At 68.7% G+C, this 212,954-nt stretch carries 206 protein-coding genes and 4 tRNA genes; 94 read left to right on the top strand and 116 right to left on the bottom strand.

The window, feature by feature from the left end; genetic code table 11:
- Together BLT59_RS09860 and BLT59_RS31235 are read left to right on the top strand one after the other, a co-directional pair.
- The coding region (locus BLT59_RS09860) for a transposase (RefSeq protein ID WP_175543985.1) at window positions 1-318 on the top strand (318 nt) is incomplete at its 5' end.
- An 849-nt stretch (window positions 319-1,167) separates the two neighbouring features.
- Complete coding sequence (locus BLT59_RS31235; RefSeq protein WP_175543986.1) at window positions 1,168-1,338, top strand: hypothetical protein; 171 nt, start codon at window positions 1,168-1,170, stop codon at window positions 1,336-1,338.
- Window positions 1,339-1,698: 360 nt separating this feature from the next.
- Here the strand turns inward: BLT59_RS31235 and BLT59_RS09865 are convergent.
- Window positions 1,699-1,774: transfer RNA gene (locus BLT59_RS09865), tRNA-Asn, on the bottom strand.
- A 97-nt stretch (window positions 1,775-1,871) separates the two neighbouring features.
- On the opposite strand from BLT59_RS09865, the gene BLT59_RS32135 reads away from it, so the two are divergent.
- From BLT59_RS32135 to BLT59_RS09875, 3 genes are all read left to right on the top strand, one after another.
- Window positions 1,872-2,000 carry a hypothetical protein gene (locus BLT59_RS32135; protein ID WP_280141047.1) on the top strand — a complete coding sequence of 43 codons (129 nt, stop codon included), beginning with the start codon at window positions 1,872-1,874 and terminating at the stop codon, window positions 1,998-2,000.
- Window positions 2,001-2,029: 29 nt separating this feature from the next.
- Complete coding sequence (locus tag BLT59_RS09870; RefSeq protein ID WP_348272283.1) at window positions 2,030-2,290, top strand: hypothetical protein; 261 nt, start codon at window positions 2,030-2,032, stop codon at window positions 2,288-2,290.
- A 327-nt stretch (window positions 2,291-2,617) separates the two neighbouring features.
- Window positions 2,618-4,297, top strand: a complete 1,680-nt coding sequence (locus tag BLT59_RS09875) for a methyl-accepting chemotaxis protein (RefSeq protein WP_091778955.1) — start codon at window positions 2,618-2,620, stop codon at window positions 4,295-4,297.
- Window positions 4,298-4,349: 52 nt separating this feature from the next.
- On the opposite strand, the gene BLT59_RS09880 is transcribed toward BLT59_RS09875, so the two are convergent.
- The 4 genes from BLT59_RS09880 to BLT59_RS09895 all read right to left on the bottom strand — a co-directional run bounded on the left by BLT59_RS09880 (window position 4,350) and on the right by BLT59_RS09895 (window position 6,694).
- Window positions 4,350-4,423 (bottom strand) — tRNA-Cys (locus tag BLT59_RS09880).
- A 118-nt stretch (window positions 4,424-4,541) separates the two neighbouring features.
- A complete protein-coding gene (locus tag BLT59_RS09885; RefSeq protein ID WP_091778957.1) occupies window positions 4,542-5,411 on the bottom strand; it encodes an urease accessory protein UreD in 870 nt (289 codons plus the stop codon).
- Window positions 5,411-6,379, bottom strand: coding sequence for an arginase (gene rocF / locus BLT59_RS09890; protein ID WP_091778958.1), 969 nt, complete (start codon window positions 6,377-6,379; stop codon window positions 5,411-5,413). The genes BLT59_RS09885 and rocF overlap by 1 nt, the downstream gene beginning before the upstream one ends.
- 45 nt (window positions 6,380-6,424) lie before the next feature.
- Window positions 6,425-6,694, bottom strand: coding sequence for a hypothetical protein (locus BLT59_RS09895; protein ID WP_091778960.1), 270 nt, complete (start codon window positions 6,692-6,694; stop codon window positions 6,425-6,427).
- 544 nt (window positions 6,695-7,238) lie between these two features.
- Here BLT59_RS09895 and BLT59_RS09900 point away from each other — a divergent pair.
- Window positions 7,239-9,395 (top strand): methyl-accepting chemotaxis protein, encoded by a 2,157-nt coding sequence (locus BLT59_RS09900; RefSeq protein WP_091778962.1) that lies wholly within the window; start codon window positions 7,239-7,241, stop codon window positions 9,393-9,395.
- Window positions 9,396-9,417: 22 nt separating this feature from the next.
- On the opposite strand, the gene BLT59_RS09905 is transcribed toward BLT59_RS09900, so the two are convergent.
- Window positions 9,418-10,827: an ATP-binding protein gene (locus BLT59_RS09905; RefSeq protein ID WP_091778964.1), complete on the bottom strand. Its 1,410-nt coding sequence runs from the start codon at window positions 10,825-10,827 to the stop codon at window positions 9,418-9,420.
- A complete protein-coding gene (locus tag BLT59_RS09910) occupies window positions 10,824-11,579 on the bottom strand; it encodes a response regulator (protein WP_175543987.1) in 756 nt (251 codons plus the stop codon). Before BLT59_RS09910 ends, BLT59_RS09905 begins: the two co-directional genes overlap by 4 nt.
- A 124-nt stretch (window positions 11,580-11,703) precedes the next feature.
- Between BLT59_RS09910 and BLT59_RS09915 the strand changes: the two genes are divergently transcribed.
- Window positions 11,704-12,948: an acyl-CoA dehydrogenase family protein gene (locus BLT59_RS09915; protein WP_091779299.1), complete on the top strand. Its 1,245-nt coding sequence runs from the start codon at window positions 11,704-11,706 to the stop codon at window positions 12,946-12,948.
- 106 nt (window positions 12,949-13,054) lie between these two features.
- The gene (locus BLT59_RS09920) at window positions 13,055-14,920 is read left to right on the top strand and encodes a glycoside hydrolase family 15 protein (RefSeq protein ID WP_091778966.1); all 1,866 of its coding nucleotides are present in this window, start codon (window positions 13,055-13,057) and stop codon (window positions 14,918-14,920) included.
- A gap of 268 nt (window positions 14,921-15,188) precedes the next feature.
- Here BLT59_RS09920 and BLT59_RS09925 read toward each other — a convergent pair whose 3' ends face one another.
- Window positions 15,189-15,431, bottom strand: coding sequence for a winged helix DNA-binding protein (locus BLT59_RS09925; protein ID WP_091778968.1), 243 nt, complete (start codon window positions 15,429-15,431; stop codon window positions 15,189-15,191).
- Window positions 15,432-15,679: 248 nt separating this feature from the next.
- Here BLT59_RS09925 and BLT59_RS09930 point away from each other — a divergent pair, with 248 nt between their 5' ends.
- From BLT59_RS09930 to BLT59_RS09940, 3 genes are all read left to right on the top strand, one after another.
- A complete protein-coding gene (locus BLT59_RS09930) occupies window positions 15,680-16,765 on the top strand; it encodes an efflux RND transporter periplasmic adaptor subunit (RefSeq protein ID WP_091778970.1) in 1,086 nt (361 codons plus the stop codon).
- Window positions 16,762-19,884 carry an efflux RND transporter permease subunit gene (locus tag BLT59_RS09935; RefSeq protein WP_091778972.1) on the top strand — a complete coding sequence of 1,041 codons (3,123 nt, stop codon included), beginning with the start codon at window positions 16,762-16,764 and terminating at the stop codon, window positions 19,882-19,884. The genes BLT59_RS09930 and BLT59_RS09935 overlap by 4 nt, the downstream gene beginning before the upstream one ends.
- Before the next feature lie 546 nt (window positions 19,885-20,430).
- Entirely contained in the window at window positions 20,431-20,973 is a 543-nt protein-coding gene (locus BLT59_RS09940; RefSeq protein WP_091778974.1) for a TetR/AcrR family transcriptional regulator, read from the top strand.
- A gap of 49 nt (window positions 20,974-21,022) precedes the next feature.
- On the opposite strand, the gene BLT59_RS09945 is transcribed toward BLT59_RS09940, so the two are convergent.
- Window positions 21,023-21,841: an oxidoreductase gene (locus BLT59_RS09945; protein ID WP_091778976.1), complete on the bottom strand. Its 819-nt coding sequence runs from the start codon at window positions 21,839-21,841 to the stop codon at window positions 21,023-21,025.
- Between the two features lie 96 nt (window positions 21,842-21,937).
- Between BLT59_RS09945 and BLT59_RS09950 the strand changes: the two genes are divergently transcribed.
- Window positions 21,938-22,144, top strand: coding sequence for a hypothetical protein (locus tag BLT59_RS09950; RefSeq protein ID WP_091778978.1), 207 nt, complete (start codon window positions 21,938-21,940; stop codon window positions 22,142-22,144).
- Between the two features lie 677 nt (window positions 22,145-22,821).
- Here the strand turns inward: BLT59_RS09950 and BLT59_RS09960 are convergent.
- On the bottom strand, window positions 22,822-23,094 hold the full coding sequence (locus BLT59_RS09960) for a hypothetical protein (RefSeq protein ID WP_091778980.1): 273 nt from the start codon (window positions 23,092-23,094) through the stop codon (window positions 22,822-22,824).
- Between the two features lie 442 nt (window positions 23,095-23,536).
- Between BLT59_RS09960 and BLT59_RS09965 the strand changes: the two genes are divergently transcribed.
- The 10 genes from BLT59_RS09965 to BLT59_RS10005 all read left to right on the top strand — a co-directional run bounded on the left by BLT59_RS09965 (window position 23,537) and on the right by BLT59_RS10005 (window position 34,811).
- Complete coding sequence (locus tag BLT59_RS09965; protein ID WP_091778981.1) at window positions 23,537-24,823, top strand: tyrosine-type recombinase/integrase; 1,287 nt, start codon at window positions 23,537-23,539, stop codon at window positions 24,821-24,823.
- Window positions 24,823-25,440: a hypothetical protein gene (locus BLT59_RS30610; protein WP_139174043.1), complete on the top strand. Its 618-nt coding sequence runs from the start codon at window positions 24,823-24,825 to the stop codon at window positions 25,438-25,440. The genes BLT59_RS09965 and BLT59_RS30610 overlap by 1 nt, the downstream gene beginning before the upstream one ends.
- Window positions 25,441-25,522: 82 nt before the next feature.
- Window positions 25,523-25,813 (top strand): helix-turn-helix transcriptional regulator, encoded by a 291-nt coding sequence (locus BLT59_RS09970; protein ID WP_091778983.1) that lies wholly within the window; start codon window positions 25,523-25,525, stop codon window positions 25,811-25,813.
- A gap of 203 nt (window positions 25,814-26,016) precedes the next feature.
- Window positions 26,017-26,304: a hypothetical protein gene (locus BLT59_RS09975; RefSeq protein WP_091778985.1), complete on the top strand. Its 288-nt coding sequence runs from the start codon at window positions 26,017-26,019 to the stop codon at window positions 26,302-26,304.
- A complete protein-coding gene (locus BLT59_RS09980) occupies window positions 26,301-28,916 on the top strand; it encodes a PriCT-2 domain-containing protein (RefSeq protein ID WP_091778987.1) in 2,616 nt (871 codons plus the stop codon). The genes BLT59_RS09975 and BLT59_RS09980 overlap by 4 nt, the downstream gene beginning before the upstream one ends.
- Before the next feature lie 506 nt (window positions 28,917-29,422).
- A complete protein-coding gene (locus tag BLT59_RS09985) occupies window positions 29,423-29,743 on the top strand; it encodes a hypothetical protein (protein WP_244513925.1) in 321 nt (106 codons plus the stop codon).
- Window positions 29,740-31,299: a hypothetical protein gene (locus BLT59_RS09990; RefSeq protein ID WP_244513926.1), complete on the top strand. Its 1,560-nt coding sequence runs from the start codon at window positions 29,740-29,742 to the stop codon at window positions 31,297-31,299. Before BLT59_RS09985 ends, BLT59_RS09990 begins: the two co-directional genes overlap by 4 nt.
- 1 nt (window position 31,300) lies before the next feature.
- Complete coding sequence (locus tag BLT59_RS09995; RefSeq protein ID WP_091778989.1) at window positions 31,301-31,984, top strand: hypothetical protein; 684 nt, start codon at window positions 31,301-31,303, stop codon at window positions 31,982-31,984.
- A gap of 41 nt (window positions 31,985-32,025) precedes the next feature.
- Window positions 32,026-32,292 carry a hypothetical protein gene (locus BLT59_RS10000; protein WP_091778991.1) on the top strand — a complete coding sequence of 89 codons (267 nt, stop codon included), beginning with the start codon at window positions 32,026-32,028 and terminating at the stop codon, window positions 32,290-32,292.
- Window positions 32,289-34,811, top strand: coding sequence for a lysozyme family protein (locus BLT59_RS10005; protein WP_091778994.1), 2,523 nt, complete (start codon window positions 32,289-32,291; stop codon window positions 34,809-34,811). Before BLT59_RS10000 ends, BLT59_RS10005 begins: the two co-directional genes overlap by 4 nt.
- Window positions 34,812-35,034: 223 nt before the next feature.
- On the opposite strand, the gene BLT59_RS10010 is transcribed toward BLT59_RS10005, so the two are convergent.
- The gene (locus tag BLT59_RS10010; RefSeq protein ID WP_091778996.1) at window positions 35,035-35,526 is read right to left on the bottom strand and encodes a hypothetical protein; all 492 of its coding nucleotides are present in this window, start codon (window positions 35,524-35,526) and stop codon (window positions 35,035-35,037) included.
- An 87-nt stretch (window positions 35,527-35,613) separates the two neighbouring features.
- Entirely contained in the window at window positions 35,614-35,760 is a 147-nt protein-coding gene (locus tag BLT59_RS31240; protein WP_175543988.1) for a hypothetical protein, read from the bottom strand.
- A gap of 306 nt (window positions 35,761-36,066) precedes the next feature.
- On the opposite strand from BLT59_RS31240, the gene BLT59_RS10015 reads away from it, so the two are divergent.
- Window positions 36,067-36,504 carry a hypothetical protein gene (locus BLT59_RS10015; protein ID WP_139174044.1) on the top strand — a complete coding sequence of 146 codons (438 nt, stop codon included), beginning with the start codon at window positions 36,067-36,069 and terminating at the stop codon, window positions 36,502-36,504.
- Here BLT59_RS10015 and BLT59_RS10020 read toward each other — a convergent pair.
- Window positions 36,501-36,785, bottom strand: a complete 285-nt coding sequence (locus BLT59_RS10020; RefSeq protein ID WP_091779000.1) for a hypothetical protein — start codon at window positions 36,783-36,785, stop codon at window positions 36,501-36,503. The genes BLT59_RS10015 and BLT59_RS10020 overlap by 4 nt on opposite strands.
- Entirely contained in the window at window positions 36,775-37,020 is a 246-nt protein-coding gene (locus tag BLT59_RS10025; RefSeq protein ID WP_091779002.1) for a helix-turn-helix domain-containing protein, read from the bottom strand. The genes BLT59_RS10020 and BLT59_RS10025 overlap by 11 nt, the downstream gene beginning before the upstream one ends.
- Window positions 37,021-37,171: 151 nt before the next feature.
- On the opposite strand from BLT59_RS10025, the gene BLT59_RS10030 reads away from it, so the two are divergent.
- Genes BLT59_RS10030 through BLT59_RS10040 form a run of 3 tightly spaced genes read left to right on the top strand, consistent with a single transcriptional unit; the run spans window position 37,172 to window position 38,542 of the window.
- Entirely contained in the window at window positions 37,172-37,429 is a 258-nt protein-coding gene (locus tag BLT59_RS10030) for a hypothetical protein (protein WP_091779003.1), read from the top strand.
- 11 nt (window positions 37,430-37,440) lie between these two features.
- The gene (locus BLT59_RS10035; protein ID WP_091779004.1) at window positions 37,441-38,298 is read left to right on the top strand and encodes a hypothetical protein; all 858 of its coding nucleotides are present in this window, start codon (window positions 37,441-37,443) and stop codon (window positions 38,296-38,298) included.
- 1 nt (window position 38,299) lies between these two features.
- A complete protein-coding gene (locus tag BLT59_RS10040) occupies window positions 38,300-38,542 on the top strand; it encodes a hypothetical protein (protein ID WP_091779006.1) in 243 nt (80 codons plus the stop codon).
- Between the two features lie 157 nt (window positions 38,543-38,699).
- Here BLT59_RS10040 and BLT59_RS10045 read toward each other — a convergent pair.
- The 3 genes from BLT59_RS10045 to BLT59_RS10055 form a co-directional block, all read right to left on the bottom strand.
- Window positions 38,700-38,775, bottom strand: a tRNA-Lys gene (locus tag BLT59_RS10045).
- 100 nt (window positions 38,776-38,875) lie between these two features.
- Complete coding sequence (locus tag BLT59_RS10050) at window positions 38,876-40,441, bottom strand: 2-isopropylmalate synthase (protein ID WP_091779008.1); 1,566 nt, start codon at window positions 40,439-40,441, stop codon at window positions 38,876-38,878.
- A gap of 339 nt (window positions 40,442-40,780) precedes the next feature.
- Entirely contained in the window at window positions 40,781-41,542 is a 762-nt protein-coding gene (locus BLT59_RS10055; RefSeq protein WP_244513927.1) for a hypothetical protein, read from the bottom strand.
- Window positions 41,543-41,861: 319 nt separating this feature from the next.
- Between BLT59_RS10055 and BLT59_RS10060 the strand changes: the two genes are divergently transcribed.
- The 4 genes from BLT59_RS10060 (at window position 41,862) to ubiB (ending at window position 46,283) form a co-directional block, all read left to right on the top strand.
- Window positions 41,862-42,578, top strand: coding sequence for a carbonic anhydrase (locus BLT59_RS10060; protein WP_244513928.1), 717 nt, complete (start codon window positions 41,862-41,864; stop codon window positions 42,576-42,578).
- A 103-nt stretch (window positions 42,579-42,681) separates the two neighbouring features.
- The gene (gene leuB, locus BLT59_RS10065; protein ID WP_091779014.1) at window positions 42,682-43,791 is read left to right on the top strand and encodes a 3-isopropylmalate dehydrogenase; all 1,110 of its coding nucleotides are present in this window, start codon (window positions 42,682-42,684) and stop codon (window positions 43,789-43,791) included.
- 112 nt (window positions 43,792-43,903) lie between these two features.
- Complete coding sequence (gene ubiE / locus BLT59_RS10070; RefSeq protein WP_091779016.1) at window positions 43,904-44,689, top strand: bifunctional demethylmenaquinone methyltransferase/2-methoxy-6-polyprenyl-1,4-benzoquinol methylase UbiE; 786 nt, start codon at window positions 43,904-43,906, stop codon at window positions 44,687-44,689.
- 31 nt (window positions 44,690-44,720) lie between these two features.
- Window positions 44,721-46,283 (top strand): 2-polyprenylphenol 6-hydroxylase, encoded by a 1,563-nt coding sequence (ubiB, locus tag BLT59_RS10075; RefSeq protein ID WP_091779018.1) that lies wholly within the window; start codon window positions 44,721-44,723, stop codon window positions 46,281-46,283.
- Between the two features lie 137 nt (window positions 46,284-46,420).
- Here ubiB and BLT59_RS10080 read toward each other — a convergent pair whose 3' ends face one another.
- Entirely contained in the window at window positions 46,421-49,375 is a 2,955-nt protein-coding gene (locus BLT59_RS10080; RefSeq protein ID WP_175543989.1) for a response regulator, read from the bottom strand.
- On the bottom strand, window positions 49,372-50,604 hold the full coding sequence (gene zapE / locus BLT59_RS10085; protein WP_091779305.1) for a cell division protein ZapE: 1,233 nt from the start codon (window positions 50,602-50,604) through the stop codon (window positions 49,372-49,374). Before zapE ends, BLT59_RS10080 begins: the two co-directional genes overlap by 4 nt.
- A 306-nt stretch (window positions 50,605-50,910) precedes the next feature.
- Here zapE and BLT59_RS10090 point away from each other — a divergent pair, with 306 nt between their 5' ends.
- Window positions 50,911-51,504: a GNAT family N-acetyltransferase gene (locus BLT59_RS10090; RefSeq protein ID WP_091779020.1), complete on the top strand. Its 594-nt coding sequence runs from the start codon at window positions 50,911-50,913 to the stop codon at window positions 51,502-51,504.
- A gap of 34 nt (window positions 51,505-51,538) precedes the next feature.
- Here the strand turns inward: BLT59_RS10090 and BLT59_RS10095 are convergent, their stop codons facing one another.
- Together BLT59_RS10095 and BLT59_RS10100 are read right to left on the bottom strand one after the other, a co-directional pair.
- A complete protein-coding gene (locus BLT59_RS10095) occupies window positions 51,539-52,300 on the bottom strand; it encodes a ComF family protein (protein WP_091779022.1) in 762 nt (253 codons plus the stop codon).
- A gap of 30 nt (window positions 52,301-52,330) precedes the next feature.
- A complete protein-coding gene (locus BLT59_RS10100; protein ID WP_091779024.1) occupies window positions 52,331-52,561 on the bottom strand; it encodes a hypothetical protein in 231 nt (76 codons plus the stop codon).
- Between the two features lie 150 nt (window positions 52,562-52,711).
- Between BLT59_RS10100 and BLT59_RS10105 the strand changes: the two genes are divergently transcribed.
- Both BLT59_RS10105 and BLT59_RS10110 read left to right on the top strand, forming a co-directional pair.
- A complete protein-coding gene (locus BLT59_RS10105; protein WP_091779026.1) occupies window positions 52,712-53,602 on the top strand; it encodes a methyltransferase domain-containing protein in 891 nt (296 codons plus the stop codon).
- Window positions 53,599-53,961 carry a DUF427 domain-containing protein gene (locus BLT59_RS10110; protein ID WP_091779028.1) on the top strand — a complete coding sequence of 121 codons (363 nt, stop codon included), beginning with the start codon at window positions 53,599-53,601 and terminating at the stop codon, window positions 53,959-53,961. The genes BLT59_RS10105 and BLT59_RS10110 overlap by 4 nt, the downstream gene beginning before the upstream one ends.
- A gap of 17 nt (window positions 53,962-53,978) precedes the next feature.
- Here the strand turns inward: BLT59_RS10110 and BLT59_RS10115 are convergent, their stop codons facing one another.
- Together BLT59_RS10115 and BLT59_RS10120 are read right to left on the bottom strand one after the other, a co-directional pair.
- Entirely contained in the window at window positions 53,979-55,493 is a 1,515-nt protein-coding gene (locus tag BLT59_RS10115) for a DUF6880 family protein (protein WP_091779307.1), read from the bottom strand.
- 52 nt (window positions 55,494-55,545) lie between these two features.
- Window positions 55,546-55,785: a DUF2188 domain-containing protein gene (locus tag BLT59_RS10120; protein WP_091779030.1), complete on the bottom strand. Its 240-nt coding sequence runs from the start codon at window positions 55,783-55,785 to the stop codon at window positions 55,546-55,548.
- Window positions 55,786-55,881: 96 nt separating this feature from the next.
- On the opposite strand from BLT59_RS10120, the gene BLT59_RS10125 reads away from it, so the two are divergent.
- On the top strand, window positions 55,882-56,175 hold the full coding sequence (locus BLT59_RS10125) for a hypothetical protein (RefSeq protein ID WP_244513929.1): 294 nt from the start codon (window positions 55,882-55,884) through the stop codon (window positions 56,173-56,175).
- A gap of 6 nt (window positions 56,176-56,181) precedes the next feature.
- On the opposite strand, the gene fabI is transcribed toward BLT59_RS10125, so the two are convergent.
- From fabI to fabA, 3 genes are all read right to left on the bottom strand, one after another.
- Window positions 56,182-57,012: an enoyl-ACP reductase FabI gene (gene fabI / locus BLT59_RS10130; protein WP_091779032.1), complete on the bottom strand. Its 831-nt coding sequence runs from the start codon at window positions 57,010-57,012 to the stop codon at window positions 56,182-56,184.
- A 366-nt stretch (window positions 57,013-57,378) separates the two neighbouring features.
- Window positions 57,379-58,605, bottom strand: a complete 1,227-nt coding sequence (gene fabB, locus BLT59_RS10135) for a beta-ketoacyl-ACP synthase I (protein WP_091779034.1) — start codon at window positions 58,603-58,605, stop codon at window positions 57,379-57,381.
- Between the two features lie 139 nt (window positions 58,606-58,744).
- On the bottom strand, window positions 58,745-59,281 hold the full coding sequence (gene fabA / locus BLT59_RS10140; RefSeq protein ID WP_091779037.1) for a 3-hydroxyacyl-[acyl-carrier-protein] dehydratase FabA: 537 nt from the start codon (window positions 59,279-59,281) through the stop codon (window positions 58,745-58,747).
- Window positions 59,282-59,495: 214 nt separating this feature from the next.
- Between fabA and irr the strand changes: the two genes are divergently transcribed.
- Window positions 59,496-60,011, top strand: coding sequence for a Fur family transcriptional regulator Irr (irr, locus tag BLT59_RS10145; protein ID WP_091779039.1), 516 nt, complete (start codon window positions 59,496-59,498; stop codon window positions 60,009-60,011).
- Between the two features lie 215 nt (window positions 60,012-60,226).
- Here the strand turns inward: irr and BLT59_RS10150 are convergent, their stop codons facing one another.
- Window positions 60,227-60,790: an SH3 domain-containing protein gene (locus BLT59_RS10150; protein WP_091779041.1), complete on the bottom strand. Its 564-nt coding sequence runs from the start codon at window positions 60,788-60,790 to the stop codon at window positions 60,227-60,229.
- A 256-nt stretch (window positions 60,791-61,046) separates the two neighbouring features.
- Here BLT59_RS10150 and BLT59_RS10155 point away from each other — a divergent pair, with 256 nt between their 5' ends.
- Entirely contained in the window at window positions 61,047-62,045 is a 999-nt protein-coding gene (locus BLT59_RS10155) for a 2-hydroxyacid dehydrogenase (protein WP_091779043.1), read from the top strand.
- A 30-nt stretch (window positions 62,046-62,075) separates the two neighbouring features.
- On the opposite strand, the gene BLT59_RS10160 is transcribed toward BLT59_RS10155, so the two are convergent.
- On the bottom strand, window positions 62,076-62,702 hold the full coding sequence (locus BLT59_RS10160; RefSeq protein WP_091779045.1) for a Crp/Fnr family transcriptional regulator: 627 nt from the start codon (window positions 62,700-62,702) through the stop codon (window positions 62,076-62,078).
- An 87-nt stretch (window positions 62,703-62,789) separates the two neighbouring features.
- Window positions 62,790-64,139: a flavin monoamine oxidase family protein gene (locus tag BLT59_RS10165; RefSeq protein WP_091779047.1), complete on the bottom strand. Its 1,350-nt coding sequence runs from the start codon at window positions 64,137-64,139 to the stop codon at window positions 62,790-62,792.
- Between the two features lie 140 nt (window positions 64,140-64,279).
- On the opposite strand from BLT59_RS10165, the gene BLT59_RS10170 reads away from it, so the two are divergent.
- Window positions 64,280-64,996, top strand: a complete 717-nt coding sequence (locus BLT59_RS10170) for a sulfate transporter family protein (protein ID WP_091779049.1) — start codon at window positions 64,280-64,282, stop codon at window positions 64,994-64,996.
- Between the two features lie 128 nt (window positions 64,997-65,124).
- Window positions 65,125-66,399 (top strand): efflux RND transporter periplasmic adaptor subunit, encoded by a 1,275-nt coding sequence (locus BLT59_RS10175; RefSeq protein ID WP_091779051.1) that lies wholly within the window; start codon window positions 65,125-65,127, stop codon window positions 66,397-66,399.
- Window positions 66,400-66,861: 462 nt separating this feature from the next.
- On the opposite strand, the gene BLT59_RS31775 is transcribed toward BLT59_RS10175, so the two are convergent.
- Window positions 66,862-67,461 carry a hypothetical protein gene (locus BLT59_RS31775; RefSeq protein WP_244513930.1) on the bottom strand — a complete coding sequence of 200 codons (600 nt, stop codon included), beginning with the start codon at window positions 67,459-67,461 and terminating at the stop codon, window positions 66,862-66,864.
- A 57-nt stretch (window positions 67,462-67,518) separates the two neighbouring features.
- On the opposite strand from BLT59_RS31775, the gene BLT59_RS10180 reads away from it, so the two are divergent.
- Entirely contained in the window at window positions 67,519-69,594 is a 2,076-nt protein-coding gene (locus tag BLT59_RS10180; protein ID WP_244513931.1) for a putative bifunctional diguanylate cyclase/phosphodiesterase, read from the top strand.
- An 88-nt stretch (window positions 69,595-69,682) separates the two neighbouring features.
- On the opposite strand, the gene BLT59_RS10185 is transcribed toward BLT59_RS10180, so the two are convergent.
- The 7 genes from BLT59_RS10185 to BLT59_RS10215 form a co-directional block, all read right to left on the bottom strand.
- On the bottom strand, window positions 69,683-71,065 hold the full coding sequence (locus BLT59_RS10185; RefSeq protein ID WP_091779055.1) for a class II 3-deoxy-7-phosphoheptulonate synthase: 1,383 nt from the start codon (window positions 71,063-71,065) through the stop codon (window positions 69,683-69,685).
- Window positions 71,066-71,180: 115 nt separating this feature from the next.
- The gene (locus BLT59_RS10190) at window positions 71,181-71,498 is read right to left on the bottom strand and encodes an RNA polymerase sigma factor region1.1 domain-containing protein (protein WP_091779057.1); all 318 of its coding nucleotides are present in this window, start codon (window positions 71,496-71,498) and stop codon (window positions 71,181-71,183) included.
- 55 nt (window positions 71,499-71,553) lie between these two features.
- Window positions 71,554-72,936, bottom strand: a complete 1,383-nt coding sequence (gene gor, locus BLT59_RS10195; RefSeq protein ID WP_091779059.1) for a glutathione-disulfide reductase — start codon at window positions 72,934-72,936, stop codon at window positions 71,554-71,556.
- Window positions 72,933-74,153, bottom strand: coding sequence for an O-antigen ligase family protein (locus BLT59_RS10200; protein ID WP_091779061.1), 1,221 nt, complete (start codon window positions 74,151-74,153; stop codon window positions 72,933-72,935). Before BLT59_RS10200 ends, gor begins: the two co-directional genes overlap by 4 nt.
- A gap of 42 nt (window positions 74,154-74,195) precedes the next feature.
- Window positions 74,196-74,774 (bottom strand): DUF2059 domain-containing protein, encoded by a 579-nt coding sequence (locus BLT59_RS10205; RefSeq protein WP_091779063.1) that lies wholly within the window; start codon window positions 74,772-74,774, stop codon window positions 74,196-74,198.
- Window positions 74,775-74,818: 44 nt separating this feature from the next.
- Window positions 74,819-75,532: a ribose-5-phosphate isomerase RpiA gene (gene rpiA / locus BLT59_RS10210; RefSeq protein WP_091779065.1), complete on the bottom strand. Its 714-nt coding sequence runs from the start codon at window positions 75,530-75,532 to the stop codon at window positions 74,819-74,821.
- 130 nt (window positions 75,533-75,662) lie between these two features.
- On the bottom strand, window positions 75,663-76,127 hold the full coding sequence (locus BLT59_RS10215; RefSeq protein WP_091779067.1) for a hypothetical protein: 465 nt from the start codon (window positions 76,125-76,127) through the stop codon (window positions 75,663-75,665).
- 172 nt (window positions 76,128-76,299) lie between these two features.
- Between BLT59_RS10215 and BLT59_RS10220 the strand changes: the two genes are divergently transcribed.
- On the top strand, window positions 76,300-76,992 hold the full coding sequence (locus BLT59_RS10220; RefSeq protein WP_091779069.1) for a phosphoglycolate phosphatase: 693 nt from the start codon (window positions 76,300-76,302) through the stop codon (window positions 76,990-76,992).
- A 3-nt stretch (window positions 76,993-76,995) separates the two neighbouring features.
- On the opposite strand, the gene BLT59_RS10225 is transcribed toward BLT59_RS10220, so the two are convergent.
- Window positions 76,996-78,150, bottom strand: a complete 1,155-nt coding sequence (locus tag BLT59_RS10225; protein WP_091779071.1) for a pyridoxal phosphate-dependent aminotransferase — start codon at window positions 78,148-78,150, stop codon at window positions 76,996-76,998.
- A 434-nt stretch (window positions 78,151-78,584) separates the two neighbouring features.
- Here BLT59_RS10225 and BLT59_RS10230 point away from each other — a divergent pair, with 434 nt between their 5' ends.
- The 4 genes from BLT59_RS10230 (at window position 78,585) to aat (ending at window position 82,212) form a co-directional block, all read left to right on the top strand.
- Window positions 78,585-79,367 carry a DsbA family protein gene (locus BLT59_RS10230; RefSeq protein WP_091779072.1) on the top strand — a complete coding sequence of 261 codons (783 nt, stop codon included), beginning with the start codon at window positions 78,585-78,587 and terminating at the stop codon, window positions 79,365-79,367.
- A gap of 157 nt (window positions 79,368-79,524) precedes the next feature.
- Window positions 79,525-79,992, top strand: a complete 468-nt coding sequence (gene accB / locus BLT59_RS10235) for an acetyl-CoA carboxylase biotin carboxyl carrier protein (protein WP_091779074.1) — start codon at window positions 79,525-79,527, stop codon at window positions 79,990-79,992.
- Between the two features lie 104 nt (window positions 79,993-80,096).
- Window positions 80,097-81,449: an acetyl-CoA carboxylase biotin carboxylase subunit gene (gene accC, locus BLT59_RS10240; protein WP_091779076.1), complete on the top strand. Its 1,353-nt coding sequence runs from the start codon at window positions 80,097-80,099 to the stop codon at window positions 81,447-81,449.
- A gap of 79 nt (window positions 81,450-81,528) precedes the next feature.
- Window positions 81,529-82,212, top strand: coding sequence for a leucyl/phenylalanyl-tRNA--protein transferase (aat, locus tag BLT59_RS10245; RefSeq protein WP_091779078.1), 684 nt, complete (start codon window positions 81,529-81,531; stop codon window positions 82,210-82,212).
- Between the two features lie 44 nt (window positions 82,213-82,256).
- Here aat and BLT59_RS10250 read toward each other — a convergent pair whose 3' ends face one another.
- Window positions 82,257-82,622 carry a hypothetical protein gene (locus BLT59_RS10250; protein WP_091779080.1) on the bottom strand — a complete coding sequence of 122 codons (366 nt, stop codon included), beginning with the start codon at window positions 82,620-82,622 and terminating at the stop codon, window positions 82,257-82,259.
- A 68-nt stretch (window positions 82,623-82,690) separates the two neighbouring features.
- Window positions 82,691-82,897, bottom strand: coding sequence for a DUF2842 domain-containing protein (locus BLT59_RS10255; RefSeq protein WP_091779082.1), 207 nt, complete (start codon window positions 82,895-82,897; stop codon window positions 82,691-82,693).
- Between the two features lie 186 nt (window positions 82,898-83,083).
- Here BLT59_RS10255 and BLT59_RS10260 point away from each other — a divergent pair, with 186 nt between their 5' ends.
- The 4 genes from BLT59_RS10260 (at window position 83,084) to BLT59_RS10275 (ending at window position 88,022) form a co-directional block, all read left to right on the top strand.
- A complete protein-coding gene (locus BLT59_RS10260) occupies window positions 83,084-84,187 on the top strand; it encodes a COX15/CtaA family protein (RefSeq protein WP_091779084.1) in 1,104 nt (367 codons plus the stop codon).
- A gap of 150 nt (window positions 84,188-84,337) precedes the next feature.
- Window positions 84,338-85,021 carry a PAQR family membrane homeostasis protein TrhA gene (locus BLT59_RS10265; protein ID WP_091779087.1) on the top strand — a complete coding sequence of 228 codons (684 nt, stop codon included), beginning with the start codon at window positions 84,338-84,340 and terminating at the stop codon, window positions 85,019-85,021.
- A 140-nt stretch (window positions 85,022-85,161) separates the two neighbouring features.
- Window positions 85,162-86,361 (top strand): glycosyltransferase family 4 protein, encoded by a 1,200-nt coding sequence (locus BLT59_RS10270; protein ID WP_091779089.1) that lies wholly within the window; start codon window positions 85,162-85,164, stop codon window positions 86,359-86,361.
- Window positions 86,362-86,504: 143 nt separating this feature from the next.
- Complete coding sequence (locus BLT59_RS10275; protein WP_091779092.1) at window positions 86,505-88,022, top strand: undecaprenyl-phosphate glucose phosphotransferase; 1,518 nt, start codon at window positions 86,505-86,507, stop codon at window positions 88,020-88,022.
- A gap of 42 nt (window positions 88,023-88,064) precedes the next feature.
- On the opposite strand, the gene BLT59_RS10280 is transcribed toward BLT59_RS10275, so the two are convergent.
- From BLT59_RS10280 to BLT59_RS10320, 9 genes are all read right to left on the bottom strand, one after another.
- Window positions 88,065-88,418: a hypothetical protein gene (locus BLT59_RS10280; protein ID WP_091779094.1), complete on the bottom strand. Its 354-nt coding sequence runs from the start codon at window positions 88,416-88,418 to the stop codon at window positions 88,065-88,067.
- Window positions 88,419-88,629: 211 nt separating this feature from the next.
- Window positions 88,630-91,200, bottom strand: a complete 2,571-nt coding sequence (locus BLT59_RS10285) for a TonB-dependent receptor (protein WP_091779096.1) — start codon at window positions 91,198-91,200, stop codon at window positions 88,630-88,632.
- A 247-nt stretch (window positions 91,201-91,447) separates the two neighbouring features.
- The gene (locus BLT59_RS10290; RefSeq protein WP_091779098.1) at window positions 91,448-92,086 is read right to left on the bottom strand and encodes a hypothetical protein; all 639 of its coding nucleotides are present in this window, start codon (window positions 92,084-92,086) and stop codon (window positions 91,448-91,450) included.
- 13 nt (window positions 92,087-92,099) lie between these two features.
- Window positions 92,100-92,993 (bottom strand): ABC transporter permease, encoded by an 894-nt coding sequence (locus BLT59_RS10295; protein ID WP_175543990.1) that lies wholly within the window; start codon window positions 92,991-92,993, stop codon window positions 92,100-92,102.
- Window positions 92,990-93,739, bottom strand: a complete 750-nt coding sequence (locus BLT59_RS10300) for an ABC transporter ATP-binding protein (RefSeq protein WP_091779100.1) — start codon at window positions 93,737-93,739, stop codon at window positions 92,990-92,992. Before BLT59_RS10300 ends, BLT59_RS10295 begins: the two co-directional genes overlap by 4 nt.
- Window positions 93,736-93,978: a hypothetical protein gene (locus BLT59_RS10305; protein ID WP_091779101.1), complete on the bottom strand. Its 243-nt coding sequence runs from the start codon at window positions 93,976-93,978 to the stop codon at window positions 93,736-93,738. Before BLT59_RS10305 ends, BLT59_RS10300 begins: the two co-directional genes overlap by 4 nt.
- Window positions 93,978-94,412, bottom strand: a complete 435-nt coding sequence (locus tag BLT59_RS10310) for a cupredoxin domain-containing protein (protein WP_091779103.1) — start codon at window positions 94,410-94,412, stop codon at window positions 93,978-93,980. The genes BLT59_RS10305 and BLT59_RS10310 overlap by 1 nt, the downstream gene beginning before the upstream one ends.
- Before the next feature lie 67 nt (window positions 94,413-94,479).
- On the bottom strand, window positions 94,480-95,463 hold the full coding sequence (locus BLT59_RS10315) for a YVTN family beta-propeller repeat protein (protein WP_091779105.1): 984 nt from the start codon (window positions 95,461-95,463) through the stop codon (window positions 94,480-94,482).
- Between the two features lie 121 nt (window positions 95,464-95,584).
- Window positions 95,585-96,868: an ABC transporter substrate-binding protein gene (locus BLT59_RS10320; RefSeq protein WP_091779107.1), complete on the bottom strand. Its 1,284-nt coding sequence runs from the start codon at window positions 96,866-96,868 to the stop codon at window positions 95,585-95,587.
- Window positions 96,869-97,054: 186 nt separating this feature from the next.
- Between BLT59_RS10320 and BLT59_RS10325 the strand changes: the two genes are divergently transcribed.
- Genes BLT59_RS10325 through BLT59_RS10355 form a run of 7 tightly spaced genes read left to right on the top strand, consistent with a single transcriptional unit; the run spans window position 97,055 to window position 102,545 of the window.
- The gene (locus tag BLT59_RS10325; protein ID WP_091779313.1) at window positions 97,055-97,582 is read left to right on the top strand and encodes a DUF3280 domain-containing protein; all 528 of its coding nucleotides are present in this window, start codon (window positions 97,055-97,057) and stop codon (window positions 97,580-97,582) included.
- Window positions 97,583-97,609: 27 nt separating this feature from the next.
- Window positions 97,610-98,311 carry a (5-formylfuran-3-yl)methyl phosphate synthase gene (locus BLT59_RS10330; protein ID WP_091779109.1) on the top strand — a complete coding sequence of 234 codons (702 nt, stop codon included), beginning with the start codon at window positions 97,610-97,612 and terminating at the stop codon, window positions 98,309-98,311.
- The gene (locus tag BLT59_RS10335; protein WP_091779111.1) at window positions 98,308-98,883 is read left to right on the top strand and encodes an amino acid kinase family protein; all 576 of its coding nucleotides are present in this window, start codon (window positions 98,308-98,310) and stop codon (window positions 98,881-98,883) included. The genes BLT59_RS10330 and BLT59_RS10335 overlap by 4 nt, the downstream gene beginning before the upstream one ends.
- A complete protein-coding gene (locus BLT59_RS10340) occupies window positions 98,880-100,442 on the top strand; it encodes a DUF6513 domain-containing protein (RefSeq protein ID WP_091779113.1) in 1,563 nt (520 codons plus the stop codon). The genes BLT59_RS10335 and BLT59_RS10340 overlap by 4 nt, the downstream gene beginning before the upstream one ends.
- Before the next feature lie 4 nt (window positions 100,443-100,446).
- Window positions 100,447-101,037: a DUF447 domain-containing protein gene (locus BLT59_RS10345; protein ID WP_091779115.1), complete on the top strand. Its 591-nt coding sequence runs from the start codon at window positions 100,447-100,449 to the stop codon at window positions 101,035-101,037.
- 21 nt (window positions 101,038-101,058) lie between these two features.
- Window positions 101,059-101,592, top strand: coding sequence for an SRPBCC family protein (locus BLT59_RS10350; protein WP_091779117.1), 534 nt, complete (start codon window positions 101,059-101,061; stop codon window positions 101,590-101,592).
- Window positions 101,589-102,545 carry a YncE family protein gene (locus BLT59_RS10355; RefSeq protein ID WP_091779119.1) on the top strand — a complete coding sequence of 319 codons (957 nt, stop codon included), beginning with the start codon at window positions 101,589-101,591 and terminating at the stop codon, window positions 102,543-102,545. Before BLT59_RS10350 ends, BLT59_RS10355 begins: the two co-directional genes overlap by 4 nt.
- Before the next feature lie 3 nt (window positions 102,546-102,548).
- Here the strand turns inward: BLT59_RS10355 and BLT59_RS10360 are convergent, their stop codons facing one another.
- The 8 genes from BLT59_RS10360 to BLT59_RS10395 form a co-directional block, all read right to left on the bottom strand.
- Window positions 102,549-102,749, bottom strand: coding sequence for a hypothetical protein (locus BLT59_RS10360; RefSeq protein ID WP_091779121.1), 201 nt, complete (start codon window positions 102,747-102,749; stop codon window positions 102,549-102,551).
- A 75-nt stretch (window positions 102,750-102,824) separates the two neighbouring features.
- Entirely contained in the window at window positions 102,825-104,000 is a 1,176-nt protein-coding gene (locus BLT59_RS10365) for an alpha/beta hydrolase (RefSeq protein ID WP_091779123.1), read from the bottom strand.
- A 115-nt stretch (window positions 104,001-104,115) separates the two neighbouring features.
- Window positions 104,116-104,331 (bottom strand): hypothetical protein, encoded by a 216-nt coding sequence (locus BLT59_RS10370; protein WP_244513932.1) that lies wholly within the window; start codon window positions 104,329-104,331, stop codon window positions 104,116-104,118.
- 60 nt (window positions 104,332-104,391) lie between these two features.
- On the bottom strand, window positions 104,392-104,847 hold the full coding sequence (locus BLT59_RS10375; RefSeq protein WP_091779125.1) for a response regulator: 456 nt from the start codon (window positions 104,845-104,847) through the stop codon (window positions 104,392-104,394).
- Window positions 104,848-105,037: 190 nt separating this feature from the next.
- The gene (locus BLT59_RS10380) at window positions 105,038-105,910 is read right to left on the bottom strand and encodes a dienelactone hydrolase family protein (protein ID WP_091779127.1); all 873 of its coding nucleotides are present in this window, start codon (window positions 105,908-105,910) and stop codon (window positions 105,038-105,040) included.
- A gap of 81 nt (window positions 105,911-105,991) precedes the next feature.
- Window positions 105,992-106,393, bottom strand: coding sequence for a hypothetical protein (locus BLT59_RS10385; protein WP_091779129.1), 402 nt, complete (start codon window positions 106,391-106,393; stop codon window positions 105,992-105,994).
- Window positions 106,394-106,513: 120 nt separating this feature from the next.
- Window positions 106,514-107,005 carry a DUF192 domain-containing protein gene (locus tag BLT59_RS10390; protein ID WP_091779132.1) on the bottom strand — a complete coding sequence of 164 codons (492 nt, stop codon included), beginning with the start codon at window positions 107,003-107,005 and terminating at the stop codon, window positions 106,514-106,516.
- Window positions 107,006-107,155: 150 nt separating this feature from the next.
- A complete protein-coding gene (locus BLT59_RS10395; RefSeq protein ID WP_244513933.1) occupies window positions 107,156-107,761 on the bottom strand; it encodes a cold-shock protein in 606 nt (201 codons plus the stop codon).
- 352 nt (window positions 107,762-108,113) lie between these two features.
- On the opposite strand from BLT59_RS10395, the gene BLT59_RS10400 reads away from it, so the two are divergent.
- Entirely contained in the window at window positions 108,114-109,121 is a 1,008-nt protein-coding gene (locus BLT59_RS10400) for a heparan-alpha-glucosaminide N-acetyltransferase (RefSeq protein ID WP_091779133.1), read from the top strand.
- Window positions 109,122-109,159: 38 nt separating this feature from the next.
- Here BLT59_RS10400 and efp read toward each other — a convergent pair whose 3' ends face one another.
- Window positions 109,160-109,783, bottom strand: coding sequence for an elongation factor P (gene efp / locus BLT59_RS10405; RefSeq protein WP_197739341.1), 624 nt, complete (start codon window positions 109,781-109,783; stop codon window positions 109,160-109,162).
- A 198-nt stretch (window positions 109,784-109,981) separates the two neighbouring features.
- Here efp and epmA point away from each other — a divergent pair, with 198 nt between their 5' ends.
- The 5 genes from epmA (at window position 109,982) to BLT59_RS10430 (ending at window position 114,317) form a co-directional block, all read left to right on the top strand.
- Window positions 109,982-111,037, top strand: a complete 1,056-nt coding sequence (gene epmA / locus BLT59_RS10410; protein WP_091779135.1) for an EF-P lysine aminoacylase EpmA — start codon at window positions 109,982-109,984, stop codon at window positions 111,035-111,037.
- A complete protein-coding gene (locus BLT59_RS10415; protein WP_091779137.1) occupies window positions 111,034-112,077 on the top strand; it encodes a lysine-2,3-aminomutase-like protein in 1,044 nt (347 codons plus the stop codon). Before epmA ends, BLT59_RS10415 begins: the two co-directional genes overlap by 4 nt.
- Before the next feature lie 16 nt (window positions 112,078-112,093).
- A complete protein-coding gene (locus BLT59_RS10420; protein WP_091779139.1) occupies window positions 112,094-112,705 on the top strand; it encodes a glutathione S-transferase family protein in 612 nt (203 codons plus the stop codon).
- Between the two features lie 110 nt (window positions 112,706-112,815).
- Window positions 112,816-113,466, top strand: coding sequence for an RraA family protein (locus tag BLT59_RS10425; protein ID WP_091779141.1), 651 nt, complete (start codon window positions 112,816-112,818; stop codon window positions 113,464-113,466).
- 5 nt (window positions 113,467-113,471) lie between these two features.
- Complete coding sequence (locus tag BLT59_RS10430) at window positions 113,472-114,317, top strand: YdcF family protein (protein WP_091779143.1); 846 nt, start codon at window positions 113,472-113,474, stop codon at window positions 114,315-114,317.
- Here BLT59_RS10430 and BLT59_RS10435 read toward each other — a convergent pair.
- The 9 genes from BLT59_RS10435 to BLT59_RS10470 form a co-directional block, all read right to left on the bottom strand.
- The gene (locus tag BLT59_RS10435) at window positions 114,236-114,562 is read right to left on the bottom strand and encodes a DUF3253 domain-containing protein (RefSeq protein ID WP_091779145.1); all 327 of its coding nucleotides are present in this window, start codon (window positions 114,560-114,562) and stop codon (window positions 114,236-114,238) included. The genes BLT59_RS10430 and BLT59_RS10435 overlap by 82 nt on opposite strands.
- On the bottom strand, window positions 114,559-115,332 hold the full coding sequence (locus BLT59_RS10440) for a DUF599 domain-containing protein (RefSeq protein WP_091779147.1): 774 nt from the start codon (window positions 115,330-115,332) through the stop codon (window positions 114,559-114,561). The genes BLT59_RS10435 and BLT59_RS10440 overlap by 4 nt, the downstream gene beginning before the upstream one ends.
- Before the next feature lie 79 nt (window positions 115,333-115,411).
- Window positions 115,412-115,696 (bottom strand): acylphosphatase, encoded by a 285-nt coding sequence (locus tag BLT59_RS10445; RefSeq protein ID WP_091779149.1) that lies wholly within the window; start codon window positions 115,694-115,696, stop codon window positions 115,412-115,414.
- Window positions 115,697-115,751: 55 nt separating this feature from the next.
- Window positions 115,752-116,600: a formate/nitrite transporter family protein gene (locus BLT59_RS10450; protein ID WP_091779151.1), complete on the bottom strand. Its 849-nt coding sequence runs from the start codon at window positions 116,598-116,600 to the stop codon at window positions 115,752-115,754.
- A gap of 146 nt (window positions 116,601-116,746) precedes the next feature.
- Window positions 116,747-117,178 (bottom strand): gamma-glutamylcyclotransferase family protein, encoded by a 432-nt coding sequence (locus BLT59_RS10455; RefSeq protein WP_091779153.1) that lies wholly within the window; start codon window positions 117,176-117,178, stop codon window positions 116,747-116,749.
- 150 nt (window positions 117,179-117,328) lie between these two features.
- Window positions 117,329-117,496, bottom strand: a complete 168-nt coding sequence (locus tag BLT59_RS31245; protein WP_175543991.1) for a hypothetical protein — start codon at window positions 117,494-117,496, stop codon at window positions 117,329-117,331.
- Window positions 117,497-117,524: 28 nt separating this feature from the next.
- A complete protein-coding gene (locus BLT59_RS10460; protein WP_091779155.1) occupies window positions 117,525-119,528 on the bottom strand; it encodes an acetyl-CoA carboxylase biotin carboxylase subunit in 2,004 nt (667 codons plus the stop codon).
- A gap of 100 nt (window positions 119,529-119,628) precedes the next feature.
- Window positions 119,629-120,069, bottom strand: coding sequence for a hypothetical protein (locus tag BLT59_RS10465; RefSeq protein WP_091779157.1), 441 nt, complete (start codon window positions 120,067-120,069; stop codon window positions 119,629-119,631).
- A 162-nt stretch (window positions 120,070-120,231) separates the two neighbouring features.
- Window positions 120,232-120,810, bottom strand: coding sequence for a L,D-transpeptidase (locus BLT59_RS10470; protein ID WP_091779159.1), 579 nt, complete (start codon window positions 120,808-120,810; stop codon window positions 120,232-120,234).
- Between the two features lie 189 nt (window positions 120,811-120,999).
- Between BLT59_RS10470 and BLT59_RS10475 the strand changes: the two genes are divergently transcribed.
- Together BLT59_RS10475 and BLT59_RS10480 are read left to right on the top strand one after the other, a co-directional pair.
- Window positions 121,000-121,929, top strand: coding sequence for a histone deacetylase family protein (locus BLT59_RS10475; RefSeq protein ID WP_091779161.1), 930 nt, complete (start codon window positions 121,000-121,002; stop codon window positions 121,927-121,929).
- Window positions 121,930-122,061: 132 nt separating this feature from the next.
- Window positions 122,062-122,679, top strand: a complete 618-nt coding sequence (locus tag BLT59_RS10480; protein WP_091779163.1) for a LysE family translocator — start codon at window positions 122,062-122,064, stop codon at window positions 122,677-122,679.
- Window positions 122,680-122,688: 9 nt separating this feature from the next.
- On the opposite strand, the gene ribB is transcribed toward BLT59_RS10480, so the two are convergent.
- The 4 genes from ribB to BLT59_RS10500 all read right to left on the bottom strand — a co-directional run bounded on the left by ribB (window position 122,689) and on the right by BLT59_RS10500 (window position 126,735).
- Complete coding sequence (gene ribB / locus BLT59_RS10485) at window positions 122,689-123,765, bottom strand: 3,4-dihydroxy-2-butanone-4-phosphate synthase (RefSeq protein ID WP_091779319.1); 1,077 nt, start codon at window positions 123,763-123,765, stop codon at window positions 122,689-122,691.
- A 34-nt stretch (window positions 123,766-123,799) separates the two neighbouring features.
- Complete coding sequence (gene aroC / locus BLT59_RS10490) at window positions 123,800-124,900, bottom strand: chorismate synthase (protein WP_091779165.1); 1,101 nt, start codon at window positions 124,898-124,900, stop codon at window positions 123,800-123,802.
- A gap of 90 nt (window positions 124,901-124,990) precedes the next feature.
- On the bottom strand, window positions 124,991-125,605 hold the full coding sequence (locus BLT59_RS10495; RefSeq protein ID WP_091779167.1) for a DUF3578 domain-containing protein: 615 nt from the start codon (window positions 125,603-125,605) through the stop codon (window positions 124,991-124,993).
- On the bottom strand, window positions 125,602-126,735 hold the full coding sequence (locus BLT59_RS10500; protein WP_091779169.1) for an anhydro-N-acetylmuramic acid kinase: 1,134 nt from the start codon (window positions 126,733-126,735) through the stop codon (window positions 125,602-125,604). Before BLT59_RS10500 ends, BLT59_RS10495 begins: the two co-directional genes overlap by 4 nt.
- A gap of 123 nt (window positions 126,736-126,858) precedes the next feature.
- Here BLT59_RS10500 and tyrS point away from each other — a divergent pair, with 123 nt between their 5' ends.
- The gene (tyrS, locus tag BLT59_RS10505) at window positions 126,859-128,130 is read left to right on the top strand and encodes a tyrosine--tRNA ligase (protein WP_091779171.1); all 1,272 of its coding nucleotides are present in this window, start codon (window positions 126,859-126,861) and stop codon (window positions 128,128-128,130) included.
- Window positions 128,131-128,170: 40 nt separating this feature from the next.
- Complete coding sequence (locus BLT59_RS10510; RefSeq protein WP_091779173.1) at window positions 128,171-128,854, top strand: response regulator; 684 nt, start codon at window positions 128,171-128,173, stop codon at window positions 128,852-128,854.
- A gap of 15 nt (window positions 128,855-128,869) precedes the next feature.
- Here BLT59_RS10510 and tatC read toward each other — a convergent pair whose 3' ends face one another.
- From tatC to argS, 6 genes are all read right to left on the bottom strand, one after another.
- Entirely contained in the window at window positions 128,870-129,670 is an 801-nt protein-coding gene (tatC, locus tag BLT59_RS10515; protein ID WP_091779175.1) for a twin-arginine translocase subunit TatC, read from the bottom strand.
- Window positions 129,667-130,239: a Sec-independent protein translocase protein TatB gene (gene tatB / locus BLT59_RS10520; protein WP_091779177.1), complete on the bottom strand. Its 573-nt coding sequence runs from the start codon at window positions 130,237-130,239 to the stop codon at window positions 129,667-129,669. The genes tatC and tatB overlap by 4 nt, the downstream gene beginning before the upstream one ends.
- 103 nt (window positions 130,240-130,342) lie before the next feature.
- Window positions 130,343-130,615 carry a twin-arginine translocase TatA/TatE family subunit gene (locus tag BLT59_RS10525; RefSeq protein WP_091779179.1) on the bottom strand — a complete coding sequence of 91 codons (273 nt, stop codon included), beginning with the start codon at window positions 130,613-130,615 and terminating at the stop codon, window positions 130,343-130,345.
- A 158-nt stretch (window positions 130,616-130,773) separates the two neighbouring features.
- The gene (nagZ, locus tag BLT59_RS10530) at window positions 130,774-131,778 is read right to left on the bottom strand and encodes a beta-N-acetylhexosaminidase (protein ID WP_091779181.1); all 1,005 of its coding nucleotides are present in this window, start codon (window positions 131,776-131,778) and stop codon (window positions 130,774-130,776) included.
- Between the two features lie 242 nt (window positions 131,779-132,020).
- Window positions 132,021-133,394, bottom strand: a complete 1,374-nt coding sequence (locus BLT59_RS10535; protein ID WP_091779184.1) for an SPOR domain-containing protein — start codon at window positions 133,392-133,394, stop codon at window positions 132,021-132,023.
- 48 nt (window positions 133,395-133,442) lie between these two features.
- Entirely contained in the window at window positions 133,443-135,194 is a 1,752-nt protein-coding gene (gene argS / locus BLT59_RS10540; protein ID WP_091779186.1) for an arginine--tRNA ligase, read from the bottom strand.
- A gap of 279 nt (window positions 135,195-135,473) precedes the next feature.
- Here argS and BLT59_RS10545 point away from each other — a divergent pair, with 279 nt between their 5' ends.
- Window positions 135,474-135,908 (top strand): hypothetical protein, encoded by a 435-nt coding sequence (locus BLT59_RS10545; RefSeq protein ID WP_091779321.1) that lies wholly within the window; start codon window positions 135,474-135,476, stop codon window positions 135,906-135,908.
- 25 nt (window positions 135,909-135,933) lie between these two features.
- Here BLT59_RS10545 and BLT59_RS10550 read toward each other — a convergent pair whose 3' ends face one another.
- Window positions 135,934-137,181, bottom strand: a complete 1,248-nt coding sequence (locus BLT59_RS10550; RefSeq protein ID WP_091779188.1) for a deoxyguanosinetriphosphate triphosphohydrolase — start codon at window positions 137,179-137,181, stop codon at window positions 135,934-135,936.
- Window positions 137,182-137,334: 153 nt separating this feature from the next.
- Between BLT59_RS10550 and BLT59_RS10555 the strand changes: the two genes are divergently transcribed.
- The 4 genes from BLT59_RS10555 (at window position 137,335) to BLT59_RS10570 (ending at window position 141,552) form a co-directional block, all read left to right on the top strand.
- A complete protein-coding gene (locus BLT59_RS10555; RefSeq protein ID WP_020092036.1) occupies window positions 137,335-137,661 on the top strand; it encodes a HesB/IscA family protein in 327 nt (108 codons plus the stop codon).
- Window positions 137,662-137,806: 145 nt separating this feature from the next.
- Entirely contained in the window at window positions 137,807-139,750 is a 1,944-nt protein-coding gene (locus BLT59_RS10560) for a hypothetical protein (RefSeq protein ID WP_091779190.1), read from the top strand.
- 75 nt (window positions 139,751-139,825) lie between these two features.
- Entirely contained in the window at window positions 139,826-140,341 is a 516-nt protein-coding gene (locus BLT59_RS10565) for a DUF2165 family protein (RefSeq protein ID WP_091779192.1), read from the top strand.
- Between the two features lie 281 nt (window positions 140,342-140,622).
- Window positions 140,623-141,552: a hypothetical protein gene (locus tag BLT59_RS10570; RefSeq protein ID WP_244513934.1), complete on the top strand. Its 930-nt coding sequence runs from the start codon at window positions 140,623-140,625 to the stop codon at window positions 141,550-141,552.
- 178 nt (window positions 141,553-141,730) lie between these two features.
- Here the strand turns inward: BLT59_RS10570 and BLT59_RS10575 are convergent, their stop codons facing one another.
- The 3 genes from BLT59_RS10575 to BLT59_RS10585 are packed head-to-tail and all read right to left on the bottom strand — an operon-like array spanning window position 141,731 to window position 144,215.
- Entirely contained in the window at window positions 141,731-142,465 is a 735-nt protein-coding gene (locus tag BLT59_RS10575) for an ABC transporter ATP-binding protein (protein WP_091779194.1), read from the bottom strand.
- Window positions 142,446-143,183 (bottom strand): ABC transporter permease, encoded by a 738-nt coding sequence (locus tag BLT59_RS10580; protein ID WP_091779196.1) that lies wholly within the window; start codon window positions 143,181-143,183, stop codon window positions 142,446-142,448. Before BLT59_RS10580 ends, BLT59_RS10575 begins: the two co-directional genes overlap by 20 nt.
- Before the next feature lie 51 nt (window positions 143,184-143,234).
- A complete protein-coding gene (locus BLT59_RS10585) occupies window positions 143,235-144,215 on the bottom strand; it encodes an ABC transporter substrate-binding protein (protein WP_091779198.1) in 981 nt (326 codons plus the stop codon).
- Between the two features lie 185 nt (window positions 144,216-144,400).
- Here BLT59_RS10585 and BLT59_RS10590 point away from each other — a divergent pair, with 185 nt between their 5' ends.
- A complete protein-coding gene (locus BLT59_RS10590; protein ID WP_091779199.1) occupies window positions 144,401-144,778 on the top strand; it encodes a 4a-hydroxytetrahydrobiopterin dehydratase in 378 nt (125 codons plus the stop codon).
- 16 nt (window positions 144,779-144,794) lie between these two features.
- Here the strand turns inward: BLT59_RS10590 and BLT59_RS10595 are convergent, their stop codons facing one another.
- The 4 genes from BLT59_RS10595 to BLT59_RS10610 all read right to left on the bottom strand — a co-directional run bounded on the left by BLT59_RS10595 (window position 144,795) and on the right by BLT59_RS10610 (window position 150,486).
- Window positions 144,795-145,016, bottom strand: coding sequence for a hypothetical protein (locus BLT59_RS10595; RefSeq protein ID WP_091779201.1), 222 nt, complete (start codon window positions 145,014-145,016; stop codon window positions 144,795-144,797).
- 178 nt (window positions 145,017-145,194) lie between these two features.
- Complete coding sequence (locus BLT59_RS10600) at window positions 145,195-148,260, bottom strand: efflux RND transporter permease subunit (RefSeq protein ID WP_091779203.1); 3,066 nt, start codon at window positions 148,258-148,260, stop codon at window positions 145,195-145,197.
- 22 nt (window positions 148,261-148,282) lie between these two features.
- A complete protein-coding gene (locus tag BLT59_RS10605) occupies window positions 148,283-149,386 on the bottom strand; it encodes an efflux RND transporter periplasmic adaptor subunit (RefSeq protein ID WP_091779205.1) in 1,104 nt (367 codons plus the stop codon).
- Complete coding sequence (locus BLT59_RS10610; RefSeq protein ID WP_091779207.1) at window positions 149,383-150,486, bottom strand: efflux RND transporter periplasmic adaptor subunit; 1,104 nt, start codon at window positions 150,484-150,486, stop codon at window positions 149,383-149,385. Before BLT59_RS10610 ends, BLT59_RS10605 begins: the two co-directional genes overlap by 4 nt.
- A gap of 97 nt (window positions 150,487-150,583) precedes the next feature.
- Here BLT59_RS10610 and BLT59_RS10615 point away from each other — a divergent pair, with 97 nt between their 5' ends.
- Entirely contained in the window at window positions 150,584-151,147 is a 564-nt protein-coding gene (locus tag BLT59_RS10615; RefSeq protein WP_091779209.1) for a TetR/AcrR family transcriptional regulator, read from the top strand.
- A 10-nt stretch (window positions 151,148-151,157) separates the two neighbouring features.
- Here BLT59_RS10615 and BLT59_RS10620 read toward each other — a convergent pair whose 3' ends face one another.
- The 3 genes from BLT59_RS10620 to BLT59_RS10630 are packed head-to-tail and all read right to left on the bottom strand — an operon-like array spanning window position 151,158 to window position 154,548.
- Entirely contained in the window at window positions 151,158-152,222 is a 1,065-nt protein-coding gene (locus BLT59_RS10620) for a sensor histidine kinase (RefSeq protein ID WP_091779211.1), read from the bottom strand.
- Window positions 152,219-152,671: a response regulator gene (locus tag BLT59_RS10625; RefSeq protein WP_091779213.1), complete on the bottom strand. Its 453-nt coding sequence runs from the start codon at window positions 152,669-152,671 to the stop codon at window positions 152,219-152,221. Before BLT59_RS10625 ends, BLT59_RS10620 begins: the two co-directional genes overlap by 4 nt.
- The gene (locus BLT59_RS10630; protein ID WP_091779215.1) at window positions 152,668-154,548 is read right to left on the bottom strand and encodes an MHYT domain-containing protein; all 1,881 of its coding nucleotides are present in this window, start codon (window positions 154,546-154,548) and stop codon (window positions 152,668-152,670) included. Before BLT59_RS10630 ends, BLT59_RS10625 begins: the two co-directional genes overlap by 4 nt.
- 683 nt (window positions 154,549-155,231) lie before the next feature.
- Between BLT59_RS10630 and BLT59_RS10635 the strand changes: the two genes are divergently transcribed.
- Complete coding sequence (locus tag BLT59_RS10635; RefSeq protein ID WP_244513935.1) at window positions 155,232-155,738, top strand: hypothetical protein; 507 nt, start codon at window positions 155,232-155,234, stop codon at window positions 155,736-155,738.
- Window positions 155,739-155,743: 5 nt separating this feature from the next.
- Here BLT59_RS10635 and BLT59_RS10640 read toward each other — a convergent pair whose 3' ends face one another.
- Complete coding sequence (locus tag BLT59_RS10640; protein WP_091779219.1) at window positions 155,744-156,022, bottom strand: hypothetical protein; 279 nt, start codon at window positions 156,020-156,022, stop codon at window positions 155,744-155,746.
- A 439-nt stretch (window positions 156,023-156,461) separates the two neighbouring features.
- Between BLT59_RS10640 and frc the strand changes: the two genes are divergently transcribed.
- On the top strand, window positions 156,462-157,739 hold the full coding sequence (frc, locus tag BLT59_RS10645) for a formyl-CoA transferase (RefSeq protein ID WP_091779221.1): 1,278 nt from the start codon (window positions 156,462-156,464) through the stop codon (window positions 157,737-157,739).
- 182 nt (window positions 157,740-157,921) lie between these two features.
- The gene (locus tag BLT59_RS10650; RefSeq protein ID WP_091779223.1) at window positions 157,922-158,854 is read left to right on the top strand and encodes a methionyl-tRNA formyltransferase; all 933 of its coding nucleotides are present in this window, start codon (window positions 157,922-157,924) and stop codon (window positions 158,852-158,854) included.
- 95 nt (window positions 158,855-158,949) lie between these two features.
- On the opposite strand, the gene BLT59_RS10655 is transcribed toward BLT59_RS10650, so the two are convergent.
- Both BLT59_RS10655 and oxlT read right to left on the bottom strand, forming a co-directional pair.
- Entirely contained in the window at window positions 158,950-159,621 is a 672-nt protein-coding gene (locus BLT59_RS10655) for a class II aldolase/adducin family protein (RefSeq protein ID WP_091779225.1), read from the bottom strand.
- A 100-nt stretch (window positions 159,622-159,721) separates the two neighbouring features.
- Window positions 159,722-160,999, bottom strand: coding sequence for an oxalate/formate MFS antiporter (gene oxlT, locus BLT59_RS10660; RefSeq protein ID WP_091779227.1), 1,278 nt, complete (start codon window positions 160,997-160,999; stop codon window positions 159,722-159,724).
- A gap of 480 nt (window positions 161,000-161,479) precedes the next feature.
- On the opposite strand from oxlT, the gene BLT59_RS10665 reads away from it, so the two are divergent.
- The 4 genes from BLT59_RS10665 to BLT59_RS10675 all read left to right on the top strand — a co-directional run bounded on the left by BLT59_RS10665 (window position 161,480) and on the right by BLT59_RS10675 (window position 164,518).
- Window positions 161,480-162,172 carry a GntR family transcriptional regulator gene (locus BLT59_RS10665; RefSeq protein WP_091779229.1) on the top strand — a complete coding sequence of 231 codons (693 nt, stop codon included), beginning with the start codon at window positions 161,480-161,482 and terminating at the stop codon, window positions 162,170-162,172.
- 398 nt (window positions 162,173-162,570) lie between these two features.
- Window positions 162,571-162,717 carry a hypothetical protein gene (locus tag BLT59_RS31250; RefSeq protein WP_173009147.1) on the top strand — a complete coding sequence of 49 codons (147 nt, stop codon included), beginning with the start codon at window positions 162,571-162,573 and terminating at the stop codon, window positions 162,715-162,717.
- A 108-nt stretch (window positions 162,718-162,825) separates the two neighbouring features.
- Window positions 162,826-163,899 carry an HD-GYP domain-containing protein gene (locus tag BLT59_RS10670; protein ID WP_091779231.1) on the top strand — a complete coding sequence of 358 codons (1,074 nt, stop codon included), beginning with the start codon at window positions 162,826-162,828 and terminating at the stop codon, window positions 163,897-163,899.
- A gap of 124 nt (window positions 163,900-164,023) precedes the next feature.
- Window positions 164,024-164,518 (top strand): CAP domain-containing protein, encoded by a 495-nt coding sequence (locus tag BLT59_RS10675; protein WP_091779325.1) that lies wholly within the window; start codon window positions 164,024-164,026, stop codon window positions 164,516-164,518.
- A gap of 11 nt (window positions 164,519-164,529) precedes the next feature.
- Here the strand turns inward: BLT59_RS10675 and recJ are convergent, their stop codons facing one another.
- From recJ to BLT59_RS10710, 7 genes are all read right to left on the bottom strand, one after another.
- On the bottom strand, window positions 164,530-166,347 hold the full coding sequence (gene recJ / locus BLT59_RS10680) for a single-stranded-DNA-specific exonuclease RecJ (RefSeq protein WP_091779327.1): 1,818 nt from the start codon (window positions 166,345-166,347) through the stop codon (window positions 164,530-164,532).
- 132 nt (window positions 166,348-166,479) lie between these two features.
- A complete protein-coding gene (locus BLT59_RS10685) occupies window positions 166,480-167,880 on the bottom strand; it encodes an NAD(P)(+) transhydrogenase (Re/Si-specific) subunit beta (RefSeq protein ID WP_091779233.1) in 1,401 nt (466 codons plus the stop codon).
- A gap of 4 nt (window positions 167,881-167,884) precedes the next feature.
- Entirely contained in the window at window positions 167,885-168,340 is a 456-nt protein-coding gene (locus tag BLT59_RS10690; protein WP_020092006.1) for a proton-translocating transhydrogenase family protein, read from the bottom strand.
- A gap of 24 nt (window positions 168,341-168,364) precedes the next feature.
- A complete protein-coding gene (locus BLT59_RS10695; protein WP_091779235.1) occupies window positions 168,365-169,594 on the bottom strand; it encodes a Re/Si-specific NAD(P)(+) transhydrogenase subunit alpha in 1,230 nt (409 codons plus the stop codon).
- 207 nt (window positions 169,595-169,801) lie between these two features.
- A complete protein-coding gene (locus BLT59_RS10700) occupies window positions 169,802-170,095 on the bottom strand; it encodes an aa3-type cytochrome c oxidase subunit IV (RefSeq protein WP_091779237.1) in 294 nt (97 codons plus the stop codon).
- 122 nt (window positions 170,096-170,217) lie between these two features.
- Complete coding sequence (locus BLT59_RS10705; protein WP_091779239.1) at window positions 170,218-171,579, bottom strand: ABC1 kinase family protein; 1,362 nt, start codon at window positions 171,577-171,579, stop codon at window positions 170,218-170,220.
- A gap of 108 nt (window positions 171,580-171,687) precedes the next feature.
- Entirely contained in the window at window positions 171,688-173,559 is a 1,872-nt protein-coding gene (locus BLT59_RS10710; RefSeq protein ID WP_091779241.1) for a M3 family oligoendopeptidase, read from the bottom strand.
- 249 nt (window positions 173,560-173,808) lie between these two features.
- On the opposite strand from BLT59_RS10710, the gene BLT59_RS10715 reads away from it, so the two are divergent.
- The 3 genes from BLT59_RS10715 to BLT59_RS10725 all read left to right on the top strand — a co-directional run bounded on the left by BLT59_RS10715 (window position 173,809) and on the right by BLT59_RS10725 (window position 179,181).
- A complete protein-coding gene (locus tag BLT59_RS10715) occupies window positions 173,809-175,293 on the top strand; it encodes a sigma-54-dependent transcriptional regulator (protein WP_091779243.1) in 1,485 nt (494 codons plus the stop codon).
- A 245-nt stretch (window positions 175,294-175,538) separates the two neighbouring features.
- Window positions 175,539-177,539, top strand: a complete 2,001-nt coding sequence (locus BLT59_RS10720) for a L,D-transpeptidase family protein (protein ID WP_091779245.1) — start codon at window positions 175,539-175,541, stop codon at window positions 177,537-177,539.
- On the top strand, window positions 177,424-179,181 hold the full coding sequence (locus BLT59_RS10725) for a peptidoglycan L,D-endopeptidase MepK (protein WP_244513936.1): 1,758 nt from the start codon (window positions 177,424-177,426) through the stop codon (window positions 179,179-179,181). The genes BLT59_RS10720 and BLT59_RS10725 overlap by 116 nt, the downstream gene beginning before the upstream one ends.
- Window positions 179,182-179,267: 86 nt before the next feature.
- Here BLT59_RS10725 and BLT59_RS10730 read toward each other — a convergent pair whose 3' ends face one another.
- The 15 genes from BLT59_RS10730 to BLT59_RS10800 form a co-directional block, all read right to left on the bottom strand.
- Window positions 179,268-179,519: a hypothetical protein gene (locus BLT59_RS10730; protein WP_091779249.1), complete on the bottom strand. Its 252-nt coding sequence runs from the start codon at window positions 179,517-179,519 to the stop codon at window positions 179,268-179,270.
- A gap of 192 nt (window positions 179,520-179,711) precedes the next feature.
- Window positions 179,712-182,402: a pyruvate, phosphate dikinase gene (gene ppdK, locus BLT59_RS10735; RefSeq protein ID WP_091779251.1), complete on the bottom strand. Its 2,691-nt coding sequence runs from the start codon at window positions 182,400-182,402 to the stop codon at window positions 179,712-179,714.
- 166 nt (window positions 182,403-182,568) lie between these two features.
- The gene (locus BLT59_RS10740; protein ID WP_091779253.1) at window positions 182,569-182,712 is read right to left on the bottom strand and encodes a DUF3096 domain-containing protein; all 144 of its coding nucleotides are present in this window, start codon (window positions 182,710-182,712) and stop codon (window positions 182,569-182,571) included.
- Window positions 182,713-182,821: 109 nt separating this feature from the next.
- Entirely contained in the window at window positions 182,822-183,925 is a 1,104-nt protein-coding gene (pufC, locus tag BLT59_RS10745; RefSeq protein ID WP_091779255.1) for a photosynthetic reaction center cytochrome PufC, read from the bottom strand.
- Between the two features lie 10 nt (window positions 183,926-183,935).
- Window positions 183,936-184,916, bottom strand: a complete 981-nt coding sequence (gene pufM, locus BLT59_RS10750) for a photosynthetic reaction center subunit M (protein ID WP_091779256.1) — start codon at window positions 184,914-184,916, stop codon at window positions 183,936-183,938.
- Between the two features lie 81 nt (window positions 184,917-184,997).
- Window positions 184,998-185,822: a photosynthetic reaction center subunit L gene (gene pufL / locus BLT59_RS10755; protein WP_091779257.1), complete on the bottom strand. Its 825-nt coding sequence runs from the start codon at window positions 185,820-185,822 to the stop codon at window positions 184,998-185,000.
- An 81-nt stretch (window positions 185,823-185,903) separates the two neighbouring features.
- Window positions 185,904-186,095, bottom strand: coding sequence for a light-harvesting antenna LH1, alpha subunit (gene pufA, locus BLT59_RS10760; RefSeq protein WP_012319766.1), 192 nt, complete (start codon window positions 186,093-186,095; stop codon window positions 185,904-185,906).
- A 10-nt stretch (window positions 186,096-186,105) separates the two neighbouring features.
- Window positions 186,106-186,342 carry a light-harvesting antenna LH1, beta subunit gene (gene pufB, locus BLT59_RS10765; RefSeq protein WP_012319767.1) on the bottom strand — a complete coding sequence of 79 codons (237 nt, stop codon included), beginning with the start codon at window positions 186,340-186,342 and terminating at the stop codon, window positions 186,106-186,108.
- Window positions 186,343-186,467: 125 nt separating this feature from the next.
- A complete protein-coding gene (locus tag BLT59_RS10770) occupies window positions 186,468-186,689 on the bottom strand; it encodes a hypothetical protein (RefSeq protein ID WP_175543992.1) in 222 nt (73 codons plus the stop codon).
- A gap of 35 nt (window positions 186,690-186,724) precedes the next feature.
- Window positions 186,725-188,191, bottom strand: coding sequence for a chlorophyllide a reductase subunit Z (gene bchZ / locus BLT59_RS10775; RefSeq protein ID WP_091779258.1), 1,467 nt, complete (start codon window positions 188,189-188,191; stop codon window positions 186,725-186,727).
- Window positions 188,191-189,720: a chlorophyllide a reductase subunit Y gene (bchY, locus tag BLT59_RS10780; RefSeq protein ID WP_091779260.1), complete on the bottom strand. Its 1,530-nt coding sequence runs from the start codon at window positions 189,718-189,720 to the stop codon at window positions 188,191-188,193. The genes bchZ and bchY overlap by 1 nt, the downstream gene beginning before the upstream one ends.
- Window positions 189,721-189,725: 5 nt before the next feature.
- Complete coding sequence (locus tag BLT59_RS10785) at window positions 189,726-190,730, bottom strand: chlorophyllide a reductase iron protein subunit X (RefSeq protein ID WP_091779262.1); 1,005 nt, start codon at window positions 190,728-190,730, stop codon at window positions 189,726-189,728.
- The gene (gene bchC, locus BLT59_RS10790) at window positions 190,727-191,665 is read right to left on the bottom strand and encodes a chlorophyll synthesis pathway protein BchC (RefSeq protein ID WP_091779264.1); all 939 of its coding nucleotides are present in this window, start codon (window positions 191,663-191,665) and stop codon (window positions 190,727-190,729) included. Before bchC ends, BLT59_RS10785 begins: the two co-directional genes overlap by 4 nt.
- A gap of 94 nt (window positions 191,666-191,759) precedes the next feature.
- Window positions 191,760-192,887, bottom strand: coding sequence for a methyltransferase (locus BLT59_RS10795; protein WP_091779267.1), 1,128 nt, complete (start codon window positions 192,885-192,887; stop codon window positions 191,760-191,762).
- 29 nt (window positions 192,888-192,916) lie between these two features.
- Window positions 192,917-193,786, bottom strand: coding sequence for a polyprenyl synthetase family protein (locus BLT59_RS10800; RefSeq protein WP_091779269.1), 870 nt, complete (start codon window positions 193,784-193,786; stop codon window positions 192,917-192,919).
- 107 nt (window positions 193,787-193,893) lie between these two features.
- On the opposite strand from BLT59_RS10800, the gene crtD reads away from it, so the two are divergent.
- Both crtD and BLT59_RS10810 read left to right on the top strand, forming a co-directional pair.
- Entirely contained in the window at window positions 193,894-195,429 is a 1,536-nt protein-coding gene (gene crtD / locus BLT59_RS10805; protein WP_091779271.1) for a 1-hydroxycarotenoid 3,4-desaturase CrtD, read from the top strand.
- A 47-nt stretch (window positions 195,430-195,476) separates the two neighbouring features.
- Window positions 195,477-196,286 (top strand): carotenoid 1,2-hydratase, encoded by an 810-nt coding sequence (locus BLT59_RS10810; protein WP_244513937.1) that lies wholly within the window; start codon window positions 195,477-195,479, stop codon window positions 196,284-196,286.
- Window positions 196,287-196,290: 4 nt separating this feature from the next.
- Here BLT59_RS10810 and BLT59_RS10815 read toward each other — a convergent pair whose 3' ends face one another.
- Window positions 196,291-197,580: a glycosyltransferase family 87 protein gene (locus BLT59_RS10815; RefSeq protein WP_091779273.1), complete on the bottom strand. Its 1,290-nt coding sequence runs from the start codon at window positions 197,578-197,580 to the stop codon at window positions 196,291-196,293.
- 147 nt (window positions 197,581-197,727) lie between these two features.
- Here BLT59_RS10815 and BLT59_RS10820 point away from each other — a divergent pair, with 147 nt between their 5' ends.
- Genes BLT59_RS10820 through BLT59_RS10855 form a run of 8 tightly spaced genes read left to right on the top strand, consistent with a single transcriptional unit; the run spans window position 197,728 to window position 209,021 of the window.
- Window positions 197,728-198,978 (top strand): glycosyltransferase family protein, encoded by a 1,251-nt coding sequence (locus tag BLT59_RS10820; RefSeq protein ID WP_091779276.1) that lies wholly within the window; start codon window positions 197,728-197,730, stop codon window positions 198,976-198,978.
- Complete coding sequence (locus BLT59_RS10825; protein WP_091779278.1) at window positions 198,975-200,255, top strand: glycosyltransferase family 4 protein; 1,281 nt, start codon at window positions 198,975-198,977, stop codon at window positions 200,253-200,255. Before BLT59_RS10820 ends, BLT59_RS10825 begins: the two co-directional genes overlap by 4 nt.
- Window positions 200,243-202,195, top strand: a complete 1,953-nt coding sequence (locus BLT59_RS10830; RefSeq protein ID WP_091779280.1) for a glycosyltransferase — start codon at window positions 200,243-200,245, stop codon at window positions 202,193-202,195. Before BLT59_RS10825 ends, BLT59_RS10830 begins: the two co-directional genes overlap by 13 nt.
- Window positions 202,192-204,033, top strand: a complete 1,842-nt coding sequence (locus BLT59_RS10835) for an ABC transporter ATP-binding protein (RefSeq protein WP_091779282.1) — start codon at window positions 202,192-202,194, stop codon at window positions 204,031-204,033. Before BLT59_RS10830 ends, BLT59_RS10835 begins: the two co-directional genes overlap by 4 nt.
- The gene (locus BLT59_RS10840) at window positions 204,033-204,899 is read left to right on the top strand and encodes a serine/threonine-protein kinase (RefSeq protein ID WP_091779284.1); all 867 of its coding nucleotides are present in this window, start codon (window positions 204,033-204,035) and stop codon (window positions 204,897-204,899) included. The genes BLT59_RS10835 and BLT59_RS10840 overlap by 1 nt, the downstream gene beginning before the upstream one ends.
- Window positions 204,896-206,848 carry an ABC transporter substrate-binding protein gene (locus tag BLT59_RS10845; protein ID WP_091779287.1) on the top strand — a complete coding sequence of 651 codons (1,953 nt, stop codon included), beginning with the start codon at window positions 204,896-204,898 and terminating at the stop codon, window positions 206,846-206,848. Before BLT59_RS10840 ends, BLT59_RS10845 begins: the two co-directional genes overlap by 4 nt.
- Window positions 206,845-207,861, top strand: a complete 1,017-nt coding sequence (locus BLT59_RS10850) for an ABC transporter permease (protein WP_091779288.1) — start codon at window positions 206,845-206,847, stop codon at window positions 207,859-207,861. Before BLT59_RS10845 ends, BLT59_RS10850 begins: the two co-directional genes overlap by 4 nt.
- Before the next feature lie 11 nt (window positions 207,862-207,872).
- Window positions 207,873-209,021 carry an ABC transporter permease gene (locus tag BLT59_RS10855; protein ID WP_091779333.1) on the top strand — a complete coding sequence of 383 codons (1,149 nt, stop codon included), beginning with the start codon at window positions 207,873-207,875 and terminating at the stop codon, window positions 209,019-209,021.
- A 118-nt stretch (window positions 209,022-209,139) separates the two neighbouring features.
- On the opposite strand, the gene BLT59_RS10860 is transcribed toward BLT59_RS10855, so the two are convergent.
- Both BLT59_RS10860 and BLT59_RS10865 read right to left on the bottom strand, forming a co-directional pair.
- Window positions 209,140-211,356: a sensor histidine kinase gene (locus BLT59_RS10860; RefSeq protein ID WP_091779290.1), complete on the bottom strand. Its 2,217-nt coding sequence runs from the start codon at window positions 211,354-211,356 to the stop codon at window positions 209,140-209,142.
- A 55-nt stretch (window positions 211,357-211,411) separates the two neighbouring features.
- Window positions 211,412-211,753: an Rdx family protein gene (locus BLT59_RS10865; protein ID WP_091779292.1), complete on the bottom strand. Its 342-nt coding sequence runs from the start codon at window positions 211,751-211,753 to the stop codon at window positions 211,412-211,414.
- Window positions 211,754-212,013: 260 nt separating this feature from the next.
- Between BLT59_RS10865 and BLT59_RS10870 the strand changes: the two genes are divergently transcribed.
- Both BLT59_RS10870 and BLT59_RS10875 read left to right on the top strand, forming a co-directional pair.
- Window positions 212,014-212,088: transfer RNA gene (locus tag BLT59_RS10870), tRNA-Val, on the top strand.
- A gap of 159 nt (window positions 212,089-212,247) precedes the next feature.
- A partial coding sequence (locus BLT59_RS10875; protein ID WP_280141048.1) for an acyl-CoA carboxylase subunit beta occupies window positions 212,248-212,954 on the top strand: 707 nt, incomplete at its 3' end.

The following is a 212,954-nucleotide window of genomic DNA, read 5'->3' on the forward strand; positions in this document are numbered from 1 at the left end:
AAGGCGATCCACGCGATCCTCGACAACGTCGCCACCCACAAACATCCGAAGGTGCGCGCCTGGCTCGCCCGGCACCCGCGCTGGACGTTCCACTTCACTCCGACCTCGGCCTCGTGGCTCAACGCGGTCGAGGGCTTCTTCTCAGCGCTGACCCGTCGTCGGCTGCGGCGAGGCTCCTTCACCGGCGTCGTCGACCTGCAGGCAGCCATCAAACGCTACATCGCCGAGCACAACCGGAGCGCCAAACCCTTCGTCTGGACCAAACCCGCCACCGACATCCTCGCCGCCGTCAGCCGATCCCCTGAACCATCCGTCTGAGTCAGTGCACTAGTGACCCCGCGCAGCGAATTGCCAGATCGGGATCTCGGGCGTCCGGCGGCCCTATCGGTCGGTCCAAGGATGCGGGAGAGGGAAAGTCAGGCTGAACGCTTCATCTCTGTATGATCAGAGCTCTTCACACCTGCGCTCAGTTGCTGTTGCGGCTTTTGGCTATGCAAAGTGACGACACGAGAAGCGTAGGCGCTCGCTGGCGGCGTGCGCCTCAGAGCAAACAGTAAGGCTGCGCTTGCAGCACATGCCACGGCGGCCCCGACCGGTGCCACAAGGATTGCGATCGCACCCAACCAAGGCCATGTACCGGCAACCGAAAGGATGGCGCCCGCGAAGGCCGACAGAACATGGAATAACAGATTCATAATTGGCCCCCCAACCGCGACAGGAGATACCACTCATCGCCTGCTAGGCGCTGTGACCTGCGAACAACGCGAGACTTGAAATTCCGAACTGTTAAGTTTTAGGCCTTGTGACGCGCGCTCGTCGCCGACCATCAAGGGCGGCGCTCTAATAAGCCGCTGACGATGCCCATCGACATCTACGGCCGCTTCCAACGGTGCATCATCATCGCACTGGTAAGCGGCGGCGCCGCGATAATGGCAGCGGCTAAACTTTGCGACACCGTGTAGTCCCAGCGGCATCCGCTCGGCCCTGCGCCGATCTGCTCGCGGGGCGGGTGAGCGCCTGATCTCATCGCCTACTGGTCGAGCTGATACGCAACCCGGCTTACGTATCGGACGGCCGGCAGCGATAGCCGCAGACCATCCAAGCGAAACTGAAACTTAAGCTTACCGGTTCACCGTCCCGGTCTCGTCCCGGCGACCGGTGGCATCCATGACCCTTGCTCTATTGGCCGCCCTGCTTGCCGGGGCGCTGTGTCTCGGGATGCTGTCCACGTTCCTGCCGCTGAGGCCGCGGCGCGAAGACATTGAGTTGGCACCAGTGCTCGACGACGAATTCTTCGACGTTGGCGGTCCCATCATCGATCTAGAACCAATTCGCTGACGCGCATCACGGCAGACCTGCCGGCCGCCATCGCCTTTGACAGGAAAGCCCGCACCGGTGGACCCAGCCGGCTTTCCCAGATCCCGGCGCTGGGGGATCAGCCGCCGAGTCTGCGGCAAGCCTACCGCGGCGGCCGCGGGGAAGGCCCAGCCGCCGGGTGCTGCCACAGGCCCTTTTCTGCGGATGAACAGGATAAAACCGTTTGTCGGTGATGGAACGATGCACGGCTTCTGCGTGCAACGAACTTGTCCGAAGGGCGCGCAAGGCTGAAACAAGCGTCGGCAACAGGGGCGCGATCCGCGGTAACGCGAAGCTATTGCCCCGTCTTCCCTAAGCGCCTGATTGTATTGGGAGAAGTGATGGCTCCCCGAGCAGGACTCGAACCTGCGACAAGGCGATTAACAGTCGCCTGCTCTACCAACTGAGCTATCGGGGATCACGAGGGGGTCTCTACACACCGAGATCGCCGGACGCAAGGGCCTCGATGCATGTTCCGCCGACGATCTGGCGCGTGGCGGTCTGCGGAACGGCGCATGATCCCCGCCGATGAGGTCGGATGGGCCGCCGCGTGGCTGATCGGCAACACCAATCCGCCGGCCCCGACCGACGATGTCATCCCTCGAAATTGTCCCCACGGGTCCGCGGTCATCCGGCTGTCGTGACACGATCCTACGGGAGCCACCCCGCCGGCGTGCCGGCTGTTCCCGGTGTCGCCATGTTGACCCATCGCTGCCTCGACCCCCAAGACCCCTATGCGGAGCGTGAGGTGCATGTCGCCTTCGAATGGGCCGCCGATCATCCCCGTCTGATCGCAGCCCTGGATGAGCAAGAGGCCGATATTCTGCCCGACCTCGTCGAGGCGCAGCGCGACGATCTCTGCCGGGAGATCATGTCCGCTCGCCTCACGCGACGGCCGGTCCACCCTGCGCGGCGCACGGGTCGATCGGCCTGATGACCGACCGCTGACCAGACGCCCCTGCCCTGGGCGGTCGAAGGCGCGGCCCACCCGCGGTGCCCCGCGAATTCAGTCTCGACCCCATCCTGGCTCCCGGCGAGGGATCCTCCTCGACTGCACAGGGTCAGCTCGATCGGATCGGATCTGGAAACAACCGGGGTATCGCGATTGGAGTCAAATTGAATGGACCGGCGTTTTGTCGGCAACGTATCAAAATCTGCATAGTATAAAAGAAGGGCTTTTGCCGGCTATATTTAATTGTTAAGTTCGATTTGCTTCTTCATAGCTTGGCCATCCGAATCCTTGGCCAAGGCGGCACGTCCCATGCGCATCTCACTCGGCCTGAAGCTTTTTGCGGTGATCGGGGTTCTGGCTCTGGTGGCGATCGGCATCGCGGCCTTTTCGGTTCGGCAATCGAACTGGGAGCAGGAGCGCGCCGCCGCCACTGACCGGATCTGGAATGCAGGGCTGCAGGCGGGGGCCTTGGGCCAGGCGATCGAGCACGCCGTGGTCCAGGCCACGGCACTCTACACGGCGGAGAACACGTCAGAGGCGCGCACGCGTCTGTCGGCCCTGCACGACGCTCTCGCTACTGTGGAACTGGTGCGGGTTCCCTTCCTGGCGGCCATGGAGGATCAGCTTCCCGCAGACCGCCGCCGCCGGTTTGATCTCTTCGTCAAGGAGTTCATCGCCTATCAGACCGACACGGCCGAACTCGGTCTCACGGTCTCGCCCAAGGCCGCCCTGATCCAGGCGACGGATGAATCCACCGTGAAGAACCGCGAGCGCATGGTCGCCGAGATCGGCGCCCTCGGACGAGAGGTTCTGGACCGGCTGAATGCCCGCCGCGCCGAGGACGCGGCCGACCGTCGCCAGGCGCGGATCACCCTCGTGATCGTGCCGGCCGCGGCGCTGGCGCTGGGTCTGCTCGCGGCGATCTGGATCATCGTGAGCCAGATCCGGCGGCCCCTGCATCGGCTCAAGGATGGAATGACGGCGCTTGCCGCCAACGATCTCGGTCGTGCGATCCCGTTCACGCACCGCCGCGACGAGATCGGCGAGATGGCTGCCGCCATCGCGGCCTTCCAGAGGGCCCTGATCGAGAAGCGCGATCTCGACGGTGAGGCGCAGGCGCGCCGCGATCGGGACCGCGCCCGGGCGGAGGCATTGGACGCCGCAACCCACGCTTTCGAGGCCGAGACGCATCGCGCCGTCGCCGATCTCGCCGGTTCCGCCGAGGCGATGCAGACGTCGGCCGACACCCTCTCGAGCAATGCGGGCGCGATGGCGTCCGAGGCTGCCCGCGTGGCGGAGGCCTCGGACCAGAGCGCAGGCCTCGTCGACAGCATCGCCAGCGCTGCCGAAGAACTGTCGGCCTCGGCGCGGGAGATCGAGGCCCGGGTCCGTTACACCAGCGAGATCGCCTCCTCCGCGCTCACCGATACCGAGGGTCTCAAGGAGACGGTGATGAACCTCTCGCGGGCGGCCGAGGAAATCGGCGCTGTCGTCACGCTGATCCGTGACGTGGCGGACCAGACGAACCTCCTGGCGCTCAACGCCACGATCGAGGCCGCCCGTGCCGGCGCCGCCGGGCGCGGCTTCGCGGTGGTTGCCGCCGAGGTGAAGGCGCTCGCGGGCCAGACGGCGCTCGCAACCGATCGCATCACCGGGCAGGTCGGTTCGATCCAGGGTGCCGCGGGACGGACAGTCGGCGCGATCGATACGATCGGCGAGACCATCGCCCGGATGAACCTGATCGCCTCCGAGGTGGCTGACGCCACGGATCAGCAGGGCCAGGCCAGCCAGGAGATCGCGCGGGCGATTTTCGGCGCGGCATCGGAGGCCCGGCAGGTTTCGGAGAGCGTCGCCGGCGTTCAGGCCGCTGCCGCCTCTAACGAGGCGCAGGCCGGGCAGGTGCGCGGCAGCGCGGCGCGGGTCAATGCCGGAACGCACAGCCTGCAACAGGCGATCGAGACCTTTGTGAAGCAGGTCCACGGCGCATGACGGTGCGCCGGCTCCCGGACCGGCGCATCATGGCCGGATCAGCCTGGAAGGATGGAGGCCTCGGAGGGAATCGAACCCCCGTACAAGGATTTGCAGTCCTCTGCGTAACCACTCCGCCACGAGGCCTTCCTGAACGGCGCCGCCGTCCCGTCCGGAGCTTGGCGGACAGCTCCGGGTGCGCGTCTCTAGCAGAGGTCGGCCGTCCCAGGCAACGGCTCCGAGGCCGCGCCTCGTGCAGACCGTGTCAGCTCTGCCAGACCCGCGGCATCGGCAGGCCGCGATAGCCGGCGAGGAAGCGGGCGATCACGCCACGCAGCGGCCCCACGGCCTCGCCCAGCGCACGGACCGCCAGATGCCCGTTCCAGGCGCTCGCCGCCGCATGGGTTCCCGGCGACGCGGCCTCGGCCAGACGGGTGCGCACCTCTTCCAGACGTGCCTCGGCCCCGGGGGAGACGTCGAGGATCGTCGCGCAGGCCCGTGCGCCGCCGCCGACGGCCGGGCGGGCGAGAAGATCGCTGATCGGGCCTTCCAGCAGGAAATCGTCGGCGTAGGCGAGCCGCCCGTTCCGACGGATCCGCCACGAATCCGCGAACAGCCCGTCCGCGATCCGCTCACCCCTGGCCGCACGGCCGAAGGCTACCACCTCTACGGCGAGCAGAGCGGCTCCTTCGGCGAGATCGGCCTGGAAGCGGCGCCGCACCCGGGCGCGATCGAACAGGATCGTTTCCTGCGGCAGCCAAGCGAGGTGCGACTCTGCCCCCAGAGTCAGGGTGTTCGCGATGTGGCTCACGGGACCGTCCGAGCGGTAGATCTTCTCGGCGGCCGTGGTGGTCAGCACCAGATCTGCGGCCGGTTCGAGGGCGAGGTCGATGGCGAAGGTGTCGCCGCAGGCGACGCCGCCCGCCGTGTTGACGAGGACCGTCTCGAGCGCGCCCGAACCCCGTGGGAAGCGCAGCCGCGACGGCCCGGATTCCGCGAGATCCAGGATCCGCGTCGCGCCGCCGGGACAAGCCGGCCCAACCCGAAGGCGGACGCGTCCGTCCGAGCGCTGGCGCGCCGGTGCAGTGTCGGTCTCGGCGAGCGGTGACGATGCACGAAAGGGGGGGCTGTCCATCAGCTCCGCCCGGTCGGCTCTGCGGGCAGGGCCTCGATCGGCAGAGTCGGCCGGTCGAGGATGCGCCGGCCGAACAGGCTCGCCACCAGTTCGACCAAGACCCGGGCGCTGCGCCCGCGCTCGTCGAGAAACGGATTGAGTTCCACGACGTCGAGGGAGCGCACCAGGCCGGAATCGTGGAGCATCTCCATGATCAGGTGCGCCTCCCGGAAGGTGGCGCCGCCCGGCACGGTGGTGCCCACGGCCGGCGCGATCGACGGGTCGAGGAAATCGATGTCGAGGCTGACATGGAGATGCGCCCCTTGCGCGGCGACGCGATCGAGCACCCGCCGCAGCGGCGCCACGACCCCGAACTCGTCGATCGTGCGCATGTCGGTGACGCCAACCCGTCTCTCCGTCACGAGAGCGCGCTCGCCTGCGTCGATCGACCGGAGGCCGAACAGGTGGATGTGGGCGGGGTGCAGAGGCTGCGGCACCGGCTCGGCGAACAGGGGCGGGAAGCCGGGCTCGCCGCACAGGGCCGCGAGCGGCATGCCGTGAACGTTCCCTGAGGGTGACGTCGCCGGCGTGTTGAAGTCCGCATGCGCGTCGAGCCAGAGCACGAAGACCGACTGGCCGCGCCGCGCGCAGTGCCGCATCACCCCGTCGACGGAGCCGAGGGACAGGCTGTGATCGCCGCCGGCAGTCAGTGGAACGCTGTCCGCGTTGAGGACATCCTCCACGACCCTGGAGAGCGCGTGGGTCCAGGCGGCCACGCCGATGAGTCCGCGTGCACCTGCAGGTCCGTCGGGGACGATGTCGCCGCGATCCGTGACGGTGTGGCCGAGTTCGCAGAGCACTCGGACCAGGCCGGCCGTGCGCAGGGCTGACGGCCCCATGAGCGCGCCGGGCTCGCTGGTTCCGACCTCGATCGGTGCTCCGATCAGCGCGATGCTGCGCGCCGGGTCCGGCTGGGCTTCGCCGCTCATCCCATCTCCATCGTCGTCTCGAAGCACCGGTGCTCCGCGGCCGCTCTACCACTCGGACTCATAACCGGCCGATGACGGTGACTGCGAGACGGGATCGGCAGCAAGATCCGTGACGGCATGTTTGGGCCGGGATCTTGTGCGACGCGTCCGGAGAAGTGCCCAGAGGAGCAGAAGAACGAGGAGCGCGGCCGCGAGAAGACGGGCGGTCCAGGGAAGCGCCGGATGCCGGGCATCCGTCACCACCCGCAGGATCATGAAGACCAGCCCCTGCCCGATCAGCAGGAGGCAGAGCTGGCCTGCGAAGATCCGCGCCATGTCCCACAAAGATCGATCCTGAGGAACGGCGCGCAATTCCACGTCCAGGGTGCCGTCCGCGGCTGAGGCCAGGGTCAGGAGGACCGCCCCTGCGAACCCGCGCGGGCTGCGAGGACCGCGCTCGTCCCCGCATCGGCAGCGCAGAGCCGCGATCTCGACGGCGTCGACGGCAGCGCGCCGCGTCGAATGACCCTGGGGGCATCGTTCTCTTGCCCAGGCCGCCGATGTGACGCGACGGGTTCCCGGCGTAAGCACCGTCCGTGCCCGACCGGTCTTGTCTGCAACTTTCCAACTTTGTCCCGATCCCGCTCGGCGCGTTGGTTTCTCAAGCGTGCAGGATTCCAACGGCGATCCGCATGGCGGAACCTTGTCAAGATACGGAACGGACCATTCACAACTTGGGTTCGCCACGACCGACTGTCATATAAGTTGTATGTCCAGGCTTTGGAGGACTTTTGAGCGGTGTATCGGTGTTTACGAGATTTTTATAAGGATTGGGCGATTGGTTCGCCTCAAACCAATCTCTCAAAGATTCAGGGCCATCATGATCACGCTATCGCGGCTGAGCACGCGCCTTCCCGCGACGACCGTCGGCCTTGCGCTTCTGAGCGCCACCGCCATGGGCGGATTCAGCTGGTACTCGGCGCGGGCGGGATTGATGACCGCCGCGCATGAGCGCCTCGAACTCGCCGCGGCGGCGCGCCGGGACGCGATCGAGCTGGTGGCGGACCGGGCCCAGGCCGACTTCCAGGCGGTGGCGGCCCATCCCCAGATCGTCTCGAACTTCCCCGACCTGATCGAGACGCTCGACCCGGCGAAGCCCGACACCGCCAGCGTCGTCGAGGCGTTCCGTGCGCCGCAGACCACCGAGGCGCGGGTCGCCCTCGACGGCAGCGGCATGTCGTCGATGTATGGCCGCCGGCACGTGAAGGTCCAGGAGGTAGCGCGCAAGCTCGTGGCGCAGCCCGGCTATGCCGACCTGATGTTCATCGATGACAATGGCCGGATCAACTACACGACGACGAAGAGTGCCGATTTCGCCAAGTCGGTCGCGGACGAGGGCCTGGCGGGCACGGCGCTCGCGCGCCTCGTCGAGCGTCTCAAGTCCGCCGATCCGGGCGCTGTTCTGTTCGAGGATTTCGCCGCCTATCCGGTGGATGGGGGCCCGGCCGCCTTCATCGGTCGTGCCATGACCAAGCGTGCGAACGTCGCCATGGGCACGGCGCAGGCGGCCGAGCGGATCGGCTACATCGTCATGCGGGTCACGCCGGCTCTGTTCGATCAGACGCTCTCCAAGCGGACCGGACTCGGTGAGACCGGCCAGATCCTGGCGGTCGGTACGGACGGCCTCCTGCGCAGCAATCCGCCGCTGAATCCGGCTGTGCATGCCGGCGCGGGTCTCGCCGGCCTCGGAATGGCCGCAGACCGGCTCAAGGCCGGCGTCCCGCTCGATTTCACGGCCGCGGACGGCGCCCATATGGCAGCCGCCTCGCCGGTGACCGTCCTCGGCGCGCCCTGGACGGTGGTGGCCGAGCAGACCCAGGCCGAGGCGATCGACGCTGTCCAGGCGCTGTCGCGCACGCTCATCCTCACAGGCCTCTTCGTCCTGGCCGGGACCGCGGTGCTCGGCCTGTTGCTCGCGCGCTCGATCGTGGCGCCGCTCGGCGCCCTGACCCGCGCGCTGAAGGCCCTGGCCGATCGGCAGGCCCTGACCGACGTGCCCGGCAGCAAGCGCCGGGACGAGATCGGTGACATTGCCCGCGCTGTCGTGACCATCCGCGACATGTCCCTGGAGGATGCCGCCCAGCAGCTTCAGACGACGGAAGCCGCGCGTCTGCGCGAGGAGCAGAGCCGCCGCGCCATGCTCAAGGAACTGGCCGACGGCTTCGAGCACTCGGTCGGCGGCATCGTCGAGGGATTGACGGGGGCCGTTACGGAACTTCAGGGGGCGTCGGACACCATGCGTGCCGCGGTCTCCGGCACCTCCGTGCGCTCGACCAGCGTCGCCGGGGCCGCGCAGCAGACCTCCGACAACGTCAACACCGTCGCGGCCGCGGCCGAGGAGCTTGGTGCGACCGTTCAGGAGATCGGCCGCCAGGTGGAGCAGGCGGCGGGAATGTCCGCCACGGCCGTCGGCGAGGCCCGCCGCGCCGAGCAGACCATGACGGACCTCGCCGCGGCCGCGACGCGCATCGGCGACGTGGTCGGCATGGTCTCGACGATCGCCGGCCAGACCAACCTGCTGGCGCTGAACGCCACGATCGAGGCAGCGCGGGCCGGCGAGGCCGGACGCGGCTTCGCGGTGGTCGCCGCCGAGGTGAAGGAACTCGCCGCCCAGACCACCCGGGCCACCGAGGAGATCAGCCGGCAGGTCGCCGCGATCCAGACCGTCACGGACGACGCCGCCGGTGCGATCCAGGGCATCACGGCCCAGATCGAGGCGATGAATCAGGTGTCGACCAGCATCGCCGCGGCCGTGGACCAGCAGGGCGTCACCACGCAGGACATCGTCCGCAGCATGGGTCAGGCGTCTGCCGGCACCGGCACGATGACCCTGGAGATCGCCGAGGTTGCCCGGGTCGCGGGCGATGCTGGCGAGGCCGCGGATTCGGTGGCGCAGGCCTCGGATTCCCTCGCGGCGCGCTCGGAGCAGCTCCGCGCCGAGGTGGCGCAGTTCCTGCGCAACGTTCGGGCGGCGTAGACCGACGAGACCCGAGGCGGTCTCAGGCCGCCTCGGCAGGAAACGGTGCGGGCTTCTGCGCCGCGCGGCCGGCAAAGGCCTGGGCAGCCAAGGGCAGCTCGATCGAGGCACAAAAGCCGCCCCCGGGGCGGTTCTCCAGCCTCAGGCGCCCGTTATGGGCCTCGACGATGGCCTGCACGATCGAGAGGCCGAGGCCAAACCCGCTGGCCTCGTTCAGATTGCGGGCCCGGTCGCCGCGGACGAAGGGCTGGAGCATCGCCTCGCGGTCCGCTTCGGGAATCCCGGGGCCGGAATCCAAGATGCAGACCCGCACACCGCGTGCGGACGCCTCCATCTGAACCTCCGCGCAGCCGCCGTATTTGACGGCGTTGTCCACAAGGTTGGTCACCGCCCGCTGGAGTTCCTCGGGCCGACCCTGGACCAGGACGTGTCGGCTGCGGCTGACGCTCACCGGCGCGCCGAAATCCGAGAAATCGTCGCAGACCGTCTGGACCACCGAGGCGAGATCCACGAGGCTGTGGCTGTTGGCGTCGCGGATCTGGCCGTCGCGCACGAAGGAGAGTGCCGCCTCGACGAGGCCGTTCATCTGGTCGAGGTCGCGCAGGGTGGAAGCCCGGGCGTTCTCGTCCTCGATGAACTCGGCGCGCAGCCGGAGCCGGGTGATCGGCGTGCGCAGGTCGTGGCTGATCGCCGCCAGCATTTGCGTCCGGTCGTCGATCAGGCGGCGGACACGCGACCGCATCCGGTCGAGCGCCCGCGACACCGCGAGCACCTCGCGCGGGCCGGCCTCGGGCAGCGCCACGTGGTCATCGCGGGCGCCGAACGCCTCGGCGGCGCCGGCAAGCCGCTTCAGCGGCGCCGTGAGGGCGCGGGTGGCCCAGACGCAGAGCAGCGCCAGGGTCAGCGCCAGGAACACCACGGTGAAGATCAGTGCCCCCTGGCGGGGCCCCCGAAGGGGATCGTTCGGCAGTGTCGCCTGGAGTCGCGCTCCCGTCGGCGTGACGATGCCGATATGGAGCCGCGCGTCCGACCGGTTTCGCTCGGGATCGCCCATGGCGAGGTCGGTGATCGTCACCGGCCGGCCGGCGCCGTAGCGCAGCTTCCGGATCACCGGCAGGTCGGGGAGCGACTTCGCCCCGGGCGGCACCGACCCGTCCCAGGGCTCGACTTGGATGAGCGGCAGGCTGCGACCGCTCGCCAGCAGGGCCGGCCGCACCGACGGCTCGGCGGCGTCCATCAGCCTGACCAGAACCCCGAGGCGGCTCGCGGCCACGCCGGGCAGCGTGTCGGGATTCTGCGACTCGTGCAGCATCAGGAAGGCCGCGGTGGCGACCACGTGGGCCACCGCGATCCCGGCGACCACGAGCAGCGCGATCTGGCCCGCGATGGTCTTCGGACGCAGCCGCGCGCGGAGCCGGCGCAGGCCGCTCATGACCGCGTGACCTCAGGCGTGAACAGGTAGCCCCCGGACCGGATCGTGCGGATGAATTCGGGGTTGCGGGTGTCGCGCTCGATCTTCTGCCGGATCCGGGAGATCAGCACGTCGATGCTCCGCTCGAACGGGCCCGCGGCCCGGCCCTGGGTGAGGTCGAGGAGCTGGTCCCGCGACAGCACCCGCCCGGGCCGGAGGCAGAGGGCGTGGAGGAGGTCGAACTCCGCCCCGGTGATCGAGATGCGGGCGCCCTCTGGCGAGAGGACCTGCCGCAGGGAGACGTCGAGGGTCCAGCCCGAGAAATGCAGCCGCCGACGCTCGTCCGCGTCCGGCGCCTCGGCCGCGACCCGGCGCAGGATCGCGCGGATGCGGGCGAGCAGCTCCCGCGGGTTGAACGGCTTGGCGAGGTAATCGTCGGCGCCGAGTTCGAGACCCAGGATCCGGTCCACGTCCTCGGATTTCGCCGTCAGGATCAGGATCGGGATCTGCGACGTGCCGCGCAGGCGCTTGCACAGGCTCAGCCCATCCTCGCCGGGAAGCATCAGGTCGAGCACGATGAGGTCGATGCGCGCTTCCGCCAGCACCCGGTCCATGTCGGACCCGTCACCCGCCAGTGTGACGCGGCAATCGTTGCCGCGCAGGTAGCGCGCGATCAGAGCCGAGATCTCCCGATCGTCCTCGACGACGAGGATGTGGGGTGTTGCGGGAGCGCTCATCGCGAAGGAGTCGGTCTGCGGTTCAGACTGCATCATCAGGCTATTATGACGCCTTCCGCCGATTATTCGAAGGTGGGGGGCGGAACCAATTTGTAAGCGCGTGTTTCCCGCACGGGCCTGAACTGAGTTGCCGCACGGCGTCACATCACAGGGAGGAATGATGACCGGATCCGAGGATCGGAAGGACGTGATCGCGCCGCAGCCGCCTGAACTCGCTTCACCCTGGCGGACCGAGGCTCGGGCGGCACTCCAGGCCGAGGCCCGCGCCTTCGCCCGCGACACGGTGCTGCCGCTGGCCGACGAACTCGACCGGCAGAAGGCCGAGATGCCGCGCGCGTTGATCGACGCCATGGCCGAGAAGGGATGGTTCGGAATCACGATCCCGGCGGAGCATGGCGGCCTGGGGCTCGGCGTGTTCGAGTACTGCCTCGTCTCGGAGGAACTGGCGCGAGCCTGGCTCTCGGTGGGCAGCATCCTGGCCCGTGGCCAGGGCCTGGGCACCCAGACCCTGGATCCGGAGCGCCGGGCGGATCTGCTCCGACGCTCGGCCCGTGGAGAGTGGATCGGCTCGATCTCCCTGTCGGAGCCCAATGCGGGCTCCGACCTCGCTGGCGTGCAGACCCGGGCGGCGCGGGACGGCGACCGGTGGCGGCTCACCGGCACCAAGCGCTGGGCGGGCTTCGCCAAGGGTGCCGACTTCATCGAGGTCCTCGCGCGCACCCGCGATCCGGAGCCGGGGGAATCGCGTTCCGCCGGCTTGGAGCCGTTCCTCGTGCTGAAGGAGCGCGACAGCTTCCCGCCCGGCGTGACCGGCCGGGTGATCGACAAGATCGGCTATCACGGCTTCCAGACCTTCGAACTGATCCTCGAGGATGTGTCCGTGCCCGAGAGCGACCGGCTCACCGGGCTCTACGGCGACCAGGGGGCGGACGCGGATTCGGGCGGGTTCGCCGCCGTCCAGCGCGGCCTCAACATCGCCCGGGTCCACACGGCGGCCCGGGCCGTCGGCGTCGCGCGGGCGGCGGTCGAAGACTGCCAGAGCTATCTCCAGGAGCGAGTCCAGTTCGGCCACCCGATCGGCGACTTCCAGGCCTTGCGCTTCGCGCTGGCCGACATGGCCGCCGAGGTCGCGCAGGCGCGGGCCTTCTGGCATCAGGTCGCCCATCTCCTCGACCAGGGTGAAGCTGCCGAGAGCGAATCGGCGATGGTGAAGCTGCTGGCCACCGAGATGGCGGTGCGGGTCACCAACCAGGCGATGCAGCTGCACGGCGGCAACGGCTACACCACAGAGCGCAGGGTCGAGCGCTATTGGCGCGACGCGCGGCTGACCACGATCTTCGAGGGCACCAGCGAGATCCAGCGGCGGATCATCAGCGACCGGATGCTGCCCCGACCCGCCGCTTGATCGATCGTGCGGCGAATCGTCGAGCGGGACTCCCCGCCCGGCGCCACCCGGCTACCTCAGGGCCTTGTTCTGCCCGGCGGACCGGGTGCCGCCACCCGGAAGCCCCGTGTCGAAGCCCATCAGCGATTACGCGATCATCGGCGATACCCATTCCTGCGCGCTGATCGCCGGGGACGGCTCGATCGACTGGCTGTGCTGGCCGCGTCACGATTCGCCGGCATTGTTCCTGAAGCTCCTCGACGACGACAAGGGCGGCGCGTGCAGCCTCGCCTTCGACGGCCTGAGCGCGCGCGCGCGCCGCTACCTGCCCGACACCAACATCCTCGAGACCACCTTTACGACGGAGACCGGTCGGGCGCGCCTCATCGACCTGATGCCGGTCACCCCCCCGAGCCCGGAACCGGACGAAGGCCCGGACGGCGAGAGCGAGAGCCGGCTGATCCGGCTGCTCACCTGCGAGCACGGTCGGGTGACGGGCGCGTTCCGAGTGCGGCCGACATTCGACTACGCGCGCCGCCCCTGCACGCCCCTGGTTGAGGGCGGCTCCGTGCTGTTCGAGGCCGGGGATTGGCGCGTGCGGGTCAACGCTGAGCCGTGTCCGACCCTCGACGGCGATGCGGCCGAGGTGCGCTTCAGCCTGACGGAGGGGCAGACCGCCTATCTGGTCCTGACCCACGGCGAGGACCAGGACGACGCAAGCATCGACGATTTTGACGGCGCCCGCCGGCGCCTTGAGACGACCGCCGGTTACTGGCGGCGCTGGACTGCCCGCAGCACCTATCGCGGCCCATATCGCGACGCGGTGATGCGGTCGGCTCTGTGCCTTAAGCTACTGACCTACTCGCCCTCCGGCGGGATCGTGGCGGCGGCCACCGCCGGTCTGCCCGAGGCGGTGCCGGGTAACCGCAACTATGATTACCGCTTCACGTGGATGCGGGATGCATCCTTCACCGTCACCGCCTTCGTGATGCTCGGCTATGTCCGCGAGGCGGCCGAATTCCTGCGCTTCCTGCGCGAGCGCGACGGCACCTACGGACGAGAGACGCGGCTGATGTACGGCATTGCCGACGTCATGCCGCCGGAGGAGGAGCTGAGCCATCTCGCCGGCTGGAACGGCGTGCGGCCGGTGGTGATCGGCAATGTGGCCGCGGCCCAGGACCAGCATGACATCTACGGCGAGCTGCTGCGCGCGCTGTGCGTCTTCCTGGAGGCGGTGGAATACGACCCGCCCGAGAAGGTCAACGACCGCCTGCCGGAGGTTCTGGACAACCTCACAGCCCGCGCCATCCGCCACCGGCACGATGCGGACCACGGCATCTGGGAGTTGCGCACGGGACCGCGCCAGCAGCTCCACACCAAGGCGATGATCTGGGTGGCGCTGAAGGACGCGGCCCGGATCGCCCGCAACATCGCGGGTGTGCCGGAGGAGAAGATCGCCGGATGGGAGCGCATCGCCGCCGAGATCCGCGCCGAGTATCTCGAACGCGGCTGGAGCCCCGAGCGGCAGGCCTATGTCGGCGCCTACGACTCGCATCACCTCGATGCCGCGGTGCTGCGCGCGGCCTTGTTCGGGGCCCTCGACCCGAAGGAGCCGCGCATGCGTGCGACCCTCGCCGCCGTCGAGCGGGACCTGGGCGTCGGTGACCTAATCTATCGCTACCGCATGGATGACGGCCTGGAGGGCGACGAGGGCACGTTCACGGCCTGTGCGTTCTGGCGGGTCGGCTGCCTCGCCCTCGACGGGCGCACCGACGAGGCCAAAGCCGCCTTCGAGCGGCTGCTCGCCCGGGGCAACGATGTCGGTTTGCTCGCCGAGGAGATCGACCCGGCCACCGGCGCCCAGCGCGGGAACACGCCGCAGGGCTTCTCCCACATGGCCCTGATCAACGCGGCCTTGCGGCTGGATGACAGCATCGCGCGCTTCGGCGCTGGCGAAGAAGCGGAGGCCTCGGCACGGTCGGCGGCCGAGTAGCGCGCGGCGCCTGGGTGCCGACAGCCGCGGGCCGCCTGAACCGGCGGTGCTGCCGGGCTTCATCCACCGGACGGTATCCGATCGATCGAGAAACTCAGTTCCAGTTCAAGGCAACAGACGAAGGCGCAGCGGCGATGAAGTCGGCCCGATGAGCGTCCATTTGTTCGGGGACGTCATGGTCGTCTCGCCTGACAATCGCAGCGAAGTCCACGATGGCTGAGCGCCGAGACTCCAAAACCGCCTCGGTCGAGGAATGGTTCTGCCAGATTCAAGCCGACAAGGCGTTCACGGCGGCACGAAAGGCGTCCTGATCGATCTTTCCGAGTTGCTGGCCCAAGGCATCCTGGGCTCGCTGCCACAACGGATAGGCCTCACCGAGGAGTGTGTGACCCTCGTCACTGAGCATGACCCGCCTGATCCGGCGATCCTGGGCATCGCCCTGAATGCGCACGAGGCCGCGGCGTACCAGGGTCTTCAGGTTGGCCGTGATCGTCGTGCGATCTGTGGCCAGATGCTGCGCGAGGACGTCACCTCCGCGTCATCAGCCGTAAGAAGCCGGCGGTCCTCATGCGGCGGCTTCATTCTCGAAGACATTGCTGTCCCGGTGTTCAGGCGCGACCGAGCGCACCGCATCCCCGTCCACGGATGCGGCTTGAGCCCGACTGCCGTTGACGGGCCGCCCGCACCACAATAAATGATGGTCGTCATTTTAGAGTCGGCCCGAGAGCCGGCATCGAAATGATCGTGGGGAGTCGAGCGATGAATGCCAAATGGATGCTTGGGGTCGCCGGCTTGGCGCTCGCGGCATGCTCGCCGGCCGAAACGGCCGTGACGCCGGAGCCGCCCCTGGTGCAGGTCGTCGCGGTCGCGCCCGCCACGGGAGCCGTCGCGCGTTACACCGGCGTGATCCGGGCTCGCACCGAGAGCAACCTTGGCTTCCGCGTCGGCGGCAAGATCTTCGAGCGCCTCGTCGATCCCGGCGACCATGTGCGCCGCGGCCAGCCGCTGATGCGCCTCGACCGAACCGACTTCACCCTGGCGCTCAACGCGGCCCGTGCCTCAGTCGAGGCGGCCCGCGCGCAGATGATCAAGGCCAAGGCCGACGAGGAGCGCAGCCGGAAGCTCGTCGGCGACGGCTGGACCTCGAAGCAGACCTACGACCAGAACAAGGCCGCTGCGGACGCCGCCATCGCCCAGTTCGCCAGCGCCGAGGCACAGGCGGGCCAGATCGCCAACCAAGCCGGATATTCCGAGCTTCAGGCGGACGCCGACGGCGTCGTGATGGAGGTTCCGAGCGAGCCGGGCCAGGTCGTGGCCGCTGGTCAGACGGTGGTGAAGCTCGCGCGCGACGGCGCCCGCGAGGCAGAGGTGTTCCTGCCCGAGGGAAGCCGGCAGCTCGCGAAGGGCATCGCCTTGGCGACCCTCTACGCCGAGGGTGAGAAGACATTCCCGGCCACGCTCCGGGAGCTGTCGGCCACGGCAGACCCGGTGACCCGCACCTATCGGGCCCGCTATATCCTCTCCGGAGGCGGCGAGACTGCGCCCCTCGGCGCGACGGTCACCCTCCAGCTGAAGGCCGCCCAGGCGCAGCCGACGGCTTCGGTCTTGGTGCCGCTCGGAGCTCTTTTCGACCAGGGCGGCGGTTCGACGGTCTGGCGCTACGACGCCGAGACCCAGACCGTCGCGGCGCAGCCCGTCGCCATCGCGCGTCTGTCCGAGGAGAGCGCGGAGGTCGCCTCGGGGCTGAACCCAGGAGACCGGATCGTCTCGCTCGGCGCCCACCTGCTCAAGGCCGGCCAGAAGGTTCGACAGGCCAGCGCCAGCATGACGGGGGTCGGCCGATGAACGCCTCCGGCTTCAACCTCTCGGCCCTCGCGGTGCGCGAACGCGCCGTGACGCTGTTCCTCCTGCTCGCTGTCACCGCGGCCGGGTTCTTCGCCTTCGAGAAGCTCGGGCGCGCGGAGGACCCGACCTTCACGGTCAAGACGATGGCCGTCTCGGCCGCGTGGCCCGGAGCGACGACCCCCGAGATGCAGCGTCAGGTCGCCGACCCGTTGGAGAAGCGTCTCCAGGAACTCGTCTACTACGACCGGGTCGAAACCACGGTCCGCCCCGGCCTGATGCTGATGAAGGTATTCTTCAAGGACAGCATGCCGCCGGCCAAGCTCCAATCGGAGTTCTATCAGGCGCGCAAGAAGCTCTCCGACCAGGCTTCCAGCCTGCCGCGCGGCGTGATGGGGCCGCTGTTCAACGACGAGTTCTCGGACGTCTACTTCGCGCTCTACGCGCTGCAGGCGCATGGGCTGCCGCACCGGCACCTCGTTCTGCGTGCCGAGGACCTGCGCCAGCGGCTCCTGCGCGTGCCGGGCGTCGAGAAGATCAACATCCTCGGCGAGCAGGCCCAGAAGATCTTCGTCGAGGTCTCCTACCAACGCCTGGCGACGCTCGGCATCACCGGCCAGCAACTGCTGACCGCCTTGGCCAACCAGAACGACGTGACCCCCGCCGGCTTCGTCGAGGCCGACGGTCCGCGCGTGTATCTGCGCCTCGACGGCGCCATCGACGGGATCGACGCGATCCGCGACGTGCCGGTGGCGGCCGGCGACCGCAGCCTGAAGCTCGGCGACATCGCCGAGGTCAAGCGTGGCTACGAGGACCCGAAGGTCTTCGCGATCCGCAACGATGGTGAGCCGGCCCTGATGCTGGGCCTCGTCATGAAGCCGGGCTTCAACGGTCTCAGCCTCGGCGAGGCGCTGAACGCCGAGGAGGTCGCGATCCACCATGAGCTTCCGACCGGTGTCACCTTCACGAAGATCACCGATCAGGCGAAGGTCATCGACGACGCCATCCACGAATTCATGGTCAAGTTCTTCACTGCCCTCTCGGTGGTGATCTTCGTCAGTCTCGTGGCTCTGGGCTTCCGCGTCGGCATCGTGGTGGCGCTGGCCGTGCCGCTGACCTTGTCGGCCGTCTTCGTGGTGATGATGGTCACCGGCCGCGACTTCGACCGGATCACGCTGGGCGCCCTGATCATCTCATTGGGCCTCCTCGTGGACGACGCCATCATCGCCATCGAGATGATGGTGGTGCGCATGGAGGAAGGGGCCGACCGCGTTTCGGCGGCCACCTACGCCTGGAGCGCCACCGCGGCGCCGATGCTCACCGGCACCATCGTCACCATCGCGGGTTTCCTACCGGTAGGCTTCGCCGCCTCCACGGCGGGTGAGTACGCGGGCAACATCTTCTGGGTGGTGGCTTTCTCGCTGATCGTCTCCTGGATCGTAGCCGTGACCTTCACGCCCTATCTCGGCGTCAAGTTCCTGCCCAACATCAAGACGGTCGAGGGTGGGCACGAGGCGATCTACGCCACGACGAACTACGAGCGCCTTCGCCGCGTCGTGCGGATGTCCGTCGATCACAAGTGGATCGCGGCTGGCGTCACCGTGGCACTGTTCGCGGCGGCCGTGCTCGGCATGGGCAAGGTCGAAAAGCAGTTCTTCCCGAACTCGGAGCGCTCCGAACTCATCGTCGAGGTCACGCTGCCGACAGGCTCCGCGTTCGCCACCACCGAGGCCAGCGTCGAGCGGGTCGAGGCGGCGGTGCGCGAACTGCCGGAGGCGCGGGAAATCACGAGCTACATCGGCCAGGGCATGCCGCGCTTCGTGCTTTCCTTCGACCCCGAACTGCCCGATCCCGCCTTCGCGCAGATCGTCGTGCAGACCGCCGACGCTCACGCCCGCGACGTGCTGCGCGGCAAGGTGCGCCGGCTCGTCGACGAGGGCCGCTTCCCCGAGGCGCGTGTGCGGGTGCTGCAGATCGTGTTCGGGCCGCCGGTGCGCTTCCCAGTCGCCTTCCGGGTGGTCGGTCCTGACCTCGACGTCATCCGCGGCATCGCCGCCGAGGTGCGCGACGTCATGATGGCCAACCCGAACATGCGCCTCGTCCATCTCGACTGGGGCGATAAGACCCCAAGCCTGCATCTCGCCCTCGACCAGGAGCGCCTGCGCCTGATCGGCCTGACCCCGAAGGAAGCCGGCCAGCAACTGCAGAGTTACCTCAACGGCACGCCCGCGACCCAGGTGCGCGAGAACCTGCGCTCGGTGGACGTGCTCCTGCGCAGTCCCGGCCCCGAGCGCCGCTCGCTGGGCGACATCGGCGACCTGACGCTGGCCACCAAGGACGGGCGGCAGGTGCCGCTCGCGCAGGTCGCGCATCTCGAAAGCCGCAACGAGGATGCGGTGCTCAAGCGCTACAACCGCGAGACCTACATCCGCGTGCAGGGCGACGTGCTCGACGGTCGGCAGCCGCCGGACGTCCACGCACAGATCTTCCCGCTCCTCGACTCGATCAAGGCGAAGCTGCCGCCGGGCTACCGCATCGACACGGCCGGTTCGGTCGAGGAGAGCGAGAAGGCGATGAAGGCGCTGGTGACGGTCTTCCCGCTGATGCTGATCGTGACGCTGACGGTCATCATGCTGCAGGTGCGGTCGTTCACGACGATGTTCATGGTGTTCGCGACGGCGCCCCTCGGTCTTGTGGGCGCGGTCCCGACGCTGCTGCTCTTCCACCAGCCGTTCGGCTTCAACGCGATCCTCGGCCTGATCGCGCTGTCCGGCATCCTGATGCGCAACACCCTGATCCTCGTGGATCAGATCCACCACGACCGCGCGGCCGGCCTGTCGGACTATGAGGCCATCGTCGAATCGACGGTGCGCCGGGCCCGTCCCGTGATCCTTACGGCAGCGGCCGCGATGCTCGCCTTCATCCCGCTCACCCACTCGGTGTTCTGGGGGGCGCTTGCCTATGTGCTGATCGGCGGCGTCGGGGTCGGGACGTTGCTGACCTTGCTGTTCCTGCCGGCGCTCTACGCCCTCTGGTTCCGGGTCCGGAGGCCCGGCGTCACCGAGGAGGCCGCGAAGGCCCGCACAGCCGCATCGGCCAGCGGGACGCCCGCATCGGTTTAGGGCGCGGTCTCCGGAAGACCTCGCCTGATCGGATCGCAGGCGCACCCAAGGGTGCGTGCGATAACCCGGCGGGCCCATATCCGCCCCACAATGGGCCCGCCGGACCTCACGGATGATGGCACCGCGTCACAAGGAGCGCTGTTCCGACGGACCCTCGCGATGCGGGATCGCCCAGCATCGAGTGTTCAGGGACGGACGCGACACCTCAGGCCGTTCTGAAGCGGGAGCATCGGGGACGATGCCGCTTCGCCGCACCGACACATGTGGCCCATGTCAGACGTGCCCGGCATCTCACTCTGAGCCCTGTCCTTGCCGTCTGCCGCTGATGGGCCCTCTGATATGGAGGCGAGACGCAAGCCGCAGGTCCGGTACGTCAGACCTTTTGGAACGCTGTCTCTGTCGGAGCGTACGCGGGCCGAACCCGGGCGCAGATCGATCCGAGTAACGCACGCCCTCCGATCAGCGTCGCGCAACCGGATGTCCGGGCAGCCCTTCATATATGATATTGAGCATGTATATTCGGAGAGGGCGTCGGAGGAGCTGGGTATGCCGAGGGTGTCGCAGGAGCAAGCCAAGCTCAACCGCCAGCGTGTTGTCGAGGTTGCGGCCTCCCTGTTCCGCGAGCGCGGCCTTCACGGCGTCGGCGTTGCGGACATCATGGCTGCGGCGGGACTTACCCATGGCGGCTTCTACGGGCAGTTCGCCAACAAGGACGCCCTGGCGGTCGAGGCGTTCGACGCAGCGCTCAACGAGGAATACCGCGGAACACTGGACAACCTGATCACGAATTACCTGTCCGTCGGGCACGTCCAGACTCCGGGAAAGGGGTGCCCGCTCGCGGCCCTCGCCAACGATATCGCGCGCGAGCCCTCAGGCAGTCCGGTGCGATCGCGGTTTACCGACGGTGTCCAACGCCTCGCCGGCTTGATCGCCGACTTGATACCCAAGACATCCAAGGAACGCCGGAGGCAGCGGTCCCTGGCGAACCTGTCGACCCTGGTCGGCGCGGTGGTCCTTGCCCGGGCGGTCGACGACGAGGCCCTGTCGAACGAGCTGCTCCAGGCGGCGAGGACCTCGGTCACGGGTTAGCGTTCCAGGCGAGACTTCGCCGAGCCAAGGACCAAGCCGGACCTCCGAATCAAGAGATCGCGGGAAGGCCCATCTGCTTGCGGAAGCTCTTGTCGAAGGCGCTCACCGGTACGAAGCGGCGCAGCAGGCTGACCTGTCTCGCCACGGGCCCGGCTGCGTAGCGCCGTTTCGGCGCCCGCGCGGTCGCGGCCTCCACGACCGCCTTCGCGACAACTTCGGGCATGTCCGCCCTCTTCATAGCCTCTCGGAGGAACACCATACGCTCAGCCCGCACTTGGTCGTAGAGCGCAAGTGGCGTGTCGGCCGATGCCAAATTCTGATCGAAGGCGGTGCGCGTGAACGCGGGCTCGACCAGTACCACACGGATGCCCTGGTCGCGGATCTCGTGGTCGAGCGACTCGGAGTAGCCCTCGACCGCGTGTTTGCTGGCGGCGTAGAGGGCCATGTAGGGGCCGGGGACAAATCCCATCACCGAGCTGATGTTGACGATGCGCCCCTCTTTCTGGGCGCGCATGATCGGGAGGACCGCGCGGGTCGTGCGGACGATACCGAACAGGTTGACGTCGAACATCGCCTGCGCCTGTCCGACTGACGATTCCTCCGCCGCGCCGCTCACTCCATAGCCGGCATTGTTGACGAGGAGGTCGATGCGCCCGGTCTCGCCGGAAACCGTTTCGACCATGGTGGCCACGGACGCCTCGTCGGTGACGTCGCAGACCAGCATCACGATGCCATCAAGGCTGGATGCCGGCTTCCGGCTCGTACCGAACACTCGATATCCCGCGGCCCGAAGGGCTTTGGCCGATTCCAAGCCGATGCCGGAGGTGGCTCCGGTGATGAGCGCGGTCCTGGTGCTGGGCTTCGTCATGGTTCATCCGTCTCCGCCGGCGCAGATCACCGTGCGCATATAAATGATGACCATCATGTTAAATAGCAAGTGCCGTCGACCTGTCACGAGCGAAGCGTGACGTCGGAGGCCCGCTGCCGCGTGCGCACCGACGGCAGCGGTGCGATCCGCTACGCCGACGCCAACCGCACCACGACACGGCTCGCCCTTGCCGGCCTCGCCTGCGCCCTCGGCTGGCTCGCCCGTTCCTCGCGCTCACATGGCGCCAGCCAGGAGATCCTGATGATCCGCAAGATCCTCACCGCCTTCCTCCACCGGGGGTGATCGCCTTCATCACGCGCCGGGTGAGCGGCCGGTCCGCGGCCCCGCAACGCCGCGGCTCCTGACCGCCGCTCCGGTCGCAGCGACGCAGCCGCTTCCACGCTTGGCGGGTTCCGCCGACCGATCACGGAAAGAATGTGGCGTGATCAGAACATATCCCTCGATCAAGTCACGCAGCAGACCGGGCTCAGCCGCGCGGAGATCCTTGCGCGCCTGTCGCGCGAGCTGCCCTCGGCCATCGACCGCGACGCGACCGCCGGCCGTCGTACCGCTCGACATCGAACGCCGCATGTCCCGGACGCGCCGAGGCACGGCCGAGCCACCAACATATGGATCGGCATCGCCCGCCAGTCGACGCCGCCGGAGGCTCGACGGGCCATGTTGCCGGCCCGCGTCGCGACCGGGTCACGCTACGGCCCGGTGCCCGCGTCGGCCTCGGCGCGAACATAGCCGCGCGCAGACGCCGGGCGGCAGAGGCCGAAGTGCCGGTTCCGGTCGCCGGCCTATCGCCTGCTCCCCGGACCGCGTGAAGCGGACAGGACGTTGCGATCGACCTCGCGGGCGCGCTGCCACTCAGGTGCCGGATCGGGATCGGCGACACACGCTGGCACATCATCGCTCATACGGCCCGCGGCAAACCTGCAGGCTGAGCATCTCAACTGGCCTCGAGGCCGCCGGAGTCACGCTTTGGCGGCGACAGCCGGCCTGCAGTAGCTGTCTCGCACGGCTGGGACGGCATCGTAGCCGTCGACCGTGCAGAAGTACGTGCACACAAGCCAGGCGGCCAAGGCGATGCTGAGCGCGCCGTAGTAGAACCACAGGCCGATCGCGCGCTTGGTGGGCAGGTTCGGTAAGCCGACGACGGAACCAGGCACCCAGTCGACTGCGAACACGACGATGCCGAACGCGCCCAGAACGCCGGCCATCATCACGGCGAGAGCGGTGGAGGTCATGCCGCTTCCTGTCCGAGATGTCTGCGGCAGGGCCGATGCAGTGAGCGGAGCCGCATTCTCGTCACGGCGCGCCCCTGCCCTGCTGACCCACGCCAACACCGCCCCCGACTGGGAAGGCACCGAAGCTTCGAGATCCGTTGAGGAGAACCTCTGCAACCCGAGGCGACATCCGCGCGGCGAGGCCGAGAGTTAAGGAGCCAGGGATTTCGGCTGCGTTCCAGGAAGGCTTGGTGGGCGCACTAGGGTTCGAACCTAGGACCCGCTGATTAAGAGACACGCCAAACGAGCGAACAGGGCGCAACATGTCAGGCGGTTTTCGACCGTCTATCGCGTTGTGCCGACTTGTTGTTCTGCTCCTGTTGTTCCACGTTGGTAACACAGGGTAACGGGGCATAACGGCCCCGACATGATACCCGGATGTTACCCGGCGCGGGGTTTGGTGATGTCGAAAATTCTCACGGCCGCAGCGGTTGAGCGCATCAAGCCCGACCCCGTGCGGCGCCTCGAAATCCCCGATGCCGGGCTGCCAGGTGTCTACCTTGTGGTGCAACCGTCCGGAGCAAAATCCTGGGCCGTGCGCTACCGTGCTGCCGGCAAGCCGAAGAAGCTCACGCTCGGAGCCTTCCCGGCTATCGACCTCAAGGCTGCGCGCGATCTCGGTAGAGCTGCGCTCATCAGCATCGCTGCCGGCGCCGATCCCGCCGGGGAGAAGGCCGCACGTCGGCGCCTGCCGCCTGTTGATGTCAGCCGGGACACAGTGCGTGCCTCCGTCGAGCGGTTCGTGGAGCGCTACGCCAAGACCAACACTCGGGAGAGCAGCGCCCGCGAGACGCAGCGTCTGCTGAACGTCGACGTGGTGCCCGCCTGGGGAGATCGCCCGGTTCAAGAGATCACGCGCCGCGATGTGATCGAGTTGCTCGACGGCATCGTAGACCGCGGCGCTCCGATCGCAGCAAATCGCACCCTTGCCGCGGTGCGCCGCATGTTCGGCTGGCTCGTCGAGCGCGGCGTCGTCATCAGCAACCCCTGTGACGGTGTCAAAGCCCCCTCCCCCGAGAAAAGTCGGGACCGGGTGCTAGCCGATGACGAATTGAAGCTCGTCTGGCAAGCTTCCGATGCGCTCGGCCAGCCGTTCGGTCCGATGATCAGGGTACTGTTGCTCACCGGCCAACGTCTCCGTGAGGTCGGAGAGATGTCTGACCGCGAGATCGACCTCACAAACCGAACTTGGACCATTCCGAAGGAGCGCTCAAAGAACGGCGCCGCGCACTCCGTGCCTCTATCGGATCTCACCCTCGAAGCTATCAGCTCCGTCAGACGGATCCGCAGCGAGCGCGGCTACGTCTTCACCACCACCGGTCGGACTGCCGCCAGTGGCTACAGCAAGGCCAAGGAGCGCCTCGACGCGGAGATGCTCCGGTTGGCGCGTAAGGCCGCTGTAGCCGTCGACAAGGATCCTGAGGCAGTCTCAATCCCGCATTGGACCCTGCACGATCTCCGTCGAACGATGGCGTCCGGTATGGCGCGGCTCGGCATCAACCTGCCGGTGATTGAGCGCATCCTTAACCACACCTCTGGGTCGTTCGGTGGGATCGTCGGTGTCTACCAGCGGCACAGCTTCGCGGACGAGAAGCGAGGCGCCCTTGAGGTCTGGAGCCGCTTCGTTGCCGATCTCGTAGTTGAAGATCCGCAGTCGAACGTCGTGTCTCTCAATACGAGGGCTTCTTGATGCGAGAAATGCCCGTAGTTCTCTCCGATGGGCAGGTCGACGATTGTCTGCCCGGCATCGTTCAGGCGCACATGCTTTTCCCGGACGACTTCGACAGTATCGAAGAAGAAATAGAGTGTTTCAGATTGAGAAGCCGAACAGGATTTAGAAAAACCAATTTAGGTCGCCACATGGCTGCGGATTTCGAAAGTGCTCAGCTCGGTGGTATGTACGCAGGGACCATACTATACAATATGATGCGTTATTCAGAGCATCGTCCAGATTTGAAAATAAGCTGGAACAAGGCTGTCTTTATTGTATCAGATGAGGCGGAGCGTCTTGGTAAACCTATAGGTAAAAATATAAATACGATCAAGAAATATTGGTTACAGTACAAGAACTCGGCTCACATTTGGATGTCGTATCTGTTGGCCTTCAGGCAGCAGGGACGTAAATTCCCGATTGATCACTGCTCAATGCTGACTCTGTCTGAGCAGATTGTGGACCGGGCGGCGTTGCTCGTGACGGACTGGGATCCGTGGCGGGCACCGGTGAACTTTCCTTTCGATGGAACGGAACTCCACCTTGCTGCCCCCGACAACGAAGATGTCGCTCGGATAAAGCGCTATCGCGCTTGAGGCGCTGCGTCATGTTCGACCAGCCTAGTGCCATTTGAAAAGAACTAGTGCCGAAAAAATCCCACTAATTGCGCTGCCTCGTATGCTGCCGAATATCTCGGGTGCTTACTCGAAGCAACGCGAGGAACAGATGCAAAATCTGATGGAGCAGCCCGCTGGCGGCTACAATCCTGAAGTGAATGAGCGCTACCTGCCTGCGCGGGATGTTTGGGAACGCTATGGCGTGACCAGCATGACGATTGGCCGGTGGCTCGCTGATCCTCGGATGGCCTTTCCCCGGCCCATCTATATGGGACGCTTCCGCTACTGGAGCATCGCAGCACTGGCCGAATGGGAGCGGAGCCGTCCGCGTCGCACGCCGGAGGCCGCATAAGTCATGGCCTATCAGCATGAAGCCTGCCAGGCGGTGGCACGCCGGCAGGCTTCGGAAGCTGTCTTCGTTGGCACGATCGACACTTCCGAAGATAACACTGCGCCCCGGATTATCCAACGTCTCGCCCGGCAGCTTCGCTGTTCGATCCCAGTCGCCCGAACCTACTCTGAGCTGAACGGGCTTGGTCCGAAGGAGGCGCGCGCATGAGTGCGACTCTCCTCACCTTCCCTCGGCTTCGGAAGCACCGGCTTGAAGCCGACTCCGTGCGGCTTGGTTTCGATTTCAGCCAGTGGTGTGCCGAGCTGTACCGCGACGACCGGTTTCTGCGCCGTGTGTACTTCAACTCCCTGGATGATGCTCGCGCCGAGGTCGAGCGGATCCAAACCAACGGGCTCCGCCGTCTTCCAGACGCTCGTCCGGCCTGGACGGACGTGGCCTACGGCGAGCTGAGCGACGGTCGGTTTGTCGACGATCCGGAGTACGCGGCATGACGGATCATTTCCGCCTCTCCCCGACAGAGCTGCGCCTCGCTCTTCGCGACCAAGGCTACGACCCGGTGCCCGTGTCGGGCGTCGACATGAACGTGAAATCTGCTGGCAAGCGGCCAGTGATGCCGAATTGGCAGAACCGGTGCTTTGAACCAACGCTGGAGGAGATCCGCAGTTGGGAAGCGAGGTACCCAGACAGCTGCAACACTGGACTGCTGTGCGGCCGGCTTATCGGGGTAGACATCGATATCCTGAACCGGCCTCTCGCCGCGATTGTCGAGGAGCACATTGTCGATCGGCTCGGTCCGACGCCGCTGGTGCGGACCGGTCGCGATCCGAAGGCGCTCCTCTGCTACCGTCTCGCCGTGCCGATCGACAAAATTCAGACTGCCGCGATCCACTTCACGGACGATCCCCTGGAAAAGCCGACGAAGGTTGAGGTGCTGGCTCGCGGGCAGCATTTCGTGGGTTTCGGCACGCACCCTGAGACGATGCAGCCTTATCGCTGGTTCGACGCAACGCCGCTGACGGTCGCTTTCAAGGATCTTCCCGAGACGACTTATGAGAAGCTTCTGCAAGTCGTTGCCGAGGCTGAGGAGATCCTGCGGAAGAACGGCGGCGCAACTCCGCGCGAGCGCAAGCAGGAAAATAAGAAGCGGGAGGACAAGGGCCGGCGGGCTGCCGGCTTCAGGAGCCATGAGAAGCCCGACCGCGCGACGATCGAAGAAGCGCTGGCGCACGTCCCGAACGACTTCGATTATGACGGTTGGATCCGGATCGGGTTCGCTCTCTACGATGGCCTCGGCGAGGCCGGGCGCGATCTCTGGGAGCGCTGGTCGGCCACCTCTCCGAAGGACGATGCTGATTTCACCTCCGGCAAGTGGTCAAGCTTCGCGGGCGGCCGTTCGGTGACGATCGCCACGCTGTTCTATCATGCGACGCAGAATGGCTGGCGGCGTCAGGGCCGGTCCGGCGCACCGAGGCAGGATCGGGCAGAGCGTAGGGCCAGCGCAGACCCTGAGGCCGAGCCGCAGGAAGATGACGGCCGCCCCATCGTGCGCTTCGTCTACGGCAAAGTGCCGGAGGCGGTCGACCGAATGGAGAGCCTGCTGCTGGAGGCACGCGTCGAGATCTACGCCCGTGCCGGCGCTCTGGTGCGGCCCGTCCTTGATACCGTACCGGCCGCCAAGGGCCGGATGACCACGGTCGCACGGATGTGCCCGTTCACCACCGTGAGCCTTGCCGATAGGGCCGCCCGCATCCTGCGGGTGCAGAAGTTCGACCGCCGGGCCGATGACTGGTTGGACATCAACCCGCCGCACGAGATGACGGCGACGCTGCTTGCACGCGAGGGCCTCTGGAACTGCCCGCAAGTTGCCGGGATCATCACCACGCCGACGCTCCGGCCTGACGGCTCGTTGCTGACGGCCGCGGGCTACGACCCCGCTACGCGGCTGTACCTCGCTCACGATCCGGACTTCGTGATGCCGGCACTGACCGAGCGGCCGACTAAGGAGGAAGCGCACGCGGCCCTGCAGTTCATCGACCGGCTCCTAGACGGCTTCCCGTTCGTGGGTCCGATCGATCGTGCCGTGGCGCTGTCCGGCATCTTCACTGCCATCGTGCGGGGCGTGCTGCCCACCGCACCGCTGCACGCGATCCGCGCGCACACGCCCGGCACAGGGAAGTCGTTTCTCGTTGATCTCGCCAGCACTATCGCGAGCGGTCGACGCTGTCCGGTAATCGCTGCCGGCAAGACCGAGGAGGAGACCGAGAAGCGCCTGGGCGCCCTCCTGCGCGACGCGGTGCCTGTCGTGTCGATCGACAATGTGAACGGCGAGCTGGGCGGCGACATGCTCTGCCAGCTTACCGAGCGCCCCCTGGTTCGTGTGCGGATCCTGGGCAAGAGCGAGGCGCCGGAGCTCGAGTGTCGGTCCACGGTGTTCGCCACCGGCAACAACCTCGTGCTGCTGGGCGACATGACCCGGCGCGCCTTGGTCTGTTCCCTGGACGCCGAGGTCGACAGGCCGGAATTGCGCACCTTCGGCTTCGACCCTGTCGCGCGAGTTCTGGCTGACCGAGCGTCCTACGTCGCTGCGGCCCTGACGGTAATCCGGGCCTATCGCGTGGCGGGCTCGCCGGCTGTGTGCGGTCCGCTCGGATCCTATGAGGATTGGAGCGAGATGGTCCGCGCGCCGCTGATCTGGCTCGGACAGGCCGATCCGGCTGAGAGCATGGAGACGGCGCGGGAGGAAGATCCGGAGCTGTCCGCGATCCGCGAGCTGATTGGGTACTGGCGCGATCACCTCACTCTGTCTGAGGGGTACACGACGAATGCCATCACTAAGATCGCGTGTGCGAAAGTGCCTACCAGCAGCTTCGACTTCAGCCAGCAAGGTTTTCTGTTGCCAGAGTTTCGCGACTTGCTTCTGCGGCAGGCTGGCGAAGGCGGCGTCGTGAATAGCCGCCGGCTCGGTCGATGGCTGTCCCGGATCAAGGGGCGTGTCGTCGATGGCTACCGGATTGAGATGAAGGTCGATAGCAGCAACGGGAACCGCTTTTCGCTCTGCCAAATCGGATCGCTCGCATCTGGTTGGTCGGCACCGGAGTTCTGATGCGCCGGTGCAAGTTAGGGGTTTCAGGGGTTTTAGGGGTTTTTTTCATCCCAAGGCGCCTAACTGTCAGTTCATCTCAACTTCGAGGCTGAGAGCTATCCGGCCGGGGCGAGGCGACTGCCGACCACCAGCGCAGCATGTGCTGACAGTTCCACCGGAGCGGCCAAAAGAAACCCCTAAAACCCCCAAAACCCCTAACTGCCGCTCGATGCCAAGCCTTCCGGCTAGTCGAAACAGCGGCCAAGGTTCACAAAAAAGCTGCGACCACGCGAGTCTGCGCACCAAAGTGTCGTCGGGGCCGCTGAGTCGGTCAAAATCGGCACCTACTGATCCTAAAACAGATGATGTTGCGTCCTATTATGTTGCAGGACAATGACTTAGCGCGCATCTTTCGTGTGTTTCGCCCTTTCCGGGTAACGCACGGGTGCAGATTGGTGCCAGATAGCCCCGAAATAGCCAGTCCCAAGCGCCCCCATCAAAGCCGCATCACCAACGGCAGCGCCCTGTTGCTCAACGTCGATGGTCGAACCGGTTGGGCGCGTCGCCTCCGTGACCTCGTGGCCCTTCATCTGGCCGACCTTGGTGGCGAGGGCGCGGTTTCCGAAGCTGAAAAGAGCCTGATCCGGAGAGCAGCGACGCTCACCGTCGAATTGGAGCGGATGGAGGTGCAGTTTGCCACCGATGGCGCGGCCGATCCCGAAGCCTTGGACCTCTACAGCCGCACAGCCGGCAATCTGCGCCGCCTCCTCGAAGCCACCGGCCTGCAACGTCGCCCGCAGGACGTGACGCCCGATCTGCGCCACTACATCGAGGGCAACGCGGCATGAACCTGCTTCAGGCGATGCGCGACCCGAAGCTGTTCGGGCCCTGGTTCAAGGATGCCGACACCTGGGCCGCCTGGAGGGCATTCGTAGGCGCCCTGTTCGGCCTTCCGCTGACCGATGCCGAGGAGGAGATCTATCGAGCCTGTACGGGCCGCTCTGAGGCTCCTGAGGCCGCCTTTACCGAGGCGTGGCTCATCTGCGGGCGCCGCGCCGGGAAGTCCTTCGTGTTGGCGCTGATCGCCACCTACCTCGCGGCCTTCCGTGAGTACCGTCAGCACCTCGCCCCCGGCGAGCGCGCCACGATCCTGATCATCGCTACCGACCGCCGGCAGGCCAGAACCATCATCCGCTACATCCGCGCGCTGCTCACCGAGGTGCCGATGCTGGCCCGCATGGTCGAGCGTGAGACGGCCGACGAGTTCGACCTCACCAACCGGGTGACGATTGAGGTCGGGACCTCCTCATACCGCGCCGTCCGCGGGCGCACCTTGGCTGCTGCGCTGGCCGATGAGCTGGCCTTCTGGCCGACCGACGACGCTGCCGAGCCGGACTACGCCATCCTCGATGCCCTACGGCCCGCGATGGCGACGATCCCGAACGCCATGCTGCTGTGCGCCTCGTCGCCCTATGCACGGCGTGGCGCCCTCTACGACGCCTACCGTCGCCACTACGGCCGGGATGGCGCACCTGCCCTGGTTTGGCGCGCTGCGACCCGGGCCATGAACCCAACGGTCCGCCAGTCGGTGATCGACGAGGCCTTGGAGCGAGATCTCCCGAGCGCCTCAGCCGAGTACCTCGCTGAGTTCCGCAGTGATGTTGAGAGCTTCGTCTCCCGGGAGGTGGTCGAGGCCGCGATCCCGCCGGGCATCACCGAGCGGCCACCGGTCACCGGCACCGCCTACCGCGCCTTCACGGACCCGTCCGGCGGCGCGTCAGACAGCATGACGTTGGCGATAAGCCATCAGGTCGGCGAGCGGGTGGTTCTGGATGCGGTGCGCGAGCGCAAGGCGCCGTTCTCGCCCGAGTCGGTGGTGACGGAGTTCGCGGGCCTGTTGAAGCGCTACGGGCTCTCCCGCGTGACGGGCGATCGGTATGCCGGCGAGTGGCCCCGGGAGGCGTTCCAGCGCCACGGCATCACCTACGTGCCGGCTGAGCAGCCCAAGTCTGCGATCTACCTCGACCTGCTGCCGAAGCTGAACAGCGGCGAGGTCGAGTTGCTCGACGTGCCGGCGCTGGCGGCGCAGCTCGTGTCCCTGGAGCGTCGTACGGCTCGCGGCGGCCGGGACAGTATCGACCACGCCCCGGGCTCACACGACGATGTAGCGAACGCGGTGGCCGGCGCCCTGGTGATCCGCACGCAGGCCGCCCCGGTCGCAGCAATCGGCCGCTACTCGCTGGGGCACGGCGGTCGTCTTCCTCAGCATTCCGGCCCCGCGCCGGAGTGGTTCACGCGCGGCGACAAGTACGCGCCCGGTGATCCGCGGTGGAAGCTCGACATCGCGAAGGGCCTGATCTCGCGCGACGAAGCAATTGCCAAAGGTTGGATAAAGGGAGCGTAGGATGACTGAAGATGAAATCCGCAACCGGCGCATGATCCGGGAGAACGTCACGCAGCGTGTCCGTGTCGGGCAGCCGCATACCGGTTCCGTCGTCGCATGCGTGGACCGCATCTTCGACATCTCGGACCGCTTCCATGTCCGCAAGTCGGAGATCGAGGCGGATCAGAAGCTCTCGACCGTGGGCCGCCGCGCTGCGCTCGCGCAGATCGTCCGATCGGAGTTGATGCCGGACCTGGCGAAGGCCACCCGGCCGGTTCGCAAGGCCCTGAGCTACGCCGCCGCGCAACGTGCCGCCCTTGAGGATCCGGTTCGGGTCGATCCGACCGACCCTGTGGGCGAGATGCGACGCCAAGAGATCCGCACCTTTATGCGGAGCCTGCAGCCGCACGAGCGGATGAGCACGGCCAACCAGCTGATCCGGGACGATGCGGGCGCCGCCGCGATCCTCGACGCCCCGCCGGCACTTAGCGGCCTCACGGAGCACTTCTACGGCGAGTTGCGCAACCAGGTGGCCGAGCGTGTCAATGGCCCGAAGCTGACTGAGCTGTCCGGCATCGAGCAGGACTATCAGCAGGGCCAGGCCGCGGCCGACATCCTGATGAACGACCTCGTGGCAGCTTCCGGGCTGACCGCAAAGGGGTTCGCGGAGGAGATGCAGCCGCTGCAGACCGAGGCGGACGCCTGATGACGACTTCGGCGGAGCGGCGCGCTCGCAGACGCTGGCAGATGGGTGCTTCTGAGGATCCGATCGAGGCGGCCGGCAAGCGCCTGGCTGACCTCGCCGACCGCATCATGGACATGCACCGCACCACCGAGGCGGTGGCCGCGAAGTTGGAGGCCGGCTCGGGCTCGCCCGCCGAGTTGGAAGCCGTGACCCGGTGGGCTGTGGCGGCCGGTAGCGCCTACGCCCGGGCGGCCGAGGATCTGAGACGTCTCAATGACCGGCTCAATCACGTTGCCGGACTGGTCCAAACCCAGGGAGAACCCGCGTGAGTGATGTCTACAAGGTCGCCGTCGCCCTGCAGATGTCGAGCAACGCCTCGGCGATCCTCGGCTCCCTGGCGACGCACCTCATCCACGCCCATCACCAAGTCGACAAGCTCAACAAGGGGCTGAACGACACCACGAGCGCGATGAACCGAGTGAAGCTCGCCATCGGCGGTGGTCTTGCGATCGCAGGCGGTACGGCAGCGCTCGCCGTTGTCGGCAAGATGGTCGACAAAGGGAACGAGCTGATAAAGATCCAGCAGAACATGGCTGCTGCGGGAGTGAAGTCCCTAGAGATCCAAGAGGCCTATGCGGAGGCCTGGAAGCTGACAGGCAAGTACACGAACGTCAGTGCTGCAGACGCTCTGAAGACCATCAGCGAGGCGCGGATGACTTTCGGCTCGCAGGAAGCTGCGACGCATCACGCCGAGGACTTCGTGAAGATGACGTCGTTCCTCAAAGCTTACCAGGGCGGTGCGCATGGGAAGGGGGCGACGAACTTCGAGGCGGAAGCCATCGCCGCAATGAAGTCGGGCGAGATCGCCGGCAAGATCGACCCCAAAGACATGGCCGAGCACGTCAAGCAAATGACGGCCATGCGCGTGGCCTACGGCGATCAGCTCAAGATCGGGCAGTACCTCACCGCGCAGCGGGCGGGCGGTGTGGCCCTGCGGAACGTCAGCGACGACTTCCGGTACGGCGTCTTCCCGGCCCTGGTGCAGGAGAACGGCCCGAATGCCGGCGTGATGATCATGACCGCCTTCAACAAGCTTGTGGCGGGCACCGGTAACAAGCTCGAAGCCCTTAGCGCCATGTCATCGCTGGGCCTGCTGGACGAGAGCAAGGTCACGCACCACCCGCTCACCGGCAAGGTCACCCGCGTGGAGATGGGCGCCGTTCGCGGCGACAAGGAGTTCGCGGTCAACCCTGGCGAGTGGGTCGAGAAGTACCTCAAGCCGGCGCTGGACCGGAAGACGAGCAGCACCGTCGAGCAGGCTCAGTGGGTCAGCAAGATCCTGCCCGATCGGAACGCCGCGAAGGCGGTCACCGAGATGCTGCAGCAGTGGCCCAAGCTCATCAAGGACGCACAGCTGATGCTTCAGGCCCGCAAGGCCCTGAACGAGGGTGCCTATCTCGACAAGAGTTGGGAGGGGCAGAAGCAGGCCTTCGAGACCCAGTGGACGAACTTCGTCCAGGCGCTGGGTGCCCCGCTGGTCGGCGTGGCGACGGAGAACCTGAAGCGGGTCAACGAAGCCCTGTCCGGGTGGGCACAATGGGCCGGAAAACCCGAGATGGCCGGCACCGTTGAGGCGGTCGGCAAGGGCATCGCAGTCCTCGGCGCGTCCCTGACTGCCGGCGGTTCGGTTGCGCTGATAGCCGCGCTTGGTCCGGCTGGCTGGATTGCGGCCGGCATCGTCGGTGCCACGGCGGCGTTCGTCGCCTTCCGCGAGCCCTTCGAGCACTGGCTCAAGTCCACCACCGGTATGGGCCCGCAGCTCGACGCGGCGGACAAGGGGTTCAACCGGTTGGCCGTCACGTTCGGGAAGTGGGCGGGGCCTGAGCTTGCAGCGGCCGATGCGATCTTCAACAAGGCGGCTATCGCATTCGGCGAGTGGGTGAAGTCGATCACGCCGTCCGTCGACACGATCAAGAGCACCGCGACGCTGTTGGCGGCCGAGATCACCTCATGGCCCGGCAAGTTGACCACGGCCATCGCTGAGATGGGCGCCAGCCTCGACACGGCCATTGGCGACATGCTCAAGAGCCTCTTCAACAAGATCAACCCGTTCAGCAAGACGGCGTTTGATGGCGGTGACAGTCTCGGCGGCATGATCCAGAAGGCCAGCTTCGGCGGCGGGGCGAACGACAACTTCGGCGGATCGTCGGGTGTCGCTCGGGCGGTAGGCCGGGGCGGGGCCTTCGGCCCCGGCACAGGAGCCGGCAATAGCTGGTACGAAGCGATCATGCGGGCCGAGGGTACGGCCGGCAAGGACCCGTACAACGTGGTGCTCGGCAACGGCCGCTACGGTCTGCCCAGCAAGCCGTTGACGGACATGTCGCTCGCAGAGGCCTATCAGTTCGGCCGAAGCGTCCGCGCCCGTCACGGGTCATCCTCAGCGATCGGGGCGTTCCAGATCGTCGGCCAGACGATGAAGACCTACATGGGCGAGGCTGGGCTCGGCTGGAACGACAAGTTCAGCCCTGAGAACCAGCGCAAATTGGCCGACGTGATCCGGCGCCATCAGGGCTTCGGCGCTTGGGAGGGCTTCAAGGTCCACCGCGGCGAGTTGGGCAACGCCCGGCAGATGAACCCCTACGGCAAGGATCCGGCGCCTACTGCCGGGCCGCCCCCGCAGCGGCAGCAGAGCGTCCACGTCCACAACCTCATCGTAGACGGGAAGAAGATGGCGGCGGTCGTCACCACCCATCAGGCCGAGAAGATGCGGTTCCCGCTCAAGGCCGGCGGGATGGACACCCATGGCGAGTGGAGGGCACCGGGTACGCCTGTGATGGATGCCGCCTGAGATCCGCTCCTAAGCGATGACGGCCGACAGCGGAGAGACCCAGATCCGCCCTCACATGCATGTGAGGCGACAGGTGATCATAGTCAGCTAGGATCTGCGCGTTCATCCCTCCAAGGCTGAACAACCTTCAGCCCGCTCGGCACCCGCCGTAGCGGGCTCTCTTGTGCTCGCAAGGGCGTAGCGCATCCCGACAGGATAGCCGCCGGGATGGCGGTGTCGAGCCTCAGCCGCGGAACATCCAGGCGTCGAGTTGCCTGCCCGCGAAGATGCTATCGCGAAGCGCATACCACTCGGCAGCGAGCTTAATCCACTTCTCCTGTCGGGCCGGGAGCATGGCCAGCATCGCCTGGGCTGTACGTGATGCCGGTCCAGCGTCCTCGACTAGTTTCCGCGTCATTTCCTCGGTTTCAGCCCAGGCTTCAGCCGTGTCGCGGCCGCGCATCATGTAGTCAACGCACGCCGTGAACGAGAGGAGCCGGCCGAACTGCAGGTGGCGTGCGATCGTGTCGTCCAGCCAATCCACTATGAGCTGCGTGCTCCTAGGCACGTCCGCGATAACCCCGGGATCCACGTCGAACAAGGGATAGGCGACGTGGAGTGCGAGTTCCCCTCTCACATCCTCGGGTTGGGCAGTGAACCAATTCCGGATCGCGACGATCGGACTCCCGTTCGACATAAGCTGAACCTGTTCTGTGGCCGACTTCGTGAGGCGCATCCGATATGACGAACACCGGGAGGGCAGCGATGAGGTCGTGACATCAGGAAGAAGGCCGGGCTCGGACCGACCATCTCCTGATACCGATTAGCGCTCGCTAACCGGCCCGACCGGGATCCGGAAGGCCCGCTTTCCATAATTCCGGGCCCAGAGCACGGTCCCGTTGGGAAGCGTGATGAACGGACGGAAAATGTACTGCTGGCCCTCAGAGAGCGGCTTCGGGGTGTCAGCCATGGCGAAATCCTTTCGTGCCATGTTGACCGAGAGCCGCCGCGGACCTAGATATTCCACCTTCCACAGCGAACATCCGAGGGCCGGCGACGGCCCCCGATCGGTTTCAGTCCACCACCCGGTGGACCGAGCGCGCCCCGCCCAACCAGGCGGGGCGTTTTGCGCTGGGGATTCAAATAGAGTCGTTCGTCACGAATTGCAACCCCGTGAGTGGATTCCGTTAACCAATTCCATAGGATTGTGTTATGGTGACACCCATTCTCGGTTAGGGTGGGTGCCGACATGAACTTTCACGTTGGAGGCCGCATCATGGACGAGCGGTCGTATCAGGGCATTCTGCAGCGCCGGCGCGAGCTTCAAGAGGAGCTTCGCGCTATCAACGACATCATCCATGGCTATGAGAGGTTGCAGCAGCTTCGCGCCGGCTCCGAAATCCGCGAGTTTGAGGCGATGTCTGCGCCGAGCGAGCCTAGGCGTCGCGAGCGCAACGTGTTTCCGCCGCGACACCTCGCTAATCTCGCCCGCAGCGAAATCCTGCGGGTCGGCCGCCCCATGACTCGTGGCGAGTTGGTTGCCGCCTTTGAGGCGTCAGGAATCCCACTTGCCGGCAAGGACAAACCGAAAAATATTGGCACCATCATGTGGCGCTTCAGGGATGAATTCCTGAATGTACCAGGCCAGGGCTATTGGCCGAAGGATGTGCCGAATGAGGCCGTCGAGGGGGCAGCCTCGGACAAGCTCGCCTAAGGCTTCAGCCGGGTCACCGCATTCTCAAGTCGCATGATCGCCTGATGAATGGCGTAGAGGTCGTGGCCTGTTGGTTTCGGCCTCAGTGCGCCCTCGATCCAGCCAAGCTGCTCAATGGCGTAGCGGTACCGCGGGTTGGTTACCCGGCGTGCCGAACGGCAAGTGCTCTGCATTGCCTTCACGATCTCGGTTGATCGCGATTGCTCGAACTCGGTGTAGAGCGCCCATAGCCGCTCATAGTGTTGCTGAAGCGTCGCAAAATCCCCGGCGTCAAACTCCATGGGGCGCCTCCGAAGGCTTCCTCAGCCGCACACCCGGACCCTCACCATTCTCGTCGATGAAGATGACGCCGGCGGTCTCCAGGGCAGCCTGTAGGGCCGCGACGGTTCGATCCTTAAGCGTATCGCCGCGCTCGAAGCGCGCCACGGTGTCAGCCGACACGCCTGCTGCAGCGGCAAGATCCCGGACGCCCAAGCCGAGCGCCGTTCGAGCCATCTTGCACTGGACAGCCTGCATTTCATAACCCTGTTACGATTTCGGTTGACGGCCGTCCGGGAGAGGCGTAATCATAACCTCGTTCCGATTTCGGAACAATAGATGGTTTCGGCGCTCTGCGCCGGCCTCTCCAGACATGCCCTGAAGCCTTCAGCCCCGGAGCACACCGGTTATGGCAATGCCCCCGCTCGCCCTGAAGCCGGCCCGCCGCCGGTCCGTCGCCACCCTCTACGCCAGCCCCCGCCCCGTCATTGAGACTGACGAGGCTGTCCCCGGCACCGTCGAGGCTTGGGAAGCCATCGCTCCCATCCGCCCCGACACCGCCCACGTTCGCGCCCCGCGCTTCCTCGACCTCGCCGGCGAGCTGCTGACCGCCACCCTCATCATCGCCGGGGGCGTGTTCGCCTACGGCTTCATACCTGTCGCTTGAGGGAGGCTGCCATGAGGAAGCCGAACACCGCGAAGGCCGCTCCGGAGGCGCGGGACCTCCGCCAGCGTGCCGCCCGGGCCCGCGACGCCGCCGGCCGGTTCATCAAGCGGCCCGTCGATGAGCTTCGCTTTGCGAGCCAGACCTTCACCGCGCCTAGTAGCACCGGGGCAATGGCAGCCTGGCACGCCGCCTGTCGCGAGCATTCAATTCGCACTGCGCCGCTGCAGGACTGCCCGGCGCTGATGCGTGAAAACGGCGACGTGTGGTCCACTCGGAGCCTCTTCCAGGCGCTGGAAGCTGGCGACATCACGGTATCCGAGTACGTCCGACTTCACCCGCTGGCGAGCGAGCGGGAGCTACGCTTTGCCCAAGTCGCGCACGAACTGAACCTCGGCAGCCTGTTCGCCTCGGCCTATGCGGACGAGTACCCGATCGAGAAGTTCGAGCCGGCTTCCGCCGAGGCTCCGACCAGGCACCAACTATCCCCGGACCGAGCCTGGGTCGTTGCGCAGGCCACTGCAGTGGACCTGTCTGACCTCACGATCGTGCAGCTACATAATCTGTACGACCACTTCGATGCGGTTGCAGAAATCTGGTGTGCCGTGAGCAGCCAGCCTTGGGCAAATAAGGATCGAGGGGGCTGGTTTCGGAACCTGAACGCCGGGGGGCGGATAGTCGACCGTGAGGAGGATCGGGCGGCCGAGATACGGAACCGCATAGCTGCAGAGATCCAGACCCGCACGCCTACCAGCGAGCTTGAGCGCGACTGGCGCCTCGAGACGCTGATCAAGTTCGAATTGCTGTGCGAGACTTCGTTGCGCCACGCCCCCGAACTGCGCGCCGAGATCGCCCAGGCATGGGGTGCATGAGATGGGCGACGTTCTGACTTTCAAGCGCCGCGCCAGGGCTGTGCCTGACACTCGCGCCCGCATTGAGGGCGCCCTGGCCTTGGCCCTAGATGCCGTTGACCACCTCGTGGCGGCCTTGGACGAGTTCGACGGGGATCCGGATCTCGAAGACGGAGGCGACGTGGAACCGAGCCTGGGCGCGCCCGAGGGGCATGCCTCTCAGGTCGTGTGGCTGCGTGGCGGCGACCACGATCTGGAATGGTGATGGAGAGCGAGCCGCACCCGGTTCGCTTAGACCTAGAGGCTGGGGTGCGGCATTTTTGATCGAAGCCACCCCGCTTCACGGTTACCCGTAGCGTTACCCGAGGGCTCCGAGTGTCCTCGGAGTTCGGTCGATTTGGCTTCTAAGTCCTTGAGATGCTTGGTGGGCGCACTAGGGTTCGAACCTAGGACCCGCTGATTAAGAGTCAGCTGCTCTACCAACTGAGCTATGCGCCCGATCGCGTCTGCGACCGCCCGGTGGCCACCAAGTCCGTCCGGGGTGGCGGGCTGATACCAACGCGGCCGGGGCGTGTCCACCCCCGGCCGCAGCTTTTTATCATTCCGCGGCCGCATGCTGTGCATGCACGCGCACGGAATGCGCCGAGAGCTTGTTCAGCGCCGAGAGATAGGCCTTTGCCGAGGCGACCAGCGTGTCCGGATCGGCGCCGCGGGCCGTGACGCTGCGCTCGCCGTCCCGCAGGCGCACGGAGACCTCCGCCTGCGCATCCGTGCCGCCAGTCACGGCGTGGACCTGATAGAGTTCCAGCTGTGCCTGATGCGGAACCAGCGCCGAGATCGCGTTGAAGACCGCATCCACCGGTCCGTTGCCGTCGGCCTCCTCGATCCGCGTGCCGGTCTCGTCGGCAATGCGCAGGGTCGCGCGCTGCGGCCCGCGGGTTCCTGCGATGACCGACAGGGAGACCAGCCGGATCCGGTCGTGGGCCGTGGCGAGGTTCTCGTCGACCAGCGCCTCGATATCCTCGTCGTAGACATGCTTCTTGCGGTCGGCGAGCGCCTTGAACCGCTCGAACGCGTCCTGGAACTGGTTGTCCGACAGGTGCAGGCCGAGATCCTCCAGCTTCGAGCGAAACGCCGCCCGGCCGGAATGCTTGCCCATCACCAGTGAGGTCTTGGTCAAGCCGACCGAGGCCGGGGTCATGATCTCGTAGGTCTCCGAATTCTTCAGCATGCCGTCCTGGTGGATGCCGCTCTCGTGCGCGAAGGCGTTGCGGCCAACGATCGCCTTGTTGAACTGGACCGGAAAATTCGTGGCGTGGCTCACGAGCTTCGAGGCGCGGGTGAGCATGGTCGACTCGACGCCGGTCTCGTAGGGCAGCACGTCCGCGCGGGTGCGCAACGCCATCACGATCTCCTCGAGCGCCGCATTGCCGGCCCGCTCGCCGATGCCGTTGATCGTGCACTCGACCTGCCGGGCGCCGCCCTCGATACCCGCCAGGGAGTTCGCGATCGCGAGACCCAGGTCGTTGTGGCAATGGACCGAGAACACGGCCTTGTCGGCGTTCGGCACGCGCTCGCGGACGTTCGCGAACATGTCACGGTATTCGGACGGCGTGGCGTAGCCGACCGTGTCCGGGAGATTGATCGTCGTGGCGCCGGCCTTGATCGCCGCTTCGACGCAGCGGCACAGATAGTCGAGGGGCGTGCGGGTCGCGTCCATCGCCGACCATTCCACGTCCTCGACGAGGTCGCGGGCTTGGGCCACGGTCTTCAGGATGATCTCGACCACTTCGTCCTGACTCTTGCGCATCTGGTGCGCGAGGTGGATCGGTGAGGTCGACACGAAGGTGTGGATCCGCGCGCGCTTGGCATGGCGCACGGCCTCGCCCGCCCGGGCGATGTCGGCCGGGATAGCGCGGGCGAGGCCCGCGATGGTCGCGCGCTTGGTCCGGCGGGCGATCTCCGAGACCGCCTCGAAATCGCCGTTCGAGGCGATGGGGAATCCAGCCTCGATGATGTCGACGCCCATCGTGTCGAGCAACTCGGCCACCGCGAGCTTCTCGTCGAAGGTCATGGTGGCGCCGGGGCATTGCTCGCCGTCGCGCAGCGTCGTGTCGAAGATGAGGATCCGGTCGCGGGCGGAGGGGGTGTTGGTCGTGGTCATGGCATTACCCTGTCGCGGGCCGCCCGGCTCGAGATGGCGCGGCGCGGCGTGGTGCCCTCACGGGCGGGTTCGCGAATGCAAGAACTCCCCTGAAGGCCCAGGCGCGCGCCCGGACGGCCCTCAGGGGCGGGTAAGCAGAAGCGGAAGAGCAAGCCCGACGCGACGCGCACGCGACCGCAGCGCCGTCTGGGCGGCGCGGGCGATCTCGGGCGCTGAGCCGGCTCTGGCCAAGGCTCGTCTCTCCTGTCGGCGACCCGCGCGGGATGGTCTCACGGCGCAGTGCCGCCCGTAGGTATCCCCGCAGCGGCCGGAACACAAGCGAGACCCGCGCCCGGCACGTCAGGAGGCACATGCGTATCTCGGAGTGGCCGCGTCGGGCTTCGGCTCCGCGAGGATTGCCGCTGCGAGATCGTCGTAGAACAGCATCTGCCCCGCGGCCCAATCCTCGAACTCCGTCAGCAGCGTCGGATCGAGTGCGGTCAGGCGGCTGTCGGCGATCCGGATCCATCCTGCCGCCTCCGCTTCCCCCAGCAGATTGCCGATATGGGCGCGGGACACGTTCAGCCGCTCAGCGAGGCCGCGCAGCTTCAGCGGCAATGCCGCGGGCGCGCCGGGGACGGTCGCTGCGTAATGGGCTCCGATGAGCGCTGTGAGCAGCGGGTACCCGCAGTCGCGGCTGGCGAAATGAAGAACCCGTGTGAACGGCGCGATAAGCGTGCCGTGCCGTAGGACATGCGCTGCCGCTCCGTGGACGAGTTCCCCGAGCCTGTCGGGATCGTCGAGCCGGGCCGCGCGGCCTGGATCGCGCCGGGCAACGGCATCCATGGCGGCGACGAACAGGCGCCCGGACCGCCCGATCTCGGTCACCAGTGCCGGCGAAGCCTGCAGGCATTTCACACGCCCATCCTCCCGATCCGCCACCGCGGTGACGAAACGCCCTGCCTTGAGCGCCGACACGAACCCGGCCGTTTGCCGGCGGCTCGATCCGACCATCGCCTGAAGGGCCGTTAGGGTCGGGCGCGGGCCGCCATGGTGACGCCAGGCGTAATCGTTGTGGATCAGCATGAACGAGACCACGTAGCGCCCAATCTGGTTGAGCATCTTTCGGGTCGGCCAAACAATCTGCGACGGCTCGATCATGCCCCGGCAATAACCGGCGACAGCCAGACGGAACTCGCGTTCGGATCGAAGCAGAGCGATCCGGGACCGAAAATGATCGTCCAACATTCGCGCCCCGCGCAAGCCGGACCCATGCCTCGCAATGCCCTGCACAGGGGCTCCGGTCCAGTAATTCCTGCAAAGTTTGGACTCGGCGGTGAAGAGCCGGTGAAGATACAGATTGGTTTGCTCGAATCTGCCCCGCCGGGACGAGCGGTGCGCCGGGCCTGGCCGGCTTGAAATGCGAAGGGGACCGTCACGCGTGTGCGATCTGCATCGACCCTCCCTGTCACGGCGCAGCCTTCTGACGGCCGTCGCCGTCGGCACCCTGGCCGGCGCCTCTGCCCGGCCGCAGCGCGCCGAGGCGGCCGCTGACGAAGCGCGGCCGAACGCCATCAAGCCCGAGGAAGCCCTGGCGCGGCTGCTCGACGGCAATGGCCGCTACGCGGCCAATGCCACCGTCAACAGGGATTTCTCGGCCGGTCGCGCCGCGCGGGCCGCCGCGCAATATCCGATCGCCTGCATCGTCGGCTGTGCCGACGCCCGGGTCGCCCCCGATTTCATCTTCGATCAGGGACCGGGCGATCTGTTCGTCGTCCGCGTCGCCGGCAACTTCGTCAACACAGACGGCCTTGCCAGTCTCGAATACGGCGTCTCGATTCTGGGCGCGCCGCTGATCCTCGTCCTCGGCCATTCCGAATGCGGCGCCGTGAAGGCGACGATCGATGTCATGAAGACCAAGGCCGTGCTGCCCGGCCACCTCCCGGCGCTCATCGATGCGATTCGCCCTGCGGTCGATCTGGCCGAGAAGGCGCGGGCGCAGGATCCCCTCGCCGAGGCCATTGCCCAGAATGTCCGGCACACCGTGCGACGGCTGGAGCAGGCCGGGCCGATCATTGCGGAGGCCGTCGCCGCCAAGCGGGTGAAGGTCGCGGGCGGCTTCTACGACATCGCCACCGGCAAGGTCGCGCTCATCTGACAGGATGGCGCCGCGCCACGGCGTTCAAGGGAGCGCCTTGCCAATGACGGTCCCGCCTCGATAAAGCCCGCCGGCACGTCGAGACCAAACCCGCGAGACCGCCATGGCCAGCTACAAGCTCCTGCTCCTCCCCGGCGACGGGATCGGTCCGGAAGTCGCGGGCGGCATGCAGGTCGTGCTGGACGCCCTCAAGGAGACTGGTCTCGCCACCTTTGAGACCGAGACGGATCTCGTCGGCGGCTGCGCCCTCGATGCCCATGGCCGCCCGCTCGCGGACGCGACCCTGGAGCGCGCCAAGGACGCGGATGCCATCCTGCTCGGGGCGGTCGGAGGCCCGAAATGGGCCGGTGTCGCTTACGAGAACCGCCCGGAGGCCGGTCTTCTGCGCCTGCGCAAGGAACTCGACCTCTTCGCCAACCTGCGCCCGGCGATCTGTTACCCGGCGCTGGCCGAGGCCTCCGCGCTCAAGCGCGAGCTGGTCGAGGGTCTCGACATCATGATCGTCCGGGAGCTGACCGGCGGCGTCTATTTCGGTGAGCCGAAGGAGATCACCACGCTGGAGGACGGCTCCAAGCGGGCGGTCGACACCCAGGTCTACACGACGGCCGAGATCGAGCGGATCGCCCATGTGGCCTTCGACCTCGCCGGCAAGCGCTCGGGCCGGGTCGCCTCCGCCGAGAAGCACAACGTGATGAAGTCGGGCGTCCTCTGGAAGGAGGTCGTCACCCAGGTCCATGCCGAGCACTACGCCGACCTGCAGCTCGAGCACATCCTGGCCGACAATTGCGCCATGCAGCTGGTGCGCCGGCCCAAGCAGTTCGACGTGCTGGTGACCGACAACCTGTTCGGCGACGTGCTCTCCGACATCGCCGCCATGCTCACCGGCTCCCTCGGCATGCTGCCCTCGGCCTCGCTCGGCGCCGTCGACGAAAGCGGCCTGCGCCGCGCGCTCTACGAGCCGGTCCACGGTTCGGCTCCCGACATCGCCGGCCAGGACAAGGCCAACCCGATCGCCATGATCGGATCGCTCGCCATGTGCCTGCGCTATTCCTTCGGCCTCGGCGATGCCGCCGATGCGCTGGACGGCGCCATCACGGACGCGCTCGCGGGCGGCGCGCGCACGGCCGACATCGCCGGCGAGGGCACGAACCCCATGGGCACCCGGGCCATGGCCGCCGCGGTGGCAGACGCGCTCCGGGCGCGGGCCGGCTGAGACACGACTTTGCGCGTCGCAGCACCGGCGTCGATCCCCAGCCGCGTGTTTCGACGCATGGCGGCCGGGCCCGACCTTCGCTATGACGCGCCCATCGAGGATTGGGAGCGTCATGAAGGCCGGAGACGGGGCGTCTGAGCGCGCGAGCGCGGATTTCGGCTTCGAGCGCGTGGCGCTCGACGAGAAGCAGGGGCGCGTCGACAGCGTCTTCCACTCGGTCGCCCGCCGCTACGACATCATGAACGACCTGATGTCGGCGGGCCTCCACCGGGCCTGGAAGGCGCAGCTCGTCTCGATGCTGCGCCCGTCGCAGACCCGCGCCTTCGCGCATCTCGACGTCGCCGGCGGCACCGGCGACGTGGCCTTTCGGGTTCTGGCTGCGGGCGGACCGCGCACCCGGGTCACGGTTCTCGACATCAACGAATCGATGCTGCGGGTCGGCGCAGAGCGGGCCCGGGAGCGCAAGGTCGACGAGGATGGCGATCGGATCGCGTTCGTGACCGGAAACGCCGAGACGCTGCCGCTGCCGGACGCCACCTTCGACGCCTACACGATCGCCTTCGGCATCCGGAACGTGCCGCGGATCGAGACGGCGCTCGCCGAGGCGCGGCGGGTCCTGAAGCCAGGCGGGCGCTTCCTGTGCCTGGAATTCTCCGCGGTGGACATCCCGCTGCTCGACCGGATCTACGACGCCTACTCGTTCAACGTGATCCCGCGCATCGGCGCCCGGGTGGCCGGCGATGCCGAGTCCTACCGCTACCTCGTCGAGTCGATCCGGAAGTTCCCGACTCGCGGCGCCTTCGCGGGCATGATCGAGCGCGCCGGCTTCCGGCACGTCACCGACCGGCCGCTCACGGGCGGGATCGTGGCGATCCATTCGGGCTGGAAGGTCTCTTGACCGCCGCCGCGCGCGACGGGGGCCAGCACCGGTGATCAGCGCCGCCATCAACCTGTTCCGCGGCGCGCGGGTCGGCTTCGTGCTGGCGCGTGAGGGGGCCCTCGCCTTCGCCGATCCCGCTGAGCTGCCGCCGCATCTGCGCCTCGCCCTACGGATGGGGCGCTCCCTCGAGCGGCCCGGTCTCGACGACGGCGCCGCCCGGCTCTCTGCGGCAATGACCCGCCTCGGTCCCTCCTACGTCAAGTTCGGCCAGTTCCTGGCGACGCGGCCGGACATCGTCGGCGTGCGGGCCGCGTTCGACCTGGAGAAGCTGCAGGACCGGGTGCCGCCCTTCCCGCAGGAGATCGCGCTCCGCACCGTCGAGACGGCGCTGGGCAAGCCGGTCGACCAGCTGTTCGTCTCGTTCAGCGACCCGATTGCCGCCGCCTCGATCGCGCAGGTCCACAAGGCGATCGTCCGGGATGCCGACGGCACGGAGCGCGCCCTCGCCGTGAAGGTGATGCGGCCGGGCGTCCGCGAGCGCTTCATGCGCGACCTCGAGGTCATGCGCTTCATGGCCCGGGTGGTGCACGCCCTGTCGCCGCAGGCGGAGCGGCTTCGTCCCCGCGAGGTGGTGGAGATCCTCGCCCGCTCGGTGCTGATGGAGATGGATTTCCGCCTGGAGGCGGCCGCCGCCTCGGAACTCGCGGAGAACACTAAGGACGACCTCGATTTTCGCGTACCGAAGCCCGAATGGGAGCTGACCGCCCGCGAGGTGCTGTCGGCCGAGTGGATCGACGGGACACGCCTGCACAGCGCGGCGGAACTGGCCGCGCAGGGGCATGATCCGCAGACCATCGGGCGGACGGTCATCCAGAGCTTCCTGCGGCACGCGATCCGCGACGGTTTCTTCCACGCCGACATGCACCAGGGGAACCTGCTGGTCGATGCCGAGGGCCGGCTGGTGGCGGTCGATTTCGGCATCATGGGCCGCCTCGGCCCCAATGAGCGCCGGTTCCTCGCCGAGATTCTGCTTGGTTTCATCCTGCGCGACTATCGCCGGGTGGCGAAGGTCCATTTCGAGGCGGGCTACGTGCCGGCCCACCACTCCGTGGAGGATTTCGCGCAGGCGATCCGCGCGATCGGCGAGCCGATCCACCAGCGCCGGGCCGACGAGATCTCGATGGCCAAGGTCCTGACCCTGCTGTTCGACATCACGGCGCTGTTCGACATGAGCACCCGCACCGAGCTGGTGATGCTCCAGAAGACCATGGTGGTGGTGGAGGGCGTGGCCCGCTCCCTCGACCCGCGCCTGGACATGTGGACCACCGCCGAGCCGGTCGTGCGTGCCTGGATCGCCCGCAACATGGGCCCGGTCGGCCGGGCGCAGAGTGGGCTTGAGGCCCTGCGGGTGGTCTCCGACGTGGTCGGCGACATTCCGGACCTCGCCATGCGGTTGAAGCGCGTGCTCGTGCGCCTCGACGAGGCCGGCACGGGCGATGCCCGCCGCCTGGAGCGCTTCGCCCGCAATGAGCGGTACCGGGCGATCTGGTCGACGCTGGCCCTGTGGGGTATCGCCATCGGGGCGCTGATGCTGGCGTTCCAGGGACGCTGAGCACGCATTTGGCGCTCAATCGGTGGCCATGAGTGCGCAGCGTCGGTGCGCGCGCAGCGAAGCGCCCCGGATAGACGGGCGCGTCGCAGATCCCGGATAGGTGGATCGCTGCGCTCCGGCTCCAAAGCGGGTGCCGGTCAGTCCGCATTTTCCGTTGCCGGGATCAGCGCACGCAGCTCGCGGGCGAGTTCGTTGAGCCCAGTCGAACCCTTGGCGAGTACCCGGTCGGCTTGGCCCGCCAGCCGCCGGCGATCCTCGGCCGTGATGTCCTTGGCGGTGAGCACCACCACCGGCACGTCCCGGCTGTCCCGGCGGGCTCGGAGCGCCCGCAGGAAGGCAAAACCGTCCATCTCCGGCATCATCAGGTCCAGGAGGATGAGGCAGGGCCGCTCCGCCTCAAGGACCGCTAGGGCGCGCAGCCCGTTCTCGGCCTCGCGGACCGGAAACCCTTCGCGCGCGAGATAAGCGCAGACATGCCCCCGCACGTCGGCCTCGTCCTCCACGACGAGGATCGGACCATCGCCGCCTGCGGGGCGGAAGCGGTCGACGATCTGGCGCAGGTTTCCCCAGTCGATCGGCTTCTGCAGGTAGTCGGTGGCGCCGAGCGAGAAGGCGAGGTTCTGCTCGTCCAAAACCGTCACCATCACGATCGGCGTCGCGCCGATCTCGGGATCCGCCCGGATGGCCCGCAGCACCGCCCATCCGTCCAACTGCGGCATGGTCACGTCGAGGAGCACGGCCCTCGGATGCAGGCTGCGGGCGAGATCAAGCCCCCTCCGCCCATCCTCGGCGACCGTTACCGAGAAGCCCTCGCGCTCAAGGAAGCGCGCGAGCAGATCCCGGGTCGCGGCGTCGTCGTCGACCACCAGGATGGTCCCACGGTCGCCGGGACCCGGTCCGACCGCGTCGGCTCCCTCGGCCGCGCCGGATTCGAAGCGGGACGGCAGCGTCAGCGTGAAGGTGGTGCCCTGCCCTTCCCGGCTCGCCACGGTAATGGCGCCGCCCAGCATCTCGGCGAAGGCCCGGGTGATCGCGAGGCCGAGCCCGGTGCCGCCGAAGCGGCGCGTGGTGGAGGCGTCGGCCTGGGTGAAGCGCTCGAACAGCTTGCCCACTTGCTCCTGTGTCATGCCGATGCCGGTATCTGTCACGGAGAAGCGCAGCGTGCCGTCGGCACGGTCGACCGCCAGGCTGATCCGGCCGTTCTCGGTGAACTTCGCGGCGTTGCTCAGCAGGTTGATCAGGCACTGGCGCAGCTTGGTGACGTCCGTGTGGGCGCTGCCCAGACCCGCTTCCAGCTCCAGCGCCAGGGCGTTGCCCTTTTTGGCGACGAGACCCTCGACGGTGACGGCCACCTCCTGCACGACGGCGGCGACGTCGAAATCCTCCGCGTAGATCTCGACCCGGTCGGCCTCGATCTTCGAGATGTCGAGCACGTCGTTGATCAGCCCGAGGAGGTGCCGGGCATTGGTCTCGATCTTCTTCATGTCGGCGACCAAGTCCGCCTCGCCGATATCCTCCAGTTCCTCCTGCACCATCTCGGAATAGCCGATCACCGCCGAGAGCGGGGTCCGGAGCTCGTGGCTCATATTGGCCAGGAACTGGCTCTTGGCCGCGTTCGCGGCCTCGGCGGCTGCCCGCGCCGCCTCGATCGCAGCCTCGGCTTCCTTGCGCTCGGTGATGTCCGTATGGGTCCCGACCCATTCGCGCAGGGTTCCGTCGGATTCGAGGATCGGAACGGCGCGCACGCTCATGTGCCGGTAAGCCCCGGTGGCGGCGCGGATCCGGTGCTCCGTGGCATAGGGCTCCTGGCTGCTCACCGCGCGAGACCAGGCCGCCCGGGTGTGTGGGCGATCCTTCGGGTGGACCACGTCCAGAAATCCGAGCCCCGAATAGGCGGTCTCGTCCTGGCCGGTGAAGCGGCTCCAGGCCGTTTGACGGCGCTGCAGGCTCCCCTCCGGATTGGCGGTCCAGACGATGGCTGCGCTAGCCTCGATCAGCGAGCGGAAGCGCTCCTCGCTGCGGCGCAGCCGGTTCTCCGCGAGGTGGCGGATGGTCTCGTCGACTACCACGAGGCCGACGCCCTCGACGCTTTGGGCGGCTGCCGCATTCTCCTCGCCTCGCAGCGGATAAAAGCTCATCGAGAAGTGCCGCACGCCCCCCGGGGCCGAAGGGGCGGGCACCGCCACCGGGACGTTGGGCGAGACCAGTCCTTCGTTCAGGGCCGCGGCGAGCTTCGGGGCGAGTTCTTCCCGCAGGGTCGGAAGCATAGCCCAGATCGGTGCTCCGAGGTCGGCACCGAAACCGCGCTCGCTCATGGTGGCGAGTGCCCGGTTCATGTGCCGGATCTTCAGGTTGCGATCGAGGAAGCCGAGGCCCACCGGCGCGTTGGCGAGCACGCCGTCGAGGAGGCGCGACATGCGCAGGGATTCCTGGCGCCGCACCAGGGCGAGGCGGGCGAGCAACACGATCGCCCCCAGCGCCGCTGCCCCGGAGAGCAGGAACAGCAGGAGCCCGCGCCAGCCTTCGCGCGTCTGCAGGGTCGCGAGCTGTTCCAGGGTCGCGGCTTGACGGGCGGCCGCCTCGGCACGGATCGCATCCATCAGACGCTTGCCTTCGCCGGTGCGGACGAGGTTGATGGCGGCGTCGAAGCCCTGATTCCGTCGCGCCGCCACCACCCTTGCAGCGTAGTCGCGCTTCTGTGCGATCAATCCGGCGAGGGACGGGCCGCCGGCGCGGACCGAATCCTGCGCGGCCGCGCCGAGACCGGTGAGTTCCGTGTCGATCTTGGTGAGGGCTGTCGTGTACGGAGTGAGATAATCCTCGCTGCCGACCAGGACGAAGCCGCGCTCCCCCGTCTCCAGGTCCTTGACCTCGGAGATCAGGCGCTCGATCCCGGCGATTGTGGCGTTCGCCCGGGCGGTCGCGGCCCGGTCGGTCTCGCCGGTGACGTAATTGGCCGTGCCGCTGCCCAGGGCCACGATCAGCAGGATGAAAGCCGCCGGGGAGCCCAGGAGCCAGCCCAGCGGGCCGGCGCCGCGCCAGTTCCGGCGGCGGAGGCCGAAGATCGATCCGGCGCGCGAAGGGGCGCTCACGTTTCCACCAATCCGGTGCTGGCACCGGACGCTTCGGAGTCTGGCCGGCCATGCGGCTGGGCAAGATATTCCCGCGACCGCATCTCGATGAGGCGTGAAACGGTTCGATCGAACTCGAAGGCCTCCCGGCCGGTCTCGGCGGTGTAGAGGTCCTGCGCCTCGGCGGCCGCGGAGGCCACGAGCTTTACGTGCCGGTCGTAAAGCGTGTCGACCAGCGTGATGAACCGCTTGGCCTCGTTCCTCTCCGCCTCACCCATCACCGGGATCCCGTCCAGGATCACCGTGTGGTAGGCTCGGGCGAGCGCCATGTAGTCCGAGGCGCCCAGCGGCTTGCGGCAGAGGTCGTCGAAGCCGAACCGGGCCACGCCGGTCGCCTGCTCCGGGACGTCCACGACTCGGCCATGCACCGTGACCGTGGCCGGCAGGCCCCGCGCCTTTCCGGTCAGTCCCTTGAAGGCCGCATCCAGCGCCGCGCGCGCCGCTGCGTCGGCGGGGACGTGATAGACGGCCGCGCCGCCAAGCTTCTCCAGCCGGAAGTCGGTCCGGGAATCGAGCCGGACGACGTCGACGCGCTCCTTCAGGGTCGCGATGAAGGGCAGGAACAGCGCCCGGTTGAGCCCGCCCTCGTAGAGGCGATCCGGCTCGACGTTCGAGGTTGCAACGACGGTGACGCCCCGCCGGAACAGATGGTTGAACAGGCGTCCCAGAATCATCGCGTCGGCGATGTCGGTGACCGTGAACTCGTCGAAGCACAGCAGGGTCGCTTCGTCGGCGAGCTGGTCGGCCACCGGACCGATCGGGTCGTCACCTTTCACGGTGCCCGCCTTCAGTGCCTGTCGATAGGCGTGGATGCGCTCGTGCGCGTCGGCCAGGAAACCGTGAAAATGGACGCGTCGCTTCGGTTCCGGGGCCGCCTCGTGGAACAGGTCCATGAGCATGGTCTTCCCGCGTCCGACCGAACCCCAGATGTAAAGGCCCTTGATCGCGTCCGCTTCATCCTTGCGCCGGAACAGCCAGCCCAGGGCGCTCGTCTTGCTGGCGCGCTTGCGGCGCTGCAGATCCAGAACCAGGCGGTCGAGGGCGCGCACCAAATGTCCCTGGGCCGGATCGCGCTCGACGGCGCCGGTGGCGACGAGCGCCTCGTAGCGCTCGTGGACCGGCCCGGGCGAGACCGCGCCGGCCCGCGCCGCCGGCGACGGGGCGATGTGCTTGCCGGATCTGTCGTTCACGCCGCCGGTCCCTCGCTGCTGGTCGCGGCACCGGTTCGGCACCCCCTGCGCCCGCGTGGCGGTCAACGACCCGGGGCCCGTTCCAGTGCCGCGCAAGCTCAGCCGGAATCAAGCCCGAGGCCGAACAGCCGCAGGCAAGCGTCCCATCGCTCGTCCCATCGCTCGCGCGCATGGCAGGCACGCGGGAGGCCGACTGGGCGCTCTGCTGCATTGCACAATGGATATAGGGATGCGAGACCCGCGCTGTCTTTGGGAGGAGCGTCCGGATCACCCCGCGCCGCAGCGCGCACGAACCGGAGCTTCATCATGGCGGCACAAGCCCTCGATGGGCCGGCCCACACCATCCGGCGTCTCTGGCCGGCGGACCGCGCGGCGGTCCTCGACTACTTCTTGCGGCTGGATCCCGAGACCCGGGCGAGCCGCTTCATGGGCAATGTCAGCGAGGGCGGCGTCCGGGCCTATGCCGCACAGGCGCTGACCGCGGAGGGCGTGATGTACGGCGCTTTCGTGGGCGGCGTGCTGCGCGGGCTCGGCGAGTTGCGTCCGATGGGCCCGGGCGCCTCCCGCTACGCCCTGGGCCCGCACGCGGAGGCGGCCTTCGCGGTCGAGCAGACCTTCCGCCGGAAGGGCATCGGGGCTGCCCTGTTCGCCCGGATCGCCCGATCCGCGCGGCATCGCGGCGTCAAGGATCTCCACGTCCGCTGCCTGTCGGGCAACGGACCGATGTTGCGGCTCGCGGCCAAGCACGGGGCAGCGCTCCAGCACGAGGGCCGGGAGATCGAGGGGGCCTTGCACCTTGCACGTCCGACACCGTTCTCGCTCTGGTACGAGGGAATTGCCGAGGCCTTCGACTTCACCCTCGCGGCGAGCTTTCCCGAGCGGATTCAGGCCCGGCGCTGAAGCCGCAGCCCTTCTCGGATCGGTGCGCCGGTGGTCAGCCGGCGGCGTCGCCGACGAGGGCGAAGGTCAGAAGATCGACCGACGCCGCCCCGCCGCGCAGCAGCGCCCGGGCGGCCGCGTTGCCGGTGGCGCCGGTGGTCATGACGTCGTCCACGAGGAGGATCCGACGCCCGCGGATCCGATGCTGTTCGGCGGTCGCCACCCGGAAGGCGCCGCTCAGATTCTCGGCCCGGGCGGCGCGGCTCAGACCCACCTGGGATCGCGTCGCCCGCACGCGCACCAGGGCCGAGGCGACGAACGGCAGCCCCGCAGGACCCGCGATCGCCCGGGCCAGCAGCGCGGATTGGTTGAAGCGCCGGCGCCACAGGCGACCGCGGTGGAGCGGCACCGGGACCAGGCATTCGGCGTCGGCGATCAGGGTTCGGCCGCTCGCGGCCATCATCCGCGCCATGACACCGGCGAGATCGAGCCGATCCTCGTACTTCAGCCGGTGGACGAGACGGCGTGCCACGGCGTCGTAGAGAGCGACCGCTCGGGCACGTCCGAACACCGGCGGTTCCGCAATCGCCCGAGGCGAGAGGAGTGGGCCGATTCCGAGGTCGACCGCGAACGGCGTGCCGTAGCGCTGACAGACCGGTTCCTCGATCAGGCGCAGGCTCGACCAGCAGGCCGGGCAGAGCGCACCGGGATCGGCGGTTGCGCTGCCGCAACCTGCGCAGGTAGGCGGATAGATGAGAGAGATGACCCCGCGCGGCAGGCAGCGCAGGGCCGTGGCAATGGCCTGGATGGCCGTCATGCGCAGAGCGCGCCGGTTTGGAACCCGTTGCTACTGGGCCGAGACGGGGCGTGCCTGCGGCGCCATCTGGCGGTCGCGGGCGTTGGCACGGTGGCGGCCGATGGCACAGCCGGCTGCGGCGCCGACGAGGCCATGATGGCCGGCGTAATGGCCCGCGATACCACCGACGATGGCGCCCTTGATGCAGCCCTTCGCCTCAGCGCCGCCCGCGGCAGCCAGGGTGGTGAGGGCCACGGCGGCCCCGACGAGCATGCGCTTCATGATTGGTGCTCCATGACAGAATCTCGGCCGTAGGGCCGGTTGCAGCAGGAACAGCGACGCTGCCGAGTCGTTCCGTCATCCTAGCGCAGCTCACGGGACCGTGCACGTGGACGGTGGCGCGACGCCACGGCAGATGCCATCTGCCCTGCGATGGATGCTCCCGCCGCCCTGTTCGACACGCCCCTCGCCCGCCGTCGGCTCGCCCGAGCCGGGCGCCTCGGCTATCCGGGCTTTCTCCTCGATCGGCTTGCCGAGGATCTGGACGACCGGCTCGGTACGGTCCTGCGCGATTTCGTCTCGGTGCTCGACCTCGCCACCCCGCTTCCGGTGGCGACCCGGATGCTCGCGGCCCGGTATCCGGCGTCGCGCCATCTCCGCCTTGCGGCCCTGTCCGAGCCGGGCGGCGGCCTGATCGTCGGCGATCTCGAGGTGCTTCCGCTGGCGCCGGGAAGCGTGGATCTCGCGGTCTCGCTGCTGGCGCTTCACGCCGTGAACGACTTGCCGGGCACGTTGATCCAGCTGCGCCGTGCCCTCCGGCCGGACGGACTCTTCCTCGGCTGCCTGCTCGGCGGTGCGACCCTCACGGAACTCCGCCAGAGCTTCGCGCAGGCCGAGAGCGAGGTCGAGGGTGGTATCAGCCCCCGCGTTGCGCCCTTCGTGGCGGTGCGCGAGGCCGGCGGCTTGCTCCAGCGGGCCGGCTTCGCTCTGCCGGTGGCTGACACCGACACGCTGACGGTGCGCTACGCCGACCCGTTCGGGCTGATGCGCGATCTACGCGCCATGGGGATGACCAACGTGCTCACCGAGCGGCGGCGAACGCCGCTGCGGCGCGCGACGCTCCTGCGCACGGCCGAGATCTACGCCGAGCGGTTCTCGGATCCGGACGGTCGCGTGCGCGCGACCTTCGAGGTGCTGTGGCTGTCGGGCTGGGTGCCGCACGAGACCCAGCAGAAGCCGCTGCGGCCCGGCTCCGCCAAGGTGCGACTCGCCGACGCGCTCGGGACCGTCGAGCTGAAGCCCGAGAAGGGGAGCATGCCATGAAAGTGCCTGGACCGGACCACCCGATCACCATCGCGCCCGAGCCCCGACGCGTCCGCGTCGTCGTGGCGGGCGTGGCGGTCGCCGAGACGCGGAACGCCCTGCGGCTGCAGGAGGCGCAGTATCCGCCGGTCTTCTACGTACCGCGGAGCGATATCCGCGCCGATTGCTTCGTCGCCTCGGCGCGGACGAGCCACTGCCCGTACAAGGGCGACGCCCATTATTTCGACCTCGTCGTCGACGGGACCCGGCGCCCCGACGCGGTCTGGAGCTACGGCGACCCGTATCCGGCCGTCGCGGCGATCCGGGAGCACGTGGCGTTCTATCCGGACCGGGTCGACGCGATCACCGTGGAGGACTGAACCGGTCGGAAGGCTGGTCAATCCCGGACCAGGCTCCAGAAGGCGTGCTTGCGGCCGTGCGCGGCCCGCAGCGCCTTGCGGTAGGTTTCCGGATCCGGGGTGACATCGCCGGGCGCGAGGCGCCCGGCCAGGGCCTCCAGCTCCGTAAGGTAGCGTGCGCCGTGGGAATAGGCGGCGCTGCGACCGTTCTCAAGGATGGTGTCGAGCAAGCAGCGATACAGGATCGTGGCTGCTCGGGGGTGGTCCTGGGCCAGCGCTTCGGCCGCCGGCGCCAGCGTCGCGAACTGGTCGCCCTGCCAGATCCCCGGCCGTGCGACGACCAGCCCGGCGGCGCGGCGCAGGTCCGGCCAGGCTGCGAGGAACGCGAGCGCTCGATGTGGCTGCGGGAAGGCCTCGACATGGTCGAGGGCGCGCTGCAGCGCCTCCTCGTCCTCGAAATCCGGAAGCTTCGCGAGGTAGGCCCGCAGCATCGGGGCGTCGAGTTCGCGCTCGAACCGTGCCCAGCGCATGGCCTGCGCCTCGTCGCTCCGGCCCAACGCATCGAGGATGTCGATCTCCAGCGCCTGCCGCTCGCGCTCCGGTCCGCGCAGATCGAAACCGGCGATCAGGTCGGCCCGAGTGGCGATGCGGAGGCCGGGGTCCTGCATGCGTCGGATCCAGTCCAGGGCCTCGCCGGCCCGGCCGGCACGAAGCAGCCGTCGGCCGATCCCCACGCGATCCTCTCGGCCAGGGAGCATCGCCTGCTCAAGGGCGATGAAGGCGTCCGTATCGCCGCGACGGTCGGCAATGGCCTGCCGCAGGCGCAGGATCTGGATCCGGGCGGCCTGCCGGTGATGGGTCGCCTCGCGGCGGAGATCACCGCCCTTTGGCATCGCGGCCTCGGCCGCGGCGAGCCGGTCGTCGATCTCGGCGAGGGCCGGTTCGGGCAGCGACGGGATCATGTCCGCGAGGACCACGCCGAGAGGACCGAACGGATCCGCCGCGAAGGGCTCGACGAGGCGCATGGCCAACCCGGCCGCATCCTCCGGCGGCAGGGCCCCGGCGGTTTCCACGAAGGCCGCGGCGGCACGGTCGAATACGCCCTGCACCGCACCCGTGCTGTCGTCCACGCGGTTCAGAACCGCGTCCGCACCGTCGAGAAAGCGCCGGAGCCGGTCGAGCGCCGCGCCCGGATCGAGGGGGCGCAACTCGTTGAGGATCACCGTCACGGTGGTGTTGAGATCCGCCGCGAAGGTCCGGCGCTTCTGCCAGTCGATGTAGCCCTGCGCACCCTCGAGCGCCGTCAGTCGCCGATCGATGATCGCCGCGACGGCCTCTGGACCCTGAAGGGAGGCAAGCGCGGCGGTCACCAGCTTCTTGAAGGCCGGATTGCGCCCGGTCTCGCCGAGGATAAGCCCGATCAGGCGGTCCGGGCCGAGCGCCGCAAGCGTTTCGGGTGACGGCGTGGTGCGGCGCGCGCCCTTCGGCAGGGCGGCCGCCTTCCGGTCGGCGGGGGGCGCCGCCGTCGGTGTCACGCGCCGCGCACGCGCCACGATCGTCCCCGCCGATGCCTCGAATCCCGCATGGCCGTCCAATCCGCGGCGGTTATTCCACGACGCGGGCGCGGGGCCGGTCGCTGCCCTGCGCGGTCTCGTCGTGCCAGCCTCCGGCCTGATCCTGGTAGCGGATACCCTCGGTCGAGCCAGGGACCTGCTGCTCGGCGGCCGCGGCCTGCGCCGCCTGCAGCGCCTCCTCGCGGCTCGGGAAGGTCTCGGAGAATACGTCGCCGACCTTGTAGGCGTAACCGCCGTCGTGCTCGACGATGTGATAGGTAACTTCGGACATCACGCCTCCTGTACGCGCCGTTATCGTTGAGCGCGAACCCGCCGGACGCGCCGGGGTTCCAGACGCCGGAGTTTCCGGCCTCCGATCTGCCGGAAAGTGGACCTAGAGCGCCTCAATCCCGGCATGCAGACGACGACGATGCAGCTTCGCCCGTTCCTCGCCCTCGCCCTCCTCCTGGTCGCCCGTCCTGCGAGCGCCGAGGAGGGCTTCCTCGACAAGCTGTTCGGCGGCTCCGGGCGCGGAGCGCCGCCCAACCCCTTCGCGTCGAACTACCCCTCCGCGCCGCCCTCGGCCGAGGAGGCACGCGCCGCGCGTGAGCGGCGGCCGGTCCGCGGGGAGCGCGGTGCTCCGGCCGGTCCGCTCCCTCCGGGGCGCATCCCGGAAGAGTGAGGTGGCTCAGGCGTCGCCGACGACGCCGGCCGCGTCCTGCGCCTGCAGCACGTCCGGGCGCGGCATCGAGATGATGTTGTAGCCGGCATCCACGAAATGGACTTCGCCGGTGACGCCGCCCGAGAGCGGCGACAGCAGGTAGAGGGCCGAACCGCCGACATCCTCCAGGCTGACCGTGCGCCGCAGCGGCGCGTGGGCCCGCTGGTGGTTGAACATCAGCCGCGCATCGGCGATGCCGGCGCCCGCCAGCGTCCGCATCGGGCCGGCAGACAGCGCGTTGACCCGGATCCCGTCCGGACCCAGGTCGCTGGCGAGGTAGCGCACCGAGGCCTCCAGGGCCGCCTTGGCGACGCCCATGACGTTGTAGTTCGGCATGACCCGGGTCGCGCCGCCGTAGGTCAGGGTCAGAAGCGAGCCGCCCTGGTGCATCCGCTTGGCTGCGCGCTGCGCGATCTCGGTGAACGAGAAGCACGAGATCGTCATGGTGCGCACGAAGTTCTCGCGCGTCGTCACGTCGACGTAGCGACCCTTGAGCTGCGCCTTGTCGGAGAAGCCGATGGCGTGGACCACGAAGTCCAGGCCGCCGTCGAAGCGCGCATCGAGCGCCTCGAAGGTCGCGTCGACAGAGGCGAGGTCCTCGACATCGCAAGGCAGGACGATATCCGAATCGAGCTTGGCGGCGAGCGGTGCCACGCGGCGACCCAGGGCCTCGCCCTGATACGTGAAGGCCAGTCGCGCCCCCTGGTCGTGTAGCGCCTTGGCAATACCCCAGGCGATCGAGTGATCGTTCGCGACGCCCATGATCAGGCCGCGCTTGCCTGCCATCAAACCCGTCATGCCGACTCACATCCTGACCGAGCACGCCGTGCCCGCGAAGCGGGGACGGGCCACGGTCGCGAAGAGCGAACCGCGGCAGGTTGCCTTAACGCGGCTCGCTCTCCGTTCCAAACGGGCCAGCAGCCGGCGTCGGCCAAAAAAAAGCCCCGCCGGGTGGCGGGGCGTCGGTGGAGATGTGCCGGGGTTCAGAAATGCCCGTCGGTATGGGATTGCGCTTCCTCAAGCAGGGCCTGCTTGGCGTAGATCGCTGCGCAACCGGCGATCACCAAGCCGCTCAGCGTTCCGAAGATGAAAGTCCCCATCGCCACCACCAGATCTCAACAACGGGTAAACGCCGGCGTTGCGCCGGCGGTTCCCTCCCGGCGATCAGGCGTCGACGTGCTTCAAAACCAGGGTCGCGTTGGTGCCGCCGAAGCCAAAGGAATTCGTGAGCACGTGGCCGAGCTGGGCTTTGTCCCGGCGCTTCCGCAGGATCGGCATGTCGGCGAAGGCCGGATCGAGTTCGTCGATATGCGCGCTCTCGCAGATGAAGCCGTTGTTCATCATGAGCAGGCTGTAGATCGCCTCCTGGACGCCTGTGGCGCCCAGCGAGTGGCCGGTCAGCGATTTCGTGGCCGAGATCGGTGGGCAGTCTTCGCCGCGGCCGAACACCTCCCGGATCGCCTCGATTTCCTTATCGTCGCCGACCGGGGTCGAGGTGGCGTGCGGATTGATGTAGTCGATCCGGGCGCCCTTCAGCCCTTCCATCGCCTGGCGCATGCAGCGGACTGCCCCCTCGCCTGAGGGGGCAACCATGTCGTGCCCGTCCGACGTGGCGCCGTAGCCCGCGACCTCGCCGTAGATGCGGGCACCGCGCGCCCGCGCGTGCTCCAGCTCCTCAAGGACCAGAACACCCGCCCCCCCCGCGATGACGAAGCCGTCGCGGTTGGCGTCATAGGCGCGCGAGGCCCGGGACGGCGTGTCGTTGTACTTGGACGACATGGCACCCATGGCGTCGAACAGCACCGACAGGGTCCAGTCCAGATCCTCGCAACCGCCCGCGAAGATGATGTCCTGCCGGCCGCCCTGGATGATCTCAGTGGCGTTGCCGATGCAGTGATTCGAGGTCGCGCAGGCGGAGGAGATCGAATAGTTCACGCCGCGGATCTTGAACCATGTCGCCAGCGTCGCCGAGGCGGTCGATGACATCGCCTTCGGCACGGCGAACGGTCCGATCCGCTTGGGTCCCTTGTCCCGGGCAATGGCGGCGGATTCGACGATCACCCGGGTCGACGGACCGCCGGAGCCCATGATGATCCCGGTGCGCTCGTTCGAGATATCGCCCTGTTCCAATCCGGAATCCTGGATCGCCTGATCCATGGCGACGTGATTCCAGGCGGTTCCGCCGCCGTGAAAGCGCATCGCGCGCCGGTCCACCACGCCCTCCGGATCAAGGCTGGGGGCGCCGGACACTTGGCTGCGGAAGCCATGCTCGGCGTAGCTGGCGTCGCGCGCGATGCCCGAGCGGGCCTCGCGCAGGGAGGCGAGCACCTCCTGCGTGTTGTTTCCGATGGACGAGACGATGCCCATCCCGGTGATGACGACACGGCGCATGATGGTGACACTACCTCCGTCGTGGCCCCGGTTGCCCGGACCACGTCCCGGTCAGCTAAGATGACGCGGACACAATCTCAACCGTCGAGTCCGTCCGGCGTTGCGGCCAAGCCGCAAACCGGACGTTCGGCGACGCGGCTCAGCTCTGGAACAGGCCGACCCGCATGTCCTGGACCTGATAGACGCGCTCGCCATCCGCCTCGAGCCAGCCGTCCCCGATGCCGAGCACCAGCTTGCCCTGGCGGACCCGCTTCACGTCGACGTTGTAGACGACCTTCTTCATCGACGGCAGCACTTGCCCCGCGAGCTTGACCTCGCCGACGCCCAGGGCCCGGCCGCGACCTGGCGAGCCGAGCCAGCCGAGATGGAAGCCCAGCATCTGCCAGAGGGCGTCGAGGCCGAGGCAGCCCGGCATCACCGGGTCGCCCTGGAAATGGCAGGGGAAGAACCAGAGGTCCGGGCGGATGTCGAGTTCGGCCGTCACGTGGCCCTTGCCGTGGGCGCCGCCCTCGGTCGCGATGGACGTGATCCGGTCGAACATCAGCATCGGCGGCAGCGGCAACTGCGCGTTGCCGGATCCGAAGAGTTCGCCGCGCCCGCAGGCCAGAAGATCCTCGTAGGAATAGTGCGACCGGCGGTTCGCACCCTGCGCTTGTGTCTCGGCGTCTGGCGGCATTGCGGTGGCTGTTTCCTCGGATGTGCGCGATCTTCGCGTCGCGGGCGACTATACTCGGCCCGTCGGCTGGCGCGCGGGTTAGCACGGGGCGCGACGCCTTCAAAGCCTGCCGCCGCGGGAGTGCGGCAACGCTCGGGTTGCGACTGTCCGACCACTTCAATATACTAAGGAGACATCCGTTCCTTCAGGCCCCTCGTCGAGCTTCAGTCCAGCGATGTCCGAACCGGTGCCATTCCAGGCCGTCTTCAACGGCCGGGTCCCCGCCCCCCAGTTGGAGGCCAACGGGACTCCGCGCCGCGGCTGCCCGCTGTCCGACCTGCGCGACCGCCTGCGGCGGGCCGGCCTGCGGCCGACGCGGCAGCGCCTGTCCCTGGGTTGGCTGCTGTTCGGCCGCGGCGACCGCCATCTCACGGCCGAGATGCTCTACGACGAGGCCATGCGCGCCAAGGTGCCGGTCTCGCTGGCGACGGTCTACAACACCCTGCACCAGTTCACCGAGGCCGGCCTGCTGCGCCAGCTCGCGCTGGACGGGTCGAAGGCCTATTTCGACACGAACCCGACCGAGCACCACCATTTCTACCTGGAGGACGAGAGCCAGGTGATCGACATGCCGGATTGCGGCATTACGGTCGATTCGCTGCCCGAAGCGCCCGAGGGCATGGAGATTGCCGGGGTCGAGGTGATCGTCCGGCTGCGCCGCAGCCGTCCGACGGGACGCCGTCAGGGCTGAGGCGTCGGCGCGAGGCCATCGGAAGCGTCGCGAGGCCCGGCATCGTCCGGGCCTTTGTTTTTTCAACGCCGGCGTCATTCTGGGGCGCCGAAGGCAGCCCGGAATCAAGGAGCTCAGTCAGGACAAGATCGTGGCACCTCGGCGGCCCGGCACCCGGGCTCTGCTGAGCAGCCTCGGGATGCTCGCGCGCGTGCCGTCGGGGATTGTCCCGGCCGCTAATCCACGACCTCGTTGGGATAGACTCCCCAGAGGCGATTCTGGCGGATGTAGCCGTCGACATCCCGCTTGTTCGGGAGAGCCACGATCAGGCGGCACCACGTCCCGGTGCAGCTTTTGACGCTGCCGATCACGCCGGTCTGAAGCTTGGCCTCGTCCTCCGCACCGTCATCGGCCTTGGCGCGCAGTGACACGACCGCCTTCTCGGCGCCCTTGTCAGGACCGGCATTCACGATGGCCGTTCGGCGTCCGGACAGCAGCGAATGCAGGACCCAACCTTCAGTCCCCTCCGAATCACGGATCCGGCGCCAGGTCTCGAATTCCCCCACGATCTCGACCGGAAGGCCAGCCCGCTGGAACACCCACAGGGTGCGGTGATCCTTGGACGGCCCTTCGCGGAGGTTGACACGATCGGTCTTGAGGCTGGCGTAGCGCGGCAGCGGCAGCTTGGTGACCGGTCCGACGCCGGCCTCAGGGCCTGCGGGCGGCGCCGCCCGGGCGCCGGTCGCGAGGCCGCCGGCCAGCAGCGCCGCGACGGCGAAGCTGAGGCGTGACACGCGCATGGTCGTCTCCCTATCCGGACGTGGCGTAGGTTGGTGTAGGGCCTGTTCGGCGAGCGGGCCGGGCCGGCTTCCGATTGTGTTCCAGCCCACCTCTGGTAGAGAGGCCGATGGGTCGGAACAGGCTCCGGATCCGGCGCCTCGTGACCGATCCTGTCTGGCCGAGTTCGGTTAACGGACGCTTGCGGGAAGCGGTCCGGGCGAGAGCCACCGGGCGCGAGCCGTAATCAGGGCCGCGGGGCTGACGGGGGAGAGAGACGTGTCGAAGCGCAAGCCGCTGGTGGTCGTGACGCGGCGCCTTCCGGACGCCGTCGAGACGCGGATGCGCGAGTTGTTCGACGTCCGGCTCAATTCCGACGACGCGCCCCTGCCGGCGGATGCCTTGGCGGCGGCGTTGCGCGAGGCCGACGTGCTCGTGCCGACCGTCACCGATGAGATCGATTCCGGGCTGATCGCCCAGGCCGGACCCAACCTGCGGCTTATCGCCAATTTCGGCAACGGTGTCGATCACATCGACGTGGCGGCAGCGCTGGAGCGCGGGATCACGGTCACCAACACGCCCGGCGTGCTGACCGAAGACACCGCCGACATGACGATGGCGCTGATCCTCGCGGTGGCCCGTCGGGTCACCGAGGGCGCGCGCATCATTCCGGACGACGAGTGGACCACCGGCTGGTCGCCGACCTGGATGCTCGGCCGGCGGATCACCGGCAAGCGGCTCGGCATCGTCGGCATGGGGCGGATCGGTCAGGCGCTGGCCAAGCGCGCCCGCGCCTTCGGCCTCCAGGTCCACTACCACAACCGCCGGCGGGTACCCGCCGCCATCGAGAGCGCCCTCGACGCCACCTACTGGGAATCCCTCGACCAGATGCTGGCGCGCGTCGATATCGTGTCGGTGAACTGCCCGCACACGCCCGCGACCTACCACCTGCTCTCGGCGCGGCGCCTCAAGCTGCTCAAGCCCGAGGCCGTCGTGGTGAACACTGCCCGCGGCGAGGTGATCGACGAGAACGCCCTCGCGCGGCTGATCGAGGGCGGCGAGATCTCGGCAGCCGGCCTCGACGTGTTCGAGCAGGAGCCCGCCGTCAGCCCGCGGCTCGTCAAGCTCGCCCGCCAGGGCAAGGTCGTGCTGCTGCCGCATATGGGCTCGGCGACCTATGAGAGCCGCATCGATATGGGCGAGAAGGTCATCATCAACATCAAGACCTTCATGGATGGACACCGGCCGCCGGATCGCATCCTGCCGAGCATGCTCTGAGCGGCGGGCGGGCAATCCGCCGGCTGCCCCTCACAGCGCGTCGCCGGCGACCGCCTGGGGCTTGGCCATGCCCTGCACGCCCTGGAACAGGCGCTCGCTGGTCAGCTTGAGGAAATAGAACCCGAATTCCGGGTTCTGGTAATAGAGCTGCTTCACATCCGAATAGGACACGCACAGCGCGTGTCCCGCCTCGACGCAGACCAGTGAAGCCGTGCGGGTATTGCCGGGCGACAGGAGTCCGAGCTCGCCGACGATCGCGCCTTTGCGCACCTCGAGGTCGACCTCGGGAATCCGGAATACCCCACTCTCGATGTAGTACATCTCGTCGGCGAGATCCTCCTTCCGGAATACTACCTCGCCGACGCCGAACGGGCGGCGCGAGCCGAACGGCCGGAGCCATTCGAGGGACAAGTCGCCGTCGGCGGCCGTCTCGACGTCGCGGACAAGGCGCATCATCTGCCAGAGCCGATAGGCGTTGAACGGCATTTGGATCAGCTCGGTGAGCACCACCGGCATGCTGCCGATGAGGATGCCGTAGGTGATCACCGCGCAACTCGCGCAGAGCGAGATGATCCGCAGCGGAATCATCGTGCTCATGGCCGTCGCCGAAATGGTCAGCGCCGTCCCGAGATAGCCGATGCCCTCGACCCAATCCATCGCCGCCCCCTGAAGCGTAACGGCCGGGGGATGCCCGTCTTGCCCTCCTGCGGCAAGCGTCCCGGCTGCTCCCGCGGCGTACGCGTCTCAGCCTGTGCCCGCCCGGCTACGCTTTGCGGCGTCCGCGCCGACGATGGCGGACACGGCCTCGGCGGCGCGAACGCCCTCCGCGTAGGCGCCGCCCACCGTGCCCCATTGCTCCCGGGAGAGCGCTTCGCCGGCGAACCAGACGGTGTCGGCGACCGACATGCGGAGGGCCTGCCGCGCCGGCGCATGACCCGGCGGGACCACGGCCCAAGAGCCGCGTGACCACCGGTCGTGGCGCCACGCGCTCACCACCGGGATCGCCAGGTCGCGCAACCGCGCCCGGCCGAAATGCTCGGCCAGGACCGCGCGGACGTGGCGGCGCACGCCGTCCGCGCCGGAGCCGGCGGCATCGATCGCCGCGGCCTCGTGCAGGTCGAGTTCGTAATAGTGGAACGGCGTGCCGTCGATGCGGGTGAGCAGCCCCGGCGGCGCATGCCGGCCGCCGTAGATCGCCGCCAGCCGGTCGCGCCCGCGGAACGGGCTCGACGGCCAGTGCAGCACCGCATGCTCGTAGATGCCGGTGGTGAAGCCGTCGATGGCGGCGCGGACCGCATTCGGCAGCGGCGGCGTGAAAGCCGGCCCGTCCCGGAGCACCATCATCGGCACCGTCACGATCACGGCCCGGGCGGCGTATTCGATCCCGGCCGCACTGGTCGCGCGGACGCGACCGTCCGACCAGTCGATTCGCGTCACCGGCGTGGCCAGCGCCACCGGCAGCCCGTCCGTCAAGCGGGCGAGATAGCTGCCGTAGCCGTCGGCAAGGAAGAAATTGTCGCCGTATTCCAGGCTCGGGAAGTCCTGAAGTGAGACCTCGCTCAGTGGCCGACCCGAGACCAGGCCATGGACCTGGGCGACGCGCGCGCCCCAGGCCCCGAGCCCCGGCGGCAGAGCGCGGGCGGCCGGCCGGTCCGGCCCGGGTTGCGCGGCGCCGCGGCTCATGGCGCGGTCCGCGCGATCGAAGGCGCGCCCGTTCGCGCGAATCTCGTCGGCCCGGCCGGGTCGGTTCCCCACCCAGACATGGCTCTCCTGCGGCGCGCGGCGGAGCCGCTCGCCGCGCGTTCGGCCGAGCGCCACCAGGGGATTGATCGGCCCGGCGTGCAGCCAATGGGCCCCGAGGTCGAGGGCGTGGCCGCGGAGGGCTACCGTCAGGGCGCGGCCGCCGACACGGTCCCGGGCCTCCAGCACCGCAACCTTCACGCCCCGCGCCGCGAGCGTCCGGGCTGCGCCGATCCCGGCCGCGCCTGCGCCGATCACCAGCACCTCCGGCGCCTCGGGCAGCGGCGCGAGGCGCGGCCTGTAGGCTGGGCGAAACGCCGGGTCGATCCATTGAGAACCGGCTGACTGCGGCATCGAGACCTGTCCTGTCGTGTTCTGCACGGGTGCGCCCCGCACCGTCTCGCCCCTGCGACGGAGCCCGACCTTGCACCGGTTGCCGCACCGCTTCACAACGCGCCAGCGCCGCTTTCGGCGCGGGCCGGAATCCTCGCCCGATGCTCGTCGAGTCCGCCGCGGCGGCGTTGCGCCAGACCTTCTCGCCGCCGCTGCGCGCGATCCTTTGGAAGTCCCTCGGCCTAACGGTCGGGCTCCTGCTCCTGGTCTGGCTCGGCCTGACCCGGCTGATCCAGGCCTTCCAGGCAAGCCATCACATCTCCACCCAGTACCCGATCCTCGACAACCTCGCCTACTACTTCGCGGGGTTCGGTCTGGTCGTGGTCCTGGCCTACCTGATGCCGGCGGTCTCGATCCTGGTGGCGGGCTTCTTTCTCGACGATGCCGCCGAGATCGTCGAGCGCACCGATTTCCCGGACGAGCCGCCCGGACGCGCCATGCCATTCGGCACCGCTATGGTGTACGCCCTACGCTTCGCCGGTGTGACGCTGCTGGTGAACCTCGCCGCGCTGGTGATCTTCTTCGTCCCGGTGATCGGGATCGCGGCGTTCTTCGCCGCCAATGCCTATCTGCTCTCCCGCGAGTATTTCGAGATGGCGGCTGCCCGGTTCCGCCCCCTCCCCGAGGCGGCCGAGATGCGCCGCATCTTCTCGGTGCGGACGCTCGGCGCCGGCTGCCTGCTGGCGGCACTGATGGTCATTCCGATCCTCAACCTTCTGACGCCGCTCTTCGGGATCGCCCTGATGGTCCACCTGCACAAGCGTCTGAGCCGCCTGCGCCTCGCCGGGCCGCGGCGCCAAAATCACGCTCTGCGCTGATCGGGTCGCTGCTCGGCGCGGGAAAGGAAGCGGGAGCCGATGCGGCCATTGCCCACTCTGGCCGCGCCGGCCGTCGACCGCTACCTTGACGGTGACCCGACTGGACGTTCGGGGCGGAGAGCCGATCGATGAAGGCGCACGACGCGGGCGCGGACGTCCCTCCGCCGCCCGGCACGATTCCGTTCCTCCTGGTCGGCCTCGCCGGCCTCGGGCTGCTCGCCTGGGGCGCCTATGGCCACTGGCAGCGCGACGTGGAGGCGACCGCGACGCTGGAACGGATCAAGACCCTCGTGCCGCAGGTGCGCACTGTCGTGGCTGCGCAGGCGAAGGGACCCCTCGATCTCGTGCTCCCCGGCGAGATGCAGGCCTTCACGACGGCGGCGATCGCCGCCCGCGCCACCGGCTACATCGCCGAGCGCCGGGTCGATATCGGATCGCGCGTGAAGGCAGGCGATCTGCTCCTGCGCATCGCCGCACCGGATCTCGATCAGCAACTCGCCCAGGCCGAGGCGCAGGTCGGCCAGCTGAAGGCGCAGCTGCTCCAGGCACAGGCGCAGGTCGAGCAGGCCCGGGCCAACGTGAACCTCGCCAATCTCACCAACAACCGCACCACCACGCTGGCGGTGCAGGGCTGGGCTTCGCGGCAGAACGCCGACAACACCCAGGCGGGCGTGCTCAGTCAGGCCGCGGCGCTCGCGGCCGCGGAGGCCGGCGTGAAGGTTGCCACCGCCAACATCAAGGCGCAGGAGGCCGTGGTCGACCGCCTGAAAGCGCTCACGGCGTTTGAGCGGGTCGTGGCGCCCTTCGACGGGGTCGTGACCGTGCGCAACGTCGACGTCGGCGATCTCGTTCGGGCCGACAATGGCGGCACGCCGCTCCTGACCATGGATCAGGACAGCATCCTGCGCATAACCGTGAATGTGCCGCAGAACGATGCGGTCGGCGTCAAGCCGGGCGTTCAGGCATCGATCACCGTCCCGCAGATGCCGGGGCGCAGCTTCGACGGCTTCGTGGAGCGCAGCTCCGTCGCCTTGAATGCGGCATCGCGCACGCTGACCACGCAGGTGGACGTCCCGAATGCCGACCAGGCGTTGCGCGCCGGCCTCTACGCCTACGTCACTCTGAAGATCCCCCGGACCGAGCCGGGCGTGACGATCCCTGCCGAGGCGACGGTGTTCAACAGGAACGGCCTGCAGGTCGCCGCCTTGAGCGACGACGACCGGGTGACGTGGCGGACGATCCGCGTGCGGCGCGATCTCGGGCGCACCTTGGAACTGGAATCCGGTCTTTCCGCCGACAGCCGCATCATCGACAGCCCGGCTCCGGATCTGCGCGACGGTCAGTCGGTCGAACCCCTGAAACCGCCGCAGCCGCCTGGGCCGCTCCGCTCGGCCCAGCGGTGACACGCAGGATCCGGCTCGTAATTCCGTAATCGGGACGGCGCCGTCAGCCTCGCGCTGAGCCGAAGCGGGAAGATCGCGGCCGTGATTGGTTGCCGCTCAAGATAAATTCGTTCGGAGAGCGAGTAATACTTAGACGCAGACGGATGAACGATGCCTTTCGGCTATCTGGTCGGCACGGCGTTGTCTCGGAATCTGTCAATCGTCGCAGGATCGCTGTGACGACGGAAATCGAATTCTCGCGGTGTCCGGCTAATTGCCTCTTAACATGTGTCATTTATCGCTGGCCGGACGTGTGACGCAGCGACCGGTGCAATGCGAGACCCCGAAACGCCGACGGCTCGCGGAGACGAAGCGGAACAATCTCGCGCGGCGTTGCCGTTCTCGGGCAAAGCCGCCACGCTCCGCGGTCCGATCGTCGTCGCGTTTCTCGGGGTGGCCTTGCTTCTGGGCGCCCTCGGAGTGTCAGCGGCCGTGGCGATCGCGCATGTCGGTGCGCTCGTCTCGCGCACGTATGACGAATCGCTCATGTCGACCAGCTTCGCTCGGGCGACGGCGGCCGACTTCGCCAGGATGCGCACGGCTTTCGTCCGACGTCTTCGATCCCGCGACGGTCCTGAGGCGGCGAAGCGTGATTCCGAGATCGCCGCTCTCGCAACGACCCTGGCGGAGGATCTCACCGTCGTGGCCGAGCGCTCCCGGTCCGACCGCGCGATGAAGACGGCCGAGGCGGTTCAGGCGGCGGTGGCTTCTTGGGACGGCCTGCGCCGCGCCCTGGATCCCGTCACGGCATCGCCGGATCAAGTGGCCGCCCTCGATCGGAAGGCCGACGCCGTCGAGAGTCAGATCGACCGTCTCACGAATATCACGGCGGGCGACGCTTTCACGGCACGGCAGGCGGCGCGGCAGAGCGTCTCTCACGAGATGCGGCTTCAGGCCGTTGCGGCGAGCCTCGCGATCGTTGCCTGCGGCCTGATCGGCTGGCTGCTCGCCCGCCGCATCGCCGGATCGTTGGATGCCGCGGCCCGAGCGGTCGAACAAATCGCGGGCGGTCAACTCGGCCATCGAATCCCGGCGGGCGGCCGGGATGGATTGCGCAGAATTCTGGACGCCGCGGCGGCGATGCGGTCCACCATTCAGGCGCGGGCGCAGGGCGAGGCCGACCAGCACCACGTTGCCGAGGCGCTGGTGACGGACGCGCTGCAGACGTCGCGCGAGGGCGTGGTGATCGTCGCTGCCGACGGTCGCATCGCGCTCGCCAATGCGCAGGCGCTTCTTTTCTTCGACGGACTTGATGCCGCGCTCGCGGCCGGATCGTCCCTGTCGGAGACGGCGGACGGCGTGCGGGACCGGCGCGAGGCCGCCCCGGCGGATTGGTTCAGGGCCCTGGCTCAGGACGGTGACGTCCGGCTGACCGACGGTCGTTGGCTGCGCGTGCGCCGCAGCGTCACACGGCAGGGTGGGTTCATCGCACTCTGCAGCGACGTCAGCCTGGTGAAGGAGCAGGAGAACCGACTGACACTGACCAACCTGCGCCTCGGTGCCGCCCTCGACAACATGTCCCAGGGGCTCTGCCTCTACGACGCGCAGAACCGGCTGATGGTGGTCAACCGCCGTTACAGCGAGATCTACGGGCTTGCGGCAGGCGCGGTGGTGCCGGGCATGACTGCGCAGGAGGTCGTGAGCGCCTGCATCGCGGCTGGGAATCATCCGGGCTGCGATCTCGATGCACTGTTGCGCCAACAGCGCGAGGCCCTCCGGAACGGGGAGCGGCAGACGCTCTTCCAGGAACTGAGCGACGGCCGGATCGTCGCCATCGACCGGCGCGAGGCTGCCGATGGCGGCTTCGTGGCCACCTATGAGGATGTCACCGAGCGCCGCCGTGCCGAAGCCCGCATCGCCTTCCTGGCCCATCACGACATGCTGACCGGCTTGCCCAACCGCGTGGCCGTGGGGCAGCAGATCGACATGGCGGTGGCGCAGGCGGGACGCGACCAGGGCTTTGCCGTCTTCGCCATCGATCTCGACGATTTCCGGCCGGTCAATGAGACCCTCGGCCATGGAATCGGCGACGAGCTGCTCGTCGCGGTGGCGAACCGGCTGACGGCCTGCGTGCGCGAAATCGACTGCGTCGCCCGGCTGGGCGCCGACGAGTTCATCGTCGTCCAGCGCGGTGTCGACCGGCCTGAGGATGCCGCCGTCCTCGCCCGCCGCCTCATCGAGGTCGTTGGCGCGCCCTACAGCCTCACCAATCACAACATCAGAGTGGGGCTCACCATCGGTATCACCCTCGCCCCAGGCGACGGCACAAGCTGCGAAAAGCTCCTGAAGAACGCCGAAGTCGCCCTTGATCGCGGAAAGGCCGAGGCGCGCGGCGCGTTCCGCTTCTTCGAACCCGCGATGGATGCCCGCCTCCAGGCGCGGCGGATCCTGGAGCGTGACCTGCGCGACGCCCTCGCCCGGGAGGCGTTCGAGGTGTATTACCAGCCGATCTACAGCCTGGAGACCGATCGGATCTGCGGCTTCGAAGCGCTGCTGCGCTGGAATCACCCGGTCCGCGGCTTCATCTCGCCCGCCGAGTTCATCCCGATCGCAGAGGAACTCGGGCTGATCGTGCCGCTCGGCGAATGGGTGTTGCGTCGGGCCTGCGAAGAGGCCGCCCGCTGGCCGGATGAGCTGAAGGTCGCGGTCAATGTCTCGGCGGTGCAGTTCACCTCGGCAAGCCTCGTCACCGCGGTCCGCGAGGCGCTGCGGCGGACCGGACTGCCCGGACGGCGGCTGGAGCTGGAGATCACCGAAACCGTGCTGGTCGCCAATCCCGGCGTGACGACGGCGATCCTGCACAGTCTCCGGGCTTTGGGTGTGCGCGTCGCGATGGACGATTTCGGCACCGGCTACTCGTCCTTGAGCTACCTGCGCTCGTTCCCGTTCGACAAGATCAAGATCGACCAGTCCTTCGTCCGCGACCTGTGCGTGAAGGACGGGACCGACTTCATCGTGCGGGCCGTGATCGGCCTGGGCGCCAGCCTTGGCATGACGACCACCGCCGAAGGCGTCGAGACGGAGGCGCAGCTCGCGCATCTGCGCGCGGAGGGCTGCGACGAGGTTCAGGGCTACCTGTTCAGCCGACCCGTGCCGGTACCGGAGGTCGCCACGATCATCCGCCGCTGGAACGGGGATCTGAAGGCGATCGCCTGAAGCACGCTGCCCGCGATGAGGCAGCGTGCGTCATCAGTCTATCGGCGAACGGACCCCGCGACCCGTCCTACGGACCCCGCGACCCGTCCTACTCGGCGGCGTCCAGCCGCGGGCGCTCCACGTGGCTGCGCTCGGCTTTGACCAGCTCGGCCGTGCGGAACGCCACCTCCAGCGCCTGCTCCGCGTTGAGACGCGGGTCGCAGTAGGTGTGGTATCGGTCCTGCAGATCGTCGGCCGTCAGCGCCCGGGCGCCGCCCGTGCATTCGGTGACGTCCTTGCCGGTCATCTCCAGGTGGATGCCGCCCGCGAAGGTGCCCTCGGCGCGGTGAACGCCGAAGAAGCCCTCGATCTCCTGCATCACCCGCTCAAACGGCCGGGTCTTGTAGCGGCCGGCCGGAATCGTGTTGCCGTGCATCGGGTCGCAGATCCACACGACCGAGCGCCCTTCCCGCTCGACAGCCCGGATCAGCGCCGGCAGGTGGTCGCCGACCTTGTCGGCGCCGAAGCGGCAGATCAGGCTGAGCCGGCCCGGCTCGTTCTCCGGGTTCAGCAGGTCGATCAGCCGGATCAGCCCGTCGGCCTTCATGGACGGGCCGCACTTGAGGCCGATCGGGTTCTTGATGCCGCGGGCGTATTCCACGTGAGCGTGGTCCGGCTGCCGGGTCCGGTCGCCGATCCACAGCATGTGACCGGAGGTCGCGTACCAGTCGCCGGTGGTCGAATCGACGCGGGTCAGCGCCTCCTCGTAGCCGAGCAGCAGGGCCTCGTGGCTGGTGTAGAAGTCGGTGGTCCGCACCTCCGGATGCGTCTCCGGATTGATGCCGATCGCCCGCATGAAGTCGAGGGCGTCGGTCATGCGGCCGGCGACATCCTGGTAGCGCGAGGATTGCGGCGAATCCTTCACGAATCCGAGCATCCAACGATGCGCGTTCTCGAGGTTCGCGTAGCCGCCGGTGGCGAAGGCACGCAGCAGGTTCAGCGTCGCGGCCGACTGCCGGTACGCCTCGACCTGTCGGCGCGGATCGGGAACCCGCGACTCCTCGGTGAAGCCGATGCCGTTGATGATGTCGCCGCGGTAGCTCGGCAGGCTCACGCCCTCGAGGGTCTCGGTCGGCGACGAGCGCGGCTTGGCGAACTGCCCGGCGATGCGACCGACCTTCACCACGGGCGAGCCGCCCGCGAAGGTCAGCACCATCGCCATCTGCAGGAACACCCGGAAGAAGTCGCGGATGTTGTCGGCGGAGTGTTCGTCGAAGCTTTCCGCGCAGTCGCCGCCTTGCAGCAGGAAGGCCTGGCCCGCGGCGACGCGCCCGAGCGCGGCCTTCAGCTTGCGGGCCTCACCGGCAAAAACCAGCGGCGGAAAGCTCGCGATCTGCGACTCGACGGCACCCAGGGCGGCAGCGTCCGGATAGGTGGGGACCTGCTCGATCGGCAGATGCCTCCAGCTCTTCGGTGTCCAACGCTCGCCCATGACCTCTCTCCGCGCACCCCTTCGTGCGATCGCGCCTCGTGCGCGAAGCGCGGCTTATAGAGTGGTTCCCACGGAGTTGCGAGTGCCGGAAACCGGGGGCAGGCGCGCCTCGGCGTCAGGCCTCGCCGTCCTCGACCTCGATCCCATGCTCGGCCAGGATCCAGAAGATCGCCTCCAGATCCTCCGCGGAGACGTCCCGCGGCGGCAGCGCCTCCTCCAGGTCGTCGTAGGTCAGGTTGCGGCTGCGCTGCGCTTCCGCCTTGGCGAGGAGGCGGTCGATGGCGTGGCGGATATCGGGCGGCAGGGCATCGTGGCTCGGCGGTCGATGGACGGCGGGCCGCAGCGCATCCGCCAGCAGGCCATCGATGACCGCCTGCCGCCGCGCATGCGCGTCGTTCTCGCGTCGTCCCTTGCCGCTGCCCTGCTTACCCATCGCCCTGATATGGCTCGGTCGCGCACCGCGTCGAGGCCCCGGGTGCGCGGAGCTGTCAGCCGACGCCAACCGGGTGCTTCGTGACTTCCGGAACCCGCATGGTCACGAGTTCCTCGGCGGCTGTCGGATGGACCGCGATGGTCCGGTCGAAATCGGCCTTCGTGGCGCCCATGGTTACCGCGATCCCGACCGCCTGAATCACCTCCCCGGCATCGTGACCGAAGATGTGGACGCCCACGACCCGGTCGCTGGCGCAATCGACCAGCACCTTCATGAGGATTCGCTCATCGCGCCCGGACAGGGTCGCCTTCATCGGGCGGAAGCGCGCCTTGTAGACGTCGATCTTGCCGTAGATCGCGCGGGCGGCCGCCTCGTTGTGGCCTACGACGCCGATCTCGGGGGTCGAGAACACGGCCGTCGGGATCAAGCGGTGATCGACGCAGGACGGCTTGCCGCCATACACCGTGTCGGCGAAGGCGTGCCCCTCGCGAATCGCCACCGGCGTCAAGTTGGCGCGGTTGGTCACGTCGCCCACTGCGTAGATCGACGGGATCGTGGTCTGCGAGTAGGCGTCCACCGGGATCGCCCCTGCTGCGTCGGTGTCGATGCCGACGCGGTCGAGGCCGAGGCCGTCGACGTTGGGCCGTCGGCCGGTGGCGACGAGCACCTGATCCACCCGGATGTCGCTGCCGTCGTCGAGCTGTGCGCAGAGCATGCCGTCCCGCCGCTCGATGCGCCGCAGCGTGCGCCCGAGCCGCAGATCCATCCGCTGGCCATAGGCCTCGGCCAAGGCGTCGCGGATCTCGTCGTCGAATCCGCGCAGCAGCTTGTCGCCCCGGTGCAGCAGCGTGGTTCGGCTGCCGAGCGCCGCGAAGACGCCGGCGAATTCAACCGCGATGTAACCGCCGCCGATCACCAGGATCCGCTCGGGCAGGCTCTCCAGCTCGAACACCTCGTTCGAGGTGATCGCCAGGTCGATCCCGGGCACGGCCGGCTCCTTCACGGGATGCGCTCCGACCGCCACCAGGATCCGCTCTGCGCGGATCATCCGGCCGGACTTCAGGAGACGGACCGTGTTTCGGTCCTCGATCACGGCCCGCTCTGGCACGATCTCGACGCCGGCGCGAAGCAGGTTGGCGTCGTAGATGCCTTCAAGCCGGGTCACCTCCGCGTCGCGTCGGCGCTTGAGGGTGGCCCAGTCGAAGCGGGGCTTCTCCACCGTCCAGCCGAAGCCCGCTGCGTCCTCGAACTCGTCGGCGAAGCGGCCGGCATAGACCATCAGTTTCTTCGGGACGCAGCCGCGGATCACGCAGGTGCCGCCGACCCGGTATTCCTCGGCCAGCATCACGCGCGCACCGTATCCGGCTGCGATCCGCGCCGCGCGGACGCCACCGGACCCGCCGCCGATGACGAAGAGGTCAACGTCGAACGCGCTCATGCCGGACCGTCCATCTCAGGTCTCGCGATCTCGCCGGCCGGGGAGGCCGCGCGCATCCAGGTGATGGCAGCGCCGAGCCCCGCCGTCCACCATGCGGCCCAGCCGTTATGCTCGACGAAGGCGATCGCCGCCGCGCAGGCGACGAGGCCGAGGGCCGCGGCGCGGTCCGGCTGCGGCAAGCGCGCGATTCGGGCGAGAACCAGCATCAGCGTGAGGGCAGCCAGGATCGCGCCGGGCAGGCCAAGTTCGGCCCAGACTTGCAGGAAGCTGTTGTGCGGGTGGCCGACCCCGAGCAGGACCCGCATCTCGGGCGGCACCGTCTGCGCCACGGGCGTCTCGGCGAAGCGCGCGCTGGTGCCAAAGCCCGCGCCGCGCCAGGGATCGGCCGCCACCGCGGCCCCGAAGCTGCGCGCGATCGCCACCCGCGCCCGGGAGGAGGATTGGACGAGACGCTCGTGGGCTGCCTCCGGCATGGCGCGGGCGAGGAGATCGCCCTCGACCGGAGCGAGCGCCACGGCCAGACCGAGACCAAGGCCGGCGAGACCGAGGCCGACCCGCAGGGGCATCCGCCCGGCCAGGGTGGCCATCGCGGCGCCCGCCAGCAATCCGAGCTGGGCGGCGCCGCTGATCGAGCGAAGCACACCGAGGCCTGCGAAGGCGAGGGTCGCCGCCGCGAAGGCACGGGCGCGGCTGTGCCACAGGACCAACGCCAGCGGCCCGGCCACGAGATCGAGGGTCAGGGCCGGCCGGTTGTGCACGAAGGCAGCGACCCGGCGCCCGAGCGCCCGCTCCAGGGCGAGGTCGGATGCGAGATCCACGGCGATCAGGAGTCCCGCCAGCCCGATCGCGATTGCCCCGAGGCGCGGCGCGAAGGCGGGGATGCGGCCGGGCGCCAGGCAGGCCAGCAGATAGGCAGCGAGCAGCGTCGGCAGGAACTCGCCGAGCACGCGCAGGGAGGCGGTCGGGAACGGGCTCCAGGCCAGGGAGATCAGCGCCCAGGCCAGGAAGGCGAGCGCCGCGCCGGAAAGGGGCGTCCGGAGCGGACCCACCAGGCTGCGGCGCAGCGCGGCTGGATCCTCCGCCCTGCGACCGGCCAGGAAGGCGAGCGCCGCCAGCCCGACGACCAGGGGGCTCGACCGGTTGGCGAGCACCATGGCGAGCGGCATGACGGCGAGGAGCGCGCCGCCCGCCGCGTAGAGGCGGTTGGCCGCGCTCATCCACCACCTCTCACGGCGATCGTCTCGCGGGGGCGGCCGCCCTCACTGCATCTGATGCCCGCGCTTGCCCATCTCGGCGCGGACGCGGACCATGACGTATTCGGAGACGTCCTGCGTCCAGTCCTGCATCTCCTGCACCATCTCGTCGAGAAGCTGCGGTTGCGCCTCCACGTAGTGCTTGCCGGCGGGCGAGCGGAAGAAGGTCGCGATCTCCTTCAGCTCGGCTTCGGAGAATTTCGACGCATAGGTGCGCGCCGCGATGTCGATCATGCGCTGCTTCTGCAGCTCCATCTCCGGCTGCAGCGAGGTCAGGACCTCCTCGAGATCCTTGGACAGCTCGGGACGGGTGACCGTCTGCTTGCGGATCTGGTCGGCGAAGGCGGGCAGCACTGAGTCGAACGACCGGGCGATGCCGGAGCTGAGCATCACCTCCCGGGCTAGCGCGACATGACTCGGTGAATAGCCGGGCGCGGCCGGCGTATTGGCGGCCGGGGTGCTCGCGGCCGGGGCGTTCGGCTGCGCCGCGGCCTTGGCCGGAGCCGGCTTGTGGGCCTGGGCGGCGGCCGGATGCGGAAGCGCCAGAAGCGCGAGGCCGAGCGCGGCGGTGAGGCGTCGGGACATGCTGGACTTTCTTGCGAGTATGGCCGGCGATGGAGGACGGCGCCTCAGGCGAGGCTGCCGAGAACGGTGACCTCGGCCTGACCGTCCCGCGCCGCCGCCAGGATCGCGGCGTCGGCGATGCCGAGGAACAGACCGTGCTCGACGACGCCCGGCACGGCCCAGAGGGCAGCGCCGAGGGCGTCCGGATCGGGAATCGCGCCGAGATGCGCGTCGAGGATGTAATGGCCGCCGTCGGTGACCAGGGGCTTGCCATCGGGCCCACCGCGTAGCCAAACGGCCCCGGAGCAGCCGGCCCCCGCGACCGCCGCTTCGACGGCCCGGCGCGTAGCGTTGAGGCCGAAGGGATTGACCTCGATCGGGAGCGGGAAGGCGCCGAGCCGCGCCACGTGCTTGGCCGCATCGGCGATCACCACCATGCGGCGGCTCGCGCAGGCGACGATCTTCTCCCGCAGCAGCGCCGCGCCGCCACCTTTGATCAGGCGGAGCTGGTCGTCGACCTCGTCGGCGCCATCGATGGTCAGGTCGAGCTCGGGCTGCTCGTCCAGTGTCGCGAGGCGGATGCCGAGGCTCTCGGCCTGCGCGCGCGTAGCCTCGGAGGTCGGGACGCCGACGATGTCGAGTCCGGCGCGGACCCGCTCGCCGAGGAGCGCCACGAAGGCCGCCGCCGTGGAGCCCGTGCCGAGGCCGAGCCGCATGCCCGGTGCGACGAGGTCGAGGGCGCGGGCGGCGGCGGCCCGCCGCAGGTCCGGCCCGCTCACCGGGACACCGCCCAGTCGGCGAGGTGGAGCGAGGGAGCGCGCGTCATGGGCAGCCGGTCTTTCCGTGTGGTTCGGGCGGCCCGTAGCACGGGACCGGCCCGATCGGAACGCCCGCGCCGACACGCTGGCTTCACGGCCGGCCGCCCTGTGTCGGCGTGGCGCTGGCGCCGGCCCGGCCGGGCGCCGGACCGGTCAGCGGCGCGTCGGACGCGCCCTCGGCGCCGGGCTTGCCCTGCTGGGTGCAGACGACCTGTTCCTTCTTCACCAGCACGAAGCAGATGCTCATCTCGCCGGTCCGGTAATTCACCCGGAACACGCCGGCCTCGCGAGTGTGCCGGCTCGCCACCAGCCCGTATTCCGACGGGGTCTGCGGCCCGGCGCCCTCGCCCGGCCCGAAGCAGACCGTCTGGCCGATCCCGCCGGCCGTTTCCTGCAGCCCGTACTGGCAGGAAGTCACCTCGCCGGTAACCTTGTCGACCCGATACATGCGGTTGAGATCGGTCTGCGGAGCAGGCACGAACTCGAAAGAGGTCGCGGCGGCCGGCAGGGCTTGGAGCACGGCGCAGGCGGCCAGGAGGGGCAGAGAGGGTTTCATCGCGGGTCCCGGGGCTGGTACGCGCTGCGTTTCGCTGCGCTTTCGGGCGAGTCTGGGGCGCCCGGTGAGACGATCCGCGCATCCGTGGTGCCGCCTCGGCCGGCTTGCTCCCAGTTCCAGGCCCCGATAGCGACGCCGTTCGCGATCCCGCCGAGCACGGAGCCCCTTACACATGTCCACCGAACCGACGAGCAAGCCCCCGATCGCCGTGTTCGACCTGGACGGAACGCTGGCGGAGACCGCAGGGGACCTGATCGGCACCCTCAACGTGCTGATGAAGCGCGAGGGGTTAGCCGAATTGCCCCTCTCTCAGGCGCGCGGGCTGATCGGAGCCGGCGCCCGGGCACTGATCCGGCGGGGCTTCGAGGCCGAGGGACGGCCGCTCTCGCCGGAGGACCACGACCGCCTGTTCGACGCCTTCATCGTTCATTACGGCGCGCATCTCGCCGATACATCCCACCTCTTCCCGGGCGTCATCGAGGCCCTGGATTCCCTGGAAACGGCGGGCTTCCGGCTCGCGGTCTGCACCAATAAATACGAGGGACAGTCGGTCGAGCTGCTGCGCCTTCTCGGGATCGGACACCGCTTTGCGGCGATCTGCGGCCGGGACACCTTCCCGCAATCCAAGCCCGATCCGCGCCACCTGACCGGCACGATCGCGCGCGCCGGCGGTGATCCGGCCCGCGCCGTCATGGTGGGCGATTCCCGGACCGACATCGACACCGCCAAGGCCGCCGGCATCCCGGTGGTGGCGGTCACCTTCGGCTATACCGACCGGCCGGTCGCCGAGCTCGGGCCCGATCGGGTGATCGAGCACTTCTCGGATCTGGTCGAGGCGGTGGGCGCGCTCGTGCCGGTCGCCTGAACGTCAGCGCAGCCAGACCTTCAGCCGCGCCACCGCCTCGCGGCACTCGGCCTCGGAGCCCGCGAACGAGAAGCGGACGTGGTGGTTGCCGACGTCCGGATCGAAGTCGAGGCCGGGCGTCGCTGCGACGTGGGCCTCGTCGAGCATCCTCCGGCAGAAATCCGAGGCGTCGTTGGTGAGGTTCGACACGTCCGCGTAGAGGTAGAAGGCGCCATCGGCCGGATGCACGCGGCCGAGGCCGACGTCCGGCAGCGCGTCCAGCAGGATCGCGCGGTTGCGCGCGTAGCCGTCGCGGACGGCGTCGAGCTCCTCCGTGGCGTCGAGGGCCGCCAGCGCGCCGACCTGCGAAAGGAAGGGCGCCGAGATGTACAGGTTCTGCGCGAGGCGCTCGATCGGGCGCACCAGCGCCTCCGGCACGACCATCCAGCCGACCCGCCAGCCGGTCATGCAGTGGTACTTCGAGAACGAGTTGATCACGATGGCATCGGGGTCGAAGCGCAGGGCCGTGACGGTGGGCACGCCGTAGCTGAGACCGTGATAGATCTCGTCCGAGATCAGTGGCAGGCCGAGGCTGCGCGCCGCCGCGCAGAGATCCTGCAGGGCGGCTTCCGTGATCACGGTTCCGGAGGGGTTGGCCGGGCTCATCACCAGCACCCCGGCGATCGCCGCGCGGGCGTGGGTCTCGCGCAGGAGGGCGGCGGTGGGCGCGAAGCGGTCCTCGGCATGGAGCACCATTGGCGCTGGAATGAGGTCAAGGGCTGCCAGGATGCTGCGATAGGCCGGGTATCCCGGCTGCGGCACAGCGACCCGGGCGCCGGAATCGAAAAGGCTCATGAAGGCGAGGACGAACCCGGCCGAGGATCCGGTGGTGATCACCACCCGCTCCGGGCTCACAGAGACGCCGTGCCGCTCCGCGTAGTCCCGGGCGATGCGGGCGCGCAGCGAAGGCAGGCCCAGAGCCTCGGTGTAGGGAACGCGGCCGGTGGCGAGCGCCGCCTGTGCGGCCGCGATCACCGCGCGTGGTGCCGGAGCCGAGGGCTGGCCGACCTCCATCCGCACCACGTCGGCGCCGGCGCGCGCCTTGGCGGCGGCAGCGGCCATGACATCCATCGCGAGGAATGGCTGGACGGCGGCGGCCCGCCGGGAGATCGGGATCATGGGTCCTGCCCTGCGCCGGGCAAAGCCGGCGCCCCGGGGGTTAGACCCTCGCGATCCCTGCCTCAAGCCGAAGCCCAAGCCGAAGCCCAAGCCGTGCGCCATGGGCGCGCGGCTCGATGTTCCAGATCCCGGTGCTGTCATTCCGCGGCGCCGCAGGCGAACCCGGTATCCAGGACCGTCGTCGGTTGATGGCTCCCGTACATCGGCGGGTCTGGGTCCGGGGCTCCACTGCCCGGTCCCGGGCGTGTGGATTTGTCGATCGGCCGAGGATCCCCGGTTCGGCTCGCCCGGATTCGCGGGCTGCCGGATCGGAGAGCCAGCCGGACCATTTGACGGTGTCGCCGCTGGATTTGACCGGGCGCCGCGAAAACGCCTAACCCAGCCCCTACCGCTCGCGCCCGGCGCGGGCCGGCCTGCCGCGCAAGCGAGGATCCATGCCTTTCATCCGCCCCCTGCCCGCGCTGGTCCTGGCGCTCGGCCTCGTCGCCGTTCCCGCGCTTGCCCAGAACGCGACGCCCCCCGCCGCGCCGTTTACGGATGCGCAGCGCGCCGGCATCGAGGCGATCGTCAAGGATTACCTGATCAAGCATCCCGAGGTGCTTCAGGAGGCCCTCGCCGAGGCCGAGAAGCAGCAGGCGGAGACGCAGCGCCTCGCCCAATCCGCAGCCCTCAAGGAGTCGCGCGAGGCGCTCCTCAACGGCCAACACGACGTCGTCGCCGGCAATCCCTCCGGTGACGTCACGCTGGTCGAGTTCTTCGATTACAATTGTGGCTACTGCCGCAAGGCCCTCGGCGACGTCCAGGCGCTGATCAAGTCCGACCCGAAGCTGCGGGTGGTGATCAAGGACTTCCCGGTACTGGGCCCGGAATCGCTCGAGGCCAGCCAGGTCGCCGTGGCGGTGCGCCAGCAGCTGAAGGGCGACAAGCTGTTCGAATTCCACCAGAAGCTCCTGGAGACCAAGGGCCGGGTGAATGGCGCCCGGGCGATCCAGGTCGCCAAGGATATGGGGGTCGACACCGCCAAGCTGCAGAAGGACATGGCCTCTCCCGAGGTAAAGGCGGCACTGAGCGAGAATCGCGGTCTCGGCGACCGTCTGGGGCTCTCGGGCACGCCGGCCTTCATCATCGGCGACGAGGTGATTCCCGGCGCCGTCGGCGTCGAGCCGATGCGCAAGACCATCGCCGACGTGCGCCAGTGCGGCCACGCTTCCTGTTGAGCTGACGGATCGAGCCGACGAACCTTCGAAGGCGCGCCGCGCAGCCTTGTGGCACCGGGGCGCCTTCGTCTAAGAGCCGCCAGCCGCAGGGCCGCGGTGGAGGTCCAGGGTCGAGCCCGATGGACGTACCGATGCGCCGCGAGACGAAGTAGGCCGGATGCCAAAGAACGACGCCATCGATCCCGAGCTCGTGCGCGAACTCGCCAACCTCGTCACCGAGACCGGCTTGTCCGAGATCGAGGTCGAGAAGGGCGATCTGCGCATCCGCGTCGTGCGGCGGCTCGAACCCGTGAGCGTTCAGGTCGCGGCGCCTGCGCCGATCGCGGCCGTCGCGCCGCCTCCGGCGTCGGCGTCCTCGGCACTCGCGCCGGTGGAGCCGGCGCGCGTGCAACCCGGCACCGTACCCTCGCCGATGGTCGGGACCGCCTATCTCCGGCCCTCGCCCGACGCCAAGGCTTTCGTGGATGTCGGCTCGAAGGTCGAGGTCGGCGACAAGCTGCTGCTGATCGAGGCGATGAAGACCTTCAACGAGATCGTGGCGCCCCGCGCCGGTACGATCAGCGCGATCTTCGTCGAGGATGGTCAGCCGGTCGAGTTCGGCGAGTCCCTTCTCGTCATCACCTAGGACGTCCGCCGGGCGCTCGCCGCTCGATCCTGGACGACGCCGCAACACGAGAGGATAGTGCATCCTGCGCGGTCCGGGATCGCCAGGATGCCCTAACGGGTCCGATGTTCGACAAGATCCTGATCGCGAATCGCGGCGAGATCGCCCTGCGCATCCTGCGGGCGGCGAAGGAACTCGGGATCGCCACCGTGGCGGTCCACTCCACGGCCGACGCGGACGCCATGCATGTGCGGCTGGCCGATGAGAGCGTCTGCATCGGGCCGCCGGCCGCCCGCGACAGCTACCTCAACATCCCGTCGATCATCGCGGCCTGTGAGATCACCGGGGCGGACGCGGTGCATCCCGGCTACGGCTTCCTTTCGGAGAACGCCCGCTTCGCCGAGGTGCTCGCCCATCACGAGATCGGCTTCATCGGTCCCAAGGCGCAGCACATCCGCACCATGGGCGACAAGATCGAGGCCAAGCGCACGGCGCTGAAGCTCGGCATCCCTTGCGTGCCGGGCTCCGAGGGCGGCGTCGAGGATCCCCACGAAGCCAAGCGCGTCGCCGCCGAGATCGGCTATCCGGTTCTGGTCAAGGCGGCCGCCGGCGGCGGCGGCCGCGGCATGAAAGTCGCGCGCACCGAGGCCGATCTGGAGCAGGCGATCGGCATGGCCCGGTCCGAGGCCAAGGCCGCTTTCGGCAACGACGCGGTCTATCTCGAGAAATATCTGGAGAAGCCCCGGCACATCGAGGTGCAGGTGCTCGGCGACGGGCGGGGCGGCGCCGTACACCTCGCCGAGCGCGACTGCTCGCTCCAGCGCCGCCACCAGAAGGTCTGGGAGGAAGGCGGCTCGCCGGCACTCAACGAATCGATGCGCGCCGAGATCGGCGGCATCTGCGCCAACGCCATGAAGGAACTCGGCTACCTCGGTGCCGGCACCGTCGAGTTCCTCTACGAGGACGGCCGGTTCTACTTCATCGAGATGAACACCCGGATCCAGGTCGAGCATCCGGTGACCGAGATGATCACCGGGATCGATCTGGTCATCGAGCAGATCCAGGTCGCCTCGGGCGGCGGCCTCTCGGTGAGCCAGGCGGACATCAAGGTCGAGGGCCACGCCATCGAGTGCCGGATCAACGCCGAGCACCCGGAGACCTTCCGGCCGTCACCGGGCGAGATCACCCACTATCACACGCCGGGCGGTCTCGGCGTCCGCGTCGATTCGGCCGCGTTCCAGGGCTACCGGATCCCGCCGCACTACGATTCGCTGATCGGCAAGCTGATCGTGCACGGCCGCACCCGCAACGAGTGCCTCATGCGCCTGCGCCGGGCGCTGGACGAATTCGTCATCGACGGTATCGACACGACGCTCCCGCTGTTCCGGACGCTGGTCCGCAACCCGGACGTGCAGAACGGCCTTTACGACATCCACTGGCTGGAGCATTTCCTGGACGACGGCGGCATGAAGGCCTGACCGGGACCGGGCGCGACTGCGGCGACTGCGTCACGCGCGGGCTCTGGCCTTTGGACCGGCTGCGCGCGACATTCACGGCATGCACGATTCCGCCCGCGTGGACATCACCCCCGAGATCCTGCTGAAGGCCTACGCGGCGGGCATCTTCCCGATGGCCGAGGATGCCGACGATCCGACCCTCTACTGGGTCGAGCCCAAGGCCCGCGGCGTGCTGCCCCTTGACGCGTTCCGCGTGCCCCGGCGCCTTGCGCGGACGGTGCGGTCCGACCAGTTCGTGGTCCGCTGCGATACCGATTTCGACGGCGTCATCGACGGCTGCGCCGCGCCGCGCCGGGACAGCGAGCGCACCTGGATCAACGGACGTATCCGCGAACTCTACGGCGCCCTGTTCGACCTCGGCCATGTCCACACCGTCGAGGTCTACGCGGGCGCGGAGGGGCGGCTCGTCGGCGGGCTGTACGGCGTCTCGCTGGGGGCGGCCTTCTTCGGCGAGAGCATGTTCCACGAGGTGCGCGACGCCTCGAAAATCGCCCTCGTCCATCTGATGGGCCGCCTGCGCGCCGGGCGTTACCGGCTCGCCGACACCCAGTTCGTCACCGAGCATCTGACGCAGTTCGGCGCCGAGGAAGTGCCGCGGCACGTCTACAAGCGGCGGCTCGCCGAGGCCCTCGATCAGGTTGCCGACTGGAACGTCTGGCCAGGGGACGGTTCGGTTCCGGGCGCGCGGGTCCTCGCGGCGTTAGGCGCCCCGGATCTCGATTAGAGCCGGGCGCCGCCGCAAGCCGGCGCGCTGACCGCGGGCTGGCGTCAGCGCCGGCGCCGGTGCCGGTAGCCGGTCGAGAACGAGGCGTATTGCCGGCCGCGCGCGGACCGGTAGCGGCGCCGGCGGCTGGTGCTGACCTCGGCCGTCTCCTCGACCTGCGGGATCGGCTCGGCCATGGCGGCCGCGGGCGTCGCCGCAGCGGGCATCGACGTATCGGCCGAGGCGTAACCGCCGGCCACGTTCTTGGCCGCGGGGCCGAACATGGCGAGACACTGGTTGTAGGCGAGATCGTTCTTCAGGCGTTCGCATTCACCGATGGAGCGCGGTGCTCCCTGAGCCAGGGCCGGCAGGGGCGCCAGCAGCACGACGAGGGCAGCCAGAGGCTTTAGGCGCAGGGACGGGCGATGCACGGAGCGGGATCTCAAGCGGCGACGGGCAGGCTTGTGATCCCCGAGTGCGGCAAAATCGAGGGTCGGACTCAGCGATCGGGCCGTTCCATCCACCGGATCAGCGGCATCAGCGGGAAGATCCAGGCGATGCCGAGGATCGAGTAGATCACCGCCTGTACGGGTGCCGGAGTCTCCGCGATGCGGCTGTCGGCGAGGGTCATCGCGAGTGGGCCGTAGAGGCAGACGAAGGCCAGGATGGCGAGGGTGCCGATCAGGGTCCGGGTGCGGCGGCGCATAGTTGTATCCCTGGCCTCGCGGCCGGCGCTGCGGGCGCCGACGGGCGACGGCTATCGTCCCCCGATCCGGTTGGCAACGCGCCCACTGACGCGGGCTGCGGCGCCGGCGCCGTTGCTGGGCGATCGGACATCCCCTAACCCGGACGCGGCGGCCGGGGCATCCCGGCATCCGCGGAAGGTGCGTGCATGGACATGAGTGGCACGGGCGAGCGGCGGTCAGGAGCGATGCGGACCTGGCTCTACGTGGTCGCGGCTCTGGTGATCGCCATGGTGGCGGTCGGCGGCGCGACGCGGCTGACCGGGTCCGGCCTGTCGATCACGGAGTGGCGCCCCGTCACCGGGGCGATCCCGCCGCTCTCCGAGGCCGACTGGGCAACCGAGTTCGCCAAATACAAGGACACGCCGCAATACAACATCCTCAACCAGGGGATGGGGCTGTCTGCCTTCAAGGTGCTGTATGGCTGGGAATGGGGCCATCGCTTCCTCGGCCGGCTGATCGGCCTCGTCTTCTTCCTGCCGTTGATCGTGTTCTCGTGGCAGGGTCGGATCAGTCGGCGGCTCGGCCTCGGTCTGCTCGGCCTCGGCGTGCTCGGCGGCTTCCAGGGCGCGATCGGCTGGATCATGGTCGCCTCAGGCCTCCAGCCCGGCATGACCGCAGTGGCACCGCTCAAGCTCGCCCTGCATCTCACCACAGCGAGCCTGATCCTGGCCGGGTTGGTCTGGCTGGCGGCGGGCGAGCGCCGCGGCGTCCTGACGCCGGCCCCGGCTCGCCTGCGCATGACGGCCCTGGCGCTGCCGATCCTGGTCCTGGTGCAGATCTTCCTCGGCGGCCTCGTCGCCGGCTCGCATGCCGGCCTCGTCTACAACACCTGGCCCTCCATGGATGGCCACTTGGTGCCGCCCCTGGACAGCCTGTTCGCGATCCGCCCCTGGATCGAGAACTTCGTCGACAACCATGCCCTGGTCCAGTTCGACCATCGGGTAACGGCCTACCTCGTGTTCGTCGTGGCGGTCCTGCACGCGATCGACGCCAGGCTCACCGGTCCGGCGAGTACGTCCGGGCGGGCCATGGGCGTCGTGATCCTCGTTCTCGCCCAGATGGGACTGGGGATCGCGACGCTGCTCCTGGCCGTCCCGCTCTGGGCGGCGCTCGCGCATCAGGTGCTCGCGATGGCGGTGCTGACGATGGCGACGGTCCATGCCCGGCTGAGCCGGGGATCCGGCTTGGTCAAGCCCGCCGCCGCCGATCCGCCGGTGGGGTTCGAGGGGCTGGCCGGCGGCCGCATCTAATCCCTCGTGCGGTGCGGCCGTCTTGCGGCACCGCACGAGACTTTTACCGCTTTCAGTGGAACCTTGGGATAACTCCCCATCCGCAATCTGCACATGGAACGACTAAGACTTCTCAAGCTTTAAGCTGCACGCGTTGCAGGAGGCTTCAAGATGTCTCTCGCGGAGGATGGTCGACCGCTCTCCCTGACATGGCACTACACGCCGCGGGAGATCATGGCAGATGGCGTGATCCACGGGCTCGGCGTGCTGCTCGGCTTCGCCGGTGCTGTCGCCCTGGTGGCAACGGCGATAACGACGCATCTCGGGCTCGGCGAACGGGCTGCCGTCGTGGTCTACGCCACGGCCCTGGTTCTGATGCTGGGCGTCTCCGCCCTCTACAACCTCTACCCGGTCAGCCCGCGCAAGTGGCTGCTGCGCCGCGCCGACCACGCCCTGATCTACCTGATGATCGCCGGCACCTACACGCCGCTGGTCGCCCTCGTCGGGTCGGGGCTGCGGGCCTACGCACTCTTGGCAATGATCTGGGTGGTGGCGCTGATCGGGATCGCGGTGAAGCTGTTCCTTCCGGGGCGGTTCGACCGTCTGTCGATCGGCCTCTACCTGATGCTTGGTTGGAGCGGGCTCCTCGCCTACGAATCGGTCATCGCGGCGCTTCAGCCGACGGCGCTGTGGCTGCTGGCCATCGGGGGCGCGCTCTATTCCGTCGGGGTGGTGTTCCATATCTGGCGGACGCTGCCCTTCCAGAACGCGATCTGGCACGGCTTCGTCCTGGCCGCCACGGCGTGCCACTACGGGACCATCTGGGCGAGCCTGAACGGCTCGCCGATAACGTAGGATGGAAGCGATTGTGGTCTCGCGGGTAAAACTCCGCTTACCGTCCCCGCGGAAAGGTTGAGGTCGGCGCTCCTGATTTAAGTATCTCGCGACTGCCAGTGCACCACAACCCGGGGATTGATATTCCCGGGAGCTGGGCCGTGGTGTCCGAGACGAACGACTCTGGTATTGCTCAGCGATATCGGATCCTTCACGTGTTCCGGGCGCCCGTGGGCGGGCTGTTCCGGCACGTGATGGATCTCGCCCGCCTGCAAGCGGCCGCGGGGCACCCTGTCGGGATCGTCTGCGACGCGAATACCGGTGGCGAGCGGGCCGCGCGGGCCCTGGCCGATCTGTTGCCCAGCCTTGACCTTGGGATCGTCCGGATTCCCATGCGCCGCAATCCGCATCTGTCGGACTGGTCCTGCCTCAGGGCCGTCGCAAAGCGGGCCGCGGAGGTCGGCGCGCAGGTTCTTCACGGCCACGGTGCCAAGGGCGGTGCCTATGCCCGGCTCGCCGCGTCCGGATCTGCGATCCGCGCCTATACCCCCCATGGCGGCAGCTACAATTATCGGCCCGGCAGTCCGCTTCACCGCCTGTACATGGGGGCCGAGGCGGTGCTCGCCCGCAGGACCGATGCGTTCCTGTTCGAGAGCGAGTACGTCGCCGGCCGCCACCGGAGCTTCGTCGGCGGCCCCGTGCAGGTTACCCGGATCGTGCATAACGGCATCGCGGAGGCCGAGTTCGCCCCCCTGGAGCGCGTCGCCGAGCCCTTCGACCTGCTCTATGTCGGCGAGCTTCGGGAGGCCAAGGGCCTGCCCTATCTGCTCGAGGCCCTGGCCCGGCTTCGTGCCGAGGGCCGGGCCCTACGCTTGCTGATGGTCGGATCCGGTCCGGATGCCGAGATCCTGCGGGATACCGTGGCGCGCCTCGGCTTGGCCGATGCGGTCGCGTTCGAGCCGCCGCAGGCGATCCGCTCTGTGCTTGCCCGCGGCCGAATCCTCGTGGTCCCGTCGCTGGCGGAATCGCTGCCCTATGTCGTGCTGGAGGCCGCGGCGGCGGCGCAGCCGCTGGTTGCTACCCGGGTCGGCGGCATACCGGAGATCTTCGGTCCCGCCGCACACGACCTCGTCGCGTCCCGGGATCCGGCAGCCCTCGCTGAAGGCATCCGGCGCGTCCTCGACGCCGCACCCGAAGCGCTGGCGGCGCGGACCCACAATCTCAGCGCGTCGATCCGGCAGCGCTTCTCCCTGGAGCGCATGGGCAGCGAGGTGATCTCTGGCTACACCGCGGCCTTCGAGGCCCGCGCGCGTCGCCGCAGCCCGGCCCCACGCGAGATTGCCGGCGCCCGAACGGCCTGACCGGATCGCGGCCGCGTGACGGTCGTGAGCCTGTGCATCACGGTGGAAACGGCTTCCGTATCTGCACCCTTAAGTCTTCCAACAACGCCCCCTGCCAAGCTCCGGTGGAGGCGTCGGCCACAAGGCTCTGGGGGAGCCGATCGATGAGCGCGTTCGATATCCGCGATCTGCTCGAGGCCGCGGGACCCATGGAGGGGCCATCGCGCCCGGCCGCCGGCAGGGTGCCCCTTGCCGAGACCGCGGCGCCCGGACCGACGGCGATCTCGCCGGTCGTGGTCGCCGGGCTGGTGCGTGGGCTGGAATTCGCACTGATCTTCGGCCTGGGCGCGCTTCTGCACGTGCTGATGCTGCGCGGCCGCGTCCCGTTCGGGCTGACCTATGCGGGTGCGATCGGCATGATCGCGGTGATCACCGTGACGCTGATCCAGGCCTCGGGCGGCTATCGGATCGCTGCTTTCCGGAGCTTCTTCAAGGCGGCTGTCCGGCTGATCGCAGCCTGGTCGATGACCTTCCTGATGGTCGCAGCCGGCCTCGTGCTCGCCAAGGTGGCGGACCATTATTCGCGCCTCTGGCTCGCGGCCTTCTTCGCCACCGGCCTCGCGATGCTGCTGGTCGGGCGATGTGTCCTGTTCCGGATCATCGACGCGCAGACCCGCGCCGGCCGGTTCGACCGACGCACCGCGATCGTGGGGGGTGGGCAGCCCGCCGAGGACCTGATCGCCGCCCTGGAGACGCAGAGCGAGAGCGGTATCCGCATCGTCGGCGTGTTCGACGACCGCAACGCGGATCGCTCGTCCGACGTGGTGGCGGGGCACCCGAAGCTCGGCAATGTCGACGACCTCGTGGCCTACGCGCGGCATGCCCGTCTCGACCTGATCGTCTTCACGATTCCGATCACCGCGGAGGCCCGGATCCTCCAGATGCTCGCCAAGCTCTGGGTCCTGCCGATCGACATCCGGCTCTCGGCGCACGCCGCCAAGCTGCGCCTGCGCCCGCGCAGCTACTCGTATCTCGGATCGGTCCCGGTCTTGGACGTGTTCGACCGGCCGATCGCCGACTGGGATGTGGTGGTGAAGGCGCTGTTCGACCGCTGTGTCGGCCTGCTGCTGCTGCTGGCCTTGTCGCCGCTCATGCTGGCGATCGCCGCTGCCGTGCGCCTGACGTCCCATGGGCCGGTCCTCTTCCGGCAGAAGCGCCATGGCTTCAACAACGAGCTGATCGAGGTCTACAAGTTCCGCTCGATGTACGTGGATCAGTGCGATGCCGGCGCCGCCAAGATGGTGACGCGGGGCGATCCGCGCGTGACGCCGGTCGGTCGCTTCATCCGCAAGACCTCGCTGGACGAGCTGCCGCAGCTATTCAATGTGCTGAAGGGCGACTTGTCGCTCGTCGGGCCGCGTCCGCACGCGCTTCAGGCTAAGGCCGCCAACACGCTGTACGATCAGGTGGTCGACGGCTATTTCGCGCGCCACAAGGTCAAACCCGGCATCACCGGATGGGCCCAGGTCAACGGCTGGCGCGGCGAGACGGATACCTCCGAGAAGCTGCAGCGGCGCGTCGAGCACGATCTCTACTATATTGAGAACTGGTCGGTGCTGCTCGACCTGCAGATCCTCCTCACCACCCCGTTCGCGCTGTTCAAGACCGAGAACGCCTACTGAGCGGGAGGAGCCGGCACCGCGCGGTGCCGGCCGAATTTTTCGCTACGGCAGGGCGCCGGCCTTCTCCTTGGCCTTCATGATCGTGTCACGGCAGCCCTGGGCGTCGCCGGACTTGTCCTGCTGGCGTGCCTGGGCGACCAGCTTCTTGGCCTCCTCCACGCCCGAGGCGCTGGGCTTCACGGCGGCATCCGACTTGGTCAGGGCGGGCGGCGTATCGAGGGCCTTGGGCGAATTGGACGAGGTGGTGCCACCGGGCGGCGTCGAGCCGGTCACCGCGGCGGCACCCGCGCTGTCGAGCCGCCGCTGCAGCGTATCGACCTCGTCGGCGCAGGGGGTGGCGAGGGCCGGCGTGGCGGCCGCCAGGGCAAGGGCTGCAACGGCGAAACGGATGATCATCGGAACGTGGCTCCACGGTGTCGGAACGCGGCCGGCGCCGATCCTCATGCGTGAGCAGGCGGTGGCGCGACGGTGCGGCTACCGGGGAGACTCCGGGCAGGCGGGCCCGTTCCCGAGACAGGAGGCCGCATGGGGCCGCCCGGAAACGCGACGGGCGCCCCGCGCGGCCCGTAGGCCGCGGGAGGCGCCCGCCCCTCGACACCGAAACTGATCAGTACTTCCGGATGATCGGCTCCGGCGACATCGGCACCGGATCGGCACCGAAGGCGTAGCGGATGCCGGCATAGACCGAGAAGGGCTGCGCCAGGGTCGTGGTCCGCGGATCGCTGATCCGCAGGTTGCCGGCCACCGCGCCGGGCTCGGCGAAGGTGCCGAACGTGGCGTAGCGGTTGTTGGTCAGGTTGGTGATGAGACCGAAGACCTCGAGGTTCTTCGTCACCTGATACTTCGTCTGGAAGTTCATCACGTAGTAGGACGGCAGCTTGCGGTTCAGGTTCGACTCGTCGCCGCGGAAGTAGGACGAGGAGAAGGCCTGGAGGTAGAGGCCGACCTGCCAGTCGGGCGTCACGAAGTAGTCGAACCCGGCCTTGATCTGGTGGGCCGGCACCAGCGGCACGACGTTGCCCTTGCGGACCTGGATCGCCCCGTCATCCGCGAGCGGATTGTTGGGCGACGACAGGGTGCCGTTGAACTGGAAGGTCGCGTCGACCAGCGCATAGTTGGCGTAGACCCGCAGGTAATCGGCGGTGTACTCGCTGCCGATCTCGATGCCCTGCCGCTGCGTCGACGGCACGTTGACGAAGTAGGCGCGGGCGGTATTGCCGGGAGTGGCCAACGACAGGATATCGTTGGCGAGGTCGGTGCGGAAGGCGCCGATCTTGTAGGTGATGATGCCGCCGTCATAGGTGTTCGGCAGCTGGCCGCGGAAGCCGACCTCGTAGGTCCGCCCGGTCACCTGCTTGAGCGGCGGATCGGCCACCAGCGAGTTCGGCAGGAGGCACGGACGGTCCGGATTGGCGCAGGCCAGTTCCAGTGGCGTCGGCGCGCGATTCGACTCCGAGTAGCTGCCGTAGAGGTTCAGCGCGTCGAAGAAGCGGTAGGTCAGGCCCGCTACCGGGTTGATCTTGTTGTAATAGTGCGTGCCGGTCACGTCGGGCGAGAAGCCGGTGAGATCCTCGCTCTGGATCCGCGCGAAGTTCAGCCGGGCACCCGCGGTCAGCGACAACCGGTCCGTCACGTCGAGCGTGTCGAGGGTATAGAGGCCCATATAGAGGTTCGAGCCGTTAACCGAGCTCGGCGCGATACCCAGCGCGCCGGCGGTCCGCAGCTGCGGCGTGCCGAGCCCCGGGATGTTGCCGTAGAACGGGTTGCTCGGATCGGTGGTGATCGACAGGTTCGGGTTGATCACGCCCAGCGTGCTGGACGACTTGAACGAGTAGTTGGCTGCATCGATGCTGCCGCCGACCACGAAGCTGTTGGGCAGGCCGAAGACGCGGTCGCGGTTGGACGCCTGCAGCGAGCCGCCGAAGCCGGTCGCCTGGGTCTGCGTCGTATCGAGCGTGCCGTAGGGGATTCCGGACCGGAACGGGATGCGCTGGTTCTGCTGGCCGAGGATCAGGAACTGATTGCGGAAGGCGAGCTGCGACTGGCCGGCGGACGGGCTGAAGCCGTCGTCCTCGAAGCAGAGGTTGCCGCGGAAGCTTGAGCGGCTGCTGCAATTCTCGAAGTTGCCGTCGTTGCCGTCGACGTAGGTCTGGCTGAAACGGCGGAAATAGGCGTTGCCGGCGAGATCCCAGGTCGGCGAGAGGTCGACCCGGCCGGTCAGCTGGAGCGTGCCCACCTCGGTGGTCGTGGTCTGCGGGTAGGTGAAGATCGCCCGCGGATCGCGGTGCGTGAAGTCGACCGGCGTGGCCGCGGCCGCGCCGTAGAAGCTCCGGGCGGCGAGCCCGATCAGGTGGAACTCCGAATCCTGCGAGCGGTAGCCGATATCGCCGTAGAGCCGGCCGATCGTGCTCGGGCTCTCATAGCGCCAGCCGCGGTCGTTCAGGCCGTCGCCGGTGAAGTACACGCTCCAGGGGCCGGAGACCTTGCCGTACTCGAGGTAGCCGGCGGTGCGCGCGTCCGAGCCGCCCCAGGCTGAGATCTCGGTGCCCTGCCAGGTGAAGCCGTTCTTCATCTGGATGTTGACCGCGCCGCCGAGGGCGTTGAGGCCGAAGACCGGGTTGCCGGTGACGACGTCGATGCGCTGGATCGCCTGCGGGGGGATCAGGTCGAAATTGACGACGTCGCCGAAGGCCTCGTTGATGCGCACGCCGTTCTGGTAGACGGCCAGCCCCTGCGGCACGCCCTGGACCGGCGAGGCCGTGAAGCCGCGATACGTCACGTCGACGCGGTTGTTGTTGCCCTGCGAGTCCGAGATGTTGATCCCGGGCGTGCGTCGGGCGAGGGTCGTCACGAGGTTGTTGTTGGCCTGATCGATCGCGAGGTCGCTCGCCGTGACCGATTCCACTGTGCTGGGGATCTTGTAGAGGGGCTGCTCGGACCCGCGCAGGCGCGTTCCGGCGCTCGGTCCCACCGAGCCGCCCGGGGGGACAGGGCCGGGGCCGTTGAAAACCTGCGCCGAGCTGGAATTTCCGCCGCCCGCGCCCACAGGCGTGGTCGAGACCACGCTGATCTCGCCCAGCGTCACCGATTGCTGAGCCTGCACCAAGCCGGGGAGAACGGTCCCCGCGAGAACCGATGCAGACGCAACCAGGCTGCTCCGAAGCGCCCGAAGTGACATCCCCTACCCCCTGCTGAAAGACTCACGCTCGTTACAGCCGAGCTTGGATCTCTCTTGGCGGGTGCCGGGACGGGGCACAATCGGTTCAAGAACACGTGAGGCGGGTTTCGGCTGTATTTCCAGCCGAATGCTGGCGAAGCAGGCGACGCGTGGTTAATCGGCAACAGTTTCGATAACGATCTCAGGCACTTAGGGATATACTGGCAAGCGGCTCGGGACGTTTCGGCAATGTCCGATCGGGCGCACCCTAGAGCCGTGCCTGGATCAGGCGGGCGAGCTCCCCGAGCCGCTGTTCCAGCAGCTGCGGGACCTCGCAGACGTAGGTCAGCGACTGGCTCCGCTCCTGGAAGATGCGGCGGTCCCAGGCGAACTTCGTCTCCAGCTCGGACTGATCCTTGGGAAGCTCGGTGGCATCGGAGGCGCTCGGGGCGTCCTTGACCTGGCTGATCTTGTCGGCCTCGTCACGGATGCGCTCGGCCATCCGGCGCTGCCCCTGGGCGTAGCGGGCGATGCCGCCGACGACCTTGTTGCGCTCGCCGTTCAGCACCTCGAACACGCCCGCGTAGACGCGCGTCAGGGCCTTGTCCTTGGCATCCTTGTCGGATCCGAACTTCTCGGCGAACGTGTCGAGGAGCGGGCCGGCCTGCGACAGATCCGTGCGTCGGGAGGCAATCTTCTGCGCCAGGACGGCGGCGTCGTTGTCGCTGCCCCAATCGCCGGCCGCCTCGATATCCGGCCCGGTCCAGAACTGGCCGGGGCTCAGGGTCGCGACCTTGCGCTGGACGCAGGGCCAATCCGGATCCGTTTTCGGTTGGGCCAATGCGGGGCCGGCGAGGACGGCGAGTCCCAGTGCCGGGCCGAGGAAGCGGGTCAGGGGGAGGTTCATCGGGCGGGCTCCATCAGGTGTTGTCGCCGGCCGGGCCGCCGCGCCGGGCCATGATGCCGCGACCGGGATCGTAGGCGACCACCGCCATGCCGAAGAAGGCGAGCCCCACGCCCACCACCACGGCACAGGCGACCGGCTCGAACTGGACGTAGAGGGCGAAGCGGACGAGCTGGACCGCGTGGCTGAACGGGTTCAGCTCGCAGATCCAGTACAGGGTCTCCGACGATTCCCGGATCCGCCACAGCGGATAGAGGGCCGACGAGGCGAAGAACATCGGGAAGATCACGAAGTTCATCACGCTGGCGAAGTTCTCCAGCTGGCGCACCAGCGAGGACAGGAACAGCCCGATCGCGCCGAGCATCAGCCCGGTGGCCAGGAAGGCCGGAAGCGCCGTCAGGTAGCCCAGCACCGGGATGTCGCTCTCCCAGAAATACGCCACGGCCAGGAACGCGTAGGCCTGCACGATCGAGACGGCGACGCCGGCGATCAGCTTGGCGAGCAGGAGCAGCCAGCGCGGATAGGGCGAAGTCAGCAGCACCTTCATCGAGCCGACTTCCCGGTCGTAGACCATCGACAGCGACGATTGCATGCCGTTGAAGAGCTGGATCATCACGGCCAGCCCGGGCACCACGTAGACCTCGTAGAGCACGTAGGTCTGATAGGGCGGCTCGATGGACACACCGAGCGTGTTGCGGAAGCCGGCCGCGAAGATGAACAGCCAGACCAGCGGCCGGACAAGCGCCGAGAAGAACCGCTCCTTCTGATTGAAGAAGCGCAGCAGCTCGCGGCGGACGATGCCGCCGAGGCAGATCAGGTAGCCGACCGCGTCGAGGCGGCCGATCCGCCCCGCCTGGTCGCGCGGAGGGGCGGCGCCGATCCGGGTGGCGAGGGGTGTCGGGTTCGTCATGCCGCCGCCCTCGCCGGCTCGGCGACTAGGCGGCGGAACGCGTCGGCCAGGGCCTCGCCGGGGCTGCCGATCCCGCCGGCCCGGCCCCGGGCGACGATCCGGCCCCGGTGCAGCACCACGGCGTCGTCGTCGTCCGAGATCTCCTCGAAGATGTGGGTCGCCCAGAGCACCGACAATCCCTCCTCCCGCACCAGGGCGCGGACGATCGCCACGATGTCGGCCCGGGATTCGAGGTCGAGTCCGACGGTGGGCTCGTCGAGGAGCAGCAGGTCCGGACGGTGGATCAGCGAGCGCGCGATCTCGATGCGGCGCGACTGGCCGCCCGAGAGCGTGCGCACCTTGTCGTGACGCCGGTCCGCCAGTCCGACGCGGTCGAGCAGAACGCCGACCCGCACCTTGGCTGCGGCACGAGCGATGCCGTGGAGGCTCGCATGGTAGAGCAGATTCTGCTCGACGGTGAGATCGGTGTCGAGGGTCCGGGCCTGGAACACGACGCCGAGCCGCGCCAGTGCCCGGGACGGCTCGCGATCAAGGGCGTGGCCGAAGATCGAGACCCGACCGGTCTGGTTGTTGTAGAGCCGGGTGATGACCGAGAACAGCGTCGTCTTGCCGGCGCCGTTCGGCCCCAGCAAAGCGGCGAAGCGCCCGCGCTCCACCGTGATCGAGACATCGTCCAGCGCGGCGCGGGCGCCGAACCGGTGGCCGACATGCTCGATCTGGAGTGCCGCTGACTCGGATGCGCTCATCGGCCGAGGACCTTCCGGGCGTCGGCGACGGCATCGAGGCACTCGTCGAACTCGCCCTCCTTCTGCTCCCGCTCGGCCACCCGCAGCGCCTTCTTGAGCTTCGGAACCGATGTTTCGGGCGGGTTCAGGGCGAGCGCGTCGCGGATCATCGTGATGCCCTCGGCGCAGGACGAGGCATCGTCGGCAGCGAGAGCCGGACCGGCGGCGAGGAGGCAGGCGGAGAGCAGGAGGATGCGCATCACTTCACCGTCAGCGTGCCGGTCATGCCCTTGGATTCCAGGCCGTGCGCCGCCCAGGTGTAGGTGCCGGGCTTGATCGCGACGAACTCGATGGCGATCTCGCCGGGTTCGTCGAACTCCAGGTGATCGGGCGGGCCGCCGCCGTGGATCTCCTTGTGCTCGATCACGATCTGATTGAACCAGATGTAACGGAAGAACTCCGGCGCGTAGAACTTGTATTCCTGGCGCCCCTTGGCGACGATCCGCAGCCGGTAGGCCTTGCCGGATTCCAGCGTGATGTCCTTGTTCTCGACCGCGAAATCGTTGCCCTGATCGTCGCCCAGAACGAGGTCGGGCAGGTTCTCCCGCTTCTTGGTCAGGTCGAGGGCACTCGCCGGAGCCGCGGCGAGCAGCCCCGCCAGGCCGAGGGCCGCCGTTCGAAACATGCGCGTCATGTCGTGTTCCACCCTAAAGCCGCTTCGCGTGCGGCCGTCCTCGCTTGGCGCCCGAAGGTCGCGCGGATCAGTTCGGCGAGATCGCCACGCCCCAGGGCAGGAGCCCGACCGGGATGCTCTTCACCACCTTCTCGGCGGCCACGTCGATCACCGAGACGTCGTTGGAAGTACCGTTCGTGGTGAACAGCATCTTCTGGTCCGGCGTGAAGGCCAGCTGCCAGACGCGCTGGCCGACCGGCAGATACTTCTCGACCTCGTGGGTCTTGGCATCGATCACCGCCACCCGGTTCGCCGGGCCCAGCGCAACGAAAGCCTTGCTGCCGTCCTTGGTGATCCGGATGCCGACGGGCTGGATCGCCTCGTCGTTGACGCTGGGGATCTTGAAGCTGATCTTCTTGATCACCCGGCGCTGTGCCACGTCGATCACGCTCACCGTGCCGCCGACCTCCGCCGACACCCACAGGAACTTGCCGTCGGCGGTGAACTCGGCGAAGCGCGGGCGGGCATCGACCAGCACGTTGTCGATGACCTGGAAGGTCTTCGTGTCGATGAAGTGGGCCATGTTGGTGGTCTCGGAGGTGTTGACCAGGATCTTCCCGTCCGGCGACAGGCCCATCCCCTCCGGCTCAACGCCCACCGGAACCTCGGCGAGAACCTTGTTCTTCTCGATGTCGATGATCGTGACCTGACTGTCGTCCTCGTTGGCGACGTAGAGCGGGTTCCCGGAGGCATCGAGAATGAACTGCTCCGGATCAGGCCCGGAGCGCAACGAGCGCACGACCTTGCCGGAACTCGTGTCGAGCACGTCGATCCGGTCGTCGTCGCTGGCGCAGACGAACAGCTCCTTGCCGTCCTTGGAGACGGTCACCCCGCGCGGGCGCCGTCCGACCTTCCAGGTCGCCGTCACCGCCATCGTGTTGGAGTCGATGACGCTGACCGAGTTGCCCTTCTCGTTCGAGACGTAGGCGGTGAAGGCCACAGCCGGCCCGGATAGGGCGAACCACGCACCGAAGGCGACCACACTCAGACATGCCTCGACGCGGCCGCTCATGCCAATTCCTTCCCTTGCGACGTTCCGGCGTCCTCGGCGGACGTTCTCGACGGACGTTTGTAGTGCGATTCCCGCGCGTTGCGAGGGCCTTGGCCGCTCGCCATCGCCGCAGGCCGCGGGTTCACTTGAACTTGCAGGTGGTCTCCGGGAGGTCGATGCCCAGCGTGTCGAGGGGCGTGCGCTGGTGCAGGAATCCCTGCTCGGGCGCGACCGACACCATCGCCTTGGGCTGCACCACGATGATCGCCTGGCGGAGCTGGTGGTCCCAGGGCCGGAAGCTCAGAGGCACGCCCTTGTAGGCCGGCAGGGTGAAGGCGGGCTCGACGAGGTACGGGGCGATGACGGTGGGGTCGTTGGTCTTCTTGGCCGTCACGGCCTCGCCCACCGTCCGCACCGCGGCCCAGACCTGGTAGTCCAGCGGGCGCATCAGCCGCGACGCGAGTCGCCGGAAGCGGTTCTGGGCCTGCGCGGCTCCCCAGGTCTCCAGCACGGGGGACCAGGTCGTGGGCGTCAGCGCCTGCGTGCCGCCGACGGGCCGCGGATCGACGGTGCGGTAGGGAACGTAGTCGCCCCAGTCGCCCTCCTCGTCCGCCACGATGGCCATGTCGTAGTCGAGGCCCCGGGTGAAGACCATCGCCTCGGCGCGGGTCGGCGTGTCGCCGCGCGCTTTGGCGAGGGGGCCGAAGGTCCAGGGTTTCTCGGCGGTGATCTTCAGCGCGAATTTCCGCGCCGAGTTGCGCATCGCGTCGGCGTAGGCCTTGTCGGCGTCGGTCGGGCCGACGATCAGGAAGAGCTTCCGCCAGCGCATGACGGTCAGATACTGCGCCAGGGCGTCCGTCAGCATCGCCCGCGACGGCAGGATGTGGAACACGTTGGCGCGGCAATCGGCACCGCGCAGCCGGTCGTCCGGGGCCCCCGCGTTGAGGATGACCGCGCCCGTGTCCTTGACGGCATCGGCCACCGCCAGAACGGCGTCGGCGGGGAGCGCCACGACGAGATAGCGGATGCCCTTGCCGATCAGCTCCTTGGCGGCCGCCACGGCGTCCGGCTTGTCGTCGGTCAGGGCGATCTCGTCGAGGGCGTAGGTCTGCTTGGTGAAGCGCCCCGTGGTGTTGTTGTCGGCGATCCCCATCTTGGCGCCGGCCAAGCCCTCGTCCTCCGGCGCGGCCTCGGCATCGTACGAGGAAGGCGCGGGCTGCGGCTTGTAGATCAGGCCGATGCGGGTCTCGAGCGCCTGCGGGGCCGCCGGCTGCGCGGAGTCCGGGGCCGCCTGCGGGGGCGCGGTCGGCGCCTTGTCCTCCGCCCGCGCCCCCGTCTGAGCGAGGGCCAGCGCGACGACGGCCGCGCACAGCCAGGACGGGCGCGTCTTATGCCGATAGGCCGTGACGGGTGCAGGATGGTGCATGTGGGCGGCCTCTATCAGCTTCCGCTCAGGCCGCTCAACCGCGGCGTCTCGTCCCGACGTTCACGTTGCCGTCGTGGGATAGGCCGGCGCGGAAGTACATTGCCAAATTGTCCCTTCGCCCGACCTATGACGGGAATGATGCCGCCGGAGTGGGCGGCCGAACGCCTCGAGAGGAAGCCCCCGCCGATGCGCCACACGTCTCTCCGCGCGGCCGTTGCGTGCAGTGTCGTGCTCCTGTGGGCCGCCCTGCCCTGCGCCGCCCGAGCCGCCGAGAAGGCAGCGGTGTTTCCGGTCGAGCTGTTCGATCCCGGTGCCTCCTACGGATCCCGGACGCGGCCGGTCGACACCCGGAAGCTCGCTCTCGTCACCGACGAATTGCGCAATGCCCTGCACGACAAGTCCGGGCTGGAGATCGTCGACACCGCGCCCAAGGCCGATGTGGTGGCCAAGGAGGGCCCGCTCTACAAATGCAACGGCTGCGCGGCGGACATCGCCAAGAGCCTGGGTGCGGACCTCGTCGTGACCGGTTATGTGGAGAAGGGGTCCGGTCAGATCTTCAACCTGAGCGTCGCGATCGCCGAAGCCGATACCGGCAAGGTGGTGCGCGGTGGGCAGGTGACGATCCGGGCCGACACCGACGATACCTGGGCGCACGCGATGCGCTGGGTGGTGAAGAACCGCCTGCTCGCCGAGCCGCTGCCCGGGAAGTCCTGAGACGGTCCGTTCAAGTCCGAGTGTTTCGTGCCCACGTCTCCCATCCAGCAAGACCCACTGCCCCGGCTCCTCGTCAGCGTGCGTGATCCGGCCGAGGCCGAGGCCGCCCGCCTCGCGGGCGCCGACCTGATCGACGCCAAGGATCCCGAGCGCGGGGCGCTCGGCGCCCTGGATGTGGACGTCGTGCGGGAGATCGTCACCCGCGTGTCCGGCGGTGCCGCGACGAGCGCGGTCGCCGATCCGACGGCCGACTCGGTCGCCGCGCTTTCGCGGACCGGCGTCGACTGGGTGAAGGTTGGCCTCGGCCCGGCCCTGCGTCGGGATGCGGCGGCCATGGCCGTTCTCGTCGCGGCCGCGCCGGGGCGGCTGATCGCCGTATTGTTCGCCGAGGATGGTCCGGCTGCCGCCCTCGTGCCGCATCTCGCGGCTGCCGGATTCGCCGGTGCGATGATCGACACCGCCGGAAAGGTCGGCACCCGCCTACCCGATCTTGCCGTCCCGGCGGACCTCTCGGCCTTCACCACCGCCTGCCGGGCGCACGGGCTGATGAGCGGTCTCGCCGGATCGCTCCGGGTCACCGACATCCCCGGCCTCGGCGCGCACCGGCCGGATTATCTCGGCTTCCGGGGCGGGCTGTGCCGCGACTTCGACCGCCGCAACGGCATCGATCCCCTCCGGGTCGTCGAGGCGCTGCGCGTTCTGCGCCCGAGCCGGCAGGACGCGGCGTGACGCGTGTCATCAAGATCGGCGGCAGTCTCGAGGCGGATCCGCATCGCCGCCGGGCCTTGCTGACAGCCATCGCCGAGGGCGCCCACGGGCGCTGCATCGTGGTGCCGGGCGGCGGCGCCTTCGCGGATTCCGTCCGGACGGCGCAGGCGCAGGAGCGTTTCGGCGATGCCGAGGCCCATCGCCGGGCCCTCGATGCCATGAGCGAGGCGGCCGGGATCTTCCGTGGGATCGAGCCGAGGCTGGTGCAGAGCCTGGAGCCCTGGGCGGAGATCGCGTCCGCGCGGATCCGGATCTGGAACCCGCGCCGCCTGCGCGCCGGGCATCCGGATATCCCCGAGACCTGGGACGTTACCTCGGACAGCCTCGCCCTCTGGCTCGCGGCGCAAGTTCGGGCGGAGTGCTGCGTTCTGGTGAAGTCCGTTGATGCGCCGCCGGGCCGAAGCGCCGCCGCGCTCGCCGAGGACGGGCTCGTGGATGCCGCTTTTCCGCGCTTCGCGGCCGGGTTCGGCGGTGTCATCGAGATCTGGGGACCGAACGGCCGCGTTGCGGTCGAGACAAGGGCCACCGCGTGAGCACCCCGGAGCACATCGTTTTCGTCACCGGACGTCTCGCTCGGGCGCGGCTGGAGAAGGTCGCGGCGGGCCTGCCGAACACGTGGCACTGGAGCATCGCGGATGCCGGCGTGAAGGTCGCGGCGCTGATGACCGAGGAGATCATCCGCCGGCGGGTCGTCCTGCCCGAGGGTGCCACGCGGATCATCCTGCCGGGCCGGTGCCGGGCCGACCCCGAACATCTCGCCGCGCATTTCGGCATTCCGGTCGAGCGGGGACCCGATGAGGTGGTCGATCTGCCGGCCTGGCTCGGCCTGACCGCCCGCAAGGTCGACCTGTCCCGGCACGACCTCCGGATCTTCTCGGAGATCGTCGACGCGTCGAAGATGAGCGTCGATCAGATCCTCGCAAAGGGGCTCGATCTCGCCGGACGCGGCGCGGACGTGATCGATCTCGGCGGCCTGCCCGATACCGCCTTCCCGCATCTCGAGGATTCCGTGCGGGCGCTGAAGGGCGCCGGCCTGAAGGTCAGCGTCGATTCCTTCTCCCGCGAGGAGCTCGTTCGCGGCGCCGGGGTCGGCGCCGACTTCCTGCTGAGCCTGAACGAGGAGACCCTCGACCTCGCCTTCGAGACCGACGCGGTGCCGATCCTCGTGCCGATGCGGCCGGACGACCTGCCCTCCCTCGACCGGGCGATCGAGCGCATGCTCAAGGCGGGGCGGCCGTTCCTGGCCGACCCGATCCTCGAGCCGATCCACCACGGCTTCGTCGACTCGATCGCGCGCTACCGCGACACCCGAGCCCGCTGGCCCGGGATCGACATGATGATGGGCACCGGCAACCTGACCGAGCTGACCGAGGCCGATTCCCTCGGCGTGACCGCGCTGCTCGTCGGCATGTGTTCGGAATTGTCGATCCGCAACGTGCTGATCGTGCAGGTCTCCAACCACACCCGCCGCACCGTCGAGGAGCACGATGCCGCCCGGCGGGTCATGTACGCGGCCAAGGCCGATTCGGCGCTTCCGAAGGGCTACGGCCGGGCGCTGCTCGCCCTTCACGACAAGCGCCCGTTCGTGCAGACCGCCGACGAGATCGCCCAGGCGGCCGCCGAGGTGCGGGACCCGAATTACCGGATCGTGATCGCCGAGGACGGGATCCACCTCTACAACCGCGACATCCACAGGGTCGGCACCGACGCGATGGCCTTCTTCCCCGAACTCGACGTGGCGAGCGACGGCGCCCACGCCTTCTATCTCGGCGCCGAGCTCGCCAAGGCCGAGACGGCCTGGCGGCTCGGCAAGCGCTACGTCCAGGACGAGGCGCTCGACTGGGGCTGCGCGGCCGACGCCGAAGTCGAGGATGCCACCGCGTTCAAGAAGGCGGGCCACACCCGCCATTCCGGACCCGATGCGCCGCCGCCCGGCACGCGCGACGCCCGCATCGTCGGGCCCGAGGCCGGCGCGACGTCTCCCGAGACGATCCCGGATGCGGAGGCGCGCGCCGCGGCCGTGCCCGAGCGCCCGCAGGACCGGCCGGCGAAGCTGGTCTGCGGGCGTCTCGTCCCCGCCGACAAGGCGTGAGGCCATGCCGCTGATCCTCGAGACCGTCGTCACGACCCTGTCCCCTGCGGGCGAACTGCACCTCGTTCCGTTCGGGCTGATCGGCGAGGCGGAGGGCTACGTCCTCGCGCCGTTCCGGCCGTCGCCGACCATCGCCAACCTGGAGGCGAATCCCTGCTTCGCGGCCTCGAGCCCGCGCGACATCCGGGTGATCGCCGGCGCGGTGACCGGCCGACGCGAATGGCCGACGCTGCCCTGTACGGCCATCCAGGGGCGACGCCTCGCCGACAGTTTCGGCCACGCGGAGTTCGAGGTCGCCTCCGTCGAGGCACACGAGACCCGGCCGCGCTTCCGCGGCCGGATGGTCCACAGCGCCGCGCATGAGCCGTTCATCGGCTACAACCGCGCGCAGGCGGCCGTCCTGGAGGCCGCCATTCTTTCGACCCGGCTCCACATGCTGGAGCCCGACAAGGTGTTGACGGAGATGGCCTACCTCGCCATCGCCATCGGCAAGACCGCCGGACCGCGCGAGCGCGAGGCCTGGGGCTGGATCGAGGACAAGGTCGCGGCGGCGCTCGGCCCCGCGGCGCGCGTCCTTGATCGCGACGACCGCTGAGGGCGGGAGGAGAAGGACAAGATGAAGAAAATCACCCTGGCCCTGGCGGCCACGGCGGCCCTGGTGGCCGCGACCGCGCAGGCCCACGGCCCGACCCGGCGCAAGATCACCGAGTCGATCGAGATCAACGCCTCCGCCGACAAGGTCTGGGCCGTGGTCGGCGACCTGAAGAATGCCGACTGGATGCAGAACGTGACCAAGACCGAGCTGACGGGCGATCCCGCCGGCAAGTTCAAGCGCATGCTGACGCTCAAGAACGGCAATCAGATCTCTGAGACCAGTAACAAGTACAAGCCTGACGACAAGCTGTTCTCCTATTACATCGACAAGGTCGACGTGAAGGATCTTCCGGCTAACGACTACTCGGCTGCGATCACGGTCGAGCCTGAGGGGAACGCCAAGTCGAAGGTCGAGTGGAAGGCGGCCTTCTATCGTGGCTACATGAACAACGATCCGCCGCCGGATCTCAACGACGAGGCCTCCGAGAAGGGCGTCGGCGACTGGATCAAGGCGAGCCTCGCCAACCTGAAGGCCAAGGTCGAGAAGGGCTCGTGAGCCTGGGTCGGGGCCGCGCGGCCCTCGCCGCCGGCCTCGTTCTGATCGCGACCGCCTCCCGCGCCGATCCGGCCCGGGAGGCCATCGTCACCGCGCAGCTCGATGGCGCGGTCGAGGTTGTCGATCTCGCCGCCGGAAAGGTGGTGCGCCGGATTCCCGTCGACGGAGCGCCCGCCGGAATCGCCCTGTCGCCCGATCGCAGACGCGCCTACGTCACCCGCCCGGAGGGGCACGGTCTCGCCCTCATCGACCTCGATGCCGGCCGCGTGGTCGCCGAGGTGCCGCTGCCCGGCGGCCCGCTCGGCATCGCGGCCGATCCGCGCGGCGGAACCGTCTACGTGGCCGACTGGTACGGACACCGCCTGTTCGTGCTGAGGGAGCGCGACGGCACCCTGGTTGCGGATGGCGAGATCACGGTCGGCGCGTCGCCCTCGGGAATCGCCGTCAGCCCGGACGGGGCGACGCTCTACGTGGCCAATCGGGAGGCCGATACGGTGTCTGTCGTGGACGCCGCGACGCGGCGGGAGACGAAGGTCATCCCGGTGGGCCAGCATCCGTTCGGCATCACCGTCGATGCCGCGTCGGGGCGCGCCTACACGGCCAACGTCACCGGGGACGACGTGTCGGTCCTGGACCTCGAGACCGGGCGCGAGATCGGCCGCATTCCGACGGGGCGCCGGCCCTACGTGATCGCCATCGCCGGGGACCGGGGCTTCGTGACCGACCAATATGCCGGCAGCATCACCGCCTTCGATCTCGCCACGCTCAAGCCGATCGCCGATATCGATGTCGGAGACCACCCCGAAGGAATTGCCGCGGATTCGGACGGCCGCCTCTACGTGTCCAATTGGGGCGATAACACGCTGAGCGTCCTCGATTCCAGAACGCTCAAGGTGCTGGCGACCATTCCCACCGGCAACGGCCCGCGCTCGTTCGGCACCTTCCTGCGCTGAGATTCAGCTCGTGCGGCGGTGCGGGGCCCGGCGATAGGCCGCGCGCGCCATCAGGAGCGCGCCGCCGATCTGCAGGAAGCCGGACTCGCCCAGGTCCGACGGGGCGAAATGCGCCTGGATCAGCAGCCGCGTCAGCGCATTGAGCGCGAGCAGTGTCAGGCAGAAAGCTGCGGCGGCCAGCAGGCTCGCGACGAACTCGGGCATGATCTTTCCTCCCGTCTCGAACGGGAGGAGCTTAGCAAGCGCCGCGCCAGGGCCAAGCTGCCTCGGGGACCGTTGTCAGCGCTTGCGGCCCACCGGTGCCGGCGCCGGCGTCCCCGCCTGTGCGGCCGGTGTGGGGCGGGGCGTCTCGACGGCGAGCCGCTTCACCGGCCAGCCGTCGCTCCACCGTTCCATATCGGCGAGGCGCGGATTGTTCTTCAGTGCCGTCGCGTCCGACCCGGCGAAGGCCGCGGCGGCGGCGAGGTCGAAGGTCTTCCAGAATCCGAGATAATCCAGAGCATCGACCCGGGCGAGGTTGATCTGCGAGACCAAGGTCTGCTGCTCGCCGGTCAACGCCATGTCGGCGGACCAGCGGAACGGCGGCGGCTTGGCCGCATCCTTGGGCGCATCCTTGGATTCCGGGCCCGGCTTGATGGCGCCGCCGTCATAGGCGGAATCCACCCCCGCGGGGGCCGCCAGGGTCGCGGTCAGGGCCGGAAAGCCGTGGTCGTCCGAAAGCGCCCGCACGAACAGCTTGCGCTCGAGCGGCACGGCGCTGGCCTCGCGCAGGAGACGCTTGGCCGCGAGATCGGCGGCCCGGGTGTCTTTGTCGCCGACCATCGTCACGAGCATCGTGGCGGGATCCACCAGCGAAAGGTCGGTGAGCGCGATGCCGCGGGATTTCGGCCCGCTGGCGATGCCGCCGGGCGCCACCGCGAAGATGAGCTTGGGCACCGGCAGACCCTGCGTCTTGGCAGCCGCCGCCAGATCCATGGCGAGCGGGGCGCCGGCCAGGTGGCCAATGACCGCGACACGGCCGAGATCGGGCTTGCCCTCGCTATCCGTCGCGAGATCCGCGAGCGCCGCCTTGACCAAAGATTCAGCGATGGCGGGGGCGTCGGCCGGACGCGTCCGATTGACGTCTTGGAAGCGCGGGAAGACCACGAGCCAGCCCTGGCGGGCGAGATGATCGATCCAGCCGCCGTAGCTCTGCGGATTGACCACGCCCCAGCCGTGCAGGAAGATCGCGACCGGTCGCCCCGCTTCCGGGGCCGCGCCCGCGGCGTAGAACGCGTAGCTGGTAGCCGTGCCGCGGCCGAGCAGGCGCTTGGTCACCGTGGCCTTGCGGTCTCCGACGCCCCCCGCTCCGTCGGCGGGCTGGGCCGGAGGCGTCGCCGCCTGGACGGTCGCGAGGCCGGCCAATGTCATGATCGCGGCGGCCGTCAGCGATCCGCGAAGAACTTTGAGACGCATCCAGGACTCGGCTGAGAGACGCACTGCGTCGGCAGGTCAGAATGCGCTGAATAGCAGATTCTCTCGTCTTGGCGACCCGCCGTCTCAGTCTCCTGCCTAGGTTCGGAGATCGAGCCTAAGCAAAGGTAGCCTGTCCGGTGTCCGGACGGTCGAGCCGCTGCGCCAGCGCCGCCAGCTCCACCGGCAGATCGTGATCCGGCGTGACGTAGACGCTAAGCAGGCCCTCGCGGACCGTATCGAGGATGGCGGACTCGGCCGTATCCCGCGCGCCGGGCCGGCGAAGGGAATCGGCGTGATTGGCTGCAACAATCTTCATGGCGTCGTGGATCAACTGTACTGCTCAGGTCCGAATGCGTCGTACCTCGGAGTGGCGTACAACTGTGCGGTCGCCTCAGGTTTCCAGGCCGGACGGGATTATTTTGCCGCCGGGTCCGATAACCGATGGTCCCGAGCCGGACGACGGTCGTCCCGCGGCCTGCTCCACCCAGGCGAGGATGTCCTCGGCGCGCCAGGGCTTCGGGATGAAGGTCGCCGAGACGCGCAGGTCGCTCGGCTGGTCGCCGGCATCGCCGGACGTGAGGAGGACCCGCACGCGCGGCCATGTCACGCCGATGATCCGCGCGAGTTCGAAGCCCCCGATCGGACCGGGGGTGCGGACATCCGAGAAGACCACGCTGACTTCGTCCGCACGATCATTGAGGATCGCCAGGGCGCGATCGGCGGTCTCGGCCTCGATCACCGTGAAGCCGGTATCCTCCAGCAGCGTGGCCGCGAGGAAGCGCTCGTCGGGTTGATCTTCCACGACGAGGATCACGGGCTTCTGTCCAGGCTGTACCGATTCGCTCATGGGCCAGGACACTCTACAGGGGCTGAACGGCGGTCGCTTCGATCGGTTCAACGCCCGAACGGCGCAATGGGCTAGACCCGCGCAGGCACAGATCCTCCTTTGATCCTTGCACAAGCGAGAAGTTGTGGCCGTGTCTTGGGCAACACAGCCGACGCGGAACGTGTCCTATCGGACATCCAGAGGCGTCTATTCAGCCGACGCCATGCGAGTTCAGGAAGGCCAGCGCACGCTTCCAGCCATCCTCCGCGGCCTCCCGGCGATAACTCGGGCGGTAATCCGCGTGAAAGCCGTGCGGGGCGTCCGGGTAGATCACGAGCTCGACGCTTTTACCGGCGGCCTTGGCGCGGTCACGCGCCTCCTCCACGGCCGCCACCGGGATACCCGTATCGGCTCCGCCATAGAGGCCGAGCAGCGGCGCATGGATCTCCGCGGCCACGTCTGCGGCGGTGCGCGGCTGGATGTCGGTACGCTCGCCACCGACCGGTCCGTACCAGGCGACCGCCGCCTTCAGGTCGCGACGATGCGCCGCGTACAGCCACGCATCCCGCCCCCCGCGGCACCAGCCCATGACCCCGAGCCGGTTCGGGTCACCCTTCGCGGCTGAGGCCGCCCAGACCACCGTCGCGTCGAGATCGCCGATCCATTGCGCATCCGGCGTCTTCGCGATCACGTCGCGGATGATCTGCTTGGGATCGGTCATGGTCGAGAGATCGCCTTGGCGGGCGTAGAGCTCGGGCGCCACGGCGCAGTAACCTGCCTTCGCGAGCCGGCGGCAGATGTCCTTGATGTATTCGTGGACGCCGAAGATCTCCTCGATCACGAGGACGATCGGGAAAGGACCGGCACCCTCCGGAGACGCCCGGTAGCCCGGCATCGGACCGTCGGCGGCCGGGATCTTCACCTCGCCGGCCTCGATGCCGGTGGTGTCCGTGTGGATCACCTGGGCCTCGACGCGGGTGGTCGCGAGTGTCAGGCCGCTCATCAGGCTCGTCATTACGAAGCCGCGCCGCGACAAGGGCGGCGTGATCAGCCCGTCTAGTCCGGCCCGGTCGTGATCGGCCATGATGCTCTCTCCCTCGTTTCGAGGATGAGGGCTATCCGGGTGCGGCAGCCCGGGTCAAATCGCCATCGCGTCAGCGGTCGGTCACGCTCCGGCGGCTGCCAGGACACGCGCCGGCCGCTGCGGCATCCGAGCGGGCTCGACCATCTCGCGCGGCCTCAGCATGTCGCCCAAGCTGACGAAGGTCTCAGCGGCCGGTGAGACGACGGCGCGGATGCCGTAGCCGAGCGCGAAGGACCGGATCAGCTCGGCGTCGCGCGGAATGCCGAAGCGGTCGAGCGCCGCGAGAAAGGCCTCACGGAACAGGCTTGGCCGGCACCAGCGCTTCTCGGCCATCTGCAGCGGCCAGTCCCACAGACCCTCGGCCCGTCGCATCGCCAGCGCGGTGCGGGCGATGAAGTAGCCGGTTTCACGGTGCTCGATCCCCTCCGCCTGCACCGACCAATCGTCGTTGCCGAACAGTTCGACCTCAGCCGCGTCGCCCATCGGGTCCTCCGCCCTGAACCAGCCTTCCGGCGCACCGGAACATTGCCGGAACACTGGCGTGGAATGCGGCCTTGGTCAAGGCACTTGTTCCCGGTGCGTTCGCGCGTCGGAATGCGGCCCTCAACGGGCCTTGAACATCGCGTGCTCGATCCGGTCGCCCGGTGCGATCCCGAGCTTCGCCGCGGTCCCGGCATTCAGTTCCAGGACCGCGAGAACCGGGCCGCCCGAAGGGATGATCGCGGTGGAGAGCGGCTCCGTATCGGCGGCGATCCGGGTGATCGTCCCGTCCGGGCGGATGAACAGCATGTCGAGCGGCAGATAGGTGTTCTTCATCCACATGGTGACGGGCTGATCCTGCTCGAAATCGAACAGCATGCCGTGATCGGCGGCCATGTGCCGTCGGAACATCAGGCCGCGGGCGCGGGCCGCGTCGTCGCGCATCACCTCGACATCGAGGCGCTTCGGACCGGACTTGGTGACGATGGTCAGCGGCTCCGACTTGGCCGCGGCGGCGCGCGCCGCCTGCGCGAGGACGGCCGGGGCCGGGCCAACTGCGACCAGCGCGAGACAGGCGATGGCGGCCGCGCGGGTGGCGTGGAAGAGGGATCTCACAGGCTCAGGCCTCTCGTGGGATGACGTGCGGGCCAGAGGGCCTGCGGACCGGTGATAGACCAGGATGCGCCAAAGGGGAATCCGACGCGGGATTTCCTCAGCCTCACCAAAGAGATAGAGCCAGCTGCGCGCGGCCTGAGGGCTGCGGCCTCAATGCGATGCGGGCACCGCCCCGTCGATCAGCCGGACCTCGGCCGCCATCACGCCCTTCGAGCCGTCGCCATAGCGCACGAGGACGGATTCGCCGGGCTTCAGCTCGGCGATCCCGTAACGCCGCAACGTCTCCATATGCACGAAGATGTCGGGCGTTCCGTCGCCCCGGGTCAGGAAGCCGAACCCGCGCAAACGGTTGAACCACTTCACGACCGCGGTTTCCAGCCCGCTCGTCGGGGTCACGGTCACGTGCGTGCGCGGCATCGGCATCTCGGACGGATGCAACGCGGTCGCCTGATCGAGGGAGAGTACCCGGAAGGCCTGCCAGCCGCGCGGTCGCTCCACGGCCTCCACGACGATGCGGGCGCCCTCGCTCGCAGCCTGATAGCCGTCGCGGCGGAGGCAGGTGACGTGCAGCAGGATATCGGGCGCGCCGTCATCGGGCACGATGAACCCGAAGCCCTTCGAGACATCGAACCACTTGATGCGGCCGGCCACCTCGACGAGGTCGAGTGCCTCATCGTCGTGCTGACTCAGTTCGCCGGCTCGAGCGACCGTCACCCGATCTGGGTCCTCCGGCCCGGATCCGCGTTCGTCAGACATGGCCGAGCAACCTACACCGAATCACGCCGCGCGCTCTCCCAGCAAGATTAACGAAGTCCTGATGTCCGGGAAGCCCATTTGGCCGGCGGGAGACTCCCACCCAGTTGCAATCTTGGCCCAAGGAGGCGACGCCGCAACAGTCGAACGGTCGCAGGTTCCGGCGAAACAGGAGTTTAAGCGGCGGCCCGGACGAGCGGTTTTCCCGGGTTGCGGGTTCCGCCGGCGCCCTCTCGGTTGCGCGCCGGCGGCCTTCACATTTCCGAGAGGCACCGAGCCCGCAGCCTGAAGGGCAGCGCGCCCAATACAGGTCACCATGGAAAGGGAGGCTCCGACATGGTTTGGGTGCACCATCATGTCCGTTGATGTCACCCTCGACCGCCCCATCGCCGCCCCCCTGGAACCGCAACGCCGCCTGCCGGTCATCGACGCAATCCGGGCCGCCGCCCTCGCCGCGATGGCGAGCTATCACACGCTCTGGGATCTCGGCCATCTGCGGCTGACCGCAGAGAATTACGCGCTGACGCCGGCCGGTCGACTTGCTGCCGAGATGATCGCCGGCAGCTTCCTGCTCCTCGTCGGCGTCGGCCTCGTGCTGATGAACGGCCGCGGTGTCCGGCTCCGGCCGACCCTGACGCGGTTCGCGCGGATCGGCGGGGCGGCGCTGCTCGTGACCCTCGGCACCTGGGCCATCTTCCCGGACGCCTTCGTCTTCTTCGGCGTGCTGCACTGCATCGCCGTCTCGAGCCTGCTCGGGCTGCCGTTCCTGTTCCTGCCGGTGCCCGTCGCGGTGCTCGCAGCCGCAGCTTTCCTCGCCGCGCCGCACGTCGTGCACGCGCCCATCCTCGATGCGCCGGCCCTGTCCTTTCTCGGCCTCGGCTCAGTCGTGCCGCGGACGAACGACTACGTGCCGCTCTTCCCCTGGTTCGGGCTGGTGCTGGTCGGGATCGTCCTGGGCCGGCTGGGGCTGCCGAAGCTTGCCCGTTCACGGCTCGGGGCTTGGGCTCCGCACACGCGGCTGGGTCGCGCCGCGACCGTCGCGGGCCGGCACAGCCTCGCGATCTACCTCATCCACCAGCCCGTCCTGCTGGCGGTGCTGACCGGCTTGGTCACGGTGGTCGGCGCCAATCCGCGCGCCGGGCTGCGGGCGTTCCGCGCCGATTACGTCACAATCTGCGCGCGCACCGGCGGCGAGCCGCCGCTCTGCCGCATCGCCGCCCGCTGCACCTCCGAGGCGCTGCTCCGCGAGGATCTCTTCCGGGAGGATGGTCGTCCCTTCAGCGGGACCGAGCGCCTGCGCGCCCAGGCGATCTCACAGGGCTGCTACGCCGCTCTGGAGGCCGCCGCGCGGACGGCGCGCTGATTGCCGGCCCCGGATCGACCAGGGCCGGCAGGTCCGGCTCAGTCCTTGGCGCGCTCAACGTAAGACCCGTCGGCCGTCATCACGACGACGCGGGTGCCGGCGGCGATATGGGGCGGCACGGTCGTGCGCACGCCGTTCGACAGGGTCGCGGGCTTGTAGGACGACGAGGCCGTCTGACCCTTCAGGACCGGCTCGGTCTCGGCGACCTCGAGGGTCACGCGCTGGGGCAGCTCGATGGTCAGCGGGACGCCGTTATGGACCGAGAGCATCACCGCCATGCCCTCCTGGAGGTACGGCGCGGCGTCGCCGACCACGTCCTCCGGCACGGCGATCTGCTCGTAGTTCTCCGGGTTCATGAAGTGGAACCCCTCGCCGTCGCTGTAGAGGAAGGTGTGCTCGCGATCCTCCACGAAGGCGCGCTCGACCTGCTCGGTCGTCCGGTAGCGCTCGGACACCTTCACGCCGTCCGTGATCCGGCGCATGTCGAGCTGGGTCACCGGGGTGCCCTTGCCGGGATGGATGTTCTCGGCGAACAGGATCACATAGAGCTTGCCGTCCTTTTCGACGACGTTGCCCTTGCGGAGCGTTGAGGCGATCACCTTCACGGAATTGCGTCCTGCATTGACATGGGGGCCGGCACGCGCCAAGCGCGGGCGCTGCATCTCGGACCCCGCCACTATCGCATCTGCGCCCCGGTTGCCAGCGGGCGGGCGTGGACCGGCGACGGCGTGCATCCCCGGCCGCGTCGCCGCCGGGAGCCGGACAGGGTCGAGGATGACAATGCTCCAGAACGCGGCGCGGCGCCGTCACCCGGGACAGGGCCGGCGGAACACGCTTCGCGACGGAAGCGGGGGCCGGGCTTGACGGGGTCCGGTTCTCCCTGGTGGTCGCCGGATCGCCACGTCGATCGGCGCCCGGCTCTACTTCTGCGCAACCGTATCCTGTCGGCGTTCCGCGCTTGGTTTGCCGAACGCGACTTCGTCGAGGTCGAGGCTGCCTGCCTGCAGGTCTCGCCGGGCAACGAGGCGCATCTCTCGGCCTTCGCCACCGAGGCGGTGGGCGCCAGCGGTGCGCGCACGCCGCTCTTCCTGCACACCTCGCCGGAATTCGCCTGCAAGAAGCTTCTGGCCGCCGGGGAGCCGCGGCTGTTCAGCGTCGCCCGCGTGTTCCGCAACCGGGAGCGCGGACCGCTGCATCACCCCGAATTCACGATGCTCGAATGGTACCGGACCGGTGCGCCCTACACGGCGCTGATGGCGGATTGCGCCGCGCTTCTCGCGCGTGCGGCCGAGACAGCCGGCGTCCGCCGCCTCGTCTTCCGGAACCGGGAGACCGATCCCTTCGCCGAACCGGAGCGCCTGACCCTGGCCGAGGCCTTCGACCGCTTCGCCGGGATCGATCTTCTCGCCAGCGTCTCGGCAGATGGCGAGACCGACCGGGACGGTCTGGCCGACGCCGTCGCGGGGGCCGGCCTGCGCGTTGCACCGGACGATACCTGGGCCGACCTGTTCTCCCGCGTCCTCGTGGCGCGGATCGAGCCGCATCTCGGCCTCGGCCGCCCCACCATCCTGTGCGAGTACCCCGTCAGCGAGGCCGCCCTCGCCCGGCCGGCCCCGCATGATCCGCGCGTGGCCGAGCGCTTCGAGCTTTATGCCTGCGGCGTGGAACTCGCCAACGCCTTCGGTGAATTGACCGACCCGGACGAGCAGCGCCGACGCTTCGAGGCCGAGATGACGGAAAAACAGCGCATCTACGGCGAGCGCTACCCGGTCGACGAGGATTTCCTCGCGGCGCTGGCCGTCATGCCGGAGGCGTCCGGCATCGCCCTCGGCTTCGACCGTCTGGCGATGCTGGCCTGCGGAGCGTCCCGGATCGAGGATGTGATCTGGACGCCCGTGGCGGAGACGCGGCCATGAACCGGGTCCTGCGCAATGCGGACGACCTTGTCTCCGCCGGTCTGGTCTCCGGTGAGGAGGCGGAAGTCCTCGGCGGCGTGCTTGCCCGCTACGCGGTCTCGGTGACGCCCGACATGGCCGAGCTGATCGACCCGGACGATCCCGACGATCCGATCGCCCGCCAGTTCGTCCCGCGCGCGGCCGAGTGCACGACGGTGCCGGAGGAGCGGCCCGACCCGATCGGCGACGGCGCCCACTCCCCCGTGACCGGGATCGTCCATCGCTACCCCGATCGCGTGCTGCTGAAGCCGCTGCATGTCTGCCCGGTCTATTGCCGCTTCTGCTTCCGCCGCGAGATGGTCGGACCCGACGGGCTCGGGTCGCTCACCGACGCCGAACTGGATTCCGCCCTCGCCTACATCGCGCAGGATCCGCGGATCTGGGAGGTGGTGCTCACCGGCGGCGACCCGTTCGCGCTCTCGCCCCGCCGTCTCGGCGCGATCGCCGGGCGGCTCGCCGCCATCGCGCATGTGCGGGTGATGCGGATCCACACCCGCGTGCCCGTGGTGAAGCCCGACCTCGTCTCCGACGCTCTCGTGCGGGCTCTGGGGCGCTTCGGGCGTGCGGTGTTCGTCGCCCTCCATGCCAATCATCCACGGGAATTCACCCCGGCCGCACGCGCCGCCTGCGCCCGACTGGTCGAAGCCGGGATCCCCATGGTCAGCCAGTCGGTGCTTCTGCGCGGCGTCAACGACGATGCCGCGACGCTTGAGGCGCTGATGCGGACCTTCGTGGAGAACCGGATCAAGCCCTACTACCTGCACCACGGTGATCTGGCCCCCGGCACGGGGCACCTGCGCACGGGCCTCCGGGAGGGGCAAAGCCTGATGCGCGGCCTCCGCGGCCGCCTCTCCGGGCTCGCACAGCCGACCTTCGTGCTCGACATTCCCGGCGGGCACGGCAAGGTGCCGGTCGGGCCCGGCTACCTGCGTGACACTCCGGACGGGGTGCAGGTGACCGATCCGAACGGGCTGGACCATGCCTACCCGCCGAAGGCGTGACGGAGATCCTTTGACCATGCGCAGGCTTTGGGGCCGCCTCACCTCGGTGAACGTGCAGAAGGCGGTTTGGGCACTGGACGAGTCGGGCTTGCCCTATGAGCGGATCGACGCCGGCGGAGCCCACGGGGTCGTCCACGATCCTGCCTACCGCGTGATGAACCCGAACGGGCTGGTCCCCACCCTGGAGGAGGATGGCTTCGCCCTCTGGGAGTCGAACGCGATCCTGCGCTACCTCGCGGCGACAGGCCCGGCGCTGGCGCTGCCCGCCGATCCCCGGACACGCGCCCATGTCGAGCAATGGGTGGATTGGCAGGCGACGAGCTTCACGCCCGCGATGCGCGATGCGTTCTGGCAGCTCTACCGGTCGGCAGATCCCGACCGTGCCCTGATCGCCGACTCCCTGACGAAAACCGAGGCCATGGCGGCGATCCTCGACCGTCACCTGGCGGACCGGGATTACGTGGTCGGCACCGGCTTCAGCATCGCCGACATTGCCCTGGGCTGCGCGGCGCATCGCTGGCTCAATCTGCCGGCGGAGCGGATCGAGCGCCCGGCGCTGCGGCGCTGGTACGAGCGCGTCGCTGCCCGACCCGCAGCAGCCCGCGCCCTCGGCGAGCCCATCGCCTGAAGGCCATCGCGGGCGCCCGCGCGCCATCCAAGCCTTGCCGGGCATGCCGGCGCGATCCACCTTCCCGACCGCGCCGCCCGGACCGGGGCCGGCCTTTCACGGAGCCCCTGATGGCGATCGACCAGACCCTGCGCGACGCGCTCTCCGCCGTGAGCCCGGCGAGCCTCGCCCGCGCTCTGTCGCGGGCCGGGGTGAAGGCCTTCAGCCCGTACGGCCTCTCGGCGTTGAGCAGCGAAACCGTGGTCGGACCCGCCTACACGATGCGGATGATCCCGGCCCGTGACGATGCCGCGGGTGACCTTGCCGCCGCCATCGACGCGGTCCCCGAGGGGGCGGTGGTGGTGATCGATGCCGCGGGATCCGCCCTCGCCCTGCCCTTCGGGGCGATCCTGGCGGCGCGCCTCGCCCAGCGCGGCGCCGCGGGTCTGATCACCGACGCCGCCCTGCCGGAGGAGATCGGCGTCCCCGCTTGGTGCCGGCCGGCCGCGGCCGCCGGTACCCTCGCGCTGGTCGGCACGCAGGAGCGCGTCGCCTGCGGCGGCGCCGCGATCCATCCCGGCGACATCGTGGTCGGCGATCGGACCGGCCTCGTCGTGGTGCCCGTTGCGCTTGCCGAGCGGGTCGCCCTGGAAGCCGTGGAGCAGCAGCGCCTCGATCTCTGGATTCAGCGCGAGGTCGAGCGCGGCGCTCATCTCGCGAGCCTCCTTCCGCCGGATGCGGCAGCGCTCGCCCGGTTCGAGGCCGAGACGAAGCCGGCCTGAGGACCGTGTTCTTCCCCGTTTCGAAGGTGATCTTCTTCCTGATCACCCCGTCGAATTTCTGCATCTTCGCGATCCTGCTCGGCCTCGCTGTCGCGGCTCTGACACGGCGGCGGCGGACCGGTCTCGGTCTCGCACTGCTGGGCACCCTCCTGCTCGCCGCGGCCGGTCTCTCGCCCCTTTCGGACGTGGCCCTGATCCCGCTCGAGCAGCGCTTTCCCGTCTTTCCGGACGACGGCCCGGCCCCGGCCGGGATCATCGTGCTGGGCGGCGGCATCGAGGCGGGCCTCTCGGAGTCCCGGCGACAGATCGTCTTCAACGATGCCGGCGAGCGGCCGATCTATCTCGGCGACCTCGCTCGGCGATTTCCTACGGCGCGGCTCGTCTTCTCCGGCGGCAGCGGCTTCATCGCGGGCGGCATGGCCGAAGCCGACGTCGTGAGCCGGCAGGCGGACGTGATCGGCGTACCGCGGACGCGCCTGATCCTGGAGAACCGCTCGCGCAACACCCGCGAGAACGCTGCCTTCTCGGCGGCGCTGGTGCAGCCGAAGTCCGGCGAGCGCTGGCTGCTCGTGACCTCCGCATGGCACATGCCAAGGGCGGTCGGTTGCTTCCGCCAAGCCGGCTTCACGGTGGACGCGTTCCCCGTCGATTACCGGACCCGGGGCTGGAGCGACGTCGCCCACGTCCACGGCTTCGCGTCGGACGGGCTGCTCCAGTTCGACCTGGCGGTGAAGGAGTGGATCGGCCTCATCGCCTACCGCCTGTCCGGCTACACGCCGGACTGGCTGCCGGGCCCTGACCCGAAAGGTGCCTCCGAGGTCACGCCAGCGGCTGGCAGCGACAACCGGTAGATGCCGCGGAAATCGTCCGGGTCGACTGGCTTACCCTTGCGAAGAATCGCGATCCGGCCCGCATGGGCGAGCCGCACGGCGGTGCGGCGTACCGGCTGCATCAGCGGCCCCCAGCCATCCGGGTGCGGGCCGCCGAGGGCGCGGGCCACTTCCGACGGGCAGACGGTCTTGTCGGCGCCACGCTCGGCCACGAGGCGCAGCATCGTCGTCTCGATGGCGGCGTCGTCGAGTTTCGCGTCGGTCATGTGCGTGCCTCCTCGGCGGGCGACAGGAGCGGAGCCTCGAGCGGCCCTTCATGCGGGCCCTCTCCCGCGTCCAGGAGCGCCTTGCGGATCTCCGAGGCGAATTGGCGGCGCCACATGATGATCACGACGGCGGTCGTCGAGACGAACAGCACGTAGGGGCTAATGAACCAGCCGAGATAGGCGAGCGCGAAAAAGAACGCCCGCTGTCCGCGGGCGAAATGCCGCCCGGCGCTGACATTCATGGCGGCGAGCCGCCGCACCGCCCGCAACATCTCGGTCTCGCTCGTGCCGGATCCCTTATGCGGCACGGCGCCGAGCAGGATCGCCGTGTAGTTGAACAGCCTGTAGGCCCAGGCGAATTTGAAGAAGGCGTAGACGAAGATCAGCGCGAGACCGGCGACCTTCAACTCCCAGGTCAGGCGGTTCGCCACCGTCCCGAAGGGCAGCGTGGCAAACAGGTTCAGGACATCGTCCCCGGACCGCGACAGGGTGAGGACCGAGCCCAGGGCGATCAGCGAGGTCGAGGCGAAGAAGGCCGTGCCGTTCTGCAGCGAGGCGTTGATCTGCGTGTCGACCACCCGGTTGTCGCGGCCGATGACCTGACGCGCCCAGTTGGCCCGATGGCCGTTCATGATCTGGCTGAGGGAAACCATCCGTCCGCGCAGCTGGCCCACCGAGAGGCCGTAGGCGATCCAGGCGAGGATGAAGTAGAGCAGCGCTGCGAGATCGAGATGCGAGAAGGCGGCGTTGCCGGCGGACAGATCGGTCATGGTCTCCGGACGGCGGATTCGCGAAAGGGTTGTCCGGCATACCAGTCCGCGGACGCGCACTGAACCGGCACCGCTGCGATCAGTCGCGCAGGATCCGGAATTCGCCGCCGTCCGGCACGTCACCGCCGGCACGCACGACGACGTCGGTCACGCGCGCGCCGGGCGGACCCGAGCGGCACAGGGCTTCCATCTCCGCCACGGCGTCCGGAGCGCCGCTGAAGACCGCTTCGACCGCGCCGTCGTCACGGTTGCGCACGGAGCCTGAGAGGTTCCGGGCGCGGGCTTCGGCCTGCGCCCAGGCCCGGTAGGAGACGCCCTGGACGCGACCGGTGACGATGACGGATATCGTCCGGGTCTCGCTCATGGGGCGCGGTCTCGTTCGACAGGGCCCGCGCCGTGCGGCGCGGGCCGGAAGGGCCTTACTCGGCCGCGATCGGGCGACGGACGCCGGCTTCCATCGCCGAGGCCCGGCTGGCGCCGGTGCGGACATGGGTGGAGTAGAGCATCAGACCCGTGAAGGCGATGCCGCCCACGATGTTCCCGATGAGGGTCGGGATCTCGTTCCAGAGCAGGTAGTCCATCACCGTCAGGTGGCCGCCCATGAGGATCGCGGACGGGAACAGGAACATGTTCACCACCGAGTGCTCGAAGGTCATGAAGAAGAACACCGTGATCGGCATCCACATGGCGATCACCTTACCGGGTACCGAGGTCGACAGCATGGCGCCGATGACGCCGGTCGACACCATCCAGTTGCAGAGCATGGCGCGGACGAAGAGCGTCAGCATGCCCGACGCGCCGTACTTCTCGTAGCCCAGGGTGCGCGCCTCGCCGATGCCGGCGATGAGCTTGCCGACGGCGTTCGGCTCCGTGGCGAAGCCGAAGGTGAAGACGATCGACATCATGACCGCCGTGGTCAGCGCGCCCGCGAAGTTGCCGAAGAAGACCAGCACCCAGTTGCGGGCGATGCCCGCGACGGTGACGCCGGGCCGCTTGTCGATCAGAGCGAGGGGGGTGAGGACGCAGACGCCGGTGAACAGGTCGTAGCCGAGCAGGTACAGCATCGAGAAGCCGACCGGGAACAGCAGCGCCGCGACCAGCGGCTGACCGGTCGTCTGGTTGATCGTCACCGCGAAGGCGGCGGCGAGCGCCAGGATGGCGCCGGCCATGTAGGCCCGGATGAAGGTGTCCTTCGTCGCCATGAAGACCTTCGCCTCACCGGCATCGACGGCCTTCTTCACGAAATCGGCGGGCGCCAGATACGACATGCACAACTCTCCCTCGCAGGCGCACGCCGATCGTCGTTGACCGACGGGCGCGCTGCGCAATCACGGATGGCTGGCCGGGCGCGGTGCTGCCGTTCGCCCTCCAGCTCGATCGTGGGCAAGCATGTCGCGTACCAAGTGCGCGGCGCTCAGGCTGGGAGGCCGCGTGCCCAGGTGCCGAGTTCCCGCAGATAGGCCGGCGGGAGCTGCGCCGCGCGCGCGGCCGCGACGACGGCTTCGAGGTATCCCGGCCGCGGGCGGCCGGGCGCTGTGGAACATCCGCGATAGATCAGGGCGCGCTTGACGCCCTCCCCCGTACGGACCGGCAGCGCCGCCTTGGTGTAGAGCCCTCCGGCGACCCCCTCGTAGCGGTCGAGCGCCGGGATGTCGTCGCGGGCCAGTTCCCAAAGAACGCCCCAGACGGTGCGCCGGGGATCGCGCACCACGGACGCATAGCCCTCGCGCATGATGATGAAGCGGTGGCCCGGCAGATGCCCACCGCCGATCAGCCTCGAAACCGGGCAGCGCAGCGCCATCGCGGCGGCATCCATGTTGGCGCCGTATGCGAAATAGAGGGGCATGCGGCCGCGCCTCGTCGGCCGAGTGGCTGAATTACAGTCCCGCCTTGCGCCCGTCGGGCTGCACAGACCGCTCGTTCGCGCGGATGGCCGCATAGGCGAGCGCCAGCGTGATGGCGGGGATGACGAATGTCACGAAGATCTCGCCCGAGCTCATGGTCCGATGCCCCGAAGCACACGCCTCCCGATCCAATGTAAGCCCGTCGCCGCGCAAAGCCAGATCGCCGCGAAGAAGGCGGTCGCCGGCCGCAGGACAGGAGCGTTGGCGATCCCGAAGCTCATGGCGGTGATCGGCGCGACGAAGCCGATCACCGCGGTCACGACCGTGATCGCGACGCGGGCGCCGCGATCAGGCGAATTCCAGGATCACCGCGTCCACCGCCAAGCTGTCGCCTTCCTTGGCGTGGATCTTCCCCACCGTCGCGTCGCGCTCGGCGCGCAGCACGTTCTCCATCTTCATCGCCTCGACGACCGCGATCGGCTCGCCGTTCTTCACCTCCTGGCCCTCGGTGACGAGGATCTGCTTCACGAGGCCGGGCATCGGGCAGAGCACCTGCTTGCCCGAGCCCGCCTGCTCCTTCACCGGCATCAGGGCGGCGAGTTCCGCCTCGCGGCGGGTGTAGACCCGGGCCTCGGCGGCCGCGCCGGCATGCTGCAGGAACACGCCGTTGAGCAGGCTGCGCACCTGGATCGCCACGCGCTCCGAGCCGATCGTGCCGATCCAGACCGGCTCGCCCGGCCGCCACGCGCTCGCCACCGTGAGCGCCGTGCCGTCCTCCTGAGTCACGAGGAGATCCTCGCCCTCGGGCTCGACAGTCACCCGATACGTCTGGCCGGCCAGGATCACGACGCGCTCGCGCTCGAAGGAGAACAGGCCGGGCGCGCGCATCTGGCCCGAGATGCCGCGCTTGCGCTGGTTGAGCTTGTGGTCGATCGCCGCCGCCGCGGCCATCATGCGAATCGCGACCGGACCGGCCGGCTCGGGCGCCGTGAAGCCCTCCGGGAATTCCTCGGCGATGAAGCCTGTGGACAGGCGTCCCTCCTGCCAGCGCGGATGGGCCATCAGCGCCGAGAGGAACGGGATGTTGTGGCGGATGCCGTCGATGGCGAAGGCGTCGAGAGCCTCGGCCTGGGCGGCAATCGCCTCCGCGCGGCTGGGCGCCCAGGTGACCAGCTTGGCGATCATCGGGTCGTAGTGGATGGCGATCTCGCCGCCCTCCTCGACGCCGGTATCGTTGCGCACGATCGCGGTGCCCTGCCGGCCCTCCTCCGGCGGCCGGTAGGTGGTCAGCCGGCCGATCGAGGGGAGGAAGTTGCGGGTCGGATCCTCGGCGTAGACGCGGCTCTCGACCGCCCACCCGTTCAGCTTCACGTCGTCCTGGGTGATCGGCAGCTTCTCGCCGGCCGCGACCCGGATCATCAGCTCGACGAGGTCGAGGCCGGTGATCATCTCGGTGACCGGATGCTCCACTTGCAGGCGGGTGTTCATCTCCAGGAAGTAGAAGGACTTGTCCTGCCCGGCGACGAACTCGACCGTGCCGGCCGAATCGTAGTGCACCGCCTTGGCCAGGGCGACCGCCTGCTCGCCCATCTTGCGGCGGGTCTTCTTGTCGAGGAGCGGCGACGGTGCCTCCTCGATCACTTTCTGGTTGCGGCGCTGGATCGAGCACTCGCGCTCGCCGAGATAGACGACGTTGCCGTGCTTGTCGCCGATCAGCTGGATCTCGATATGGCGCGGATCGGTGATGAACTTCTCGATGAAGACGCGATCATCGCCGAACGAGGAGGCCGCCTCCGATTTGGCGCGGGCGAAGCCCTCCGCCACCTCCTCGCCCGAATGGGCGATGCGCATGCCCTTGCCGCCGCCGCCCGCGGAGGCCTTGATCATCACCGGGTAGCCGATCTCGTCGGCGATCTTCCTGGCGTGCTCCGGCGATTCGATCACCCCGAGGAAGCCTGGCACGGTCGAGACCTCGGCGGCGGCCGCCGCCTTCTTGGACTCGATCTTGTCGCCCATGGCGGCGATGGCCCCCGGGTTGGGGCCGATGAACACGATGCCGGCGGCCTCGAGCGCCTTCGGGAAGGCCTCGCGCTCGGACAGGAAGCCGTAGCCGGGATGCACCGCCTGGGCGCCGGTCTTCTTGCAGGCCTCGACGATCTTCTCGATCACGAGATACGATTCGGACGCGGCAGCGGGGCCGATATGGACCGCCTCGTCCGCCATGGCGACGTGCACGGCGTCGCGATCGGCATCGGAGTAGACCGCTACGGTCCTGATGCCCATCCTCCTGGCGGTCTTGATGACCCGGCAGGCAATCTCGCCCCGGTTGGCAATCAGGATCTTGTCGAACATCGCTGGCGCACTGCTTTCGAGATCGCCGGATTGCGCACCGGCTTGACTGTCCCGATAAATCAGTTGCGCCGCGGACGGAAGCTACGCCTTGGTCTGAGGCTCAGGCGGCCAGGGCAAAGGTCATGCGCGGCGCCTGAACCGTGTCGCGGGCGCGTCGGTTCGCCTCCAGGGCGAAGGCGACCAGCGATTCGGCGCTGCTCTGCGCCTCGCGGACCACTTCCATGGCGATCCGGGCGCCCACCGCGCTCGGGCCCTCGCGGCCGCTGAGCGTGGCAGCGAGCCACGTGGCGACGTCGCGGTCGATGTAGCCGGTCGGGCGCGTTCCCCAGACGGCGAAGTCGACGACCGAGGCCACCAGGAAGTCGGCGAAGGCGTCGGAGCCGATCACCGCCCGCTCGAGGGCGATCAGCAGGTCGGCGTCCTCGCGGCTCATGAGGCCGTCCGGAAGAACCTCGCGCTTCAGGACCAGCAGGTCCTCGTCGCTGATCGTGCCGGCCGAAACCGCATGGTTGCAGAACTGTTGAACGGAGATGTTGGTCATGATCGCCTGCCTCCCCGACCTTTGCTGCGGTCGGCGCTAATCCCTGTGTGTCTTCAACTTACGGGACCGCCTCCCTTCCAGAGGTTAATGGCAAGATCTGAACGGAAGTTCAGGTAAACGCGTCCCGAGCAAGCAGGCTTATTGGGACGTTGACCGGTTGCGTTACCGGACGATGACCGTCGCTCCGACGGGGACCCGATTGTAGAGGTCGACCACGTCGATGTTGCGCATCCGGATGCACCCGGAGGAGACCGCTTGCCCGATCTTTTCCGGCTCGTTGGTGCCGTGGATCCGGTAGAGCGTGTCCCGCCCCCGATCCGACAGGTAGAGGGCGCGGGCGCCCAGCGGATTCATCGGGCCGCCCTGCATGGCGTGGACGTGCGGCCAGCGCGCGATCATCTCGGCCGGCGGGTTCCAGGCCGGCCACTCCGCCTTGCGGTCGATGCGGGCGGTGCCGGTCCAGCCATAGGCCTCGTCGCCCACCGAGACGCCGTAGCGCATCGCCCGGCCGTTCGGCAGGACGAGGTAGAGCTGCCGCTCCTTCGTCTCGACCACGATCGTGCCGGGGGCCTCCCGGGTCGGATCGGCGATCTCGTAGCGGGCGAAATGCGGGTCGAACTCGGCCTCCGGGACGAGCGCCATGAACGCGGCGTCGCGGGCCGAGAGAGCGGGATCGGGCACGCCTTTGAAGGTACAGCCCGCCAGCAGCAGGGCGCAGCCGAAGACCGATATGATGCGCATGTCCCTGCCTCGACATTCTTCGCGGCCGGGGGAGCGCCGAGGGATCGAAGATCCCGGTCCGTCCGGCGGAAGAATCGTGCAACCATAAAGGGGCTACGGCACGCCGCCGTAGTCCGCGCGTTGCGCCCATGGCACATTGCCGGCTCCTGTTGCAGGTGCGCGACAGGCGAGCATCCGGGAGCGACCCTCGTGACCACCCTCTACGTGAGCCATCCCGCCAGCTTCGATCACGAGGTCCCGGAGGGGCATCCGGAACGGCCGGCCCGGATGCGCGCGGTGGAGCGCGCCCTGGAGGATGAGCGTTTTGCGGGCCTGGTGCGGGCCTCGGCGCCAAGGGCCGAGATCGAGGCGGTGACCCTCGCGCATCCGCGCGCATACGTCGACGCTCTGGTGGCGGCGGTGCCCGAGCACGGAATGGTCGGTATCGATTCCGACACGATCCTGTCGGTCGGGAGCCTGGAGGCGACGCTGCGGGCCGTGGGCGGCGGGATGCACGCCGTCGATGCCGTCGTCGGGGGAGAGTGCCGCAATGCTTTCGTGGCCATGCGCCCGCCGGGGCACCATGCCGAGCGGACCCGCGCGATGGGTTTCTGCCTGTTCAACCACGCTGCCATCGCGGCCCGTCATGCCCAGCAGAAGCACGGCGCCGAGCGGGTGGCCCTGGTGGATTGGGATGTCCATCACGGCAACGGCAGTCAGGACATCTTCTGGGACGATGCATCGGTGCTCTATTGCTCGACGCACCAGATGCCGCTCTATCCGGGGACCGGATCGCCGTCCGAGCGCGGCGAGAAGGACACGATCGTCAATGTGCCGCTGCAGCCCAACGACGACGGCGCGGTGTTCCGCGAGGCGTTCGAGACCGGCATCCTGTCGCGCCTGGAAGCCTTCCGGCCTGACGTGATCGTGATCTCCGCGGGCTTCGACGCGCATCGGCTTGATCCCTTGGCCAATCTTCGCCTGGAGGCGGAGGATTTCGGCTGGGCAACACGCCGGCTCATGGATCTGGCGGAACGCTGTGCAAACGGCCGGATCGTCTCGATCCTGGAGGGCGGCTACAGTCTCGAAGGACTCGGGAAGTCGGTGGCCGCGCATGTCGACGCCTTGATGGGGCGCTGACGGCCGTGCCGTTGCGGGCGCCTGCCGGAAGGCCATAATCGGCGGCCTGGAGATCGCCGCCATGCCACCACCGGGTCGACCGAGGCCACCTGCACGACGGCCGCGTCGAGCCCGCCGCAAGGGCGACCGCCGATGACGCGCGCCGGATTAGTGACTTACGCGCTGGCCCTGGGTGTCGCGGCCGCGATCGCCGGGCCCGGCGTTGTCGCCCTGGTCGCCCGGGCCCTCGGCTCGGGTTTCGGCGCCGCGATGGCCTTCTTGGTCGGCCTGATCCTGGGCGACCTGACCTATCTGGCCGCCGCGATCTTCGGCCTGTCGCTGATCGCTGAGGCGTTCGGCACGGCCTTCGTCGTCGTGCGCTACGGCGCGGCGCTCTACCTTGCCTATCTCGCGTTCCGGCTCTGGCGCGCGGCCGGATCGGCGGCCCGGTTCGAGAGCGAGGCCCGCGACCGGTCGCTGACCAGCTTCGTCGCCGGGCTGACCATCACCCTGGGCAATCCGAAGACGATCGTCTTCTACCTCGCGATCCTGCCGACGCTCGTCGACCTGCGCGGCGTGACGGCGACGGATTTCGTGACCCTCGTTATCGTCACGGCCGCGATCCTCCTGGCCGTGATGACGCCCTACGCGGCGCTGGCGGCCCGGGCACGCGAGTCGCTGCGCCGCCCGGCCTTCCGCGCTCGGCTGAACCGCGGTGCCGCCGCCATCATGGCCGGCGCGGCGGCCTGGACCGTCCTGCGCCGCGCCTGACCGACGGCTTCAGCCCTCCAGAGGTTCGTCGCCCAAAAGCTCGATGCCGAAGCCCGAGAGACCAACGTAGGAGCGGGACGAGGTCGCGAGGTTGCGGATCGAGACGACGCCGAGGTCGCGCAGGATCTGGGCACCGAGCCCGACCTCGCGCCATTGCCGCGCCCGCTGGGCTTCCGTGCCCTCCTCGATGACGCTCTTCACCGGCACGCCCGCCGTCCCGTCCCGAAGATAGACCAGCACACCGCGTCCGGCCGCCGCGAAGCGCTTCAGCACGGCATCGATCTGCGTGCCGCCGCCGATCACGTCGGCGGCGACGTTGGAGCGGTGCAGGCGCACCAGCACGTCCCGGCCGTCGCCGATCTCGCCCATGACGAAGGCGAATTGCTGGATCGACTCGAAGGGCGTCGAGAAGACGTAGGCGTTCAGGTCGCCGTGATTTGACCGCACCGGAAAGTGCCCGACCCGCTCGACCAGCCGGTCCCGGGCCTGGCGATAGGCGATGAGGTCGGCCACCGAGACCTGCTTGAGACCATGCTTCTCGGCGAAAGCCTCGATCTGCGGCCCCTTCATCACGGTGCCGTCGTCGTTGGCGAGTTCGCAGATCACGCCCACGGGCGGCAGCTCGGCCAGGCGGCACAGGTCGACCGCGGCCTCGGTGTGACCTGAGCGCATGAGCACGCCGCCGTCGCGGGCGATCAGCGGGAAGACGTGGCCGGGCCGAACGAAATCGCCCGCGCCCATATTGCCGTTGGCGAGTGCCCGCACCGTGTTGCAGCGCTGCTCCGCCGAGATGCCGGTCGTCAGGCCGTGCTTCACGTCCACCGTGACCGTGAAGGCCGTGCCCAGGGGGGCGTCGTTCGACGCCACCATCGGGGCGAGGTGCAGGCGCCGCGCCTCGCTCTGCGTGATCGGCGCGCAGACGATGCCGCAGGTGTTGCGGATGATGAACGCCATTTTCTCCGGCGTGCAGAGCGAGGCGGCGACGACGAGGTCACCCTCGTTCTCGCGGTCGTCGTCGTCGGTGACGACCACGATCTCGCCGCGGGCGAAGGCCGCGATGGCCTCGGTGACGGTGCAGTGGGGCACGGGCATTCTCGGGTCGTTGAGGCGAGGACCAGGATCAGGGCTGCTGCCCGACCTGTCCTCGATGGCGCAGATAGTGATCGGCCAGCACGCAGGCCATCATGGCCTCCGCCACCGGCACGGCGCGGATGCCGACGCAGGGGTCGTGGCGGCCCTTGGTGACGAGGTCCACCTCGCTGCCGTCGCGGGTGACCGAGCGGCGCGGCGTCAGGATCGAGGAAGTCGGCTTCACGGCGAAGCGCACCACCACGGGCTCGCCGCTGGAGATGCCGCCGAGGATCCCGCCCGCATGGTTGGCGAGAAAGCGCGGCCGACCGCCGTTGCCGGCGCGCATCTCGTCGGCATTGTCCTCGCCGCGCAGGGCGGCAGCCGCGAAACCGTCTCCGATTTCGACGCCCTTCACGGCGTTGATCGACATCATCGCGGCGGCGAGGTCGGCATCGAGCTTGCCGTAGATCGGCGCGCCGAGGCCGGGCGGCACCCCCTCGGCCACGACCTCGATGACGGCGCCGACCGAGGATCCGTCCTTCCGGATCGCGTCGAGATAGGTCTCGTAGAAGGTCGCCGTCTCGGCATCGGGGCAGAAGAACGGATTGTTGCCGACTTCCGCCCAATCCCAGCGCGACCGGTCGATGGCGTGCGGCCCCATCTGCACCAGGGCGGCCCGGATGGTCACCCCTGGGATGACTTTGCGCGCCACGGCGCCGGCCGCGACCCGCGCGGCGGTCTCGCGCGCCGAGGAGCGGCCACCGCCGCGATAGTCGCGGATGCCGTACTTGGCATCGTAGGTGTAGTCGGCGTGGCCGGGCCGGTAGCTGTCGCGGATTTCGGAATAGTCCTTCGAGCGCTGGTCCGTATTCTCGATCATCAGCGCGATCGGCGTGCCGGTGGTGAGCTGGCGGCCACCGGTCCGGTCGTCGGAGAACACGCCGGACAGGATCTTCACCTGATCGGGCTCGCGGCGCTGCGTGGTGAAGCGCGACTGGCCGGGCTTGCGCCGATCGAGCTCCGCCTGGATCTCCTCCGCCTCCAGCGGCAGGCCGGGCGGGCAGCCGTCGACCACGCAGCCGAGCGCGACCCCGTGACTCTCGCCGAAGGTCGTGACGCGGAACAGGTGGCCGAAGGTGTTGTGCGACATGGCGCGGCTGCCTTAGCGCGGGAGCGCCCGAGGCACAAACGCGGTCCGTGCCGAGGCGCTCGCAGGGTCGGGTCGGGGCAACCCGCAGTCTCATGCGCCCTCGGCCGAACCGGGCAGGTCGAGCCCGCCCCGCGCCTTGAGCGCCCGATACGCCGCGATTGCCGTGGCGAGGTCCTGGCGAAGCCGGGTCTCGTCGCCGAGAGCGGCGAGGTCGTAGGTGAGGCCGCGGATATGGGCGGCCTCGTAGCCCTCCGGCAATGCGCCGGCGCTGCCGAGGGCGATCGCCGTGGTCGGCAGCGCGTCGGTGAAGTCGACCAACCGTGCCCGAAGCGCGTCGCCGCTGGCGCGCAGATGGGCTCCGGCTGCCGCGCCGTGAGCCCGGATCGCCGCCACGGTTCCCTGCGCCAGGGACAGGTGGACCGCCTCGCGATGCGCCGGAAACAGATAGACGAGGTAGTAGCCACGCGTTGCGCTGGTGGTGATCCCGGGATCGAACACCGCGATCCACGGCACGGCGGCCCATTTGCGGCCACGGCCGGGGCTGCCCTTCACGAGAAAAGGCCCATCGATAGGCGCCAGGGCCGCGCGCAGCTCGTCCGGCGCGCCCTTGCGGATGACCGCGGCCAGCGGATGGCCGGCCGGCGGATCGAGGCGCGCGAGCGGATAGTCCTCGACGATCTTCCGGAGCGCGTAGCCGAGGCTCACGGGCGCGCCAGCACCCCGCCGGTCATGTCCCCACGCACCCCGGTCGTCGACGGGAAGGTGATCGGCAGGCCCTTGAGCGAGCGCACCGCGAGATACGCGAAGGCCTGCGCCTCGAGGTAGGCGGAGGACCAGCCGATCGCGTCCGCGGTCGTGATCTCGGCGCGCAGATGGTAGTTCAGCAGCCGCACCAACTCGCCGTTGCGGGCGCCGCCGCCCGCGACGATCCAGCGGCTCGGGATCTCGGGGGCGTGGTCGAGGGCGCGGGCCACCGCGCGCGCCGTGAAGGCGGTGAGCGTCGCGGCGCCGTCCTCGGTGGAGAGCTGGCCGGCGAGCTTGTGGGAGAACCAGTTCCGGTCCAACGACTTCGGCGGCCGGCGGAAGAAGAACGGGTGCGTCAGCAGCCACGCGAGAAGCTGCTCGTCGGGCCGCCCGCGGGCGGCGGTGCGGCCGCCATCGTCGAGGTTCTTGCCCTCGCGCTCCTGCATCCACTCGTCGATCAGGGCGTTGCCGGGGCCGGTGTCGAAGGCAATGACGCCGCCCTTCGAGTCGATCAGCGTCGCGTTGGCGACGCCGCCGATGTTGAGGATGCCGAACGGCCCGTCGAAGCCCGACGCCTCGGCGAGAGCCTTGTGGAAGACCGGCACCAGCGGCGCCCCCTGCCCGCCCGCCTCGATATCGGCCCGGCGCAGGTCCGAGACGACCGGGATGCCGAGCCGGGTCGCCAGCGCCTGCCCGTCGCCGATCTGGATCGAGATGCGCTGGTCAGGCCGGTGGATCACCGTCTGCCCGTGGAAGCCGATCACGTCGATCTCACAGGCGCTCAGGCCGTGCTCCGCCAGGAAGCGCTCCACGGCCTCGGCGTGGGCGAGGGTGACGAAGGCCTCCGCCTCCGGCAGCCGCCCGGGCCGGTCGCCGGGATGGAGGACGGATTCGGCATCCTTGGTGGCCGCGCGCAGCAGCACCTTCTCGTCGTCGGCGTAGCCGCGATAGCCGGTGGGACCCAGCGGCTCGAGGAAGTTGTTGTGGCCTTTGACGACGTGGACCCGCTCGCCGTCGGTCTCGATCAGCGCGATGTCGACGCCGTCCAGCGACGTGCCGCTCATCAGTCCGATCGCGCGCATCATCGCCATGCCGTCCTGCCCCGTGCCTTTCGGCGAACGCCCTGCTAAGAGCGCGCCGTATCCTGAACCCAGCGCGAGCTAGCATGCGGGGCCTCGGCCTGTCGCGCCAGCGCGCGACCCGAGATGGCATCCATGACCGCCGAGAGCTTCGCGCCGAAATCCGACTTCCTGCGGATCCTGACCGAGCGCGGCTATATCCACCAGACCTCGGACCTCGCCGGCATCGACGCGGCGGCGCTGGAAGGCCGGCTGACCACCTATGTCGGCTACGATTGCACGGCGCCGTCGCTCCATGTCGGGCACCTCCTGTCGATCATGATGCTGCACTGGCTGCAGACCACCGGGGGCAAGCCGATCGCCCTGATGGGCGGCGGCACGACCCGGGTCGGCGACCCGTCCGGCCGCGACGAGACCCGGAAGATCCTCACCGTCGAGCAGATCGATGCCAACAAGGCCGAGATCCGCAAGACCTTCGACCGGTTCCTCCGCTTCGGCGAGGGGGCGAACGACGCCGTGATGGTCGACAACGCCGAGTGGCTGACCAAGCTCAACTACATCGAGATGCTGCGCGACGTCGGCCGGCATTTCTCGGTGAACCGCATGCTGTCCATGGACAGCGTGCGCCTGCGCCTGGAGCGCGACCAGGAACTCTCGTTCCTCGAATTCAACTACATGATCCTCCAATCCTACGACTTCGTGGAGCTGAACCGCCGCTACGGCTGCGTCATGCAGATGGGCGGATCGGATCAGTGGGGCAACATCGTCAACGGCATCGATCTCGGCCGCCGCATGGGCACGCCGCAGCTCTACGCCCTGACCTGCCCGCTGCTGACCACGTCGTCGGGCGCCAAGATGGGCAAGACCGCGGCCGGCGCCGTCTGGCTCAACCCGGAGATGCTGAAGCCGTACGATTACTGGCAGTTCTGGCGGAACACCGAGGACGCGGACGTTGCCCGCTTCCTCAAGCTCTTCACCCTGCTGCCCATGGACGAGATCGCGCGCCTCGCCGCGCTGGCCGGCTCCGAGATCAACGCGGCCAAGACGGTGCTGGCCACCGAGGCCACCGCGCTGATGCACGGCCGCGAGGCCGCCGAGGCCGCCGCCGAGACCGCCCGGAAGACCTTCGTCGAGGGCACGCTCGCCGCCGACCTGCCGAGCGTGACCGTACCGTCCGCCACCCTCGAGGCTGGCCTCGGCGTGCTCACCGCCTTCGGGCCGGAGGTCGCCAAGCTCGTGCCCTCTACCAGCGAGGCGCGCCGCCAGATCAAGGGCGGCGGCCTGCGGGTCAACGACGTGCCGGTCACGGACGAGAAGGCGGTCCTCGGCCGCGGTGACCTGACCCCGGACGGCGTGATCAAGCTGTCCTTCGGCAAGAAGCGGCACGTGCTGCTCCGGCCGGAATGAGCCGCCCGGCAGACTGGATCGGCGATCGGGAGCGGCCCGCATGAGCACCGCCCGCATCCTTGTGATCGATGACGAGCCGCCGATCCGTCGGCTGCTCAAAACCGGCCTCGGGACGCAGGATTACGCCGTCGTCGAGGCCGCCGACGGGGCCGCGGCACTCGCCGCCCTGCAAGACGGCGGCGTGGACCTCGCGATCCTCGACCTCGGCCTCCCGGACATGCCCGGCCACGCCCTGCTCGCGGCGATCCGCGAGCGGTGGCCGGACCTGCCGGTGCTGATCCTGTCGAGTCGCGAGGACGAGCGCGGCAAAGTCGAGTCACTCGATCTCGGCGCCGACGATTACGTCACCAAACCCTTCGGTATGAACGAATTGCTGGCGCGCATCCGCACGGCCCTGCGCCATCGGCTCGCCATGCAGGGGGAGCGGCCGGTATTCCGGGTCGACGACCTTTCGGTCGACCTGATCCGCCGCATCGTGCGGGTCGGTGACCGTGAGGTGAAGTTGTCGCCGCGGGAATACGAGTTCCTGCGCGCTCTGGTGCAGCACGCCGGCAAGGTGCTGACGCATGCCCAGCTCATGCGGCACGCGCCGTCATCCTCCGATCCGCAATATCTGCGCGTCTACATCCGGCAGCTGCGCCAGAAGCTCGAGCCGGACCCGGAGCGCCCGCACTACCTCCTTACCGAGACCGGTGTGGGCTACCGCCTGCGCGCGCCGGACTGAGCCCGGCGCGCCGCCTCAGGGCTCGAGCCCCTCCGCGGCCCGCCGCGCGGCCCGCAGCTTCTCGACCCGCGCCACCGAGAAGACCGAGGCCTCGTAGAGAAGCAGCATCGGGATCGCCAGGGAGAGCTGCGAGATCACGTCCGGCGGCGTCAGGATGGCGGCGGCGACGAAGACCAAGACGATCGCGTAACGCCGCTTCTCCCGCAGGAAGGCCGCGTCGATGATCCCGATCTGGCCGAGCAGCGTCAGGATCACCGGCAGCTGGAAGGCGATCCCGAACGCGAAGATCAGCGTCATGATCAGCGACAGGTACTCGTCGACCTTCGGGAGCAGCTTGATCGTCGGCTCTCCGGCTACGCCCACCTGCTGGAGCGACACCGAAAACTTGATCAGCAGCGGCATCGCCAGGAAGAACACCACCAGCGCGCCGAGCAGGAAGAAGATCGGCGTCGCCACGAGATAGGGCAGGAAGGCCTTCCGCTCGTTGCGATAGAGTCCCGGCGCCACGAAGGCGTAGATCTGCGTCGCGATCACCGGGAAGGCCAGGAAGGCCGCGCCGAAGACGCTCAGCTTGATGTTGGTGAAGACCTGCTCGAGGAAGTGCGTGGCGATCAGCTCGGCGTTCTGCGCACCCACGATCGAGACGTAGGGGTAGACCAGCACGTTGTAGATATCGCGCGAGAAGAAGAAGCAGGCGAAGAACATCAGCACGAAGGCGATCAGCGACTTGATCAGCCGTGCGCGTAATTCGATCAGATGCTCGAGCAGGGGCGCCCGCGACGCCTCGATCTCGGCCTCATCCGCCTCGCTGATCATCGGGCAGCCGTGCCGTTCTTGGAATCATCTGTGGCGGGGTGTGCGGCGGGCGGTTCGGACGGAGTCCCGAACGGATCGTCCACCGACCCGGGCACGGGCAGGAGCGCCTCCGCCTCCAGAGGCGCCGGATGCTGGGACGTCTCGACAGGCAGCGTCTCGGCGACAGGTGCGGGCGCTGCGGCTTCCTGCTCGGCCTTGAGCTGCGCCGTAGCGTCGGCGAGGGATCGGGTCTCGGCCGGCGGCAGCTCCGGGCCGAGCTTCTCCGGCCCCATCTTGGCGCGACCCTCGACGGCGCCCTTCAGCTCGTCGCGGATCGTCTGCACGGGATTGAAGGTCGAGCCCGCCGAGCGGACGGTGTTGCGGATCCCGTCGACCTCGCGTCGGACGTCGTCGAGTTCGGCCTCGCGGATCGCTTCGTTGAACTGCATCTGAAACTCGCCGGCCATGCGGCGCAGCTTCGACGTGACCTGCCCGACGGTGCGCAGCGCCTTCGGCAGATCCTTCGGCCCGATGACGATGAGGGCGACGCCGCCGATCAGCATCACCTCGCCCCAGCTCATGTCCAGCATGTCGTCGACGGTCCTGCTGCCCCGAGATCCGGCGCGGCGGCCGGACCCCGTCAGGCTCTACACGAGCGCGCGCGCTCTGACAGTCCTACAGTCGGGCTCGCCGTCAGACCGGCTTGCGCTCGCCGCCGGGGAGATGGCTTGCCGGGATAGCCGTGCCGGGGCTCGTCTCGGTCGCGTGCGGGATCGTGCGGACCGACTCGGCCGGCGGCGCCGCATTCTGGCTGACCGGCGGGGTCTCGTCCTCGGCCATGCCCTTCTTGAAGGCTTTGATGCCCTTCGCGACGTCGCCCATCAGGTCGGACACCTTGCCGCGTCCGAAGAGCAGCATCACGATGACCGCGACGATGACCCAGTGCCAGATACTCATGCTGCCCATGGCAACCTCCTGCGGGCGCCCCGAAGAAGCGGGAGCGTGACGCCACGTCCGGTTGAGGATTTCGGGGCGAACCTAGGGATCGCGCCGCCCGAACACAAGCAGAGGCGATGCCACGGGCGGTGGAAGGCCGCGGTGGAAGGCCGCAAGGTGTTTGCAGGTCAGGCGGCCGCGAGGGCCGCGGCGAAGCGTTCCCGGGCTTCCGGGAGGTCGAGCCCGTCGCCGGCGGAGTCGAGGCGCGCCAGCGCGGCTGCCGCGCGCCGCGCAGCCTCGCCGGTAAGCTCGGGCGCCGCCTCGGCGACGGCGCGCATCTCCTCCATCGCGCCGTTGCAGTGGAGCCCGATATCGATCCCCGCCGCGAAGGCGCGCTCCGTCCGGTCGCGGAACGTGCCGGTCAGCGCGTGCATGGACAGGTCGTCGGTCATCAGCAGACCGTCGAATCCGATGGTGCCGCGGATGATGTCGCGGATGACGGCGGCCGACTGCGTGGCCGGCCGGTCGGGGTCGATGGCGGTGAAGACGACGTGCGCGCTCATCGCCATCGGCAGGTCGGCGAGCGCCCGGAAGGTCCGGAAATCCTGCCCCGCGAGATCCGCGCGGGTCGCGTCGACCACCGGGAGGCCATGGTGGCTGTCGCAGGTGGCGCGCCCGTGCCCGGGAATGTGCTTCATGACCGGCAGGACGCCGCCCGCCATCAGGCCCTCGGCGATGGCGCGGCCGATCTCGGCGACCCGCTCCGGGCTCGTCCCGTAGGCCCGATCGCCGATGATGTCGTGCGAGCCCGGCGCCGGCACGTCGAGAACGGGGGCGCAGTCGACGTTGATGCCGACCTCCGCGAGGTCGTGCGCCATCAGGCGCGCGCCGAGGCGGGCGACCGTCGCGGCGCTGCCGTTCAGGCGGGCGTAGCGCCCGCCGGCCGGGTAGGCCGGCCAATGGGGCGGGCCCATGCGCTGGACCCGGCCGCCCTCCTGGTCGATCAGGATCGGCGCCCGATCGGACCCGACGCAGTCCCGGAGCGCGCCGGTGAGCGCGCGGACCTCGTCGGGGGTCCCGATGTTGCGCTTGAACAGGATGAAGCCCCAGGGCTTCACGTCACGGAAGAAGGCCCTCTCCTCCGCCGAGAGCGACGGGCCGGTGCAGCCGAGGATCAGGGCGCGGGAGGTCATCAGGAACGGCTCGGATACTGCTCGGTGGCGGCGCGAAGACGGCGGCAAGACCGCCGGGCGGCTCGAATCGATGGCAAGAGAGTCGGGCGGGAACGGGGAGCCGGCAAGACCAAACCGCGGCTCCCGGCGGATGCCGGGACGATGGCGCCGGGCGTGTTGCCGCCGAGACTCGGTCGGGACGGCGGCGACGAGGCAGGCCGCGGACCGGAGCGTGGTCCCGTGCGCGGCCTCCCGTCAGCGCCTCAGTTCTTGGCCACGAAGCACTGGCCGCCCTCGCCCTGCAGGGCGCTGCACAGGCTCGCAGCCTGGGCCTTCTCCAGGGGTCCGACGCGGACGCGGTAAATCGTCTTGCCGTTGACCTCGGCCTGGCGGATCAGCTCGGGCTTGCCGGCGAGCTGCGAATACTTGGCCTGCATCTGCCGGAACGCGGCTTTCGCCTCGGCGGCGGAGCTGCGCACGCCGAGCTGCACCGAGAAGCCGCTCACCGGGCCGGACTTCACGGCGTCGTCGTCGGTCGTGGTGCTGGCGGTGGTGTCGGGCGCGGCCGCGCCGGCCGGGGCCGCGGTGGCGATCCGCTGGGCGGCCTTCGGCGGCGGCTTCACGGCCACCGGCTTGGGGGCCGGCGGCTCGACGGCGGCCTCCGGCTGCGCGTCGACGGGCGTGGCCGTGGTCATCGGCATGGACGCGGCGGCCTGGCGGACGGGCTTGGACTTCGCGGGCGGCGGCGGCGGCTCGTCGCTGGGCAGAACCATGGTGGGGATCGGGGCCGGCCCGGCATCGGCGGCCTGCTGCTCCCGCGGCGGCGGCGCGGGCGGTGCCTCCGGCTTGACCGCGACGGTGCGGACCCTGCGGGGTTCCCCGAACGCCTCGAACGGGCTGTTGCCCGGCGTCGTGCCGCCCTGGGCGCTGCTCGGCTGCGACGGACCCTGGGCCGCCCGCGCGGCCTCGGCCACGTCGAGGGGCTGCTCCTCGCGATTTACGATCTTGATCTGGCCGTCCTTCTTGCCCTTCGGGTCGTAGATCTGCCGATTCTGATCCGGGATCTCGACGCCGTCGGCCACTTTCGGAGCGACCTTCAGCGGCGTCGAGTCGGCCTGCACGACCGGCACGCCGCCATGGCCCGAATTGCTCAGGCCCTTGTAGGTGAGCGCACCCGTGACGGCGAGCGCCACCACGGCGACGCCGGCACCGACCGAGACCAGCCGCCGCCGCGGATTCGCGCGGCGCAGGGCATGGGTGTCGGCATAGACCTCATCGTCGCCCGTCGACGCAGCCCCGCTCTCCTGGACATAGGTGCCGCCGTCGCGATGCGTGTCCTGCTCGACGGAGGCGAGGTACTGGTCGAACGCGTCGGCCGGCGTGGGCTTGGGCGCCTCGGCCGCGAAGCTCGGCTCGACCCGGCCGTTCCAGCCGGCCTGTGCCTGGGCGGCCGGTGCCGCGCGGATCTCGTCGCGCGCGGCGAGCAGGGCACGGAACGGATCGTCCTGCCCGACGATCCGGGCCAGTTCCGCCAGCGGATCGGCCTTGCCGGACCCCTGCGATGCGTGGCTGCTCTCCTGACGCAGATCGCGCGCGAAGGCGTCCAGATCGACCTGAGCGCGCGAAGCGTTCGTCATGGCAGCATCCTCACATCAACGCCGGCGACCGGCCCGATGCAGCCGGGCCTATCGCATCTCGTCCGGCGCGGTCACACCGAGAATCGCAAGGCCGGCTGCGAGCGTGCTCCGAAGAGCTTCGACGAGCGCCAGCCGGGCCCACGTCGACTTTCGGTCGGTTGCATTAACAAACCGTAATTGCGGCAAGTCTTTGCCCTTGTTCCAGAAACTATGCAGCGACGAGGCCAGTTCATAGAGGTGGAACGCGATTCTGTGCGGCTCGTGGGCCAGCGCGGCGGATTCGAGAACCCGCGGGTACTGGGCGATCAGGCGCATCATCTCGATCTCGCCCGGATCGCTCAGCACGGCGAGGTCGGCCTCGCGCGCCAGCGTGGCTGCCGAGAGGTCGGCGTCCGGAAAGGCCTCGCGCGCCTGCCGCTGTACCGAGCGGACGCGGGCATGCGCGTACTGGACGTAGAAGACCGGGTTGTCCTTCGACTGCTCCACCACCTTGGCGAGGTCGAAATCCAGGGTCGCGTCGTTCTTCCGGTAGAGCATCATGAACCGGATCGCGTCGCGGCCGACCTCGTCGATCACGTCGCGCAAGGTCACGAACTCGCCGGCCCGCTTCGACATCTTGACGGGCTCGCCTGCGCGCAACAGCCGCACGAGCTGGCAGAGCTTGACGTCGAGCGTGGCCTTGCCGTCGCTCACCGCCTTCACGGCGGCCTGCATGCGCTTCACGTAGCCGCCGTGATCGGCGCCGAGGACGTCGATCAGATCGGTCGCGCCGGCGAGATACTTCGCCCGGTGATAGGCGATGTCGGAGGCGAAATAGGTGTACGAGCCGTCCGACTTCAGCAGCGGCCGGTCGCTGTCGTCGCCGAATTCCTTGGTGCGGAACAGCGTCTGCTCGCGGTCCTCCCAGTCCTCGGGCAGCTGCCCCTTGGGCGGCGGGAGGCGGCCCTCGTAGACGAGGCCCTTGGCGCGCAGCTCCGCGAGCAGGGACTTCACGGCCCCGCTCTCCTGGAGCGTCCGCTCGGAGAAGAACACGTCGTGGCGGATGCCGATCGCCGCCAGGTCGGCGCGGATCATGTCCATCATCATGCCGAGCGCGGTCTCGCGCACCGTCGGCAGCCACTCCGCCTCGGCCCTGTCGAGGAGCGCGCGGCCATGGGTCTCGGCCAGCTTGGCGCCCACGGGCTTCAGGTAGTCGCCCGGATACAGGCCCTCCGCGATGGCGAAGGGCTCGCCCAGAGCCTCGCGGTAGCGCTGGAAGGCGGAGCGGGCCAGGACGTCGACCTGAACGCCGGCGTCGTTGATGTAGTATTCCCGCGTCACCTGCCGACCGGCCGCGACGAGCAGGTTGCACAGGGCGTCGCCGAACACCGCTCCGCGGCCGTGCCCGACATGCATCGGCCCCGTCGGATTCGCCGACACGTACTCGACGTTGATCGGGCCGCCGGGCAGCTGCGCGCGGCCGAACGTCTCCGGTGCGGACAGCGCGTCGCGCAGGACCGCGTGGAAGATCGCGGGGTCGAGCCGCAGGTTGATGAAGCCCGGCCCGGCGACGCTCGCCTCGACGATCCGCGGATCCGTGCGGAGCTCCGCCGCCAGGGCCTCGCCCAGCGCCTTCGGGTTGGCCCGCGCCTCCTTGGCCAGAACCAGCGCAGCGTTCGTGGCAAGGTCGCCGTGCGACGCGTCGCGGGGCGGCTCGACCACCACGCGGCCCAGGTCGAGGCCCTCGGGCAGGTGGCCGGCGCGAGTCAGCGCCTCCACGGCCTCGCGCACGCGCGCCTCGAACAGGGCGAAGATGTTCATGGGTCTCGATCTCGCTCGCGCGGGGGTCTCGTCGCCCGGCCCGTCCGGCCTGCGCCCGCCGCGGCGGTCTAGCAAGGGGGCGGGAGGGTGTCACGGCGCCGGGCCGCGTGCCCGACCGGCGGAGTCCACATTCGCGGCATCGGTCCGATAACCAAGTCCGGGCTGCGGCCGCGTTATCCCGTGCGACGAATACGGATCGCCCAATGTCCGTCTTGTCTCGCACGGGATGAAACGGTGTCATCGCCGTCGATCGAGAGTGTGCCGATCGCGGAGTTGCTGATGAAGACCTTGACGATTGCGGGTACGGCGCTCTGCGCCCTCATCCTGGCCGCGCCGAGTGCCGAGGCGGGCGGCTTCCGCGGCGGCGGATTCCATGGCGGCGGTTTCCACGGCGGCGGCTTCCACGGCGGTTTCCGGGGCGGCTACGGCTACCGCGGCGGCTTCGCGGGCCGCGGCTTCTACGGCCGCGGCTATGGTTACGGCTACCGTCGCGGCTACGGTCGCGCCCTCGGCTACGGGCTGGCCGGCGCGGGGATCGGCCTCGGGCTCGGGCTCGCCGCCGGGACCGTCTACGGCGGTTACGGCTACGGTGGCTACGGCTATGGCGGCTACGGCTACCCGGCCGGCTATGGCGGCTACGGCTATCCGGCCGCCTACGGTAGCTACGGCTACGGCGGGTGCTACGACAGCTTCGCCTGCGGCTGCGGCTGCTGATCCGATCCCGCCCTGCGCCGGGCCCTCAGGGCTCGGCGAGGGGCAGGCCTCGGCTGGGCAACTCCCAGTGCAGGTCCGGCGTGGTCGCGTAGAGCTTGCGGTGCGCCAGGACCGCGTAGGTGTCGGTCATGCCGGCGATGTAGTCGGCGACCCGGCGGGCGACCCGCGCCTCGGTGGCTCCTTCGAGACCGGCGCTCCACTCCTCCGGCATCCGGGACGGCGCCGCGGTGAACGCGGCGAACAGGTCGTTGACGATGGCATCGGCCTTCTTCCGCACCGCCACCACGCCGGGATGCCGGTACATCCGCTCCCACAGGAAGCGCATGATGTCGGCATCGGCCGCCGCGATCTCCGGCGAGAAGACGATGACCGGCTGATCCGCGTTCCGGATGTCCTCGACGCGGCGCGGATCCAGGGCGGCGATCCGGCGGCCGCCCTCGCGGATGACGTCCTCGACGAAGCGGGTGATCACCCGCCGGGCGAGCTCGTGGATCATCCGCGACGGCTCCAGGCCGGGATGCAGCCGGTCGATCTCGTCGAGCAGCCCGGCCAGGAACGGCACCGCCCGCAGCTCCGGGATCTCGAACAGCCCGGCGCGCAGCCCGTCGTCCAGGTCGTGGGCGGCGTAGGCGATATCGTCGGCGAGGGAGGCCGCCTGGGCCTCGGGCCCCGCCTGGCTCCATAGGTCGAGGGGGTTCAGCGCGTCGTATTCCAGGATGGCCGCCGGGATGCCGTGGGCGGCGTAGCGGGGTGTCGGCCGCCCGTCTGCGGTCAGAAGCGGGCCGTTGTGCTTGACCAGGCCCTCCAGCGTCTCCCAGGCGAGGTTCAGCCCGTCGAAGCCGGCGTAGCGCCGCTCCAGCCGGGTGACGATCCGCAGCGCCTGGGCATTGTGGTCGAAGCCCCCGTAGCGCGCCATGCAGGCGTCGAGGGCGTCCTCGCCGGTATGGCCGAAGCAGGTGTGGCCGAGGTCGTGGCTGAGGGCCAGCGCCTCCGCGAGATCCTCGTCGAGCCCGAGGGCGCGGGCGAGCGCCCGGCCGATCTGGCTCACCTCCAGGGTGTGGGTCAGGCGGGTGCGGTAATGGTCGCCCTCGTGATGCACGAAGACCTGCGTCTTGTGCTTCAGTCGCCGGAACGCCGTCGAGTGGATGATCCGGTCGCGATCGCGCTGGAAGTCGCTGCGGGTCGGCGAGCCGGCCTCCGGGATGAGGCGTCCCCGGGTGCGGGCCGGGTCCGTGGCGTAGGGCGCGCGCCAGCGCTCACCGTTCGGTCGCACGGCATCCGCTCGCAAACTCGCGCACCCTGATCATGACGGCTCCCCGCCCGGCGCGTTGCGGCGCGGGCTTGCGCCTCATATCTTGTGGGCCAGGGTGCGCTCGGCAACGGGCCGGGCGCGCCGTCCACTGAACGAATGCGTGGCCAGAGACCGATGGCTGAGATCACCCTGACCGCCCGCGCGGCCAAGCGCATCAACGAGATCATGGTGGCGGAGCCGGCCGGCTCGTCCCTGCGGATCAGCGTCAACGGGGGCGGCTGCTCGGGCTTCTCCTACGCCTTCGACATCACCCGCGCCCGGGAGGCACAGGACGTCGCGATCGAGCGCGACGGTGCCACCGTGATCGTCGATCCGGTCTCGCTGGAATACATGAGCGGCTCGACCATCGATTTCGTGAACGATCTGATCGGCCAATCCTTCAAGATCGAGAATCCGCTCGCCACCGCTTCCTGCGGCTGCGGCACCTCCTTCTCGTTGTAAGGGCTGGCTCGGCGCACCTGTGCCGTTGCGTCCGTACGACACCGGTCCCGGCTCGGTCGCCCGGACCGGCGTGCGCGATTGCCTCGCTCGGCAAAACGCGGCACGGCTAGGGTATTCCCGTGAGAGCCCTGGTCCGGACGCAGCCATGAACCATCCGAAGGCCCGCATTCGCCTCCGGTCGGCCTGGGCGACGACCGGCATGCTGGTCCTCCTGGGCCTCGCGTCCGTGCCCGCGCCGCTCGCCGCGCAGGAGGCGGCCGCTGCCGTCCAGGACGTGACGGTCACCGATGTGATGCTTCCGCTCGGCGGCACGCTGCTGAAGGCCCCGAAGCTGACGGCGAGTGGCACGCGCCTCTCGAAGGAGGATCTCGCGGCGATCCTGCGGTCCGATTCCGCCGTCCCCTGGGAGCAGCGGCTGGCCAAGCTCGATGCCGGCAGCCTGACGATCCCGGTTCTCACCTCTGAGAATGCCGGGCCCGGCGACAACCGGCAGACTGTGACCTACCGCGACGTCGTCGCCCGCGACATCCGCGCCGGCCGTGTCGGCGAGTTGTCGGCGGCAGGCGCCACGGTCAGCGCGATCGCCGGGCCGAACCGCAGCTCCGGAACCTACGGACAGGTGCGGGCCACGGACCTGGATCTCGCGGCGCTCAGCCGTCTCTACACGGTTCCCGGCGACGGCAAGGGACCCGTCCAGCGCGTCTACGGAACCATCCAGGTTTCGGACGTGACCTATTCCGACGCGCGCGGGACCACCGTGAAGATCGCGCGCCTCGATGGGCGCGACCTCGGTGGCCGTCAGGTGCCGGACGGCTGGAGCGGTGCCTTCGCGATCGTGGCCGGCGGCTTCGACGAATCCAGCGACCGGCGCCCCCTGGCGGGCGCGGCCGCCGACCTCATCGCGGCGACTTCCGTCGGCAGCCTGGAGATGCAGGGCCTGAGCGTGAGCGATACAGATCCGAAGGGGCCGGTTCTGTTCGAGATCGGCCGCGCCGCCTACACGTCCTCCGGTGCTGAGCGTGGCACCACGCTGAACAACCTGTCGCTGTCACGCGGGCCTCTGCGCATCCATGTCGGCCGCGTCGCCGCGCTGGGGACCTCCCTGGCGCCGACCGTCGCGACCCTTCAGGGTATCGCCGCCGAGCCGACGGGAGGGCCCGGCTTCTCCGACGTCGAGATGCGCCGCCTGACCCCGACGCTCGGCAATCTCACCCTCAGCGACCTGTCGATTGAACTCCCGTCCGAGGCCGAGGCGGACCGGGCAACGCCGCGCGATCCGCGGCCGCCGGCCCGCGGGGCCCTCCCCGACCCGAGCCGGCCGGGGGCCGGCAAGGCGGTCGAACCCCGGGCGGTCGAGCCCCGGGCGGCCGACATCGTCGCCGATCCCCTCGCCGTCACGGTGTCGCCGCGGCCGGCCCGCCGCGTCGCGCTGCGCGAAGCCAACCTGGCGTTCGGGCCGCCGACCGAGGGCGTGCCAAGCGCGACCCGCGTCACCCTCTCGGGCCTGACCTTGCCCGCCGATCTCCTCGCCGGCGCGCCGATCGTCGGCATGCTGCCGGTCTACGGCTACCGGGATCTCGACCTCGATCTCGTGGCCGATGCGACGCTGGACGAGAAGGCCCGCGACCTCGCCCTGCGCGAGGTCACGATATCGGGGCGCGACATCGGTACCGTCCGTCTTTCCGGCCTGCTGGGGGGCATCGGACCCGAGCTGTTCTCCGGCACCCTTCCGGCGGCCACCATGCTGATGTTCTCGGGCAGCGCCAAGACCCTCGACCTGACGGTGGAGAATGCCGGCCTTTTCGAGCGCTTCCTGGCCGCCCAATCGAAGGATCTCAGCCTCAAGCCGGACGAGCTGCGCAAGGAATACGTCACCGCGAGCCTGCTCGGCGTTCCGATCATCCTCGGCAACAGCGCGGCCGCCAAGGGCATCGGGGCCGCCATGGGCCAGTTCGTCATGAAGCCCGGGAAGCTCGCGGTGCACGCGAAGTCCAAGGAGCCCGCGGGCATCGGGTTCATCGATCTCGGCGCGGCGCGCTCGCCGGCGGCCGTGCTCGACCGGCTCGATGTCGAGGCGAAGGCAAACTGAGCCGGCCGAGACCGGGCTGAGACCTGTCTCGGACCCGTCGCGGCGCGCCGGGCCGTGTGCCGGGAGGAGCCGTCCATGCTCGTCGTCCGTCTCTCGAAGGCCGCCTTGGTTGCCGCACTGGCGCTGACCTGCACGCTGGTGGTGTTCGGCAACATCGTCGATCCGGCGGTGAACCTCGCCTTCGTGCAGCATGTGCTGGCGATGGACACCGTCCTGCCCGGATCGGGAATCGTCGACCGTTCGATCACGGATCCGGCGCTCCAGCGCGCGGCCTTCGCCCTGATCGTCGCCGGAGAGGCTCTGACCACCCTCCTGCTCTGGATCGGCGTGCTGCTGATGCTCGTGCGGTTGCGGGCCTCGCCCGCCCGTTTCGTCCGGGCGAAGGCCTGGGCGATTGCCGGCCTGAGCGTGGGCTTTCTGATCTGGCAGGCGGGCTTCCTGGGCATCGGCGGCGAGTGGTTCGGCATGTGGATGTCGACTACCTGGAACGGCCAGCAATCGGCCTTCCGCTTCGCCATGACGGTGCTCGGCGTACTGATCTACGTGGCCCTGCCCGAGGCCGGGGATCCGACCGGCACCCGCGGGGGCTGAGCTCGGCGGGACGAGCTGACCATCAGTTCCCGTGACTCCCGATCGTCCGTGATCGAGGGGTGAAGGTCGAACTGGGTCCGCGGTCATGGCCGCCGACGCCGTGGCCGTTCGCGCTGCCATGGGAACGGCCTTCGGTGCGTGGCCTGACAGGCGCTTTTGCGCCGAAGTCTCATCCGCTTGAGGGGAAGGAACGTGACGCCTTCTGTTTCCGACGCGCTCGGCCGTTGACCGCCAGGGATCGACCGACCTATCACATATAGCATGAGCTATAATGATGGGTCATGGCTATGAAACACGTCTGCGTTCCGTGCCGCCTGGCGCGCGGGGGCCTCGTCCTGTGCTGGCTGGCGCCGACGCTCGGCATGGCCGGGACGCCTGCTTCGGCGCAGACGCTTCCGACTGCCGCCGAGAACCTGACGCCGGGCGATCTCGACAGCGAGCATCTGTTCGGCTTCACGGAAGGCAGTGACCTTGGTGTGCCCGGGGAAGCGGAGCTGGAATGGGAGACGAGCGGGCGCCTCGGGCGCCGCCTCGGCCGCTTCCTGACAGTGGACAGCGGCTTGGCGCTGAAGATGCCACTCACCAACGCGTTCCGCTTGGCACCGGGTGTCACCTTCAACGCTTCCGATATCGGCACGCCCGGGGCGCCGACCCGGACCACCGGCGGCTTCAACGGCGGCTTCGTCGAGACCCGATTGCGCCTGCTGGATCGACGTGCGGCGCCCTTCGGCCTGACGCTGAACCTCGTGCCGGGTTACGGCACCGTGGACGGCGGATCGGGCGCGCCGGCCCGCAGCTTCGGCACGGAGGTCGGGCTGTTGGCCGACCGGGAGGTGATCCCCGACACGCTGGTCGCCGCTCTCAACGCGAGCTTCGCATTCTCATCGACGCGCATGAACGTGACGAACGCGCGCCTGCTCGGATCGGGGATCGAGGTGTCGGCTGCGCTAGCCTATCGCGTTCAACCCGGCGTTTTCCTCGGCGGTGAGGTCCGCTACACCCGCACATACGAGGGCCTGACGCTCGACCGGTTCGCGGGCGACGCCGTCTATATCGGACCCACCGCCTACACGAATCTGTCCCCGCATGCCTGGGCCTCGTTCACCTGGAGCTTCCAGGTTGCCGGGCAGGCGCTGGGAGAGCCCGGGCCTCTCGACCTCTCGAACTTCGACCGGCATCAGATGCGGCTGCGCGTCGGGTACAATTTCTGATCCCGGCCGGAACAGACGTCGGGCATCTCCGCGCGCTCAGCGTCGGCAAGACGGCTCGGCGCCGGCGCAGGGCGGTCCCACGCCCCGGCCCCGCGCCGCTCTTCCGGTCGATTCTGACGGCCGCACGCGAGGACGGTCGGCAGCCTTCTCGAAACGCCGCGTCCGCGGAACCCAGACGTCAGAGCGCGATGATGTCCGGATGCCGCGCGGCCAGCGTCGCCCGGGTGGTCTCGGCCCAGGCGCGGTCGCGCTCCCGGCGGGGGCGATCGAGGGGCACGTCGGCGATCAGAGTCGCAGGGCGTCTCGAGACCAGCAGCAGCCGGTCGGCGACCCCGATCGCCTCCGCGACGTTGTGCGTGACCATCAGGACGCTCATGCCGGCCTGATCCACCGTATCCACCACCAGGCCGCGCAGCTCGGCGGCCGCAGCATCGTCGAGGGAGACGAACGGCTCGTCGAGCACCAGCACGCGCGGACCGTCGGCCAGCGCCCGCGCGAGCGCCACCCGCCGTTGCATCCCCAGCGACAACGCCTTCGGATAGCTGTTCCGCCACGCCGTGAGGCCGAGCCGCGCGAACAAGCCGTCGAGGTCGCGCCCGCGCCGCTCCCGGGGGAGCCCGAGGCGGACATTGTGCTCGACGCTGCGCCACGGCAGCAGCCGCGGCTCCTGGAACACCATGCCGGCCTGTTCCGCGCCGGAGACGCGGCCCTCGAAGGCCGGATCGAGCCCCAGCAGGATCCGCAGCGTCGTGGTCTTTCCCGCGCCCGAAGGCCCGATCAGGCAGACGATCTCCCCGGCGGCGACGGCGAATGCGAGGTCGCGGACGGCCTCGACCGGCTCGGCGCCGCGGGGCCGATACCATTTCGACGCGATCGCGACCTGCAGGACGGGCTCAGCGCCAGCGACGGACATAGGCTTCGAGCCGCTGCAGCAGGAGGACGTCGATGCCGATCATCACGGCCATGAAGACGAGGCTGTAGCCGATGATGGCCGCCACGTCGGTGCTCTGGACGAAGTAGTAGTTGATCGCGAAGCCGACCCCGTCCGGTCGCCCGAGCAGCTCCACCACCAGCACGATCTTCCAGGCCAGCGACAGACCCGACCGCGCCGCTGTCACCATGTAGGGCTGGAGCTGCGGGATCAGGATGTCGCGGGCCCAGCTGCGCCGGTCGAGCCGATAGGCGCGGGCCATCTCGTCGAGGCCGGGATCGAGATTCCGGGCGCCTTCCCGCACGATCACCGCGACGTTCGGCAGCTTGTTGAGCACCACCGCCAGGATCGCGGCGGTTTCGGTGAGCCCGACCCAGACATAGGCCAGGACCGTGATCACCAGGGCCGGCGTGTTGAGGAGGACGAGGAGCGGCGTGTCGAGGCTGAGATCGGCGGCCTTCGAGCGTCCGAGCGCGACGCCGAGGACGACGCCGAGGGACATGGCCACCGTGAAGGAGATCGCCACCCGCAGCAGCGTCATCCCGACATTGTGTCCGAGGTCGCCGCGCTCGGCCTCCTGTACGATGAAGCGCAGCACCGCCATCGGCGCCGGCAGCAGGCGTGAACCCGCTTCGAGGGCGGCCAGTTGCCAGGCACCGATGAGCACGGCCAGGGACGCGAGGCGGGTCAGCGCGCCCATGCCGTCCCGATACGCACGATCGCCGCCAGGAGTGCCCGCCGCACGGGCGCCTCAACCATTGCGGCCGGTATAGTAGAGGTCGGGCGGGAGCGCGTCGCCCTTGCCGACGAGGCGCGCTCCGCCGAGCCGCGCCATCACGGCGTAGAGCTTCTCCGCATCGGCGCGCTCCTGCGCGATCGAACGGCGCGGGATGCCGGCCAGGAAATCGTGCTTCAAGGCTTCGAAGGTCGCCTCGTCCTCGGCCGCCATCAGCGGGCGCACGATCTGCCACGTGCTCGGATCGGCGGCCAGCATGTCCTTGGCGGCCCGAGACGCCCGGGCGAAGGCCGCCACGGCGGCAGGCTTCTCCTTCACCGTGGCGTCCTGGAACAGGTAGCCGATCAGCGCCACGTCGCCGGGGACGCCGAGGGCGTGCATGATGTCTTCGGCGCCGACCAGCTGCCGGTAGCCCTTGGCCGTCAGGCGGGCGCAGTAGGTCCAGTAGGTCAGCGCCGCGTCGAGGGCGCCCTGCTCCAGCTTCAGGGTGATCAGCGGCGGCGCGCCGTAGGCGATCTCGGCGTCGCGCTCGAGGTCGATGCCGGCCGCGTCCTTCGCCTGCGCCCGGAGGAGCAGCCAGTTCTTGTCCAGCGGGCCGCCGGCCACGCCGAGGCGCTTGCCCGCGAGATCCTTGAGGCTGTTCACCGCACTCCCGGGCGGCACCATGACGCCGCCCTCGGAGGTCGAATACGGGATGAAGCGCACCGCCTGCCCGTCATTGCCGAGGCGGGCGGCCCAGAGCAGGTCGCCGATGATCGTGTCGACCTGCCCGCCGATGAAGCCGATCCGGGCCGCGTCGTTGCCGGCGAGCTTCACCGCGTCGAGTTCGAACCCGTTGGCCGTGTCGAGGCCACGCGCCTTGATCACCGCCGCTTCCCAGGTCGACGTGCCGAAGGGCAGGCTTCCGAGGCGGATCGTCGGCGCGTCCGCGCGCGCCGCGCGCAGGCCGAGGCCGCCGAGCAGGCCCCCGGCGAGCATCGCGCGCCGTGACAGCATCACGCCTTCTCCCATCGTATTGCGCAGTCTTCAGCGGCGGCAGACTGGAGTGCCGAGCGAGCCGGACGCCATTGGCAAAAGGTCATAGGGCTCGCACCCGTTTCCGTCCACCGTGGCAAACACGCTTGCGCGCAACCGGCCGCGGCGGCACCCTCTGCCCCGACGGTTTCATCGGAGACGGGATCATGACCGAACGACGCGAAGGCGCACTGGACGCTGCGACCGTGGAGGCGCGGCTGAAGGCCGAGCTGCCCGCATGGCGCCTGGAAGACGGGTGGATCCGGCGCACCTACAAGACGTCCGGCTGGAAGAGCACCCTGATGGTGATCAACACCGTCGGGCACTTGGCCGAGGCGGCCTGGCACCATCCGGACATCACGGCCTCCTACGCCTGGGTCGAGGTCCGGCTGATGAATCACGCGGCCAAGGGCATCACCGACAAGGACTTCGCCCTCGCCCGGAAGATCGAGGAGGTCGTGTCCTGGCAGCCAGCCCTGGAGGGACAGGGGCTCGAAGGCACGCCGACCGATCCGCGCTTCGCCTACATCAAGTACGACAAGTAGCGGCACCCCGCGGACGTCACTGCGGCTCCTTCACCCGGCGGCACTCCGTTTTCAAATAGGCGGTCTTGCCGATCTCCTCGCGCAGCTCGGTGCGGGCGATGATCTCCTGCCAGCCGGTGGCGCAGCCGAGTTCGTTGGCGACCCGGACCTTGCGCACCTCGAGCGCCTGGGCGTCCGTGCAGGAATCCTGGACGATCCCGTTGGCGCAGACCAGGACGACGGCGATGAAGGCGTTCATGGGCGGGACGGTCCTCGTTTCCGTCGCACCCTACGCGCCAGAACGCCGCCGGGTTGCCGGCGACGCGACGCCACCTGCGTGAAAGATCGTCACGGTCGGCCCGCCCTGAGGGGGCGGAGGGGCGGGCCGACCGTTTCTCGCAGCGCCCGCAAGCGCTGCGATCGCGTGAACCGGCCGATCAGCCGGTGTGAGCCGCCGGCCTGCCGCTCGCATCCGGGCGGATGCGGTAGCAGCCGATGTAGAGGGCCGGCAGAAACAGCAGCGTGAGGAAGGTCGCGGCCAGGATGCCGCCGATCATCGCGAAGGCCATCGGGCCCCAGAACACCTCGCGGGCGATCGGGATCAGGCCCAGGCTCGCCGCCGCGGCGGTCAGGAGGATCGGCCGCATGCGGTGGTGCGTCGCCTCGAACACCGCCTCCCACGGCGCCATCCCCTCATCCCGGAACTCCTCGATCTGGCTCACCAGAATCACCGCGTTGCGGATGATGATGCCGATGAGCGCCAGGATGCCCAGGATGGCGACGAAGCCCATGGGCTTGTCGAACAGGAGCAGCGCCGGCACGACGCCGATCAGGCCGAGCGGCGCGACGGTGAAGACAAGGAGCATCCGCCCGAAGCTCTGAAGCTGCATCATCAGCAGGAACGCCATGGCGAGCAGCATGACCGGGACCACCGCCGCGATCGGGCCCTGGCCCTTGGCCGATTCCTCGACGGCACCGCCGGTCTGGACGGTGTAGCCCTCGGGAAGCGCCTTGATGAAGGCATCCAGGCCGGGTTGCAGGGCGGCCACGATGGTGGCGGGCTGGGTCGCGTCGTGGATCGTGGCGCGCACCGTCACGGTCGGGAGACGGTCGCGGCGCCAGACGATCGGCTGCTCCAGATCGTAGCCGATCCGCGCGAAGGCGAGCACCGGGACCACGGTGCCGTTCGCGAGGCCGACCTGCAGGGATTGCAGCGTGTCCAGCGAGGACCGCTCGGCGGCCCGGGCACGGCCGACGACGTTGACCAGATAGATCGAGTCCCGGACCTGCGTGATCGCCTGCCCACCCTCGATCCCGTTCAGGATTCCGGCGACGTCCTGGCTGGTGACGCCGAGCTGGCGCGCCTTGTCCTGAAGGATCTCGACCCGCAGGACCTTGCCGGGCTCGTTCCAGTCGAAGGTCGGCACGTCGAGGCGCTTGTCGGCCGCGACCACGTTGGCCAGATCGAGGGAGAGGCGGCGTACCGTCTCCATCTTCGGTCCGCTGAGGCGGTATTGCACCGGCCGGCCCACGGGTGGGCCGAGGCTCAGGGGCTGAACGAGCACGTCGGTGCCGACGAAATCACGCAGGGCAATGGTTTGGAGGCGCGCCATGACCCGGTCGCGCACCTCCAGCGATTTCGTGACGATGACGATCTGGCCGAAGAACGCGTTGGCGAGCTGCTGATCGAGCGGGAGGTAGAAGCGCACCGCGCCCTCGCCGACATAGGACGACCAGCTCGTCACGTCCGGATCGCCCTTCAGGTTCGCCTCGAACCGGTCCATCTGCGCCCGCGTCTCGGCGATGGTGGCGTTCTGCGGGAGGGTGAGGTCGACCAGCACCTCGGACCGGTCCGAGGACGGAAAGAACTGCTGCTGCACATGGCCCATCCCGACGATGGCCGCGGCCATCAGACCGAGGCAGACGATGACCGTCGTCCAGTGCCAGCGCATGGCGATGCGCAACGCCCCGACGAACAGGCGCGTGAAGATCCCCTGCTTCTCCGTGTGATGCCTCATGGTCTTCGGCAGGAGCGTGACGCCGACGAGCGGGGCGAACAGGACCGCCACGACCCAGGAGACCAGCAGCGCGGCCGCGATCACCACGAAGAGCGAGTAGGTGTACTCGCCGGCGCCGGAGCCGTTGAAGCCGATCGGCAGGAAGCCTGCCACGGTGACGAGCGTTCCCGTCAGCATGGGGAACGCCGTCGACGTGTAGGCGAAGGTGGCAGCCTTCCGGAGGGTGTCGCCCCGTTCCAGGCGGGCGACCATCATCTCGACCGTGATCATGGCATCGTCGACCAGCAGGCCGAGCGCGATGATCAGCGCGCCGAGGGAGATGCGCTGCAAGGTGACGTCCATGATCTGCATGACCACGAAGACAATCGCCAGCACGAGCGGGATCGACACCGAGACGACGAGGCCGGCCCGGACGCCGAGGCTCACGAAGCTCACTGCCAGCACGATGATGACGGCCTCGACCAATGCCTCGGTGAAGCCGCCGACGGCATGCTCGACCTGCTTGGGCTGATCCGACACGAGGTGGACGCCGACGCCCACCGGAAGCGTGGCCTCGATCCGACCCATGCGCTCCTTCAGCGCTTCGCCGAAATGCAGCAGGTTGGCGCCCGGCCGCATCGCGATGGCGAGACCGATCGCGGGTTTGCCGTCCACGCGGAACAGCGGCGCCGGCGGATCCTCGTAGCCCCGGCTGATCTCGGCGATGTCGGCAAGGCGGAAGAAGCGGTCGTTCACCCGCAGGTTGAAGTCCTGGAGCGACGCCTCGGAGGCGAAGGAGCCGCTGACCCGCAGCGAGATGCGCTCCGGGCCGGCCTGGACGACGCCGGAGGCCGAGACCGCGTTCTGCGCTTGCAGCGCCTTGATCAGGGCCTGAAAATCGATGCCGTAACCGGCGAGCTTCCGGGTGGAGAAGTCGAGATAGATCGTCTCGTCCTGCGTGCCGATCAGCTGCGTCTTGCCGATATTGGGCACCCGCAGGACCTCGGTGCGGATGCTCTCGACGTAGTCGCGCAATTGCCGGTGCGTCAGGCCGTCGGCCGTGAACGCGTAGATGTTGCCGTAGACGTCGCCGAACTCGTCGTTGAAGAACGGCCCCTGCACGCCCTCCGGGAACTGGCCCTTGATATCGCCGAGCCGCTTGCGAACCTGGTAGAAGGCGGGCTGGATCTCGTTCTTCTTGAGGGTGTCGCGGAACTGGACGAAGACCGTCGACGATCCGGGCGTCGTGTAGCTGCGGACGTAGTCGAGGCCGTTGAGCTGCTGAAGCTCCTTCTCGACCCGGTCGGTGACCTGATCGAGGGTGTCCTTGATGGTCGCCCCCGGCCAAGTCGTCTGCACCACCATGGTCTTGATGGTGAAAGGCGGATCCTCCTCGCGGCCGAGGCGCGTGTAGGCCATCAGGCCCGCCACCAGCGAGACCAGCATCAGGAACCAGACGAACGAGCGGTGCTCGAGCGCCCAGTCGGAGAGGTTGAAGTCCTTCACGCGAAAACCCCGTGCGGCCGTGTCAGACGGCGCCGTCGGTCAGGCGCACGGCCTGGCCTTCCTTGAGGACATGGACGCCCGCGACCACCACGCGATCGCCCGCCTTCAGCCCATCGACGACCACGACGCGGCCGTCCTCGGCGTCGTCCCGTGCCGCCGCTACGGTCACGTCGCGGCGGGACACCGACTTGCCGTCGGCGGCGACGATCCAGACCGAGCGGCGGCCGTCGCCCTCGATCAGCGCCGATGCGGGCAGCCGCACGTGCGGCGGGACCTGCCGCGTCAGCGAGACATTGATGGTCGCGCCGAGCCGGAAGGCTGGGCCGGGCTGATTCAGAGTGATCCGGATGCGCTTGGAGCGCGTCCCGGCCTCCGCGAGCGGCGCGATCTCGCGGACGCGCCCGCGCGCCGTCAGCTCCGGCGCGCTCTGGAGGGCCACCGTGAACACACCGTCCGCCGGCAACGCCCCGGCATGGGATTCGGGAATATCGACCACGGCCTCGCGGACGTCCGGCCGCGCCACGGTCACGACCCCCTGCCCGGCGCTCAGCACCTGGCCGACTTCGGCGAGACGCTGTGTCACGACGCCGTCGAACTCGGCCTTGAGCTCGGTGTAGCCCATCTGGTCACGGGCCTTCTGCAGGCTCGCCATGGCTTGATCGACCCGTGCCCTGGCGGTCTCGCGTTTGGCGACCGCCTGGTCGAGGGTCGCCTGCGAGACGCTGTTGCCCGACATCAGGCGCCGGGTTCGGGCCTCGGCGGCGTCGGCGTTCTCGGCCTGCGCCTTCGCGTCGGCGAGGTCGGCCTCGGCGCGGGTCAGGTCGAAGCGGGTCACGATGGTGTCGAGCGCCGCGAGCCGCTGACCCCGGGTGACGAGATCGCCGATCGTGACGTCCCGCGCCACCATGCGGCCGGGGATCTGGAAACCGAGCTGCGCCTGATAGCGCGGCTCGATCGTGCCGGCGAACGGCCCGAACGTGACGGTGTCGCTCGGTACGACCACCTGCGTAAGCACCGGACGGATGGCAGCGGCCTCCGCGGCCTGGCCGCCCTCCTCGCTGTGCCCGTTGCAGCCCCCCAGCGTCGCCGCGACGAAGCTCAGGGCGAGGTACGTCCGCGCCTTCACGGGCGATCTCCGATCTCGGCGGCCGCGACAAGCTGGCCGGGGCGCAGGAACTGGATGCCGGCGACGACAACGCGCTCGCCCGGCTCGACGCCGCGCTTCAGCGCGATGATGTCGGGGCCGAAGCGGTCGATCTCGACGGCGCGCACCGATACCGTCCGGTGGTCGGGATCGTAGATCCACACGGAGGGCCGCCCGTCGTAGCGGTACAGCGCCGACCAGGGCAGGATCACCGATTCATGCGGCGCGAAGCGTCCGCGCCCGACCACGACCGCGCCGAGACCCATGCCGGCGGGCGTCGCCTTCAGACCGATCTTGACCCGCACCGTGCCGCTCGCGGAATCGACCGTCGGCGAGATCTCGCGCACGGTCCCGGTCGCGGTGACCGCCGGATCCGACTGCAGCGCGACCGCGATCGTGTCGCCGGCCGGGGGCTGCGCCAGCAGGGATTCGTAGACATTGAAGACCGCGTCGCGGGGGCCGTCCTGCGCGATCACCAGGACGGTCTGGCCTGACTGGACCACCTGGCCGACCTCGAAGCTGCGGCTGGTCACGACACCGGCCACGCCGGCGCGCAATTCCGTGTACGAGAACTGCTCCTGCGCGGTCCCGAGGGCCGCCTTCGCCGAGTCGACGGCTGCCTGTGTCGTGCGCAGCTCCTGCTCGGCATTGTCGTAGGTCGAGCGCGTGGTGAAGCCGCCGGCGAGAAGTTGCTTCTGGCGCTCGAACGACATCTTGGCCTGGGTCAGCAGCGCCTCGGCCGAAGCGAGGGCGGCCTTGGCGTTGTCGAGATTCGCTTGCTGGGTCAGCGGTTCGAGGACGGCGAGTACTTGGTCGGCGGTCACGTGGTCACCGACCTCGACACGCCGTTCGGCAACCTTGCCGTTCGTCCGGAACGAGACGTTGACCTGCGCCTGGGCCTGGATGTCGCCGGTCACCACGACATCGAGCGCCAGCGGCGTCCGGCGCGCCTGCACCACCCGAACGCGCGCCAGAGCCGGATCGAGCGCCGGTTCCGATTCGGCCCGAGCGCATCCGATCGATGCGAACGCGGTTAAGGCCAGTAGGATGGTCGCTGGGATAGCGAAGGCAATGCGGCTCATGCGATCGACCGTGTCGGCGCGACTCGTGCGAAATGCGTGGCGCGTTCCTACGCTATCCGTTACATACCGTCCAGACGGTTTTTAATGCAGGTCGGCGATGCAGGTGAAGCGACAGCGGCTGGCGGCGCGGCCCGAGATCATCTTGGAGGCGGCCGCGGCCGTGCTCCTGAAGGCCGGCGTGCGGGGGCTGACCATAGATGCAGTCGCGGCCGAAGCCGGGCTGAGCAAAGGCGGGGTTCTGCACCATTATGCGTCGAAGGATGCACTGGTGGCGGCCCTCGTCGCCCGCAAGCTCGCGGATGTGCGGGCGGAGATCGACGCCTGCGCGCGCGAGATTCCCGCCGGTCCATCGCAACTTCCCCGCGCGATGGTTGCGCATATCCGCGGGCATTATTGCGAGGACGACGAGTCGGCCCGTGCGCTTCTCCTGGCATCGATGGAATCGCCGGAAGCACAGAAGGACTTCCAGGCGTTCGTCGCGGATCAGCTGGACCAGCTCGGACGGATCGACGGCGCCCGCCCTGGCGAGGGCTCTGTCCTTTACTTCGCCATTCTGGGTCTGTTCATGACCCGGGCGCTGGGCTTTCAGCAGCTCGATGGGGATGCCCTGGCGCCGATGCTCGACGCCCTCGATCGCTTGGCCGGGCAGGCCGACAGCTGAGGAAGCGGGCTCAGGCCTGGAACGCGAGAATCGCCCGGGTGCCGCGGCTCCTCGGAACGTACGATAAGGCCGAGCGCAGGTTCGACGCCATGGCGCGCACGATCCGCGATCCGAGGCCGGTGCCGCGGATCTCGCCCTCCCCGGTCCAACCGATGCCGTCGTCCTCGACGGCCAGGAGTACAGTGTCGGCGGCGTCGCACTCGATAGCGACACGGATTTCGCCCGACGTGCCGAGCGGATAAGCGTACTTGTAGGCGTTGGTGACGAGTTCGGTCACGACCACGCCGACCGACACAGCCTTGTCCGTCGAGAGGCGCACAGGCGCGGCCTGCAGGCGTATCGCATGATCCCGCCCGCTTGCCCGCATGGCCGCCTGCAGTTCCTCAACGAGACTTTGCAGGTAGGCGTCGAGTTCGACGGATTCCACGTCGTCCGAGGTGTAGAGGCGGCGATGGATACCCGCGATCGCCGAGATCCGAGCCTGCATCTCGTCGAGCGCCGCCTTGGCGGCCGTGTCCGTCACGGCGTTGCGCTGCATGTGCGCCAGCGCCGCAACGAGTGCCAGAGAATTGGCCACGCGGTGATTGACCTCGCGCAGCAGCAGTTCGGCACGGTCGCGCGCCTCGCGCATCTCGGCCTCTGCCCGCTCCTTGTCGCGCCGGAGGCTCTCCTGCCGGAGTGCCGTGGCGACGGCCTCGCCGAGCAGCTCCCGAAATTGGCCTTGGACGTCCTTCCAGACGTAGTCCACCGCGCCGGCCTTCAAAGCCGCCACGGCAACGCGGCTGTCCTCCGAGCCGGTCACGTAGATGACCGGGGGCGCCTCGGGCAGCGCGCGGATTTCCGGCAGCAGGTCGAGGCCGGTCTGGCCGGGCATATGGTGGTCGAGGGCGACGGCATCGATCCCGCCCTGCGCGAGCCGCGCCAGGCCCGCGGCGCCGTCGGAACAGAGTTCGACCGTGTAGCCACGCTTTTCCAGGGCGCGCCGAACCAAGCGTCCGAGGCCTGGATCGTCGTCGATGTAGAGGATGCGTGCCGCCGCGGCGGTGACATCCCCGCTGGCACGTCCGGCGCTCATGGGTTCTGCGGAACCTGCATGACCGAGAAGAACAGTCCGAGCTGGCGGATCGCGTTCGCGAAGCCGTCATAGCTCACCGGTTTGGTGATGTAGACATTGGCGCCGAGATCGTAGCAGCGCTGGATCTCGCGGCTGTCGTCCGTGGTGGTCAGCACCACCACGGGGGAGCGCCGCGTATGCGGATTCGCTTTGACCTTCTCGAGGATATCGAGGCCGGTCATGTCGGGCAGGTTGAGATCGAGCAGGATCAGCAGATGCCGCCGCGCGCTCGCCTCGCCGGTGCCATCGGTCCCGAAAAGGTATTCCAGCGCGGAGGTGCCGTTCCGGAACGGGATGATCTCGTTGTTGACGCCGGCGCGGCGGATGTTCCGCTCGATCAGGCGCGCATGCCCTTCGTCATCCTCGATCATCACGATGCTGACGGGGTGCACGGGCGGTTCCACGCTCATTCGGCGGCGATGGACGCCGGTTCAGGGTTTCTGTCCGCTGTAGCTGTCCCGCGCGGCAAGGTCACGTCGAACGTCGTGCCGACACCGAGTTCTGAACGGATCTCGATTCTGCCGCCGAACGAGCGCACCAGAGCCTTCACGTGGGCGAGGCCGATCCCCTCGCCCTGACGATCCTGGACGCCCGACCTGCGGAAGAGTTCGAACACGCGGGCATGGTCCCGCGCCGCGATCCCTCGACCGTTATCGGCGACGGAGAAGCAGACACTGCGATCGCCGATGGACTTGGCCGTAACGGTGACGCGTCCAGGCCGTGTCGAGTCGAGGTATTTCACGGCATTGTCCAAGAGGTTGCCGAAAATCTGCTCGACCGCGAGTCGATCGGCGACGATCCCCGGCAAATCGCGAGCGATCGTCACTGAGGCGCCGACCGCCTCCGCCTGATGCCGCTGGGCGTCCGCCACGCCGCGGAGCAGGTTCGTCATGTCGAGGGGTTCGGGCGAGAATTGCCGGCGCCCCTCGCGGGAGAGCTTCAGGACGGCGGCGATCAGCCCCTCCATCCGGTTCACCGCCGCCTTGATGAAGCCGAGCGCTTCGCCGAGATCCGCGTCGAGCCGCTGCGCCTCCGGGTGCCCCCGGAGGGCCGTGGCGATCTCGGTCCGGGTCGCCTCCAACTCGCTCGTGAACCCCATCACGTTGACCAGCGGCGCGCGCAAGTCGTGGCTGACGATGTAGGCGTAGCGCTGGATCTCCTCGTTCGATTCGCGCAGGTCGGCTTCGGCCTGCCGCTGCTCGGTGATGTCCGTGTGGACCCCGACCCACTCGCGGATCGCGCCCCGCGCGTCGAGCACCGGGATGGCTCGGATCGCGAAGTGGCGCCACGTCCCGTCGCGGGACCGGACCCGGTGCTCGTGAATGTAGGTGCGCCGCGCCCGTACGGTCGCGTTCCAGCTCTCGACGGAGGCCTGCATGTCATCGGGATGCACCGCATCGGCCCAGCCGTAGCCCTGATACTCCTCCCGCGTCTGACCCGTAATCGCGCTCCAGCCGGGTTGATCGCCAATCATCCGGCCCTCGGGATCGTTCGTCCAGAGCACGCCGCGCACCGCCTGGACCGCGGCGCGGAACCGGGCCTCGCTCGCCTGGAGTTCCCGCTGCACGCGCTGCTGGTCCAAAGACGAGGCGAGCATCGCGAGGAACAGAATGAGGAAGGTCGCGCCGGCGATGTAGAGCGCGAGATTCTGCCGCCCCTGCACGCCGATTACGGCATGTGCGGCGTGGGCGCCGGCCGCTTCGGCGGTGACCGTCGCCGCGGCCATGCCTGTGTAGTGCATCCCCGCCACCGCCAGACCCATGACACAGGCCGCGAGGAGCTTCTGCCAGACGCCGTGCTGGCGGAAGGAGAGCCACAGGGCAGCCGTCGCCGCCGTCACGGCGATCGCCACTGAGAGGGCGACCACGGCCGGGCTGTAGGCGAGGTTGCCGGGGATCCGGAGCGCCGCCATGCCGGTGTAGTGCATGCCGGCGACGCCCAGGCCCATCAGCGGACCGGCCACGAAGAGCCCGCCGGGCCCTTTGCCGACGCGCGCCGCCCACAGGAAGGCGGACCCTGTGGCCGCGATGGCGATTGCGAGGGACAGGAGCGTTAAGCCGAGATCGTAGGCGGCCGGCATGCCCATCTCGAAGGCCAGCATGCCGACGAAGTGCATCGACCAGATACCCCCGCCCATGGCGAGCGCCGCGCCGGCGATCCACGGCCAGCGCGGACCGGCGACGGGGCCACGGAGGCGGGCACCCAGGTCCAGCGCGGTATAGGACGCGAAGACTGCCAGGCCGATCGACAGGGCGACGAGGGCCGGATTGTAGCCAGTATGGACCATCGACTGCGACCGACGCCTGAAGAGCGCTGGCTCCGATGTATCCCGGGCGCATGCTCGGCGCTATCGCAATTCCGAGGCGCCCAAGTCTTCTGAATACCGCGCCTCGTCGAGGGCTCTCGGGCTGCACGGCACGGCTTCCGATTGACGGCTGCCGGGAGCTTCTGGACCCTCTGATCGACGTCGCGATGTCATATCGTATGGCGCGGCGTCGTGCTGCATGGTCGCGACAGGCTACGGCAAGCACGAGCTGCGATGATCGGCCGGAGTATGTGCCTGCTCGAAGATCGGCCGGCATGCCGCGCATTCGATCGGGTTAACCGCCGATTGCGGGTGCTGGCCGCGCCCTCCGGTGGCCGGCGACGAGCCGATCCGGGTGCCGCTGCCGATGCGCTGCCCGGCCATGAAGAAAAAATTCGCGTGCGTCGCGCGGCGATGGTCTCTCCTGCCGTGCGTGCGCGTTCTAGGTTCTGTCGATCGCTCATCGCGAATGCAGATTCATGAACGGACACGCCGCGGTACGACTTCCGGACGATCTGCGCGAAGCTCTGGCGCAGGCTCTGTACGATTATGATCAGAGCGATGGGGATGATCGACCCGCCTGGACCGGTGCCGATCTGGCGGCTCGGAATCCCGCTCTTCGGGAGCGCTACCTCCAATCCGCCGACGCCCTCGTCGATGGGCCGTTGGCGGCATGGCTGGCGTGTCGCCTCGCCGACGAAGAGGAATTACGCGTTCTGCGTCGGCAGCGTATGGCGCCGGAGCGCGAGCGCGAGCTTCTCGAAGCCAACAACCGCTTGCTCGCGCGGGCCGAGTTTGCCGAATCGGCCCGGGCGGCTGCGGAGGACGCCCTTACCACGCTGCGCCGCGAGCGCGACGTGGCCCGGGAAGCGGAGGCGTTCTGGCAGCAATTTGCGTTCGACGCCGACGATCTCGCAACCCGCCGCCTTATCGAGCAGACGGAGACGCGCGCCGAGGCCGAGAGACGCGCGATCGAGGAACGATGCCGACGGGAGCGCGCGGAAGCGGCGCTGCGCCTGTTTGCCGACCGCGCCGACGTCATGCCGAAGGAGGGCTGGGCGTCGGAATTGGCGCACGCCAACCGTGATATCCCGCTCTGGTGGTTCCATGCGGCGCGGGTCGCACTCGAGCCGCCGGACCTCACCAAGCCGACCGGAGACAGCGAGGCCTGAGAGCGTCAGGCCGCGGCGGGCTGCTTTCCACTCGTGTCCCGGAACAAGGCCGTGCAGCCGGAGCCACGATGCATGCTCAGGATCGACGCGCGGTCGATTTCCGGGTGGGTCTTGAGGACTTTCTGGACGCAGGCGAGGACGCGTTCGTATTGCGCGGCATCGTAGTTCGGCTCCAGCGGGCTCACTGCGATGTAAGTCTCGACCACGAGCACGCGCTCGGCATGATCGTGGGCGACATCGACGGCGATCCAGGAGGATTTGATCAGGCTGGTGCTGGCGAGCATGGGCGTCCCTCGATCAGCGTTACGCGGTTCAGCCCGCGGCGGCGGGCAATTTTGGCGAAATCATGGACCGCTGGCCTACGAATGCCAAGAGGCCGCTTGCCTCCATGCTTTAACGGACGTGTTGAGCGTCATGGCGCCCCGGCCTACGGTTGGCCGAGAGGCCCGCGGGCCCGATCCACAATAGGCACTCGCATCCGAAGAATGGCATGTGGTATACAAATTATCGGACTCGTCACCCCGGGTCCGTGTGACGGTGTCGCGATACGACGAGGCCGCGCTTTGGGAGGGAGAACAAACATGATCCGCTTGAGGATGGAAGCCCCCTGTCCCGGCGTTGCGCCCCGCACGTTACGGGACCGTGCCGGCATCGAGCCGGTATCCCGCCCGGCCTGAGCCGATTTCCGATATCCCGCGACCGACTCCAACTCCGAGACCGATCATGACAAAGGCCCTCGAAGGCGTCCGCATTCTGGACTTTACCCACGTTCAATCCGGTCCGACCTGTACACAGCTCCTGGCTTGGTTCGGCGCCGACGTCATCAAGGTCGAGCGGCCGGGCGTCGGCGACGCCACGCGCCAGCAGCTTCAGGATGTCCCGGACGTGGACAGCCTGTATTTTACGATGCTGAACCACAACAAGCGCTCGATCACGCTCGACTCGAAGAACCCGAAGGGCAAGGAGGTTCTCTGGCGCCTGATCAAGGAATGCGACGTCCTGGTCGAGAACTTTGCCCCAGGCGCGCTCGCCCGCATGGGTCTCACCTGGGAGAAGATCCACGAGGCCAACCCGCGGATGATTCTCGCCTCCGTGAAGGGCTTCGGCCCGGGCCGCTACGAGGATTGCAAGGTCTATGAGAACGTCGCCCAATGCGCCGGCGGCTCGGCTTCAACCACGGGTTTCCGCGATGGCATCCCGATGGTGACGGGTGCTCAGATCGGCGATTCCGGCACTGGCCTGCACCTCGCGCTCGGTATCGTCACGGCCCTGTACCATCGGACCCAGAGCGGTCTCGGTCAGAAGGTCGACTGCGCGATGCAGGACGGTGTTCTGAACCTGTGCCGGGTCAAGCTGCGCGATCAGCAGCGGCTCGCGCATGGGCCGCTGAAGGAGTACAGCCAGTTCGGTGAGGGCATCCCGTTCGGCGAGGCGACCCCGCGCGCGGGCAACGATTCCGGCGGTGGTCAGCCCGGTCGCATCCTGCGCTGCAAGGGCTGGGAACAGGATCCGAATGCCTACATCTACGTGATCACGCAGGCCGCTGTCTGGGAACCGATCTGCGACATCATCGGTGAGCCCGACTGGAAGACGGATCCGAACTACGCGACCCCGAAGGCGCGCCTGCCGCATCTCAACGAGATCTTCACGCGGATCGAGGCCTGGACGATGAAGGTGTCGAAGTTCGAGGCGATGGACACCCTGAACAAGTACGACATCCCCTGCGGGCCGATCCTGTCGATGAAGGAGATCGCCGAGGACGAGTCGCTGCGGAAGACCGGCACCATCGTGGAGGTCGATCATCCGACCCGCGGCAAGTACCTGACTGTGGGCAATCCCATCAAGCTGTCGGCGAGCCCGAGCGAGGTCAAGCGCTCCCCGCTGCTCGGTGAGCACACCGACGAGATCCTCCGTACGGTGCTCGGCTATTCCGAGGCCGAGGTCGGCGAGATCTCCGAATCCGGCGCGATCGGCGTGGTTCAGAAGATCGCCGCCGAGTGAGCGGCCGGCGGCAATCCCGGCCTCGGGCCGTGGATTGCCGCCGTTTCATCCGGGGCCGCGCCGTCCCGTATTTCCGATGACGCGGTCAGATAGCCAGGGCACGGCTAGGTACCGCCGAGCCCGGCGTTTCGACCGTCCCCTCCCCGGCCCGCGACAGGACCGGACGAAGCCCAGGAGATTGCATGCGCATCGCCTTCATCGGCCAACAGGATTTCGGCAAGGCAGTCCTGGAGGCGTTCCTCAAGCGAGGCGATGAGGTCGCCGCGGTGTTCTGCGCGCCCGAGAAGCCCGGCGCCAAGCCGGACGTCCTCAAGACGGCGGCGGTCGAGAAGGGATTGACGGTCTTCCAGTTTCCCAGCCTGAAGAGCCCGGAAGCCGAGGCCGCCATGCGCGGGCTCAATGCCGATATCGGCATCATGGCCTACGTGCTGCAATTCGCGCCGCAGAGCTTCGTGAACATCCCGAAGCACGGGACGATCCAGTATCATCCGAGCCTTCTGCCGCGCTATCGCGGCCCGTCCTCAATCAACTGGCCAATCGCACGGGGCGAGTTGCAGACCGGCCTCACGATTTTCAGGCCCACCGATGGCCTCGACGAGGGGCCGGTGATCCTGCAGAAGACCTGCCCGATCGGCGCCGACGCGACGTTGGGCGACGTCTATTTCGACGCCCTGTTCCCAATGGGCGTCGAGGCGATGCTCGAGGCGGCCGATCTCGTCGTTGCCGGACAGCATGTCGAGGTCGACCAGGATGAGGATGCCGCGAGCTATGAAGGCTGGTTCCGGGGGGCCGAGGCGGAGATCCATTGGTCGGCCCATGCCGAACAGATCTACAATCTGATCCGCGCGGCCAATCCGGCGCCTGGCGCTTGGACGACGCTCGACGGCAAGAAGCTTCAGATCTTCGATTCCAGCCTGCATCGGATCCGCAAGCTCGCCGATGTCGTCGGCAAGCCCGGTGAGGTGGTCGCCGTCGACGACACGGGCTTCAGTGTCTGCGCGCAGGGCGGCCGGATCGAGGTCCGCAAGGTGAAGGCGGAGGGCGGCAAGAAGGTCGGGGCCGCCGACTTCGCCCGGGATGTTGGACTAGTCGTCGGGCAGGTGCTCGGGCGCTAGGCGGCCCGCACCCGACGCGTGATCGCATCCGTGACGGCTTATTGCATCTGGCCGATCACGATACGCCGCGCCGCGGATGCCCCGCGGCGTCTCGGCTACTGCGTTTCGGGACGGGGCAGTCCGGCCGCATTCAGGCCGTAGCTGCGGAAGCGCTTGACCGTTTCGTTGATCTCGTCGTCGGACAGGACGATCGGAGTCCCGATCTGCCGCGCCACCGCGTATTGCTGGCAAAGCGTCTCCAACTCGACAGCGAGCCAGAGAGCCTTCTCCAGGCTGTCACCGGCCGCGATCATGCCGTGATTGGCGAGGAGGCAGACATTGCGGCCGACGAGGGCCGCCAGCGCCAGATCGGAGAGTTCCGCCGTGCCGTAGGGCGCGTAGGGCGCGCAGCGCACGTTCGGTCCTCCGAAGGCCGCAATCATGTAGTGGACCGCCGGGATCGCCTGACCGCAGATGGCGAAGGCCGTGCAGTAGACCGGATGTGCGTGGACCACCGCACCGAATTCCGCACGGGACGCCAGGATGTCCCGGTGAAAGCGCCATTCCGAAGAGGGCTTCTGCTCCGGTGTATGCGTGCCGTCGAATGCCAGCCGGACCACGTCGTCCGGGCCCATCTTTTCGGTGGGCAGGCCGGATGGGGTGATCAGGAGCCCGTCGCGGAAGCGCACCGAGACGTTCCCAGACGTCCCGCGGTTCAGACCCTGGGCGTCGAGGGCACGCGCCGCCGCCACGACGCCCTCCCGCGCAACCCGTTCGTCCCGATCCATGCCCGATCTCCGGAAGGCCCGGTTCCCGGTATGCAGGAAGCCCGGCGCCGTAAAGACGGCGCCGGGCTCATTTTCGTCAGTCCGGAGCTACAGGGCCAAGCTACTGGGCCAGGACCGGCGCGAGGCTTGCCTCGGGCTTCTTGGTATAGGCAGCGCGCATCGGCTTGAGGACGAACAAGGCTAGCAGAGCCGCGACGATGTTGAGCGCCGCCGCCACCAGGAACACCGTGTGCCAGCTCCCCGTCATGGTCGTGAGTACGCTGGTATAGGGGACGATGAGCGCCGCCGTGCCTTTTGCCGTGTAGAGCAGGCCGGCATTGGTGGCCGCGTATTTCGAGCCGAACGTGTCGCCGCAGGTCGCCGGGAACAGCGAGTAGATCTCGCCCCAGGCGAAGAACACGAGGCCGGTCAGCAGCACGAAGGCGATCGGGTTCTGGCCGAACTGGCTCAGCGCGTAGATGCCCAGGCCCTCGATGGCGAAGGAGAGGAACATCGTGTTCTCGCGGCCGATATGGTCGGAGACCCAGCCGAAGAACGGTCGGGTGACGCCGTTGAGCACGCGGTCCAGCGTGGCCGCGAAGGTCAGCGCCGGCAGGGTGATCCCAAGAAGCGAGACCGGGACGTCGGCGATCTTGAAGTCCTTGGCGATCGGGCCGAGCTGAGCGGTGGCCATCAGGCCGCCAGCGGCCATCATGACGAACATCGCATACATGACCCAGAAGATCGGGGTCCGGACCATCTCAGCCGGCTTGTAGTCGCGCTTCGACTGGCTGACCCGAGCGACCTCCGGAACCTGACCCTTGGCCGGCGCCCGCAGAAACAGGGCGATCAGCATCACGATGACGCCCTGACCGATGCCGAAATAGAAGAACGCTGCCTCGTAGCCTTGCGACTTGATCATCGCCTGGATCGGCACGACGGTGAGGGCCGAACCCGCGCCGAAGCCCATCGCGGTGATGCCTGCAGCGAGGCCGCGGCGGTCTGGGAACCACTTCAATGAGTTGCCGACGCAGGTTCCGTAGACCGCTCCGGCACCGGTGCCGCCGATCGCAGCCGCGATGTACAGCACGGTGAGCGAATCCGCGTACGAATTGATGACCCAGGCTATGGCGCAGAGCAGCCCGCCGAACAGCGTGACGATGCGCGGGCCGTACTTATCGACGAACCAACCCTCGATCGGGACCAACCACGTTTCCGTGACGACAAACAGCGTGAACGCCACTTGGATCGCGGCGCGATCCCAGCCGTGCCGCTCCTGCATCGGGTTCACGAAGAAGGTCCAGCCGTACTGCATGTTCGCAATCATGCACATGCAAACGACGCCGAAGGCGAGTTGCAGCCAGCGGCCGCGCCCCACCGGTTTGACGATCTCGGACATACCGTTCCCTCCTTGGCAGTATTATTGTCGGCGTGTGTGCTAGGACCGGATTTATGCCCTGCCTTGGCGCAGCTTGGCAGAACAAGATGACCGGGATTCTTCGAAAAATTCTTGGCCCGCAGGCAAATAAAGTCTCAACTACAACGGCATACGCCTCGGACCCAGAAGCTCACATCTGATGGTCGACGGTATGCCAGCAGGATGGTGCTGATATCGCCCCAAGCTGTCAATCGAACCTGCAGAAAAATACACGTTTCCGGGATTGGATTAAATTGGATCGGTCGAACGTAGGTTCCGGGTCGCCGGTTCGCGGTTGCACCCGCACAACTTTCACGCGGCAGAAAGCCCGCAAAGGTCACAGGTCTGTGGGACCGCTCCGCAATCGACTAGGATCTCGCCAAGGTTTGGGTTAGGTCGTTTGAGAGCGCACGACAGAGAACGCGTGCGAGACATCATGCGTGTGAGCTGACTGGACGAGGGATGTCGAATTCCGAACCGCTGAGCGTGAAGCCCATCGTCGCCAGCTCCAGTCTCCGGACCTTGGCCTACGAGGCGCTCAAGACGGCCATCACCAACATGGACATCTACGGGCGTCCGGACGAGGTTCGACTCGACGAGCGCAAGCTTTCGCAGGATCTCGGCGTCAGCCGGACGCCGGTGCGCGAGGCGCTGACGGTTCTGGAGCAGGAAGGCTTCGTTCGCTCCGAGGCTCGGCGCGGCGTCTTCGTGATCAAGAAGAACAAGCGCGAGATCGTCAGCATGATCCACGCCTGGACGGCGCTGGAGAGCATGGCGGCTCGCCTCGCCTGCGTCCGGGCCACCGATGCTCAATTGCGCTCGCTGCGCGAGTCTTTCCCGGAGTTTTTCGAGGGGCAGCCGTCCGAGCACATCGACGAGTATTCGGATGCGAACATCCGCTTCCACCAGCGCATCATCGCGCTGGGTCACTGCGACGCGATTGCCGATCTGACCAGCAATCTCCTGATGCATGTGCGTGGCATCCGCAGCACGGCGCTCCGGCAGGGCGATCGGGCGGAGCGTTCGATCCGGGAGCATGTCGCCATCATTTCGGCGCTCGAAGCCCGCGATGCCGACTTGGCCGAAAGGCTCGTGCGCGAGCACGGGCTCGGGCTCGCTCAACACGTGGACACGTACGGCGATTACCTGGACTGATCGACATCCGCTGTCCAATCTGGCCGATCGTCGGCGTGGACCTCGTCCCTCCCTGTCATGAAGTTCCCCCGCTCGCTCGACGGGCGCGATCGACGTTGCAGAACGCCTGCCCTCTCACGAGATGCCGGAACCCGCTCCACCGCGGGTCTCAAATTTAATCGCGCGCCATTGTTGCGGCACCGCAAAAACTTTTCGGTTGTCCGGCATCACAGCACAGGCCGCGAGTTACGCCTCTACACGCATGAGACCAGGCAATTTCCGCCGAGAGCAGATCACTCTCCGCGCTCTATGCATGCACAGCATGATCGGTATTCGTTATCTGGCATACCACGTTGCGAGGCGGCATGGCATCTATCGCATCGCAACATAGAGCGGTCCCCACCGCGCCGGAGAGTCCGATGATCGCCAGCTTCCTCGCCATCTTTGTCGCTTTCGCCGCCTGCCAGGCCCTGCTGACCGTGAAGTTCGCGGATTTCCTGTCCGCCGGTGAAGGTGGCCGCAAGACCCTCGAGCCGACCGCCGTTGCGACTGCGAAGCTCGCCTGAGAACAGGGCCTGGCTCCGACGCAGGGGACTGCGTAGGGTTAACGCTTTCCTCAAATTTTACGCGTAAGGTGAACCGATCGTTGACCGTGCGGACGAGGAGCAACCGCGTTGGCCCTCGGCGCCGCATCGCGTTTCTCGGACGGCCCCTTCGTCCTCCTCGTCTCGGATCGCCCGTCCGAACGGTCAGCCCTTGAACGCGCCATCGCGCTCGTGATGAACTGCCGGGCGATCCCGCCCGGCGTACCGCTGCCTTCAGCGCGGCCACATCTCGTCATCCTGGATCTGCCGCCGGCCGATACTGCCAAGCTGCAGTCCGCCCTGGCCCGTCACGGATCGCCGGTTCCGCGCCTCGTTCTCGTGCGCGGCGAACCCATGCCGGGCGCCCGCTACCTGCGCCAGCTGCCGGCCGCGTCGCCTCGGCAACTCGTTCTGGCGAATGTCTTCGCCATGATCGAGGAGGCGTCGCGCGCCGCAGAGGCGCGGCAGCGTCGGCTCCTGGATTGCGTCTCGGGCGCCACTGCCGTCGTCGCCGAGATCTTCGACAGTGCCGCCCTCGGTGCCCGATTGCAGCGTGCTGACGCGGATCGCGGAACCGAGCTGGTTCTGGCGGCTGTCTCCGAGGTGGGGATCGCCGATTGGCTCGCCGAGGTCTGGCGCCACGAGATCGGCGTCTATCAGCACACCCTCGGCGTCGCCGGGCATGCCGCGACCTTCGGTTCACAGATCGGTCTGAGTCAGACTGATCTCACGTTGTTGGTGCGGTCGGCGCTGCTGCACGACATCGGTAAGGCGCGGATCCCCGTGGAGATCCTCAACAAGCCAGGGCCGCTCAATGCCGAGGAGTTGCGGCTGATGCAGCGCCATCCCGATATCGGTGCCCATCTGCTACGGGCGCACGGCGATTTCGAGGACGCGGTGATCGACGTGGTCCGACACCACCACGAGCGCCTGGACGGGAAGGGATATCCCGATCGGCTGTCTGGCCCGGCGATCGCGGACCTCGTGCGGATCGTGACGATCTGCGACGTGTTCTCCGCCCTGACCGAGCGGCGGACCTATCGGCAGCCCGCCACCCCCGCAGAGGCACTGTCGATCATGGCCGGCAGCACCGGGCACATGGATCCGGATCTCCTGCGCGCTTTCGCGCCCTCCATGCTGAAGGGAAGCGCTCTCGCGGCGTGATCGGGTGGGCGTGGCACCCGCGCCACGCTCCTCCGCGGGATCGTGCAGGTCCGCCGCGCGCCGCGCTTTCGCCGCAACCCTGCCGGAGGGAGACGGTCCCATTCCGCTGATCGCCCTCCGGACCGTGCCCAAGCTCAGTCTCGCCCTCGCTGCCGCCCTCCTGATGACCCTCACCGGATGCGGCGGTCTCTCGGTCATGCCCGAGACGTCCATCGAGAACGCGACGCACACTGCGGTGCTCGACGAGGTCGCGGCCGCAGCGGCCATCTCGGCCTACCGGGTCCAGCACGGCCTGAACCCGGTCGTGGTCGACCCGGCTCTCGTGAAGGCGGCGGCCTTCCAGGCCGGAAACAACGCCCGCCACGGTCAGCTCAGCCACGAGGTCGGCGGCAGCTTCACCTCGCGCATGGCGTCGGCCGGTTTCGCGAAAGCTTGGGCGGCCGAGAATCTCAGTGCCGGGTCCGAGACCCTGGAGCAGGTGCTCGCCCGCTGGAAGGCGAGCCCTGAGCACAACAAGAACATGCTGCTGCCGCAGATCCGGAGGATCGGGATCGCCCGGGTCGATGCCCCCACCACGCGATACAAGCGCTTCTGGGCGCTCGTGATGGCTGGCAGTTGACGCCGGGCTCCTCAGGCTTCGGAGGGCGCGAGATCGACGATCCGGAGCTGGGCGCGCTCGGCTCCGCGCCAGCGGTCGCAGGACAGCGTTCCGGCCACGTGCATCTCCCGGCCGATTCCGTTCAGCAAGGCCAGGCCGAGCGGTCGTTCGGCCGCCCGGAAGCAGATCGCCCCCACGACCTGCCCGTCGCGGCTGCGCAGTCGGGCCCTGACATGGCTTGAACCGACCACCGCGGCATCGACGAGGCGATGCCGGCCCAGTGCGAAGATCGGCTCGGGCGCACCTTGGCCGAACGGGCCGGCCTGCTGCAGCAACCGGACCGTCTCTGCGGTGGCCCCGCCGGCGCTGAGGCCGCCGTCGATTAGCAAGGCGTCGGCCGCCCGGGCCACCGCGACACTGGCCCCGAGCAGCATCGCCAGATGCGCTTCGAAACGTGGAATGTCGTCGGCCCGCACGGTCACGCCCGCTGCCATGGCATGGCCACCGCCCTTGCTGGCGAGCCGGGCATCGACGCAGGCGCGGACCGCGAGCCCCAGATCCGCGCCCGGGATCGAGCGTCCGGAGCCCGTGGCGCTCCCGTCCGGCCGGATCGCGAATGCGAAGGCCGGGCGGTTGAAGCGCTCCTTCAACCGCGAGGCGATGAGGCCGACGATGCCGGGGTGCCACTCGGCGCTGGCGGTCACCAGCACGGTGCGGGCCGGATCCAGCGTCAGGGCCCGGTCCATCTCGGCCTCGGCCTCCAGGACCGCCTGCGCCTCGATCGCCTGACGCTCGCGGTTGAGGCGGTCGAGGTCGGCGGCGATCCGGGCCGCTTCGTTCGGGTCCGCCGTGGTCAGCAGGCGGGCGCCCAGGGCCGAGTCGCCGATGCGTCCGCCGGCATTGATGCGGGGTCCGAGCACGAAGCCGAGATGCCACGCTTCCGGCGGCTCGCCGAGGGAGGCCGCGTCCAGCAGTGCGGCGAGCCCGATGCGGCCGCGATGGCGCATCACCGTGAGTCCCTGGGTCACGAAGGCCCGGTTCAGGCCCGTGAGGGGCACGACGTCGGCGACGGTGGCCAGGGCCACGAGGTCGAGGGCGTCGGTGAGCTGCGGTTCGGGTCGGTGGGCTCCGAAGAAGCCCTCCCGCCGCAGGGCGCGGTTCAGCGCGACCAGGGTCAGGAAGACGATGCCGGCGGCGCAGAGATGGCCGAGGCCCGAGAGATCGTCGAGGCGATTCGGGTTGACCACGGCACGGGCTGGTGGAAGCACCTCGGAGGCCGCATGGTGGTCGAGGACGATCACGTCGAGGCCGGATTTCTCGGCCTCTTCCAGAGGCGCGTGGCCGCTCGTTCCGCAATCGACGCAGACCAGCAGCGTCGCGCCCTCCGCCGCCAGTGCGGTGATTGCCGCGACGTTGGGGCCGTAACCCTCGGTGATCCGGTCGGGGATGTGGATCGGCGCGCGCAGACCCAGATTGCGGAGATAGCCGGCGAGCAGAGCCGCGCTCGCAGCGCCGTCGACATCGTAGTCGCCGAAGACCGCCACCGTCTCCCCGCGCTTCACGGCCCGGACGAGGCGGCGGACGGCCGCCTCCATGTCGAGCAGCGTGTCCGGATCCGGCATCAGGTCCCGAAGCCGCGGCGCCAGGTGGCGGGGCGCCGCCTCCGGGATGATTCCTCGCCCCGCCAGCACGCGGGCAAGCAATTCCGGCAGGCCGTGGGCCTGGACCATCTTGGCGATATGATTCTGAACGGCCGCCCCGCCGCAGCGCTCCTGCCAGCGCCGACCGGTCACGGAGGCGGCGACACCCAGGAAAGGTGGCGGATCAGCGAGGAGCAAAGCGGACGACACGGGCGCCACCCTACACCGGGCGGCGCAGGGAATCTTGCACCCCGCCGCAACAGCGACGGCGAACGCGTGCCGCCACAACGAAAAAGGGCGGGCCTCGCTGCCCGCCCCTCGAATCGGCTGGCGACCCGGGTTTCAGAGCGACTTTAGGATCTGGTCGACGACCTTCTTGGCGTCGCCGAACAGCATCATGGTGTTGTCGCGGAAGAACACCTCGTTCTCGACGCCCGCGTAGCCGGAGCCCATGCCACGCTTGATGAACAGCACGGTCTTGGCCTTCTCCACGTCCAGGATCGGCATGCCGTAGATCGGCGACGCCTTGTCGGTCTTGGCGGCCGGATTGGTGACGTCGTTGGCGCCGATCACGAAGGCGACGTCGGCCTGCGGGAACTCGCCGTTGATGTCCTCCAACTCGAAGACCTCGTCGTAGGGCACGTTGGCCTCGGCCAGCAGCACGTTCATGTGGCCCGGCATGCGGCCCGCTACCGGATGGATGGCGTACTTCACGTCGACGCCCTCCTTCTTGAGCATGTCAGCCATCTCGCGGAGCGAGTGCTGTGCCTGGGCGACCGCCATGCCGTAGCCCGGCACGATGATGACCCGCTCGGCGTTCTTCATGATGTAGGCCGCATCGTCGGCCGAGCCCTGCTTGACCGGGCGCGTCTCGACCTGGCCGGATCCGGCCGCAGCGGTGGTGTCGCCGCCGAAGCCGCCGAGGATCACCGAGATGAACGACCGGTTCATCGCGTGGCACATGATGTAGGACAGGATCGCGCCCGATGAGCCCACCAGCGAGCCGGTGATGATCAGCGCGAGGTTGCCCAGGGTGAAGCCGATGCCGGCCGCCGCCCAGCCCGAGTAGGAGTTGAGCATCGACACGACCACCGGCATGTCGGCGCCGCCGATCGGGATGATGATCAGGCCGCCGAGCACCAGCGACGCGATGACGATCAGCCAGAAGATCGCCTTCGATTCGGTGCCGATGAACAGCGCGATGAGGAGCACGAGTCCGGCGGCCAGGATCGCGTTGATCAGGTGGCGCTGGGGCAGCATGATCGGCTTGCCGGACATCCGCCCGTCGAGCTTGGCAAAAGCGATTACCGAGCCGGTGAACGTGATGGCGCCAATGGCGACGCCGAGTCCCATCTCGAACAGCGACTGCTTGTGGAAGTGGCCGTTCTCGATGATGCCGAAGGCCTGCGGCGCGTAGAGCGCGCCGGCCGCGACGAAGACTGCCGCGAGACCGACCAACGAGTGGAAGGCCGCAACGAGCTGCGGCATTGCGGTCATCGGTACGCGCTTGGCGATTACCGCGCCGGCGCCGCCGCCGATGCCGAGGCCCAGAAGCACGAGGATCCAGGCGCCGGCACCAGTCGGCGGATGGCCGACCAGAGTGGTCAGGATCGCGAGCCCCATGCCGACCATTCCGTACAGGTTGCCCTGCCGGGAGGTGGTGGGGTGCGACAATCCCCGCAGCGCCATGATGAACAGGACGCCGGCGACGATGTAGAGAAGGGAGGAGACGTTCTCTGACATCCGCTCAGCCCTTCTTCTTGTACATGCCGAGCATGCGCTGCGTGACGAGGAAGCCGCCGAAGATATTGACGCTGGCGAGCACGATGCCGATGAAGCCGAAGAACCGGGCGAGGCCGGTGCCCTTCTCGATCAGCGGGACGCCGACCGCGAGGATCGCTCCGACGATGATCACCGAGGAGATTGCGTTGGTGACCGACATCAGCGGCGTGTGGAGCGCCGGGGTCACCGACCAGACCACGTAGTAGCCGACGAAGATCGCCAGCACGAAGATCGCGAGGCGGAATACCGTGGGATCGACCGCGCCGCCTGTGGCCGCGCTCAGTCCGTGACCCATGCCGTCGGCGATGACCTGGGCCTGATCGGCGGCGTTGCGCGCCACCGCGGCCGCGGCCCGGGCGGCGTCGGCCAGCACGCGCGCCTGATCGGCCGCCTGATCGGGAGGGACGATGACGTTTGCCATTCTGCTACTCCTCTCGGCCGGGCTTCACTGCGCGCCCGTTGGGGTGGCCGTGCCGGACGCCGTGTTGGCCTCCGACTTGGCCAGCCCCACGGAAGCGGCTTCCGAGGCTGCGCCATCGGTCTTGGGCTGGAAGGATGTGTGGACGACCGACCCACCGCGGGTGAGGTTCGTGGCCTTCACCAGCTCGTCGTCCCAGTTGATGGCCAGCGCCTTCGACTCCTTGTCGATCAAGGTCTCGACGAAAGCGTAGAGGTTGCGGGCGTACAGACTCGATGCCGTAGCCGCGAGCCGGCCCGGGACGTTCACGTGGCCGACGATTTTCACGCCGCGATCGTTCGTCACGACTTCGCCGGCCTTGGCGCCGGCGACGTTACCCCCCCGCTCCACCGCGAGATCCACGAGGACGGAACCCGGCTTCATCGACGCCACCATCTCCTCGGAGACGAGCTTCGGCGCCGGGCGGCCGGGAATCAGCGCCGTCGTGATGACGATGTCCTGCTTGGCAATGTGGCCCTTGACCAACTCCGCCTGCTTCTTCTGGTACTCGGCCGACATTTCCTTGGCGTAGCCGCCCGCGGTCTCAGCCTGCTTGAATTCGTCATCCTCGACGGCGACGAACTTGGCACCGAGCGATTCGACCTGCTCCTTCGTGGCGGGCCGAACGTCTGTGGCGGTCACGACCGCGCCGAGGCGGCGAGCGGTGGCGATGGCCTGCAGGCCGGCGACGCCGACGCCCATGACGAAGACGCGCGCGGCCGGCACGGTGCCGGCGGCGGTCATCATCATCGGCATGGCCCGGCCATACTCGGCGGCGCCGTCGACCACCGCGCGGTAGCCCGCGAGATTTGCCTGAGAGGACAGGACGTCCATCACCTGCGCGCGGGTGATGCGGGGCATCAGCTCCATGGCGAACCCGTCGATGCCGGCCGCGGCCATCGCCTGGAGCGCAGCCTCGTTGCCATAGGGGTCCATGATCGCGACCACGGTGGCGCCGCGCTTGAACTGCGGCAGCTCCTCGGCGCTCGGGCGCCGGACCTTGAGCACGAGGTCGGCATCCCCGACGGCGTCGGCGGCGCTCCCGGCGATGCTGGCACCGGCCGCCTCGTACTCGGCGTCCAGGATGCCGGCCTTCCGGCCGGCACCGGACTGCACCACGACGTCGGCCCCGAGAGACTTGAACTTCTTGACGGTCTCAGGAACCGCGGCGACGCGCGGCTCCGCGGAGTCCGTCTCGGACAGCACAGCGATGCGCATGCGATGATTCCCTTGGAAAAGCTCGGCCTTCGAATGCGCGAAACGGCGACGCTTTTCGAGAGGCGGATCTACGATACCGCGTTGGAAGCGGCCGGAATGTAACTTGCGCTCAATTTAATTGGCCACAATGCGACGGCGGCCCACTCGCTCGTCGCGGGCGGGCTCATCATCGACCGGCGATCGGCGCAGGACCGTCCGGGCTCCGCCTCAGGCGAAGAAAAGATACAGGATGAGGAGGATGGCGACGACAAGCGGGCCCTTCCAGCCTACGGCTGGTGCCAGCGCTCCCACGGCGCCTGCCGCTCCTGACACGATCACGCCGACGATGGCCAGCATCCAGGCTTCGCGAATTCCACCAATGGCGAGGGCGAGCACCCAGCAGATGACAACGCCGGTAGCGATTTCGACGAACCGAACGAATCCGCGATAGGTCTGCTCGTGAGTCCTCGCGTCCATTGCCGGGCTGTAGGTGTGCCCGGCCACCGTGTCACTCTCGGCCATCGTGCGCTCGTTTCCCTAAGACGCGACTTCTTGCGGTCACGGTCGGATGTAGCTCAAGCGTTTACCTGCCGCAATCGGACGCACGCAAGTTGATCGCTCTCTCGATGGATCTTCGCGCGCCCTCAGGATGGTTTCGGCAAACCGGCTTCGTCGAGAGCCCGGCCCTGGCGATTCGCGAGTTCGTCCAGCGAGAAATGCTCGATCTCGGCCTCGAACAACCGGTGATAGTTGAGTTCTGACCTGAGGTGGAGAAACACCGCGCCGAGGCCGACTGCAGCGCGATCCATGAACACGAATTCCTGCGGGACGGTCACGGGCCCCCGCTCCTTCAGAGCCTGGTGGACCTGGAAGGCCTGTCGGCGACCATACTCACCCGGCTTTACGCCGTCCGCCACGGTACGGGTTCGGTCCTCCAGCAGTGGCCCGTAGATGAAGCGGGCCCAGATGTTCAGGATCTCGATCTTCTCTTTGTCGAGGTCTCTGAAGCCCCACACCTCGTAGGCATGAACGATTCGGGCGTCGTCGTTCTCCAGAAGGCCGCGATAGAGGTCCACAACGCCGCCGACGAAGCGCGGATGGAAGATGCGGACGCAGCCGTAATCGAGAAGATTGATTCCAGCGGCCTCGCCCGCATCCGAGAAGACGGTGTAATTGCCGAGATGCGGGTCGCCGTGGATCACCGCCGCCCGGCTGAATGGGTGCCACCACGCCTTGAACATCGCCTGAGCGATCCGGTTGCGCACCTCGACGGGTTCGTCGGCGAAGCCGAGGATCTTGTCACCGTCGAGCCAGCCCAGGGTCAGGAGGCGCTTGGTGGACAGATCCGGATAGACGCGCGGCACGCGCACGGGCGCGATATCCTTCAGAACCGCCGCGTAGAGGGCCGCGTGCTTGGCCTCGCGTTGATAGTCGAGTTCTTCGCGCACCCGGGCGCCGATCTCCTTCGCGATCTCGCGCGTGTCGAGCCACGAGTTCATCCGGCGGTGAAGCGCGAAGGCGACCTCCAGCTGCTTCAGGTCAGCCTCCACGGCCGACTGCATGTCCGGGTATTGGAGCTTGCAGGCGAGCCGGTCGCCATCCTTGGTCGTCGCCCGGTGAACCTGCCCCAGTGAGGCGGCCGCCGCGGGCTTCAGGTCGAAGCTGCCGAATCGTTCCTGCCAGCCGGCGCCCAGCTCCGATTGCATGCGGCGCCGGACGAAGGCTGCACCCATGGGTGGCGCGTCGGCCTGCAGCTTCTGCAGCTCGGCGGCATATTCGGGTGGCAGGAGGTCCGGAACGGTGGCCAGCAACTGCGCCACCTTCATGATCGGGCCCTTCAGACCGCCCAAGGCCTGAGCGAGCGCGGCCGCATTGGTCGTGCCCTCCTTGCCGAACAGACGGGACATGGCCATGCGGGCGGCAACGCCACCGACATTGGCGCCCACGCTGGCGTAGCGCCCGGCGCGGGCGGAGAAGCGGTTGGCTTCGCGGTCGGTCTCGGCCATCTCTCGATCTGCTTGTCTGGTGATGATCCGCAGATAAGCCGCCCCCAGCCGCGAACCAGGGGTGTGGGTCCCTGCGCCGCGGGCGGGCCGAGCCGACGGTGGCGTCCGTCAGGCCTGACCTTCCAAGCCCTCCAGTTCGGCGATCATCCCTTCGATCATCCCGAGCCCGATCTGCCAGAAGTCCGGATGCTTGGCGTCGAGGCCGAAGGGGGCAAGGAGCTCGCCGTAGGGCTTCGAGCCGCCGGCCGAGAGCAGCGCGAAGTAGCGGTCCACAAAGCCCTCCTCGGCCCGGGCGTAGACACCGTAGAGCGAGTTCACGAGGCAGTCGCCGAACGCGTAGGCGTAGACGTAGAACGGCGAGTGGATGAAGTGGGGGATATAGGCCCAGAACGGCTCGTAGTCGGAATCCAGCGTGATGGCCGGACCGAGCGATTCCGCCTGTACCGACAGCCACAGCGCATTGATCTGCTCGGTAGTCAATTCGCCCTTAGCGCGGGCAAGATGGACCTTCCGCTCGAACGAATAGAAGGCGATCTGGCGGACCACCGTGTTGATCATGTCCTCGACCTTGGCGGCGAGCATCGCCCGACGCTGAGTCGTGTCGGTCGTGGCGGCGAGCAGCTTGCGGAAGGTCAGCATTTCACCGAACACGCTCGCGGTCTCGGCGAGGGTCAGAGGCGTCGGAGCCATCAGCGCGCCGTTCGGTCCGGCCAGCACTTGGTGGACGCCGTGGCCCAGTTCGTGCGCGAGCGTCATGACGTCCCGCGGCTTACCCTGGTAGTTGACCAGGACGTAAGGATGCACCGAGGGCACGGTCGGGTGTGCAAAGGCGCCGGGCGCCTTGCCGGGGCGGGTCGGCGCGTCGATCCAGCGCTCGTCGAAGAAGCGCTTCGCGATGCCCGCCATCTTCGGTGAGAACGCGTCGTAGGCGGAGAGCACCGTGTCGCGGGCCTCGGTCCAAGGAATTGTGCGCTGCTCGACCTTCGGCAACGGCGCGTTGCGGTCCCAGTACGGCAGCGCCTCCTGTCCGAACCACTTGGCCTTCAACGTATAATAGCGGTGAGACAGGCGCGGATAGGCGGCCCGGACCGCGTCGACGAGAGCCTCCACGACCTCGGGTTCGACCCGATTCGACAGGTGGCGGGCATCGGCGACATCCTTGAAGCCGCGCCAGCGGTCGGAGATCTCCTTGTCCTTCGCCAGCGTGTTGGTGATGAGCGTGAACACGCGCAGATGGCTGCGCAGAACCCCGCTGATCGCGCCAGCCGCCTCCTTGCGGACGGCGCCGTCTGGGTCCTGAAGCTTGTTGAGGGTCGGCTCGAGCGGCATCTCCTCGCCCTGCACGGTAAAGCGCAGGGACGCGATCGTCTCGTTGAACAGCCGGTCCCAGGCGGCGTTGGACGTGACCGACTTCTCGAGGAACAGCTTCTCGGTGCGGTCGTCGAGCTGGTGCGGCTTCTCCCGCCGCAAATCCTCGATCCAGGGCGCGTAGCTGGCGAGTGGACCCTCGGCCATCGCGGCGTTCATCGCCGCGTCGTCGACACGATTCAGCTCCAGAGCGAAGAACAACAGGTCCGCGGAGGCACCGGTCAGCCGCTCGCGCGTGTCGCCGTAGAACTTGGCCCGCGCCTCGTCGGTTGTGTCGCCGGAATAGACGAGACCCGCGAAGGACATCAGCTTGCCCAGCAGATCCTCGATCCCCTCATAGGCTTGCACCGCCTCCGCCAGCCGCGCGGACGCGTCCGGATCGGCGGCCAATTCAACGACGCGGCCGGCATAGGTTTCGGAGAACCGTCGGCACTCCTCCTCGGCGCGGGTCATGTCGCCGGAGAATTTGGGATCATCGAGGCCGGAATAGAGATCCGTGAGATCCCATTCCGGAAGATGGCCGAGGTCGGCAGCCTTCGCGGCGGCGCGCGCGGCACTCACGCCCTCCGGCAGACGGACAGTCACCGGCGAGGCGGTGTGGCTCGGCATCATGTCGTGCAATCCTCTCCTGGGGCATCCGGCCCGTACCCTGATATCGAGCGTGCCGCCACGCGTTCAACGCGGTTGGCCGATCGCAGTCCCGCGCAATCGCAGACGCCGGGATGCAAACGTCGTTAAGCGGCACTTTACGTCTGTGGGTCACCCTACGGCTCGAAACGAAACACTCGCCGAATCGGAGCCCGCGGCCGGGTCGACCCCGCGTCGCGTGTCCGGTCTTCGTGCGCCGTTCAGGGAGCCGCCATGTCTGCCACCGTGCTCATCGTGGATGACGATCCGGTCCAGCGGCGCCTTGCCGAGGCGGCCGTGCGTCGCTTCGGCTTCGAGCCCCGGGTCGCAGAAACGGGCGCGGAGGCGCTGACCATGCTGAGATCCGAGGGGGCGGATGTCGTGCTCCTCGATCTCGTCATGCCGGGTCTCGATGGGTTGGGCGTGCTGGCCGAGATGCGCAAGAGCGGTCTTGCCACGCCGGTCATCGTCCAGACCTCAAACGGCTCCATCGACACGGTGGTCAACGCCATGCGGGCGGGCGCCGTGGATTTCGTGGTCAAGCCGGCGGGCGCGGAGCGGCTGCAGGTCTCGATCAAGAATGCCCTGCGGGTCGACACACTGGAGGAGGAGGTGCGCCGCATGCGCCGCCGGGCCTCCGGCGCGCTGACCTTCAAGGACCTGACCTCCAAGAGCCCCGACATGGAGCGGGTCATCCGCCTCGCCGAGCGGGCTGCGAAGTCGAACATCCCGGTCCTGATCGAGGGTGAATCCGGCGTCGGCAAGGAGGTTCTGGCCCGCGCGATCCAGGGCTCGGGCGACCGGCGCGGCAAGCCGTTCGTGACGGTCAATTGCGGAGCGATCCCCGAGAACCTCGTGGAGTCGACTCTGTTCGGTCACGAGAAGGGCGCGTTCACCGGCGCCACCGAGAAGCACGCGGGCAAGTTCGTCGAGGCGTCGGGCGGCACGCTGTTCCTCGACGAGATCGGGGAGCTGCCTCTGGACGCGCAGGTGAAGCTTCTCCGCGCCCTCCAAGAGGGCGAGGTCGACCCCGTTGGCGGCAAGCGCTCGGTCCGGGTGGACATCCGCCTCGTCTCGGCCACGAACCGGTCGCTGCTCGACCTCGTCAAACAGGGCAAGTTCCGCGAGGACCTCTATTACCGTCTGAACGTCTTCCCGATGACCTTGCCGCCGCTCCGGGCGCGCCGCGAGGATATCCCGGATCTCGTGCGCTCGTTCTGTGCGCGCTTCTCAGCCGAAGAAGGGAAGCGGGTGCGGGCCATCACCCCGGAGGCGATGGCCCTGCTCACGCGCTACCCCTGGCCGGGCAACGTGAGGCAGCTGGAGAACGCGCTGTTCCGCGCCGTCGTGCTCGCGGACGGCGACGAGTTGACCGTGGCCGAATTCCCCCAGATCGCCGCACAGGTGGAAGGCTTCGACGTGCGGATTCCGGCGGCGCCGATCCAGCCGCAGATGCCGGCCTACGCCCCCGAGCCGGTTCGCGAAATCGTCCGCGTGGAAGTGCGCGACCCCCACGCCATGTCCCTCGTGGCCGAGGAGACCGGCGAGATGAAGCCGATGGATGTTCTGGAGGCGGAGATCATCCGGTTCGCGCTCCAGTTCTATCGCCAGCGGATGTCGGAGGTCTCGCGCCGCCTCGGCATCGGGCGCTCCACCCTCTATCGCAAGCTCAAGGATCTGGGCCTCGAGGACGACGCTAAAACCGAGGACGCCGCTTGATCGAGCGGCAGGTGCGCTAACGCACCCGTCTCCTTCGATTGGCCAGGCGTCGGGAAAACTCCGGCCTTGCTGCACACTTTCGGCGAGTGATTAGGCAAATCATAAGCCGGGTAGCATTGAAATTGACACATTCGTCTGCACGACCAAGGTTTTATTCGCGACGACTGTGGTTGCTGAAAGCCACGCTTGCGCGGATAATCACAATCTGAGCGTGCGGTCCTGCCGCCGCACCCCGGGAGATCACGATGCGCCCCCCGCGCTCCAGCCTCATCGCGCTGGCCGCCCTCCTCAGCGGCAGCCTGGCCTCTGCCGGATCCCTTCGTGCAGCGACGGTCTCGCCGGACCAGCCAGCCGCCGATGTCCCGGCATCGCAGCCTGTGGTCCCGCCCGCGCAGGCGGCTCCGGCGGCGGCGGTCCCGGCGGCACTGCCCGATTACAAGCCCGAGGCGCCGGCGCCCGAGCCGGCGCCGGCTGCCGCGGCGCCGGTCGCTCCGGCCGACCCGCTCGGCGCCGCCGTCTTCGCCCGCCTCGCGGAACCCGCTCCGCTTCTGCTCCGACTGACCGGCAAGGATCGCGATACGATCCGGAGCTTCTACGAGGCCCGTACCTACAAGCCGCTCTGGATCTCCGGAGGCGCCTGGACCGAGGCCGCGAAGGCGGTGTCGGCGCGGCTGGCGGCCGCTGCCGAGGACGGCCTCGACGCCCGCGCCTACACAATTCCGCCTCTCGCCGATAAACCGGACGAGAAGGCGGTTGCCGATGCCGACCTTCGTCTGTCCGCAGCGGCGGTCCTCTATGCCCGGGACGCGCGAGGCGGCCGGATCAATCTCGCCTCGATCTCGCGGCTGATCACCCCGCATCTCGATCTTCCCACCGGGAACGACGTGCTGGCGAAGCTCGACGAGGCCGGCGCGAAGGCCGGAGAGGCACTCCAGGCCTACAATCCGGCGACGCCGGGCTATCAGGCCCTCAAGACGCGGCTCGCTGCCCTGCGCGGCCCCGCACCAACCGCCGTGAAGCCGTTGCGTCTTCCGCCCGGACCAGCCCTCCGCGTGGGTATGCACGATGCCCGCGTGCCGCTGCTGCGGGCGCATTTCGACCTCGCGAGCCGTCCGGCCGGAACCCTCGACAAAGGTCCCGGGGAGCCGGACGAGTATGATTCCGGTGTCGCCGACGCGGTGGCGAAATTCCAGCGCAGCCGAAGTCTGCCGGGGAACGGCGTCCTGAATGTCCAGACGGTCCTGGCCCTCGCCGATGCGGGTCGCGGAGCGCGGCCGACCGGCGGCGAGGCCGAACTCATCGTCAACATGGAGCGGTGGCGCTGGCTGCCGGGCGACCTGGGCTCGGATTACATCCTGGTTAATGTGCCGGAATACCGCCTGCGCGCCTATCGGGGCGGCGTGATGCGCGACGAGGCTCGGGTCATCGTCGGCAAGCCAGAATCGCGCACGCCGCTGTTCTCTGGACTGATGGAATATGCGGTGGTCAACCCGTCCTGGTACGTCCCACCCTCGATCCTGAAGACGATGGCGCCGAAGCTCGCCGGCTACGGTGGTAAGACCTGGGGCGGCTACGAGGTCGTGCGCCGCGGCGGCCACGTCTCGCTGCGCCAGCCGCCGGGCGAGCGCAATGCGCTCGGCTTCATCAAGTTCATGTTCCCGAACCAGCATGCGGTCTATCTGCACGACACGCCGAACCGCTCACTGTTCTCCGCTTCGAAGCGGGATTTCAGCCACGGCTGCGTGCGCGTCGACGATCCATTCCGCCTTGCCGACGTGGTTCTGCCGAACTGGTCCGAGGATAAGCTGAAGAAGCTGATCGGCAAGGGCGAGCGCACGATCCGCCTGCCCGATAAGCTGCCGGTTCACCTGGCCTATTTCACCGCTTTCGTGGACGATGGCGGGACCTTCCGCACCCTGCCGGATCTCTATGGTTACGACGCGCCGATGCGCGCCGCCCTCGGTCTTCCCGGAGGTGGCGGACCAGCCATCGCCCGCCTGCCCGACGAGGCGCCGCGTCAGAAGGCGGAGCGAGCGCCGAAGCCGGCGGCGCGGACGGTCCAGCGCCGCACGACCCATCGTCCTGTCGCTGACGCCGATGCGTGGCCGACCGAGCGCTACGAGGAGAGAGATGGGCCGCGCCGGCCACTGCGCCGTGCGGCCCGGGCCGACAGCGCGCCGGAATACGGCGAGCCCGGCCTCTGGACGCCTGCGCCGCAGCAAGCTGCGCCGCGTGGGTGGTGGTAGACCGCCCGAGCCTTCCGCAACTCTCGCGTGCGCGGCCGCACAGCCGGGCACGATTTCGCCACGGTCGAGCCTTAGCCGTTACGGCTGCGAACCCGGTTCAACAGGCGTCGGGTCAGGCTGTCGGGAGAGGATCAGGACCGTCGTGCCCAGTCTCCCGCGCGCCCTTCGACATCTGACCCTTGCGCTCTCCGGACTTGTCCTCGGTCTGATCGCCGGGACGGCCGAGACCGAGGACGCTGTCGCCAACGGCGACACCCGTTCGCTGACGATCTACCACACGCACACGCAGGAAAGCGCGACCATCACGTTCAAGCGCGATGGTCGCTACGACCGTGCAGCCCTCGAGCAGCTGAACTGGCTTCTGCGCGACTGGCGGGTCAACGAGCCTACCAAAATGGATCCGCGGCTGTTCGATACGGTCTGGGAGGCCTACCGTCAGGTCGGCGCGGCGCAGCCGATCCACGTCGTGTCGGCCTACCGGTCCCCGGGGACCAACGCGATGCTGCGGCGCCGCTCCAAGATGGTGGCGGAGTACAGCCAGCACATGCTCGGCAAGGCGATGGACTTCTTCCTGCCGGATGTCTCGATCGACCGAATCCGCGAGGTGGGGCTCGTGATGCAGCGTGGCGGCGTCGGCTGGTATCCGCACGCCGGAACGCCCTTCGTTCACCTCGACGTCGGCTCTGTGCGGATGTGGCCGCGCATGACCCACGATCAGCTCGCCCGCCTTTTCCCGGACGGCAAGACCGTGCTGCTGCCGAGCGACAATCGCCCCTTCCCCCGCTACGAGGAAGCCAAAGCCGAGATCCTCGCCCGCGGCGGCACCGTGGCGGGCCTCACGACGCAGATGGCGAGCGGCGAAGAGGAGGACGGGCCCGGCCTGTTCGGCTTCCTCGCGAGCCTGTTCGGCGGCGGTCGGTCCGCACCAGAACCCGCTCCGGTGCAGCCTCCCGCGGCCGTCGAGAAGAAGCCGCGGCGCGCGCCGGTCGTCGCCGTGGCGAGCGCGGATCCGCAGGATCCGGTGGGCGCGCGGACGGCCCTTGCCTACGCGGCGCCCGCGGCCGACGACGTGTTGCGCAACGCGCTGGTTGAGCGCGGGCAGGCAAAGAGTTCCGACGGCAAGCCGCTGGACGCAAAATCGCTGCTCACCGCAGGACAGGCGGCACCCGCCGAGGACGCGCCTCCTGCTGTAACAGCGCCGCTGCCACCGCGGCGCCCCTCCGACCTTGCCGCCGTCGTGGCGAGCCTGAACATGCCTCTGCCGCCGCCGCGCCCGGTTCAGTTCGCGGCGCTGGACGGGGGAATGGCCAATCTCTCGGCTGGCAGCGACATCCGCGGTCTCGGCAAGACGGCGCCGGCCGGCGCGGTTCGCGCACGCTCCCTCGTGGCTCCCGACGCCGATGCCAAGGTGCAGTTGCGCGCCCTGTTCGATTCCGTTTCCGCCGGTCCGGTGGCGGCGCCTGCGAGCCGCGGCGCTCCCGTGCATGTCGCCGCAACGCGACTGCGCGGCGCTGCCCCAGACGCGGTCGTCGCCGCAGCCCCCGATCGCGTCACCACGCGTTTCACTGCGCGCAGTCCGGGCGACGACCTTCCGAGCCGCTTCACCGGCTCGGCCGCGCGTGCATTGCCCGGGGCGCGATAATCCGGATTTGCATTCGCGGGTCGGCCCGCATCGCCGAAGCCTCGGGGTGAACGGGCTGCGCGGACCGGACGGCACCGGCCTTCGGCCTAGCGCATTGGCTTGGACAGATTGACCGCCAGGGCACCGACCAGGGTTGCCGCGTAGCTGTCGTCCTGCGTCGCGGTGATGCGTTCCGCTTCGCCGCCGCTGTTGGCTGCGACCGACATCATCAACATCGCGCCCGTAGCGAGACCGCCGAGACCAGCGACCATAGCGAGATAAGCGCGCACGGCCGCGCGCGGAACTGCCGCGACCGCTTCGGTCTCGGTGAGGCACAGCGGCGATGGGCTGTGAGACATGGTGAGGGCCGATTCTGACGGGTGGTGCTGAACCCGACGCGGGCCGATTAGGCGCACGCGAGACGTACCCGTTCAATCGAAGAACGCCTCACAATGAGTCGAGTTCGACCGATAGGCGAGTTTTTCCACTGATCCTCATACGAACGGTTGATATCCGAAAGGGGGACGCCGTCCGGCGCCCCCGACTCGGGTTCAGCCTTCCTTGCCGGCAACCTTGCCGAGGGCCGCCTGAGCGGCTGCGAGCCGTGCGATCGGCACCCGGTAGGGTGAGCATGACACGTAATCAAGCCCGACTTCCTGGCAGAAGCCCACCGAGGCGGGATCGCCGCCGTGCTCACCGCAGATGCCGAGCTTGATGTCCGGACGCGTCTTGCGGCCGCGCTCGACGCCGATGCGCACCAGCTCGCCTACGCCCTCCTGGTCGATCGTGATGAACGGGTCGGCTGGCAGGATGCCCTTCTGGGTGTAGGGGCCCAGGAAGGTGGCGGCATCGTCGCGGGAGATGCCGAGCGCCGTCTGCGTCAGATCGTTGGTGCCGAAGGAGAAGAACTCCGCGGTCTCGGCGATCTGTCCGGCCATGAGGGCGGCGCGCGGCAGCTCGATCATCGTGCCGACCTGATAGTCGAGCGTCGCGCCCTTCTCCTCGGACACGGCCTTCGCCATGGCGTCGATGCGCGCCTTAACGATGTCAAACTCGGCGCGGGTGAACACGAGCGGCACCATAACCTCGGGCGTCACCGGGCTCCCGGTATCGGCTGCGGCCTGGACGGCCGCCTCGAAGATCGCTCGGGCCTGCATCTCGGCGATCTCCGGGAACGCGATCGCGAGACGGCAGCCGCGGAAGCCGAGCATGGGATTGTGCTCGGACAGCTCGCGCATGCGGTGCCGGATCTTCTCCTCGGAAACACCGGTCGCCTTGACGACCTCGGCAACCTCGGCATCGGTGTGCGGCAGGAACTCGTGGAGTGGCGGATCAAGCAGGCGGATCGTGACCGGGAGGCCGGACATGATCGTGAACAGCTCAAGGAAATCCTGGCGCTGGTAGGGCAGAATCTTCGCGAGCGCCGCGCGCCGGCCTTCGGCATCGTCGGCCAGGATCATCTCGCGCACCGCGATGATGCGGTCACCCTCGAAGAACATGTGCTCGGTGCGGCAGAGACCGATGCCCTCCGCGCCGAAATTGCGCGCCGTGCGCGCGTCCGTCGGCGTGTCGGCATTCGCCCGCACCTTCATGCCGCGAATTGCGTCGGCCCACTCCATCAGAGTGGCGAAGTCGCCCGACAGTTCGGGCTCCAGCATCTTCACCTCGCCCTGGATCACCTGGCCCGTCGACCCGTCGACCGTGATCTTGTCGCCGGCCTTCAGCGTCGTGCCGCCGACCGTCAGGGTCTGCGCCTTGTAGTCGATCCGGATGGAGCCGACGCCGGAGACGCAGGGCTTGCCCATGCCGCGGGCGACCACGGCCGCGTGGCTGGTCATGCCGCCACGTGTGGTGAGAATGCCCTCGGCGGCATGCATGCCGTGGATGTCCTCGGGCGAGGTCTCGATCCGCACCAGGATGCACTTGCGCTCGGCCTTGCGGTGCGCCTCGGCGTCTTCGGAATTGAAGACGATCTCGCCCGTCGCGGCACCCGGTGAGGCCGGCAGGCCGGACGCGATGACCTTGCGGTCCGCCTTCGGGTCGATGGTCGGATGCAGGAGCTGGTCGAGCGCACCGGGCTCGACCCGGCCGATCGCCTCTTCGCGGGAGATCAGCCCCTCGCCCGCCAGATCAACGGCGATGCGCAGGGCCGCCTTGGCCGTGCGCTTGCCGTTGCGGGTTTGGAGCATCCAGAGCTTCCCCTTCTCGATGGTGAATTCCATGTCCTGCATGTCGCGGTAGTGCGACTCCAGGATCCCGTAGATCCGGGTCAGCTCCGCGAAGCTCTCGGGCATGGCCTTCTCCATGGAAGGCTTGTCGCTCTCGGCCTCAATTCGGGCCTTCTCGGTGATGTTCTGCGGCGTGCGGATACCCGCCACGACGTCCTCACCCTGCGCGTTGATCAGGAACTCTCCGTAGAGCGCCTTCTCGCCGGTGGAGGGGTTGCGGGTGAAGGCGACGCCCGTGGCGGAGGTGTCGCCCATGTTGCCGAACACCATGGCCTGCACGTTGACGGCCGTGCCCCAGCTTTCCGGGATGTTGTTCAACTCCCGGTACTTCTTCGCCCGCGGAATCATCCAGGAATTGAACACTGCGCCGATTGCACCCCAGAGCTGGTCATCTGCGCCCTGCGGGAAGTCGGAGCCGTGCTCGTCGCGCACGATTTTCTTGTAGGTCTGGATGAGCGTTTTCCAGTCGCCGGCGCCGAGCTCGGTGTCGAGTTCGAAGCCTTTGCCCTCCTTGTACTGCTCCAGCGCCTCCTCGAAGGCGTGATGCTCAACGCCCAGAACGACGTTCGAGTACATCGTTATGAAGCGGCGGTAGGAATCGTAGGCGAAGCGCTCGTCTTCGGCCTCCTTGGCGAGCGCCAGGACTGTCTCGTCGTTGAGGCCGAGATTCAGAACCGTGTCCATCATGCCGGGCATCGAGGCGCGGGCGCCCGAGCGGACCGACACCAGGAGCGGGTTGGCCGAGTCGCCGAACTTGCGGCCTGTGAGCGCGCCCACCTGCGCGAGCGCGGCCGCGACTTGGTCCTTGAGCTCCGGCGGGTAGGCCTTGCCGTGGTCGTAGTAGTAGGTGCAGACCTCGGTGGTGATGGTGAAGCCGGGCGGGACGGGCAGACCCAGATTGGACATCTCGGCGAGGTTGGCGCCTTTGCCGCCGAGCAGGTCGCGCATCTGCGACTTGCCCTCCGCCTTGCCGTCGCCGAAGGCATAGACCCACTTCGCGCTGCCGGTCGCCATGTCGATCCCGTCCGTATCTGGTGCCCGGCGCCGGCCGAGCTGATGGGCGGGGGTTGGACCATCCCGCAGCGCAACGCAAGATGAACGCGTGATGGCGTTGTGCGTGCGTTGCTGACGGGTTCGGCGGTCTGTCAGGTCCGCGACGTCGCGGCGCGGGCGCTGCCCCTCAGTGCAGGATTCCGAGCCCGATCACGCCGACGACGATTAGGTAGATCGCGACGATGTAGTTGAGCAGCCGCGGCATCACCAGGATCAGGATCCCGGCGAGGATCGCGATCAGCGGCTGGAGGTTCGAGATGGAGATAGTCACAGGTGCCTCCTTGGACCGAGCTGGGCCGCCGGTATCGACGCCCCTACCCTTTGGAGGTTCCCTGTAGCTTGACCGGAGCGGATGGCTGATCCGGCCGCTCCGGAGCCGATCAGGGCTTCGGCGTCGGCGTCTCGGTGCCCGGGATCGGGTCCTTGGCCTCGCCGGTGGGCAGGCTCGCCGCGATCGTCGGGTGCGACAACTCCGGATAGGGCGCGATCACGTTGGCGCCGTTCAACGGCTTGTTGGCGCCGTTGTGGCAGGTGGCGCAGTTGATCTTCGGCGCGTCGCCCAGGACGCCGAGGCGGTTCCGCGGGAAGGTCGAGGTCAGCGGCTGAAGATAGTCCTGGTTTAGGTCGCGCACCATGCGGATGCCGTACCAGGCATGGACCCGGTTGGGCGTGCTGGTGTCCCACTGCGCCACTGAACGTGTGTTGTGGCAGAAGGTGCAGTTCACGCCGAGCGATTGCGACATGCTGATCATGATCGCGAAGGTCTTCTCCGCGTCCTGGATCGGCTTTCCCTTGGTCTCCGGCAGCGCCGTAGTGGCGTTCACCCGGATCGCGTCGTCGGAGGTCTCCTTGTGCTGATAAAACGCTTGATAGACGTCGTAGGGCAGCGAGGTATTACCGACCTCGGGTGATGCCAAATTCTGGCTGTTGTTGCGCGGGATGAACTGCCCGGCCCCCTGGACAGGACGATCGAACCAAATGTTGGCCGGAACCGGATTGCCCCGGTGGCAGGTGTAACAGGTCACACCGGCCTGATGGACGTGGTTCTCCTTCCAGGACGCGTTGATGTACTGCGTCATCTGGATCATGCGCCGCGCGACACGCTTCTGGTATAGTTCGTCGGAAGCCATGTTCTCCGTGCTGTGGCAATACGTGCAGCCCTGCTGCGGCGCGACCCACTCGGTGATCGACACCATCAGGCGATTGAACTGTTCGGCCGAGAGATCGCCCAGGACCTGGACGTTCTGATAGACGGCCGAGGCCTTGTCGCCCCCCGCATCGGCCGGGTCGGCCGGCGCCGGTGCGACATTGGCGGCCGCCAGCGCCTCGTTTCCGGCGCGGGTGCGGATCAGGTCCATGCCGGTTCCGCGGAAGCCGGTCTGCTTGTTCGCCATCGGCGGATGGGTCCAGCCCGCGCCCCCGAACATCGCGATGGTGAGGAACAGAGCTAGCGCCCCGCCGATCACCGCCAGAATCGTCTTCATGACGGCCTCCTCACGGCTTCATGCCGGGTGCGAGTTGGGCGGGATCCACGATCGGACCGTAGACCTGCGGATAGGCAGGGGCGACGTGGTGCTTGACAGCCCACAGATACCAGTTGTCGACCACGGTGCCGGTGAGAAGGATGCCAATGCCGCCCGTCAGCGTCGTCAGGACCGCGAACCACCAGGCCCAGCGATGGACGGATTCCATCGTGGCATTGAAGCCCATGGTCCAGCGCCAGAACAGGGCGGCGCGTTCGGTGGCAGTCCCGCGGTCGACGATCTGGTCGATCTCGCGCTCCGCGCCGTAGCGCGAGGAAGCCAGGATGGTGCCCCCGTGCATCGCGAACAGCAGCGTCGATCCGTAGAGGAACGTGATCGAGAGCATGTGGAACGGGTTGTAGAACAAGTTTCCGTAGCGGAGCGAGAAGGCGGCGGTCCAATCGAGGTGCGGGAAGATGCCGAAGGGTACGGCCTCCGACCAGGACCCCATCAGCAGCGGCCGGATGAAGCCGAGGACGAGGTAAAGCCAGATCGCCGACGCGAAGGCCCACGGCACGTGGGTGCCGAGGCCGAGCGCCCGTGCTCGCCGGTAGAGGTGGACCCACCAGAGCAGGATCGAGGCCGTCAGGAAGAAGCCGGCGATGAGCCACCAGCCGCCCTCGTTGAGCGGCGGCAGAACTCGCAGCCCGTATTTCGGCAGCGGCGGCTCGAGAGCGAGCCACGGCAACTGCCGGACGAACTGAACCGGATCCCAGTTCACCGAGGCCCACATGTTGAGGCCGATGATCTCGAAGGCGATCAGCCCGCAGGTGATCGAGAGGGCCGCGATGTAGCCGATATAGATCGGGCCGACCTGACTGTTGCCGATGAGCCCGAACAGGTAGCTGTTGAACGGCTTACCGACCCGGTCGTCGACCGCCACCGGAACCCCGTGCTCCGGTACCAGCGGGCGCACCTGAACCTGCGTGAAGATGTTCTGGTAATAGGCCATAGCCTGCCCTCCCCCGGGAGTGCCGCGCGCTCGGCGGCGGCGACCCGCGTTATTCCCCTCGCTCCGATTGCGTTCGGCCCGTCACCGCCACACGGGAAGGTTGAGCCACCAGCCCCACCATTGCGGCCAGCCCTGCGTCCAGAACGGTCCGCTGATGACGATGCAGACCGCGCTCCAGAACCCGGCCGACAGGGCGAGGAACAGGCCGAGGCGATGGATGCCGAGTGTTCCGATCGAGTAGCCGATCGTGTCGCGGAAGAAGGTGTCCTCGTGCTCGGGCGTCTTCACGACCTCGCCCTTCTTCGGGTTGGTTGCCGAGAGGATCAGGCCGCCGTGCATCGCCAGGGCCAAAGTCGTCGTGAAGAAGAACGTTACCGCCAGCATGTGCGCCGGGTTATAGTGGAAGTGTAGATACTGATATCCGGTATTTGACACCCAATCGAGGTGGCTGAGTATGCCGTACGGGAAGCCGTAGCCCCAGGCGCCCATCAGCAACGGTCGGATCACCACCAGGGTGAAGTAGGCGAAGATCGCCATCCCGAAGGCCGCGGGAACGTGGTAGCCGATGCCGAGCTTGCGGCAGATCTCGACCTCGCGCAGCGCCCAGGACACGAACGAGCCCAGCGCGCACATGGTGATGATCTGCCAGAGGCCGCCCTCCTTCAGCGGCGCGAGCCTCAGGCCGTAGCTGATATCGGGCGGCGCGATGTTGATCTGCCAGATGTTCCATGTCGGCCCGATCGCCGCGCCGTAGATGACGAGCGCGGTGCCCAGCACCGTGAAGAACATCCCGACCACGCCGAAGAAACCGACGAAGAACGGCCCGACCCAGAAGTCGAACAGGTCGCCGCCGAGCAAAGTGCCGCCGCGGACCCTGTATTTGCGCTCGAAGCTCAGCATCGCCATGGCGGCTGCTCCTCAGTCAGGCCGGAGAAGAGGAAGGACGAGGTGACCGCGGCTTTCGCGCGCCGCGGTCGGGACCGGCGGTCAGGCCGGCATCTGCGGCAGCGCGAGCGTGATGGTATTCTCGGCGGCCTTGTTGTTTCTCGGACCGTCCAGCCAGTTGAACCGGTCGGTCGACAGCAGGATGAAGTGGATCAGCAGCGCCAGGATGAAGAGGAAGGTGAACAGAGCCACCAGCGTGCGCCGCGGATCGAAGAGCAACCAAACCTTGTGCATCCGATCCTCCTCAGCCGATCATCGTGACGAGGGCATGAGCCGCATCGCGGACGCCCTCGAGCGAGGCGTAGCCCTGCGGTCCGGGGAGCCACGGACGCCACAGCCAGACGAGGATGTGGGCGACCACGGCGATCGCCGTGAAGATGAGGAAGCTCGTCAGGAAGATCGCGTGGAACTCCTTGGCTTCCGGTTCCGTCAGCCCGGACAGGCTGCTCGGTCTTTCTGTTGTGACGGGTCCACTCGCCATCGTTCAGACCTCCGTGTGTTGGCCGCGCCCCTGGCGAGGCGCGACGGGTTCAGCCGTGAAGCCTTGCGGCGGCCACGGCCCGACTTCCCCCGCGTCACCGGACGGAAGCATCTCGAGCAGGGCGTTCAGCCCATGAAGGCGAAGGGGATCGCCTGAACCGCCATGGCGCGGGCCTCGCCGAAGACCGAGCGGCGCGTCGGCGCCAGGCCCGGACGGGCGACCTCGCGGGCCGGCCGGAAACGGTTCAGCGTCGCGGCGGCGAGGAAGAACGGGTAGGTCGCCGCCAGGATCAGCCGGAACTGGATCTCTTCCTGGTGCTGGCGGTCGGTCGCGACCATCGTGCGCATCGTCAGGTCTCCTCTGGGTGAAACGGTGAGGCGGGTCATGCCGGGATCCCCCCGGCGAGATCGGCCCGGGCCCGCGCCACGTGGGCGGGCGCGACGGCCTCGGATTCGGCGTCGCGGGCGGCGCGCTCGGCGGCGTCGCGCAGGCGCTTGGCGGCCGAGATGCGGGCGAGCACCGGCTGGGCCTCGACCAGGGCGTCGAGCGCCTGCCGGGCGGCCTCATCCCAAGGCAGCTCGGCGTGGCGCCGGGCCGGGGTCGCCTCGACCTTGTCCATGTCGCGGGCGAGCGGCAGGATGTGGAAGAGGGTATCGAACAGGGCGTTGCAGACCTCCTGGACGAGGTAGGTCGCCCCGGCGTAGCCCATGAAGGGCGTCCCGGTGTGCCGCCGGATGATGGCCCCGGGGAACGAGGCCGGGACGTAGGTGGCCCGGGCACCGCACTCGGCGAGGTACATCCGCTCGTTGAACGAGCCGAACAGCACCAGCGGCGACCTCGTGGCGATCGCCGCCCGCACGGCGGCGTTGTCGGGCTTGAGCCCGGCCGAGCGCCCGAAGGCGAAGTGGCAAGGCAGGCCCATCTCGTCTTCGAGGAAGTGGCGCACGCCCCGCGCGTAGGTCTCGGTGGCGACAATGCCGAAGCTTGCCGTCCCGAAGAAGTCCTGCGTCACCGACCGCCAGAGATCCCAGACCGGCTTGATCGTGGTGTGGCGCTCGCGCTCGATGAACGGTTCGGGGTCGAGACCGAGGATTTCGCCCAGCGAGCGCAAGAACTTGGTGGTCGACAGGATGCCGATCGGCGCCTGCAGGTAGGGGCGTTCCAGATCCTCGCAGAGGAGGCGGCCGAACTCCCTGTAGAGGCAGACATTGGCGTCGGCGTTGACGAGCTTCGGTACGTCGGCGAGGTGCGCGCCGAGGGGAAAGGTCAGATTCACCTCGGCGCCGATCCCCTCCACCAGCCGCCGGATCTCGGCGAGGTCGGAGGGCATGTTGAACGTGCCGTAGGCCGGGCCGATCAGGTTCACCCGCGGCTTCTCGCCGGGCTTCTTCTCCGGCCGGGCCGGAATGCCCTTCTTGGCGAATTTTTTGGCCCCGTATTCCTGCCAGAGCCAGCGCATGGCCCGGTCGGCCGCCTGCCACTGATCCTCGTCGATGGTGCGCGGCAGGAAGCGCTGGAGGCCGGTCCCCTCCGGCGTCACGCCGCCGCCGATCATCTCGGCGATCGAGCCGGTGACCACCACGCTGGGCTGGCCGGGATCGAGGGTCGCGTGGGCGCGCTTCATCGCGCCCTCGGTGCCGTGGCGGCCCAACTCCTCCTCGGCGAGGCCGGTGACGACGATTGGCAACTCGTGCGGCGGCAGCGCGTCGGTGTAGTGCAGCACCGAGGTCACCGGCAGGTTCTCGCAGCCGACGGGACCGTCGATGACGACCTGAAGGCCCTTGATCGCGGTGAAGACGTAGACCGCGCCCCAGTAGCCGCCGGCCCTGTCGTGATCGAGGATCAGCATCACGCCATCTCCCCGATCGGCTTCTTGGGACCCTCGATCTTCGGCCCCTGGCGCTTCTGCGGCACCTCCTGCCAGACACCGGCGGCATGGCCGGTGCCGACGCCCTCGAAGAAGTCGCGCATCGCGTCGAACCGCGCCTTGTTGCCGAGCGCGGCGTTGATCACCGTGGCGAGCGATCCGGCACCGGCCGCGCCCATGAGCGGGCGCGCCGAGATCAGGTTGGTGAAGTAGAGGGCCGGCGTGCCATGCTCCTTGGCCCGCTGCACCACCGGCGTCGTTCCGATGGCGAGGTCGGGCTTGAGCGACTCGAAGGCGTAGAGGTCGTCTTCCAGTGACGCCCGGTAGCGCACCTCGGTGCCGCGAGACTCCAGCCAATCGCGGTCCGCCTCCGACCACGGGGTGCGCGGGCAGGCCGTGCCGACGTAGGGAACCTCGGCACCGCTCTCGACGAGGAGGCGCGCCACCAGCAGCTCCGAGCCCTCGTAACCGGAGAGCGTGATCCGACCCTTGATCGGCATCGCGCCGAGCGCGCCGCGGATGCCGGGGAGGATCCGGTTCTTGGCCGCCTCGACGGTGCCGCGGGCGACGCCGCAGGCGTCGCCGATCCGGTCGAGCCAGTCGGCGGTGCCGTCAACGCCCACGGGGGCCGAGCCGACGATCGGGCGGCCCGCCGCCTCGAACTCGCGGATCGAGGCCGTGTAGAACGGGTGGATGGCTGCCACCGCGGCGCAGTCGAGGGCCGCGTAGAGTTCGCGCCATTCGCGGGTCGGCACCACCGGGCCGGCTGACAGCCCAAGCGGCTCCAAGAGCGATCCGATCACCACCGGATCGGCCGGAAACACCTCGCCGAGGAGCGCCACGCTCGGGCGCTCGGAACGGCCACCGCGCGGCGCCGCAACGGGTCCCTGCTCGGCTTCCGCGCGGGCGACCTTCAGCATCGCGCCGGCCAGGACGTCCTTGGCCTCGGCATGGGTCGGCACGCCGAAGCCCGGCACATCGATGCCGATCACGCGGACGCCATCGATCTCCTTTGGCAGCAGGCGCAGCGGCACGCCGGACGCCGTCGGGACGCAGAGGTTGATGACGACGACGGCGTCGTACTCCTCCGGCTTGGCGGTGGCGTGGACAGCCTCGCGGATGTCCTCGAACAGCTTGCCGGTGACCAGCGTCTCCGAATTGAACGGCACGTAGCCGACGCTGCGCCTGGCGCCGTAGAAATGCGACGTGAAGGTCAGGCCGTAGACGCAGCAGGCCGAGCCCGACAGGATCGTCGCCGTGCGCCGCATGCGCAGGCCGACGCGCAGCGAGCCGAAGGCTGGGCACATGCTTTGCGGCTGGTCGTGCGGACCCTGCGGGTAATCCTCACGGAGCTGCGCCAGGGTCTCTGACATGCCGGCAGCTTCCGCGGCCGCCACCATCGCGTCCTTGCCGGCATGGCAGCCGAGCCCGTCGCCCTTCGTGGCGGCGGTGTCGATGGATGGCGCTGCCTTGCGGGCGCGTAGATCGGCGATGTCGAGGGAGACGGCCATGCGCGTCAGACCTCGTCGTACACGACTTCGAGGGAGGGCTTGGTCACGTGGGCCACGCCGCACATGTCCTCGTGGGTGGCCGGAACCAGCACCACATCCCGGCCCGTAACATCGCTGGAGAACAGGCCAAGCAGCCCGTCCTGCGTGAGCGGCGTCGGGCGATGCGGCGCGGCGTCGGCGACGTTGGCGGCAAGATCCGAGAACAGGCTGCCCCAGCGGCTCTCCGGCCGGCCGATGATCTCGTAATTCGCGCTCTTGCGGCGGATATCCTCGTCGGCCGGGATCGAGGCCAGAACCGGGATGCCGGCGGCCTCCGCGAAGGCCTGCGCCTCCCCGGTGCCGTCGTCCTTGTTGATTACGAGACCGCCGACGCCGACATTGCCACCGAGCTTGCGGAAATACTCCACCGCCGAGCAGACGTTGTTGGCGACGTAGAGCGATTGCAGGTCGTTCGAGCCGACGACGATCACCTTCTGGCACATGTCCCGGGCGATCGGCAGGCCGAAGCCGCCGCAGACCACGTCGCCGAGGAAGTCGAGCAGGACGAAGTCGAAGCCCCACTCGTGGAAGCCGAGTTTTTCGAGAAGCTCGAAGCCGTGGATGATGCCGCGCCCGCCGCAGCCGCGCCCGACCTCGGGGCCGCCGAGCTCCATGGCGTAGACGCCGTCGCGCTTGAAGCAGACGTCGCCGATCGCGACCGCCTCGCCGGCGAGCTTCTTCCTGGTCGAGGTTTCGATGATCGTCGGGCAGGCCTTGCCGCCGAAGAGGAGCGAGGTGGTGTCGCTCTTCGGGTCGCAGCCGATCAGCAGGACCTTCTTGCCCTGCTGGGCCATCATGTAGCTGAGATTGGCGAGGGTGAACGACTTGCCGATGCCGCCTTTGCCGTAGATCGCGATGATCTGCGTCTCTTTCTTCACCGGCGCGGTGGCGACGGCATCGGGCTCGATCGCGGCCTCGGCGCGGAGCTGGGTCGCTTGGGACAGGGCGGCCTTGTTGAGCTGAACGTTCACGCGGCGTCCCTCCAGTCGAGGATCATCTTCAGGCAGCCCGGGTCCGCGAAGGCGGTGCGGTAGGCGTCCTGGGCCTGTGCTGCCGGGGCACGGTGGGTAATCAGTCCGTCGAGGGAGAGCCGGCCGCTCTCGATCAGTCGGGTTACCGCCGCCGTGTCCTCGGGCCGGAACTCGGCGGAGATCCGGATCCGGGCCTCGCGCATGAAGGCGGGCGGGAAGGCGAAGCTGAGGGGCGCCTCGTAGAACCCGGCGAGGACGATCTCGCCCCCCGTCGCCAGGCGGGCGATCAGGGCGTCGAGGCCGGCGGCGTTCCCGCTGACATCCGTGATCGTCGCGTAATCGCGGCGCGGATCCGCGTCGGGCGCGACGACGGTGTAGCCGTGTTCTCCCGCGGCCCTGACGGGGTCGGTCTCCCAGACGGTGGGCGCGGCGCCCGCTGCCACCGTCAGCCTGGCGAGCAGGCGGCCGAGCACACCGTGCCCGACAATGAGCGGCGTTGCGCCAGGCGCGAGGCGTCCGAGGGCACGATGGGCCGTGGCGGCGAGGGCCAGGAGGCAGGCCTGCTCGCCCAGGGCTTCATCCACCGCCACGAGGCGGGCGGCCGGGGCTACCAGATGGGAGGCCGCGCCCCCGAACAGGCCGCGGACGGAGCCGAAGCAGCGTGCCCCCGGGACGTACACCGTCTGGCCGACCCGGACCGAGGCGCCGGTATCCGCCTCCACGACGGTCCCCACGGATTCGTAGCCCGGAACGAGCGGGTACCCCATGCCCGGGAAGGGTGGCATCCGGCCGGACCAGAGCAGGCGCTCGGTGCCGGTGCTGATCCCGCTCCAGGAAACGGCCACAACCGCGTCCGCCTCACCGGGCGGCGTCAGCGCCAGGCGCTGAACCGAGAGCTGCTCCGGGTTTTCCAGAATGACGGCCAGGGCGTCCATGGCTGGAATCATCCACCCTTTGTGCTGCGACTCTCTCCGGTTTGGAGCCGCTATGTGTCATCCTAGATAGACACAAGTCAGCGTCAAGCGACACTTACATTTCTGAGGCTGTTTTTTGGGCTTGCAGCACCCGCGTGAGCAGGGGGCGCCGGGTTGAATGCTCACGCGTGGCAGTAAAACCTGCCGCCCCGAGCATCGCGCGAAGTTCCTCGGCGCGGCGTGGTCGACCGGAGCCCATCGCCAGGAGGTAGAAGCCGAAATAGGCGTCGCCGACCGGCTCCGCGCCGGGCGTTCCGGCCATGGGCTCGGCGATCAGCAGCGTGCCGCCCGGCGGCAACGCCGCATAGGCCGCCCTGAGGAGCGCCTGCGCAGCCTCGTCATCATGATCGTGGACGATCCGTACCAGGGAGATGATGTCGGCGCCCGAGGGCAGGCCGCTGTGGAAGTCGCCGCCGCGGCAGGTGATCCTCTCGCCGAGGCCTGATTGCCCCAGCCGAGCGGCAGCACGATCGGCAACGGCCGGCAGGTCGAACAGGGTCAGGCGGGGCGCTGCGTGCCGCGCCGCGACCGCCTGCAGAAAGGCGCCTTCGCCGCCGCCGACATCCATGAGGTGCCGGGCCCGCGAGAGATCGCAGGCGTCGAGCACGTCCTCGGCGATCAATGCCTGCGAAGCGCCCATCAGGCCGCTGTAGGGTGCAACTGTGCGCCCGTCGCCCGCCACGCCCGCGGCATAGGGCCAGTAGCCCGCGAGGCGGGTGGGCTGCGCCTGTCCGCGCAGCAACGCGACCGGATCCGCGAGATCGGCGTAGAGGAGCGCATGATGCTCGATCATGGCGGCGATGCCGGGATTGCCGACGAGCGCGGCTCCCAGATCGGCCAGCCCGAAACGATCTCCCGACAGCGCGCGCAACAGCCCGAGGGACTCGGCGGCGCGCAGCAGGCGCCGCGTCCTGTCCGGCGTGAGGTCGAGCCGACGTGCCAAGATATCGACCGGCACTGGTCCATCGGCCAGGATCGCGAACAGATCGAGGCGGATGCAGGCGGTCAGAACCTGCGCGTAGACGAAGCCCGCGCAGAGGTCGAACAGCGCGCGCGTGTTCCGGCGGGCGATATGGCGGGTGAGCGGGAAGCCTGAGGCCCAGCGCTGGAAGCCGGGCCTCGCGACGAGGCGGTTGCGCCATGCGAGCCACCTGTCTGCCCAAGAGGATGGGACAGGCGGCACCGTGCCGGAGCCGGGGAGCGATCCGGCGCTCAGGCCACCACCGCCCGCAGGCTCGCGGGCAGGAACAGCCGCGCCTGCGCCTCGATCTCGGCGGTCAGGGCGGCCATACCCGGGCAGGCCGGGATCGACGCCACCGCCTCGCGGGTCAGCCGGGACAGGCGATCCAGCGCGCCTCCTGTCCCCAGAAGCGCGGCGGCGTTTGGACGTCCCAGCGTCGCGTCACGTCCGGCGGGTTTGCCGATCTCCTCCTGCCGACAGGCGACGTCCCGCAGGTCGTCGGCGACCTGATAGGCCTCGCCCAGGCATTCGCCGAGGCGCCGCCAGGGCTCAGGCTCGGCTCCCGCCGCGGCGGCGCCGGCGACGGTGGCGGCGGCGAACAGGGCGCCGGTCTTCGCCTGCTGGTAGTCGCTCAGGCTGACATGAGCCTCCGATTCCCAGGCCTGCCCCGCAGCGATGCCCGACGGAGACCCGGCGGCGCGGCCGAGAAGGCCGACGAGGCGACCGAGCCGCGCGGGATGACGGAAGGTGGCGCGGGCCAGGGTTTCGAAGGCGAGAACGATCAGCGCATCGCCGGTCAGGACGGCGATGGGTTCGCCGAATGCGACGTGGATGGAGGGCTTCTGCCGCCGCATCGGCGCATCGTCGAAGCATGGCAGGTCATCGTGGACCAGCGAAGCGCAATGCAGGATCTCGATGGCTGCCGCGGCCGCTTCGGAGCCGGCCGGGTTATCGTCGCCGCAGGCGCGGGCGACCGATAGGCATAGGCGGGGACGAATCCGGTGTCCGCCGGGGAACACCGCGTATCGCAGCGCTTCCGCGAGAAGGGGCGGCGCGCCGGGCGCCTCCGCGTAGGCGACGGCGCGATCCAGCGCCATCTCGATCCGCCGGCCCGAATCCATGCGTTGCCTCCCGTGTTGAGATCGGTTGTCAGCAACAAGTGTCATTTCTTATTGACACTTCGCGGGGAGGAGATCAATCCCGTTCTCGGGGAGAACGCGGAGCGAGCGTGGCGCAGGAACGCGTCGTCGTGATCGGAGCCGGGATCGGTGGCCTTGCCGCCGCTCTGCGGCTGGCCCATGCCGGATTCGATACGACCGTTCTGGAACGCGCGTCCCGTCCTGGTGGAAAGATGCGCGCCGTTCCGGTCGGAGACCGCGCCGTCGAGGCCGGTCCGACGCTTTTCACGATGCGTTGGGTCTTCGAGGAGCTGTTCGCGGATTGCGGCGCGCAACTCGCCGAACGGGTTTCGCTGGCACCGGCGCACCTCCTCGCTCGTCATGCCTGGAGCCGGGACGAACGCCTCGATCTCTTCGCCGACATCGAGGCATCGGCCGAGGCGATCGCCACCTTCGCGGGTTCGCGCGAGGCTGATGGCTACCGGCGGTTCTGCGCTCGCTCGGCCGAGGTCTACCGGACCCTCGAGGGTCCGTTCATCCGCGAGGGCCGGACGGGTCCCGCCGGGCTCGCGCAGCGGGTGGGGTTGTCGGGCCTCGGCGATCTCTGGCGGATCCAGCCTTTCACCACGCTCTGGTCGGCACTGGGCGCGTATTTCCGCGATCCGCGGTTGCTCCAGCTGTTCGGACGCTACGCCACCTATTGCGGCGCCTCGCCCTTCACCGCGCCGGCGACCCTGATGCTCGTCGCCCATGTGGAGCAGGCGGGCGTCTGGACCGTCGCAGGGGGGCTCAGCGGGCTCGCGCGGGCTGTGGCCGATCTCGCCGCGGAGCGGGGCGCGATGCTCCGCTACGGTGCGGAGGTCGAGCGTATCCTCACCGGAGGCGGCCGCGTCATTGGCGTGCGCCTCACGGACGGCACGGTGGTCGCTGCCGACCGGGTCGTCTGCAACGCCGATTGCGCCGCCCTCGGCGCCGGCCTGCTCGGGACCGAAGCCTCCGCTGCCGGCGAGCATCTCGCGCCCGGCGAGCGCTCGCTCTCTGCGGTCACGATCTGCGCCGAGGCAGTCGCCACCGGATTCCCGCTGGCGCACCACACGGTGTTCTTCTCGCGCGACTACCGGTCCGAATTCGACGCGCTCCTGCGCGCCCGTCGCCTGCCCGACGATCCGACCGTCTACATCTGCGCTCAGGATCGGGACGCGGCGGGTGCCGCGCCGCAGGGATCGGAACGCCTGCTCATGCTCGTCAACGCACCGGCGGATGGCCGGGAGAAACCGCTCACGCCGTCGGAGACCGAGACATGCGAGAGGAATTTGATCCGTCGGGTGCAGGCCTGCGGGCTCGCCCTGGACTTCACCTCGTCGGCGGTCATGACGACCCCGCGGGACTTCGACGCCCTGTTTCCCGGGACGGGGGGAGCTCTCTACGGGCGGGCGGCGCAGGGCTGGGCGACGACGTTCAAGCGCGCGGGCGCGCGCACGGCTCTTCCGGGCCTCTACCTGGCGGGGGGCTCGATCCATCCCGGGCCGGGCGTGCCGATGGCGGCGCAATCAGGTCGGCTGGCAGCGGCAGCGATCCTGGACGACCGCGATTCGACGGCGCGGTCGCGCGTGGTGGCTACGCGTGGTGGTACGTCGATGCGGTAAGCGACGACGGCCGCCAGGGCCTGACGATCATCGCGTTCATCGGCTGCGTGTTCTCACCCTATTATGCCTGGAGCGCCGAGAAGGACCCCTATGCCCATTGCGCCATGAACGTGGTGCTGTACGGCGACCGCGGCCGCTTCGCGATGACGGAGCGCCGCGCCGCCAGCCTGTCGCGGAGCGCCGACCATATCGCGGTGGGACCGAGCGCCATGCACTGGGACGGCACGGCCCTGACGGTGCGGATCGACGAGCGCGGGGCACCCCTGCCCCGCCGGATCCGCGGCACGGTCCGCCTCGAACCGCGCGGATTCACGGCGGGTCCGTTTCATCTCGACCGATCCGGCCGGCACCGCTGGTGGCCGATGGCGCCGTCCTCGCGAGTCGAAGTCACCTTCGATCAGCCCGACCTCCGCTGGAACGGCAGCGGCTATTTCGACACGAATGACGGCGACGAAGCGCTGGAGGCCGCTTTCTCCCGATGGACGTGGTCCCGGGCCGATCTGCAGGACGGTGCTGCGATCCTGTACGACGTCCAGCACCGCGACGGCGGCGGCCAGAACCTGTCGCTTCGATTCTCCGCCGACGGCAGCCGCCGTGATCTCCGGCCGCCGCCGGCCGCGGCGCTCCCGGCGACACGCGTCTGGCGGATGCCGCGCGAGACCCGCAGTGACGGCGGTCGGTCGCGCGTGCTGGCGACGTACGAGGACACGCCGTTCTACACCCGCTCGCTGCTCGCCTCGACGTTGGGCGGCGAGCCGGTCCGGGCCATGCACGAGAGCGTGTCTCTCGACCGGTTCCGCAATCCGCTCGTGCGGCTCATGCTGCCCTTCCGGATCCCGCGGCCGCTGGCCCCGTGAGGCGCTACACGTCGACGCCGCCGGTCCCGGCCGTGCGCTGGTCCGCCGAGTCGATCTGCGGTCGAAGGCGATCGGCAATGCAAGCGAGGGTTGCCAGGCACAGCACGAAGCCGAGGGGAAAGCCGGTCAGCGCCGCCGCCTCGCGGGTAACCGCGAAAAGCGGCGCGCTACAGAGCAGGACGCGTTCGTGCGTTCGCAACCCGCCCGCCCGATAGGCGACCAGGGCCAGCAGCAAGGTAGCCGGGACGACCGGCGCGAGGTCGTAGACCGGCAGGTATGGCGACAGCAGAGGTGCGACGGCGACCAGCACGGCGGCGCGAAGTGCGGGGTCGGTCAGCCGGCGCCAAGCCTGGCAGGCCAGACCGAGCGCCAGCACGGCGACCAGCGCCTGCGCCGCCCAGGCGGCGGCCATTGAGCCGCCGAGCAGGCGCACGGCTCCGAACGCACTGGCATTGAGGTCCAGGCCCGCGGCGGCGCTCTGCAGGATGATCCGATTCGTATCTCCGAGGGTGGCGAAGAAGCTGACCCACGGCCCCGTCCCGAAGAGCGCGAGCGAGGCGAGACAGAGGGTCAACACCGTCGAAAGGCAGGCCGCCAGGCAGTCTCGCCGGCCGGTCACCAGCAGGAGCAGCGGCGCCAGGACCGCGAAGTGCGGCTTGTAGGCCAGGAGGCCGAAGCAGAGCCCGGCCAGCAGGGGGCGCCGGTCGACCAGCACCGCGCCGAGGGTCAGAAGCGACGCGGTGAACAGGCCGTTCTGGCCGTAGGCGAGGTTGCTGAGCACCAAGGGGTGGGCGAGCGCGACGAAGGCCACATCCATGCGGCCGGCTGCTACGCGCATCGCCAATGCGAATAGGGCAAGCGAGAGCGCAGTCCAGAGCAGGTAGGCCGGCTGCGGCTCCATCAGCGCCATGGCGGCTGCCGGCAGGAGGAACACCGGTGGGTAGTGCCAAGCGAACCGACAGTCCTGTCCGAAGGCCGCCTTCATGTCCGCCAGGTGCACCGGCAGATCGTAGGGTTCGGCCCCCCGCCCCTCCAGGGCGGAGCGGCCGGCGACCCAAACCTGGACGAAGTCGTTGCCGAGGGGATCGCCGTACCAGTTTCGCCGCGGCTCCGGCCCGGTGCCGTAAACCAGGACGACCATGGCGAGGCCGAACGGGACGAGCACCCAGGCGGCGCGCTTGGCAAAGGCGAACAGGCGGGCGTCGCTGCTCAGGAGGCTCGCGAGATCAGCCTGCAGCGCGGCAGCGCGTGCGGCCAATGGGCCCGGCGCGCGGGTCTGGATGTGCGCAGACATGACGGACGGGTTCCGCATCCGGGTTTCGCCAGAATCTAAGCGCGTGCGGTTCCGGGCCCGTTAACAGGGCTGTTTGCGGCTCGGCCCGGCTTGTGCAAGAGGGCGGCGGCTGCGATCCTCGCGCCGTCAACCGGGGCGGTCATATCGATGCGACTGGACGAGGCGTCATCGGCCCCGCGCGTCCTGATCTACAGCCACGACACCTTCGGGCTCGGGCATCTGCGCCGGTCGCGGGCGATCGCCAACGCGGTTGTCGCATGCAACCGCGGGGCTCGGGCGATGATCGTCTCAGGCTCGCCGGTGGTCGATCGCTTCGCCTTCGCGCCGGGCGTCCGGACGGTCCGGCTGCCGCCCGTGACCAAGTTCGCCGACGGCAACTACGCCAGCCTCGACCAGGCGACTCCCCTCGCGCGTACCGTTGAGCAGCGATCCGCGATCATCGCCCAGGCCTGCGGTGCGTTCCGCCCCGACCTGATCATCGTCGACAAGGAGCCGGCCGGGTTCCACGGCGAGCTGCTGCCGGTGCTGGAGGGCGCCGCCGAACGCGACATCCGCTTGGTCCTGGGTCTGCGCGACGTCCTCGACGATGCCGACCGCCTCGTGCCCGAATGGGAACGCAAGGGTGCCGCCGAGACGATGGCCCGCTTCTACGACGAGATCTGGGTCTACGGGCTGAGCCGCATCCACCAGCCACTGGCCGCGCTGCCGATGGAGCCCGCGATGGCCGCCCAGGTCGAGGGGCGCCTGATCTACACCGGCTATCTCCGCCGCGACCTTCCGGAGTGCCGCGCCGGCCGCGAGGAGCCCGCCATCGCCAACGGCGCGTTCATCCTCGTCACGCCGGGCGGCGGTGGCGACGGTGCCGCCCTCATCGACTGGGTGATCGCCGCCTATGAGGCCGATGCCGCAATCCCGCTGCCCGCGCTCATTGCCTTCGGTCCCTTCCTCGACGCCGGAACGCGCGACGGCTTCGCGCATCGCATCCGCGGGCTCGGTGGTCGGATCGCAGCCATCACCTTCGATAGTGAAATCGAGTTCCTGATGCGCAAGGCCGCCGGCGTGGTCGCCATGGGCGGCTACAACACGTTCTGCGAAATCCTGTCCTTCGACCGGCGCACGATCCTCGTGCCCCGGACCGAGCCGAGGCGAGAACAGGCGATCCGGGCGCTCGCTGCCGAGCGGCTCGGCCTCGCACGGGTGCTCATGGAGGCCGACGGCCGAACGCCCGAGCGCATGGCCGCCGCGCTCCGCGCCCTCCCGGACCAAGACCCGCCGTCGCTTGTGCTGGTCCCGGGCTTGCTCGACGGTCTCGACGTGGTCGCCCGCCGGGTCCAGGCGCTGACGGCGCGCGGCAGCGCGGATACGGAAGCCGGGCCGTTCCTAAAGGCCTATTCGTGAGCACCAATCGCGTCGCCGTGGTGCTGAAGGGCTATCCGCGGCTCTCCGAGACCTTCATCGCGCAGGAGTTGCTGGCACTGGAACGGCGCGGCCTGCCTCTGGAGATCTGGTCCCTGCGCCGACCGACCGACCGGGCGCGCCACCCGATGCACATGCAGGTCCGGGCGGAGGCCGCCTATCTGCCCGAATACCTGCACGAGGCGCCGTTACGGGTGCTCCGCGGTCTCGGTACCGCGCTCCGGCGTCGGCGCCTGCCCGCACTCCTCGCAGTGTTCGCCCGGGACTTTCGACGCGATCCGACGGTATCGCGGATACGTCGTCTCGGGCAGGCCCTGGTCCTCGCCCGGGAGCTGCCGGCGGATGTCGCCCATATCCATGTCCACTTCCTGCACACCCCAGCCAGCGTCGCCCGCTACGCGGCGCTGCTGACCGGGCGCCGGTGGAGCTTCTCGGCGCATGCCAAGGACATCTGGACAACGCCCGATTGGGAACTGACCGAGAAGCTGCGCGACGCCGCATGGGGGGTGACCTGCACCCGCGACGGGCTCGCTCGCCTGGAGGCCCTCGCGCCCGGCCGGACGCTGCTTGCCTATCACGGGCTCGACCTCACCCGGTTCCCAGGCCCGCCGCCGATGCGTGAACCGCGCGATGGGACGGATCCGGCCCGCCCCTTCCGGCTCCTCTGCGTCGGGCGGCTCGTCGCCAAGAAGGGGCACGACGACCTGATCGACGCCCTGGCCTCTCTGCCGCCCAACCTGCATTGGGAACTTGATCTGATCGGCGGCGGTGAATTGCGGGCAGCTCTGGAGGCGCGGGTCGGGGCCAGCGGCCTCGCGCAGCGTATCCGCTTCCGGGGCGCCCTTGCGCAACCCGCGGTGGTCGAAGCCATGCGGGCGGCCGACCTCTTCGTTCTGCCGACAAAGCCCGCTCCCGGCGGCGACCGCGACGGCTTGCCGAACGTGCTGATGGAGGCGGCGAGCCAAGCGCTTCCGATCCTGGCGACCGCTTTCGCCGGGACTCCGGAATTCATCGCCGACGGCGTTCACGGCGTTCTCGTTCCACCGGGTGAGCCGGCGCCCCTTGCCGCGGCCCTGACTCGGCTTGCGGGCGATCCGGCCCTCCGTCACCGGCTCGGCGCAGCCGCCCGGGTACGACTCGTGCATGACTTCTCCGAGGAGGCCGCCATCGCGCTGATCGCCGGTCGGCTGCGCGCCTCCGCGGGACTGATGCCGGATTCGGCCGCCCACGAACCGGAGCTGTCCGCGTGCGCGTCCTGATTGCGGTCACGCATCTGCTCGGGGCGGGGCATCTCACGCGTGCCGCGGCCCTGGCCCGCGCCTTTGCGGCAGCCGGTCACGAGGCCATGCTGATCTCGGGTGGCGTCCCGGCGCCGATGGTCCGCCACGAAGGGCTCCGCTTCGTGCAGCTCCCGCCGCTCCGGATCGCCGGCACGGATTTCTCGACGCTTCTCAAGCCCGACGGACGACCAGCCGATGCCGCGCTACTCGCGCGCCGGCGCGCGCTCCTGATCGAGGCATTCAGGGCTTTCGCACCGGACGCGATCATCACCGAGCTGTTCCCGTTCGGCCGGCGCGCCCTGGCATCAGAGTTCCTGGCGCTGGTGGAAGCCGCCCACGAACGCCGGCCGCGTCCGCTCGTGCTCGCCTCCGTGCGCGACATCCTCGTGGCCTCGACGAAGCCTGCGCGCATCGCCGAGGTGCATGCGCGCGTCGCGAAACTCTACGACGCCGTCCTGGTTCACGGTGATCCGGCCCTCGCGCCCCTTGAGGCCTCCTGGCCCGTGGACGCCGGCACGGCCGCGAAGATCCGCTACACCGGCTACGTGGACGAAGGCACCGAGGCCGCGCCAGCCTCCCGCCGCGCGGGCATACTGGTTGCGGCCGGATCCGGGCCCGCAGGGCTGCTTCTGCTCCGTGCGGCCGCCGAGGCGGCGCGGCAACGGCCGGTTCTCGGCTGGCGGATCCTGGCCGGCCACGGCGTGCCCGAGGCCGCGTTGTCCGGGATCGGCCAAGGTCTGGCGCCCGGTATCCTCGGCCGGGCCCGGCCCGATTACCGCGCCCTCCTGGCCCGCGCCGCTCTGTCGGTCAGCCAGTGCGGCTACAACACGGCCATCGATCTCCTCGCCACCGGTACGCCCGCCGTGCTGGTCCCCTTCGAGGCCGGTGGCGAGACCGAGCAGCGTCTTCGCGCCGAGCGCCTCGCCGCCCGCGGTCTCGGCCGGGTGCTGCCGGAAGCGGCGCTGACCGCCGAGACCCTCTTGGCGGCGATCGAGGCGCAGAGCGCCGCGCCTGCGCCCGGCCCGCACGGCATCGATCTCGACGGTGCCCGGCGCACGGTCGTATTGGTGGAGACCTTGCACGAAGACGGCCGGGCGCGGCGCGCACGCATTCCTTTCTCCGATTCCGCTTTCGGGGCCGTCCGCGGCGCCCTGGACGCCGTGGCGGCGCGGGGCCTGCGCGTGCCGCTGTTCTGGCGTGACGACGATGCCGTTGCGGGAAGCCCGGCGCTCGACCGGCTCATCAGGCTCTCCGAATCGCACGGCATGCCGCTGCTGCTGGCGGCGATCCCAGACGGAATCGAGCTCTCGCTCCAGCGGCGGCTCGAAACGGCGTCGGGCATGTGTGTCGCCGTCCACGGCTTGGCCCATCGCAACCACGCCCCACCGGGCGAGAGGCAGGCGGAATTCGGTGTGCACCGGTCCCTCGAGACGCGGATCGCAGAGGCCGCTGCCGGCCTGCGGATCGCCCGGGAGCGGCTGCCGGAGGCGAGCGTTCTGCCCGTCTTCGTGCCTCCCTGGAACCGCCTCGCGCCGGATCTCGCCGCCGCTCTGCCCGATCTCGGCTACCGGGGCCTCTCGGCCGTGCCCGGTCCGCCGATTCCCGGCCTGCGCCGGCTCGACGCCACGCTCGACCCGATCGATTGGCGCGGCAGCCGGTCCCTGCGTGCTCCGGAGGCGCTGTTGTGCGGCCTCGCCGCCGAGATCATCCGGGCGCCGGAGCAGCCGATCGGATTGCTGACCCATCACCGCGTCCACGACGCGGCGATCTGGACCTTCGTCGCGACGCTCCTGGCGTATCTCCTCAGGCATCCGGCGATACAGATCCTGGATCCTCGGGAGCACTTCGGCACCGCCGCGATGGACATGCGCCCGACGGCATCTAAGTCTCAGGCTTCACAGATCGCGAGGACGGGTTGAGCCCGCTATTGTCCATCCGCGACCTCGCCGTCGCGTTCCGTACGGAGACTGGACCGTTCGAGGCGCTCCACGGCCTGTCCCTCGACGTCTTCCAGGGCCGGACCCTCGCCCTGGTCGGCGAGTCCGGCTCGGGAAAATCGGTGACCGCCCAGGCGATCCTCCGGATCCTGCCGCCCGCCGCCGCCATCAGCCGCGGCCGGATCCTGTTCCGGGAGGGCGAAATGGAGATCGACATCGCCCGGCTGTCTGCCGAGGGCGAGGCGATGCGGGCGATCCGCGGCCAGCGCATCGCCATGATCTTCCAGGAGCCGATGACCTGCCTGTCGCCTCTGCATACGGTGGGCGATCAGATCGGCGAGGCGCTTCGCCTCCACACGGGGGCGGATCGCAAGGAGGCGGATGCGCGGACCGAGGACGCGTTGGCCCGGGTCGGCTTCCCCGATCCGCACCGTGCCCTTCGGACCTATCCGTTCGAGCTGTCCGGGGGACTGCGCCAGCGGGCCATGATCGCGATGGCGCTGATCCTGAAGCCCGCCCTCCTGGTCGCCGATGAGCCGACAACCGCGCTCGACGTCACGACCCAGGCGCAGATCCTTGCTCTGCTGGCCCGCCTCCAGGACGAGACCGGGATGGCGATTCTGCTGATCACCCATGATCTCGGCGTGGTCGCCAACATCGCACACGACGTGGCCGTCCTGTATCGCGGCCGCCTCGTCGAGTCGGGCCCGCGCGACACGGTGATGCGTGCGCCGGGCCATGCCTATCTCCGGGCGCTTCTCCATGCGGTGCCGCGCTTCGATATGGCACCCGGCGAGCGGCTGACGCCGATCCGTCCCGCCCGGGCCGAGATCCCCAAAGGCCAGAGTCCCGCGCCGCTGACGGGGCCGCTTCTCCAGGTGGAGGGGGTAAGCAAGAGCTTCACCCTGCGCGCTGGACGGTTGTGGCAGAAGCCGCGGATCGTTCATGCGGTCTCCGACGTCTCCCTGCGCCTCGCGGCCGGCCAGACGCTCGGGCTCGTCGGCGAATCGGGGTCGGGCAAGACCACCGTCTCGAAGATGATCATGCGGGCGCTCCGGCCGGATTCCGGCCGGATCCTGTTCGATGACGGCAGCGGCCCTCGGGACGTCCACGCTTTGAGCGGCGATGCGCTGTTCGCCTATCGCCGCACGGTCCAGTTCGTGTTCCAGGACCCCTACGCGTCCCTCGATCCGCGCATGACCGTCCGGCAGATCCTGTCGGAGCCGATGGAGATCCATGGCGTGCCGGCAGCGGAACGGCGGGAGCGCTGCCGCGCCCTGATGGCGATGGTCGGCCTGGAGCCCAACGGTCTCAGCCGCTATCCCCACGCCTTCTCGGGCGGGCAGCGGCAGCGCATCGGCATCGCCCGGGCCCTCGCACCGAAGCCGCGGCTGCTGGTGCTCGACGAGCCGGTCTCGGCCCTCGACGTCTCGGTCCAGGCACAGATCCTGAATCTGCTCAAGGATCTCCAGGCGGCGCTCGGCCTCTCCTATCTCATCGTCTCCCACAATCTGGCAGTGATCGACTACATGGCGGATACCATCAGCGTGATGTGCCGCGGGCGCATCGTCGAGGAGGCTCCCCGCGCCGCCCTGTTCCGCCGTCCCGTCCACCCTTACACGCGGGCGCTGCTCGCCGCCGTGCCGGATCCGAGCCTCGACCACCCTCTCGATTTCGCGGCTGTGGCGGGTGACCAGAACGACCCGGCGCGCTGGGAAGACCCGTTCCGTCTGGCCCCCGACGAGGCCGGTGCGATGCGCGCGGTCGAGACCGGGCACCGGGTGCGCTTCGGCGCCGCCCACGCGGCGGAGGCCGCGTGATGCAGGCCCGGCCACCCGTGATGCTGGAGCGCCTGCGCCGCAAGGTGCTGTCGCCCCTCTTCGATCGTCTCGGCTACGACCTCGTCCCGGCCGCGCCCGATTGGAGCCACCGGCCGACCTCGCCGCGCGAGGTGGCGACGCTTCTCGAATCTGCCGCCGCCATCCTGGAACGGGATCTCGCCGCGGCCGGTCTCGTCCCGGACGGCGCTGTGCTCGAACAGGTCCGGGCGTTCTGGGCGCTGATCCCCACCGCCCCCGTCCGGCAGCGCCGCGGCGGTAGCGGCTTCAACGGCGCGCTGCAACTCTACGTCGCAATGCGGGCGTTAAGGCCAGATTTCGTCATCGAGTCGGGGGTGTTCCGCGGCCTCACCACCTGGGTGATCCGGCAGGCGTGCCCGCAGGCGCAGATCTTCTGCCACGATCCGGACCTGTCGGGACTGCAGTACCGCGACCGGCTGGCGCGCTACAGTACCGCGGACTGGTCGACGGCCGACTGGTCCCTGCTCGATCCGGCGCGGACGGTGGCGTTCTTCGACGACCACGTGGCCCAGGGCCGACGCGTCGTGGAGGCTCAGGCCCGCGGCCTGACCCGGTTGCTCTTCGACGACGACGCGGCCGCGCACCGGATCCACGCCCATGGCGGCCCCGCGCATCCGACTATCGCGATGATCACCGGCCCCGAACGGAGTCCGGAGCCGATCCGCTGGACCCGGAACGGCCGCCACTTCGAGCAGCCGGTGGATGACGCCCTTGTCCGTCAGGCGGCCGGCCTGATCCTCCGGTCGCATGCCTTCGACGATCTGCACCGGGCCACGGGCTACTCGCCGGCGCGGCTGACCTCGGTGACGCTGCGGGGTGGCTCATGAGTGTGCGGGATATCCGGAACGGGACCCCCGCCCCCCTCCCCGACAGAGGCGAGCGCGACACCACCGTCTCCCGGCGCGCCCTTCTTGCCGGCCTCGGCGCCACCCTGACCTGGTCGCGCGCGCCGTCTCGGGCCTTCGCGGATACGCCGCCGGACGCACCTGGTCCGCCCACCACCCCCTACCTCGCCGACCTCGCCGCCCACGGACGTCGTCTCGGGACAAGGGGCGGCACGATCCGGACCCTGATCGCGAAGGCCCGGGACGTCCGCTACCTGTCGGTTTACGGCTATAGCCGCCTCATCGGCTACGACGCCGACCTGAACCTGCGGCCCGACGTGCTGGAGCGGGTCGATGTCGAGGGCGGCCGTTTCACCTTCACCCTGCGTCAGGGACATCGCTGGTCGGACGGCCATCCGTTCACCACGGAGGATTTCCGCTACTACTGGGAGGATGTCGCCAACGAGAAGGCGCTGAACCCCGACGGCCCCCCGACCTTTTTCCGGGTCGACGGCAAGCTTCCCCAGGTCGAATTCCTCGACCCGGTCACCGTCCGCTACAGCTGGGACCGTCCGAACCCGATGTTCCTGCCTGCTCTGGCGGCACCGCGGGATCCGCTGATCTACCGGCCGTCGCATTACCTAAAGCCATTTCACGCCCGCTACATCGGCAAGGACGCCGCCGACGCGAAGGCCAAGGCGCTCAAGCTTCGCGGCTGGGCAGCGCTGCACAATCGCCTCGACGACAATTACGAACTGAACAATCCGGATTGCCCCACCCTGCAGGGCTGGGTGCCGCGGACCCGCTCGCCGGCGACCCGGTTCCGGTTCGAGCGCAACCGCAGCTACCACCGGGTCGACACGGCCGGCACGCAGCTGCCCTACGTCGACACCATCGTGATGGATGTGGCCTCCCAGGGCCTTCTGGTCGCCAAGACCAATGCCGGCGAGGCGGATCTGATGTTCCGCGGGCTGTCGATGCCCGACATTCCGAGCCTCAAGGAGGGCGAGGCTGCGCATCGCTACCGCACCAATCTGTGGCCCGTGGCCCGTGGTTCGGAGATCGCCCTCTATCCAAACCTTACCACGGCGGATCCGGCCTGGCGGCAGCTCAACCGTGATGTGCGCTATCGGCACGCCCTGTCGCTCGCCATCGATCGCCGGACGCTGAACAACACGCTGCTGTTCGGGCTCGGTACCGAAGGCAACGACACGATCGTGTCGGACAGCGCGCTCTTCGAGCCTGAGATGCGGACCCTCAATGCCGGTTACGATCCGGCTCAGGCCGCGAAGCTCTTGGACGCCGTGGGCCTGACCGGTCGCGACGGATCGGGCACGCGAATGCTGCCGGGGGGGCAGCCCCTGGAGATCGTGGTGGAGAGCGACGGCGAGGCCGAAATGGTGCTCGACGCGCTGCAACTCATCACCGAATTCTGGCGCGAGATCGGCATCCGCCTGATCACCAAGCCGCAGGAGCGCACCAACCTGCACCGCCGCTCCATCGGCGGCCTGACCGTCATGGTCGCTGCCCAGGGGCTCGACCTCGCGGTCCCGACCGCGATCATGCCGCCGACGGAACTTAGTCCGGCTCAGCCGGAGCATTATTCCTGGCCGCTCTGGAGCATGAACGTCGAGAGCCGCGGCAAAAGTGGGGAGCCCTGCGACATCCCGGAGGTGCGGCGCCTGCTCGATCTCGATCGGCAGTGGCGCGACACCGACGATGCCGGCAAGCAGGCCGCGATCTGGCGCGAGATGCTGATGAACCACGCGCACAACACCTGGGTGATCGGCACGGTGGCGGGGGCGCTCCAGCCCGTGGTCGGCGCGGAGCGCCTGATCAACCTGCCGAAGCGCGCGCTCTATTCGTGGGATCCGACGGCGATGATCGGCGTGCAGCGCCTCGACGAGCTGTTCTGGGACAGCGGCGCCGACAAGCGCGCGGAGGTCCGGTGATCACTCAGATCCTCCGCCGGATCGTCACCATGGCGATGACGCTGCTCGTCATCTCGGCGCTCGTCTTCATCATCATCAAGCTGCCCCCCGGCGACTACCTGACCAACCGGATCATGGAGCTGCGCGCCACCGGCGACGCCAGCTCCGTGGCGAAGGCGGAGTTGCTGATCCAGCAATACGGGCTCGACCGCCCGGTCTGGCAGCAATACCTGATGTGGATCGGAGTCATGCCCGGGTCGGTGGGCTTCTCCGGCCTGCTCCAGGGCGATTGGGGTTGGTCGTTCGAGTACGACAAGCCTGTGGCCGACGTCGTGGGCGATGCCCTGTGGCTGACCCTGCTGATCAACCTGACGGCGGTGGTGTTCGTCCACCTCGTGGCGATCCCGGCGGCGATCTACTCGGCGACGCACCGGAACACGGCCGGTGATGCCGTCGTGACCCTGCTGGGCTATGTCGGGCTCGCCGTGCCGGGTTTTCTGCTGGCGCTGATCCTGCTGTTCTATGCCAACCGTTGGTTCGGGCTGTCGATCGGCGGCCTCTACGATTCGGCGCTCACCAACCAGCCTTGGACCTGGGAGAAGATCCGCTCGCTCCTGGCGCACTTGATCGTGCCGACCCTGGTAATCGGGCTCGGCGGCACGGCGGCCATGATCCGGCGGATGCGGGCCAACCTGCTCGACGAGCTGGCCAAGCCCTATACGGTCACGGCTCGTGCCAAAGGCCTGCCGCCCCTGCAGGCCTTGCTGAAATACCCGTTCCGGATGTCGCTTAACCCGTTCGTGGCGGATATCGGCAACCTGTTGCCGCATCTCGTCTCGGGTTCGGTACTGGTCTCCCTGGTGCTCAGCCTGCCGACTGTCGGGCCGCTGCTCCTCGAAGCCTTGCGCAATCAGGACCAGTTCATGGCCGGGTTCATCCTGATGTTCGTCGCGGCGCTGACCCTCGTCGGCATGCTGATCTCGGACCTGATCCTGGTCTGGCTGGATCCGCGCATCCGCATGGGCCTGCGATGAACCGGCCCGCCATGAACGGTGTGCGACCCGCATCCGGACATTTCGTCGATCCGGCCCCGTTCGAACCGGAATCCCGGCCCGAGAGCCCGGTCGCCACGGCCTCCGCTTGGCGGCTGATCCTGCGCAAGTTCCTGCGGCACCGTCTGGCCGTGGCCTCGGCACTGATCTTGCTCGCACTCTACGCCACCGTGCCCTTCGTCGAGCAGCTGGCACCTTACGGGCAGGCCCGGCGCAACGGCGACTTCCTCTACGCGCCGCCTCAGGGCGTTCATCTGTTCCATGAGGGCCGGTTCGTCGGGCCCTTCGTCTATCCCTATCGCGCCCATCTCGATCTCGACACGTTCCGTCGCGACTACAAGGTGGATGCGTCCGCTCCGCAGCCGCTGCGGTTCCTCTGCCGGGGCGACGGCTACGACTGGCTCGGGCTCGTCCACGCCGACCTGCACTTCGTCTGCCCGCCGAAGAACGGCACGCTTTTCCTCCTCGGTACCGACAAACTGGGGCGCGACCTGTTCTCCCGCATGATTTACGGGGCTCGGATCTCGCTCACCATCGGCCTCGTCGGCGTGGCGATCTCTTTCACACTCGGGCTCTTCTTCGGCGGCGTCGCGGGCTATTTCGGTGGTCTCGTCGACGCCGCCGTGCAGCGGCTCATCGAGGTGATCCGTTCCCTGCCCGAGCTTCCGCTCTGGCTCGCCCTGTCGGCGGCACTGCCGCCGAACTGGAGCCCGCTGCTGATCTTCTTCGGCATCACGGTGATCCTCGGCCTGCTCGACTGGCCCGGACTCGCCCGTGCGGTGCGCGGCAAGCTCCTGGCTTTGCGCGAGGAGGATTTCGTCCAGGCCGCCGAGCTGATGGGCGCCTCGCCCACCCGGGTGATCGGCCGTCACCTGATCCCGAACTTCATGAGTCACCTGATCGCATCCGCGACCCTGTCGATCCCGACCATGATCCTCGGCGAGACGGCCCTCTCCTTCCTGGGGCTGGGCTTGAGGCCGCCGGTGACCAGCTGGGGCGTGCTGCTCAACGAGGCACAGAATCTCGCGGCGGTGCAGCTCTACCCATGGCTGCTTCTGCCGGTGCTTCCCGTGCTGGTGACGGTCCTGGCCTTCAATTTCATGGGTGATGGGCTGCGCGACGCGGCCGATCCGTATCACTGATCGAGGCTGCATCGGCCTGCTTCGTAAGGGCGGCGAGGCGACCCCGGAGCGCGGCGCTGGACGCCGTCGCGTCGGGCGCGTGCCGCACGGCGCCGACGCGAGGGCGAGATGCGTCTGCCTATCCCGCGAGCGGGAGCGGTGCGATCCGCGTCGGCGCGGCCGCGCTCTTGCGCTCCAGCAGACCCGGGGGCGGGACCGGCGCATCGATGGTGCAGACGACGCCGGTCGGTTCGTAGCTGAGGACAACCTCACCGGCGAGTTCCCGGGCGAGGCTGCGCTCGATGAGGCGCGAGCCGAATCCGGTCCGGGTCGGCTTCTTCACCGGCGGTCCACCGCGTTCGGACCAGCGGAGGGAGAGCTGCATCTCCTCCGCACGTCGTACGGTCCAGGAGATCTCGACCGTGCCGCCCTCGGCCGAGAGCGCGCCATACTTCACGGCATTCGTGCCGAGTTCGTGCAGCGCCATGGCGATCGAGAGGGCGAGCCGTGGCGGCAGCCGCAGGGCCGGACCCACGACCTTGAACCGCGAGGCCCGGCCGTCGCCGGCTTCCAGGGGCCGGATCGCGTCCGCCACGACGGCGGAGAGTTCCGCGCCCTCCCAGCTTTCCCGGGTGAGCACGTCGTGCACCCGCGCCAAAGCCAGGAGGCGCGCCTCGAACGCCGCGCGCGCCGCGTCGGCCTCCGCGCCCTCCAGCCCGCGCAGCGACTGCGCGGCGATCGACTGCACCGTGGCCAGGGTGTTCTTCACCCGATGGTTCAGTTCGTGGATCAGGAGCAGCAGATGCTCCTCGGCATTCTTCGTGTCGGTGATGTCGATGTTGCAGCCGGTATAGCCCAGGAAGTTCTGGTCGTCGTCGAGCCGCGGAACGCCTTCGCACTGGAGCCACCGCACGGCCCCCGTCTGGTCGATCACCCGCGCCTCCGTGCGGAACGGGATGCGGGCCTCGAACGCCTTCGTGAAGGCGCTGCGGAAGCCCTCCAGATCATCGGGATGGACGATCTGGTGCCAGCCGTCGTCGTTGAATCGCGCGGCGGGCAACCCGAACAGGTGCTCGAAATGAAGATTGGCGAAGCTGACTGCCCCGGTCTCGTCGGTCATCCAGATCAGGGCGGGCGCCGAATCGGCCATATGCCGGAAGCGCGCCTCGCTCTCGCTCAAGGCACTCAAGCCGCGCTTGGTCTCGGCGAGGGCCCGGTCGCGTTCCTCCTCGCGGGTCCGCAGCCGGAGGGACGCCTCCGACAGCACGGCGCCGAGCCGCTGGATCTCATGCACCGGAGACGACACGCGCGGGATCGCCTCGCCCCGGGCCAGCGCGGGTCCGGAGGCGGCCAGCAGGCGCAGGGGACGCGAGACACGTGACCAGAGATTCACCGCCAGAAGCGACGAGGTGGCGAGCACTAAGAGACCGAACCCGGCGAAGGCCCAGATCCAGCGCCGCACCCGCGCATCGACGAGAGCCTGAGGGATGCTCGTGGCGACCATCCAGCCCGTCAGCCGCGAGCGCGCCTCGATCACCACCACCGGCTTGTGCTGGCGGTCCTGGCCTTCCCAGACGCCTGTGGTCGCCGACTGCACTTGGCGAAGGCTGGCGAGGCGCGGCTTGCCGACCACGGCCTCGGGATCGGGCAGCCGGGCCAGGACGATGCCGGACCGGTCGCTGATCCCCGTCGTCCAACCCGGAACGACCTCGCGGGACAGGATGCCTTGAAGGCGGGAGAGGGGGACGGTGAAGCTCAGGATGTAGCCGACTTCGCCGTCGATCATCACCGGCACGCCGACCGCGTAGGTTGCCTCGCTCGGCGTCGGTCCCGGCACGTAGCCGCTGACCATCGCGCGCTGCGTGCCCCGGGCCAGGTCCTGGTCGAAGGGCAGCGCGACCATCGGCATCGGCGCACCGCGCGGGACGCCGGTATTCACCACTTCCTGACCGTTGGGCCGGCGCAGGAGCACATCCAGGTCGATCGACTCGCGGACGAGGCGCGCCTGGGCGTCGAACGCCTCGAATTCGCCCAGCCGGATCCGCGGTGATGTCGCCAGGGTCTGCAGCACCGAGACCAGGCCGGCAGTGTCGCGGTCCAGGGAGAGGCCGATGCCGCGGACGTTCTCGCGGGCATCCTGCTCGAACCGCGCCCGCTCGGCGGACGCATAGCGCATCAGCAGAATGCTGGTGAACAGCAGACCCGGGCCGATCAGCGCGATCACCAGCGCGATCAGATAGACCTGCGTCGAGAACCCGCTGCGCCCGAAGCGGTGCAGCCGCCGCGACAGCCACGAGCGGCGCGCGGGGATCACCGCCGGGACGCCTGCGCCCTCGGCCTGATGGTCCGGACTCAAGCGGGGTCCGTCCCCGGCCTGCGGCGCCCCGCAGGCTCGTCGCCGTTCCCTCGCCTCATGACCGGTCGATATGACCGAGATCGCGCGCCGGGTCGAGGTAGTCGCGTACGCGCTGCTTCAGCGCCTTCACATCCGGGAAGCCGCCATCGCGCACCCGTTCCCACAGGAGCACCTCGCCCAGTTCGATGCGGAAGGTGCCCCCGGAGGCCGGGATGAGGGCGACTTCGCCGAGGTCGTCACGAAAGGTCGAGAGCAGCTCCTGCGCCATCCAGGCCGCGCGCAGAAGCCAGTTGCACTGCGTGCAGTAAGTGATCGCGACGCGCGGTCGCTTCTGCGTCGCCGCGCCCTCCGCCGTCACGTCGCTGCCGGGTTTTGTGCCCGCTGGCCCATCGTGCATGCTCGCACAGCGCACCGGGGCGCCGGCCTTGTCAACCTCGCATGCGTACAGGACGGCGAGCTTGCCAACAGGGACGATCGCGCTTGATCTCGGCGGCCCTGGTTTCGGAGCCGTTTCCGGATGATTGTCCGGCTGTTTCCGAACATCATCTGCCGCGCTTGACGTGCCGGCCTGCCGCGCTCTAGAAGGCCCGCCACCGGGTCGGAACGCCCCAGAGGGCGAGCGGCAGATTTGCGTGCGCTCAGGCTGCACGCCGGTACGGACGGTTAGCACAGCGGTAGTGCGTTCCCTTCACACGGGAAAGGTCGCAGGTTCGATCCCTGCACCGTCCACCATTATACCCTCCCTCCCCCGAAGGTCTGATCAGGTCGGCTGCCGCGTCGGTTTGCCACCCGAAATGCGCGTGCTAAGGGCGCTCGATCGGTGAACGCATAAGCTTGGACCCGGCCCGATCCGGGTCGCAGGTCACGGGCACGGGAAGGGCGGGAACAGCCATGAAGGATATCCTCGACAAGCTCGACCAGCGTCGGGCGCAGGCCCGCCTCGGAGGCGGCGAGAAGCGCGTCGAGGCGCAACACAAGCGCGGCAAGCTCACGGCGCGCGAGCGGATCGAACTCCTCCTCGACCACGGGTCGTTCGAGGAATTCGACATGTTCGTGCAGCACCGCTCCACCGATTTCGGCATGGAGAAGCAGAAGATCCCCGGCGACGGCGTCGTCACCGGCTGGGGCACCATCAACGGCCGCACCGTCTTCCTGTTCTCCAAGGACTTCACCGTGTTCGGCGGCTCCCTGTCGGAGGCGCATGCCCAGAAGATCGTGAAGGTCCAGGACATGGCGCTCAAGATGCGCGCCCCGATCATCGGCATCTTCGATGCCGGCGGCGCCCGCATCCAGGAGGGCGTCGCCGCGCTCGGCGGCTACGGCGAGGTCTTCCGCCGCAACGTCATGGCCTCCGGCGTCATCCCGCAGATCTCGGTGATCATGGGACCGTGCGCGGGCGGCGACGTCTACTCGCCGGCCATGACCGACTTCATCTTCATGGTCCGCGACACGAGCTACATGTTCGTGACCGGCCCCGACGTGGTGAAGACCGTCACCAACGAGGTCGTGACCGCCGAGGAACTCGGCGGCGCCAAGGTCCACACGACAAAGTCGTCGATCGCCGACGGCTCCTTCGAGAACGACGTCGAGGCGATCCT

The sequence above is a fragment of the Methylobacterium sp. UNC378MF genome (genome assembly GCF_900103195.1).
Taxonomy (GTDB): domain Bacteria; phylum Pseudomonadota; class Alphaproteobacteria; order Rhizobiales; family Beijerinckiaceae; genus Methylobacterium.

Excerpts from the sequence above, each read along its gene's own strand:
- BLT59_RS10090 (WP_091779020.1), top strand. The coding sequence starts at position 50,911 with ATGGCGGCACAAGCCCTCGATGGGCCGGCCCACACCATCCGGCGTCTC.
- BLT59_RS10395 (WP_244513933.1), bottom strand. The coding sequence starts at position 107,761 with ATGTCTGACGAACGCGGATCCGGGCCGGAGGACCCAGATCGGGTGACG.
- BLT59_RS31775 (WP_244513930.1), bottom strand. The coding sequence starts at position 67,461 with ATGGCCGAGTTGACCGCCCGCGATTTGTTCGACCGCTCGGGCCGCGGC.
- BLT59_RS10465 (WP_091779157.1), bottom strand. The coding sequence starts at position 120,069 with ATGACCAACATCTCCGTTCAACAGTTCTGCAACCATGCGGTTTCGGCC.
- BLT59_RS10585 (WP_091779198.1), bottom strand. The coding sequence starts at position 144,215 with ATGCTGTCACGGCGCGCGATGCTCGCCGGGGGCCTGCTCGGCGGCCTC.
- BLT59_RS10425 (WP_091779141.1), top strand. The coding sequence starts at position 112,816 with ATGGCGATCGACCAGACCCTGCGCGACGCGCTCTCCGCCGTGAGCCCG.
- BLT59_RS10865 (WP_091779292.1), bottom strand. The coding sequence starts at position 211,753 with ATGCACGATGGGCCAGCGGGCACAAAACCCGGCAGCGACGTGACGGCG.
- BLT59_RS10310 (WP_091779103.1), bottom strand. The coding sequence starts at position 94,412 with ATGACGCGCATGTTTCGAACGGCGGCCCTCGGCCTGGCGGGGCTGCTC.
- accB (WP_091779074.1), top strand. The coding sequence starts at position 79,525 with ATGCCAAAGAACGACGCCATCGATCCCGAGCTCGTGCGCGAACTCGCC.
- BLT59_RS10295 (WP_175543990.1), bottom strand. The coding sequence starts at position 92,993 with ATGACGAACCCGACACCCCTCGCCACCCGGATCGGCGCCGCCCCTCCG.
- argS (WP_091779186.1), bottom strand. The coding sequence starts at position 135,194 with ATGAACATCTTCGCCCTGTTCGAGGCGCGCGTGCGCGAGGCCGTGGAG.
- BLT59_RS10040 (WP_091779006.1), top strand. The coding sequence starts at position 38,300 with ATGGGCGACGTTCTGACTTTCAAGCGCCGCGCCAGGGCTGTGCCTGAC.
- BLT59_RS32135 (WP_280141047.1), top strand. The coding sequence starts at position 1,872 with ATGATCCCCGCCGATGAGGTCGGATGGGCCGCCGCGTGGCTGATCGGC.
- BLT59_RS09935 (WP_091778972.1), top strand. The coding sequence starts at position 16,762 with ATGAACGCCTCCGGCTTCAACCTCTCGGCCCTCGCGGTGCGCGAACGC.
- BLT59_RS10205 (WP_091779063.1), bottom strand. The coding sequence starts at position 74,774 with ATGTCCCGACGCCTCACCGCCGCGCTCGGCCTCGCGCTTCTGGCGCTT.
- BLT59_RS10280 (WP_091779094.1), bottom strand. The coding sequence starts at position 88,418 with ATGATCATCCGTTTCGCCGTTGCAGCCCTTGCCCTGGCGGCCGCCACG.
- BLT59_RS30610 (WP_139174043.1), top strand. The coding sequence starts at position 24,823 with ATGCGAGAAATGCCCGTAGTTCTCTCCGATGGGCAGGTCGACGATTGT.
- BLT59_RS10480 (WP_091779163.1), top strand. The coding sequence starts at position 122,062 with ATGACGCGCGCCGGATTAGTGACTTACGCGCTGGCCCTGGGTGTCGCG.
- BLT59_RS10840 (WP_091779284.1), top strand. The coding sequence starts at position 204,033 with ATGCAGGCCCGGCCACCCGTGATGCTGGAGCGCCTGCGCCGCAAGGTG.
- BLT59_RS10275 (WP_091779092.1), top strand. The coding sequence starts at position 86,505 with ATGAGCGCGTTCGATATCCGCGATCTGCTCGAGGCCGCGGGACCCATG.
- BLT59_RS10685 (WP_091779233.1), bottom strand. The coding sequence starts at position 167,880 with ATGTCAGAGAACGTCTCCTCCCTTCTCTACATCGTCGCCGGCGTCCTG.
- BLT59_RS10650 (WP_091779223.1), top strand. The coding sequence starts at position 157,922 with ATGCGCATCGCCTTCATCGGCCAACAGGATTTCGGCAAGGCAGTCCTG.
- pufL (WP_091779257.1), bottom strand. The coding sequence starts at position 185,822 with ATGGCGATGCTGAGCTTCGAGCGCAAATACAGGGTCCGCGGCGGCACT.
- ppdK (WP_091779251.1), bottom strand. The coding sequence starts at position 182,402 with ATGGCGACCGGCAGCGCGAAGTGGGTCTATGCCTTCGGCGACGGCAAG.
- BLT59_RS10255 (WP_091779082.1), bottom strand. The coding sequence starts at position 82,897 with ATGCGCCGCCGCACCCGGACCCTGATCGGCACCCTCGCCATCCTGGCC.
- BLT59_RS10180 (WP_244513931.1), top strand. The coding sequence starts at position 67,519 with ATGCGGTCCACCATTCAGGCGCGGGCGCAGGGCGAGGCCGACCAGCAC.
- BLT59_RS10695 (WP_091779235.1), bottom strand. The coding sequence starts at position 169,594 with ATGCGCATCGCTGTGCTGTCCGAGACGGACTCCGCGGAGCCGCGCGTC.
- BLT59_RS09945 (WP_091778976.1), bottom strand. The coding sequence starts at position 21,841 with ATGACGAAGCCCAGCACCAGGACCGCGCTCATCACCGGAGCCACCTCC.
- BLT59_RS31250 (WP_173009147.1), top strand. The coding sequence starts at position 162,571 with ATGATCGCCAGCTTCCTCGCCATCTTTGTCGCTTTCGCCGCCTGCCAG.
- BLT59_RS10025 (WP_091779002.1), bottom strand. The coding sequence starts at position 37,020 with ATGCAGGCTGTCCAGTGCAAGATGGCTCGAACGGCGCTCGGCTTGGGC.
- BLT59_RS10225 (WP_091779071.1), bottom strand. The coding sequence starts at position 78,150 with ATGATCCCGATCTCCCGGCGGGCCGCCGCCGTCCAGCCATTCCTCGCG.
- BLT59_RS09990 (WP_244513926.1), top strand. The coding sequence starts at position 29,740 with ATGAACCTGCTTCAGGCGATGCGCGACCCGAAGCTGTTCGGGCCCTGG.
- BLT59_RS10800 (WP_091779269.1), bottom strand. The coding sequence starts at position 193,786 with ATGGATTCGGGCCGGCGGATCGAGATGGCGCTGGATCGCGCCGTCGCC.
- BLT59_RS10285 (WP_091779096.1), bottom strand. The coding sequence starts at position 91,200 with ATGTCACTTCGGGCGCTTCGGAGCAGCCTGGTTGCGTCTGCATCGGTT.
- BLT59_RS09995 (WP_091778989.1), top strand. The coding sequence starts at position 31,301 with ATGACTGAAGATGAAATCCGCAACCGGCGCATGATCCGGGAGAACGTC.
- BLT59_RS10380 (WP_091779127.1), bottom strand. The coding sequence starts at position 105,910 with ATGGCCGATCACGACCGGGCCGGACTAGACGGGCTGATCACGCCGCCC.
- BLT59_RS10095 (WP_091779022.1), bottom strand. The coding sequence starts at position 52,300 with ATGACGGCCATCCAGGCCATTGCCACGGCCCTGCGCTGCCTGCCGCGC.
- BLT59_RS31235 (WP_175543986.1), top strand. The coding sequence starts at position 1,168 with ATGACCCTTGCTCTATTGGCCGCCCTGCTTGCCGGGGCGCTGTGTCTC.
- BLT59_RS09885 (WP_091778957.1), bottom strand. The coding sequence starts at position 5,411 with ATGGACAGCCCCCCCTTTCGTGCATCGTCACCGCTCGCCGAGACCGAC.
- BLT59_RS10845 (WP_091779287.1), top strand. The coding sequence starts at position 204,896 with ATGAGTGTGCGGGATATCCGGAACGGGACCCCCGCCCCCCTCCCCGAC.
- tatC (WP_091779175.1), bottom strand. The coding sequence starts at position 129,670 with ATGATCAGCGAGGCGGATGAGGCCGAGATCGAGGCGTCGCGGGCGCCC.
- BLT59_RS10700 (WP_091779237.1), bottom strand. The coding sequence starts at position 170,095 with ATGGCCGAGAGTGACACGGTGGCCGGGCACACCTACAGCCCGGCAATG.
- BLT59_RS10160 (WP_091779045.1), bottom strand. The coding sequence starts at position 62,702 with ATGGATTGGGTCGAGGGCATCGGCTATCTCGGGACGGCGCTGACCATT.
- BLT59_RS09900 (WP_091778962.1), top strand. The coding sequence starts at position 7,239 with ATGATCACGCTATCGCGGCTGAGCACGCGCCTTCCCGCGACGACCGTC.
- BLT59_RS10200 (WP_091779061.1), bottom strand. The coding sequence starts at position 74,153 with ATGAGCGCGGCCAACCGCCTCTACGCGGCGGGCGGCGCGCTCCTCGCC.
- BLT59_RS10315 (WP_091779105.1), bottom strand. The coding sequence starts at position 95,463 with ATGAGCGGCCGCGTCGAGGCATGTCTGAGTGTGGTCGCCTTCGGTGCG.
- BLT59_RS10415 (WP_091779137.1), top strand. The coding sequence starts at position 111,034 with ATGAACCGGGTCCTGCGCAATGCGGACGACCTTGTCTCCGCCGGTCTG.
- BLT59_RS09965 (WP_091778981.1), top strand. The coding sequence starts at position 23,537 with ATGTCGAAAATTCTCACGGCCGCAGCGGTTGAGCGCATCAAGCCCGAC.
- BLT59_RS10030 (WP_091779003.1), top strand. The coding sequence starts at position 37,172 with ATGGCAATGCCCCCGCTCGCCCTGAAGCCGGCCCGCCGCCGGTCCGTC.
- BLT59_RS09895 (WP_091778960.1), bottom strand. The coding sequence starts at position 6,694 with ATGGCGCGGATCTTCGCAGGCCAGCTCTGCCTCCTGCTGATCGGGCAG.
- BLT59_RS10290 (WP_091779098.1), bottom strand. The coding sequence starts at position 92,086 with ATGAACCTCCCCCTGACCCGCTTCCTCGGCCCGGCACTGGGACTCGCC.
- BLT59_RS10565 (WP_091779192.1), top strand. The coding sequence starts at position 139,826 with ATGCTCGTCGTCCGTCTCTCGAAGGCCGCCTTGGTTGCCGCACTGGCG.
- BLT59_RS09905 (WP_091778964.1), bottom strand. The coding sequence starts at position 10,827 with ATGAGCGGCCTGCGCCGGCTCCGCGCGCGGCTGCGTCCGAAGACCATC.
- BLT59_RS10345 (WP_091779115.1), top strand. The coding sequence starts at position 100,447 with ATGCCGCTGATCCTCGAGACCGTCGTCACGACCCTGTCCCCTGCGGGC.
- BLT59_RS10555 (WP_020092036.1), top strand. The coding sequence starts at position 137,335 with ATGGCTGAGATCACCCTGACCGCCCGCGCGGCCAAGCGCATCAACGAG.
- aroC (WP_091779165.1), bottom strand. The coding sequence starts at position 124,900 with ATGTCGCACAACACCTTCGGCCACCTGTTCCGCGTCACGACCTTCGGC.
- BLT59_RS10560 (WP_091779190.1), top strand. The coding sequence starts at position 137,807 with ATGAACCATCCGAAGGCCCGCATTCGCCTCCGGTCGGCCTGGGCGACG.
- BLT59_RS10655 (WP_091779225.1), bottom strand. The coding sequence starts at position 159,621 with ATGGATCGGGACGAACGGGTTGCGCGGGAGGGCGTCGTGGCGGCGGCG.
- BLT59_RS10010 (WP_091778996.1), bottom strand. The coding sequence starts at position 35,526 with ATGCGCCTCACGAAGTCGGCCACAGAACAGGTTCAGCTTATGTCGAAC.
- rocF (WP_091778958.1), bottom strand. The coding sequence starts at position 6,379 with ATGAGCGGCGAAGCCCAGCCGGACCCGGCGCGCAGCATCGCGCTGATC.
- pufA (WP_012319766.1), bottom strand. The coding sequence starts at position 186,095 with ATGCACAAGGTTTGGTTGCTCTTCGATCCGCGGCGCACGCTGGTGGCT.
- BLT59_RS10150 (WP_091779041.1), bottom strand. The coding sequence starts at position 60,790 with ATGCGCGTGTCACGCCTCAGCTTCGCCGTCGCGGCGCTGCTGGCCGGC.
- accC (WP_091779076.1), top strand. The coding sequence starts at position 80,097 with ATGTTCGACAAGATCCTGATCGCGAATCGCGGCGAGATCGCCCTGCGC.
- oxlT (WP_091779227.1), bottom strand. The coding sequence starts at position 160,999 with ATGTCCGAGATCGTCAAACCGGTGGGGCGCGGCCGCTGGCTGCAACTC.
- leuB (WP_091779014.1), top strand. The coding sequence starts at position 42,682 with ATGGCCAGCTACAAGCTCCTGCTCCTCCCCGGCGACGGGATCGGTCCG.
- fabI (WP_091779032.1), bottom strand. The coding sequence starts at position 57,012 with ATGACGGGTTTGATGGCAGGCAAGCGCGGCCTGATCATGGGCGTCGCG.
- aat (WP_091779078.1), top strand. The coding sequence starts at position 81,529 with ATGCACGATTCCGCCCGCGTGGACATCACCCCCGAGATCCTGCTGAAG.
- BLT59_RS10445 (WP_091779149.1), bottom strand. The coding sequence starts at position 115,696 with ATGAGCGAGACCCGGACGATATCCGTCATCGTCACCGGTCGCGTCCAG.
- BLT59_RS10105 (WP_091779026.1), top strand. The coding sequence starts at position 52,712 with ATGGATGCTCCCGCCGCCCTGTTCGACACGCCCCTCGCCCGCCGTCGG.
- BLT59_RS10460 (WP_091779155.1), bottom strand. The coding sequence starts at position 119,528 with ATGTTCGACAAGATCCTGATTGCCAACCGGGGCGAGATTGCCTGCCGG.
- BLT59_RS10820 (WP_091779276.1), top strand. The coding sequence starts at position 197,728 with ATGCGACTGGACGAGGCGTCATCGGCCCCGCGCGTCCTGATCTACAGC.
- BLT59_RS10265 (WP_091779087.1), top strand. The coding sequence starts at position 84,338 with ATGTCTCTCGCGGAGGATGGTCGACCGCTCTCCCTGACATGGCACTAC.
- BLT59_RS10500 (WP_091779169.1), bottom strand. The coding sequence starts at position 126,735 with ATGGCGATGATGCGCGCGATCGGACTGATGAGCGGCACGTCGCTGGAC.
- BLT59_RS10190 (WP_091779057.1), bottom strand. The coding sequence starts at position 71,498 with ATGGGTAAGCAGGGCAGCGGCAAGGGACGACGCGAGAACGACGCGCAT.
- BLT59_RS10710 (WP_091779241.1), bottom strand. The coding sequence starts at position 173,559 with ATGATGCCGAGCCACACCGCCTCGCCGGTGACTGTCCGTCTGCCGGAG.
- BLT59_RS10705 (WP_091779239.1), bottom strand. The coding sequence starts at position 171,579 with ATGGCCGAGACCGACCGCGAAGCCAACCGCTTCTCCGCCCGCGCCGGG.
- BLT59_RS10580 (WP_091779196.1), bottom strand. The coding sequence starts at position 143,183 with ATGGGCGCGCTGACCCGCCTCGCGTCCCTGGCCGTGCTCATCGGTGCC.
- BLT59_RS10575 (WP_091779194.1), bottom strand. The coding sequence starts at position 142,465 with ATGTCCGTCGCTGGCGCTGAGCCCGTCCTGCAGGTCGCGATCGCGTCG.
- BLT59_RS10220 (WP_091779069.1), top strand. The coding sequence starts at position 76,300 with ATGTCCACCGAACCGACGAGCAAGCCCCCGATCGCCGTGTTCGACCTG.
- BLT59_RS31240 (WP_175543988.1), bottom strand. The coding sequence starts at position 35,760 with ATGGCTGACACCCCGAAGCCGCTCTCTGAGGGCCAGCAGTACATTTTC.
- BLT59_RS10305 (WP_091779101.1), bottom strand. The coding sequence starts at position 93,978 with ATGCGCATCCTCCTGCTCTCCGCCTGCCTCCTCGCCGCCGGTCCGGCT.
- BLT59_RS10100 (WP_091779024.1), bottom strand. The coding sequence starts at position 52,561 with ATGAAGCGCATGCTCGTCGGGGCCGCCGTGGCCCTCACCACCCTGGCT.
- BLT59_RS10730 (WP_091779249.1), bottom strand. The coding sequence starts at position 179,519 with ATGTCTCACAGCCCATCGCCGCTGTGCCTCACCGAGACCGAAGCGGTC.
- BLT59_RS09875 (WP_091778955.1), top strand. The coding sequence starts at position 2,618 with ATGCGCATCTCACTCGGCCTGAAGCTTTTTGCGGTGATCGGGGTTCTG.
- BLT59_RS09970 (WP_091778983.1), top strand. The coding sequence starts at position 25,523 with ATGCTGCCGAATATCTCGGGTGCTTACTCGAAGCAACGCGAGGAACAG.
- BLT59_RS10350 (WP_091779117.1), top strand. The coding sequence starts at position 101,059 with ATGAAGAAAATCACCCTGGCCCTGGCGGCCACGGCGGCCCTGGTGGCC.
- nagZ (WP_091779181.1), bottom strand. The coding sequence starts at position 131,778 with ATGACCTCCCGCGCCCTGATCCTCGGCTGCACCGGCCCGTCGCTCTCG.
- bchC (WP_091779264.1), bottom strand. The coding sequence starts at position 191,665 with ATGGACGCCCTGGCCGTCATTCTGGAAAACCCGGAGCAGCTCTCGGTT.
- BLT59_RS10185 (WP_091779055.1), bottom strand. The coding sequence starts at position 71,065 with ATGGGCGAGCGTTGGACACCGAAGAGCTGGAGGCATCTGCCGATCGAG.
- BLT59_RS10470 (WP_091779159.1), bottom strand. The coding sequence starts at position 120,810 with ATGCGCATCATATCGGTCTTCGGCTGCGCCCTGCTGCTGGCGGGCTGT.
- BLT59_RS10165 (WP_091779047.1), bottom strand. The coding sequence starts at position 64,139 with ATGCCGCAGTCAGCCGGTTCTCAATGGATCGACCCGGCGTTTCGCCCA.
- BLT59_RS09930 (WP_091778970.1), top strand. The coding sequence starts at position 15,680 with ATGAATGCCAAATGGATGCTTGGGGTCGCCGGCTTGGCGCTCGCGGCA.
- BLT59_RS10000 (WP_091778991.1), top strand. The coding sequence starts at position 32,026 with ATGGGTGCTTCTGAGGATCCGATCGAGGCGGCCGGCAAGCGCCTGGCT.
- tyrS (WP_091779171.1), top strand. The coding sequence starts at position 126,859 with ATGACCGCCGAGAGCTTCGCGCCGAAATCCGACTTCCTGCGGATCCTG.
- bchY (WP_091779260.1), bottom strand. The coding sequence starts at position 189,720 with ATGGCCGTCTCCCTCGACATCGCCGATCTACGCGCCCGCAAGGCAGCG.
- pufB (WP_012319767.1), bottom strand. The coding sequence starts at position 186,342 with ATGGCGAGTGGACCCGTCACAACAGAAAGACCGAGCAGCCTGTCCGGG.
- BLT59_RS10300 (WP_091779100.1), bottom strand. The coding sequence starts at position 93,739 with ATGAGCGCATCCGAGTCAGCGGCACTCCAGATCGAGCATGTCGGCCAC.
- BLT59_RS10175 (WP_091779051.1), top strand. The coding sequence starts at position 65,125 with ATGAAGGCGCACGACGCGGGCGCGGACGTCCCTCCGCCGCCCGGCACG.
- BLT59_RS10035 (WP_091779004.1), top strand. The coding sequence starts at position 37,441 with ATGAGGAAGCCGAACACCGCGAAGGCCGCTCCGGAGGCGCGGGACCTC.
- BLT59_RS10770 (WP_175543992.1), bottom strand. The coding sequence starts at position 186,689 with ATGCGCACGATGGTCGCGACCGACCGCCAGCACCAGGAAGAGATCCAG.
- BLT59_RS10625 (WP_091779213.1), bottom strand. The coding sequence starts at position 152,671 with ATGAGCGTGGAACCGCCCGTGCACCCCGTCAGCATCGTGATGATCGAG.
- BLT59_RS10855 (WP_091779333.1), top strand. The coding sequence starts at position 207,873 with ATGAACGGTGTGCGACCCGCATCCGGACATTTCGTCGATCCGGCCCCG.
- BLT59_RS10230 (WP_091779072.1), top strand. The coding sequence starts at position 78,585 with ATGCCTTTCATCCGCCCCCTGCCCGCGCTGGTCCTGGCGCTCGGCCTC.
- BLT59_RS10455 (WP_091779153.1), bottom strand. The coding sequence starts at position 117,178 with ATGCCCCTCTATTTCGCATACGGCGCCAACATGGATGCCGCCGCGATG.
- BLT59_RS10615 (WP_091779209.1), top strand. The coding sequence starts at position 150,584 with ATGCAGGTGAAGCGACAGCGGCTGGCGGCGCGGCCCGAGATCATCTTG.
- BLT59_RS10110 (WP_091779028.1), top strand. The coding sequence starts at position 53,599 with ATGAAAGTGCCTGGACCGGACCACCCGATCACCATCGCGCCCGAGCCC.
- BLT59_RS10525 (WP_091779179.1), bottom strand. The coding sequence starts at position 130,615 with ATGGGCAGCATGAGTATCTGGCACTGGGTCATCGTCGCGGTCATCGTG.
- BLT59_RS10665 (WP_091779229.1), top strand. The coding sequence starts at position 161,480 with ATGTCGAATTCCGAACCGCTGAGCGTGAAGCCCATCGTCGCCAGCTCC.
- BLT59_RS10715 (WP_091779243.1), top strand. The coding sequence starts at position 173,809 with ATGTCTGCCACCGTGCTCATCGTGGATGACGATCCGGTCCAGCGGCGC.
- BLT59_RS10510 (WP_091779173.1), top strand. The coding sequence starts at position 128,171 with ATGAGCACCGCCCGCATCCTTGTGATCGATGACGAGCCGCCGATCCGT.
- gor (WP_091779059.1), bottom strand. The coding sequence starts at position 72,936 with ATGAGCGCGTTCGACGTTGACCTCTTCGTCATCGGCGGCGGGTCCGGT.
- BLT59_RS10590 (WP_091779199.1), top strand. The coding sequence starts at position 144,401 with ATGACCGAACGACGCGAAGGCGCACTGGACGCTGCGACCGTGGAGGCG.
- BLT59_RS10545 (WP_091779321.1), top strand. The coding sequence starts at position 135,474 with ATGAAGACCTTGACGATTGCGGGTACGGCGCTCTGCGCCCTCATCCTG.
- BLT59_RS10020 (WP_091779000.1), bottom strand. The coding sequence starts at position 36,785 with ATGGAGTTTGACGCCGGGGATTTTGCGACGCTTCAGCAACACTATGAG.
- BLT59_RS10375 (WP_091779125.1), bottom strand. The coding sequence starts at position 104,847 with ATGAGCGAATCGGTACAGCCTGGACAGAAGCCCGTGATCCTCGTCGTG.
- BLT59_RS09975 (WP_091778985.1), top strand. The coding sequence starts at position 26,017 with ATGAGTGCGACTCTCCTCACCTTCCCTCGGCTTCGGAAGCACCGGCTT.
- BLT59_RS10055 (WP_244513927.1), bottom strand. The coding sequence starts at position 41,542 with ATGCTCAACCAGATTGGGCGCTACGTGGTCTCGTTCATGCTGATCCAC.
- irr (WP_091779039.1), top strand. The coding sequence starts at position 59,496 with ATGTCCGAACCGGTGCCATTCCAGGCCGTCTTCAACGGCCGGGTCCCC.
- pufM (WP_091779256.1), bottom strand. The coding sequence starts at position 184,916 with ATGGCCTATTACCAGAACATCTTCACGCAGGTTCAGGTGCGCCCGCTG.
- ubiE (WP_091779016.1), top strand. The coding sequence starts at position 43,904 with ATGAAGGCCGGAGACGGGGCGTCTGAGCGCGCGAGCGCGGATTTCGGC.
- BLT59_RS10420 (WP_091779139.1), top strand. The coding sequence starts at position 112,094 with ATGCGCAGGCTTTGGGGCCGCCTCACCTCGGTGAACGTGCAGAAGGCG.
- BLT59_RS10120 (WP_091779030.1), bottom strand. The coding sequence starts at position 55,785 with ATGTCCGAAGTTACCTATCACATCGTCGAGCACGACGGCGGTTACGCC.
- BLT59_RS10260 (WP_091779084.1), top strand. The coding sequence starts at position 83,084 with ATGGACATGAGTGGCACGGGCGAGCGGCGGTCAGGAGCGATGCGGACC.
- BLT59_RS10610 (WP_091779207.1), bottom strand. The coding sequence starts at position 150,486 with ATGAGCCGCATTGCCTTCGCTATCCCAGCGACCATCCTACTGGCCTTA.
- BLT59_RS10690 (WP_020092006.1), bottom strand. The coding sequence starts at position 168,340 with ATGGCAAACGTCATCGTCCCTCCCGATCAGGCGGCCGATCAGGCGCGC.
- BLT59_RS09980 (WP_091778987.1), top strand. The coding sequence starts at position 26,301 with ATGACGGATCATTTCCGCCTCTCCCCGACAGAGCTGCGCCTCGCTCTT.
- frc (WP_091779221.1), top strand. The coding sequence starts at position 156,462 with ATGACAAAGGCCCTCGAAGGCGTCCGCATTCTGGACTTTACCCACGTT.
- BLT59_RS10215 (WP_091779067.1), bottom strand. The coding sequence starts at position 76,127 with ATGAAACCCTCTCTGCCCCTCCTGGCCGCCTGCGCCGTGCTCCAAGCC.
- BLT59_RS10450 (WP_091779151.1), bottom strand. The coding sequence starts at position 116,600 with ATGTCGTATCTGGCGCCCGCCGATTTCGTGAAGAAGGCCGTCGATGCC.
- efp (WP_197739341.1), bottom strand. The coding sequence starts at position 109,783 with ATGCAGCGCCCGCGCTTGGCGCGTGCCGGCCCCCATGTCAATGCAGGA.
- BLT59_RS10535 (WP_091779184.1), bottom strand. The coding sequence starts at position 133,394 with ATGACGAACGCTTCGCGCGCTCAGGTCGATCTGGACGCCTTCGCGCGC.
- fabB (WP_091779034.1), bottom strand. The coding sequence starts at position 58,605 with ATGCGCCGTGTCGTCATCACCGGGATGGGCATCGTCTCGTCCATCGGA.
- BLT59_RS10720 (WP_091779245.1), top strand. The coding sequence starts at position 175,539 with ATGCGCCCCCCGCGCTCCAGCCTCATCGCGCTGGCCGCCCTCCTCAGC.
- BLT59_RS10400 (WP_091779133.1), top strand. The coding sequence starts at position 108,114 with ATGTCCGTTGATGTCACCCTCGACCGCCCCATCGCCGCCCCCCTGGAA.
- BLT59_RS10595 (WP_091779201.1), bottom strand. The coding sequence starts at position 145,016 with ATGAACGCCTTCATCGCCGTCGTCCTGGTCTGCGCCAACGGGATCGTC.
- BLT59_RS10360 (WP_091779121.1), bottom strand. The coding sequence starts at position 102,749 with ATGCCCGAGTTCGTCGCGAGCCTGCTGGCCGCCGCAGCTTTCTGCCTG.
- BLT59_RS10365 (WP_091779123.1), bottom strand. The coding sequence starts at position 104,000 with ATGCGTCTCAAAGTTCTTCGCGGATCGCTGACGGCCGCCGCGATCATG.
- pufC (WP_091779255.1), bottom strand. The coding sequence starts at position 183,925 with ATGAAGACGATTCTGGCGGTGATCGGCGGGGCGCTAGCTCTGTTCCTC.
- BLT59_RS10570 (WP_244513934.1), top strand. The coding sequence starts at position 140,623 with ATGGCTATGAAACACGTCTGCGTTCCGTGCCGCCTGGCGCGCGGGGGC.
- BLT59_RS10640 (WP_091779219.1), bottom strand. The coding sequence starts at position 156,022 with ATGCTCGCCAGCACCAGCCTGATCAAATCCTCCTGGATCGCCGTCGAT.
- BLT59_RS10725 (WP_244513936.1), top strand. The coding sequence starts at position 177,424 with ATGGGCCGCGCCGGCCACTGCGCCGTGCGGCCCGGGCCGACAGCGCGC.
- BLT59_RS10325 (WP_091779313.1), top strand. The coding sequence starts at position 97,055 with ATGCGCCACACGTCTCTCCGCGCGGCCGTTGCGTGCAGTGTCGTGCTC.
- fabA (WP_091779037.1), bottom strand. The coding sequence starts at position 59,281 with ATGCCGCCAGACGCCGAGACACAAGCGCAGGGTGCGAACCGCCGGTCG.
- bchZ (WP_091779258.1), bottom strand. The coding sequence starts at position 188,191 with ATGCTGATCCTCGATCACGACAGGGCCGGCGGCTACTGGGGCGCGGTC.
- BLT59_RS10015 (WP_139174044.1), top strand. The coding sequence starts at position 36,067 with ATGGACGAGCGGTCGTATCAGGGCATTCTGCAGCGCCGGCGCGAGCTT.
- BLT59_RS09940 (WP_091778974.1), top strand. The coding sequence starts at position 20,431 with ATGCCGAGGGTGTCGCAGGAGCAAGCCAAGCTCAACCGCCAGCGTGTT.
- BLT59_RS10385 (WP_091779129.1), bottom strand. The coding sequence starts at position 106,393 with ATGGGCGACGCGGCTGAGGTCGAACTGTTCGGCAACGACGATTGGTCG.
- BLT59_RS10050 (WP_091779008.1), bottom strand. The coding sequence starts at position 40,441 with ATGACCACGACCAACACCCCCTCCGCCCGCGACCGGATCCTCATCTTC.
- tatB (WP_091779177.1), bottom strand. The coding sequence starts at position 130,239 with ATGCTGGACATGAGCTGGGGCGAGGTGATGCTGATCGGCGGCGTCGCC.
- BLT59_RS10630 (WP_091779215.1), bottom strand. The coding sequence starts at position 154,548 with ATGGTCCATACTGGCTACAATCCGGCCCTCGTCGCCCTGTCGATCGGC.
- BLT59_RS09910 (WP_175543987.1), bottom strand. The coding sequence starts at position 11,579 with ATGATGCAGTCTGAACCGCAGACCGACTCCTTCGCGATGAGCGCTCCC.
- BLT59_RS10440 (WP_091779147.1), bottom strand. The coding sequence starts at position 115,332 with ATGACCGATCTGTCCGCCGGCAACGCCGCCTTCTCGCATCTCGATCTC.
- BLT59_RS09960 (WP_091778980.1), bottom strand. The coding sequence starts at position 23,094 with ATGACCTCCACCGCTCTCGCCGTGATGATGGCCGGCGTTCTGGGCGCG.
- BLT59_RS10815 (WP_091779273.1), bottom strand. The coding sequence starts at position 197,580 with ATGTCTGCGCACATCCAGACCCGCGCGCCGGGCCCATTGGCCGCACGC.
- BLT59_RS09915 (WP_091779299.1), top strand. The coding sequence starts at position 11,704 with ATGACCGGATCCGAGGATCGGAAGGACGTGATCGCGCCGCAGCCGCCT.
- BLT59_RS10320 (WP_091779107.1), bottom strand. The coding sequence starts at position 96,868 with ATGCACCATCCTGCACCCGTCACGGCCTATCGGCATAAGACGCGCCCG.
- BLT59_RS10170 (WP_091779049.1), top strand. The coding sequence starts at position 64,280 with ATGCTCGTCGAGTCCGCCGCGGCGGCGTTGCGCCAGACCTTCTCGCCG.
- BLT59_RS10620 (WP_091779211.1), bottom strand. The coding sequence starts at position 152,222 with ATGAGCGCCGGACGTGCCAGCGGGGATGTCACCGCCGCGGCGGCACGC.
- BLT59_RS10435 (WP_091779145.1), bottom strand. The coding sequence starts at position 114,562 with ATGACCGACGCGAAACTCGACGACGCCGCCATCGAGACGACGATGCTG.